This is a genomic window from Marinobacter sp. LV10R520-4 (genome assembly GCF_002563815.1).
Taxonomy (GTDB): Bacteria; Pseudomonadota; Gammaproteobacteria; order Pseudomonadales; family Oleiphilaceae; genus Marinobacter.
Genome location: NZ_PDJM01000001.1, coordinates 692,060 through 922,745 on the forward strand (window position 1 = coordinate 692,060; position 230,686 = coordinate 922,745).

At 55.5% G+C, this 230,686-nt stretch carries 205 protein-coding genes, 3 tRNA genes, 3 rRNA genes, 1 other RNA gene and 2 pseudogenes (2 of these 214 cut by a window edge); 52 read left to right on the forward strand and 162 right to left on the reverse strand.

Going from position 1 to position 230,686, the window contains the following annotated elements:
- The 7 genes from ATG98_RS03295 to ATG98_RS03325 form a co-directional block, all read right to left on the reverse strand.
- On the reverse strand, positions 1-407 hold the start of the coding sequence (locus tag ATG98_RS03295; RefSeq protein ID WP_098424357.1) for a septal ring lytic transglycosylase RlpA family protein. The gene continues 562 nt to the left of window position 1, outside the view; 407 of the gene's 969 nt are visible here — the first part of the coding sequence; it begins with the start codon at positions 405-407; its stop codon lies off the left edge, out of view.
- Between the two features lie 112 nt (positions 408-519).
- Positions 520-1,662 carry a rod shape-determining protein RodA gene (rodA, locus tag ATG98_RS03300; protein WP_098422130.1) on the reverse strand — a complete coding sequence of 381 codons (1,143 nt, stop codon included), beginning with the start codon at positions 1,660-1,662 and terminating at the stop codon, positions 520-522.
- Complete coding sequence (mrdA, locus tag ATG98_RS03305; RefSeq protein ID WP_098422131.1) at positions 1,662-3,566, reverse strand: penicillin-binding protein 2; 1,905 nt, start codon at positions 3,564-3,566, stop codon at positions 1,662-1,664. Before mrdA ends, rodA begins: the two co-directional genes overlap by 1 nt.
- Positions 3,567-3,587: 21 nt before the next feature.
- Positions 3,588-4,058, reverse strand: coding sequence for a 23S rRNA (pseudouridine(1915)-N(3))-methyltransferase RlmH (gene rlmH, locus ATG98_RS03310; protein WP_098422132.1), 471 nt, complete (start codon positions 4,056-4,058; stop codon positions 3,588-3,590).
- A gap of 2 nt (positions 4,059-4,060) precedes the next feature.
- The gene (gene rsfS, locus ATG98_RS03315) at positions 4,061-4,417 is read right to left on the reverse strand and encodes a ribosome silencing factor (RefSeq protein ID WP_098419487.1); all 357 of its coding nucleotides are present in this window, start codon (positions 4,415-4,417) and stop codon (positions 4,061-4,063) included.
- Between the two features lie 69 nt (positions 4,418-4,486).
- Positions 4,487-5,137 (reverse strand): nicotinate-nucleotide adenylyltransferase, encoded by a 651-nt coding sequence (gene nadD, locus ATG98_RS03320; RefSeq protein WP_098419488.1) that lies wholly within the window; start codon positions 5,135-5,137, stop codon positions 4,487-4,489.
- 3 nt (positions 5,138-5,140) lie between these two features.
- Complete coding sequence (locus tag ATG98_RS03325; protein ID WP_098419489.1) at positions 5,141-6,397, reverse strand: glutamate-5-semialdehyde dehydrogenase; 1,257 nt, start codon at positions 6,395-6,397, stop codon at positions 5,141-5,143.
- Positions 6,398-6,533: 136 nt separating this feature from the next.
- On the opposite strand from ATG98_RS03325, the gene ATG98_RS03330 reads away from it, so the two are divergent.
- From ATG98_RS03330 to ATG98_RS03340, 3 genes are read left to right on the forward strand one after another with little or no spacing between them, the layout of a single operon-like run.
- On the forward strand, positions 6,534-7,520 hold the full coding sequence (locus ATG98_RS03330; protein WP_098422133.1) for a GGDEF domain-containing protein: 987 nt from the start codon (positions 6,534-6,536) through the stop codon (positions 7,518-7,520).
- A complete protein-coding gene (locus ATG98_RS03335) occupies positions 7,517-8,512 on the forward strand; it encodes a GGDEF domain-containing protein (RefSeq protein WP_098419491.1) in 996 nt (331 codons plus the stop codon). Before ATG98_RS03330 ends, ATG98_RS03335 begins: the two co-directional genes overlap by 4 nt.
- Positions 8,512-9,963 (forward strand): bifunctional DedA family/phosphatase PAP2 family protein, encoded by a 1,452-nt coding sequence (locus ATG98_RS03340; protein WP_098422134.1) that lies wholly within the window; start codon positions 8,512-8,514, stop codon positions 9,961-9,963. The genes ATG98_RS03335 and ATG98_RS03340 overlap by 1 nt, the downstream gene beginning before the upstream one ends.
- A 6-nt stretch (positions 9,964-9,969) precedes the next feature.
- Here ATG98_RS03340 and ATG98_RS03345 read toward each other — a convergent pair whose 3' ends face one another.
- Positions 9,970-11,223 carry an HDOD domain-containing protein gene (locus ATG98_RS03345; RefSeq protein ID WP_098419493.1) on the reverse strand — a complete coding sequence of 418 codons (1,254 nt, stop codon included), beginning with the start codon at positions 11,221-11,223 and terminating at the stop codon, positions 9,970-9,972.
- A 166-nt stretch (positions 11,224-11,389) separates the two neighbouring features.
- A complete protein-coding gene (locus tag ATG98_RS03350) occupies positions 11,390-12,526 on the reverse strand; it encodes an AI-2E family transporter (protein ID WP_098419494.1) in 1,137 nt (378 codons plus the stop codon).
- A gap of 116 nt (positions 12,527-12,642) precedes the next feature.
- Here ATG98_RS03350 and ATG98_RS03355 point away from each other — a divergent pair, with 116 nt between their 5' ends.
- Both ATG98_RS03355 and ATG98_RS03360 read left to right on the forward strand, forming a co-directional pair.
- Positions 12,643-12,987, forward strand: a complete 345-nt coding sequence (locus ATG98_RS03355) for a hypothetical protein (protein ID WP_098421721.1) — start codon at positions 12,643-12,645, stop codon at positions 12,985-12,987.
- A 142-nt stretch (positions 12,988-13,129) separates the two neighbouring features.
- Positions 13,130-14,644, forward strand: a complete 1,515-nt coding sequence (locus tag ATG98_RS03360) for a DEAD/DEAH box helicase (protein ID WP_098419495.1) — start codon at positions 13,130-13,132, stop codon at positions 14,642-14,644.
- On the opposite strand, the gene ATG98_RS03365 is transcribed toward ATG98_RS03360, so the two are convergent.
- From ATG98_RS03365 to ATG98_RS03380, 4 genes are read right to left on the reverse strand one after another with little or no spacing between them, the layout of a single operon-like run.
- Positions 14,623-15,138 carry a dihydrofolate reductase gene (locus ATG98_RS03365; protein ID WP_098419496.1) on the reverse strand — a complete coding sequence of 172 codons (516 nt, stop codon included), beginning with the start codon at positions 15,136-15,138 and terminating at the stop codon, positions 14,623-14,625. The two genes, ATG98_RS03360 and ATG98_RS03365, sit on opposite strands and share 22 nt — an antisense overlap.
- A gap of 39 nt (positions 15,139-15,177) precedes the next feature.
- Entirely contained in the window at positions 15,178-16,017 is an 840-nt protein-coding gene (locus tag ATG98_RS03370) for a thymidylate synthase (protein WP_098419497.1), read from the reverse strand.
- Complete coding sequence (gene lgt / locus ATG98_RS03375) at positions 16,014-16,802, reverse strand: prolipoprotein diacylglyceryl transferase (RefSeq protein ID WP_098419498.1); 789 nt, start codon at positions 16,800-16,802, stop codon at positions 16,014-16,016. Before lgt ends, ATG98_RS03370 begins: the two co-directional genes overlap by 4 nt.
- Before the next feature lie 9 nt (positions 16,803-16,811).
- Positions 16,812-17,597: a sulfite exporter TauE/SafE family protein gene (locus ATG98_RS03380; RefSeq protein WP_179888258.1), complete on the reverse strand. Its 786-nt coding sequence runs from the start codon at positions 17,595-17,597 to the stop codon at positions 16,812-16,814.
- Positions 17,598-17,719: 122 nt separating this feature from the next.
- Here ATG98_RS03380 and ATG98_RS03385 point away from each other — a divergent pair, with 122 nt between their 5' ends.
- The 4 genes from ATG98_RS03385 to dxs all read left to right on the forward strand — a co-directional run bounded on the left by ATG98_RS03385 (position 17,720) and on the right by dxs (position 21,974).
- Positions 17,720-18,526, forward strand: coding sequence for an NRDE family protein (locus tag ATG98_RS03385; protein WP_098422135.1), 807 nt, complete (start codon positions 17,720-17,722; stop codon positions 18,524-18,526).
- An 87-nt stretch (positions 18,527-18,613) separates the two neighbouring features.
- Complete coding sequence (locus tag ATG98_RS03390) at positions 18,614-18,946, forward strand: exodeoxyribonuclease VII small subunit (RefSeq protein WP_098422136.1); 333 nt, start codon at positions 18,614-18,616, stop codon at positions 18,944-18,946.
- Complete coding sequence (locus ATG98_RS03395; protein WP_098422137.1) at positions 18,943-19,842, forward strand: polyprenyl synthetase family protein; 900 nt, start codon at positions 18,943-18,945, stop codon at positions 19,840-19,842. The genes ATG98_RS03390 and ATG98_RS03395 overlap by 4 nt, the downstream gene beginning before the upstream one ends.
- Positions 19,843-20,015: 173 nt before the next feature.
- Positions 20,016-21,974, forward strand: a complete 1,959-nt coding sequence (gene dxs, locus ATG98_RS03400; protein WP_098422138.1) for a 1-deoxy-D-xylulose-5-phosphate synthase — start codon at positions 20,016-20,018, stop codon at positions 21,972-21,974.
- A 65-nt stretch (positions 21,975-22,039) separates the two neighbouring features.
- Here the strand turns inward: dxs and ribA are convergent, their stop codons facing one another.
- From ribA to ATG98_RS03430, 6 genes and pseudogenes are all read right to left on the reverse strand, one after another.
- Positions 22,040-22,654, reverse strand: a complete 615-nt coding sequence (ribA, locus tag ATG98_RS03405) for a GTP cyclohydrolase II (RefSeq protein WP_098419504.1) — start codon at positions 22,652-22,654, stop codon at positions 22,040-22,042.
- A gap of 76 nt (positions 22,655-22,730) precedes the next feature.
- Positions 22,731-23,228, reverse strand: coding sequence for a cyclic pyranopterin monophosphate synthase MoaC (gene moaC / locus ATG98_RS03410; RefSeq protein WP_323806887.1), 498 nt, complete (start codon positions 23,226-23,228; stop codon positions 22,731-22,733).
- 97 nt (positions 23,229-23,325) lie between these two features.
- On the reverse strand, positions 23,326-24,351 hold the full coding sequence (locus ATG98_RS03415; protein WP_098424358.1) for a Nudix family hydrolase: 1,026 nt from the start codon (positions 24,349-24,351) through the stop codon (positions 23,326-23,328).
- Positions 24,352-24,368: 17 nt separating this feature from the next.
- Positions 24,369-25,586, reverse strand: a complete 1,218-nt coding sequence (gene argJ / locus ATG98_RS03420) for a bifunctional glutamate N-acetyltransferase/amino-acid acetyltransferase ArgJ (protein WP_098422139.1) — start codon at positions 25,584-25,586, stop codon at positions 24,369-24,371.
- 117 nt (positions 25,587-25,703) lie between these two features.
- Positions 25,704-28,451, reverse strand: coding sequence for a preprotein translocase subunit SecA (gene secA, locus ATG98_RS03425; protein WP_098422140.1), 2,748 nt, complete (start codon positions 28,449-28,451; stop codon positions 25,704-25,706).
- A gap of 137 nt (positions 28,452-28,588) precedes the next feature.
- Positions 28,589-29,521 (reverse strand): annotated as a pseudogene (locus tag ATG98_RS03430) (M23 family metallopeptidase).
- A gap of 147 nt (positions 29,522-29,668) precedes the next feature.
- Between ATG98_RS03430 and ATG98_RS03435 the strand changes: the two are divergent.
- Positions 29,669-30,115 carry a DciA family protein gene (locus ATG98_RS03435; protein WP_098422141.1) on the forward strand — a complete coding sequence of 149 codons (447 nt, stop codon included), beginning with the start codon at positions 29,669-29,671 and terminating at the stop codon, positions 30,113-30,115.
- 10 nt (positions 30,116-30,125) lie between these two features.
- Here the strand turns inward: ATG98_RS03435 and lpxC are convergent, their stop codons facing one another.
- From lpxC to rsmI, 18 genes and pseudogenes are all read right to left on the reverse strand, one after another.
- Positions 30,126-31,040, reverse strand: a complete 915-nt coding sequence (gene lpxC / locus ATG98_RS03440) for a UDP-3-O-acyl-N-acetylglucosamine deacetylase (protein WP_098422142.1) — start codon at positions 31,038-31,040, stop codon at positions 30,126-30,128.
- Between the two features lie 376 nt (positions 31,041-31,416).
- Positions 31,417-32,403 (reverse strand): annotated as a pseudogene (gene ftsZ / locus ATG98_RS03450) (cell division protein FtsZ); the annotation flags it as partial.
- Positions 32,404-32,522: 119 nt separating this feature from the next.
- On the reverse strand, positions 32,523-33,758 hold the full coding sequence (gene ftsA, locus ATG98_RS03455) for a cell division protein FtsA (protein WP_098422145.1): 1,236 nt from the start codon (positions 33,756-33,758) through the stop codon (positions 32,523-32,525).
- A 36-nt stretch (positions 33,759-33,794) separates the two neighbouring features.
- A complete protein-coding gene (locus tag ATG98_RS03460; RefSeq protein ID WP_098422146.1) occupies positions 33,795-34,634 on the reverse strand; it encodes a cell division protein FtsQ/DivIB in 840 nt (279 codons plus the stop codon).
- The gene (locus ATG98_RS03465) at positions 34,627-35,577 is read right to left on the reverse strand and encodes a D-alanine--D-alanine ligase (RefSeq protein ID WP_179888259.1); all 951 of its coding nucleotides are present in this window, start codon (positions 35,575-35,577) and stop codon (positions 34,627-34,629) included. The genes ATG98_RS03460 and ATG98_RS03465 overlap by 8 nt, the downstream gene beginning before the upstream one ends.
- Before the next feature lie 46 nt (positions 35,578-35,623).
- The gene (gene murC / locus ATG98_RS03470; protein WP_098422148.1) at positions 35,624-37,084 is read right to left on the reverse strand and encodes a UDP-N-acetylmuramate--L-alanine ligase; all 1,461 of its coding nucleotides are present in this window, start codon (positions 37,082-37,084) and stop codon (positions 35,624-35,626) included.
- Positions 37,077-38,162 carry an undecaprenyldiphospho-muramoylpentapeptide beta-N-acetylglucosaminyltransferase gene (gene murG, locus ATG98_RS03475; RefSeq protein WP_098424359.1) on the reverse strand — a complete coding sequence of 362 codons (1,086 nt, stop codon included), beginning with the start codon at positions 38,160-38,162 and terminating at the stop codon, positions 37,077-37,079. Before murG ends, murC begins: the two co-directional genes overlap by 8 nt.
- Entirely contained in the window at positions 38,155-39,357 is a 1,203-nt protein-coding gene (ftsW, locus tag ATG98_RS03480) for a putative lipid II flippase FtsW (RefSeq protein ID WP_098419518.1), read from the reverse strand. Before ftsW ends, murG begins: the two co-directional genes overlap by 8 nt.
- On the reverse strand, positions 39,354-40,700 hold the full coding sequence (gene murD / locus ATG98_RS03485; protein ID WP_098419519.1) for a UDP-N-acetylmuramoyl-L-alanine--D-glutamate ligase: 1,347 nt from the start codon (positions 40,698-40,700) through the stop codon (positions 39,354-39,356). Before murD ends, ftsW begins: the two co-directional genes overlap by 4 nt.
- Positions 40,701-40,716: 16 nt before the next feature.
- Positions 40,717-41,802, reverse strand: a complete 1,086-nt coding sequence (gene mraY / locus ATG98_RS03490) for a phospho-N-acetylmuramoyl-pentapeptide-transferase (protein ID WP_098419520.1) — start codon at positions 41,800-41,802, stop codon at positions 40,717-40,719.
- Entirely contained in the window at positions 41,787-43,166 is a 1,380-nt protein-coding gene (locus ATG98_RS03495) for a UDP-N-acetylmuramoyl-tripeptide--D-alanyl-D-alanine ligase (protein WP_098419521.1), read from the reverse strand. The genes mraY and ATG98_RS03495 overlap by 16 nt, the downstream gene beginning before the upstream one ends.
- Positions 43,163-44,644 (reverse strand): UDP-N-acetylmuramoyl-L-alanyl-D-glutamate--2,6-diaminopimelate ligase, encoded by a 1,482-nt coding sequence (locus ATG98_RS03500; protein ID WP_098422149.1) that lies wholly within the window; start codon positions 44,642-44,644, stop codon positions 43,163-43,165. Before ATG98_RS03500 ends, ATG98_RS03495 begins: the two co-directional genes overlap by 4 nt.
- A gap of 2 nt (positions 44,645-44,646) precedes the next feature.
- On the reverse strand, positions 44,647-46,392 hold the full coding sequence (locus ATG98_RS03505) for a peptidoglycan D,D-transpeptidase FtsI family protein (RefSeq protein WP_098422150.1): 1,746 nt from the start codon (positions 46,390-46,392) through the stop codon (positions 44,647-44,649).
- 73 nt (positions 46,393-46,465) lie between these two features.
- A complete protein-coding gene (gene ftsL, locus ATG98_RS03510) occupies positions 46,466-46,873 on the reverse strand; it encodes a cell division protein FtsL (protein WP_098422151.1) in 408 nt (135 codons plus the stop codon).
- Positions 46,873-47,847: a 16S rRNA (cytosine(1402)-N(4))-methyltransferase RsmH gene (gene rsmH, locus ATG98_RS03515; protein ID WP_179888036.1), complete on the reverse strand. Its 975-nt coding sequence runs from the start codon at positions 47,845-47,847 to the stop codon at positions 46,873-46,875. The genes ftsL and rsmH overlap by 1 nt, the downstream gene beginning before the upstream one ends.
- Positions 47,847-48,296 (reverse strand): division/cell wall cluster transcriptional repressor MraZ, encoded by a 450-nt coding sequence (mraZ, locus tag ATG98_RS03520; protein ID WP_098422153.1) that lies wholly within the window; start codon positions 48,294-48,296, stop codon positions 47,847-47,849. Before mraZ ends, rsmH begins: the two co-directional genes overlap by 1 nt.
- Before the next feature lie 303 nt (positions 48,297-48,599).
- An RNA gene (gene rnpB / locus ATG98_RS03525) (RNase P RNA component class A) lies at positions 48,600-48,956 on the reverse strand.
- A 50-nt stretch (positions 48,957-49,006) separates the two neighbouring features.
- Positions 49,007-49,888, reverse strand: coding sequence for a 16S rRNA (cytidine(1402)-2'-O)-methyltransferase (gene rsmI / locus ATG98_RS03530; RefSeq protein WP_098419527.1), 882 nt, complete (start codon positions 49,886-49,888; stop codon positions 49,007-49,009).
- A gap of 161 nt (positions 49,889-50,049) precedes the next feature.
- On the opposite strand from rsmI, the gene ATG98_RS03535 reads away from it, so the two are divergent.
- From ATG98_RS03535 to ATG98_RS03545, 3 genes are read left to right on the forward strand one after another with little or no spacing between them, the layout of a single operon-like run.
- Complete coding sequence (locus ATG98_RS03535; protein ID WP_098424360.1) at positions 50,050-51,942, forward strand: penicillin-binding protein activator; 1,893 nt, start codon at positions 50,050-50,052, stop codon at positions 51,940-51,942.
- A gap of 26 nt (positions 51,943-51,968) precedes the next feature.
- Positions 51,969-52,334, forward strand: a complete 366-nt coding sequence (locus ATG98_RS03540; protein WP_098422154.1) for a YraN family protein — start codon at positions 51,969-51,971, stop codon at positions 52,332-52,334.
- A gap of 9 nt (positions 52,335-52,343) precedes the next feature.
- A complete protein-coding gene (locus ATG98_RS03545) occupies positions 52,344-52,934 on the forward strand; it encodes a D-sedoheptulose-7-phosphate isomerase (RefSeq protein ID WP_098422155.1) in 591 nt (196 codons plus the stop codon).
- A 99-nt stretch (positions 52,935-53,033) separates the two neighbouring features.
- On the opposite strand, the gene ATG98_RS03550 is transcribed toward ATG98_RS03545, so the two are convergent.
- The 21 genes from ATG98_RS03550 to ATG98_RS03650 form a co-directional block, all read right to left on the reverse strand.
- On the reverse strand, positions 53,034-53,447 hold the full coding sequence (locus ATG98_RS03550; protein ID WP_228706241.1) for a ClpXP protease specificity-enhancing factor: 414 nt from the start codon (positions 53,445-53,447) through the stop codon (positions 53,034-53,036).
- Between the two features lie 62 nt (positions 53,448-53,509).
- Positions 53,510-54,139: a glutathione S-transferase N-terminal domain-containing protein gene (locus ATG98_RS03555; protein ID WP_007348967.1), complete on the reverse strand. Its 630-nt coding sequence runs from the start codon at positions 54,137-54,139 to the stop codon at positions 53,510-53,512.
- 107 nt (positions 54,140-54,246) lie between these two features.
- Positions 54,247-55,002: a cytochrome c1 gene (locus tag ATG98_RS03560; RefSeq protein WP_098422157.1), complete on the reverse strand. Its 756-nt coding sequence runs from the start codon at positions 55,000-55,002 to the stop codon at positions 54,247-54,249.
- Positions 55,002-56,234: a cytochrome b gene (locus ATG98_RS03565; RefSeq protein WP_098422158.1), complete on the reverse strand. Its 1,233-nt coding sequence runs from the start codon at positions 56,232-56,234 to the stop codon at positions 55,002-55,004. The genes ATG98_RS03560 and ATG98_RS03565 overlap by 1 nt, the downstream gene beginning before the upstream one ends.
- A complete protein-coding gene (gene petA / locus ATG98_RS03570) occupies positions 56,234-56,827 on the reverse strand; it encodes a ubiquinol-cytochrome c reductase iron-sulfur subunit (RefSeq protein ID WP_098422159.1) in 594 nt (197 codons plus the stop codon). The genes ATG98_RS03565 and petA overlap by 1 nt, the downstream gene beginning before the upstream one ends.
- Before the next feature lie 241 nt (positions 56,828-57,068).
- A complete protein-coding gene (rpsI, locus tag ATG98_RS03575; RefSeq protein WP_007348971.1) occupies positions 57,069-57,461 on the reverse strand; it encodes a 30S ribosomal protein S9 in 393 nt (130 codons plus the stop codon).
- Between the two features lie 12 nt (positions 57,462-57,473).
- Positions 57,474-57,902 (reverse strand): 50S ribosomal protein L13, encoded by a 429-nt coding sequence (gene rplM / locus ATG98_RS03580; protein ID WP_018404896.1) that lies wholly within the window; start codon positions 57,900-57,902, stop codon positions 57,474-57,476.
- A 183-nt stretch (positions 57,903-58,085) separates the two neighbouring features.
- Complete coding sequence (locus ATG98_RS03585; protein ID WP_098424361.1) at positions 58,086-58,895, reverse strand: TatD family hydrolase; 810 nt, start codon at positions 58,893-58,895, stop codon at positions 58,086-58,088.
- A gap of 36 nt (positions 58,896-58,931) precedes the next feature.
- Positions 58,932-60,521 (reverse strand): peptide chain release factor 3, encoded by a 1,590-nt coding sequence (prfC, locus tag ATG98_RS03590; protein WP_098422160.1) that lies wholly within the window; start codon positions 60,519-60,521, stop codon positions 58,932-58,934.
- A gap of 74 nt (positions 60,522-60,595) precedes the next feature.
- Positions 60,596-61,099: a ribosomal protein S18-alanine N-acetyltransferase gene (rimI, locus tag ATG98_RS03595; RefSeq protein ID WP_228706008.1), complete on the reverse strand. Its 504-nt coding sequence runs from the start codon at positions 61,097-61,099 to the stop codon at positions 60,596-60,598.
- Positions 61,087-62,007: a 2-isopropylmalate synthase gene (locus ATG98_RS03600; protein ID WP_098422161.1), complete on the reverse strand. Its 921-nt coding sequence runs from the start codon at positions 62,005-62,007 to the stop codon at positions 61,087-61,089. Before ATG98_RS03600 ends, rimI begins: the two co-directional genes overlap by 13 nt.
- A 41-nt stretch (positions 62,008-62,048) precedes the next feature.
- Positions 62,049-63,599, reverse strand: coding sequence for a 2-isopropylmalate synthase (locus ATG98_RS03605; RefSeq protein WP_098419538.1), 1,551 nt, complete (start codon positions 63,597-63,599; stop codon positions 62,049-62,051).
- Between the two features lie 212 nt (positions 63,600-63,811).
- Positions 63,812-63,925, reverse strand: a 5S ribosomal RNA gene (gene rrf / locus ATG98_RS03610).
- Positions 63,926-64,033: 108 nt separating this feature from the next.
- Positions 64,034-66,926: ribosomal RNA gene (locus ATG98_RS03615) — 23S ribosomal RNA — on the reverse strand.
- A gap of 373 nt (positions 66,927-67,299) precedes the next feature.
- Positions 67,300-67,375: transfer RNA gene (locus ATG98_RS03620), tRNA-Ala, on the reverse strand.
- A gap of 124 nt (positions 67,376-67,499) precedes the next feature.
- Positions 67,500-67,576 (reverse strand) — tRNA-Ile (locus tag ATG98_RS03625).
- Positions 67,577-67,697: 121 nt separating this feature from the next.
- Positions 67,698-69,248: ribosomal RNA gene (locus ATG98_RS03630) — 16S ribosomal RNA — on the reverse strand.
- Together the 16S, 23S and 5S rRNA genes with 2 tRNA genes alongside form the textbook arrangement of a ribosomal RNA operon.
- A gap of 580 nt (positions 69,249-69,828) precedes the next feature.
- Positions 69,829-70,629 carry a CDP-diacylglycerol--serine O-phosphatidyltransferase gene (pssA, locus tag ATG98_RS03635; protein ID WP_228706242.1) on the reverse strand — a complete coding sequence of 267 codons (801 nt, stop codon included), beginning with the start codon at positions 70,627-70,629 and terminating at the stop codon, positions 69,829-69,831.
- Positions 70,630-70,769: 140 nt separating this feature from the next.
- Entirely contained in the window at positions 70,770-71,786 is a 1,017-nt protein-coding gene (ilvC, locus tag ATG98_RS03640; RefSeq protein ID WP_098419540.1) for a ketol-acid reductoisomerase, read from the reverse strand.
- Between the two features lie 88 nt (positions 71,787-71,874).
- Complete coding sequence (ilvN, locus tag ATG98_RS03645) at positions 71,875-72,366, reverse strand: acetolactate synthase small subunit (RefSeq protein ID WP_007350353.1); 492 nt, start codon at positions 72,364-72,366, stop codon at positions 71,875-71,877.
- A 2-nt stretch (positions 72,367-72,368) separates the two neighbouring features.
- Positions 72,369-74,087 (reverse strand): acetolactate synthase 3 large subunit, encoded by a 1,719-nt coding sequence (locus ATG98_RS03650; RefSeq protein WP_098419541.1) that lies wholly within the window; start codon positions 74,085-74,087, stop codon positions 72,369-72,371.
- Positions 74,088-74,566: 479 nt separating this feature from the next.
- Between ATG98_RS03650 and ATG98_RS03655 the strand changes: the two genes are divergently transcribed.
- Entirely contained in the window at positions 74,567-75,028 is a 462-nt protein-coding gene (locus ATG98_RS03655) for a DUF4124 domain-containing protein (RefSeq protein WP_098422163.1), read from the forward strand.
- Between the two features lie 32 nt (positions 75,029-75,060).
- Here the strand turns inward: ATG98_RS03655 and clpB are convergent, their stop codons facing one another.
- The 3 genes from clpB to rluD form a co-directional block, all read right to left on the reverse strand.
- Entirely contained in the window at positions 75,061-77,637 is a 2,577-nt protein-coding gene (gene clpB / locus ATG98_RS03660) for an ATP-dependent chaperone ClpB (protein WP_098422164.1), read from the reverse strand.
- A gap of 150 nt (positions 77,638-77,787) precedes the next feature.
- The gene (gene pgeF, locus ATG98_RS03665) at positions 77,788-78,543 is read right to left on the reverse strand and encodes a peptidoglycan editing factor PgeF (protein ID WP_098422165.1); all 756 of its coding nucleotides are present in this window, start codon (positions 78,541-78,543) and stop codon (positions 77,788-77,790) included.
- Entirely contained in the window at positions 78,533-79,510 is a 978-nt protein-coding gene (gene rluD / locus ATG98_RS03670; protein WP_098422166.1) for a 23S rRNA pseudouridine(1911/1915/1917) synthase RluD, read from the reverse strand. The genes pgeF and rluD overlap by 11 nt, the downstream gene beginning before the upstream one ends.
- 145 nt (positions 79,511-79,655) lie before the next feature.
- Between rluD and ATG98_RS03675 the strand changes: the two genes are divergently transcribed.
- Positions 79,656-80,489 (forward strand): outer membrane protein assembly factor BamD, encoded by an 834-nt coding sequence (locus ATG98_RS03675; RefSeq protein WP_098422167.1) that lies wholly within the window; start codon positions 79,656-79,658, stop codon positions 80,487-80,489.
- A gap of 49 nt (positions 80,490-80,538) precedes the next feature.
- Here the strand turns inward: ATG98_RS03675 and ATG98_RS03680 are convergent, their stop codons facing one another.
- On the reverse strand, positions 80,539-82,203 hold the full coding sequence (locus ATG98_RS03680; RefSeq protein WP_098422168.1) for an NAD+ synthase: 1,665 nt from the start codon (positions 82,201-82,203) through the stop codon (positions 80,539-80,541).
- A gap of 153 nt (positions 82,204-82,356) precedes the next feature.
- Here ATG98_RS03680 and ATG98_RS03685 point away from each other — a divergent pair, with 153 nt between their 5' ends.
- From ATG98_RS03685 to ATG98_RS03720, 8 genes are all read left to right on the forward strand, one after another.
- On the forward strand, positions 82,357-84,027 hold the full coding sequence (locus ATG98_RS03685; protein ID WP_098419547.1) for a sensor histidine kinase: 1,671 nt from the start codon (positions 82,357-82,359) through the stop codon (positions 84,025-84,027).
- Positions 84,028-84,035: 8 nt separating this feature from the next.
- Positions 84,036-85,421: a sigma-54-dependent transcriptional regulator gene (locus tag ATG98_RS03690; protein ID WP_098422169.1), complete on the forward strand. Its 1,386-nt coding sequence runs from the start codon at positions 84,036-84,038 to the stop codon at positions 85,419-85,421.
- Between the two features lie 125 nt (positions 85,422-85,546).
- Positions 85,547-86,131: a GspH/FimT family pseudopilin gene (locus ATG98_RS03695; protein WP_098424362.1), complete on the forward strand. Its 585-nt coding sequence runs from the start codon at positions 85,547-85,549 to the stop codon at positions 86,129-86,131.
- A 71-nt stretch (positions 86,132-86,202) separates the two neighbouring features.
- Positions 86,203-86,694: a type IV pilus modification protein PilV gene (gene pilV / locus ATG98_RS03700; RefSeq protein ID WP_098422170.1), complete on the forward strand. Its 492-nt coding sequence runs from the start codon at positions 86,203-86,205 to the stop codon at positions 86,692-86,694.
- Positions 86,695-86,696: 2 nt separating this feature from the next.
- Complete coding sequence (locus tag ATG98_RS03705) at positions 86,697-87,803, forward strand: PilW family protein (protein ID WP_098422171.1); 1,107 nt, start codon at positions 86,697-86,699, stop codon at positions 87,801-87,803.
- Positions 87,800-88,306, forward strand: a complete 507-nt coding sequence (locus ATG98_RS03710; RefSeq protein ID WP_098422172.1) for a pilus assembly PilX family protein — start codon at positions 87,800-87,802, stop codon at positions 88,304-88,306. The genes ATG98_RS03705 and ATG98_RS03710 overlap by 4 nt, the downstream gene beginning before the upstream one ends.
- Before the next feature lie 74 nt (positions 88,307-88,380).
- Positions 88,381-91,584, forward strand: coding sequence for a pilus assembly protein (locus tag ATG98_RS03715; RefSeq protein ID WP_143751429.1), 3,204 nt, complete (start codon positions 88,381-88,383; stop codon positions 91,582-91,584).
- Positions 91,585-91,754: 170 nt separating this feature from the next.
- A complete protein-coding gene (locus ATG98_RS03720; protein ID WP_098422174.1) occupies positions 91,755-92,171 on the forward strand; it encodes a type IV pilin protein in 417 nt (138 codons plus the stop codon).
- A 25-nt stretch (positions 92,172-92,196) separates the two neighbouring features.
- Here ATG98_RS03720 and ispH read toward each other — a convergent pair whose 3' ends face one another.
- The 6 genes from ispH to murJ form a co-directional block, all read right to left on the reverse strand.
- Complete coding sequence (ispH, locus tag ATG98_RS03725; protein ID WP_098419554.1) at positions 92,197-93,150, reverse strand: 4-hydroxy-3-methylbut-2-enyl diphosphate reductase; 954 nt, start codon at positions 93,148-93,150, stop codon at positions 92,197-92,199.
- A 27-nt stretch (positions 93,151-93,177) separates the two neighbouring features.
- Positions 93,178-93,630 carry an FKBP-type peptidyl-prolyl cis-trans isomerase gene (locus tag ATG98_RS03730; protein ID WP_098419555.1) on the reverse strand — a complete coding sequence of 151 codons (453 nt, stop codon included), beginning with the start codon at positions 93,628-93,630 and terminating at the stop codon, positions 93,178-93,180.
- A gap of 5 nt (positions 93,631-93,635) precedes the next feature.
- A complete protein-coding gene (gene lspA, locus ATG98_RS03735) occupies positions 93,636-94,166 on the reverse strand; it encodes a signal peptidase II (RefSeq protein WP_098419556.1) in 531 nt (176 codons plus the stop codon).
- Complete coding sequence (gene ileS / locus ATG98_RS03740) at positions 94,166-96,985, reverse strand: isoleucine--tRNA ligase (RefSeq protein WP_098419557.1); 2,820 nt, start codon at positions 96,983-96,985, stop codon at positions 94,166-94,168. The genes lspA and ileS overlap by 1 nt, the downstream gene beginning before the upstream one ends.
- Positions 96,986-97,019: 34 nt before the next feature.
- Complete coding sequence (gene ribF, locus ATG98_RS03745; protein WP_098419558.1) at positions 97,020-98,012, reverse strand: bifunctional riboflavin kinase/FAD synthetase; 993 nt, start codon at positions 98,010-98,012, stop codon at positions 97,020-97,022.
- A gap of 125 nt (positions 98,013-98,137) precedes the next feature.
- Positions 98,138-99,763 carry a murein biosynthesis integral membrane protein MurJ gene (murJ, locus tag ATG98_RS03750; protein WP_416376566.1) on the reverse strand — a complete coding sequence of 542 codons (1,626 nt, stop codon included), beginning with the start codon at positions 99,761-99,763 and terminating at the stop codon, positions 98,138-98,140.
- 256 nt (positions 99,764-100,019) lie between these two features.
- Here murJ and rpsT point away from each other — a divergent pair, with 256 nt between their 5' ends.
- On the forward strand, positions 100,020-100,289 hold the full coding sequence (gene rpsT / locus ATG98_RS03755) for a 30S ribosomal protein S20 (protein WP_098422175.1): 270 nt from the start codon (positions 100,020-100,022) through the stop codon (positions 100,287-100,289).
- Between the two features lie 109 nt (positions 100,290-100,398).
- On the opposite strand, the gene proB is transcribed toward rpsT, so the two are convergent.
- The 4 genes from proB to rplU all read right to left on the reverse strand — a co-directional run bounded on the left by proB (position 100,399) and on the right by rplU (position 103,537).
- Positions 100,399-101,526: a glutamate 5-kinase gene (gene proB / locus ATG98_RS03760; protein WP_098422176.1), complete on the reverse strand. Its 1,128-nt coding sequence runs from the start codon at positions 101,524-101,526 to the stop codon at positions 100,399-100,401.
- Between the two features lie 30 nt (positions 101,527-101,556).
- Entirely contained in the window at positions 101,557-102,750 is a 1,194-nt protein-coding gene (cgtA, locus tag ATG98_RS03765; protein WP_098422177.1) for an Obg family GTPase CgtA, read from the reverse strand.
- Positions 102,751-102,919: 169 nt separating this feature from the next.
- A complete protein-coding gene (rpmA, locus tag ATG98_RS03770) occupies positions 102,920-103,180 on the reverse strand; it encodes a 50S ribosomal protein L27 (protein ID WP_014870019.1) in 261 nt (86 codons plus the stop codon).
- Positions 103,181-103,225: 45 nt separating this feature from the next.
- Entirely contained in the window at positions 103,226-103,537 is a 312-nt protein-coding gene (gene rplU, locus ATG98_RS03775) for a 50S ribosomal protein L21 (RefSeq protein WP_098419563.1), read from the reverse strand.
- A gap of 229 nt (positions 103,538-103,766) precedes the next feature.
- Between rplU and ATG98_RS03780 the strand changes: the two genes are divergently transcribed.
- Entirely contained in the window at positions 103,767-104,735 is a 969-nt protein-coding gene (locus ATG98_RS03780; protein ID WP_098422178.1) for a polyprenyl synthetase family protein, read from the forward strand.
- Positions 104,736-104,836: 101 nt separating this feature from the next.
- On the opposite strand, the gene ATG98_RS03785 is transcribed toward ATG98_RS03780, so the two are convergent.
- From ATG98_RS03785 to glyA, 9 genes are all read right to left on the reverse strand, one after another.
- Positions 104,837-105,499, reverse strand: a complete 663-nt coding sequence (locus ATG98_RS03785; RefSeq protein ID WP_098419565.1) for a DUF2057 family protein — start codon at positions 105,497-105,499, stop codon at positions 104,837-104,839.
- Between the two features lie 143 nt (positions 105,500-105,642).
- Positions 105,643-106,173, reverse strand: a complete 531-nt coding sequence (locus ATG98_RS03790) for a phosphatidylglycerophosphatase A (RefSeq protein WP_098419566.1) — start codon at positions 106,171-106,173, stop codon at positions 105,643-105,645.
- Between the two features lie 46 nt (positions 106,174-106,219).
- Positions 106,220-107,185: a thiamine-phosphate kinase gene (thiL, locus tag ATG98_RS03795; RefSeq protein ID WP_098424363.1), complete on the reverse strand. Its 966-nt coding sequence runs from the start codon at positions 107,183-107,185 to the stop codon at positions 106,220-106,222.
- Between the two features lie 8 nt (positions 107,186-107,193).
- Positions 107,194-107,730 carry a transcription antitermination factor NusB gene (gene nusB, locus ATG98_RS03800; RefSeq protein ID WP_098419568.1) on the reverse strand — a complete coding sequence of 179 codons (537 nt, stop codon included), beginning with the start codon at positions 107,728-107,730 and terminating at the stop codon, positions 107,194-107,196.
- Complete coding sequence (gene ribE / locus ATG98_RS03805; protein ID WP_018405127.1) at positions 107,730-108,206, reverse strand: 6,7-dimethyl-8-ribityllumazine synthase; 477 nt, start codon at positions 108,204-108,206, stop codon at positions 107,730-107,732. Before ribE ends, nusB begins: the two co-directional genes overlap by 1 nt.
- Before the next feature lie 44 nt (positions 108,207-108,250).
- Entirely contained in the window at positions 108,251-109,366 is a 1,116-nt protein-coding gene (gene ribBA / locus ATG98_RS03810) for a bifunctional 3,4-dihydroxy-2-butanone-4-phosphate synthase/GTP cyclohydrolase II (protein WP_098419569.1), read from the reverse strand.
- A gap of 53 nt (positions 109,367-109,419) precedes the next feature.
- The gene (gene ribD / locus ATG98_RS03815) at positions 109,420-110,535 is read right to left on the reverse strand and encodes a bifunctional diaminohydroxyphosphoribosylaminopyrimidine deaminase/5-amino-6-(5-phosphoribosylamino)uracil reductase RibD (RefSeq protein WP_098419570.1); all 1,116 of its coding nucleotides are present in this window, start codon (positions 110,533-110,535) and stop codon (positions 109,420-109,422) included.
- Positions 110,532-111,047 (reverse strand): transcriptional regulator NrdR, encoded by a 516-nt coding sequence (gene nrdR, locus ATG98_RS03820; RefSeq protein WP_098419571.1) that lies wholly within the window; start codon positions 111,045-111,047, stop codon positions 110,532-110,534. The genes ribD and nrdR overlap by 4 nt, the downstream gene beginning before the upstream one ends.
- A gap of 69 nt (positions 111,048-111,116) precedes the next feature.
- Positions 111,117-112,370, reverse strand: coding sequence for a serine hydroxymethyltransferase (gene glyA / locus ATG98_RS03825; protein ID WP_098422179.1), 1,254 nt, complete (start codon positions 112,368-112,370; stop codon positions 111,117-111,119).
- Between the two features lie 371 nt (positions 112,371-112,741).
- Here glyA and ettA point away from each other — a divergent pair, with 371 nt between their 5' ends.
- The gene (gene ettA / locus ATG98_RS03830) at positions 112,742-114,403 is read left to right on the forward strand and encodes an energy-dependent translational throttle protein EttA (RefSeq protein ID WP_098422180.1); all 1,662 of its coding nucleotides are present in this window, start codon (positions 112,742-112,744) and stop codon (positions 114,401-114,403) included.
- 215 nt (positions 114,404-114,618) lie between these two features.
- On the opposite strand, the gene radA is transcribed toward ettA, so the two are convergent.
- From radA to ATG98_RS03890, 12 genes are all read right to left on the reverse strand, one after another.
- Positions 114,619-115,998 carry a DNA repair protein RadA gene (gene radA / locus ATG98_RS03835; protein ID WP_098419574.1) on the reverse strand — a complete coding sequence of 460 codons (1,380 nt, stop codon included), beginning with the start codon at positions 115,996-115,998 and terminating at the stop codon, positions 114,619-114,621.
- A 72-nt stretch (positions 115,999-116,070) separates the two neighbouring features.
- Positions 116,071-117,156 (reverse strand): uroporphyrinogen decarboxylase, encoded by a 1,086-nt coding sequence (gene hemE / locus ATG98_RS03840; RefSeq protein WP_098419575.1) that lies wholly within the window; start codon positions 117,154-117,156, stop codon positions 116,071-116,073.
- Between the two features lie 128 nt (positions 117,157-117,284).
- Positions 117,285-118,703 (reverse strand): FAD-dependent oxidoreductase, encoded by a 1,419-nt coding sequence (locus ATG98_RS03845; protein WP_098419576.1) that lies wholly within the window; start codon positions 118,701-118,703, stop codon positions 117,285-117,287.
- 84 nt (positions 118,704-118,787) lie between these two features.
- Positions 118,788-123,236, reverse strand: a complete 4,449-nt coding sequence (gene gltB, locus ATG98_RS03850; protein ID WP_098419577.1) for a glutamate synthase large subunit — start codon at positions 123,234-123,236, stop codon at positions 118,788-118,790.
- A gap of 220 nt (positions 123,237-123,456) precedes the next feature.
- Positions 123,457-124,998, reverse strand: coding sequence for an SPOR domain-containing protein (locus tag ATG98_RS03855; RefSeq protein WP_098422181.1), 1,542 nt, complete (start codon positions 124,996-124,998; stop codon positions 123,457-123,459).
- 25 nt (positions 124,999-125,023) lie between these two features.
- Positions 125,024-126,115 carry a 3-dehydroquinate synthase gene (gene aroB / locus ATG98_RS03860; protein WP_098422182.1) on the reverse strand — a complete coding sequence of 364 codons (1,092 nt, stop codon included), beginning with the start codon at positions 126,113-126,115 and terminating at the stop codon, positions 125,024-125,026.
- Entirely contained in the window at positions 126,108-126,674 is a 567-nt protein-coding gene (gene aroK / locus ATG98_RS03865; protein ID WP_098419580.1) for a shikimate kinase AroK, read from the reverse strand. The genes aroB and aroK overlap by 8 nt, the downstream gene beginning before the upstream one ends.
- A gap of 139 nt (positions 126,675-126,813) precedes the next feature.
- Entirely contained in the window at positions 126,814-128,931 is a 2,118-nt protein-coding gene (gene pilQ, locus ATG98_RS03870; RefSeq protein WP_098421726.1) for a type IV pilus secretin PilQ, read from the reverse strand.
- The gene (locus ATG98_RS03875; RefSeq protein WP_098419581.1) at positions 128,931-129,503 is read right to left on the reverse strand and encodes a pilus assembly protein PilP; all 573 of its coding nucleotides are present in this window, start codon (positions 129,501-129,503) and stop codon (positions 128,931-128,933) included. The genes pilQ and ATG98_RS03875 overlap by 1 nt, the downstream gene beginning before the upstream one ends.
- 2 nt (positions 129,504-129,505) lie before the next feature.
- Positions 129,506-130,117, reverse strand: a complete 612-nt coding sequence (locus ATG98_RS03880; protein ID WP_098419582.1) for a type 4a pilus biogenesis protein PilO — start codon at positions 130,115-130,117, stop codon at positions 129,506-129,508.
- The gene (locus ATG98_RS03885; protein ID WP_098419583.1) at positions 130,117-130,683 is read right to left on the reverse strand and encodes a PilN domain-containing protein; all 567 of its coding nucleotides are present in this window, start codon (positions 130,681-130,683) and stop codon (positions 130,117-130,119) included. The genes ATG98_RS03880 and ATG98_RS03885 overlap by 1 nt, the downstream gene beginning before the upstream one ends.
- Positions 130,683-131,747 (reverse strand): pilus assembly protein PilM, encoded by a 1,065-nt coding sequence (locus ATG98_RS03890; protein ID WP_098419584.1) that lies wholly within the window; start codon positions 131,745-131,747, stop codon positions 130,683-130,685. Before ATG98_RS03890 ends, ATG98_RS03885 begins: the two co-directional genes overlap by 1 nt.
- Before the next feature lie 193 nt (positions 131,748-131,940).
- On the opposite strand from ATG98_RS03890, the gene ATG98_RS03895 reads away from it, so the two are divergent.
- Positions 131,941-134,478 carry a penicillin-binding protein 1A gene (locus ATG98_RS03895; RefSeq protein WP_098422183.1) on the forward strand — a complete coding sequence of 846 codons (2,538 nt, stop codon included), beginning with the start codon at positions 131,941-131,943 and terminating at the stop codon, positions 134,476-134,478.
- Positions 134,479-134,603: 125 nt separating this feature from the next.
- On the opposite strand, the gene ATG98_RS03900 is transcribed toward ATG98_RS03895, so the two are convergent.
- Positions 134,604-135,869 (reverse strand): malic enzyme-like NAD(P)-binding protein, encoded by a 1,266-nt coding sequence (locus ATG98_RS03900; protein ID WP_098419586.1) that lies wholly within the window; start codon positions 135,867-135,869, stop codon positions 134,604-134,606.
- Positions 135,870-136,136: 267 nt separating this feature from the next.
- A complete protein-coding gene (gene rpmE / locus ATG98_RS03905; RefSeq protein ID WP_098419587.1) occupies positions 136,137-136,361 on the reverse strand; it encodes a 50S ribosomal protein L31 in 225 nt (74 codons plus the stop codon).
- Between the two features lie 315 nt (positions 136,362-136,676).
- Here rpmE and ATG98_RS03910 point away from each other — a divergent pair, with 315 nt between their 5' ends.
- From ATG98_RS03910 to hslU, 5 genes are all read left to right on the forward strand, one after another.
- On the forward strand, positions 136,677-138,839 hold the full coding sequence (locus ATG98_RS03910; protein WP_098422184.1) for a primosomal protein N': 2,163 nt from the start codon (positions 136,677-136,679) through the stop codon (positions 138,837-138,839).
- A 142-nt stretch (positions 138,840-138,981) separates the two neighbouring features.
- Positions 138,982-140,667 (forward strand): arginine--tRNA ligase, encoded by a 1,686-nt coding sequence (gene argS, locus ATG98_RS03915; protein WP_098424364.1) that lies wholly within the window; start codon positions 138,982-138,984, stop codon positions 140,665-140,667.
- Between the two features lie 8 nt (positions 140,668-140,675).
- Complete coding sequence (locus ATG98_RS03920) at positions 140,676-141,311, forward strand: SPOR domain-containing protein (RefSeq protein WP_098419589.1); 636 nt, start codon at positions 140,676-140,678, stop codon at positions 141,309-141,311.
- Positions 141,312-141,427: 116 nt separating this feature from the next.
- A complete protein-coding gene (hslV, locus tag ATG98_RS03925) occupies positions 141,428-141,958 on the forward strand; it encodes an ATP-dependent protease subunit HslV (protein WP_098419590.1) in 531 nt (176 codons plus the stop codon).
- Positions 141,959-141,970: 12 nt separating this feature from the next.
- Positions 141,971-143,299 (forward strand): ATP-dependent protease ATPase subunit HslU, encoded by a 1,329-nt coding sequence (hslU, locus tag ATG98_RS03930; protein WP_098422185.1) that lies wholly within the window; start codon positions 141,971-141,973, stop codon positions 143,297-143,299.
- Positions 143,300-143,353: 54 nt separating this feature from the next.
- On the opposite strand, the gene ATG98_RS03935 is transcribed toward hslU, so the two are convergent.
- Genes ATG98_RS03935 through ATG98_RS03945 form a run of 3 tightly spaced genes read right to left on the reverse strand, consistent with a single transcriptional unit; the run spans position 143,354 to position 147,502 of the window.
- The gene (locus ATG98_RS03935; protein WP_098422186.1) at positions 143,354-144,622 is read right to left on the reverse strand and encodes a patatin-like phospholipase family protein; all 1,269 of its coding nucleotides are present in this window, start codon (positions 144,620-144,622) and stop codon (positions 143,354-143,356) included.
- Between the two features lie 21 nt (positions 144,623-144,643).
- Positions 144,644-146,956 carry a phosphoenolpyruvate--protein phosphotransferase gene (ptsP, locus tag ATG98_RS03940; protein WP_098422187.1) on the reverse strand — a complete coding sequence of 771 codons (2,313 nt, stop codon included), beginning with the start codon at positions 146,954-146,956 and terminating at the stop codon, positions 144,644-144,646.
- 18 nt (positions 146,957-146,974) lie between these two features.
- Positions 146,975-147,502 (reverse strand): RNA pyrophosphohydrolase, encoded by a 528-nt coding sequence (locus tag ATG98_RS03945; protein WP_098419594.1) that lies wholly within the window; start codon positions 147,500-147,502, stop codon positions 146,975-146,977.
- Between the two features lie 196 nt (positions 147,503-147,698).
- On the opposite strand from ATG98_RS03945, the gene ATG98_RS03950 reads away from it, so the two are divergent.
- A complete protein-coding gene (locus ATG98_RS03950; protein ID WP_098422188.1) occupies positions 147,699-148,355 on the forward strand; it encodes an HAD family hydrolase in 657 nt (218 codons plus the stop codon).
- A 49-nt stretch (positions 148,356-148,404) separates the two neighbouring features.
- On the opposite strand, the gene ATG98_RS03955 is transcribed toward ATG98_RS03950, so the two are convergent.
- From ATG98_RS03955 to ATG98_RS03965, 3 genes are all read right to left on the reverse strand, one after another.
- The gene (locus tag ATG98_RS03955; protein ID WP_098419596.1) at positions 148,405-149,601 is read right to left on the reverse strand and encodes a class I SAM-dependent rRNA methyltransferase; all 1,197 of its coding nucleotides are present in this window, start codon (positions 149,599-149,601) and stop codon (positions 148,405-148,407) included.
- Positions 149,602-149,610: 9 nt separating this feature from the next.
- Positions 149,611-150,000 (reverse strand): glycine cleavage system protein GcvH, encoded by a 390-nt coding sequence (gcvH, locus tag ATG98_RS03960; RefSeq protein WP_098422189.1) that lies wholly within the window; start codon positions 149,998-150,000, stop codon positions 149,611-149,613.
- A gap of 81 nt (positions 150,001-150,081) precedes the next feature.
- A complete protein-coding gene (locus tag ATG98_RS03965; protein WP_098424365.1) occupies positions 150,082-151,002 on the reverse strand; it encodes a LysR family transcriptional regulator in 921 nt (306 codons plus the stop codon).
- A 147-nt stretch (positions 151,003-151,149) separates the two neighbouring features.
- Here ATG98_RS03965 and metE point away from each other — a divergent pair, with 147 nt between their 5' ends.
- Positions 151,150-153,465, forward strand: a complete 2,316-nt coding sequence (gene metE, locus ATG98_RS03970) for a 5-methyltetrahydropteroyltriglutamate--homocysteine S-methyltransferase (protein WP_098422190.1) — start codon at positions 151,150-151,152, stop codon at positions 153,463-153,465.
- A gap of 37 nt (positions 153,466-153,502) precedes the next feature.
- Here metE and cpdA read toward each other — a convergent pair whose 3' ends face one another.
- Genes cpdA through ATG98_RS03985 form a run of 3 tightly spaced genes read right to left on the reverse strand, consistent with a single transcriptional unit; the run spans position 153,503 to position 155,420 of the window.
- The gene (gene cpdA, locus ATG98_RS03975; protein ID WP_098422191.1) at positions 153,503-154,327 is read right to left on the reverse strand and encodes a 3',5'-cyclic-AMP phosphodiesterase; all 825 of its coding nucleotides are present in this window, start codon (positions 154,325-154,327) and stop codon (positions 153,503-153,505) included.
- On the reverse strand, positions 154,324-154,803 hold the full coding sequence (locus ATG98_RS03980; protein ID WP_098419600.1) for a DUF1249 domain-containing protein: 480 nt from the start codon (positions 154,801-154,803) through the stop codon (positions 154,324-154,326). The genes cpdA and ATG98_RS03980 overlap by 4 nt, the downstream gene beginning before the upstream one ends.
- Positions 154,800-155,420, reverse strand: a complete 621-nt coding sequence (locus ATG98_RS03985; RefSeq protein ID WP_098422192.1) for an NUDIX domain-containing protein — start codon at positions 155,418-155,420, stop codon at positions 154,800-154,802. The genes ATG98_RS03980 and ATG98_RS03985 overlap by 4 nt, the downstream gene beginning before the upstream one ends.
- Before the next feature lie 238 nt (positions 155,421-155,658).
- Here ATG98_RS03985 and ATG98_RS03990 point away from each other — a divergent pair, with 238 nt between their 5' ends.
- The gene (locus ATG98_RS03990) at positions 155,659-157,044 is read left to right on the forward strand and encodes a TolC family outer membrane protein (RefSeq protein ID WP_098422193.1); all 1,386 of its coding nucleotides are present in this window, start codon (positions 155,659-155,661) and stop codon (positions 157,042-157,044) included.
- A gap of 30 nt (positions 157,045-157,074) precedes the next feature.
- Here ATG98_RS03990 and waaA read toward each other — a convergent pair whose 3' ends face one another.
- Positions 157,075-158,328: a lipid IV(A) 3-deoxy-D-manno-octulosonic acid transferase gene (gene waaA / locus ATG98_RS03995; protein WP_098422194.1), complete on the reverse strand. Its 1,254-nt coding sequence runs from the start codon at positions 158,326-158,328 to the stop codon at positions 157,075-157,077.
- 144 nt (positions 158,329-158,472) lie between these two features.
- Here waaA and lpxL point away from each other — a divergent pair, with 144 nt between their 5' ends.
- From lpxL to ATG98_RS04015, 4 genes are read left to right on the forward strand one after another with little or no spacing between them, the layout of a single operon-like run.
- Positions 158,473-159,423: an LpxL/LpxP family Kdo(2)-lipid IV(A) lauroyl/palmitoleoyl acyltransferase gene (lpxL, locus tag ATG98_RS04000; RefSeq protein WP_098424366.1), complete on the forward strand. Its 951-nt coding sequence runs from the start codon at positions 158,473-158,475 to the stop codon at positions 159,421-159,423.
- Entirely contained in the window at positions 159,407-160,357 is a 951-nt protein-coding gene (locus ATG98_RS04005; RefSeq protein WP_098424367.1) for a mitochondrial fission ELM1 family protein, read from the forward strand. Before lpxL ends, ATG98_RS04005 begins: the two co-directional genes overlap by 17 nt.
- A complete protein-coding gene (locus ATG98_RS04010; RefSeq protein ID WP_098422195.1) occupies positions 160,354-161,487 on the forward strand; it encodes a glycosyltransferase family 4 protein in 1,134 nt (377 codons plus the stop codon). The genes ATG98_RS04005 and ATG98_RS04010 overlap by 4 nt, the downstream gene beginning before the upstream one ends.
- Positions 161,487-162,521, forward strand: coding sequence for a glycosyltransferase (locus ATG98_RS04015; protein ID WP_098422196.1), 1,035 nt, complete (start codon positions 161,487-161,489; stop codon positions 162,519-162,521). The genes ATG98_RS04010 and ATG98_RS04015 overlap by 1 nt, the downstream gene beginning before the upstream one ends.
- Before the next feature lie 13 nt (positions 162,522-162,534).
- On the opposite strand, the gene ATG98_RS04020 is transcribed toward ATG98_RS04015, so the two are convergent.
- Positions 162,535-163,389 (reverse strand): glycosyltransferase family 2 protein, encoded by an 855-nt coding sequence (locus tag ATG98_RS04020; RefSeq protein WP_228706010.1) that lies wholly within the window; start codon positions 163,387-163,389, stop codon positions 162,535-162,537.
- 94 nt (positions 163,390-163,483) lie between these two features.
- On the opposite strand from ATG98_RS04020, the gene ATG98_RS04025 reads away from it, so the two are divergent.
- The 4 genes from ATG98_RS04025 to ATG98_RS04040 all read left to right on the forward strand — a co-directional run bounded on the left by ATG98_RS04025 (position 163,484) and on the right by ATG98_RS04040 (position 168,871).
- Complete coding sequence (locus ATG98_RS04025; RefSeq protein WP_098422197.1) at positions 163,484-164,905, forward strand: mannose-1-phosphate guanylyltransferase/mannose-6-phosphate isomerase; 1,422 nt, start codon at positions 163,484-163,486, stop codon at positions 164,903-164,905.
- Positions 164,902-165,807 carry a lysophospholipid acyltransferase family protein gene (locus ATG98_RS04030; protein WP_098422198.1) on the forward strand — a complete coding sequence of 302 codons (906 nt, stop codon included), beginning with the start codon at positions 164,902-164,904 and terminating at the stop codon, positions 165,805-165,807. Before ATG98_RS04025 ends, ATG98_RS04030 begins: the two co-directional genes overlap by 4 nt.
- A gap of 76 nt (positions 165,808-165,883) precedes the next feature.
- Complete coding sequence (locus ATG98_RS04035; protein WP_098422199.1) at positions 165,884-167,884, forward strand: O-antigen ligase family protein; 2,001 nt, start codon at positions 165,884-165,886, stop codon at positions 167,882-167,884.
- A 54-nt stretch (positions 167,885-167,938) separates the two neighbouring features.
- On the forward strand, positions 167,939-168,871 hold the full coding sequence (locus tag ATG98_RS04040) for a polysaccharide pyruvyl transferase family protein (protein WP_098424368.1): 933 nt from the start codon (positions 167,939-167,941) through the stop codon (positions 168,869-168,871).
- An 82-nt stretch (positions 168,872-168,953) separates the two neighbouring features.
- Here ATG98_RS04040 and ATG98_RS04045 read toward each other — a convergent pair whose 3' ends face one another.
- Genes ATG98_RS04045 through ATG98_RS04055 form a run of 3 tightly spaced genes read right to left on the reverse strand, consistent with a single transcriptional unit; the run spans position 168,954 to position 171,898 of the window.
- Entirely contained in the window at positions 168,954-170,015 is a 1,062-nt protein-coding gene (locus ATG98_RS04045) for a CDP-glycerol glycerophosphotransferase family protein (protein ID WP_098422200.1), read from the reverse strand.
- Positions 170,016-171,134 carry a glycosyltransferase family 4 protein gene (locus tag ATG98_RS04050; protein WP_098422201.1) on the reverse strand — a complete coding sequence of 373 codons (1,119 nt, stop codon included), beginning with the start codon at positions 171,132-171,134 and terminating at the stop codon, positions 170,016-170,018.
- Positions 171,131-171,898, reverse strand: a complete 768-nt coding sequence (locus ATG98_RS04055; RefSeq protein WP_098422202.1) for a 3-deoxy-D-manno-octulosonic acid kinase — start codon at positions 171,896-171,898, stop codon at positions 171,131-171,133. The genes ATG98_RS04050 and ATG98_RS04055 overlap by 4 nt, the downstream gene beginning before the upstream one ends.
- Before the next feature lie 128 nt (positions 171,899-172,026).
- Here ATG98_RS04055 and ATG98_RS04060 point away from each other — a divergent pair, with 128 nt between their 5' ends.
- The gene (locus ATG98_RS04060) at positions 172,027-172,965 is read left to right on the forward strand and encodes a glycosyltransferase (protein ID WP_143751431.1); all 939 of its coding nucleotides are present in this window, start codon (positions 172,027-172,029) and stop codon (positions 172,963-172,965) included.
- 34 nt (positions 172,966-172,999) lie between these two features.
- The gene (locus tag ATG98_RS04065) at positions 173,000-174,052 is read left to right on the forward strand and encodes a glycosyltransferase family 9 protein (protein WP_098424369.1); all 1,053 of its coding nucleotides are present in this window, start codon (positions 173,000-173,002) and stop codon (positions 174,050-174,052) included.
- A 28-nt stretch (positions 174,053-174,080) separates the two neighbouring features.
- On the opposite strand, the gene ATG98_RS04070 is transcribed toward ATG98_RS04065, so the two are convergent.
- The 3 genes from ATG98_RS04070 to glnE all read right to left on the reverse strand — a co-directional run bounded on the left by ATG98_RS04070 (position 174,081) and on the right by glnE (position 178,494).
- Entirely contained in the window at positions 174,081-174,485 is a 405-nt protein-coding gene (locus ATG98_RS04070; protein WP_098422204.1) for a DUF6165 family protein, read from the reverse strand.
- Positions 174,486-174,593: 108 nt separating this feature from the next.
- On the reverse strand, positions 174,594-175,520 hold the full coding sequence (locus ATG98_RS04075; protein ID WP_098422205.1) for a branched-chain amino acid transaminase: 927 nt from the start codon (positions 175,518-175,520) through the stop codon (positions 174,594-174,596).
- A 73-nt stretch (positions 175,521-175,593) separates the two neighbouring features.
- Positions 175,594-178,494: a bifunctional [glutamate--ammonia ligase]-adenylyl-L-tyrosine phosphorylase/[glutamate--ammonia-ligase] adenylyltransferase gene (glnE, locus tag ATG98_RS04080; RefSeq protein WP_098422206.1), complete on the reverse strand. Its 2,901-nt coding sequence runs from the start codon at positions 178,492-178,494 to the stop codon at positions 175,594-175,596.
- A gap of 94 nt (positions 178,495-178,588) precedes the next feature.
- Between glnE and ATG98_RS04085 the strand changes: the two genes are divergently transcribed.
- Both ATG98_RS04085 and mgtE read left to right on the forward strand, forming a co-directional pair.
- Positions 178,589-179,758: a potassium channel family protein gene (locus ATG98_RS04085; protein WP_098419621.1), complete on the forward strand. Its 1,170-nt coding sequence runs from the start codon at positions 178,589-178,591 to the stop codon at positions 179,756-179,758.
- A gap of 3 nt (positions 179,759-179,761) precedes the next feature.
- Complete coding sequence (gene mgtE / locus ATG98_RS04090; protein WP_098422207.1) at positions 179,762-181,105, forward strand: magnesium transporter; 1,344 nt, start codon at positions 179,762-179,764, stop codon at positions 181,103-181,105.
- Here the strand turns inward: mgtE and ATG98_RS04095 are convergent.
- The 5 genes from ATG98_RS04095 to typA form a co-directional block, all read right to left on the reverse strand.
- Positions 181,102-182,001: a CYTH domain-containing protein gene (locus ATG98_RS04095; protein WP_098422208.1), complete on the reverse strand. Its 900-nt coding sequence runs from the start codon at positions 181,999-182,001 to the stop codon at positions 181,102-181,104. The genes mgtE and ATG98_RS04095 overlap by 4 nt on opposite strands.
- 98 nt (positions 182,002-182,099) lie before the next feature.
- A complete protein-coding gene (locus ATG98_RS04100; RefSeq protein ID WP_098422209.1) occupies positions 182,100-183,167 on the reverse strand; it encodes a porin in 1,068 nt (355 codons plus the stop codon).
- Between the two features lie 337 nt (positions 183,168-183,504).
- A complete protein-coding gene (dtd, locus tag ATG98_RS04105; RefSeq protein WP_098422210.1) occupies positions 183,505-183,957 on the reverse strand; it encodes a D-aminoacyl-tRNA deacylase in 453 nt (150 codons plus the stop codon).
- Between the two features lie 127 nt (positions 183,958-184,084).
- Positions 184,085-185,044: a prolyl aminopeptidase gene (gene pip, locus ATG98_RS04110; RefSeq protein ID WP_098422211.1), complete on the reverse strand. Its 960-nt coding sequence runs from the start codon at positions 185,042-185,044 to the stop codon at positions 184,085-184,087.
- A 137-nt stretch (positions 185,045-185,181) separates the two neighbouring features.
- Positions 185,182-186,993, reverse strand: a complete 1,812-nt coding sequence (gene typA / locus ATG98_RS04115) for a translational GTPase TypA (protein ID WP_098419627.1) — start codon at positions 186,991-186,993, stop codon at positions 185,182-185,184.
- A gap of 533 nt (positions 186,994-187,526) precedes the next feature.
- On the opposite strand from typA, the gene glnA reads away from it, so the two are divergent.
- The 4 genes from glnA to glnG all read left to right on the forward strand — a co-directional run bounded on the left by glnA (position 187,527) and on the right by glnG (position 192,394).
- Complete coding sequence (glnA, locus tag ATG98_RS04120; protein ID WP_098419628.1) at positions 187,527-188,930, forward strand: glutamate--ammonia ligase; 1,404 nt, start codon at positions 187,527-187,529, stop codon at positions 188,928-188,930.
- Positions 188,931-189,151: 221 nt separating this feature from the next.
- Entirely contained in the window at positions 189,152-189,673 is a 522-nt protein-coding gene (locus ATG98_RS04125; protein WP_098419629.1) for a DUF4124 domain-containing protein, read from the forward strand.
- 118 nt (positions 189,674-189,791) lie between these two features.
- Complete coding sequence (glnL, locus tag ATG98_RS04130) at positions 189,792-190,952, forward strand: nitrogen regulation protein NR(II) (protein WP_098422212.1); 1,161 nt, start codon at positions 189,792-189,794, stop codon at positions 190,950-190,952.
- Positions 190,949-192,394 (forward strand): nitrogen regulation protein NR(I), encoded by a 1,446-nt coding sequence (glnG, locus tag ATG98_RS04135; protein ID WP_098422213.1) that lies wholly within the window; start codon positions 190,949-190,951, stop codon positions 192,392-192,394. Before glnL ends, glnG begins: the two co-directional genes overlap by 4 nt.
- A 62-nt stretch (positions 192,395-192,456) precedes the next feature.
- Here glnG and ATG98_RS04140 read toward each other — a convergent pair whose 3' ends face one another.
- From ATG98_RS04140 to ATG98_RS04150, 3 genes are all read right to left on the reverse strand, one after another.
- Positions 192,457-194,634, reverse strand: a complete 2,178-nt coding sequence (locus tag ATG98_RS04140; RefSeq protein ID WP_098422214.1) for a DUF3141 domain-containing protein — start codon at positions 194,632-194,634, stop codon at positions 192,457-192,459.
- A gap of 166 nt (positions 194,635-194,800) precedes the next feature.
- Complete coding sequence (gene ssb, locus ATG98_RS04145) at positions 194,801-195,385, reverse strand: single-stranded DNA-binding protein (RefSeq protein ID WP_098421730.1); 585 nt, start codon at positions 195,383-195,385, stop codon at positions 194,801-194,803.
- 58 nt (positions 195,386-195,443) lie between these two features.
- Entirely contained in the window at positions 195,444-196,814 is a 1,371-nt protein-coding gene (locus ATG98_RS04150) for an MFS transporter (protein WP_098422215.1), read from the reverse strand.
- A 154-nt stretch (positions 196,815-196,968) separates the two neighbouring features.
- Here ATG98_RS04150 and uvrA point away from each other — a divergent pair, with 154 nt between their 5' ends.
- Complete coding sequence (gene uvrA, locus ATG98_RS04155; RefSeq protein ID WP_098424370.1) at positions 196,969-199,812, forward strand: excinuclease ABC subunit UvrA; 2,844 nt, start codon at positions 196,969-196,971, stop codon at positions 199,810-199,812.
- A 205-nt stretch (positions 199,813-200,017) separates the two neighbouring features.
- Here uvrA and rplQ read toward each other — a convergent pair whose 3' ends face one another.
- The 42 genes from rplQ to tuf (ATG98_RS04365) all read right to left on the reverse strand — a co-directional run.
- Complete coding sequence (gene rplQ, locus ATG98_RS04160; protein ID WP_098422216.1) at positions 200,018-200,407, reverse strand: 50S ribosomal protein L17; 390 nt, start codon at positions 200,405-200,407, stop codon at positions 200,018-200,020.
- 32 nt (positions 200,408-200,439) lie between these two features.
- Positions 200,440-201,444 (reverse strand): DNA-directed RNA polymerase subunit alpha, encoded by a 1,005-nt coding sequence (locus ATG98_RS04165; RefSeq protein ID WP_098419635.1) that lies wholly within the window; start codon positions 201,442-201,444, stop codon positions 200,440-200,442.
- A gap of 35 nt (positions 201,445-201,479) precedes the next feature.
- On the reverse strand, positions 201,480-202,100 hold the full coding sequence (gene rpsD / locus ATG98_RS04170) for a 30S ribosomal protein S4 (RefSeq protein ID WP_098419636.1): 621 nt from the start codon (positions 202,098-202,100) through the stop codon (positions 201,480-201,482).
- Between the two features lie 17 nt (positions 202,101-202,117).
- Complete coding sequence (gene rpsK, locus ATG98_RS04175) at positions 202,118-202,507, reverse strand: 30S ribosomal protein S11 (RefSeq protein ID WP_098419637.1); 390 nt, start codon at positions 202,505-202,507, stop codon at positions 202,118-202,120.
- A gap of 13 nt (positions 202,508-202,520) precedes the next feature.
- Positions 202,521-202,877 carry a 30S ribosomal protein S13 gene (gene rpsM, locus ATG98_RS04180; protein ID WP_098419638.1) on the reverse strand — a complete coding sequence of 119 codons (357 nt, stop codon included), beginning with the start codon at positions 202,875-202,877 and terminating at the stop codon, positions 202,521-202,523.
- A 139-nt stretch (positions 202,878-203,016) separates the two neighbouring features.
- Positions 203,017-203,130, reverse strand: coding sequence for a 50S ribosomal protein L36 (gene rpmJ / locus ATG98_RS04185; RefSeq protein ID WP_007350481.1), 114 nt, complete (start codon positions 203,128-203,130; stop codon positions 203,017-203,019).
- 30 nt (positions 203,131-203,160) lie between these two features.
- Positions 203,161-204,483, reverse strand: a complete 1,323-nt coding sequence (gene secY, locus ATG98_RS04190; RefSeq protein ID WP_098419639.1) for a preprotein translocase subunit SecY — start codon at positions 204,481-204,483, stop codon at positions 203,161-203,163.
- Positions 204,484-204,500: 17 nt separating this feature from the next.
- Positions 204,501-204,935, reverse strand: a complete 435-nt coding sequence (rplO, locus tag ATG98_RS04195; RefSeq protein ID WP_098419640.1) for a 50S ribosomal protein L15 — start codon at positions 204,933-204,935, stop codon at positions 204,501-204,503.
- Between the two features lies 1 nt (position 204,936).
- Positions 204,937-205,125 (reverse strand): 50S ribosomal protein L30, encoded by a 189-nt coding sequence (rpmD, locus tag ATG98_RS04200; RefSeq protein ID WP_098422217.1) that lies wholly within the window; start codon positions 205,123-205,125, stop codon positions 204,937-204,939.
- Positions 205,126-205,129: 4 nt separating this feature from the next.
- Positions 205,130-205,630 (reverse strand): 30S ribosomal protein S5, encoded by a 501-nt coding sequence (gene rpsE, locus ATG98_RS04205; protein ID WP_098419641.1) that lies wholly within the window; start codon positions 205,628-205,630, stop codon positions 205,130-205,132.
- Positions 205,631-205,642: 12 nt separating this feature from the next.
- Positions 205,643-205,990, reverse strand: a complete 348-nt coding sequence (gene rplR / locus ATG98_RS04210) for a 50S ribosomal protein L18 (protein WP_007350486.1) — start codon at positions 205,988-205,990, stop codon at positions 205,643-205,645.
- 9 nt (positions 205,991-205,999) lie between these two features.
- On the reverse strand, positions 206,000-206,533 hold the full coding sequence (gene rplF / locus ATG98_RS04215; protein ID WP_098419642.1) for a 50S ribosomal protein L6: 534 nt from the start codon (positions 206,531-206,533) through the stop codon (positions 206,000-206,002).
- Between the two features lie 9 nt (positions 206,534-206,542).
- Positions 206,543-206,935: a 30S ribosomal protein S8 gene (gene rpsH, locus ATG98_RS04220; RefSeq protein WP_098419643.1), complete on the reverse strand. Its 393-nt coding sequence runs from the start codon at positions 206,933-206,935 to the stop codon at positions 206,543-206,545.
- An 88-nt stretch (positions 206,936-207,023) separates the two neighbouring features.
- The gene (gene rpsN / locus ATG98_RS04225) at positions 207,024-207,329 is read right to left on the reverse strand and encodes a 30S ribosomal protein S14 (protein ID WP_098419644.1); all 306 of its coding nucleotides are present in this window, start codon (positions 207,327-207,329) and stop codon (positions 207,024-207,026) included.
- A 12-nt stretch (positions 207,330-207,341) separates the two neighbouring features.
- The gene (gene rplE / locus ATG98_RS04230) at positions 207,342-207,881 is read right to left on the reverse strand and encodes a 50S ribosomal protein L5 (protein ID WP_014869928.1); all 540 of its coding nucleotides are present in this window, start codon (positions 207,879-207,881) and stop codon (positions 207,342-207,344) included.
- A 15-nt stretch (positions 207,882-207,896) separates the two neighbouring features.
- Entirely contained in the window at positions 207,897-208,217 is a 321-nt protein-coding gene (gene rplX, locus ATG98_RS04235; RefSeq protein WP_007350491.1) for a 50S ribosomal protein L24, read from the reverse strand.
- Between the two features lie 17 nt (positions 208,218-208,234).
- Positions 208,235-208,603 carry a 50S ribosomal protein L14 gene (rplN, locus tag ATG98_RS04240; protein ID WP_007350492.1) on the reverse strand — a complete coding sequence of 123 codons (369 nt, stop codon included), beginning with the start codon at positions 208,601-208,603 and terminating at the stop codon, positions 208,235-208,237.
- Between the two features lie 18 nt (positions 208,604-208,621).
- The gene (rpsQ, locus tag ATG98_RS04245) at positions 208,622-208,888 is read right to left on the reverse strand and encodes a 30S ribosomal protein S17 (RefSeq protein ID WP_098419645.1); all 267 of its coding nucleotides are present in this window, start codon (positions 208,886-208,888) and stop codon (positions 208,622-208,624) included.
- 1 nt (position 208,889) lies between these two features.
- A complete protein-coding gene (gene rpmC / locus ATG98_RS04250; RefSeq protein WP_007350494.1) occupies positions 208,890-209,081 on the reverse strand; it encodes a 50S ribosomal protein L29 in 192 nt (63 codons plus the stop codon).
- The gene (gene rplP, locus ATG98_RS04255) at positions 209,081-209,494 is read right to left on the reverse strand and encodes a 50S ribosomal protein L16 (protein WP_007350495.1); all 414 of its coding nucleotides are present in this window, start codon (positions 209,492-209,494) and stop codon (positions 209,081-209,083) included. Before rplP ends, rpmC begins: the two co-directional genes overlap by 1 nt.
- A 12-nt stretch (positions 209,495-209,506) precedes the next feature.
- Positions 209,507-210,190 (reverse strand): 30S ribosomal protein S3, encoded by a 684-nt coding sequence (gene rpsC / locus ATG98_RS04260; protein ID WP_098419647.1) that lies wholly within the window; start codon positions 210,188-210,190, stop codon positions 209,507-209,509.
- A gap of 11 nt (positions 210,191-210,201) precedes the next feature.
- Positions 210,202-210,534, reverse strand: coding sequence for a 50S ribosomal protein L22 (rplV, locus tag ATG98_RS04265; RefSeq protein WP_014869923.1), 333 nt, complete (start codon positions 210,532-210,534; stop codon positions 210,202-210,204).
- A gap of 17 nt (positions 210,535-210,551) precedes the next feature.
- Positions 210,552-210,827: a 30S ribosomal protein S19 gene (gene rpsS, locus ATG98_RS04270; RefSeq protein WP_007350498.1), complete on the reverse strand. Its 276-nt coding sequence runs from the start codon at positions 210,825-210,827 to the stop codon at positions 210,552-210,554.
- 23 nt (positions 210,828-210,850) lie between these two features.
- Positions 210,851-211,678, reverse strand: coding sequence for a 50S ribosomal protein L2 (gene rplB, locus ATG98_RS04275; RefSeq protein WP_098419648.1), 828 nt, complete (start codon positions 211,676-211,678; stop codon positions 210,851-210,853).
- A gap of 17 nt (positions 211,679-211,695) precedes the next feature.
- Positions 211,696-211,989, reverse strand: coding sequence for a 50S ribosomal protein L23 (gene rplW / locus ATG98_RS04280; protein WP_007350500.1), 294 nt, complete (start codon positions 211,987-211,989; stop codon positions 211,696-211,698).
- On the reverse strand, positions 211,986-212,591 hold the full coding sequence (gene rplD, locus ATG98_RS04285) for a 50S ribosomal protein L4 (protein ID WP_007350501.1): 606 nt from the start codon (positions 212,589-212,591) through the stop codon (positions 211,986-211,988). The genes rplW and rplD overlap by 4 nt, the downstream gene beginning before the upstream one ends.
- Positions 212,592-212,602: 11 nt before the next feature.
- Positions 212,603-213,241, reverse strand: coding sequence for a 50S ribosomal protein L3 (gene rplC, locus ATG98_RS04290; RefSeq protein ID WP_007350502.1), 639 nt, complete (start codon positions 213,239-213,241; stop codon positions 212,603-212,605).
- 75 nt (positions 213,242-213,316) lie between these two features.
- Positions 213,317-213,628, reverse strand: a complete 312-nt coding sequence (gene rpsJ / locus ATG98_RS04295) for a 30S ribosomal protein S10 (RefSeq protein WP_007350503.1) — start codon at positions 213,626-213,628, stop codon at positions 213,317-213,319.
- Positions 213,629-213,813: 185 nt separating this feature from the next.
- Positions 213,814-215,010 (reverse strand): elongation factor Tu, encoded by a 1,197-nt coding sequence (tuf, locus tag ATG98_RS04300; protein WP_098419649.1) that lies wholly within the window; start codon positions 215,008-215,010, stop codon positions 213,814-213,816.
- Positions 215,011-215,045: 35 nt separating this feature from the next.
- The gene (gene fusA, locus ATG98_RS04305; protein ID WP_098419650.1) at positions 215,046-217,151 is read right to left on the reverse strand and encodes an elongation factor G; all 2,106 of its coding nucleotides are present in this window, start codon (positions 217,149-217,151) and stop codon (positions 215,046-215,048) included.
- A gap of 18 nt (positions 217,152-217,169) precedes the next feature.
- Positions 217,170-217,640 (reverse strand): 30S ribosomal protein S7, encoded by a 471-nt coding sequence (rpsG, locus tag ATG98_RS04310; RefSeq protein WP_014869920.1) that lies wholly within the window; start codon positions 217,638-217,640, stop codon positions 217,170-217,172.
- A gap of 111 nt (positions 217,641-217,751) precedes the next feature.
- Positions 217,752-218,126 carry a 30S ribosomal protein S12 gene (gene rpsL / locus ATG98_RS04315; protein WP_018405045.1) on the reverse strand — a complete coding sequence of 125 codons (375 nt, stop codon included), beginning with the start codon at positions 218,124-218,126 and terminating at the stop codon, positions 217,752-217,754.
- A 164-nt stretch (positions 218,127-218,290) separates the two neighbouring features.
- Positions 218,291-222,505: a DNA-directed RNA polymerase subunit beta' gene (rpoC, locus tag ATG98_RS04320; protein ID WP_098422218.1), complete on the reverse strand. Its 4,215-nt coding sequence runs from the start codon at positions 222,503-222,505 to the stop codon at positions 218,291-218,293.
- A gap of 76 nt (positions 222,506-222,581) precedes the next feature.
- A complete protein-coding gene (gene rpoB / locus ATG98_RS04325) occupies positions 222,582-226,658 on the reverse strand; it encodes a DNA-directed RNA polymerase subunit beta (RefSeq protein WP_098419652.1) in 4,077 nt (1,358 codons plus the stop codon).
- 240 nt (positions 226,659-226,898) lie between these two features.
- A complete protein-coding gene (rplL, locus tag ATG98_RS04330) occupies positions 226,899-227,270 on the reverse strand; it encodes a 50S ribosomal protein L7/L12 (RefSeq protein WP_098419653.1) in 372 nt (123 codons plus the stop codon).
- A gap of 39 nt (positions 227,271-227,309) precedes the next feature.
- Positions 227,310-227,840, reverse strand: coding sequence for a 50S ribosomal protein L10 (gene rplJ / locus ATG98_RS04335; protein WP_098419654.1), 531 nt, complete (start codon positions 227,838-227,840; stop codon positions 227,310-227,312).
- Positions 227,841-228,107: 267 nt separating this feature from the next.
- Positions 228,108-228,806: a 50S ribosomal protein L1 gene (gene rplA, locus ATG98_RS04340; RefSeq protein ID WP_098419655.1), complete on the reverse strand. Its 699-nt coding sequence runs from the start codon at positions 228,804-228,806 to the stop codon at positions 228,108-228,110.
- A gap of 1 nt (position 228,807) precedes the next feature.
- Positions 228,808-229,239 carry a 50S ribosomal protein L11 gene (gene rplK / locus ATG98_RS04345; RefSeq protein ID WP_098419656.1) on the reverse strand — a complete coding sequence of 144 codons (432 nt, stop codon included), beginning with the start codon at positions 229,237-229,239 and terminating at the stop codon, positions 228,808-228,810.
- Positions 229,240-229,341: 102 nt separating this feature from the next.
- Positions 229,342-229,875, reverse strand: coding sequence for a transcription termination/antitermination protein NusG (gene nusG, locus ATG98_RS04350; RefSeq protein WP_098419657.1), 534 nt, complete (start codon positions 229,873-229,875; stop codon positions 229,342-229,344).
- A gap of 12 nt (positions 229,876-229,887) precedes the next feature.
- On the reverse strand, positions 229,888-230,256 hold the full coding sequence (secE, locus tag ATG98_RS04355; protein ID WP_098419658.1) for a preprotein translocase subunit SecE: 369 nt from the start codon (positions 230,254-230,256) through the stop codon (positions 229,888-229,890).
- Between the two features lie 33 nt (positions 230,257-230,289).
- Positions 230,290-230,365: transfer RNA gene (locus tag ATG98_RS04360), tRNA-Trp, on the reverse strand.
- 52 nt (positions 230,366-230,417) lie between these two features.
- Positions 230,418-230,686, reverse strand: partial view of an elongation factor Tu gene (gene tuf / locus ATG98_RS04365; RefSeq protein WP_098419649.1) — the 3' portion only. 928 nt of this gene lie beyond the right edge of the window; 269 of the gene's 1,197 nt are visible here — the last part of the coding sequence; the start codon falls outside the window, past its right edge; its stop codon occupies positions 230,418-230,420.

Genomic DNA, 230,686 nt, shown 5'->3' on the forward strand with positions numbered 1-230,686 from the left:
CCGTTGGCAAGGTTGGTCACCCGCGCGTAGCTGGGAATGCGCAGTGACTTGTGGGCGGCGGTCATCTGGTACATATCGAACACTTCGCCGTTAGAGGTTTTGTGGCCGTGAAACTTTTCACCGTACCAGCTTGCCATGCCTTCGGCCACATACCCGTCGTTGTCGTCCATCACGCTGTATTGTTTGCCCCACACGGTGTAAGACGATTTGTTGCCTGCCCGCCGCGGCTCCTCATGACGAGGTTGCGCATCTTTTAGTCCGGAGGCGTCAAAGTTGCCGTCAGGTGCGCGATCCTGGCTAATTGTATAACGACCGGAATGGTCTTTTTCCGGGGGCGCAGCAGCACAGCCAACCAGCATGGTCAGAGCCCCCGCCAATACGATCCACAGGGCAGGCTTGATGATCACAGTGGGATATCCCCCATAATTGGCAACCGCAAACGCGGACATGGCCCCATTCTAACGGCTGCGGCTGGCACTACGCCATTACCGGGCAGCCATGGTTGTGCTGCTGAACTGTTCACGAACAGATCATGCGGCGGTGGGTGTGAATTGACATCAACACCCCGAAGGCCGCCATAAGGGTAACCCCGGAGGTACCGCCGTAACTGACCAGGGGCAACGGCACGCCCACCACGGGCAACATTCCGCTGACCATACCAATATTGACAAAGATATAAATGAAAAACGTCATGGTCAATGCACCTGCCAGCAAGCGACTAAAAGAATCCTGGGCAGAAACTGCGATGTGAAGGCAGCGCAGAATAATCAGAAAATACACGGTTAGCAAAACCAGCATGCCGACAAAGCCAAACTCTTCCGCCAGCACAGCCACAATGAAGTCGGTGTGGCTTTCGGGCAGAAATTCCAGACGCGACTGGGTGCCGTGTAGCCAGCCCTTGCCATCGTAGCCACCGGAACCGATAGCGGTTTTAGACTGGATGATGTTCCAGCCTGCCCCCAGCGGGTCGCTTTGCGGATCCAGCATGGTCAGCACCCGCTGTTTTTGGTAATCGCGCATGCCGTACATCCACATCACCGGCGCCGACACCGATACCAACGCAAAAAATGCCGCAATCAATTTCCAGCTGATACCGGCAAAAAACACCACAAAAATACCCGCCATACCGACCAGCAGGGAGGTGCCCAAATCAGGCTGTTTGACGATCATCGCCATAGGCACCAGCACAATGGCCATTCCCACCGCCAGATGACGCAACCGTGGCGGCAAATAATGGCGCGACAAATACCAGGCCGCCATCATTGGCACCACCAGCTTCATGTATTCCGAAGGTTGAAACCTGGGCAAACCGGGAACCGCCAGCCAGCGCTGGGCGCCCTTGGCACCAACGCCCACCAGCAGCACAGCCACCAGCGCCACCAGGCCGAGGGTGTAAAACAACGGCGCCCAGCGGCGAAACACGGCGGGGTCAAGCTGGGCCAGCACTACCATTACGACGAAGGCAATTCCCAGACGAATACCCTGAGCCTTGACAACGTCTATATTGCGATCGGCACCGCTGTAAAGCACAAAAAGGCCGCCACCCATCAGCATCAGCAGCAACACCAGTAGAGTGGGGTCAAGATGCACCGTGGCCCAGAAACCGCGGGGGTTTTCCAAGGAGCTGCTGTCGGTGCCGTGTAATATATCCCGATTGGCCATCAGCGAGGGTCCTCAACATTGGCGATGTCTGTGGCGGCGCCCTTTCTATCACTCCCGCCTTCGCCGAATTCCAACAGCCAGGCGTCAAACAGGGCGCGCGCCACCGGCGCAGCAGTACTGCTGCCACCACCGCCGTTTTCCACAATCACCGACACGGCAATCTGTGGGTTATCAACCGGCGCAAACCCAACAAACAGCGCATGATCACGCAGCCGCTCTTTCACCTCCTCTGCATCGTACTCTTCATCTGCAGCTAAGGAAAAAACCTGGGTCGTGCCGGTTTTACCGGCCATTCGGTAGCTGGCATTTGCACCAGCGGCTCGGGCGGTTCCGCGCGCGCCGTGCATCACATCGACCATGGCCTCCACGACAAACTCCCAGTCATCCGGATTCTTCAGCGTTAAGGGCGCGTGATTTTGCTCCGGTAAAAAACTCGTGAGATCGTTGTTGCCGTCAATACTTTTTAGCAGCCGCGGCTCTATCCAATAACCACGGTCGGCAATCAGCGCCGTGGCCGTGGCCAACTGCAAGGGCGTGGCCAGCATAAAACCCTGACCAATACCCAGATTAACCGTGTCACCGGGGTACCAGGGCTCCTGGCGGGCGCCCTGCTTCCATTCCTTCGAAGGCAGCAGACCGCTCAGCGCCCCTGCTACGTCCAGCGCAGCGTCTTCACCGAATCCAAATCGAGAAAGGTAGTGGTGAATGGTATCAACCCCCATGTCCACCGCGATTTGGTAAAAATACACATCGTTGGATAGGGCCAAGGCCAGGTTGAGATCGACCCACCCATGCCCCGAACGTTTCCAGTTCCGAAAACGCCGTCCAGACGAGTTAAGCTGGAAATAACCTGGATCCCACACCCGGCGTGTGCGATTTGTTGCACCGCTATCCAGTGCCGCAATCGCCAACATCGGTTTCAAAGTAGAGCCAGGGGGGTACTGCCCACGAAGAGCACGGTTGAACAGCGGTTTGTCGCGGCTTTCACTCAGCTCGCGATAGTCCTCTACGCTGATGCCGGTCACAAACTGATTGGCGTCAAACCCCGGCACACTGGCCAAAGCCAGAATACCGCCTGTTGCCGGTTCAATCGCCACAATAGCTCCGCGCCGACCGTCAAGCAGCTTGTGGGCCAGCTTCTGTAAGCGCAAATCCAGATGCAGCTGAATATTTTCACCGGGCACCGGATTTTGGCGCTCCAACACCCTAAGGGTGCGGCCACGAGCGTTGGTTTCAACATGCTGATAGCCTACCTTGCCATGCAGCAGCTGCTCATAAAAACGTTCAATTCCAGATTTTCCGATGTAATTGGTACCGGCGTAGTTAACCGGATCAATGCGCTGCAGCTCACTTTGATTAATACGCCCAACGAAGCCCAGGGCGTGGGCGGTCAATTCGCTGTGGGGGTAGTAACGCACCAACTCGGCCTGCACTTCCACGCCCGGTAATTCATGGCGCAGCACCGCTAGCCGGGCTATTTCCTGTTCGTTAAGGTCATAACGCAGAGGCAGTTCCTGAAACGGACGGCGGCGCTCTTTCAAGCGGCGCTGAAAACGCTCAAGATCTTCATCGGAAATGGACAGAATGGTTTGCAGGCGCGCCAGGGTAGCGCTCATATCAGCGATGCGCTCAGGCACCAGAGTCACACTGAACACCGGGCGGTTTTCCGCCAGCAGCACGCGGTTGCGATCGTATACCAACCCCCGGGGCGGGGGCACCGACTGCACCTGAACCCGGTTCTTGTCTGATAGCGTGGTGTAAATCTCGTGTTCTACCACCTGCAACTGGTACAGGCGCGCAATCAACGCCCCCGTTAGCAGCACCACAATAATCAGCATGACCAGGGTGCGGCGCTGGAACAAACGGCGTTCAGCGGCTATGTTCTTGAATTCACCCCAAGGCATGAAGCACTCCCATCGTGCGCCTTACGCCCTGTGGTAAGGATGGTTGCGGGTAATGGACCAGGCTCGGTATAGCTGCTCCGCTAACACAATGCGTACCAACGGGTGAGGCAGCGTCAGCGGCGATAAAGACCATTGTTGGTCAGCGCGCTGACGACAGGCGTCAGCGAGCCCGTCCGGCCCACCCACCAGAAAGTTGACGTCGCGGCCATCCTGTTGCCAGTTTTCCAGTTGCGCAGCCAACTTTTCGGTCGACCAGGGCCGCCCTTCCACTTCCAGCGCTACCACCCGGTCTTTCGGTTGGGTAGCAGCAAGAATGGCATCGCTTTCGCGCTGCATAAGTCTGGGGATGTCCGGGTTTTTACCCCGGTGTGCCATGGCGATTTCGACCAGTTCCAGAGATAACTCCGGAGGCATGCGACGCGCGTAATCCAGGTAACCGGCACTGACCCAGTCTGGCATTTTTTGCCCCACGCAGATCAGACGTAAACGCATGGTTATTCGCCGCCCGCGAGACCAAAATCAGGTGCCGGAGCGTCACGCCAGAATCGTTCCAAATCGTAGAATTCGCGCGCCGCCGGCATCATCACATGCACCACAACATCACCCAAATCCACCAGTATCCAGTCGCTGCCGCCAGCGCCTTCTAAATGATCAACCCGAACACCCTGCTCTTTTGCGTCAACGACGACCGAATTGGCCAACGCTTTCAAGTGTCGGTTGGACGTGCCAGACGCCAAAACCATGAAGTCGGTGACACTGGTGCGCTCGCGCACATCAATGACACTTAAATCCTGGGCTTTTACATCTTCCAGCGCGTTTACTACCAGATCTTTCAGTTGTTCGGCCTGCATAATCACCCTGTTGCCCGGGCTCTGGCCAGAATGGCCGCCCGAAAAGTCGCTATTAACGCGATTGTAGCACTAAAGTTCCACCGCAGGGCAGGCACCATAGAGCCCTTGCCGGTGAATTTCTGCCAGCGCTTGCCAAGGAAGCAGGTAGCGCGCGGAGTGACCCGCCGCCAGACGCTGGCGAATGGCGGTCGCAGAAATATCCAGCAAGGGCGGCGAAAACATTACAATTCGGCCACACGGCAAGTTTTTCAGCTCTTCGCCCTGTTCAAGATAATGCTTCGACAGCAAAGAGGCCGGCACTCCCTGTGGGTCCAACGCCGGCCCGGGGCGGCTGACCACCACAATGTGCGCCAGCGCCAGAATTTCCTGCCACTGGCGCCAGCGATCAAAACCGGCAAACGCGTCGGTACCCACGGCCATCACCAGTGGGCAATCCGGGCCCAATTCGGCGCGCAGTTGGCGCAGGGTGTCGGCGGTAAAGGATTTACCGCCGCGATCTAACTCGCGTGAGTCAATTGCCAACGCCGGCTCACCCGCAATCGCCAACTGCAAAAGCCGAAGTCGCTGATCGGCGGTTGCGCCCGTCGCGCCACGGTGCGGAGGAGTATAGCTGGGTACCAGGTGCACCTGAGCCACCCCAAGATAATCCTTGAGCTCGAGGCCCAGGCGCAGGTGGCCGTGGTGCACTGGGTCAAAGGTACCGCCATAAATTACGTGCATGCGCTAAACCCGGATATGGCCGTCACCGAACACCACGTATTTTTGCGACGTCAGGCCCTCCAGACCCACCGGCCCGCGGGCGTGGATTTTGTCAGTGGAAATTCCGATTTCCGCACCCAGACCGTATTCAAAGCCATCGGCAAAGCGGGTGGAGGCATTCACCATCACCGAGCTGGAATCCACTTCGGTAAGAAAACGCCGGGCGCGGGTGTAATTTTCGGTGATAATACTGTCGGTGTGCTGGGAGCTGAACTGACTGATATGAGCAATAGCGCCGTCCAGACCATCCACCACCTTCACCGCTAGAATAGGGGCCAGGTATTCTGCTTCCCAGTCGGCTTCTGTTGCCGGCGTCATCTCGCTGACAATCTCCCGGCTGCGCTCGCAGCCGCGTAGCTCTACGCCTTTTTCTACGAACGCAGCGTTCAGCAGCGGCAGCATATCGGCGGCAATTTCCTCATCCACCAAAAGCGTTTCCATAGTGTTGCAGGTGCCGTAGCGCTGGGTTTTGGCGTTCACCGCCACCGCCAGCGCCTTTTCTGGATCGGCGTGACTGTCGATATAAACGTGACAGACGCCATCAAGGTGCTTTATGACCGGAACCCGGGCGTCACGGCTGACGCGCTCAATCAGACCTTTGCCACCACGCGGCACGATAACGTCAACGTACTGCGGCATGGTGATCAGTTCGCCCACTGCGGCGCGGTCGGCGGTGGCAATAATCTGAACAGCCGTTTCCGGCAGCCCGGCTTGAGCTAGCCCACTGGCAATGCAGCGCGCAATCGCCTGATTGGAGTGAATGGACTCAGAGCCGCCGCGCAATATGGCGGCATTACCAGACTTCAGACAGAGGCTGGCCGCTTCAACGGTCACATTCGGGCGTGACTCATAAATAATCCCGATAACGCCCAGCGGCACACGCATTTTGCCCACCTGAATGCCCGAAGGCCTGTAGGCCATGTCGGTTATCACGCCAATCGGGTCTGCCAGGCCGGCCACCTGCAGTAGCCCTTCAATCATGGCGTCTACCCGCACCGGCGTCAGTTCCAGGCGGTCCAGCATGGCGCTGTCCAGACCGCTGGCCCTGGCCGCAGAAAGATCCTGTTGATTGGCCTGAGCCAGTTCGTCGCGGGCGGCGTCCAGGGCCTGAGCCATAGCCAGCAGCGCCTGATTACGAACCGCTGTGGTTGATCGGGCAACGTGTTTCGCTGCTGCACGGGCCTGGGCACCCACTCCATTCATGTATGCTGCAATGTCCATCCGCTTGTTACCTTTGAATTCTGATGTCGCTAGTACCCTTAACTTTACCTGTCTGCATTCAAGTACGCACCCCAAACAACTAGTATACTCGTGCCTTGAACTCCGAAAACCGATCGCCACTAAAAGGAACGCGAACATGGCCACGATGGCCAGCCCTGTGCTGTTAAAACCCCTTGCCCACAGTGCATTTATTGCAGCTGCGGTTATGGCTGCGCTCTGCGCGCTGGCAGGTGAGCCGTTGCTGGCTGCCAGCGCTGCAACGGTTGGCGGCATTGTGGTGTGCAGCCCAACGTTCCGGAAACGCCATGGCGCTGCGCCCTGGCCTGGCCTGCGCGCCGGATTTTTTATTATTCTGGTGCTCTTGGTGGCCACCGCCGCATTAACAGACCGGTGGTTTATAAGTTACTGGGTCTATGGTCTGCCACTATTGGCCTATCTTGTAGTACCGCAGCGCGGGGCATGGATTGCCATTCTTGCGGTGGTCGCCATCGCCCTATTTATGGTGTACCAAGCCAGCGGCATTGCCCAGCGCCATCAGATGATCGGCGCCTTTTTTCTGACCCTGCTGCTAAGCCTTATGCTGATATTTCTACTGGAGTTCAAACGCCGCCAGCTAATGCCCCTTCGACGCACCGACGAGCTGACCAACGCCGCCAGCCAGCAACACCTGACCGCCGATTTGAATAAAGAGATTCAACGCAGCGAGCGTGAAGGCACTACCCTGTCAGTCATCATGCTGGCACTAAAACCCAGCAACGATGCAGAGCCGGCGGGCGCTGATTCGCGTTCGATTCTGCCGCAAATCGGGCGCTATTTGCACAGCCACATCCGCGACTTTGACGCTTACTATCGCGTTGCAGACCTTCAGTTTCTGATCATTCTTCCCGGTATTACCAGCCCCCAGGCCTCGCGGCAGGCCGAGGCTTTGCGCCAAGGCGTGCAACAACTGTTAACCAGCCATCAACTGGCCATGACACTCAGCACCGGCGCCGCCGGACTCAACATCGGCGATGACGCCAACAGCCTGCAACGCAGCGTCACAGGCGCGTTACGCAGGGCCCAGCAACACACCGGTAATGACAGCCAGACCTTCAACGGGCGGAACCAGGAGCCAAAGGCATGACCGAAACCCGGCTGCGCACCCGCACTTATGGCACAGCGTATCTGCTAACCGCCCTATTCTTACTGATGCTGGGCCTGCTAAATCTGCGTTACGGCTTTTATGGGCTGTTTTTTGTCGCCCTGGCCATGGCCGTGCTGGCCGCAGCGGGCCTGGCCTACACCATCATGAACAGGCGCCAGCAATTAGCCGCAAAAGGTCATTTTATTGTTCTGTGCACCCTCAACGGTGCCGTGCTGGCGACCAGCGCTGCCAGTCAGAGCCCGGTTGCCGGCCACTGGGCAATGCCGTTGCTGGCGCTGAACTTACTCATTCTGCCTGCGCGCAAAGGGCTGGGCCTGTCGCTGTTATTGCTGGTGCTGATGACACTGCTGTTAATGCTGAAAGCCGACACTACAGAAGCCCTGGCGGCTTTCGGTGGCATGGCCATGCTACTTGGAACCGGTGCGCTGGCCGTGCGGCGCTACAGTACCATGGCACAATCTGCGGATGACCTGACCCTTATTGACCCGCTGACGGGAGCTCACCACGGCCGGTTTCTGGACGAAAATCTGCAGCAGGAAATTAGCCGGGCCAAGGTAACCGGACATCCATTGTCAGTGATTGCACTGGATATAGATCACGCTGATGAAGTGACGACCCTGCATGGCAACGACACTCTGCCTGCTCTGCAGCGGCAAATTATTCAGCAGCTGTTCGAAATCATTCGTGCAGGCGACACTCTTTATACCCTTAGCGAATCAAATCTGTTCCTGATTTTGCCATTCACCCCGGAGGAAGGCGCGCGGGTGATCGCCGAGCGCATTCGTCGCACTATCGCCGAACGGTCTTGGCTGCCGGTCGAAAGCAGCAGCGTCAGTATAGGCTGCACCACACGCATGCCGGCTGATAGCGAAAGCAATACCTTAAGACAAAGAGCCCATAACGGCGCCAGCCAGGCCCGTAAAACGGGCGGGAACAGTGTACGGTTTGCGCCCGGACCCTTAGCCTTATAATGCCGGGCTGGCTGGGCGAGTTTAGTGCTGTAGTGGCTGCAAATCCGGGCTGGTTGAGCGCCGCGCTGTTTACCACAGCCCTGGTGGAGTCTCTGGCGGTTGCCGGTCTGCTGGTGCCCGGCGTGGCCATTCTTTTTGCGTTGACCGCCTTGGCCGGACAGACCGGCATGGCATTGGGCGAGGCCCTTTTCTGGGTATTTTTTGGCGCCATTGTCGGCGACACACTGAGCTTTGCTCTGGGGCGCCTGCTGACAGGAAGGCTTAACAATGTCTGGCCCATGAGCCGCTACCCGGCCATTGTGGCCCGCGGAGAAGCTTTTTTTTACCGGCACGGCGGCTTTAGCATTGTGGCGGGGCGCTTTATTGGCCCGATCAGGCCCATCATCCCCCTGGTTGCTGGCGCGCTCTGGATGCCCTGGTACCGTTTTTTTGCCTTCAATATCAGCTCGGCTGTTGCATGGGCACCCGTTTATGTATTGCCGGGATTTCTGGTTGGCAGCGCCCTTACGTCGGAGTTACGGCCACCGCCCCGCGTCTATGCCGTTAGCCTGGTCAGCGTGGGTGTTCTGTTGCTGGTGTATCTGGTGTTGTTTCGCGCCCACCTGGGCCTGACGGGCCGCGGCCGCGTGTATCGGTATCTTGAGCAGATTATGCAAAACTATCGCACCAGTCACCGATTCTGGCATCTTTACAGCAAACAACGCCCAACTAATCAGGGCGAATTTCCGCTGGCGTCTCTTATTCTGGGCCTGGGCAGTGCCAGTTTGTTTGTGTTGTGGGGCCAGCTGGCGGTGTTTACCGATGCTCTGCGACCTTTTGATCAAGCAGCACTGGAATGGTTTACGGCCTGGCGCCAACCGCTGCTGGATATACCCGCGGTTGCGATTACATCGCTAGGCGACCCGGCGGTTTTACTGGTCGCCTCAGCACTTGCCTGCCTGACTCTGACGTTTCGCGGTTTTTACGCCGGCGCCCTGCATTGCCTGGCCGCCGGTGTGCTGACCACTGTTCTGGTGTGGGCACTGAAAAACGGTTTTGCTGCTGCACGACCGGAGATGGTGTTTGCACCGCCGCAATCCGGTTCGTTTCCCAGCGCCCATACCGCCGGCATTACGGTGCTGGTGACCCTTGCGGCTGGTTTTATTGCAGCTGAAACCAGCGCCCGCAAACGCTGGCAGATATATGTGCTGGCATCGCTACCGCTGCTTCCGGTGGCGTTAAGTCGGCTTTACCTGGGCGTTCACTGGTTCAGCGATATTGTGGGTGGCTTGTTGCTGGGGTTGGCGATTACGGGTCTGGTGCGCGCAAGCTACAGTCGCTATGACCGCATTGCGCTCTACCCAGACAGCACAACCGCTGCGGCTTTAACGGCCTGGTTCGTATTTTGCGGAGGCTATCTTTACTTGCGCTGGCCTCAGGCGCTGGCCGACTACGCGCCGGCCATCAGCTGAGTGTGCCTATCGGATTGCCAGCAGCTGTTTTACTTCATCCACACGGCTGCGGGCGCGGGTTAACAGATCCAGGCTGCGCGACGCATTCAGCTCCAGCCCGCCCAGGCGGCTGTATGCGGGCAGCTGATCAAAACGTGGCAGCCCCTCGCTCTGGCCAGAACCAATCATGGCGTGCATTTGCGCCACAATCACTACGTCTACCAGCTGCGGTTGCGGCTGATCGCTGGCATAGCCCCAGTCCTGAGCGTGGCGGGTCGCTTCTAGAAACGGTGCCGGAAACGCCCAGTTTTCCAGCACCGCGGTGCCAGTATCTGCGCGCAGCTCGGCGATGACTGCCAGTAAGCGATCTTCGTCATTAAACAAATGGGGATGATACTCGGCGTGCACCAGTATTGGCACCACGCCAATGTCGTGCAGCAGCCCGGCAAGCATGGCCTCCTCCGGATTGATTTTGGTCGCTTCATCAGCCAGCACCCAGCACAGCGCTGCCATCTCGCGGGAGTGCTGCCATAAACGCTCCATGTGTTTCTGCAGCACCGGCTGACGGCTCTTGAACACGTCACGCATGGCGAATACGGTCACTAGCTGACGGGTTGTTTTCATACCCAGACGCACCACTGTTTCGCGTACATTACGGACATCGTTAAAACCGCGATAAAGAGGGCTATTGCAGGCTCGCACCAGCTTTGCAGACATCGCCGGATCTGCCGATATAGCCATAGCAACCTGATCTACCCCAGTATCCTCTCGGTCTACCAGACGCCGCACTTTCCAGGCTACATCCGGCACGCTGGGCAGCTGAACCTGATTCGAGCGCAGCTCGGCATGGAATTCCATCAACAGCTGTTGCTGTTCGCTGCTGGCCTGGTCGCCATCACTGGCGTGCATTTCCACCTGGTTCACGGGCGCACGGCCCAGCATCTGCGCCAGAACATCCTGAGCGATGACCAAAAACTCACAGGGCTTTATCGCTTTCACGTCGTACATGCGCGGCTGCAAACGGGCGATGGGATTCTGCGCACGTTCGCTGCCGGCAGCGATGCGGCCGTGGCGACCGTCTTCGGACGTCAGCTCTACTTCTCCGGCCAACAGAAAAAACTCTTGGCCGTCACGGGCGCCGCGTTTCATGATGCTCTTACCGGCTTTAAACAGACAACGTTCGGCACGGCTAGCCAGCAGCACCAGCTGATCATCGGTTAGCCTGTTTAAAGGCTGGAAAGCTTTCAGCTGACGAAGTGACAGGCTTTCCTGACCTCCCATGAAGGTACTCCTCTGGCGCGTAATTTCTAAATAAAGGCGGTCTTATTACAGAGTGTAACCAGCGGTGCGCAAAACAACCATGCACAAGCGGCGGAAACCAGCATTCATTAACCGCGAAAATCGGTTGTTTCGACCAATCCTGAAAGCTTAAGCATTGCGTTAATGGTTAGCTGGGTTTGGTATTATCCGTTTCTACCGGCGTATCAGCTTTGCCTGAATTTTTAACCTCGCCGTCGCGTAACCACGCCTGGGTAATGGGCGATTCCTGGCTGAACTCGCGAATAAAGATACCCCAAAAAGCGTTAAACAGCGCCGCCACGAGAGGACCCATAACAAAGCCGTTGATACCAAACATTGCGAGGCCGCCCAAGGTAGACAGCAACACAATGTAATCTGGCAGTTTGGTGTCGCGCCCAACCAGAATCGGACGTAATACGTTATCGGCAAGACCAATCACCACAACTCCGAAAGCGGTCAATATCAACGCTTGAACCACATCGCCTATGGCAGCCAAGTAAATAGCGGCAGGCACCCACACCAGTGCCGCACCCACCGCCGGTAACAACGACACAATGGCCATCACCACACCCCAAAGAAGCGCGCCCTGAATACCCAGAATCCAAAAAATCAGGCCGCCCATGGCGCCTTGAATAATAGCAATCAGCAGATTTCCTTTTACCGTTGCCCGGGTAACTTCGGCAAACTTGGCAAACAGCAGGCGCTCACGCTCGTCTCCCAGCGGCAGGGCCCGGATCAGAAGCTCTACCAGGCTTACGCCATCGCGAAGCAAAAAGAACGCCAGATACACCATCAGTGCCAGGCCAAGAAAAAACTGGAAGGTATTCTGACCCAGCCCTAACGCCTGCTTGCCCAGAAACTGGCTGCCGCTGACCACCAGATTAACAGCGCGATCACGCAGTCCAGCGAAACTAACGTCAAACTGCGCCAGAAAAGCCTGAATGGCCGGGAACGACTGATTCACCTGGTCGATATACTCGCCAGGGCGCACGTCGCCGTCCTGGATTTTCTGATACAGGCTGATGCCCTCTGCCACCAGGGAAGTCACCAACAGCAGCACGGGAATGACCACAATGACCATGCACAGAAACAGGGTAATCAATGCGTTGGTGTTGGGACGGTCACCAAAGCGCCGTGCCAGTTTCAGCTGAACCGGATGAAAAATCAGAGCGATGGCCACCGCCCAGAATATCGGCCCAAAAAAAGGCTTCATCAGCAATATAAAGGCGACTGAGACCCCAATCAGCATGGCCAGAAAGGCGCGTGTTTCAAGTTTTGCGTACATAGTGATCCAAACTCTCCTTGTTGCGGACCTAAGCCTACCACGGCACCATAGGCGCGGGGATAGCTAGCTGTTTGTCGTGGTTTATTAAAAAACTGTCATTATTGCGAGCCAAATCAGTGCAAGTGGACACATTTACCGAAGACACCGCGCTAGACGCCGTTGTTGAGTTGCAGCGAGTGCTGGCAGCGCGCACCCATCGCCGCATAGTGCTGGGGCAGGAAGTTACAGTGCCCGGCCAGCTGGGTGCAGCGCTGAATTTGCCTCGCACCGTAAACCGATTGCGAAGCAGGCAGGCTCGCCTGCGTGAACAGGGCCTGGAAGATTTTCAGCAACTTTGGGTTACCCTGTCGATACAAACACGCGAGAAAGTATTGCGGGCAATCGGCTGGTACAAACCACAGGAATTAAGCTGGGACGACAAACGTTCCAATCGTCTCCCCGGGCCTGACAAGGGCGTCTGACACCCCTTTTTTGACATCCGCGGACAACTACCTACGGGCCAGCCCTCATTTTTGCGTATTAAAGCAGCAACAAAACCGTTATAATCCGTTCACATCACGCATTGCACGTCAATGCTTTACCTTTCGAATTCCGAGTACATCAATGTCTGAAATGTCTTTTGCCGAACTGGGGCTTGATCCTGCCGTTCTTGAAGCGGTGACCGCCGTTGGCTATGAAACCCCCACACCCATACAAGCGCAATCTATTCCTGCGCTCTTATCCGGCCGCCATTTGCTGGGTGTAGCCCAGACAGGCACCGGTAAAACCGCCGCCTTTGCTTTACCGCTGCTAAGCCGGGTTGACCCAAGCATCAACGCGCCGCAGATTCTGGTTCTGGCGCCTACCCGTGAGCTGGCCATTCAAGTGGCTGAGGCGTTTTCTACTTACGCCAGCAAGATCCCTAATTTTCACGTACTGCCTATTTATGGCGGTCAAGATTTTTTCCCGCAGATTAAAGGCCTGCGCCGCGGAGCCCACGTTATTGTTGGCACCCCTGGCCGTATGCTGGACCACCTGCGCAAAGGCACCCTGAAGCTGGACAACCTGAAAGCTCTGGTGCTGGACGAAGCCGACGAAATGCTGCGCATGGGCTTTATTGACGACGTTGAAGCGATTCTGTCGAAAACCCCAGACAACTGCCAGCGTGCCCTGTTCTCGGCCACCATGCCGCCGCAAATCAAGAAGGTTGCTCAGACCTACCTGAAAGATGCGGTTGAAGTGCGTATCGAAAGCGCAAGCCGCACGGTTGATGCTATCTCCCAGTACGTATTGCCGGTGTACGCTGAGCGCAAGCTTGACGCCCTGACCCGCATTCTGGAAGTAGAGCCGTTTGATGCGGCGATCATTTTTGTCCGCACCAAGGCCGAAACCATCGTATTGGCGGAAAAGCTGGCTGCTCGCGGCCACGCTGTGGCGCCCTTGAACGGCGATCTGAACCAACGTCAGCGCGAGCAGACGGTTGAAGATCTGAAACGTAGCAAGAAAGACATCGTGGTAGCCACAGACGTTGCTGCCCGTGGTCTGGACGTTCCGCGCATCACACACGTGATCAACTACGACGTACCCTACGACACCGAAGCCTATATTCACCGCATTGGTCGTACTGGCCGTGCCGGCCGTGATGGCAAAGCCATTTTGTTGGTAACGCCCCGCGAGCGTAGCTGGCTGCGCACTCTGGAGCGCGCTACCAATTCAACGATGGAAGCCTACGAGCTGCCCTCGCCGGCGGCGCTGCAGAAAATGCGCGTAGATCAGTTTGAAAGCCAACTGGTAGGTTTTGCGGAAGATCGCAAACTGAGCAAAGCAATGGCGATGCTGGACGATATCGCTGAGCGCAACGAGATGGACGTTTCCATGATTGCAGGCGCTCTGGCGTGCATGCTGGAAGCCACGCAGCCAGGTTCGTTGCCGCTGGAACAGCCTGAAGCGTTGCCAGCGGTATCAACCACGCAGCCAAATCGTGACCGCAAAGCCGGTCGCCCTGGCGAATTCCGCAAGGGCCCGAAGCCTGGCAGCTACAATAAGCGGCCGAGTGGCGGCGCGCCAGGCGGCAAAGGCAAGTTTGCTGGCAAGCCCGCTGGCAAGCGTCCGCCGCGTCAGTCTGACGCCAAGCGCTGATACACTACGAAGCTGTAGTTGTAAGGATTGTTGTCGGACGCGGAGAAATCTTCGCGTCCGATTTCGTTCCACTCCTTCCAGTTCACCTCCGGAAAGTAAGCATCGCCCTCCACGTTAGCGTGCACCAGGGTCATGTAAATCCGATCCACCAGCAGTAACGCCTCGGCGTAGATTTGCCCGCCGCCAATCACCATCACTTCTTCAATTCCGTCCAGCTCAGCCTGTGCTTCGGCTTTTTTTAGTGCTGCCTGCAAGCTTATGGCTGCTGTGGTGCCTGCCGGGGCCTGCCATTCTTCATTGCGTGTGATAACCACGTTCATGCGCCCAGGCAAGGGGCGACCGATAGAATCCCAGGTTTTACGGCCCATGATGATAGGCTTACCCATGGTGGCCTGTTTGAAGTATTTCAGGTCGCCAGGCAGGTACCATGGCAGGTTGTTGTTACGGCCGATGACGCGATTTTGAGCCATGGCGACGATAAGTGCTTTTTGCATGGTGGTTTCCTTTTTTAACACGGAAAGCTAGCTCAACTATTAAATAGCAATCGGTGCTTTTATTCCGGGATATGGCTCGTAGCCTTCAAACTCAAAATCGTCCAGATCGTAACCGAAGATGGAGTAAGGCTTGCGCTTGATCACCAGCTTTGGCAAAGCCCTTGGTTCGCGCTTGAGTTGCTCGAACACGATGTCGTCAGTCAGGTGATTGCTATACAGATGGCAATCGCCAAAAGTGTGTACGAACTCACCAACGTCCAGATCGCACTGCTGGGCGATCATGTGGGTGAGCAAGGCATAGGAGGCGATGTTAAAGGGTACGCCCAGGAACAGATCGGCGCTGCGCTGGTAGAGCTGGCAGGAGAGTTTGCCGTCGTTGACATAAAACTGGAACAGGCAGTGGCACGGGGCCAGTGCCATGCGGCCCTGGCGCACGTTATCTTGCGGGCCGATGGATTCGTCGGGCAGTTCGGCCGGGTTCCAGGCGGAGACGATCAGGCGGCGGGAATTGGGTTTTTGGCGAATCTGGTCAATCAGGTCACTGATCTGGTCAATCACGCGGCCGTCGTGGCACTGCCAGCTGCGCCATTGTTTGCCGTAGATGGGCCCCAAATCGCCGTTATCCAGAGCCCATTCGTTCCAGATGTTGACTTTGCGTTCGGTCAGCCAGCTGTTGTCGGTGGAGCCCTGCAGGAACCACAGCAGTTCCTGGATGATGCTGCGCAGGTGGATCTTTTTCGTGGTGACCAGGGGAAAACCTTGCTGCAGATTGAAGCGAACCTGGCGGCCGAATACCGAGCGGGTGCCTACACCGGTGCGGTCACCGCGGTCGCTGCCGTTGTCGACAATGTCTTGCATCAGGTCCAGGTAGGCTTTCATACGGCGTTTCTCCGGTAGGCGATGGTCATCAGAATCAGGCCAGCAATAACCATGGGCAGTGACAGCGCTTGTCCCATGGTAAGCCAGTCAAAAGCCAGGTAGCCCAGCTGGGCGTCGGGCTGGCGCACAAATTCCACCGCAAAGCGAAACACGCCATAACAAATCAGGAACAGACCAGATACCGCCATACGCGGCCTGGGTTTGGCCGAGAACCACCATAGGATAATGAAGAATAAAACGCCTTCGAGGGCAAACTGATAAAGCTGGGAGGGGTGTCGAGCCAACGCGTCTGGCGCTTGCGGAAAGACCATGCCCCAGGGCACATCCGTGGGTTTGCCCCAGAGCTCGCCGTTGATAAAATTGCCGATGCGCCCTGCTCCCAGGCCTACGGGCACCAGTGGCGCGACAAAATCGGTCATGCGCCAGAAACCTGCGCCTATTTTACAGCCGTACCACCACATGCCCAGCATGACACCTAGCAGGCCGCCGTGGAATGACATGCCGCCTTCCCACACCCGCAGCAGCCACAAAGGGTCCGCAAGAAACACGTCAAAATTGTAAAAGATGACATAGCCAAAACGGCCACCCAAAATAACTCCAAGCGCCAGATAGAACAGCAGGTCGCCCACCTGTTCTTCGTTAACAGGCGACCAGGGTTTGCGGCTGCGTATGCGCCCCAGCCACCAGCCGGCGGCAAAGCCGACCAGGTAGGTCAAGCCATACCAATATACTTTCAATGGCCCGACGGCAATGGCCACTGGGTCGATTTTCGGATATTGCAACATTGTAGTCCCTTAACTCAGTAAAAAGCGGAGGCCGATCAGCACCAGCATAATGGCGAAGATGCGTTTCAATAGGAGGGCGTTGAGGCGGTGGGCCAGATTGGCACCCACACGGGCAAAAATCACGCTGGTCAGTATGACCCCAAACATCGCCGGCAGATAAATAAAGCCAAGGCTGTGCGGTGGCAGCTCCGGATCACCCCAGCCAGTCCACAGGTTGCCCAGAGCTCCTGCCAGCGCAATGGGCAGGCCGCAGGCCGCGGATATGCCGACGGCATGCTGCATTTTAATGTTACAGCGGCTTAGGTAGGGCACGGTCAATGTGCCGCCGCCGATTCCAAAGATGGCCGAGGCCCAGCCAATAACAGCGCCAGCCACACTCAGACCCTTTTTACCTGGCACAGATCGATCTGGTTTGGGGTTGAAGCCAAGCAACATTTTTATCGCCACCACGATCACAAATACGCCAATGATCAGTTCCAGCGCTGGCCCGCTAAGCAGTGATGCGGTCCAGGCGCCGATTAAAGCGCCAAATACGATGCCTATGGTCATTGCCCGGAAAATGTCCCAGCGAATTGCGCCGTGAACATGATGTGAGCGTATCGAGCTTAACGAAGTAAACACGATGGTGGCCAGCGAGGTCCCCACCGCCATGTGGGCGGCAATATCGGGGCTGAAGCCCTGGGCACCGAAGCTGAAGATCAATACCGGCACGATAACCAGGCCGCCACCAATGCCAAACAGGCCAGCTAGAGTGCCCGCCAGCGCTCCCAAGGCAAGGTACAGCGAAAAAAGCATGATGAATGACATTGCAGCGCACACCGCCGTTACATTTATGGACGGGTATGATACACCTTGTGAAAACAAGGCTCCATTGCGCCAACCGGCTGTATACACATCGTTAAGGAAATAACGCGGCTATGTGTCTGATTGCGTTTACTCTAGGCCAGAACCGAAACTATCCGCTGGTGGTCGCTGCTAACCGGGATGAATTTTTCAACCGGCCCACGGCCGCCATGGACTGGTGGCCAAGTGCCCGCCATGCGCTGGTTTCAGAGCAGGTTCTGGCAGGCCGGGATCTCCAGGCCGGCGGTACCTGGCTAGCGGTCAGCGCCAGCGGTGTGGTCAGCGCAGTCACCAATGTGCGCGAAGGCAGCCCGGAAGACGGCACTGTAAGCCGCGGTGATTTGCCTCTGCGCGCCTTACATCAATCGCCCCAGGCCTTGCGCAAGCACCTGACCGATAACGCCAGCCGCTATTCCGGTTTTAATCTGGTTAGGCTCGAGGCCGGCCAAGAGCGCGCAGCCGGCCCCGGCGGCTGGTATTTCAGCAACCGCGACGCTCACCCGGGGCGCAGCCTGCACCGCGGCAGCTACGGCGTCAGCAATCATCTGTTGCAAACGCCCTGGCCCAAACTGTTGCGTCTGCGCCAAGGTGTCACCAACGCCGTCGTCGCAGCCGGTGAAGACAGCGAACCTTTGCATCAGGCGCTCATCAATCACCTGGTTGACTCTACGCCGGCCCCGGACCACCTGCTGCCCCGCACCGGGGTGAGTCTTGATACCGAGCGGATGCTATCACCGGCGTTCATTAACGGCGAGCATTACGGCACCCGCGTAACCACGGTGGTGACTGTGGCCGCCAGTGGCGAAATACGAGTTACCGAGCAAACCTGGCAACCCGGCGGCAAACTGGGTGAATGTCGGCAAATGTGCTGGCAGCAGTAGCCCTTAAGCTCTGTTATAATTCGCCGGAAAATGCATCTAGTGCCCCGTCTGGCGGCATTATTCGATTCGATCACAGCGGAGGCATTTATGGCTGGCAAAAAAAACACCGCGGCTGCCGCGACAAAAGCACCCTCGTTGAGTGGCTTTGAGAAATCCCTGGAGGAGCTGGAACAGCTGGTGCGTGATCTGGAGCACGGCGAATTAACACTGGAGCAATCGCTGTCCACCTTCGAGCGTGGCGTCGGCCTTACCCGTGATTGCCAACAAGCCCTGAAAAGTGCCGAGCAGCGGGTCGAAATGCTGGTACAAAACGGCGATGGCAGTCTGGAAAACCGACCTTTTCATGAACACAGTAATGATCAAAGTAACGAGCAGAGTAATGAACAGAGTGAACAGAGCGATCAGAGCAGCAATTCGTGAACACGGCCACCCGCTTGCCAGCCAATGAGTTTTTGCAACACTGCCGCGCTGAGATTGACCAGCAGCTAGCCGATTATATGGATCAGGCCAGCGCATCCCAGCGCCTGCGAGACACCATGCGTTATGGCCTGTTGGGCGGTGGCAAGCGCATTCGCCCGGCGCTTTGTCTGGCCGCTGCCGAAGCCGTTGGCGGTCAGCGCCAAATCGCGCTGGCACCGGCCTGTGCTCTGGAGATGATTCACGCTTACTCGCTGATGCACGATGATTTACCGGCCATGGACAACGATAATCTGCGCCGCGGCCGCGCCACCGCGCACATCGCATTCGACGAATCTTCGGCCATACTTGCGGGTGACGCTCTTCAGGCAGAGGCGTTTCGAGTACTGGCTGCAGCGCCCGAGTTAAGCGCCGAGGTCAAACTGGCGATGGTAAAAGCCTTGGCGAACGCCTGCGGGGCAAACGGCATGGTGGGCGGGCAGGCTATTGATCTGGAGTCGGTGGCACGAACCCTGACTCTGGAACAGCTAGAGAACATGCACCGCCATAAAACCGGCGCTCTGATTGAAGCCAGCGTGTATCTTGGCGCCCTGGCCGGTGGCGTAACAGACGCCGCGTTGCTAAACGCCCTGGCTCGTTACGCCCGCGCGCTGGGGCTGGCGTTTCAGGTGCAGGATGATTTGCTGGACATAGAAGGCGATACCGCGGTGATTGGCAAAACCCAAGGCTCTGATATCGCCCGTAGCAAACCCACCTACCCCGCACTGTTAGGGCCGGAAGGCGCGCGCGAACACTTGGCAAGGCTGCTAGCCGAGGCTCACGACAGCCTGGAGGGGCTTGGCATTCAGGCCGACGCCCTACACGCCATGGCAGATTACGTAGTGGCTCGAAGCCACTAATAGCCACAAAGCAAATGCCCGCGTAACATCCCGGGCATTGAGTCGCTCCCGCTACGAGGCGCACACTGCGGGATAAACACTTGGCAAACGACAAGGCGCGGCGCTGATACAACCAGACGATACAGCGTATAAAACTACAACCCTTGCCGATTATGCAAAAAAGAACCGAGCAGATGCAGGACACAATGATTTTCAGGGAAATTCCCTTACAGCGACCCAATACCCCCATGCTGGACCGTATTGGCTCGCCGGCAGACATGCGTCAGTTACCCGCCGACCAGCTCACTCAGCTGGCACGGGAGCTGCGGTCGTTTCTGTTGTGGTCGGTGGGCACGACAGGCGGCCACTTTGGCGCCGGACTGGGCGTACTGGAGCTAACGGTTGCCCTGCACTATGTGTTCAACACGCCGGAAGACCGCCTGGTTTGGGACGTGGGCCATCAGGCCTACCCCCATAAAATCTTGACCGGTCGCCGCGAACAGATGGGCAGTATTCGCCGCAAAAACGGCCTGGCAGGGTTCCCCAAACGCACTGAAAGCCCTTACGACACCTTTGGCGTAGGTCATTCCAGCACGTCTATCAGCGCCGCCCTGGGCATGGCCATTGCCGCCAGCCAGCAAGGGCTGAAACGCAAGAGTATCGCGGTGATTGGTGATGGCGCCATGACCGCCGGCATGGCCTTTGAGGCACTGAATCACGCCGGCCATCTGAAGGCCGATATGCTGGTGATTCTAAACGACAACGACATGTCGATTTCCCGCAACGTGGGTGGGCTGTCCAATTATTTTGCCAAACTGTTGTCCAGTCGCACTTACCATCAAATGCGCGACAGCAGCAAAAAAGTGCTGGAGATAGCACCGGGCCTGCGCGAGCTGGCGAAAAAAACCGAAGAGCACTTTAAAGGCATGATTGCTCCGGGCACCCTGTTTGAAGAACTGGGTTTTAATTACATCGGTCCCATTGACGGCCACGACCTGCCATTACTGGTAGAAACGCTGGAGAACATCCGCGAGCTCAGCGGCCCGCAGTTTCTGCACATTGTTACCACCAAAGGCAAAGGTTTTGCGCCTGCAGAAGCCGACCCGATTGGCTACCACGCCATCAACAAGATAGAACCCCTGGCTGCCAGCACCAAACCGGCGCCGGTGAAGTCGGAACCGGCGGCACCCAAATACGCCAACGTGTTTGGCCAATGGCTCTGTGATGCCGCGGCCGCGGATGAGCGGGTGATGGGCATAACCCCTGCCATGTGCGAGGGCTCTGACCTTTTGGCCTTTGCCGAGCGCTTTCCCGCGCGTTATTTTGACGTTGCCATTGCCGAGCAGCACGCTGTTACCTTGGCCGCCGGCATGGCCTGTGATGGCGCCAAACCGGTGGTGGCCATTTACTCCACCTTCTTACAGCGTGGTTACGACCAGCTTATCCACGATGTAGCCATTCAGAATCTGGACGTGCTGTTTGCCATTGACCGCGCCGGTCTGGTGGGCGAAGACGGCCCGACTCATGCCGGGGCCTTCGACATCAGCTATCTGCGTTGCATCCCCAATATGGTGTTGATGACACCGTCTGACGAAAACGAAACCCGGCAGCTACTGCACACCGGCCTGGTGCATGAAGGCCCGGCGGCGGTACGCTATCCCCGCGGTAGCGGCAGCGGAGTCGAGATTGACCCGCTGTTGCACACGCTGCCTCTGGGTAAAGGCAGAATTGTGCGCGAACGCGAGCGCAAGAGCGCAAGCGGCCGTATTGCCATTCTGAATTTTGGCACCCTTTTGCCGCGAGCCCTGCAAGCCGCGCAGGCGCTGGACGCCACAGTGGCCGATATGCGCTTTGTAAAACCGCTGGATGAAGACCTGATACGCCAGTTGGCAGAGCAGCACGATTTGCTGGTGACTCTGGAAGAAAATGCCATCGCCGGGGGCGCCGGCAGTGCGGTGTGCGAATGGTTGAATCAGGAAGAAATTACCATGCCGGTGCTGCAACTGGGGCTGCCCGACACGTTCGTTGACCACGGCAGCCGTAATCAGCTATTGGAGGAGTGCGGGCTTGATGCCACGACTATCGAGCACAACATTAGGGGCCGCGTACAACGATTGGTCAGCCAGTCGGGCAAAGCCGCGCAGTCTTCCTGATAATTGCCTGGCTATGACAAGAGGTTGAGACTGAGCAGGCGAGGTATGAAAGCCGCCTGCTGCGCTCAGAGCTGGGGGTCATCGTCCTGATGAATCTCCAGAAAATGGCCGAGCTTGCTCTGTTTGGTGTCCAGATAGTGCTCGTTATGGGGGTTTCTCCCTACGTGCAGTTCGACTCTTTCCACAACATCAATGCCGTATGACGACAACGCCTTTACTTTGCGCGGGTTGTTAGTCATCAACCGCAAGCGCTTTATACCCAAGTGCTCCAACATATCTTTGCACATGCTGTAGTCACGAAGATCCGCTGCAAAACCCAGACGTTCGTTGGCTTCGACTGTGTCGGCACCCTGGTCCTGAAGGTTGTAGGCACGAATCTTGTTGAGCAGGCCGATGCCACGGCCTTCCTGGCGCAGGTACATCAAAATACCGCGACCTTCACGAGCGATGCTGCGCAAGGCTTCTTCCAGTTGATAACCACAGTCACAGCGCATGCTGTAAAGAGCGTCACCGGTCAGGCACTCAGAGTGGGTGCGGGCTAACATGGGTTCGTCGCCAGCCAGATCACCCAGCGTCAGCGCGACGTGCTCTTTGCCGGTGTCCGGCTCTTCAAAACCGTGCATATCAAAAACCCCAAACGGGGTCGGCAGCCGGCAAGTCTCAATGTAACGAACAGCCACTGTAATTCCTCGTGGTTTGATCTTATGATCTTAGATGGAGCAGCCTGCCTGCGGCAGGTACATTGTTTCTAATGGATCAGGTGCTGGCCTGCCAGTGGCCACTGCGGCCGCCTTTCTTTTCCACCAAGCGCAGGTTGCTAACAACCATGGCCTTGTCGACTGCTTTGCACATGTCGTAAACGGTCAGCGCGGCGATACTGGCCGCCGTTAGCGCTTCCATTTCTACGCCGGTCTGACCAGACAGCTTGCACAAGGTGCGAATGTGGACCGACATGCCGTCTGCACCGGGTTCTAGCTCTACCTTCACCGAGGTCAGGTTCAAGGCGTGGCACAGGGGGATCAGATCGTGAGTGCGCTTGGCCGCCATAATGCCGGCAATACGTGCCACCGCCAAAACGTCACCCTTCGGGTGTTGGCCATCCACGATCATCGCCAGAGTTTGGGCCGACATACTGATCGTGGCCTCGGCGCGGGCTTCGCGCTCAGTTACCGCTTTGGCGGTAACGTCGACCATGCGTGCTTCGCCTTTATCATTCAGGTGCGTCAGTTTGCTCACAGCCTCTCCCGTTGGCATAATCGCCGAATAAACACCCTCGACGGTATTGGTTCAATACACATCCACGCTGTAAAAATATGTTACATCATAACAAATGTGGCGCTGTCCTGCGCTGTTAAACGCCGGCTTGTGCCCACCAGAAGCCAATGCCAGCGATGCCTTGTGCGCCGCATTGGCGAGCCTGTGGCAGATCGGCCGGCGATAAGCCGCCGATACCATACACCGGTAGTCGTGCCGCGGACACCAGTTGGCTGAACGCGTGCCAGCCCAGAGGCGCCTCATTAGGGTGGCTGGGCGTACCCAACACGTGCCCCAGGGTTGCATAGTCGGCCCCCATGGCCGCAGCGTGAGCCAGCTGCTCTGCGTTATGGCAGGAAACCCCTAATCGGAAGTGCACGGCCACAGGCCGCTGCTGACAATGCCTGGCGTGGCGCCAGGGCAAATGCACGCCGGCAGCTTGAGAATGGCGGCCTATCAACTCAGCCGCGCCGTGTAACATAAGCTCGCTGCCATTACTCTGGCACAACGCCAAGGCACTCTGCGCCAAGCCATTGTAAGCTATCGCCTGTTCAGCCAAAGCAGGGGACCGCAACACGACCAGCGGTGGCTGACTAACCTGCAGCGCTGCCTGCAAGCGTTTCAGGCCACTTTCACCCTCTGCCACGTCGCTGCCCGTAAACGCCAACTGCGAAGGCAATTGAAGAGCGCGGATAATCGGGCGATTCGCTGCGGGAAAATCCCCATCGCGTAGATCCTGCGGCAATAGCCACTGAATCGGTTGGCCTTCGCGACCATGAGCCTCGCCTGCGGCTGTGTCTGTGGACCAGGCATCCAGAAAAACCCGCTTGTCGCCATAATCGTGTCGGATACCAATTACGGGCCGTAAAGCGGATTCGATCAACTTTAATCCGGTTTCTTCGGCAATCTCACGCACCAACGCCTGCTGCACGGTTTCACCCGGCTCCACTTTACCGCCCGGAAACTCCAGCAATCCGCCCTGGTGGGCGCTTTCGGGCCTGCGGGCAATCAGCACTCGCCCATCGCGAATGATAACGCCGACGGCCACGTGTACTTCACGTAATACGCCGGGCGATTTCTCCGGTGCTGTCTCGGGTGCTGCCCCAGCCGGTCGCTCAGGCATTTTTTTAATCACCGGCATCAGCTGCGGTAGTCGGCGTTGATGGTGACATAGTCGTGGGAGAAATCGCAGGTCCAAACGGTTTCATTGACTGCGCCTCGTTTGAGGTCGATGCGAATGGTGATTTCTTCCTGGTTCATCACCGCCTGGCCGCGTTCCTCCGAGTAATCGTCTGCCCGACCGCCATTGCGTACGAGACACACGTCTCCCAGGTAAATTTCCAAGGCGTTCAAGTCCAGGCCTTCGACACCCGCGCGGCCAACGGCGGCCAGAATGCGACCCCAGTTGGGGTCTGACGCAAACAGCGCCGTTTTCACCAATGGCGAATGGGCGACCGTATAGGCTACGTCCAGGGCTTCATTGACTGTCGCTGCGTGGTTAACCTCAATGGTTACAAACTTGGTTGCCCCCTCACCGTCGCGCACAATGGCGTGGGCCAGATCCATATAAACCTGGCGCAAAGCGTCTTTCAACGGCGCCAGCAGAGGGCTGTCAGCGGTTATTTCCGGCCCTGCGTAGCATCCGCTGGCAATCAACATGCAGGCGTCGTTGGTGGAGGTGTCACCGTCAATGGTAATGCGATTGAAGGACTGTTCACCCAACTCCGCGGCCAGGGCCTGCAAAACATCCGGCGCGATACGGGCGTCGGTGGCAATGAATCCCAGCATGGTGGCCATGTTGGGGCGAATCATACCCGCGCCCTTGCTGATGCCGGAAATGCTCACCGTATGGCCGCCCAGATCCACTTGCACCGATGCCCCTTTGGGACGGGTGTCGGTGGTCATAATGCCGTTTGCCGCTTCTGCCCAGCGATCTGCGCGAGTATCCGCCAGTGCGTCGGGCAGCGCCGCGACAATTTTGGCGACGGGCAATAGCTCACCGATCACACCGGTGGAAAATGGCAACACCTGCTGCTCACCAACTCCGGCGGCGGCGGCCAGAGCCTGGCAGCAGGCCGAGGCATCGGCCAGGCCGCGTTCGCCGGTGCCCGCGTTGGCATTACCGGTGTTAATCAACAGATAGCGCGGCGTGCCCGCAGCAAGGTGCTTGCGGCTAAGCGTAACCGGTGCCGCGCAGAACTGGTTGCGAGTGAAAATTCCAGCTACCTGGGCGCCCTCAGCCAAGGAAAATAATACGATGTCTTTACGGCCAGGCTTTTTAATACCGGCACTGGCAATTCCCAGTTCTACGCCGGTAATGGGAAAAAATTCGGGTAAGGTTTCGGGGCCTACCGCCATGGTAATTCTCCTGACAAATAATGAATGAAGACTGCCCGCGGGCATTCAAAACGCAAAAACCCGCAGCCTGAATGGATCAGATTGCGGGTTGAAAATAGCTTTCAATAACAAGGCTGTTTAATTAATTTTGCCACAGCACTGCTTGAACTTCTTGCCAGACCCACAAGGACAAGGCTCATTACGGCCCACTTTGCGCTCGTTACGCACAAAGGTTTCCGGCGTGGCCTGGCGTGAACCGTCGTCGCCACCGGCCTCGCCCGCAGCGCCAGCCTGAGCTGTTGCGCTGGTTTCGTCGTGGCGCAGGCGAGCACGTGCCAGCTCACTGGCCAACGCATCTTTGCGCTGGCGCTCGATTTCTTCCAGCTCTTCCTGGCTTTGCACTTTAACGTGGCACAGTACCCTAATAACGTCGCCCTTCATGGCTTCCAGCATGCTTTCAAACAGATTGAAGGCTTCGCGCTTGAACTCCTGCTTCGGGTTTTTCTGGGCGTAACCACGCAGGTGAATACCGCGGCGCAGGTGATCCATATTCGACAGATGCTCTTTCCACAGGGTATCCAGTACCTGCAAAAACACCTGTTTTTCAAACTTACGCATGGGTTCTGCGCCGACGACCGCCTCTTTGGCGTCGTAAGCAATCACAATCAGCTCCAGAATTTTCTGGCGTAGATTGTCCTCATAAAGTTTGTTGTCTTCATCCAGCCACTGCTGAACCGGCAGGTCAATGCCCATTTCCGACTGCAGCTGAGCTTCCAAACCCGCAACATCCCACTGCTCCGGCATGCTTTGCGGTGGAATGTGAGCACTCACCAGGGTGTCTACCACGTCAGCGCGAATGGTTTTCACCATTTCCGACACGTCGTCTGAACCCATTACTTCGTTGCGCTGGTCATAAATAACCGAACGCTGGTCGTTGGCAACGTCGTCGTATTCCAGCAGCGTTTTGCGCATGTCAAAGTTTCGGCCTTCGACCTTGCGCTGGGATTTCTCAATGGCGTTGGTGACCATGCGGTGCTCAATCGCCTCGCCGTTTTTCATCCCCATGGCCTGCATCAGACTCTTGACCTTATCCGGAGCAAATATCCGCATCAGGTTGTCTTCCAGCGACAGAAAGAACCGGGATGAACCCGGATCGCCCTGACGGCCAGCGCGGCCACGCAGCTGGTTATCAATGCGGCGGCTTTCATGACGTTCGGTGCCAATAATGTGCAAGCCGCCGGCTTCCAACACGCTGTTGTGGCGCTCAGTCCACGCATCTCTCAGTACCGCGCTCTGTTCCTCGGTCGGGCTATCATGCCCTGCCAATTCATATTCCCAGTTACCACCAAGCACAATGTCAGTACCGCGGCCAGCCATGTTGGTGGCAATGGTAACGGCGCCGGGGCGGCCCGCCTGGGCAATAATCTGAGCTTCAGATTCGTGCTGCTTGGCGTTCAGGATTTTGTGCTCGATCTGGGTTTTCTTCAGCAGGCCGGCCAGGCGCTCAGACGCCTCGATGGACGCAGTGCCCACCAGAATAGGCCGACCTTCGGCGGTAACGTCTTTAATTTCGTCGATAATGGCGTGGAATTTTTCTTCTTCCGTCAGGTACACCAAATCGTTGTAATCGGTCCGCTGAATCGGTTTGTTAGGCGGAATGACCACCACATCCAGGCCGTAAATCTGGCGAAATTCGAACGCTTCGGTGTCGGCTGTGCCGGTCATGCCCGACAGCTTTTCATACAGCCGGAAGTAGTTCTGGAAAGTGGTGGACGCCAGGGTCTGGCTTTCCGCGTGAATCTTCACACCTTCTTTGGCTTCAATCGCCTGATGTAGACCTTCACTCCAGCGCCGGCCCGGCATGGTACGACCGGTGTGCTCGTCAACAATGACCACCTGGTCGCCTTGCACGATGTAATCCACGTTTTTCTGGAACAGGTTATGGGCCCGCAAACCGGAATGCACGTGGTGCAGAAGGCTGAGGTTGGCGGCGGAATACAGGTTTTCACCTGCTTTGAGCAGTTCCCGCTCCAGCAACAACTGCTCCACTTTTTCGTGGCCGCGCTCGGTTAATTCTACCTGACGGGTTTTTTCGTCAATAGTGAAGTCGCCGGTGGGATCGCCCTCATCTGGCACCTCGCCCTTTTCCAAGATCGGAATCAGAATGTTAATCGCCTGATACATCTCCGAGCTGTCTTCGGCGGCGCCGGAAATAATCAGCGGTGTACGGGCTTCGTCGATCAGAATGGAGTCAACTTCGTCGACGATAGCAAAATGTAGGCCGCGCTGAACTTTATCTGCGGTGCTGAAAGCCATATTATCGCGCAGGTAGTCAAAACCGAATTCGTTGTTGGTGCCGTAGGTAATGTCGGCCTGATAAGCGGCGCGCTTTTCTTCTCCCGCCTGGCCGGTGTGTACCACACCCACTTGCAGCCCCATGAAGTTATACAGCTTGCCCATCCAGTCAGCATCGCGGCGAGCCAAATAATCGTTCACAGTGATCACGTGAACGCCTTTGCCAGACAAAGCGTTCAAATAGGCAGACGCGGTGGACATCAGGGTTTTACCCTCACCGGTTTTCATTTCGGCAATGCGGCCTTCATGCAGGGTAACAGCACCCACAAACTGCACGTCGTAGTGACGCATACCCATAACCCTGCCGCTGGCTTCGCGCACGCAGGCAAACGCTTCGGGCATCAATGCGTCAAGACTTTCGCCTTTGTGCAGGCGCTCACGGAACTCTGTGGTTTTTCCCTGCAACTCGCTGTCGGTCAGGCTGCCAAATGGCTTTTCAAGCTCATTAATACGCAAGGCAATCTTGCGCATTCGTTTGATTTCCCGGGCGTTCTTACTACCGAATACTTTCGTTGCAAGCTTTGTGAACATAGACCAATGCTTCTTTGATTAAACGGAGGAAGCCGGCATTCTACCTTTATTTAGCGGCGGGGCAAAAGCCACAGCCGGTGACGACAATGCCAGCCGACAATTCGGCGCTGCCAATCACATCTGGGTCACAGGTTTTCTTAACGGCTGGCCCGCGCCATGTACTTCACCGGATCGGTCGTGTGACCATGTTTCAGTACTTCAAAATGCACATGAGGCTCGGTAGACCGGCCGGTGCTGCCCATCAACGCAACCACTTGGGCTTTCTGAACCAAGTCACCCACTTTTACACTCACGGTTCTGGCATGGGCGTAGCGGGTAACCAGTCCATCGCCATGGGCGATTTCCACCAGGTTGCCATAGCCAGAACGCTTTCCAGCCCAGGTAACAACGCCTGCGGCCACCGCAACAATGTCGCTACCGTCTTTACCTGCCAGATCAACGCCGCCATGCCAGGTGCGTTTGCCACTAAAAGGATCGGTACGGTAGCCATATTCAGATGACAGCTAACCCCAGGTAATGGGACGGCCCTCAACAAAACGCTCATCATCCAGTTTTTGCCGCGAGGCCAGCTTGTCCAGCAAGCGCAACTGCTGCTCGCGATTGTCCAGGCGGTGTTCCAGGCGCTCAATCATCTCGCTCAGGCCCGGCACAGTGTAAGACTCTGGCGGCAGTAGCACGTCGGGGCCGCCTACTGGCGCAGGAGCGCTAAAATCAAACTCGTCGTTGTTCACCAGTCCACTTTCGACAAATCGTTGCCCCAAAGCGTCCAGCCGCAACAGGCGGCCTTGCATCGCACCCAGGCGCAGCGTCATGGCGTCGACCTGGTGCTGCACGTCTGTTTCAACCTGGGCCAACTCGGCTTTCTGCTCCTGCAAGCGCGCCTGCCAACGCACAACCAACTCGTTGCCGGCAGGGATTTCAGCCTCAATTTTCGCCACCGCCAGCGTGTAACCTGCCCAACTAGCAATCGCCGCCAGCGCCAGAGTGAACACCAGCAAGGCGAGTAAAAAACGGCGATTCAGTATAATGGCCGGGGGCGGAAGCGGATCAGAAATTCTGTATGTCGTCATAGTGTGTAGCTGTTGCAACAGATCGCAAACCGATGTTTAAAGCACCCGCCAGCGGTTACACTGGTTATGAATAGTTGGGGCGCTCACCTAAAAACGAAGCCAAAGTGTACCCAATGGTTTACAGCTCAGTCGAGTACTCAGGCCGCAATGACACCAAAAAACGAACAGAAAATGATTTTCAACACACTCTCCGGGGCCGCCGGTGTGCGCAACCTGGTAGCGCGGGCCGAGCAGCACCGGCTTGCTGAACAGGCGCTGCTGGATGAGTTGCCGCCATCGTTGCAGTCAGGTACGCGTTTTGTCAGCTGCCATGAAGGCGAACTTGTGCTGTCATCAGACAGCGGGCCCAAAGCCAGCCAGATTCGCTTTCGCCAGCATGACATTATGGCGGCTGCGCGCAATCTGGAGTTGTTTCGCTTTGTCTGGAAGCTGAAAGTAAAAGTGGTGCCGCCGCGTTTTCAGGACAAGGCCATGGCCAAAAAACTGCCCCTGAGTAAAGAAAACGCCCGGCTCCTCCAAGAGGAAGCCGGGCACACAAAAGACAAAGCTTTGCGCCAAATTCTGGAAAAGCTCGCCAGTCACGTTCGCGACTGACGATGGTGCTTCAGGCGGTAGCTAAAACAGGTTTGACGTAAGAGATCGGAGCGTTAGCTTCGTCATCAAAGATCACTACTTCCCAGGCGTCCTGCTCTGAAATAAGAAGGCGCAGCAGGCGATTATTCAAGTCGTGGCCGGATTTCACACCACGGAACTCGCCAATCAGGCTGTTGCCCAACAGATACAGGTCGCCGATAGCGTCCAGAACCTTGTGCTTGACGAACTCGTCGTCATAGCGCAGACCGTCTTCATTAAGAATTTTGTAATCGTCTACAACAATGGCGTTATCAACGCTGCCACCAAGAGCCAGGTTCATGGAGCGAAGCTTTTCAATATCGCGCATAAAGCCGAAGGTGCGGGCACGACTGACTTCTTTCACAAACGAAGTGCTGGAGAAATCAACCGTAGCGCTTTGGGCGCGGCCCTTGAAAGCAGGGTGGTCAAAGTCGATGCCAAAGCTGACCTTGAAGCCTTCAAATGGCAGAAAGGTGGCGCTTTTGTCGCCGTCTGTAATCGATACTTCACGCTTGATGCGGATAAACTTCTTGGCTGCGTCTTGCTCGGCAATACCGGCAGACTGCAGCAAGAACACGAAGGGCCCTGCCGAGCCATCCATGATCGGCACTTCAGAAGCGCTGAGTTCCACAAAACAGTTATCGATGCCAAGGCCGGCCATGGCCGACAGTAAGTGCTCCACCGTTGACACCCGTACGCCATCTTTCATCAACGTGGTTGACAGCATGGTCTCGCCGACATTTTCTGCGCGGGCCCGAATTTCGACCACAGGGTCCAGATCGGTACGACAGAAAATAATTCCAGCATCAATGGGTGCGGGCTTCAGGGTCAGATACACCTTTTCACCCGAATGCAGCCCAATGCCGGTGGCGCGAATGGTGTTTTTAAGAGTCCGTTGTTTGATCATCGGTACAGAGTTCCGTCGAAAAGGCGATACGCTAGGCAAGAAACTGCTCGCATAATATCAGAAAATACAACTGGCCACCATGAAAACGCCCTTTTCTGCTCAAAAAACAGCCAGAACGGACCATAGGTAACCAGTGCACACTTTCCCGACTGAAGGTTTCAAGCACCCGCCCCAGCCGGCTCCGAGTCATATTATTACCAGTTTATCAATCCGCCTGACGGCGAAGGAATGCGGGAATATCGAGATAGTCCACATTCGCTTCCGCGCTGTCGCGACCTTGATCAAGCGCCGCGTTGCCGGAAGCCACTGCGCGACGGCGCAGAATGGCCGGCCGGTCTAGCTGGTTGTAGTCGGTTTTACCATCCAGGGTGCGGCTATTATCCACCACCTTGGTCGGTTTTTCACGACTGCCGCCTAGGCCAGTAGCCACTACCGTTACCTTCAGTTCGTCGGTCAGGTCCTGGTCAATCACGGTACCCACAACCACGGTGGCCGTGTCTGAGGCAAATTCGCGAATGATGTCGCCTACCTCGGCAAACTCGCCCAAGTTCAGGTTAATGCCGGCGGTGATGTTCACCAGAATGCCCTTGGCTCCGTGCAGGTTAACGTCTTCCAACAGCGGGCTGCGAATAGCGGCTTCGGCGGCTTCGCGGGCACGGTTTTCACCGGTTGCGCGGGCAGTACCCATCATCGCCATGCCCATCTCGGACATCACCGTTTTCACGTCAGCGAAGTCGACGTTGATCATGCCATTGCGGGTAATCAGGTCGGCAATACCCTGAACAGCACCTAACAGTACGTCGTTGGCAGCGGCAAAGGCATCCAGCAGGCTGGTGTTCTTGCCCATCACCGACAAAAGTTTCTCATTCGGAATGGTAATCAGCGAGTCAACGCATTCTTCCAGCTCGCGCAAACCGGCTTCCGCCATGCTCATGCGCTTGCCGCCTTCAAACAGAAATGGCTTGGTCACTACGGCAACCGTCAGAATGCCCAGCTCCCGTGCCACCTGGGCAACAACGGGTGCGGCACCGGTTCCGGTGCCGCCGCCCATACCTGCGGTGATAAACACCATATCGGCGCCACTGATGGCATCCGAAATACGGTCGCGATCTTCCAGCGCCGCCTGACGTCCTATTTCCGGGTTAGCACCGGCACCCAGGCCTTTGGTGATCGCGCCACCGAGCTGGATGATTTGGCGTGCGTCCAGGTCTTTCAAAGCCTGGGCATCCGTGTTGGCGCAGATAAAATCAACACCTTCAATGTCGCTGTTAAGCATATGGCGCACGGCGTTACCGCCACCACCACCTACACCGATCACTTTTATAACTGCGTTTTGCTGCACACTATCGACAAGTTCAAACATATCCCCACTCCTTCGTGCTTTAGTCAGCCTGTTTTACGGCTGTTCTTTTTTGAAATTTGATGGTTCAAAACGATTGCTGCTTTGCATCTTTTATGAATCAAATGTGCTTGCATGGCGGCTCAAAAATGGCCGGTAAACCAGGCCTTCATTCGCTCAAACAGCGTGGGAGCATGCTCCCCCTTGAGCACCGGTGCCCGCCCCAGATCCATCTGGCGGAAACCATGTATCAACAACCCAACGCCGGTGGCGTAAATCGGGTTATTAACCACTTCCGTCATGCCCGACACGGCCTGCGGACAGGCCAACCTGACCGGCATGTGGAAAATTTCTTCTGCCAGCTCAATCACACCCTCCATGGTGGATGCGCCTCCCGTAATCACGATGCCCGCTGGAATCATTTCTTCAAATCCCGAACGTCGCAGTTCCGACTGCACCAGCATGAACAGTTCTTCGTAGCGGGGCTCAACCACTTCGGCCAAAGCCTGACGTGACAAATCCCGCGGAGCACGGTCGCCGACGCTGGGCACTTTGATGGTTTCATCCGCGCCCGCCAGCTGGGTCAGCGCGCAGGCGTATTTGATTTTAATTTCTTCAGCGTTCTGGGTTGGCGTACGCAACGCCATGGCGATGTCGTTAGTGACTTGGTCACCGGCGATGGGAATCACGGCGGTGTGGCGAATAGCACCGCCAGTAAACACCGCTATGTCGGTGGTGCCGCCGCCCATATCCACTACACACACGCCCAGCTCTTTTTCATCTTCAGTGAGAATGGCGTGGCTGGAAGCCAGCTGCTCAAGAATGATGTCGTCAACTTCAAGACCGCAGCGGCGAATGCATTTTTCAATATTCTGGGCGGCATTCACTGCGCAGGTCACCAAGTGCACCTTGGCTTCCAGGCGCACGCCGGACATCCCCAGGGGCTCTTTAATGCCTTCCTGATTATCAATCACGAATTCCTGCGGCAGTATGTGCAGAATTTTCTGATCTGCCGGTATGGCTACGGCCTGGGCTGCGTCAATGACCCGGTCGATATCTGCCTGGGTCACCTCGCGGTCGCGAATGGCCACAATGCCGTGGGAATTCAGGCTTTTGATGTGACTGCCGGCAATGCCTGCATACACCGAGTGAATGCGGCAGCCGGCCATCAGTTCGGCTTCTTCTACCGCACGCTGAATGGCCTGAACCGTGACTTCAATATTGACCACGACACCGCGCTTCAGCCCTTTTGAGGGGTTAGAGCCAACGCCCACTACTTCAATAGAGCCGTCCATTTTGCGCTTGCCGACAATGGCCACCACTTTTGAGGTGCCAATATCCAGGCCGACAATCATGTTTTCCGTTTCAACCGATGACATGTGTTCCACCAAACCCTAGGTCTGAATAAACCGTTGTTATGTTTTCGGAGTTGAGGCAGCCGTAACTGCCTTCCACTGCACCGCAACACCATTTGTGTAGCGCGCATCCACCCTGCTAACTTCATCTGCCCGGGACGCAAGCCGGGCCTGATACACGGTCATAAACCGCTCAAAACGCTGCTCGACCTGATCACGGCCCAGCACCACATCTATGCCGTTACCCAGGCGCAAGGTCCACGCCCCGCGCTGCTCCAAATTCAGGCCACTGAAACCAAGGCCGTGGCCAACCAGCTGATCACTCAGCGTGCGCGCCATGGTTATCACCTCTCGCACCCGCTCATCAGGGCCGGACAGCAGCGGCAAAGCACCGGCTACTTGCGGGTTGGGCGGGCTGAACAACTCGCCCGTACGGCTAACCAGGCGGCCGTCGCTCCAGTAGGCCAGTGGCTTTTTCTCGCGGATGTTGACCGTCAGACGGTCTGGCCATTCGCGCTTTACGGCCGCCGATTCAACCCACGGGCGCTGTTCCAGACTGGCCTTGATCTCTGCCAGATCGGTTGCGAAATAACTGCCTCCAACCCAGTCCCCAAGGTGGCGTTCCAGGTCCACCTGGTTTTCGCCCACCAGCGTGCCATTCACATCAATGGCCAGAATTTGCTGGTCCATCGCCGCCAACACTTTACTGGCGCCCCAGGGCACCAGTGCCGCTGTCAGAATCACCACAATACCCAAACCAAACTGCACCCAAGGCACGGCGCTAAAGACAGCCCTTAACACTGCAAACCGGTCTTGCTGCGGGCCAAGGGTTGTTGCCCCCCGGCGCTGCGGCGGTTCGGACGGAAGGGCCCGAGTCCGGATCAGCAGGTTTTCAAGCATGGCTTGGCTCTCCTTCCTGTTCCGCGCCGCTTTGCTCGAGAGTGTCCGCCAGAATGCGCACCACCAGTTCCTCAAAACTGATACCCGCTGCCCGCGCCGACATCGGCACCAGGCTGTGGTCGGTCATTCCCGGCACGGTATTCACCTCTAGCAACCAGAACTTGCCATCGGTGTCTTGCATAATGTCGACCCGGCCCCAGGTGCGGCAGCCCACAACCCGGAAGGCTTCCAGCGCCAACTGTTGAAGACGTAGTTCATCGTCTGCTGACAGCCCACAGGGAATGCAGTAGCGGGTGTCGTCGGCCAGATATTTGGCGTCGTAATCGTAAAACACATGATCGGTACTCAGGCCGATGGCCGGGAGCGCGCGGTCTTGCAACAAACTGACGGTAAATTCCGGGCCTTCAATCCACTCTTCCACCAACACCGAGGTATCCAGAGCCGCGGCCGCCTGCCATGCCTGCACCAATTCGCTGGCGCTGGTGACTTTGCAGATGCCGATGCTGGAGCCTTCACGGGACGGTTTCACGCTCAGCGGCATGCGCAACTCAGCGGCGATACTAATGGCGTCGTCCGCAGAAGCCATGGTGCGGAACTTGGGCGTGGCCAAACCGCAACCGGCGAATACGTACTTGGTGCGCAGCTTGTCCATGGCCAGAGCCGAAGCCATTACATCGCTGCCGGTGAACGGTATACCAGCCTGGGATAGAATTGCCTGCAACGTTCCGTCTTCACCACCGCGACCGTGCAACGCAATAAATACCCGGTCAAACTCGGGCTGCTCCACGGTTTTCAACAGACAACCCTGCACATCTATGCCAAAGGCATTTACACCCGCAGACAGCAGGGCCGAAAGCACTGCCTGGCCGCTTTTCAGGGACACATCGCGCTCGGCGGAATCACCGCCCATAAACACGGCCACCCGGCCAAATGCTTTCACCATGGCAGGGTCGGCCTGAAACGGCTGCAGTGCTGAATAGTGCTGCTGGTCACTCACCGCTTATCCTCCCTGTCGCTACCACTCCCGTTGTTGCCAGGCGGGCTGCCACGGCCCCGATATCACCGGCCCCTTGGGTTATCAGCAAGTCACCATCGCGCAACACGCTGGCCAACAGGCTTTCGATGTCTTTATTGTGTTCGACAAACACCGGCTCTACTTTGCCTCGCTGGCGCAGGCTGCGGCACAGGGCGCGGCCGTCACATCCGGGAATGGCTGCTTCGCCGGCGGAGTAAACGTCCATCAGCAGCAAGCCGTCCACCGTGGACAGCACTTTGACAAAATCTTCGTAAAGGTCGCGGGTGCGACTGAACCGGTGCGGCTGGTACAGCATGACCACGCGACGGCCGGGCCAGGCGTCACGGGCGGCACGAATGACCGCGGCGACTTCGGTGGGGTGGTGGCCATAATCGTCAACCAAAGTTATGGAACCCTTAGCGATCGGATAGTCACCGTACACCTGGAAGCGCCGGCCAACACCGGCAAAACCCGCCAAGCCACGGCCGATTGACGCGTCGTCAATGCCGTCATCGGTGGCCACGGCAATCACCGCCAGCGCGTTGAGCACATTGTGGCGGCCCGGCATTTTCAGCTCTACCTGCAAATCGGCCCGCGGCCCCGGGCGTTTCACCAGGAAGCGCGTGCGCAGGCCGTCGGCCTCAATGTTCTCGGCGCGGTAGTCGGCCTCTGGGTTATCAATTCCGTAGGTGATGATGGTGCGCGAAATACGCGGCAGTATTTCACGCACGTAGGGATCGTCGATGCACATCACGGCCACGCCGTAAAACGGCAGGTTGTGAAGGAAATCAACAAAGGTCTGCTTCAGCTTTTCCACATCGCCACCGTAGGTGTCCATGTGGTCGGCTTCGATGTTAGTGACCACGGAAATCAGTGGTGTCAGGTGCAGAAACGATGCGTCGCTTTCGTCGGCTTCCGCGATCAGGTAGCGCGATCCGCCCAACTTGGCATTGGTGCCGGCGCTGTTCAGCTTGCCACCAATTACGAACGTTGGGTCCAGACCTGCCTCGGCAAACACCGACGCAATCAGGCTGGTGGTGGTGGTTTTGCCGTGGGTTCCGGCAACCGCGATGCCGTGGCGATAACGCATGATTTCCGCCAGCATTTCTGCCCGCGGTACGATGGGAATGCGATTACTGCGCGCCGCAACCACTTCCGGGTTGTTGGACGCCACCGCTGAAGACACTACGACCACATCGGCTTTTTCAGTATTTTCGGCGCGATGGCCAATCTGTACATCAATACCCATGGCCGTCAAACGCTGGGTAACGGTACCGTGGCGCAAGTCGGAACCGGACACGTTATAGCCCTGGTTCTTTAGCACCTCGGCGATACCGCTCATGCCGGCACCGCCAATACCGACAAAGTGAATATGGCGTATGCGGCGCATTTCCGGCACCTGATATACCAGTGGCAATGTGTTGGCATCAGCCATTGGCGGCCTCCAAACAATAATTCACGACTCTCTCCGTTGCATCGATGCGGGCCAGCTTGCGAGCTGCCTGCGACATTATTAAAACCCGCTTACGATCATTCGCCAGATCGCTCAGGATGTCTGCCAACAGCGCAGGGGTCAGGCGCGGCTGGGGTATAAGCAAGGCCGCACCGGCGCTAACCATCTGTTCGCCGTTGCGGGTTTGATGGTCATCCACCGCATGGGGGAAAGGCACCAGAATGGCGGCGCAACCGGCAGCGCAGAGTTCCGACACCGTTAACGCACCCGCGCGGCACAGCACCAGATCAGCCCAGGCAAAAGCCCCGGCCATATCGGTAATAAATGGCTCCACGCTGACCTCAACGTTCGCTGTCTGATAGGCATCGCGAGCGGCCTCGGCGTGATTTTCACCGCATTGGTGGCGCACGTGCGGGCGACACTCGGCCGCCATTTGCGCCAGCGCCTGGGGCACCTGCTGATTGAACACCTGCGCGCCCAGACTGCCACCAACGACGAGTAACCGCAGCGGGCCTGTGCGCCCCGCCAGACGTTCTATTGGTGCTGCCAGCGCGGCAAAATCCGTGCGCACCGGATTGCCGGTGCAGCGGGTGACGGTTTTTGCATCAAAGCTTCCGGGGAATGCTTCCAGCACGATGTCGGCAAAGCGCACCAGCAGTCTGTTGGTCATACCGGCAACGGCATTCTGTTCGTGAATAACCAAGGGTGTGCCGGTCAATCTGGCCGCTAACCCACCGGGGCCGGTCACAAAGCCGCCCATGCCAACCACGCAGTGCGGGCGAATGCGCCGCATAATGGTGAACGCTTCACCCAGGGCACGCATCAGTTTGAACGGCGCTTTTATCAGCGCCAGCTTGCCCTTGCCGCGCAATCCAGAAACATGGATCAACGACATTTCAATATCGGTATCGGCAACCAGCCGCTGTTCCATGCCGCCAACGGCACCCAGCCAAAACACCTGATGGCCACGGGCCTGCAAGGCGCGGGCGGTAGCCAGCGCCGGGAACACGTGGCCACCAGTGCCGCCGGCCATCATCAAAAAACGCCGGGGTTCAGTCATAAGCAGCTCCTCCCCGGTGTTTTTTGCCGGCAGGCTCGGCTGCTGCCGTTGCAGCATCCAAGCGCTCCATCTCTATGCGTGCCAATATGCCCAAGCACACGCAGGTCATCATCAAACTGGAACCGCCGTAACTGACCAGCGGTAACGTTAGGCCTTTGGTAGGCAGCAAACCGGTGGCTACCGCCATGTTAATGGCCGCCTGCAAGCCAATCAGCAGGCTGATGCCATAGGCGAAACAGGCGGCAAATGGCTGCTTGGCCTGTTCTGCGCGGCGGGCAATCACAAAACCGCTGATCACCAGAATGGTAAACAGCGCCACCACTAACAAAGCCCCAATCAGGCCGAATTCTTCGGCAATAATGGCGAAAATAAAGTCGGTATGGGCCTCGGGCAGAAAGAACAGCTTTTGAATAGAATTGCCCAGACCGACGCCGGCCCATTCGCCACGGCCGAACGCAATCAGCGACTGGGTCAGCTGATAGCCGCTGTTAAACTGGTCTTGCCAAGGGTCCAGATAGCTCACCACGCGTTTCATTCGATAAGGCTCGGCAACTACTGCCAGGGCACCCAGTGCAGCCAGCGCCACTACTAGGGGTGCAAAGCGCATAAGGCTGACACCGCTAAGGAAAATCATGCCGGCGGCTGCGCCCACCAGCACCACGGTGGCGCCAAAGTCCGGCTGCACCATCAGCAAGCCCGAAGCCACGCCCATCACCGCCAGCGGCTTGATAAAACCGGGCCAGGTATTCAACAGCTCGTCGCGGCGGCGCACCACGTAGCTGGCCAGATAACCCACCAGGCAAAGCTTGGCGATTTCGGACACCTGAACGTTGAAAATACCAAACGAGATCCAGCGAGTAGAGCCGTTTACCGTGTGCCCCAGCGGCGTAAGCACCAGCGCCAAAACCAGCAACCCCACGCCCAGCAGCAACCAGCCGCTATTCTGCCACCAGGAAACCGGCACATTAACCACGATCAGAGCCAACATGCAGCCCAGCACCACAAACACAAGCTGGCGAAATATAAAGTGGTAACTATTGCCAAAGGTGGCACCGGCAATGTCCATGGACGCCGATGAAATCATCACCAGCCCCAGCACCATCAACGCAGCGGCGCTAACAATCAGCAATGGCAAGGGTTGCAGCGCTGAATGGCGATTGCTGTACACGGGCAATGCCGATTGGGCCTGAATCATAGCGCCTCCACCAGCGTGCGGAAGCGCTCACCGCGATCAATATAATCACGAAACATATCCAGACTGGCGCAGGCCGGCGACAACAACACCCTGTCACCCGGCTGCGCCAGCCTCGCGGCGCTTGCCACCGCGTCGGCCAAGCTGTTTTCAATGTGGGTTGCAGTGCCCTGCGCCAGAACGTCTTGCAGCTGCGCCGCATCACGGCCAATCAGCACCACCGCACGGCAGTGTAGACGCGCAGGTTCTGCCAGTGGGCTGAAATCGGCGCCTTTGCCATCACCACCAGCAATCAGCACAATTTTTCCCGCCACCGGTGCCAGGCTGTCGAGCGCGGCGGCTGTAGCGCCCACGTTGGTGCCTTTGGAATCGTTGATATATTCAACACCGTTGACCAGACGAATAGGCTCGCAACGGTGGGGCAAACCGTGAAATGCCCGCGCCGTCTTCAACATGCTGTCCATCGGCAAACCCGCCGCCTTGCCCAGACCAAGCGCCGCCATTACGTTGCTAAGGTTATGGCGGCCGATTAGCCCAAGTTCATCGGCGCGAATCAGATTATCCAGTCCCCAGGTTACCCAGGGGTGGCCACTGACACTGTCGTCACGGGTGCTAAAGGTCTCTGGGTTGACCCGGTTCATACCAAAGCAGACAAAGCGCAGCGTGTTCCGTGCCATGGGGGTACTTAGAGCGTCATCCAGATTCACAATGGCGTACTGGCAGCCCCGGAATATCCGCTGTTTGGCTTGGTAATAGGCCATTTTGTCTGGGTAACGGTCCATATGGTCGTCGCTGACATTGAGTACCGTGGCCGCCAGTGCATTCAGTTCATCCGTGGTCTCCAGTTGAAAGCTGGACAGTTCCAACACGTATAAGCGCGCACCGGTATTCAGCAAATCCAGCGCCGGAGTGCCAATATTGCCACCCACTGCAACCTGGTAGCCGGCATCACGAGCCATGTCGGCGACCAGCGTGGTGACTGTGGTTTTGCCATTGGAGCCGGTGATAGCAATAATCGGCGCATCGGCAGCTTCTGCAAACAGATCAATATCACCGCGAATACGCGCGCCACTGGCGGCGGCAGCAGCAATAGCGGGCTCGGCCACACTGATACCCGGGCTTACAATCAGTTCACTGAAAGCGCTGAAAAAGCCGCTGTCAAACGCGCCTAAATGCACTTCGACGTCAGGCCAACCGGCTTGCAGCTCAGCAAGGCCCGGTGGCGCCTCACGGGTATCCGCTACGGCCAGCTTGCGGCCTTGTGCTGCCAGATAGCGCACGCAGGAAAGCCCGGTTTTACCGAGCCCTACAATCAACGTGCGACGATCGGACACAATGACACCCATATTCGGCAACACTCCTTTATCTCAGTTTCAAACTGGCCAAACCAATCAACACCAGAACCACGGTAATAACCCAAAAACGCACGATAACCCGCGGTTCGGGCCAGCCCTTCAATTCAAAATGGTGATGCAGCGGCGCCATGCGGAAAATTCGCCGCCCGGTCAGGCGGAACGACGCCACCTGCAAAATCACCGATACGGTTTCCATCACAAACACGCCGCCCATAATGAACAGCACAATTTCCTGGCGTACAATTACCGCCACTATGCCAAGAGCTGCGCCCAGGGCAAGAGCACCGACATCGCCCATAAACACCTGCGCGGGATAGGTGTTGAACCACAAAAATCCCAGACCGGCGCCGACAATGGCGCCACAAAACACAATCAGTTCGCCGGTGCCAGGCAAGCGCGGAATCAACAGGTAATTGGCAAACTGGACGTGGCCCGACAGGTAGGCAAATATGCCCAGCGCCGCGGCTACCATGACCGTGGGCATAATCGCCAGACCGTCCAGTCCGTCGGTGAGGTTAACCGCGTTACTGGTGCCAACAATCACGAAATAGGTCAGCAGAATAAACAGCACCGGCCCCATGGTGAGCGACACCTGCTTGAAAAACGGCAGATACAGCGAGGTTTCCTGAGGTAGAGACGCTGTCATAAACAACGCGATAGCGGCACCGGCACCCACCACCGACTGCCAGAAATACTTCCACCGGGCCGGCAGGCCACGGGAGTTGCGCTCGACGACTTTGCGGTAATCATCTACCCAGCCGATAGCGCCAAATAACAGAGTGACCAAAAGGGTGATCCACACGTAGCGGTTGCTTAAATCTGCCCACAACAGGGTACTGACAGCGATGGCCACCAGAATAAGCGCGCCACCCATAGTGGGCGTACCGGCTTTGCTCAGATGGGTTTGCGGGCCGTCGTCGCGCACCGCCTGGCCAATCTGGTATTGCGCCAGCTTGCGAATCATCACCGGGCCCACCAACAGCGAAATCAGCAGCGCCGTCAGCGTGCCCAGAATGCCGCGCAGGGTGAGGTACTGAAACACCGTCAGCGATGTGAAGTACTGTGAGAGTATCTCTGTTAGCCAGAGCAGCATGTGCCATTCACCTTATTTTTTATTCCCTCCACCACAATCTCCATGGCGGAACTGCGAGAACCTTTCACCAGCACGGTGGCCGGTACCTGTATGTTTTTTAAAACGGCATCAACCGCCTGGTTGTGACTGGCGCAGATTTCGACCGTGGCACCAAAACCCCGGACGTAGCCTTCACAGCCCGGGCCTACCGCCAGCAGCCGCTCAATGCCCAGATCACGAGCGTATTGCGCTACTTCCTGATGTAGCTGGGCAGCCTGCTCTCCCAGTTCAGCCATGGCACCCAGCACCGCAATGCGCGGTGACGGGCGTTTTGCCAACACCGCCAGCGCGGCTTTGATCGACGCCGGATTGGCGTTGTAACTGTCATCAATAAGGGTCCAACCCTGCGCCAGTGGCTGTATGTGCAGGCGGCCTTTTACCGCTAGCACCTGTTCCAGCCCGGCTTTGATATGCTCATTGGTGGCGCCCAGTTCACGCGCTGCAGCGGCCGCCATAGCGGCGTTACTGAGATTGTGCTCACCTTCAAGGCCAAGCCGTACCTCGCAAAACCAACCCTCTGGCCCGCTGATCTGCAGCAGACCGCCGGCCCCGGCTGTGACCTTGTAATCAGCTGCAACATGGCCAACGCGACTTACGCTTGCCACACGGCGACGGCCGGCGCGGGCCAGCCACTGATCAAACGCCGGATCATCCCGATTAAGCACAACCAGGCCATCATCAGCCACGCCGTCAATGATCTCGCCCTTGGCAAGCACGATGTTCTGGTAGCTGCCAAAACCTTCAAGATGGGCCTGGCCCGCGTTAGTCAGAATCGCCACCTGCGGTTTCACCATCGTTACGGTGTATGCAATTTCATTAAGGCCACTGGCGCCCAGTTCGATCGCGCCAAAGCGGTGCTCAGGCGCCAGACCAAACAGAGTCAGCGGCACACCAATGTGATTGTTCAGATTGCCTTGGGTTATCAAAGCCGGGCCCATTTGCTGCAAAATCGCCCCGGTCATTTCACGCACCGTGGTTTTGCCGCTGCTACCGGTAATGGCAATCAGAGTCGCGTTGCTGGTTGCACGGTGTCTCGTTGCCAGCTCGCCCAGCGCGATCAAAGTGTCGCTGACCAGCAACTGGGGAAGGTCCACAGCGGCATCAATGCAATCCACGACAGCAGCGCTTGCGCCCTGCTCCTGCGCTTTTTGCAAAAACCGGTGGCCGTCAAAATTCTCACCACGCAACGCCACGAACAACTGCCCTGGCTGCAAGCTACGGGTGTCGGTGTTGACCGCGTTAAACGTTAATTTGTCCGGCCCGTCAAAACGACAGTCAGGCTGCAACCAATGAACGGCTTCCGCTAGCGAAAAAGAGCGCATCATGCTACTTCCTCCCGTTGTTTCAGAGCCTGGGTTACCTGCTCGCTGTCACTGAACGGGTGCTTGCAACCAGCAATATCCTGATAATCTTCGTGGCCTTTGCCAGCCACCAGCACCAGATCGTCCGGGCCGGCCAGAGCAAGGGCGGCAGCGATGGCCTGGGCACGACTGTGAATCAGCTGCACTTTTTCCGGGGCAGTAAATCCGGCCATAATATCGGCTGTGATAGCGGATGGTGTTTCAGTACGCGGGTTATCGTCGGTGACAATCACCAGATCAGCGCCGTTTTCAGCCTGTTGCGCCATTTCCGGCCGTTTGCCACTGTCACGGTCGCCGCCACAGCCGAAAACGCAAATCAACCGCCCGCTTACGTGGGGGCGCAACGCCCCCAACGCGTTGTTCAAAGCATCAGGGGTGTGGGCATAATCCACCACTGCCCGGGCACCGTCGCCGGCGGTAAATACCTGCAAACGTCCGGCCGGCGGCACTAGCCGGCAAACGCCCTGCTGCACTTGGGTTACATCAACCCCCAACGCCATCACTGTGGCAACCGCAGCCAGTACATTGCTGGCGTTGAACCGGCCCATCAGCGGCGCTTCAATGGTGAATTCGCCCCACCGACCGTCCAGCACGGCCCGAAAGCCGTTGTCCAAAGCGCAAAAATCTTTTACCCACAACTCCATTTTCGATTCGTGCAGACTGAAGCCCAGGCGCTCGCACTTGTCTTCAAGCTGCTGGTAAAGCGTGCGACCAAAAGGATCGTCGACATTAGTCACCACAAAGCGCAACCCTTCATGGCTGAAAAGCTTGGCCTTAGCCTCACCGTAGGCGGCCATGGAGCCGTGATAATCAAGGTGATCCCGGGTCAGATTGGTAAACACCGCTGCCGTTAAAGTAAGGCGATCAATACGGCCCTGATCCAAAGCGTGGGAAGACACTTCCATAGCCGCAGCGCGGCCGCCGCTGGCCACAATGCCTGCCAGCACCCGATTGGCCTGCACCACGTCTGGGGTTGTGTGGGTCGCCGGCTGCAAAGCCTCGGGCATGCCGTTACCTAACGTGCCCATTAAGCCACAGGGCGTGCCCGCCGCTTGAAGTAGCTGTGCAATATACTGGGTTACCGAGGTTTTTCCGTTGGTACCCGTTACGCCAATCAACTGCAGGCGCTGTGACGGGTATTCAAAAAAACGGTCTGCAAGCTTACCCAGCCGAGCTTTTAATTCGGGCACCGGCACGATCAAGGCGCCGCTCCGCTCGCGGCACTCACCAGCCTGTTCAGATTCCAGCAAAACCACCGATGCGCCAGCGCGAATAGCGTCGTCTATATAATGTTCCGGCCCTGTATGAGCGCCCGCCAGCGCTACAAACGCATCACCGGTCCGCACTTTACGGCTGTCCGTTTGCAAACCGTGGATGGTCACGTCAAATACCGACGGCACCACAACCAAACCCTGCAACAGGGTACTTAGCGACGTTATCATGGCTAGCCCCTCTCCCCGCTGGTGGGTGAAGGTGCCGAGGGCCGCGGCGCACTGCTGTGCACTATATCCAGCTCCGGTTTAACATTAAGCAACCGCAAGGCGTCGCTCATCACCCGCGCAAACACCGGCGCGGCCACTTCACCACCGTAATACTCGCCAGACTGGGGCGCATCCACTGCCACGATTGTGACAATTCGCGGGTTATCAATGGGCGCAATGCCGGCAAATATGGCCTTGTACTGACCGTCTTCGTAACCCTGGGCGCCCACCAGGTGAACCGTGCCGGTTTTACCTCCGGCAGAATAGAATCCCGGTTGCGCGCGTTTGCCGGTGCCGCGAGTAACAACGTCACTGAGCATGCTGCGAATCTGTGCTGTTACCTGCTCTGACACCACGCGCTGGCCGGTCGGCGCCTGGTCAAGCTTCAGCAGGCTCAACGGATAGCGCACGCCACCGTTGGCAATGACCATGTAAGCCTGGGCCAGTTGCAGCGCATTTACGCTAAGCCCGTAACCGTACGACAGGGTGGCCTCTGCCGCCGGACGCCATTTGACGGGCGATGGCAGAACCCCGACAGCTTCACCCGGAAAGCCAATACCCGTCGGCTGACCCAAACCGACCCGGGCGTAAAAATCACGAATCACCTGGCCGCCAATCTCGGTGGCAATCCTGCTCATACCTACGTTGCTGGACTTAACAACAATATCCGTCAGACTCAAAATGCCGTAGTTGCCACTGTCACGAATGGTAAAACGGCCAAAACGGCGAAAGCCCGGGGCCGTATCAATCTGGCTGCCGATTGTGTACTGATCGGTTTCCAGCGCCGCAGCCATAGCCAGTGGCTTCATCGCAGAACCCGGTTCAAACAGATCGGTAATGGCTTTGTTACGAAGATTTTCCGCCGCCAACTGACTGCGGTCATTAGGGTTGTAGGAGCCCTGGTTCACCATCGCCAGCACTTCGCCACTGTTCGCATCCAGCATCACCAGAGTGCCACCGCGGGCGTTGTGCGCGCTGACTACCGCTTTCAGTTCGCGGTAAGCCAGATATTGCAGGCGCAAGTCTATGCTTAACGTCAATTCGCCACCCGGACGGGCATCACGAATCAACGTCAAATCTTTGATCAGCCGGCCACGGTTGTCTTTCAACACCCGCTTACGCCCGGGCTCTCCAGACAAAACCCGGTTGTAAGCCAGCTCAATACCTTCCTGACCGTTTTCATCGATGTTGGTAAAGCCAACAATGTGGGCGGTAACTTCTCCAGCGGGGTAGTAGCGCCGATATTCTTGGCGGGAGTAAACGCCGCCGATATCCAGAGCCATGGCTTTACGCGCCAGTTCAGGCTGAATTTTCCGGCGAAGGTAAATAAATTCCCGCGCGACATAGTCAGTCAAACGCTGGCGCAAGGTAGCTTCGTTAAGCTGAAGCAAGCGAGCGAGATTAGCGATGCGCGGATCTTTCGCGTCCATCTCCGATGGATTCATCCAAAGCGTCTGCACCGGCGTGCTTACTGCGAGTGGTTCTCCATAACGATCGGAAATTACACCACGGTGAGCATCAATACTTTCTACACGGATTGTTCGAACGTCGCCTTGCTGGCGCAGAAATTCGTTGTCGATAACGTGCAAATCCACCAGACGCACGGAAATAGCACCGATTACCAGGATAAATGCGCCCAATACAAAGCCATAGCGCCAGTTAGCGGCGATGCGCTGACTCCATGTGGCTGTGGTTTGCGGGTCGGACACGTTAGCGGTTCCTACTTGGGGTTCTATTCATTATCAAGCGGCCTGATCACTGGCTTTGGCAGCTGCGTGAAATTCAGTAATATCGTTTTGCAGGAACCGTAAGCGGCACCAACACAATGTCCTGGCGCCCGGGAACAACCATATCGAAATGCGTGGACGCCAAGCTTTCAACGCGCCCTAGTGCGCTCAACGCGCTCTGTTCCAACAGCAGCTGGCTCCATTCCCGCTGGAAGTCGTCACGCTCTTCATGCAGCTGTGACAGCCCGTTGAAAAGCGCACGATTTTTGTGGGCACTCACCACCACACCAATGGCAGAAGCCAGCAATATGACCACAAGCAGTAGCGACACCAGAACGTTGCTTTGCCGTGTTGCAACAAACACCTGGCTGGAAATGCGCAGCGCAGACGCTACACCATTTCTCATCACCCTGGTGTTTAAACGGCGGGTTTGCACCCGCTCTTCGATAGCCACAGCGCCCATCAGATTTTCTCCTGTGCAATGTCTGCGCGACGTTCCAATACCCGCATGACCGCGCTGCGGGCTCTCACGTTATCGCTCACCTCGTCAGACGCCGCCTTGCTGGCTTTACCAACAAGACGGTACGCCGATGACTCTTCAGCTGCGGTGACCGGAATACCCTTTGGCATCTGCGGACCGCGCGCCAAATCACGCATGAAACGCTTCACCAACCGGTCTTCCAGCGAGTGGAAACTGATCACTACCAAACGGCCACCAGGGGCCAGTTTTTCGGCAGCGGCCTTCAAGCCCAACTCCAGATCTTCCAGTTCACGGTTGATAAAAATGCGAATAGCCTGAAAAGTTCGGGTTGCCGGGTGTTTGTGTTTTTCCTTTTTTGGTACCGCCTTAGCCACCAGCTCTGCTAATTCCAGAGTGGTGCTGATCGGCGCCTCCGCTCGGCGTTCCACGATCAGCCGGGCAATACGGCGGGAGAATCGTTCTTCACCGTATTTAAAAATAACGTCGGCAATCACTTTTTCATCCGCGCTGGCCAGCCACTCTGCGGCACTGGGCGCTTGCTGAGGGTTCATTCGCATGTCCAGCGGGCCCTGGCGCATGAAACTAAAACCACGAGAGGCATCGTCCAGCTGTGGCGAAGACACACCTAAATCCATCAGTACGCCTTCAACCCGAGGCCACTGCGCCTGTTCCAGCGCCTGACCCAGCTCGGCAAACGAGCCATGAAACACATTAAAACGTGAATCTTCCGCCGCCAGAGTACGAGCTTCATCGATGGCCTGCGGGTCTTTATCGATACCCAGCAGCGCGCCATTTTCAGCCAGACGCTCAAGAATCATGCGGCTGTGGCCGCCACGACCAAACGTAGCGTCAACGTAGCGGCCGCCACTATCGGTCAGCAACAAATCTACCGCTGAGTCCAGCAACACCGAGCGGTGCGAGAATGACCCCACAGGCCCTTCAGTCGAGGTCAGCATCACAGCGACAAGTTCTTCATGGCGTCGGTCATCTCTTCGGCGTCAGGAGGTGTATCCAGCAAATGGTTCCAGCTTTCCTCGCTCCACAATTCCAGCTTTTTACCCTGGCCTATTAACATCAGTTTTTTCTCCAGCCGGGCGTATTGTCTGAGCGTGGGTGGAATCAAAATCCGGCCTGCCGAATCCAGCTCCATCTGAGCGGCATTACCCAGCACCAGGCGCTGCAGGCGTAATGCTGCTCTATTCATGTTGGGAAGCGCTTCAATGGCGGGACGCAATTCGTCCCACGCAGATTGCGGATATAACCGCAGACAACGGTCGGCGTCTGCAACCGTTAATATAAAACGGCCGCCACAAACCTGAATGAGCTCCTCGCGCACTTTGGCAGGGATCGCCAAGCGACCCTTAACGTCCATATTGATCGCATGACTGCCAGAAAAGTTACTCATTAGCCCTGTCTCTGGGGTTTGAATCCACTATAAACCACTAAAAACCACTTTTTCCCACTTGTGCATACTATAGAAACACGCACTCGACAATGCAAGCATCGACTATGGGAGCTAATATAAAAAATTTGCTTTTAAAACAAGGAGTTACGGACATAGTTGAAGGGGAACTGCTAGATTAAACTTAAGAAAATAAACAAAATCAAATACCTTCAATGAACATCGCAGACTGTCGTTGAGGTGTAAGATCTTTTGGCTATTACTCGCCCAAGGGCGATTAAACGGGGAATTAAAAGAGGGGCGAAAAAATCGAGCTCGCCGGTAAGCCGGGTTCTGTCGTGGACAGTCATTCATCTAGGGCCTGCGTCACCACAGGCCTCAAGCAACCTACCCGAATCCAGCGCGGGCCACGCCAACGGACTCCTATTTGGTCTTGCTCCAGGTGGGGTTTACCATGCCGTGAACTGTTGCCAGCCACGCGGTGCGCTCTTACCGCACCCTTTCACCCTTACCGGCCACCGAACGAATCCGCTGGCTTAGGCGGTCTACTCTCTGCTGCACTTTCCGTCGGCTCACGCCGCCCAGGCGTTACCTGGCACCTTGCCCTATGGAGCCCGGACTTTCCTCCCCCAGTAAACCGGCGGCGACTGTCTGGCGAGCTCGGCGCCGACAATAGCGCGGCGCCGCAGCCCATGCAAGCAAAAACGCAGCGCTCAACCACCACTCTTAAGGTGCAAGGCGCGCTGGTAAAGCTCGTTCTTCTTTCGACCGGTAATCTCAGCCACCATTTTCGCCGCGGTCTTCACTGGCAATTCGGTTAACAAAACCGTTAATAGGCGATCGGTGTCCAGCGTTGTCTGCTCGCTATCGGGCTCTGGAGCAGCCCCGTGAATCATGACTACAAACTCACCGCGACTGCCGTGGGGGTCCTGCTGCAATTCGGCCAGTACTTGCTCGGCTGTGCCGCAGTAAAAGGTTTCAAACGCCTTGGTCAGCTCTCGCCCCAGCACCAGCTCCCGGTCTGCACCCATTACCGTAATGACATCAGCCACTGTGTCGGTAATGCGGTGCGGTGACTCATACAGCACCAGCGTTGATGTTTCAGCCTGCAGCGATTCCAGCACCGAACGCCGGCCGGAACCTTTGGCCGGCAAAAAGCCGATAAACTGAAAACGATCGGTAGGCAGGCCACTGGCGCTCAACGCGGCCACCAAAGCACAAGCACCGGGTATGGGACAAACCTGAAAGCCTTGAGCTCGGGCCTCGCGCACCAAAATAAAACCGGGATCTGAAATCAATGGCGTTCCGGCATCCGAAATCAAAGCCACGCTACGGCCGCTCCCCAGCTCGGCAAGTATTCGGCTATGTTGGTCGCGCTCGTTATGGTCGTGTAACGCCATCATTGGTTTGTGCAAGCCCAAGTGCTGCAGCAGGCGCCCACTGTGGCGCGTATCTTCAGCGGCAATCAGGTCTACCGTTGCCAGGGTTTTTATCGCACGCGCCGATAAGTCGTCCAGGTTGCCAATGGGTGTTGCGACAATATAAAGCACCCCGGCGCTAATGGCTTGAGCCTTGTCTGTGTGCTTTGTAATCATCGTATTAACCGCCTTGCCCGCGAAAGCGAGACTGTGTGTATGAACCCGCGCGCTTACATAAGCGCGGCATGACACTTACTTCATGTGAATTAATGCCGGAACTGCTAAGCTTTGCGGGTTTTTCTCCCAAGCTTAATCACTCGGAGCACGCTGAGCCAGCTATGACTAACAAGCGCCTTGCCCACCCCGCCATTGCCGGCCTATTGGCTACTATTCTGCTAACCGCCGGCTGCGCAGGGGTTGATCTGCGGTCCCAGATCGTTAACACACCAGCGCAAGCTCTGGAACTGGCCAGCCAGGAGCGCAATCAAGACACAGCACAACGCTATCTGCTGCGCATCGCCAGCCGCTTTCAACAGCAGGGTGACCATCAGGGAGCGCGCAAGCTACTGCAAAGCGGGCAACTGGCGCAACCCTTACCCGAGCTGGTCAACCAGAAGCGATTGTTGGCCATGAACGGCGCGATGACGCTGAAAGACCAATCCTGGGCACAGCAGCTTACCGCAGACCTTAGCATCAACAGCTTTATGGGAGTAACGCCAGAGCTGCTAAATCGCGCCGGTAGCCTACAGGCGCAGACGCTGGCACTGGCGGGTAATCCACTGGCGGCCGCCAAGACCCTGATCGCCCTGGCCCAGGCTGACAGCAGCGCCAACGCACAGCTGCTACACGATCGCATCTGGCAATTGCTAAAAACCGTCAACGACAAGCAACTTAGTAGCGCCGACAGTAGCGAAATAGGCTACGAGACCCAAGGCTGGCTGGAACTGGCAACACGGGTAAGAACACCGGGCACGGGGTTTGACGAGCAGGGCCGGGTTATCCGGCGCTGGCAGTCAAACTGGCCAGGCCATCCTGCTGCCCAGCTACTGCCGTCTGAGCTGAAGCTGATTGCAGGCCTTGCGGCCAGCCGGCCTGAGCAGATTGTTCTGGCACTGCCCCTGAACGGCCCACTGACCACCGCCGGTAAAGCCATACGAGACGGTTTTCTGGCTGCCTACTTTAGCGATGCGTCCGTTGACCGCGAGGCCACGCGTATACGGGTTGTCGACAGCAAGCAGAAGCCTTTTGGGGAATTGTATCAAGAACTGGCGAAACAACCGGTAGACCTGCTGGTAGGCCCCCTGGATAAAGACGCTTTGGCCGAACTGAGCAAACTGCCCAGTCTGCCACTGCAAACACTCGCCCTTAACTATTTGCCCCAAGGCGTCAGTGCACCAGCAGGACTCTACCAGTTCGGCTTGTCCGCTGAAGATGAAGCCCGACAAATTGCGGATCGACTGGGCGCCGAGGGGCTCAAGCGCGTACTGGTGATCATCCCCAGCGGCGAATGGGGCAACCGTGTAGAAACCGCCCTGACCGAACAGCTGGCCAAACATGGCGGACGCGTTATTGGCATCCAGAGGTTTTTGCGAGAGGACAACCTGCGCGCGGTCACCGCCGACCTGCTGGGCATCAACACGTCCCGCGACCGTGCCATTGACGTGGAACGTACCATAGGCATCAATATTGAGTTCGAAGCGCGGCGTCGACAGGATGCCCAAGCCATTGTAATGGTGGCCGAGCCTGATACCGCACGCCAACTGAATCCCCTGTTTGCGTTTTACTTTGCCGGCGACCTACCTGTTTACGCGCCCTCTATTGTTTATGCCGGCATTCCTGCGCCCGGTCGCGACCGCGACCTCAACGGGGTGATATTTACCGACATACCTTGGGTGCTGGATGAAAAAAACCCGCTTCGGGATGAAGCCGGCAGCCAGCTTCCGGGCGCCACACGCGGGCAGCTCGGCCGCCTGTTTGCCATGGGCGCAGATGCATGGCACTTAAGCAAGCGCCTGCCGCTGCTTCAACAGGTTTCAGACGCCACTATTGACGGCCAAACCGGTGTACTGGCAATGACGCCCTCCGGCAGCGTTCGCCGTTATCAGCGCTGGGCCCGCTTTAGTTCCGGCAACGTCGAACTCTTGCCAGCAATGCCTACCAGCTTGCCCAAAGTAGAAGCCGACGCCGACCAGCCCCAGGCCAGGCCGGCGATCACCGGGGACGCACTCTGATTTTCTGAAACAGGACGGCCAATGCCATGGATGGCAAACGCAAAATCGGCGATTACTACGAAGGGGTAGCTGCACGCTATCTGATCAGTCGTGGCGTGAGAATTCTGGCGCGAAATGTTTATAATCGCGGCGGAGAAATCGACATTGTTGGCCGGGATGGCACCACACTGGTATTTTTTGAGGTTCGTTACCGCCGCTCCGGCAGCTTGGTTGGGGCGGCTGAATCTATTACCTGGCGTAAACAGCAGCGGCTGATACAAGCGGCACGCTATTACCTGCACCGCCACCAACTGAGCAACACCGACAGCCGTATTGATGTTATCGCCATTGGCCCGGGTAGCCTGAAAAAATACCGGGTACACTGGCTCAAAAACGCACTACAGGCAGGATGATTTCAACACATGACCGATTCTGCACAAGAGATCAACCAGCGGTTTGCCAGCCATATGGAACATACCGCCATGGTGGCAAGTATGGCCACTGAAGACATCGAAGCCATGGCTGACGCTTTTGTAAATGTCTTGTTACAAGACGGCAAAATCGTAACCTGCGCTAACGGCAGCGCCAACGTATTGGCGCAATATTTTTGCACCGCGTTTCTAAACCGCTTCGAGCAGGACCGCCCCGCCTTGCCTGCCATTAATCTAGGCGCAGACGCCACTACCTACTCGGCAATCTGCCGGGACAACCGCTTTAACGACACGTTTTCACGTCAGATCCGCGCAGTGGGCAAACCCGGCGATCTTCTGTTTCTGATTGTAGACGACGGACACAAGGCGAATCTTATTCAGGCCATTCAGGCCGCACACGATCGCGACATGAGCGTTGCCGTATTAAGCGCCCGTGACAAGTCCGATATTGCGTCCTTACTGCACCCGCAAGACCATGAAATTGCACTGAACAATCTCAGCCCAAGCGATGCCATGCCGCTGCTGATGCTACTCATCAACGTTCTGTGTGCCAGAGTTGATAGTAAGCTGTTCAGTGGTTGACAACAGCCAAAAAAAACCGCCGCATCCTTACTGTTCGCAGACAGGTTGGATGCAGCGGTTTTTACTTGCCAGCGAATCAGCGCTGGCAAACAGACAACTCTATTTAACAACCTTCAGAGTCGGGCGACCGCTTGGGCGATCTTCCTTGGACTTGGTAGCGCTGCTGTTACTGGCATCGGTTGTGCCATCCGGATCTGGCATGCCAGGCTCGGAACCAAACACCATGCCTTCGCCATTTTCTTTGGCGTAAATAGCAATCACCGCCTGCAATGGCACGAACACCTGCATGGGCACACCACCAAAACGGGCGTTGAATTCCAACGCACCATTACCAATAACCAGAGACTTGACCGCACCAGGGCTGATATTGAGCACAATCTGGCCATTTGCCACGTGCTCATTAGGCACCTGCACACCCTGAATCCCGGCATCGACCACGATGTAGGGCGTGCAATCATTGTCCAGAACCCACTCGTTAAACGCCCGCACCAGATAAGGGCGACTGGAACTCATGGTCGTTTTTACATCGGCCACTGCGACTCTCCTGCTGGGACGACTGGCGTATGAATCACTGCTTAGCTACGAATGTCTTCTTCAAGGTCAGACAGGCTGGCCTTGAAACCTTCGCGGCTAAAAATACTCTTCATGTACTTATCCAGCGGCTTAGCCTGCTTGTCATCCAGCTCAATACCCAGAGCTGGCAAACGCCACAGAATCGGCGCAATACAGCAATCCACGATGGTAAATTCTTCCGACAGGAAAAACGGCATTTCGCCGAATACCGGCGCAGTAGCCAGCAGGCTTTCACGCAACTCCTTGCGAGCGACTTCCGAAGCCTTGGCATTGGGCTGGGCTACGATCTGGTCGACCTTGACACACCAGTCGCGCTGAATCCGATGAATCATCAGACGGCTGTTGGCACGGGCAACCGGGTAAACCGGCAGCAATGGCGGATGAGGAAAACGCTCATCCAGATACTCCATCATGATATTGGGCTCGTAAAGCACAAGGTCACGATCCACCAATGTCGGCAACGCATTGTACGGGTTGAGGTCAGCAAGCTCGGCCGGAGGGTTATCCGGATCCACATCTACGATATCAACGGTAACGCCTTTCTCAGCCAATACAATGCGAACCCTGTGGCTATACTGGCTCGCGGGGTCTGAAAAAAACGTCATCGACGACCGCTTGGTCACAACGCCCATAGCACTACCTCATGATTGATCAAAAAAATTGGCCCTGAAAAACAAAAAAGCCCAGCGAACGAATTATGGCTCGCTGGAGCTCAGGGCTGGGGATTATACCCTACTTCTCAGTGTATATCCTTCCAGTACTCACGGTTGAGCAGGTAGGCGAACACAAAGAAAATCGCGACGAAGATCAGCACAAAAACACCAAGACGTTCGCGCTCCACCTTGACCGGATCCGCCATGTAAGACATGAAGTTGGTCAGGTCATACATGGCACGGTCAAACTCGGCCGCCTCCATACTGCCTTCGATGGCATAGCTGGGGCAAATGTCTGCGTTATTGATGTTGCCACTAAGTGGCTCAACCGAGGTTTCCACGCCAATATTCGGCTTGACCGCGCACAAACCCTGCAGTTCAACCAGTACATGGGGCATACCCACGGCTGCAAACACGACGTTGTTAACGCCTAGGGGGCGGCTGTCGTCTTTATAAAAGCCTCGCAGGTAAGAATACACCCAGCTTTCACCACGCAGACGGGTTTCCAGCGTCAGATCCGGAGGCGGCGCACCAAACCAGTCGGCGGCCATGTCCTTGTTCATGGAGTTTTTCATCAATTCACCGATATTTGCACCAGTGAAAATCAGATTTTCCGTGTACAGATCAACCGGAATTTCCAGATCGTCCGCCACTCGCTTATAGCGGGCGTACTCCATGGAATGACAGCCCATACAATAGTTCGTGAACATTGCCACACCGCGCTGCAATGACGCTTTATCGGTATGATCGGTTTTGATGTGGTCCAGTGGCACGCCGCCAACTGCTGCCAGCCCAAGTGCCGGCAGGATGACCATGAAAAGACCAAGAATCAGCTTTTTCATTATCCTGTCACCCTCTCTGGAACTGGCTTGGTTTTCTCCATGCGCGTATAGAACGGCATCAGAATGAAGAAAAGGAAGTAAAACACGGTCAGAATCTGAGCGGCTATGGTACGGCCGACAGTAGTCGGTACCAGGCCGAGATAACCCAGCACGACAAAGCTGACGGCAAAGACCGCCAACGCCACACGGCTCATCCAGCCCTTATAGCGCATGGAACGAACCGGGCTACGATCCAGCCAGGGAAGCACAAACAATATGGCAATCGCACCACCCATGACCACCACACCCCAGAACTTCGCAGACAGCCCCAGAAAGTCAACGGTCACCGCGCGCAACATGGCGTAAAACGGCGTGAAGTACCATACGGGGGCAATGTGAGCAGGCGTCTTCAGCGGGTTGGCGGGCTCAAAGTTCGGTGCTTCAATGAACAGGCCACCCATCTCCGGGAAGAAGAACACCACAATAAAGAAGATGAAGAAAAATACGCCCACACCCATTAAATCATGAACGGTGTAATACGGATGGAACGGGATGCCGTCTTTCGGGATGCCGTTTTCGTCTTTGTGCTTCTTGATGTCGATGCCATCAGGATTGTTCGAACCCACTTCATGCAGCGCCAAAATGTGCAGCACTACCAGCCCAAGCAATACGATGGGCAAGGCTACAACGTGCAGAGCGAAGAAGCGGTTCAAGGTAATACCAGAGATCAGGTAATCGCCACGAATCCACAGCGACAGATCTTCGCCAATCACCGGAATAGCACCAAACAGATTAACAATAACCTGCGCACCCCAGTAGGACATCTGGCCCCATGGCAACAAGTATCCCATGAAGGCTTCAGCCATCAGCACCAGGTAAATCAGCATGCCAAACAGCCAGATCAGCTCACGAGGCTTCTGGTACGAGCCATACAAAAGACCGCGGAACATGTGCAGGTAAACAACAATAAAGAACGCAGAAGCGCCGGTAGAGTGCAGGTAACGCAATAGCCAGCCCCACTGCACATCACGCATGATGTATTCCACCGAGGCAAAAGCGCCTTCGCCGGAGGGATTGTAACTCATGGTCAGCCAGATACCGGTAACTAACTGGTTAACCAAGACAACCATGGCCAAAAAACCGAAGAAATACCAAAAGTTGAAGTTCTTCGGCGCGTAATATTTCGCCAGGTGTTTGTTCCAGGCTTCAACAATTGGGAGACGTTCGTCTACCCACTGTATGAGTTTTGACATTACGCAACCTCCGGATCAAGACCAAGGGTAAGGGTCGTGTCGTCATCGTACCGATGGGGCGGAACCACAAGGTTCAGGGGCGCAGGCTGCGCATCATAAACGCGGCCGGCCATGTCGTAGCGGGAACCGTGACAGGGGCAAAATAAACCGCCCAACCACTCTTCGCCCAGATCGGACGGAGCTACCTCGGGCCGATACGACGGCACACAACCCAAATGTGTGCACAGGCCCACCAGAACAGCGTACTCTGGCTTTATCGAACGAAAAACGTCGTTGGCGTATGTCGGCTGCTGATCTGCTTCCGACTGGGGATCTTTCACCTGGTCGCTGAGCTTTTCAATATTATCCAACATCTCAGTTGTACGACGGATAATCCAAACTGGAGTACCCCGCCACTCGACAGTGATCTGCTGACCCGGCTCAACTTTCTCAATATTGACGGTTACCGGTGCGCCCGCAGCTTCCGCCTTCGCACTGGGATTCCAGGACGCCACGAAAGGTACTGCAGCACCAACAAGCCCAACCCCGCCGACCGCAGCCGTAGCACCGACCAAAAACCGGCGCCGACCATGGCTTACGTCGCCATTTTTCATTATGGTTTTCTCCCATCAGGCGATGACACACGCCGCAAATGCTGCGGTAATGCGCATCTAAAAGAACTTCACAACCCAAGATTATAAGCGCACAAATAGTAATGAAATTACTACTTCCTTACAAGTCGGAAAGCCGCTTCACCGGCTTCTTACCATGCGCCAAGTCAATTTCGTTGCGAGTTACACAGGCGAAAAAAAACCCGACAATAAGCCGGGTTTTTGTGTCTGCTCCAGCAAAAAATTAGCGCTTGGAGAACTGAGGACGCTTACGCGCCTTGCGCAGACCCACTTTCTTACGTTCAACTTCACGTGCATCACGGGTTACATAACCCGCTTTGCGCATGGCTGGACGCAATGTTTCGTCGTATTCCATCAAAGCGCGGGTAAGACCGTGGCGAATAGCGCCGGCTTGACCACTGATACCACCGCCTTTTACCGTGACGTTGATGTCAAAACGATCAACAGACTCTGCAACAACCAAAGGCTGACGCACGATCATACGCAGGGTTTCACGACCGAAGAATTCTTCGATGGTGCGACCGTTGATGGAAATACTACCGCTTCCCGGCTTGATAAATACACGAGCCGTTGAGGTTTTGCGGCGACCGGTACCGTAATTTTGTGCTACAGACATATCCGCCTTCCGTTAAATGTCGAGTTCTTTGGGCTGCTGGGCTGCGTGAGGGTGCTCAGCGCCGGCATAGGTTTTCAGCTTCAGGAACATGGCGCGACCAAGCGGACCCTTCGGAAGCATGCCTTTGACAGACTTCTGGATGATTTGCTCAGGGGCCTTTTCGATCAACTTCTCAAAGCTGATGGATTTAATTCCACCCGGAAAGCCGGTATGGCTGTAGTACATCTTGTCAGATGCCTTCTTGCCGGTAACCCGCACCTGGCTGGCGTTGATAACAATAATATAATCGCCAGTGTCTACATGGGGGGTGTACTCAGGCTTATGCTTGCCCCGCAGACGAAGGGCGATTTCGGTTGAAAGACGACCCAGCGTCTTGCCGGCTGCGTCTACAACGTACCAGTCACGTTTTACAGTTTCTGGTTTCGCACTCAGAGTCTTCATTGATTCCGCCTTGAACGCTATAAAATAATCGTTAAAACCTGCTTTAAGCTACAAAATAGCAGCAGCAAATTTCTCTACCTGTTGGTTGCGCTGAACTGTTCGGGGCTGAGACAGTATCAACGCCTTGAAAAGCCAGGTCGCGAAGTATACTTTAGGCCGCAAAAAAATCCAACCCCGATATCATCAGTTTCGGTAATCACCCAGTTGCAACCCACTAAGCTCCGCTTGTAGCGCAGAACCATAGAGTCGACAGCTATTTTCGAGCAGCACAGCTGCTAATTCCTGCTCGGCTACGCCGCGCAGTAGAGCCAGTTCTCGCAGTATAGCGGGCAGATACTGCGGTGAGTTATGGCCTTGCCTAACACCGGCCGGCGCCATATCCGGTGCGTCTGTCTCCAGAACCAATGCAGAGTCAGGGACGCGCGCTAACGTATCGCGTGTTTTACCGCTCTTCGCGTGAGTAATCACACCACCAACCCCTAACATACAGCCCAGATCTATCAATTTTACCGCTTGTTGATAGCTACCGGAAAAGCCATGAACCAAGGCCTTGCCAGTCCAGTTCGCCGCCTTTAATACCTCGACAACTTCGTCATGAGCTTTAATAGAATGAATCACCAGTGTTCGCTGATACTCGGCGGCCATTTTTACCTGGGCTTCAAACCATGGCATCTGCTCGCTCAGGCTACCCCGTAGCCGATCTAGCCCGCATTCACCAACGCCCACACATTGCTCGCTCGCGGTGGCCAAGTGGTCCCGCAACCGCTGCAGATCCTCAGGGCCATGTTCGTCAATATACCAAGGGTGAATGCCTAAACAGTAGAAAACACCAGCATGGGCTATCGCTACTTGCTGCACTTTCGGCCAATCGGCGCAGCGAACGCCGGGTATCACCAGCCCGCCAATGCCCTGTCCGCGCAATTCGCCCATCAATTGCTCACGCCGCCCGTCAAACTGGGGGAAGTCAAAATGGCAGTGGGCATCAACCAGCATCACGTCGGCCTCTGAGCCAAATAGCAACGGGCAAAATCAATGCTCCCGGGTTTTATGGAACTCTATGTCGGGATAACGCTCTTGGGCCAGGCTCAGATTCACCATGGTAGGCGCAATATACGCTAGCTGGTTAGCGCCATCGAGGGCCAGATTGTCATTATTCTTGCGTTTAAACTCGTCCAGCTTGCGCTCGTCACTGCAGGTTACCCAGCGCGCCGTGGATACATTGATCGGCTCGTAAATGGCCTCTACCTTATATTCGGTTTTCAGGCGACTGACCACTACGTCAAACTGCAACACCCCAACGGCACCGACAATCAGATCGTTGTTGCGCAGCGGGCGGAACAGCTGAACAGCACCCTCTTCTGACAGCTGAATCAGCCCTTTTTGCAGCTGCTTGGCCTTAAGCGGATCTTTCAAGCGAATGCGGCGGAACAATTCAGGCGCAAAGTTGGGAATGCCGGTAAATTTTATGTCAGCGCCAGAGGTAAAGGTGTCGCCCAGCTGGATAGTACCGTGATTGTGCAAACCGATAATATCACCCGCAAATGCTTCCTCTGCACGCTCCCGGTCGCCGGCCATAAAAGTAAGCGCATCAGAGAAGCGCACATCTTTGCCCAACCGCACATGGCGCGCTTTCATTCCTGGCGCATACTGGCCGGAGACAATTCGCAAAAAAGCAACGCGGTCGCGGTGCTGTGGGTCCATATTGGCTTGTATCTTAAATACAAAACCAGAGAAGTCTTCATCCGCCGGCTGCACCAGGCGCTGGTCGGTTTGCCTTGGCTGCGGCGCAGGCGCCCATTCCACAAGCCCGTCCAGCATGTGATCAACTCCGAAGTTGCCCAGCGCGGTGCCAAAAAACACCGGCGTTAACTCTCCAGCCAGAAAAGCCTGCTGATCGAATTGGTGAGACGCACCCTTTACCAACTCTACCTCGTCACGCAGTTCGGCGGCATAGCCACCCAGGGCGGTCTCAAGCTCGGGATTGTCCAGGCCTTTTATAATTCGCTCATCCTGAATCATATGGCCTTGCCCGGTGTGATACAAAATCACTTCATCCCGCAGCAGGTGGTACACCCCTTTAAAGCTTTTCCCCATGCCGATAGGCCAGGTAATGGGTGCACAGGCAATGTTCAGAACTCTTTCGACTTCGTCCATCAGGTCTACCGGATCACGGGTCTCTCGATCCAGTTTGTTCATGAACGTGATGATGGGCGTATCACGCAGGCGCGTCACTTCCATCAATTTGATGGTACGCGCCTCGACACCTTTTGCGCTGTCTATGACCATCAGGCAAGAGTCTACGGCTGTCAGGGTGCGATAGGTGTCTTCAGAAAAGTCTTCATGGCCTGGCGTATCCAGCAGATTGATCAAACTGCCGTGATAAGGAAACTGCATCACCGAGGTGGTGACGGAAATGCCCCGCTCCTTTTCCATGTCCATCCAGTCAGACTTGGCGTGCTGGCCGGACTTTTTGCCTTTTACGGTACCCGCCCTCTGAATAGCCTGACCGAACAGCAACACCTTTTCAGTAATGGTGGTTTTACCGGCGTCCGGGTGGGAAATGATCGCGAAAGTGCGACGGTTAGCTACTTCCGTTGAAAGCTGGGAAGGATTCGACATAGTATTAAGACAACCTGAAAAGGGCATTATTATAGGGCTTAAGGCGTTTAGACGCGAACCCCGGTGCAGGGGGGTTACAGCAAACAGGGGCGCGTCATCACCCGAGCGTTTTCACGGCCATTGGGCGCAGGGTAATAATCCGGGCGCACACCAACCTGCTCAAAACCTTCAGAGCAATACAAGCGATAGGCGGCTTTGTTGCTATGGCGAACCTCCAGCAGCAGCAGCTGCATACCGTCGTGGCCAGACCGTGCAACCAGATACTGTAACAGCCGCCGTGCCACACCCTGGCCGCGCGCCGCCGGTGCTACACAGAGGTTCATCAGATGAGCTTCATCATACTGATAGGTCACCACTGCGTAACCAGCCAGCTCACCATTACGGCGCGCCGCCCACAATCGGTAAGTAGACTTGAAGCAATCTTCAAAGATACCTGCGGACCAGGGATTGGAATGGCAGCTGCGCTCTATTTCAAGAATTGCCGGCAACTCTTCCGGATTCAAGGTGTCTATGACCAGCTCGCCCTGAGCCACCTGCTGATACGCCTTAGTTCGGTCGTCCACGCTCAGCTCACCCATTCCCTGATGGCACTCCACAGGTCCCTCTTGTACTGGGGTTGCGCTGCAAGTTCGGCAAGGCTGAAACCAAAAGCCACTGGCGGCTGCTTTAACGTCGGCAATGCTTCCGTTAGCCAAAACGGCGCGACGGCCCCGGCGTGATCAGCTCCTGCCCGTCCGTCAGCATTCACACCCAGTACAATCAGCTGGTGGGCGCTCAACCCGGATAAAATCGGTTTCAGAACGCCAACCAGATCCTGTGGCTGATTACCGGGCACCAGAAGGTTGTTAAACACCGGCCAGTGCACGGTTACGCTCTCACCCAGCTCCTTTTCGCTGAGGCTTCGCAAAATATTGTGCGCCAACGCTTGTTGCAACTTCGCACTGGCGTCGTTGGAAAGTGCTGCTATCAGGCTGACATGGCGGCCCTGCCACAACGCCAGGGTGACCTTGAGCGGCTCAGCTGTTGCCACAACCTGATCGGATTTGCGGGTTGTTGGCGAGAGCGCCGCTGGCAAAGGCGCGATTTCCACCGGCGGCGACGCGTCCGTCACCGGGGCTGGCGTCGGATCAGGAGCCAAACGGGTACTAGCAGGAACATCTTCTACCGGCCTGGGGCGGCGATCAGGCTGAGGTGCCTCGGGTTTTCCCGCTTTCATCAGCGACTGCAGATCGGCAATGCGGGCGGCGGCCGCAGGATCTGCCCGGCGCAACGGTTTTGCTTTGGGTAAATGGGCCGAAGAAGGCGCGTGAACAGGCGTCGGCGGGTTGCCAGCAGGTATTGGCAACACTGCATTCGCTGAAGCGCGCTCTATCGGAAACACAAACTCAGGGCTAGGCGCAGCACCCGGCAGCGGCGCGCGAGCATACCAAAGCTGCACACCGGCCATCGCCAAATAGAATTGCCGTTCTGCTTCGTGGATCCGCATTAACATCCTGCCAAATTATTCAAACGTATTTTTTATAACTTCTATACATCAGCTTCTTGCGGATGGTGCCGTATGCCGCCCGCACTGATCAAGTTCAGCGCTGCGATGTAAGCTTTAGCCGAAGCAATGATGATGTCGGTGTCTGCACCTACGCCATTAACGATACGACCGCCGCGTTCAAGGCGTACCGTAACTTCACCCTGTGAATCGGTGCCGCTGGTAATGTTGTTCACCGAGTAAAGCTGAAGCTTGCAACCGGAATCCACCAATGACTCGATGGCTTTGAACGTCGCGTCGACCGGGCCGCTGCCTTCCGCCTGCACACTGTGCTCTTTGTCATCCATGGTGATCGTCAGATCGGCCTTGGGAATGACGCCGGTTTCCGAGCACACCTTTATGCACACCAATCCAAAGCGCCCTTGCTGGTCCTTCTGGCGAGTGTTGCTCGCAATGGCCTGCAAGTCTTCGTCGAAAATCTCGTGTTTAAGATCCGCAAGGGCCTTGAAGCGGGCAAAAGCCTCATTCAACTCGGTCTCGGTGCCAAACTGAATGCCCAGTTCCAGCAACCGCGTGCGGAACGCATTGCGGCCGGAGTGCTTGCCCATCACCAGGCTGTTGGTGTGCCAGCCAACGTCTTCGGCCTTCATGATTTCATAGGTTTCGCGATGTTTGAGCACGCCGTCCTGATGAATACCGGACTCGTGGGCAAAGGCGTTGGCGCCTACAATCGCTTTGTTAGGTTGTACCGGGAAACCGGTGATGGTCGACACCAAGCGGGAAGCCGGCACTATGTGGGTCGCGTCTATGCGGGTATCAATATTGAAGTAGTCCTGACGGGTACGCACCGCCATAACAATCTCTTCCAGGGATGCGTTACCAGCACGCTCGCCCAGACCGTTAATGGTGCATTCAACCTGACGTGCACCCTGGGACACTGCCGCCAGGGAGTTGGCAACGGCAAGCCCCAGGTCGTTGTGGCAATGAACCGAGAAAATAGCCTTGTCAGCGTTGGGGATGCGATTCAACAACTGGGCCATGGTATTGCCGAACTGATGGGGTATAGCGTAACCCACGGTGTCCGGAATATTGATCGTTGTAGCACCGGCGTTGATTGCCGCTTCGATAATACGGCATAGAAAGTCCAACTCGGAACGACCCGCGTCTTCACAGGAAAATTCCACATCAGCAACGTGATTGCGCGCGCGTTTAACCGCGCGCACCGCCTGCTCTACCACCTCGTCAGGCGACATATTCAGCTTGTGCTTCATGTGGATAGGCGATGTTGCTATAAAGGTGTGAATGCGACTGCGATTTGCCGGGCGCACAGCCTCGGCAGCCCGGTCAATGTCTCCATCAATGGCGCGAGCCAGACTGCATATGGTGGAGTCTTTGATGGTTTCTGCGATTCCCTTGATCGCCTCAAAATCGCCCTGACTGGCTATGGCGAAGCCGGCCTCAATGACATCAACACGCAGTTTTTCCAGCGTTTTGGCAATTCGCAGTTTTTCAGCCTTGTTCATGGTGGCGCCGGGGCTTTGCTCGCCATCGCGCAGTGTGGTGTCAAATATGACGAGGTGATCATTGGCAGGCATGCAGCAACTCCATCAGGCTTATTGGACTTCATATTGCAGTATATCACCAGGACAGACCAGGGACAGACTTGAAGTCTGCCCCTTACCTTTAATCAGGGGCGGATTTGCTCGGTCTTCCGCGGGGACGGATTTTAAATCCGTCCCTGATCTTCTTTTTTCGGGCAAAAAAAATGCCCCGACGGCTTTCGCTATCGGGGCATTGGGTATTAAGAGTCTGACGATGACCTACTCTCACATGGGCGAACCACACTACCATCGGCGCAGGCCTGTTTCACTTCTGAGTTCGAGATGGGATCAGGTGGTACCAGGCCGCTATGGTCGTCAGACAAAACGGTTGATCACTGGGGGATGAGATAGAACCGGCTTTTGGGCCGTGATATTGATTTTTTCGTCGTTATCCGTGTTGTGTCAAACCCAATTGTCTTGGGTGTTATATAGTCAAGCCGCACGAGCAATTAGTATCGGTTAGCTCAACGCCTCGCAGCGCTTACACACCCGACCTATCAACGTCCTGGTCTTGAACGGCTCTTCAGGGGCCTCTAGGGCCCAGGGAGATCTCATCTTGGAAGGGGCTTCCCGCTTAGATGCTTTCAGCGGTTATCCTATCCGAACATAGCTACCGGGCAATGCCACTGGCGTGACAACCCGAACACCAGAGGTTCGTCCACTCCGGTCCTCTCGTACTAGGAGCAGCTTTCCTCAAATCTCCAACGTCCACGGCAGATAGGGACCGAACTGTCTCACGACGTTCTAAACCCAGCTCGCGTACCACTTTAAATGGCGAACAGCCATACCCTTGGGACCGGCTTCAGCCCCAGGATGTGATGAGCCGACATCGAGGTGCCAAACACCGCCGTCGATGTGAACTCTTGGGCGGTATCAGCCTGTTATCCCCGGAGTACCTTTTATCCGTTGAGCGATGGCCCTTCCATACAGAACCACCGGATCACTATGACCTACTTTCGTACCTGCTCGACGTGTCTGTCTCGCAGTCAAGCGGGCTTGTGCCATTACACTAACCGTACGATGTCCGACCGTACTTAGCCCACCTTTGTGCTCCTCCGTTACGCTTTAGGAGGAGACCGCCCCAGTCAAACTACCCACCACACAGTGTCCTCATCCCCGATAAGGGGACAGAGTTAGAACCTCAAACATGCCAGGCTGGTATTTCAAGGTTGGCTCCACGCAAACTGGCGTTCACGCTTCAATGCCTCCCAGCTATCCTACACAAACATGTTCAAAGTTCACTGTGAAGCTATAGTAAAGGTTCACGGGGTCTTTCCGTCTAGCCGCGGATACACCGCATCTTCACGGCGATTTCAATTTCACTGAGTCTCGGGTAGAGACAGCGCCCCCATCGTTACGCCATTCGTGCAGGTCGGAACTTACCCGACAAGGAATTTCGCTACCTTAGGACCGTTATAGTTACGGCCGCCGTTTACCGGGGCTTCGATCAAGAGCTTCTCCGTGAGGATAACCCCATCAATTAACCTTCCGGCACCGGGCAGGCGTCACACCGTATACGTCCACTTTCGTGTTTGCACAGTGCTGTGTTTTTAATAAACAGTCGCAGGGGCCTGGTATCTTCGACTGGCTTCTGCTCAACCCGCGAGGGGTGTCACATACCACCAGCGTGCCTTCTCCCGAAGTTACGGCACCATTTTGCCTAGTTCCTTTACCCGAGTTCTCTCAAGCGCCTTGGTATTCTCTACCTGACCACCTGTGTCGGTTTGGGGTACGGTCTCAAATCACCTGAAGCTTAGAAGATTTTCCTGGAAGCATGGCATCAATAACTTCCCGCCACATGGGCAGTCGTCATCGCGTCTCAGAATTGAGGACCCGGATTTGCCTAAGTCCCCTCCCTACACGCTTAAACCGGGACGACCGTCGCCCGGCTTACCTAGCCTTCTCCGTCTCTCCATCGCAGTGATCCAAGGTACGGGAATATTAACCCGTCTCCCATCGATTACACCTTTCGGTCTCACCTTAGGGGCCGACTCACCCTGCGCCGATTAGCGTTGCGCAGGAACCCTTGGTCTTCCGGCGTGCGAGTTTTTCACTCGCATTGTCGTTACTCATGTCAGCATTCGCACTTCTGATACCTCCAGCAAGCTTCTCAACTCACCTTCGCAGGCTTACAGAACGCTCCCCTACCCCGCATACAAAGTATGCAGCCGCAGCTTCGGTATCCAGTTTGAGCCCCGTTACATCTTCCGCGCAGGCCGACTCGACTAGTGAGCTATTACGCTTTCTTTAAAGGATGGCTGCTTCTAAGCCAACCTCCTAGCTGTCTGAGCCTTCCCACATCGTTTCCCACTTAACTGGAATTTTGGGACCTTAGCTGGCGGTCTGGGTTGTTTCCCTCTTCACGACGGACGTTAGCACCCGCCGTGTGTCTCCCGGATAGTACTCACAGGTATTCGGAGTTTGCATCGGGTTGGTAAGTCGGGATGACCCCCTAGCCGAAACAGTGCTCTACCCCCTGTGGTATTCGTCCGAGGCGCTACCTAAATAGCTTTCGGGGAGAACCAGCTATCTCCGGGCTTGATTAGCCTTTCACTCCGATCCACAAGTCATCCCCTGGCTTTTCAACGACAGTGGGTTCGGTCCTCCAGTTGATGTTACTCAACCTTCAACCTGCTCATGGATAGATCGCCCGGTTTCGGGTCTATGCCCAGCGACTAATTCGCCCTATTCAGACTCGGTTTCCCTACGGCTCCCCTAAACGGTTAACCTCGCCACTGAACATAAGTCGCTGACCCATTATACAAAAGGTACGCCGTCACAGAACAAGTCTGCTCCGACTGCTTGTACGCATACGGTTTCAGGATCTATTTCACTCCCCTCACAGGGGTTCTTTTCGCCTTTCCCTCACGGTACTGGTTCACTATCGGTCAGTCAGGAGTATTTAGCCTTGGAGGATGGTCCCCCCATGTTCAGACAAGGTTTCTCGTGCCCCGTCCTACTCGATTTCACTAGACTCAGGTTTCGGATACAGGGCTATCACCCACTATGGCGGCACTTTCCAGAGCCTTCTCCTACCCGTTGTCTAGCTTAAGGGCTAGTCCCCGTTCGCTCGCCGCTACTTAGGGAATCTCGGTTGATTTCTTTTCCTCGGGGTACTTAGATGTTTCAGTTCTCCCGGTTCGCCTCTTACACCTATGTATTCAGTGTAAGATACCCAGCCTAAACTGGGTGGGTTTCCCCATTCAGAAATGTCCGGATCACAGCTCGTTTGCCAGCTCCCCGAACCTTATCGCAGGCTTCCACGTCTTTCATCGCCTCTGACTGCCTAGGCATCCACCGTATGCGCTTAGTTGCTTGACTATATAACCCCAAGACAACTGACTCTAAATAGAACCACGAAAAGACACCTTAGCCGAAGCCAAGACGTTCCAGGTGGAACTGATTAGAGATAGTCACTCGAAGTCATACACAACCACTTCAACGACAACACCGGATAACGCTTGAAAAAATCGTTATCACTTGAACACGTCTCTCAAAGACCGTAGAGAAACGTATTCGTGTTCTATCTCATCCAATTTGTTAAAGAGCAAATCTGACCCAGTGATCAGAAAGAAGGATTTCGGCTTTAACAACGCATAAAACGCCGTAAAAGAAACACTTTTTTCTGTACACTGACCGAAGTCAGGACATTCAGGATAACCAAGTAACTCACAACATCTGCACATCTGTATAATGGTGGAGCTAAGCAGGATCGAACTGCTGACCTCCTGCGTGCAAGGCAGGCGCTCTCCCAGCTGAGCTATAGCCCCGGATGCTATCTCCGACTGACCCGACAGGATGGTGTCAAACTCGGAAATCGTTCAGATCAGGGCATCGGATGTCGCCGCATAGTTTACTATGCAAGTCATTCGATAACGCCGAGCTGGACGATTTTGGTGGGTCTGGGTGGAGTTGAACCACCGACCTCACCCTTATCAGGGGTGCGCTCTAACCAACTGAGCTACAGACCCGGTTTTGCTTGTCCAAACACAAAGGTCTGGTACAGCCGATACGGGCCTAAGACCCTTTGCTCTCTTTAATCAATCAACCAAGTAATTCGTGTGGACTCTGACCGAAGCGTTCGGCATCGTTTAAGGAGGTGATCCAGCCCCAGGTTCCCCTAGGGCTACCTTGTTACGACTTCACCCCAGTCATGAACCACACCGTGGTAATCGTCCTCCCGAAGGTTAGACTAACTACTTCTGGTGCAATCCACTCCCATGGTGTGACGGGCGGTGTGTACAAGGCCCGGGAACGTATTCACCGTGACATTCTGATTCACGATTACTAGCGATTCCGACTTCACGGAGTCGAGTTGCAGACTCCGATCCGGACTACGACGCGTTTTGTGAGATTGGCTCCCCCTCGCGGGTTTGCAGCCCTCTGTGCGCGCCATTGTAGCACGTGTGTAGCCCTGGCCGTAAGGGCCATGATGACCTGACGTCATCCCCACCTTCCTCCGGTTTGTCACCGGCAGTCTCCCTAGAGTTCTCAGCATTACCTGCTAGCAACTAGGGATAGGGGTTGCGCTCGTTACGGGACTTAACCCAACATCTCACGACACGAGCTGACGACGGCCATGCAGCACCTGTGTCAGAGTTCCCGAAGGCACCGATCCATCTCTGGAAAGTTCTCTGCATGTCAAGGCCAGGTAAGGTTCTTCGCGTTGCGTCGAATTAAACCACATGCTCCACCGCTTGTGCGGGCCCCCGTCAATTCATTTGAGTTTTAACCTTGCGGCCGTACTCCCCAGGCGGTCAACTTAGTGCGTTAGCTGCGCCACTAAGGATTCAAGATCCCCAACGGCTAGTTGACATCGTTTACGGCGTGGACTACCAGGGTATCTAATCCTGTTTGCTCCCCACGCTTTCGCACCTCAGTGTCAGTGTTGGTCCAGGTAGCCGCCTTCGCCACTGGTGTTCCTTCCTATATCTACGCATTTCACCGCTACACAGGAAATTCCACTACCCTCTACCACACTCTAGCCATGCAGTTCGAAGTGCCGTTCCCAGGTTGAGCCCGGGGCTTTCACATCTCGCTTACATAACCACCTACGCGCGCTTTACGCCCAGTAATTCCGATTAACGCTTGCACCCTCCGTATTACCGCGGCTGCTGGCACGGAGTTAGCCGGTGCTTCTTCTGCGAGTGACGTCAATCCTCAAGAGTATTAGTCTTAAGGCCTTCCTCCTCGCTGAAAGTGCTTTACAACCCGAAAGCCTTCTTCACACACGCGGCATGGCTGGATCAGGCTTGCGCCCATTGTCCAATATTCCCCACTGCTGCCTCCCGTAGGAGTTCGGGCCGTGTCTCAGTCCCGATGTGGCTGATCATCCTCTCAGACCAGCTACGGATCGTTGCCTTGGTAGGCCATTACCCCACCAACAAGCTAATCCGACTTAGGCTCATCTAATAGCGCAAGGTCCTCTCCGAAGAGCGGATCCCCTGCTTTCCCCCGTAGGGCGTATGCGGTATTAATCCGAGTTTCCCCGGGCTATCCCCCACTACTAGGCAGATTCCTAAGCATTACTCACCCGTCCGCCGCTCGACGCCTGGTAGCAAGCTACCATCGTTTCCGCTCGACTTGCATGTGTTAAGCCTGCCGCCAGCGTTCAATCTGAGCCATGATCAAACTCTTCAGTTTAAATCATACAAGATCCGAAGATCTTAAATCTGCTCAAGACAAAAACTCAATTCTTGACGAGTCGTTGACTTGGTATTTCTTACCGAAATACTCCAGTCAGCGCCCACACGAATTACTTGGTTAATTTTTTAAAGAGCGTTTGAGCCGTGGCTCAATCAGGAGGCGAATTATACATCGTTTCGCTGCCCTGTCAACCGTTTATTTCGAGAAGCTTCAGAAGCATTTCCTTCCAAACCCCCCAACCTAACCGGCCGGTACTGCTTGGTTCGAGAAGCGCATTCTACAGCGTATCCGAACCGTGTCAACCGTTTTCGCGTTCAAAGTTTAAATCACATTTCCTAAACTTTTCAACGTCTTACCAAACAGTTTCCGCTTAACTCCTACCCCTCTGATCCGGGCTGTCCCTCAAGCGAGATGCGCATTCTACAGACTTCTCGGGACAGGTCAACGGGGAATTTGAAAAAGATGTCCCGTATCTCGGTTTGCCCTTACTTCACTCCACCTACGCCCCTATTTACAACGGAAAAAGGGGCCGAAGCCCCTTCTTTATACCCTACCCGCTCCTTACTTACACCCGATATCAGGCCGGGCGGCGAGGTTTTTTGCGGAACAGCGCTCGTACTGGCCCGGTTAGCGCATATACCAGGAAAGCACTGAACAATACGGTGGCAGGGTCTAGCGCAATTACCACAAACACCAGCACCACCAGCAGAATCGCCGCGAATGGCACTCTGCCCCGCATGTCCAGATCCTTAAAGCTCTGGTAGAGCACATTACTGACCATCAACACGCCAGCACCGGCGACCACGAATAGCGTCAGAGCCGTTAGCCAGGCCGATGGCTCGAACGCATGGAAACACCAGACCATTCCTGCCACAGCAGCTGCAGCCGCAGGGCTTGGCAAACCCACAAAGTACTTCTTGTCGACCGACCCGATCTGAGTGTTGAATCGAGCCAGCCTCAGAGCCGTTCCGGCTACATATATAAAGGTTACCGCCCAACCCAGCTTGCCCAGGCCATTAAGCGACCAGAAAAACGCCACCAGCCCCGGCGCCACACCAAAGGCGACCATATCCGCCAGGGAATCGTATTCTTCGCCAAACTTACTTTGGGTATTGGTCATGCGCGCAACGCGCCCGTCTAGCCCATCCAAAATCATAGACACGAAGATAGCAATCGCGGCATTGTCGAAAATACCATTGGCAGCAGAGACAATCGCGTAGAAGCCGGAAAATAAAGAGGCTGTGGTAAGCGCATTAGGCAGCAGGAAAATACCCTTGTGGCGAACAGGCGCACCTTCAACCAATTCTTCTTCAATAACCTCGCCCGGCGGAAGCTCGTGAACGTCTTCCGCACTCTGGCCGGTAGTAGAGGCAGACATCTTCGGCTTGTTGGCCGGATTGGATTCGGCAGGTTTCTTTTCGTCAGTCATTCCAATTACTCCGGAAAGTATTTGGGCGCAGTATATACGAAAAACGCGGCCACACGGGCCGCGTCTTACAAAACCGAAAGCCCGGACTTTTAGTTTTTGTCTTTATCTACAATCTTGTTGGCAGAGATCCACGGCATCATGCCGCGCAGCTTTTCACCAGTCTGCTCAATAGGATGAGCAGCATTGATGCGACGCGCAGCAGTCATAGACGGGTAGTTCAACGCACCTTCAGAAATGAACATTTTGGCATATTCGCCGCTCTGAATACGCTTAAGAGCGTTGCGCATGGCCGCACGGGATTCCGCGTTGATGATTTCCGGGCCTGTGACGTACTCGCCGTACTCGGCGTTGTTAGAGATGGAGTAGTTCATGTTGGCAATGCCGCCCTCGTACATCAAGTCGACAATCAGCTTGAGCTCGTGCAGACACTCGAAGTAGGCCATTTCAGGCGCATAACCCGCTTCGGTCAGCGTTTCGAAGCCTGCTTTTACCAGCTCAACCGCACCACCACACAGAACCGCCTGCTCACCGAACAAATCGGTTTCAGTTTCGTCTTTAAACGTGGTTTCGATAATGCCGGTACGGCCGCCGCCCACACCGCTGGCGTAAGACAGCGCAAGGTTTTTGGCGTTACCGGATGCGTCCTGGAAAATAGCGATCAAGTCGGGAATACCACCGCCTTTGACGAACTCGGTGCGCACGGTGTGACCCGGCGCCTTAGGAGCGATCATGATGACGTCCAAGTCTTTACGCGGAACGACCTGGTTGTAGTGAATAGCGAAACCGTGGGCGAAGGCCAAAGTAGCGCCCTGCTTCAGGCTTGGCTCAACTTCGTCACGGTACAGCTGGGACTGGAACTCGTCGGGAGTCAGGATCATTACTACGTCAGCAGCTGCAACGGCTGAGGGCACATCAGCGGTTTTCAGGCCATAGGCTTCTGCTTTGGCAATAGAAGATGAGCCGGCGCGCAAACCAACCGTTACGTCTACACCGGAATCTTTCAAGTTGCAGGCATGGGCGTGCCCCTGGGAACCAAAACCGATAATGGCTACTTTTTTGCCCTGAATGATCGAAAGATCGCAATCCTTATCGTAATAAACCTGCATAACTAACCTCTATTATTTGAGCGACCCTAAGGGCCTGCGTTTTACGTTATGAATTTTTTAAACTCAATACCTTTGAAAACCGACAGCCTTAAAGGCTGAGCACTTTTTCACCGCGAGCTATACCGGACACGCCGCTACGCACTACTTCCAGAACACCGGTTGCACCAATGGCCTGAATAAAGCCATCCAACTTGGCGCTGTCGCCCGCCAGCTGCACGGTGTACACCGAACTGGTGACGTCAACAATCTGGCCACGGAAGATGTCTACGGTGCGTTTGATTTCGGCGCGCTGGGAGCCCGTTGCTTTCAGCTTCACCAGCATGAGTTCACGCTCGATGTGGGCCCCCTCGGTGAGGTCAACCAGCTTGATCACTTCAATCAGCTTGTTCAGCTGCTTGGTGATCTGCTCAATCACCCGCTCAGAACCGGTGGTGGTTACTGTCAAACGCGACATGGTCGGGTCTTCGGTGGGCGCAACCGTCAGGGTTTCAATGTTGTAATTGCGCTGTGAAAACAGGCCCACTACCCGCGACAGTGCACCCGGCTCGTTTTCCAACAAAACAGAAATGATTCGACGCATGATTACACCTTCTCCGTTTTGCTGAGCCACATATCTTTCATCGAGCCACGGGCCACATGCATCGGGTAAACGTGCTCAGAAGGGTCGACGTATATGTCCACGAACACCAGTTTGTCTTTCATGGCCAGTGCTTTTTTGAGCATGGGCTCCAGGTCTTCCTTGCGCGTAATCTTCATACCCTCGTGGCCATAGGCCTCTGCGAGTTTGACGAAGTCCGGCAAGGAGTCCATGTAAGAATGCGAGTGACGGGCCCCATAATTCATATCCTGCCACTGCTTGACCATACCCAGAGCCTGGTTATTCAGGTTGATGATTTTCACCGGCAAGTCGTACTGCTTGCAGGTCGACAGTTCCTGGATGTTCATCTGGATACTGCCTTCGCCAGTGACGCAGAGCACTTCTTCATCCGGAAAGTTCAGTTTTATGCCCATCGCTGCCGGCAAGCCAAAGCCCATGGTGCCCAGTCCACCGGAGCTGATCCAACGGTTAGGCTTGTCAAATTTGTAGTACTGAGCAGCAAACATCTGGTGCTGGCCCACATCGGTGGTCACATAGGCATCGCCATTGGTCAGGCGGTACAGCATTTCCACCACTTCCTGCGGCTTGATAACGTCATCGCTTGTTTCATAACGCATACCGTGAAAAGCGCGCCATTCGTCGATCTGCTTCCACCAGGCTGCCAGCGCATCGGCGTCGGGCCTGACTTTGCTTTCCTTGATCAGCGACTGCATTTCTTTCAGCACCGCATCCACAGGCCCAACAATGGGCACATCGGCAGTAATGGTTTTGGAAATCGACGCAGGGTCAATATCAATGTGAATGATGCGGGCGCCGGGGCAGAACTTCTCGGTCGCGTTGGTAACGCGGTCGTCAAAGCGCGCACCGATAGCCAGAATCAGGTCCGCGTTGTGCATAACCATGTTGGCTTCGTAAGTGCCGTGCATGCCCAACCAGCCAATGTGCTGTTTGTCGCTGGCCGGATAACAACCTATGCCCATCAGCGTATTGGTGATGGGGTAACCCAGGCCGCGCACCATTTCAGTCAACTGGCCAGAAGCCTTGCCCAGAATGACACCACCGCCGGCGTAAACAATCGGTCGCTTCGCCGCCAACAGCATGTCCACTGCTTTTTTGATCTGACCGGCGTGGCCACGAATGGCGGGGTTGTAAGACCGCAATTTGGTTTTTTTCGGAAACACGTACTCATAGCGATCATTCGGTGCGGTCATGTCCTTTGGAATGTCCACAACCACCGGGCCAGGTCGACCGGTTGTCGCAATGTAGTAGGCCTTGCGAATAATTTCCGGAATCTCGGACGGGTGGCGCACGCTGAGGTTGTGCTTCACCACCGGGCGGGAAACACCGATCATGTCGGTTTCCTGGAAGGCATCTTCGCCAATCAGCGTTGACGCTACCTGCCCACAAAGAACCACCATCGGAATGGAGTCCATAAAGGCAGTCGCGATACCGGTGATGGTGTTGGTCGCACCGGGTCCCGAGGTAACCAGCACTGTGCCCGCTTTGCCGGTAGCACGGGCATAGCCATCAGCCATGTGCACGGCCGCCTGTTCGTGTCTGACCAGAATGTGCTTGACGGCATCCTGCCTGAACAGAGCATCGTATATATGAAGGGCTGCTCCACCCGGATAGCCATAAATGTTCTCTATGCCTTCATCCTGTAACGAACGGATGAGCATATCGGCGCCAGACAATAACTCCACGTTTTCGACCCTCTTCTGCAAATGAGTAAAATCGGGGTACCACCCCGGCTACTTGGATATACGGTTGTGTGGCCTCTTGTGAAAGCTGAACCGATACTCCATCACGCCCCAGCCAACAAAGGTTGTCTGCCGGCCAGCCGCCCTCCTGAGGGTTGCGGAGAACAGCCAGTCAACAGATTGCACGTAAGCAACAACCATAACCGCAACGATGGGCGGTGTGTTGGGCGCGGTAATAAACGGGGGGAATATGAACGGGATTGCCGGCTACATCCCCTCCCGCCTTCAGGCAATCAGTAATTCTGACAGCGGGAAACTCCCTGTCAATAGCCGCTTTGGCTAAATAGACTGTTACTTATTTGAACCAGGCAAAAGAAAAAAACCAAATGAGCTGGCATGATTGTCCTAATACGCGATGACTACAGCATAATTGGCCATTCACCCGTTTCCTGCGACAGGTTAACAACAGCGGACCATAATCGATGAAGATACAACTGAAAAAAATGGCTCTGATATTGGCAATGGCGCCGGCCATGGTGAATTCAGCGGCGGTATACAAGTGTACCGATGCAGACGGCGTTACCCACTTTGGCGATCGCCAGCCCACCGGCACGCAAGCCGAACAGATTAGTGTAAGGTCTGGCCAGTCCAGTTTTGTGAACACTACCCCATCGGCACAGCAGCAGGTGAATGAGCTGGAACAGCGACAACAAGCCGCCAGCGAAGAATCACGGGTAGCCGACGCTGCGGCTACCCGTCAGGCGCTACGGCAAACCAACTGCGACGCGGCACGACAGAATCTTGAAATAATCAGCAACAACGCCCGCATCCGAGTCAGCGAAGATGGCGAGCAACGATTCCTCACTCCAGACGAGATCTCACTGCAAAAACAGAAGTACGAGGAAATCGTTGAACAAAACTGCGGCGCTGAAAAAACACCCTGAACCCACCCGTGGCGGGCAGGTTCCGGAGTCTGTCAGGCTTTGCTAAACACCAGTGCGCCCTCTTCAACACGGGCGTGAATGGTATCCCCCGGGCCAAAGCTGCCTTGCAGCAACTGTTGCGCCAAGGGGTTTTCGATCATCCGCTGAATCGCCCGTTTGAGCGGCCTTGCGCCATAAACCGGGTCGTAGCCGACATTGGCAAGCAACTCCATCGCGCTTTCGTCCAATTCCAGGCCAATGTCCTGCTGCTGCAAGCGCTTGCCGAGAAGCTCTATCTGCACTTTGGCGATGCCGCGGATCTGGTTTGCTGCCAGCGGGTGAAACACCACCACTTCGTCTACCCGATTTATAAACTCGGGGCGGAAGTGGGTGCCAACTTCGTCCATCACCAGGGCTTTCATGGCGTCGTAGTTTTCTTCGCCAGCGTATTGCTGGATGATTCCAGAGCCCAGGTTAGACGTCATCACTATCACCGTGTTGCGGAAATCCACGGTGCGGCCCTGGCCGTCAGTCAGGCGGCCATCGTCAAGAACCTGCAGCAGAATGTTGAACACGTCCGGGTGTGCTTTTTCTACTTCGTCCAGCAACAGCACCGAATAAGGTCGCCGGCGTACGGCTTCGGTCAGGTAACCACCCTCTTCGTAACCCACATAACCCGGGGGCGCACCGATCAGCCGCGCTACGGAGTGTTTCTCCATAAACTCCGACATATCAATGCGTACCATGGCGTCGTCGGTATCAAACAGGAAGGATGCCAATGCCTTACACAATTCGGTTTTGCCCACACCGGTGGGGCCGAGGAATAAGAAGGAGCCGTTGGGACGATTGGGGTCCGACAGCCCGGCGCGGGAACGGCGCACAGCGTTAGCCACCGCTTCCACCGCCTCGTTTTGTCCGATTACCCGCTTGTGCAGGACCTCTTCCATCCGCATCAATTTGTCGCGCTCGCCCTCGAGCATTTTCGACACCGGAATGCCGGTCCACTTGGACACAATTTCAGCAATTTCTTCTTCAGTAACCCGGTTGCGCAGCAGAGTCATTTCCATCATCTCGGCCTGGCTTGCCATATCCAGCTGGCGCTCAAGCTCCGGAATGCGGCCGTACTGCAATTCAGACATTCGACCAAGATCACCGGCGCGCCGGGCACTTTCCAGTTCGGTCCGCGCTTGCTCAAGTTCGCTTTTGATTTTCTGGGATCCGTGCAAGGCGGCCTTTTCAGTGTTCCAGACTTCTTCAAGATCGGCGTATTCGCGTTCCACGCCGTCAATCACGCTGGAGAGTTCTTCCAGGCGTTTCTTCGATGCTGGGTCGGTCTCTTTTTTCAGCGCCTCGCGCTCGATTTTTAGCTGAATAAGTCGACGTTCCAGGCGATCCAGCGGCTCGGGTTTGGAGTCCATTTCCATCCGAATCTGACTTCCGGCCTCATCCACCAGGTCAATGGCTTTGTCCGGCAGCTTACGGTCGGCAATGTAACGGCTCGACAGTTTGGCGGCGGCGATAATGGCACTGTCGGTTATTTCAACACCGTGGTGCACTTCATAGCGCTCTTTCAGGCCGCGCAATATAGCAACGGTGTCTTCTTCGCTAGGTTCGTCTACCAGCACTTTCTGGAACCGGCGCTCAAGGGCTCCATCTTTTTCAATGTGTTCCCGGTATTCGTCCAGTGTGGTCGCACCCACGCAGTGGAGCTCACCGCGGGCCAATGCTGGCTTCAGCATGTTACCGGCGTCCATCGAGCCTTCGGCTTTGCCGGCACCCACCATGGTATGGATTTCGTCAATAAACAGGATAATCTGGCCTTCCTGTTTTGACAGTTCTTTCAATACGGCTTTGAGGCGCTCCTCGAACTCACCGCGGAATTTGGCGCCGGCAATCAGCGAGCCCATATCCAGTGACAATACGCGCTTGTTTTTAAGGCCTTCGGGCACTTCGCCATTTACAATACGCTGGGCCAAGCCTTCCACAATAGCGGTCTTACCCACGCCAGGATCACCAATCAATACCGGATTGTTCTTGCGACGGCGCTGCAGCACCTGAATGGTGCGGCGGATTTCGTCGTCGCGGCCAATCACCGGGTCAAGCTTGCCAGACTCGGCCATTTCGGTCAGGTCGATGGTGTATTTATCCAGTGCCTGGCGATTTTCTTCGGCGCCGGCTTCGTCTACGGATTCGCCACCGCGGGCGTTTTCGATGGCTTTTTCCAGCGCGACCTTGTCCACGCCGTGTTCACGCAGCACCCGCCCCAGGCTACCGCGATCTTCCAGCGCCGCCAGCAACATCAGCTCGCTAGAGACAAACTGGTCTTTTCGCTTTTGCGCGAGTTTGTCGGCAATGTTGAACAGGCGGCCCATGTCGTTGGACATGGCGACGTCGCCGGCGCTGCCTTTTACTTCGGGCAGGCTCTCGATTTCTTTAATGACCGCTTGGCGGATGCGGGTGGGCTCGCCGCCAGCCTGTTTCAGCAGCGGTTTGATGGAACTGGCATTCTGGTCTAAGAGAGCCTGCATCAGGTGCAACGGTTCTATGAAATTGTGGTCTTTGCCAACAGCTAGGGATTGGGCATCGGCCAGAGCGCTTTGCAGGCGGCTGGTCAGTTTGTCGATTCTCATGGGTGGCTCTCCGGTTCTGTGTGCAATGGGCCGGTGTCGGCCTATTGAATCTGCTTTGTTACTTAATGTAGGGGCAAACAGGCAGACTTCAAGTTAGTAACCGATTGGAGTGTCAGAAAATTGACGGGCGTCAGTAAGGGCTGCCGATTTTTACTGCAGAACCACCAGCGTGGCCATGCGACCGGTTTGGCCGTCGCGGCGATAAGAGAAGAAACGCTGGGGATCGCTGGCGGTACATAGGCCGCCGCCATTTATTGAGCTAACGCTGGCTTGTTGCAGGCGCTGTGTTGCCAATTGGTAAATATCGGCCATGTAGTGGCCGGGACGGGCGCCCTCGCTTGTAAACGCGCTGGCCGCTTGCGGGCTATGGTTGATAAACGCCTGGCGTACTTCTGGCCCTACTTCGAACTGGTCGGGGCCGATGGCAGGGCCGAGCCAGGCCATCAGGTTTTCGGCGGGTTCGGCCATTGCTGTTATAAGGTTTTCTAAAACGCCACCGCACAGGCTGCGCCAGCCGGCGTGGGCTGCGCCGACTATCGTTCCCTGGCGGTTGCAGAGTATGACCGGCAAGCAGTCTGCGGTGAGAATGGCGCACACCACGCCGGGTTCGCGGGTGTAGCTGGCGTCGGCGGGCGGAAGTTGGCTTAGGTTTTGGGCTGTTACTTCGACAACAACGGTTCCGTGCACCTGGTTTAACCAGGCGAAACGTTGCGCCGACAAACCAAGATGATCCGCCAATCGTTGGCGGTTGGCGGCTACGCTCTGAGGGTTGTCGTTAACGTGACCGCCCACATTCAGTTGACCCCAAGGCGCCGCGCTAACGCCGCCCTGGCGGGTGCTGCTGAACGCCTGCACGCTGGCCGGAGCTGGCCAGACAGACGCAATTAACGGCAGATCAGGACTCATCGCTATCCATATCTTTTACGTGCTTGCGCAGCGCGGCCAGCAGCAACTGAAAATCCTCTGGCAGGGGCACATCCCAACTCATGGTTTCGCCGGTTTGCGGGTGTTCCAGGGTCAGCTGGCGTGCGTGCAAGGCCTGGCGGTGGAAGCCAGACAGCACTTCGCGCAATTCTTCGGTGGTGCCTTTGGGCAACCGCAGGCGCCCGCCGTAAACAGGATCGCCCACCAGCGGGTGTTTTACGTGGGTCAGGTGCACACGAATCTGGTGGGTACGTCCGCTTTCCAGTTTGCAGCGCACGTGAGTGTGGGCCGCAAAGCGCTCAATCACGCGGTAGTGGGTAACGGCCGGCTTGCCGGACTTCACCACCGCCATTCTTTTACGTTCGGTGGGGTGGCGACCGATTGGAGCGTCCACGGTGGCGCCGCCGGTCAGAGTGCCTACTACAACGGCTTCGTATTCACGGCCCATGGTGCGGGTTTGCAGCTGGTTTACCAGCGAGGTGTGGGCAATCAGGCTGCGCGCCACCACCATAACGCCGGAGGTGTCTTTATCCAGACGGTGCACAATGCCGGCTCGCGGCAGGTTTTCTACTTCCGGCGCTATATTCAGTATCGCGTTCACCAGGGTACCGTCGGCATGGCCAGCCGCCGGGTGCACCACCAAACCGGCTGGCTTGTTGATGATCAGTATGTGCTCGTCTTCATAAACAATATCCAGGGTGATGGATTCTGCCTGCCAGGTCACCTGCGCTTCCAGTTCGGCGTCTAACTCGATCTTGTCACCCAGCATCACTTTATCGCGGGGTCTGCACTGGCCGCCATTAACAGTCAGGGCGCCGCTTTTTACCCAGGATTGAAGGCGCGAGCGCGAGTGCTCGGGCATTAGCTCTGCGGCGGCCTGGTCCAGGCGCTTGTCGCTCAGTTTGGGTGGTATTACAAAACTGGCGATAATTCGGTTTTCAGCTGACATTAAGCCCCCAGGGCCTGGTTGTGTTACGTTTGGCTTATATTATGACAAACAGCCGGGCTTCTGTTGTGCTTCTACTGCACATCCAGTGCCTTCCCCGTTACAATGGCGGCTCTTTGAACTTTTCGACATTATACGGGATTCCGGCATGAGATCAGTTGTCCGTTTATGGGTAGTGTCCGTAGTGGTTGTGCTACTCAGCGCCTGCGCCTCAAATAAGCAAGAGCAGGTATTACCCGAGCAAACCTATTACGAGAACGCCCGCAGCGCCATGAATTCGGGCAATTTCAACGAAGCGGAAACCAATCTCGATGCTTTGGAAACTTACTATCCGTTTGGCCGTTACGCCGAGCAAGCCCAGCTTGACCTTATTTTTGCACGCTACCAGAACCTTGATCTGGAAGGCGCCCGCGCCGCGGCGGATCGCTTTCTGCGACTGAATCCGCAAAGCGAACACGGCGACTACGCCCTATTCATGCGTGGCCTGGCCTCTTACAACCTGGACATTGGACTGGCCGCGCGCTACTTCCCGATAGAGGCCAACGCCCGTGCCCCAGGCGAACAGTTGCAGGCGTTCCGCGACTTTTCCGAGTTGCTCAACCGCTATCCCGACAGCCTGTACGCCGCCGATGCCCGCCAGCGGATGATTGCCGTGCGCAACCGCATGGCCGAGCTGGAGCTTCACGCGGCTCGCTATTACATCACGCGGGAAGCCTACATTGCAGCCAATAACCGCGCCCGCTATGTGGTGGAGAATTACCCCAGCTCACCGGTGGTGGAAGAAGCCATCATTATTCTGGCGGAAACATTTCGCTTTATGGACATAAAAAAAGGCAGCCAGGACGCCGTTGCGCTGCTGCGCACAAACTTCCCGGACAGCGAAGCGTTTAACCAGATCGGGGAATTTGAGCCCGATATTCTGCGCAAGCAGAACCGCTCCCTTGCCAACGTGATCACCTTTGGTTTGATGGGCGACGAATAATGTCGTTGTCCGCAAGCCGCGAAATCGGGGCCAGTAACGGCCCCGTTTTTTATACGCCGCTTTTCCAAGCGTTAGTAATGGGATAACGGCGGTCTTTACCGAAACCCCGCTCTGAAATCCGCACGCCGATTGGCGCCTGCCGGCGTTTGTATTCATTGATATCCACCAGACGAATCACCCGTTCTACGTCTGTGCGGTCAAAGCCTGCGGCAATAATCACCTCGGCGCTTTCGTCCTGTTCGACATAGCGTTGCAGAATGGCATCCAGAACGTCATAACCCGGCAGGTTGTCTTCATCTTTCTGATCTGGCGCCAGCTCAGCCGACGGCGGCCGCGTAATCACCCGTTCAGGAATCACCGGCGCCAGCGTATTGCGATAACGCGACAACTCGAACACCTGGGTTTTGGCCACATCTTTGAGCACATCAAAGCCACCGGCCATATCGCCATAAAGCGTCGAGTAACCCACCGCCATCTCGCTTTTGTTGCCCGTCGTCAGCACCAAAGAGCCGAATTTGTTCGACAGCGACATCAGCAAAACACCTCGCAGGCGAGCCTGAAGATTCTCCTCGGTGGTGTCCACCGTGGTGCCGGTGAAGGGTTCGGCCAGGGTTGCCATAAAAGCATCGTACATGGGCTCGATTGAGAACACATCGTAGTGCACGCCCATAGTGCTGGCCTGGGCCTCTGCGTCTTGCAGGCTGATATCCGCGGTGTAGCGAAACGGCATCATCACCGCCCGCACCTGCTCCTTGCCCAACGCGTCTACCGCTATGGCCAGCGTCAGCGCTGAATCGATGCCTCCTGACAAACCCAGCACCACAGATTTAAAGCCATTTTTCCCCACATAATCCCGCACACCCATCACCAACGCTTGATAAACTTCCGTGCTTGCGGACAGCGGCTGTGGTAATGGTTGAGTAACAGGCTGGCAGGTTTCTTCACACTCAAAGTCTACAACGAACAGGCCCTGTTCAAACTGCGGCGCTTCTGCGGCAATCTGGCCTTTGCCGTCGGCCACCAGCGAGCCGCCATCAAACACCAATTCGTCCTGCGCGCCAACCAGGTTGGCGTACACAATGGCCACGCCAGCGGCTTTGGCCTTACGCTGAACCAATGCTTTGCGCCGCAGTTGTTTGCCCTGGGAATACGGCGACGCATTCAGATTCAGTACCAGTTTTGCGCCGGCCGCTGCCGCCTTTTCAACCGGACCTTCTGCCCATAAGTCTTCACACACCGTAATGCCGACATCAACGCCCCGCAAACTGACCACCAATGGCTCAAGCCCACTGGCGAAATAGCGTTTTTCATCAAAAACCTGATAGTTGGGCGGGCACTGTTTGAAATAACGATGGCTAATCTTGCCGTTTTCCATCACCAGCGCAGCATTATAGAGTTTACCGTTTTCACGCACCGGCGCACCAAACACCACAACCGCTGCCAACCCTGCCCCGCAGATCTCATCGATTGCCGCCTGTACGCGAGTGTCCAGGCTTGGCCGCAGCAGCAAATCCTCCGGCGGATAGCCGGTCAGCGCCAACTCGGGGAATACCACAATGTCGGCCTGGTGCTGGTCATCGGCCTGCCTTACCGCCGCAATAATCCGCTGGGCGTTGCCGGGTATGTCACCGACCAAAAAATCCTGTTGAACCATCACCAAGCGCAAAGGGCCCGGTGTTTGTAGGGATCGGGGCTGATCCGCTGTTAGCGACATATGTCGGCTCCTGTTACTGATGCCTGAAAAAGGGCTATTATAAACGCGCAGCCGCGCCAAGTCTGCGGCCGCGCCCTTAGTGGGCGTAAGCGTCGACACCACCACTACTACCGGCAGCTAAAAGCTGGCTCCACCGTGTATATGGCACTATTTATGACAGCGTCTTCCACGCTTTCCGCAACGACGGCGCTCGCAGCCAGCGCTGGCGACTTGCTGAGCACACGCCAGCGCGGCGAACTGTTTCGGGTGTATAACTATTATCGCGTGGTGCTGGGCATATTGCTTATCGGGCTACTGCTGGTGGATACCACCAGTTTTGACGGTCGCTTCCGCCAACTGGACTACTTTCAGGCGGGCGTCATCGCTTATCTGGCCGTAAACGCGTTTATAGCGGTGTTAATGATTGCCGGTTTCCAGCCCAGTGAGCGCCACATCAGCGTCTCCATTTTGCTGGATATACTGATTATTCATGGCCTGCTGGTCAGCAGTTCCGGCATCACCAATGGCATGGCAAACCTGGTGATCGTATCAGTCGCCGCCGGCAACATCATGACGCCGGGGCGCATGGGTACATTTTACGCTGCTTTAGCCACTCTCAGTTCACTGGCCATTGCACTTTGGGCGATGCTGGAACAGGGCAAAAGCGCCGATGACATGGTGCGGGCCGGGTCATTGGGTATTGTTTATTTTGTGACCGCCGCCGCTTTGCAATACATCGCCATCCGCCTGCGCCGCAGCGAAACTCTTGCCAACAGTCGTGCCCAAAGTCTTGCCGAGCTGGAGCAGATCAATCAGCAAATCATTCAGCGCATGCGCACCGGTATACTGGTGTTAGACCGTGAAGGCCAGGTTCGCCTGATGAACGCCGCTGCCAGCGAAATGCTGGCGGGGTATACAGTTTCTGCGCAGCGAGCAGGGGCCGGGCAAACAACTGGCGCACACCTTCTGCCCGCAAACCTGCTAGCCGGATTCAAAAGCTGGCTGCTGCATCCGCAACAAAGCATCGCACCCTTTCAGCCCGCAAGCACGTCGCCCCCCATACAAGCCACGTTTGCGCACCTGGACCAAAACAGCGGCGAGCTGGTGTTGGTGTTTCTGGAAGACATCAGCCGCGTAACCCAGCAGGCGCAACAAATGAAGCTCGCCTCACTGGGCCAGTTAACGGCCAGCATCGCCCATGAAATTCGCAACCCGTTGGGGGCCATCAGCCACGCCGCACAGCTTTTGGACGAGTCGCCGAATATGGATACGTCCGACCAAAAAATGCTGGCGGTTGTTCATCGCCACTCAAAGCGTGTGAACGCCATTATAGAGAATGTGCTGGGTGTGTCCCGCCGTGAAACCTCAGCCGCCGAGCCGATTGATCTGCAGCCCTGGTTAGAACAGTTTCGTGACGATTTTCTGCAAACCCACAGTCAACATAAACCCGTGCTTATCCGCCTTAGCGTTCAGCCTGGCGCTCACCCCACAGCACGTTTCGACACCAGCCAGTTGGAACAAATTCTGATCAACTTATGCGACAATGGCTTACGCTACAGCCAATTGCACTCTGGCGAGGCTAAAATAGAAATACTTGCCGGAATCGCCGTCGACGGCGCCCGCGCCTACATTGACATCAAGGATTACGGCCCGGGAATTACCAAAGAGAACACGTCGTCTGTATTCGAACCGTTTTTTACAACCGACAAAAGTGGCACCGGACTGGGCCTTTATCTGGCAAAAGAATTGTGTGAGGCGAATCAGGCTCACCTGTCGCTGATTGACGCCGAACAGTCAGGTTGCTGCTTTCGCATTATGTTTGCCCATCCCGGGCGTATAATCTGAAGGGTACTATGACCAAACTCACCGCGCTGATCGTAGACGACGAACCCGACATCCGTGACCTGCTAGAGATAACCCTCAGCCGCATGGGCCTGAACACGGTCACCGCGGGCACTCTGGCAGGGGGCATCGCGGGCATGCAAAAGCACACGCCAAATATGTGCCTGACCGACATGAACCTGCCAGATGGCAAAGGCATCGAGCTGGTGCAATGGATTCAACAGCATTCGCCCAATACGCCGGTCGCCGTTATAACCGCCTACGGCAGTATGGACATCGCCATTGAGTCCCTGAAGGCAGGTGCTTTTGATTTTGTGTCAAAGCCCGTTGAATTACCGCGGCTGCGGGAGCTGGTCAACACCGCCCTGAAACTGGCCCAGAACCCAGAGCCTGCGCCAGAAGACAATAGCGACCCGGGTTTGCTGCTGGGTAATTCCGCCCAGGTTCAAACCTTACGCAATCAGGCCCGCAAGCTGGCCCGCAGCCAGGCGCCGGTCTTTATTCAAGGCGAATCCGGCAGCGGAAAGGAGCTGGTCGCACGCACCATTCACCAGCAAGGCCCCCGATGTGAAGGGCCGTTCATCGCCGTGAACTGTGGCGCCATTCCGTCTGAATTGATGGAAAGCGAGTTTTTTGGCCACAAAAAAGGCAGCTTCACCGGTGCTGTCGATAACAAGGCAGGCCTGTTTCAAAGCGCCAACGGCGGCACCCTGTTTCTGGATGAAATCGCTGATCTACCACTGCCCATGCAGGTAAAACTTCTGCGGGCCATTCAGGAAAAAGCCGTACGCCCGGTCGGTGACAGCCACGAAGTGCCGGTCGATATCCGTGTGCTTAGCGCAACCCATAAAGACCTTTCGGCGCTGGTACAAGATGGCCTGTTCCGTCAGGACCTGTTCTATCGCATCAACGTGATTGAAATCCGCGTGCCGCCTCTGCGCGAACGCAGCGGCGACATAGCGCTGCTTGCCAGGCACATCCTGCTGCGCATCGCCCGTGAATACGAATGTACACCCATCGCCCTCACGGATGCAGCCGTCGATTATTTAAAGGGCTACCATTTCCCGGGTAATGTGCGTGAGCTGGAAAACATTCTGGAGCGGGCGTTTACACTTTGCGACGGAGACGTTATTGACAGCGGCGACCTTCAGCTTCGCAGCTCTTGTAGCAGCATGGATTCGCCTTTGCTGGCACCGACAGCTGAGATAATGGCAACGGCGGATATTGAACTATCGGAGCAAGGCCTGGGCCTAGAGGGATATCTCGAGAACATAGAGCGCAAAGCTATTGAGCAGGCGCTCGAAGCCACGCGTTGGAATAAGACGGCGGCGGCGAAAAAGCTGGGGATCAGCTTTCGGGCGTTGCGGTATAAATTGAAGAAACTGGGGCTGGAGTGATCACCATCGCAAAATGCGATCCTAACGTGTGCGAATGAAACAGTTTGCGGTTAAGCTCAGAATTGCTCTATTCACAGGATGTGAAAAAAGCTGAAAATTATACCTATCAACATGGATGTTGAACTATGCATTCCCCAAAAATGTCCCAGGGTTTCACCCTTATAGAACTTGTGGTAACACTTGCGATTGTTGGCATTCTGACAGCATTTGCGAGCAACTCGTGGATCTCTCTTATTGCATCAACCCGCCACACCGATGTTGTTAACGATACGTACAGAATGTTCGCGCTGGCTCGCTCCTTCGCCATCAATCAAAAAAAGCTTACCACGATCTGTCCATTGTCTGGCTCACAGATCTGTACGGATAACTGGAACAACCCGGTATCCGTATTCCCTGACACAAACAACGACAAACGCCCGGACGGTGCCAGAATCCACCGGGTTTTTGATCTTGCAAAAGATCACTCAGAGTTGTATTCACGAACGGCCGGAAGAGGCTATTTTCAGCTATCTCCAGACGGTATGAGCCATGGCACAATGGGCAGCCTGGTCGCTTGCTCACCTTCCGGCGGCGGTTCAGTCGACATGAGTTACCTTGCGCTTAGCATTGGCGGCCGTTTGCGGCGACTGCATGATGAAGACGGCGATGGCACTATCAGGCTTCCGTGGGGAGTCACTCTCACCTGCCCGACATCCTTACCGACAAACTGACGGAATAGCCAAAGCCCGATAATTCGCATAAGCCCGGCTGGGCGAACTGACGTCGTAGACGGAGACAGCAAATGACACAACCCATTCTTGTGAAAACTGAACGGCGAAATCGCCAGCAACTCAATCTCAAACAGCAATCTGGTCTCGGACTGATCGAAATTCTGGTGGCTGTTCTGGTTCTGGGTATTGGCATACTCGGTGTTGCCTCAACCCAGGTCGTCTCTTTGCAGATGACGTCTCAGTCGCAGAGCCGGAGCCAGGCGGTGTTGCTTGCAGAGGACATGCTGGACAGGGTGCGAGCCAATTCCCGCAATCCCGCGGACTATGCCCTGGCCGCGGGCGTCGCCGTAGGCGCTGACAACGGAGCATGCGACACATCGTTTGTGCCTGCTAACGCAACAGTCGCCGGAAATGACATTGAGGCCTGGGAGAACAATCTGGCCTGCCTGCTTCCGGCAGCGCAGCGCGCCATTGAGGTAGCCGGTAACACCGTTACGATCACCATTGACTGGAATCAGAAAGATCAGGCCATGAACTCCATCGTCGTGAGAACAGAGATCTGACTATGCAAAAGCCAATGTTTCATCGTCTTCACGGGGTTCGCCAGGTTCTTTTCCAGTCAGGTTTGTCACTGGTAGAGCTGCTGATTGCAATGGCTCTGGGCTTGCTGCTTACTCTTGGTGTAACCCAGATTTATCTCAGCAGCAGCGTTACCTATCGCCAGACAGAGGGACTCGCATACGCCCAGGAAAGCACGCGTTTTGTTTCCGCGATGCTGACTCCCGAACTCAGGTCTGCCGGAAGTTTCGGATGCCTTGCGCAAATGGGCAGGCCGTTTGACCAAATTGTGGATAACCGGCTAAGCGGCCGTTTAATTGTGCCCCTGACCCGGGCATTACAGGGCTGGGAATACACCGGCACGGGCCCCGGTGACTCTATTACACTGGCAGGAACCTTATCCACACCAACTGCGGGGAACTGGGATTCTGGGACCGCGGGCACCGATCTCCCGACCGCACTGGCAGGCTCCGTAGTCATTAATTCCGATGTAGTCATTGTAAACGCCTTAACGCCTCTCGGCGTAGAGGTCAGTGCCGTCACAAATCCAGGCGACAGTGTCATAAACCTGTCGGGCGCCTCCGGCGTGAGTGCAGGCCGCAACGTGTTGGCAACGCGTGGTGATTGCTCGGAGGGTGAGCTTTTTCAGAAAAGTGATGCGGCGAGCCTTTCGACCATCACCACCACCATCCCCAATACACTGGGGCTCGGCTATGACGTGCAGACCAGGATTTATGAGTTTACAACGATGGCCTATTACATTGGCGAGGGCACCAACGAGGAACCTGCACTTTTCCGCCGACTGATGACCCCACTTCAGAATCCGCAAGAACTTGTGTCCGGAGTCGAAACACTTCAGATTCTGTACGGTGTCGATACCGGTGGGTCCAACGCTGCAGACGACTACATACCGGCTGACGAAGTAGCTGACTGGGATACCGTCGTAAGCGTCCGCTTTTCTGTCATGACAAGGAGCCCCAGCGACGTTCTCGATGAAGAAAATAGCCGCAGCTTCGACATGCTTGGCAGCGAAGTCACTCAGGCCAATAACGGCGACCGACGGGTTCGTCTGGTGTCCGTGAGCACAACAGCGCTCAGGGGGGGGATTGAATGAAGATCATCAAAAAGCCGGTGCGGTTGACCCAACTTGCGCCCTTATCCAGACAGCAACACGGAGCCACACTTATTGTCGCTCTTGTCATGCTGCTATTAATATCGCTGCTTGCAGCTGGGAGCATGCAGGGTTCCATTCTGCAAGAGCGAATGGCCAGCAACGCGCACGATGGCGCGATTTCATTTCAGGCGTCAGAAGCTGCTTTGAGGCAAGGTGAAGATAACCTTATGACGACGCTGACAACACATCAAACTGCCTACAACGAGGGGCTGATGGGCGGCCCTTGGGCATGGGATGGCGCCGACCCTGTCCCCTCTGGCGTCGGGAACGCAGGATCAAACGTCAGCGCTCAACCCGCCTACCACCTTGCGTACCTTGCCGACGTTTGTCCGATTGAGCCAGGACCCTGTTTTGAGCGCTACCTGACCACCTCAAGAGGTCAAGGAGGAAGCGACGAAGCCGTGACTGTGTTGCAGTCAACTGTGTTGTTGGCACCCGAATAAAATACGATCTTTATAAATAGCTGCGATTAAAGAGTGTCCAAAACGTGTTGCTGACTCCAAGCGGAGAAATTGCCGTGAAAAAACTTACAGCACAGACATATATCCGGGCGCGTGTTAACAAACTGACCACCTTTGGGGCCAGCCTGTTGCTCTCCATGTGCACGATGCAGTCCGCGTTGGCGCAGGTAAACATTGCGCAAATACCACTTTTTCTGAAAACGTCGGTGGACTCGAATCTTGTTTTTATTTTTGACGATTCGGGGTCTATGGGCTGGGAATACATGCCTGACTCTATCGGCGGGGACCTTGTTCTTTTCCCCGGTGGCCCACATAATTGGTCAGGCGGTACGTTACGCGTTGGTAATTTCTGGTACTACAGCAGCCGAGTAAATGCGATCTATTACGATCCTGACACCGAGTATGCCCTCCCCCACAAGCCGGACGGTTCCGGACGTTTCCCGAATTCCAACTTTAATGCCGCGTGGAAAAATGGCTTCAGCGAAACCGGATCGGTCAATTTGAGCATACGCTTCCCAACCCATCGTTTTACGTTTGAAGACAGTGCTTTTTACTATCGGTTCAACAGTTCACCTGGATGCGAGGCTGCACCAAAGAATAACAATTGTTACGACCTTGTATTCCTGGCGGACGAGAACACAGAGCAGCAACAAAACTTTGCAAACTGGTACTCCTTCTACAGCCTCCGCGATTTGGCGTCAAAATCTGGTATCACTGAGGCCTTTTTTGACCTTCCAGAAAACATTCGCCTTGGCTACGGCGCTATTAACATTAACAACAGAACCATCGATGGCGTGGGTAACACAAATACGCTGGTCAGCGGCGTCCGTCCATACAACGCCGCCCACCGCCAGCAATTCCTGACTTGGTTGCAAAACAAAAGTGTTTCCGGCGGCACGCCACTCAGAACAGCACTCAAAGATGTGGGTAACTACTACTCACGCACTGATAGTCGAGGCCCGTGGGGAGCCACTCCCGGCACCAGCGACAACACCGCTGATATCGAATGCCGTCAGAGCTTCTCTCTTATAATGACCGACAGCATCTGGAATGGCAGCACTCCTGGTGACGTTCTAGAAGCAGACGCTGTTGCGGCCATTGCATCGGGAGAAATGATTAATTGGCCACAGCCAGGCTCTGATCGAAACCCTCAAAACATCGACGACCTGCTTCACGCAGCCATTAACGGTCGTGGCGGCTATGCAAGTGCTCAAAACCCGAAGGAGTTCACCGCTGAAATTCAGGGTTTCCTAGGAGGCGTTATTGCCCGCGCCCAGACCTCCGCCTCTGCAGCAGCAGTCAGCTCAGCGGTACTTCGCACGGACGCGCTTGGCTTTTTTGCCGGTTTCCGCAGTGAAGATTGGTCGGGAACATTAACTGGCTTTAATTTCAACCTGGGGACCGAAATCTGGGATGCAGAGACAGTTCTTGAAAATACGCTTCCTGCAGATCGCACACTAATAACCTATAACAGAAGCGCAGGGGTAAAGCTGGCGTTTACCTCAGCAACCTCACTCAGCAACCTCTCTCAGGCACAGCAGGATGCGCTTAACGCTGACCCAACCCTGGCAGCAAGTCAGGACAATCTTGGCCCCAACCGCCTTGCCTGGTTACACGGTGACAACTCGGCACACTCAACATTTCGCGACAGACAAAGACAGGATGCGGGCGGCGCGACAGTTACTCGTCTTTTAGGCGATGTCATCAACGCTAACCCACAGTTCGTGGGCACCACCAACTACGGGTTCAGGCGTTTGAGTGGCACTGAGGGTTCCAGCTATGGCGCGTTTCGCTCCACTACGACCTATCGAGAGCGAACCGCTGCACTTTATGTTCCGGCTAACGACGGCATTCTTCATGCGTTTGACAGTGAAACCGGTGGAGAGCTCTTTGGTTACATCCCCTCCGAGCTTCTGCTGCCCACTGGGTCAAACAGTTATGCCCGCATTTCAGAGCTGATGAATCCCAGCTACACCCACAAATATCTTATGGACGGTACTCCCCGGATTCAAGACGCCTATTTCGACAAAGACGGAGACGGTTCCAAGGAATGGCGCACGGTACTTCTCGGCACAATGGGTAACGGTGGCAAAACGGTTTTTGCGCTTGATATCACAGAGCCAGATTCGTTCTCGCCATCAGATGATGTGCTCTGGGAGTTTCAGCATACAAATCTCGGTTATGGCGTAACAGACCCTCAAATTGCGCGACTGGACAGCGGAAAATGGGTAGCCATTTTTGGCAACGGATATAACGGCGGAAGCAACCAGTCGAGTCTCTTTGTTGTTGATCTTGAATCGGGCGCTCTGTTAAAAGAACTTCAGACCGGCGTAGGCAGCGCAGCAAGCCCGAATGGGTTCGCTTCTGCAACCATAACGAGTTTTCCTGAGTCAGATGCAGTCATGCGCTATGCGTACGGCGGCGATTTACTCGGTAATCTTTGGCGTTTCAATATAACCGGCCAGGTAAGTGCGTGGTCCACCACCAAGATATTCAGTGCTATCAGTCCTGCTGGCAATACTCAGCCCATCACCGTTGCTCCGCGGGCAGCTCTGAATCCGAACAATAATGATGAACTGGTTATCGCGTTCGGAACCGGCAGTTTCCTTCGCAGCGGTGACGAAGGCGATTACGACATCCAGAGCCTTTATGTCATCAAAGACGACCTGTCTACCTCTACATTACTCAGAACAAACCTTCTGGCGCAAACCATAGTCGAGCAAACCAATGTCGTGATCGACCGGGCCTTGGATGATGGCACTAATAGCTTTACCGTCCGTGATACCTCTGCCAACACGCTAACCGACGAGAAAGGTTGGTATCTCGATCTTGTCTATAACGCTTCGCAAGAGGGCGAGCGGGTGATAAGCAGGGCGACATTCCCGTTTGGCGTAAACCCGGATCGGGTCCGCTTCACCACCGTCATCCCCGATAGCGACCCCTGCGGTAGTGGTCGGACCGGCTTTATTATGGACTTAAAACTCACATCAGGAGCGCCTTCTGACACGCCAGTGTTTGATCTCAACAGCGACGGCATATTCAATACGGCGGACATTACGGGCGGCTTTGCAGCAAGCGGCATACAAGTTGGTTATGGTGGTGAAAACCGCACCATTGCGACTCAAAGTGGTGAGGCAGAAGTTGTTATTCCGGGCACGGATCCCAGGCAGCTTTCTGCTGAAAACCCATGTGAGGATGGCCCCTGCGTACGCTCTCTGAATTCGAACACTGGACGACAAACCTGGGAGCAGCTTCGCTAGAAGCTGCTTTACAGCACCGTTAATTACGTAGAAACGTTTATCTGGCTAACAAAAATGTTCAAGGAGAGAAAGTCGCAGTAGGTGGGCTCTTACTCAACGAAACGTTCTACCAGGAAACCGTTAATCAATAATTACTGCCACGAAGCAAAAAAACGTGAGGACGTGATATTTTGAAGACTCAAAGTCAAACTGGTTTTACGCTGATTGAACTGATGATTGTCGTTGCGATTATTGGCATAATCGCCGCGATCGCGTTTCCTTCTTATCAGAGCCAGGTTAAGAAGACACGTCGGACCACGGCAAAGTCCGACCTTTTGGAGCTGTCACAGTGGATGGAGCGGCGCTATTCGAACGGGTTTGACTACAGAGATACTACAAATACCCCTCCAGACAATCCTACTTTGCCCTTTGTTCAATCACCACAGAATGGGACCGCCTTTTACAACATCAGCTTCTCTGCTGATGTTACTCAGGGTGCCTTCACTCTCCAGGCCGTGCCAACGGGAGGTCAGGGAAATGACGACTGTGGTACTCTCACACTTGACGAACAAGGTGATCGCGGTGCGGCTATGGCAGGATGCTGGTAAAACGGGTTGTCGATGCCATCGAAACTCAGTTTAATTCGATGGCATCGATTCTCAACTCTTTCGGCATAGAAAACACAATATTCTCCTCACGCCCGGCAATCTCTTGCGGCACTTCACCACCCAGTTCCCGCAGGCGGGCGATCACGGCGCTTACCAGTACTTCCGGGGCGGAAGCGCCGGCGGTTACGCCTATAGATTTTTTGCCGTCTAGCCAGGTGGGATCAATTTGTGCGGCTTCGTCAATCAGGTAGGCCGGTGTGCCCATGCGCTCCGCCAGTTCGCGCAGGCGGTTGGAGTTGGAGCTGTTGGGGGAGCCCACCACCAGCATCAGGTCGCACTCGTCGGCCATTTGTTTGACGGCGTCCTGGCGGTTTTGGGTGGCGTAGCAGATGTCGTCTTTTCGCGGCCCTTCAATCTTCGGGAACTTGGCCCGCAGGGCGTCGATTACACGGGCCGTGTCATCCATCGACAAGGTGGTTTGGGTGACATAGGCCAGCTTTTCGGGGTTTTTAACGTTCAGCTTTGCTACGTCGGCTTCGTTTTCCACTAGGTAGATATCGCCGCCGTTGGCGAAGTTGTACTGGCCCATGGTGCCTTCCACTTCGGGGTGGCCATGGTGGCCAATCAGCACGCACTCGCTGCCGTCACGGCTGTAACGCATGACTTCGATGTGCACTTTGGTGACCAGTGGGCAGGTCGCGTCAAAGACTTTCAGGCCACGGTCGGCTGCCTCTTTGTGCACCGCCTGGGACACGCCGTGGGCGCTAAAAATCACCAGCTTGTCGTCTGGCACTTCGCTCAGTTCTTCCACGAAAATGGCGCCGCGCTTGCGCAGGTTGTCTACCACGAATTTATTGTGCACCACTTCATGGCGCACATAAATAGGCGCGCCAAACACGTCCAGAGCACGGTTAACAATATCAATGGCGCGGTCGACACCGGCGCAGAATCCACGGGGGTTTGCCAGACGAATTTGCATAGTGTTCCTATCTCAGCCCACAGGAGTTCAGTGCGCAGGGCCTACCGGCTCTACGTCTATAATTTCTACATCAAAAGTCAGTGTACGCCCAGACAACGGGTGATTGAAGTCCACTTCTACTTCATCGCCCTCTACCCGGCTGATGGTACCCGGCAGCTCTTGCTTACGCGCGTCGGCAAAGGAGACCACCACACCTGGCTCCAGCACCATGTCGGCGCCGAACACATGGCGCTTCATCAACTGTAAGTTGTTGGGGTTGCGCTGGCCAAAGGCTTTTTCCGGTGGCACCTGGTAGCTGGCCTTGTCACCGGCTACCATGCCCATCAAATAAGCTTCAAAATTCGCTGGCAAACTTTCATCGCCAATATCCAGGGTAGCCGGGTTTTTGTCGAAGGTGGTGTCAACCACTTCGCCGCTGTCGAATTTCAACGCGAAATGCAGGGTAACCCGGGTGCCTTTGTCTACAGGAAGTTCTTTCATCTTAATCAGTCGCCTTTTTTGTCCGCATCGGCGGGTTTGCGAAACGTGTCGAGTATGATCATAGCAGCACCAATGGTGATGGCGGTGTCGGCCAGATTAAAGGCCGGGAAATGCCAGTTCTGCCAATAAAAATGGAGGAAATCCACCACGTAGCCATGTACCACCCTGTCGTACACATTGCCCAGGGCGCCACCAAGAATCAGCGCAAAAGCAATGGCAGACCAGGTTTCATGGCGCTCCAGCTTTCTCATCCATAGCACCAGCACTACGCTAACCACCAGCGCCAGGATCACAAAAAACCAGCGCTGCCAGCCGGCGGCACCGGCTAAAAAACTGAAGGCGGCACCGGTGTTGTGCAGCAGAGTAAAATTGAAAAACGGCATCACCGGTACCGGGCTGCCGTAACTGAGCATGGCAGTGGCCACTGCCTTGGTGCCCAGATCCAATGCGATCACCAGCACCGTCAGCCACAACCACTTCAGTTTGCCCGCGCCGGATTTGCCGCTATCGCCGGATTTTGCCATGGTAGAGCCCATCAGGCGAAGGCGCGGGTTTCACCCGGGCCATACACGTTGGTAACACAGCGGCCGCACAAATCGGGGTGTTCTGCGTGGCTGCCCACGTCGGCGCGGTGGTGCCAGCAGCGCTCGCATTTAGTATTACTGGCGGGGCGCACCTGCACCCACAGCCCTTCATAACCGGTTTGTTCGGCGTCAACCGCCTCGCTTACCGGCTTCACGTCAGCTTCCGAAGTGATCAGCACAAAGCGCAATTCTTCGCCCAGGTGTTTTAGTTTTTCAGCCAGCTCGCCATCGCAGAACAGCGTCACCTCGGCGCTCAGGGAGCCCTTGATAACGCCTTGCTTGCGGGCATCTTCCAGCCGTTTGTTCACCGCTTCTTTTACGGCGAAAATGTCACGCCAGTAATTACGTCCCAGCTCTACGCTTTGCGGCATTTCGCTCAGGCCTTGGTACCAGGTTTCGTAGAATACGGTGTCGCCGCGTTCGCCCGGCAGGTGCTGCCAGATTTCATCGGCGGTAAAGCTCAAAATCGGCGCAATCCAGCGCACCAGCGCTTCGGCCACATGGTAGAGCGCGGTCTGGCACGAACGCCGCGCCAGGCTGTCAGCCTGGGTGGTGTACTGGCGATCTTTGATGATGTCGAGGTAAAAGCCGCCCAAAGTGGATTCGCAAAAGTTGTACACTTTCTGGTAAATCCGCAGGAAGGCGTAGTTTTCATAGTCTTCTTGGATTTCGCTCTGCAATTGCAGTGCGCGATCTACCATCCAGCGGTCCAGCGCCATCATGTCGGCCGGGGCCACCGTGTGCTTGGCTGGCTCGAAGCCGGTCAGGTTGCTCATCAGGAAGCGCGCGGTGTTGCGGATGCGGCGATAGCCGTCGGCGCTCTGACGCAGAATATCTTTGGAGACGGTCATTTCACCGCTGTAATCGGTGGCTGCTACCCACAGGCGCAGGATGTCGGCGCCCAGATCGTTCGTGACCTCTTGCGGCGCGATCACGTTGCCCAAGGATTTGGACATTTTGTAACCCTTGCCATCCACGGTAAAGCCGTGGGTTAGCACCTGTTTGTACGGTGCCACGCCATTGATGGCGATGGAGGTCTTCAGGGACGATTGAAACCAGCCACGGTGCTGGTCAGAACCTTCCAGATACAAATCGGCCGGGAACTGGCCCAGCTCTTCGCGTACCCGCAAAACCGATTCGTGGGTCACGCCGGAATCAAACCATACGTCCAGAGTGTCCAACACTTTTTCGTAGTGGTCGGCGTCGTCGCCCAGAAGCTCGCGGGCATCCAGGTCATACCAGGCATCAATGCCATCGATCTCGATAGCCTGAGCCACTTTTTCGACCAGGCTCTGGGTGTTCGGGTGCAAATCTTGGGTTTCTTTGTGGATAAACAGGGTAATCGGCACGCCCCAGGTGCGCTGGCGCGATACGCACCAGTCCGGCGACTGGCCCACCATGGCTTCGATGCGGTTCTGACCCCAGGTGGGCACCCAACGCACGCCCTTAATCGCTTCCAGAGCGTCGGCGCGCAGGTTTTCTTTTTCCATGCTGATAAACCACTGCGGTGTGGCGCGGTAAATCAGCGGTGTTTTGGTGCGCCAGCAATGGGGAAAGCTGTGGCGGAACTTTTCTTTGCGTACCAGTTTGCCTTCGCGGGTCAGCGCGTCGCAGACCGGGTCATCAGCCTTGTAGACGTGAACGCCGGCGAACTCGCCGGTAGCGCTGGTGTAGGTGCCATCGGCCTGAACCATATTCAGGGTGCCAATGCCGTAGATTTTGCCCACCACAAAGTCTTCCATACCGTGGTCTGGCGCGGTGTGAACGGCGCCGGTACCTGCATCGGTAGACACGTGATCGCCCAGAATCACCGGTACCTGTTTGTCATAAACCGGGTGCTGCAGCGCCAAGTGCTCCAGCTGGGCACCGGTGCATTGTGCCAGCACCTGGTAACCGGTCACATCCCAGCGCGCCATAACGACCTCTACCATAGCGCTGGCCAGAATCATGCGCTCGGGGCCGGCACCCACATCGGTTTGCACCAGCGCGTAATCCAATTCAGCGCCCAATGACACCGCCTGGTTGGCGGGAATGGTCCAGGGCGTGGTTGTCCAGATGACGACGGACACATCGCCTTCACCGGCGCTGGTATTGAACAGCGACAGGGCTTTGGCTTGATCCACTGCGGTAAAACGCACGTCGATCTGAGTAGAGGTCTTGTCCTGGTACTCTACTTCCGCTTCGGCCAGAGCCGACTGCCCTACCACGCTCCAGTAGACAGGCCTGTAGCCGCGCACCAGATGGCCTTTGTCCACAATTTTACCCAGCGCGCGCACAATGCCCGCTTCTACTTTCGGATCCATGGTCAGGTAGGGCTTGTCCCACTCACCCATCACGCCCAGGCGAATAAAGTCGGCTTTCTGTCCGGCAATCTGCTTGGTGGCGTAATCGCGGCAGGCCTGGCGGAAGGTTTTGTAATCGACCTTCACACCGGCTTTGCCGATTTTCTGCTCTACTTTGTGCTCGATAGGCAGGCCGTGGCAGTCCCAACCGGGCACGTAAGGCGCATCAAAGCCCATGAAACCGCGGGACTTTACAATCATGTCCTTCAGAATTTTGTTAACCGCGTGCCCAATGTGAATGCTGCCGTTGGCGTAAGGAGGGCCATCGTGAAGAATGAACTTGTTACGCCCGGCGCGCTGTTCGCGCAAGTTGGCGTAAACGTTCAGGTCCTGCCAGCGCTTGAGCATTTCAGGCTCGCGGTTGGCCAGGTTACCGCGCATGGGAAAAGCGGTTTCCGGCAGATTCAGAGTGTGCTTGTAGTCGCTCATGATGGCTGTGCGTGCTCTATTAGGTCAGTTTGGGTCAGTCTGTATTCGTAGTGTGATTCGCAGCAAGGTTCTGAGCTAGGCTCTCAGCAAGCCAGCGCCGGGCGCTGCTGAAATCTTTGGCAATCTGGGTTTTCAGGGCGTCCACCGATTCAAAGCGGACTTCATCACGCAGGCCATGGCGAAAGGTGACCTCAAGCCTCTGGCCGTACAGCGTGCCGGCGTAATCAAACAGGTGCACTTCCAGCGCCGGGTGTTTGCCGTCGACGGTCGGCCGCAAGCCAATATTGGCAATGCCGTCGTGCTCGCTGCTGTCGGCCAACCTGGCCTTTACCACGTAAACACCCTGCAAGGCGGGTATTTGGGCCAGGCGGATATTCGCCGTTGGCGCACCAATCTCTCGCCCCAGCTGGCGCCCATAAACAATGCGGCCAGCAATGTGATATTTCCACCCCAGTAAATGCTCGGCGCTATCCAGCTGATTGTCAGCCAGCAGTTTACGGATGCGGGTGCTGCTAACGCGGTCGCCCTCGATCACTACGGTGCGGGTGCTTTCAACCGTAAAGCCGGCGTCGGCGCCCACTTTTTGCAAAAATTTAAAATCACCGGAGCGGTCACAACCAAAACGGAAGTCGTCGCCCACCACCAGGTGTTTCACCGCCAGGCCCTGAATCAGTAGGCTATCCACAAAGCCCCAGGCCGAAAACTGGCGGAACTGCTCGTCAAAACGCAGGCAAAGCACTGCATCGATACCCTGCCCCCGCAAAGCTTCCACTTTCTGGCGGAAACCGGTCAGTCGCGGCGGCGCATCCACACCACGAAAGAACTCTTGGGGCTGGGGTTCAAAAATCACCACAACCGAGGGCAAGTTATGCTTTTCGGCTTGTGTTTTTACCTGCTCCAGAATCGCCTGATGGCCGCGGTGCACGCCGTCAAAGTTGCCCACGGTAGCCACGCAGCCACGCGCCAGTGGGCCTTCGCCCGATCGCGACAGCATTTTCAGGTTAGTCAGGCCGCGAATCAAGCGCATGCAAAGCAAACCTCTTTACTAGTGGATATTGCCAATCAATATTATCAATGAATCGCGACAATAAAATCGAACCAAGGATTAGAACCAATCAGCGTTTGGCACATGATAAGGCGCAGGATTATACCTTACCTGTGGCGAAAATGTTTTATACGCACCCCGGCCAGCGCCAGTGTAACAAAGTACGCAAGTGCGCCTGCAATCACCAGTATTGCCATATCCTGGGAGCGCTGAAAGCCGCCGGCTGCCAGCCACTGACTCACTGGCACGTTCAGCCACAAAATCACCGCCACCAGCGCGCCATTGGCCAGCGCGAGCTGCAGCCCGAACTTGCCCCAACCGGGCTGGCTGCGCCAAGCACCGATGGCTTTCAATCCGCGCCACAGCAAAAAGGCGTTGAGCCAGGCCGACAACGATGTGGCCAGCGCCAGGCCTGCGTGGGCCAAGGGGAAAATTAGTATCAGGTTAAACACCATATTAGCGACCATGGCGATGATGCCAATTTTCACCGGGGTGCGAATGTCCTGGCGGGCAAAAAAGCCCGGCGCCAGCACTTTGATAACCATGAATGCCAGCAGGCCCGCGGAATAAGCGCGTAGACTTTGGGCCGACATGGCCACATCGAAATCAGTCACTTCACCGTAGTGGAACAAAGTGGCAATAAGCGGCTCGGCTAGCAATCCCAGGGCCAACGCAGACGGCACACCAATGATTAACACCGCCCGCACCGCCCAGTCCAGAGTGGCAGAGAACTGATCCGCCGAGTCTGCCGTGTGCTTGCGGGATAAGCTGGGCAAAATCACCGTGGCAATGGCTATACCGAATACCCCTAACGGCAGCTCCGCAAGTCGGTCAGAATAGTACAACCAGGACACACTGCCGGTTTGCAGAAAAGAGGCAAGAACGGTGTCCAGCAACAGGTTGATCTGGCTTACCGATACGCCGAACAGCGCCGGCACCATCAGCTTCAGAATCCGGCTAACACCCTCGTGGCGGTAATCCACCCGCGGCCGCGGCATCAGGCCCAAGCGCATTAAAAACGGTAGTTGAAAAAACAGCTGTAAGGCGCCAGCAATCAACACGCCCCAGGCCAGCGCCATTATCGGCTCGTTCATGAGCGGCGCTAGCCACACGGCGGCAGCAATCATCGCCAGGTTCAGCAACACTGGCGTAAACGCAGGAACGGCAAAGCGGTCGTAGCTGTTGAGAATGCCACCGGCGAACGCCGTCAACGAGATCAGCAATAAATAAGGGAAGGTGATCCGCAACATATCGCTGGCCAGTGCGAATTTTATGTCGTCGCCCAGAAAGCCCGGCGCGAACACCGCCGTCAGCACTGGCGCGCCAAGCATGGCCACCAGCGTGACCCCCAACAGCACCAGGCCCAGCGAACCGGCAACCGCATCCACCAGGCGCTTTACTTCGGTTGCCGGCTGGTTTTCGCGATAAGACGACAGCACGGGCACGAACGCTTGCGAGAACGCACCTTCTGCAAACAACCGGCGTAGAAAGTTAGGAATCTTGAAGGCCACAAAAAACGCGTCTGCACCAGCACCGGCACCAAAATAGCGAGCAATTACCATATCCCGCACCAGCCCCAGCACCCGCGACGTCATGGTCATCACCCCTACCACACCAGACGAGCGCAGCAGGCCCGGCGCAGGTTTAATCGCGCTAACGGCCGGCACCGAAGGCTCTGATGGGGGCGGGGATTCGGGTGTCGGGCCCTGGGGCCCGGGAGATTGTTCAGACATGGTGTTTTGGCCGACGAAATTAGAGAAGCGGGAGTTTATCACAAGCCCTGCCTCCGCTGGCATTGGCACTTTTTGACTTGACAAGTCTCGCCGTTGGCGGCATAGTTCTGCGTCATTTATTTCGACGCGCTGGATCTGGCGCGCCCGCGATGAAAGAGAGTTGCGATACGGGTGACTGAAGGGTTACTGCAACTGCATCTGGCGCTCTCAAACCAAATATTCAGCAACGAATTCAAGTACTTTCAGGAGTTTTACGGTGGCAAATTCCCCGCAAGCCAAAAAGCGTGCACGTCAGAACGAGAACAGTCGCAAGCACAACACCAGCCTGCGTTCTATGGCTCGTACGTACATGAAAAAAATTCACGTTCAAATCGCCGAAGGCAATTATGAAGGCGCGAAAGCTGCTTTTCTGCAAGCCCAGCCGATTCTGGACAGCATGGTTAACAAGGGTATCTTCCCCAAGAACAAGGTTGCTCGCATTAAGAGCCGCCTGAACATCAAGGTGAAGGCACTGCAAGCGGCGTAAGCCATTTGGGTGCACAAAAAACCGGCCAGCTGGCCGGTTTTTTTATGTCTGCAGAAACGGCAAAGAATAACGCTAAGAGGCGATTACCTTCTAAAAGGCGATCACTATCCTAAGAGGCTATCACCATGTTGTCCCGGTGAATCAGCTCTTCTCCGGTCATAAAGCCCAGCAATTCCATGATGCGATCACTGGACTGGCCAGCAATCAAACGTGCAGCAGCGGCGTCGTAATTCACCAGGCCGCGTGCCACTTCTTTACCCTGCTCATCCAGACACGCCACCATCTCGCCGCGGCGGAATTCACCAGTAATACGGGTAACGCCTACAGGCAGCAAGCTACGACCACCTTGCCGCAACACCCACGCCGCACCATCATCAATTACTAGAGATCCACGGGTTTGCAGGTGGCTGGCCAGCCACTGCTTGCGAGCCGCTACACGGCCCTGCTCCGGCAATAAAAACGTACCCAGCGTTTCGCGTTCGCGCAGCCGCCCCAGAACATTGTCGATGCGCCCGCCCACAATCACCGTGAAGGCCCCTGATCGTGCTGCTAATCGCGCCGCACGAAGCTTGGTCTGCATGCCCCCGCGGCCCACTGCGCCGGCGCTACTGCCGGCCATGGCGTCCAGGTCGCGGTTACTGGCGAAGCACTCGTTCACCAGTGTTGCGTCGCTATGCTTGCGCGGGTCTTTATCAAACAGACCCAGCTGATCTGTGAGGATAATCAGGCCGTCAGCCTCAACCACATTGGCCACCAATGCACCCAGAGTGTCGTTGTCACCAAAACGGATTTCATCGGTCACTACCGTGTCGTTCTCGTTCACGATCGGCACTACGCCCAGCTCCAATAACGCCCGCAGGGTACTGCGGCCATTCAGGTAACGCTTGCGATCAGACAGGTCGTCGTGGGTCAGCAGAATCTGGGCGGTGTGTATGCCGTGGCGCTTGAACTGTGCTTCCCAGGTTTGCACCAAGCCCATTTGCCCTACGGCCGCGGCTGCCTGCAATTCATGGGCCTGCTGCGGCCGGCGGGTCCAGCCTAACCGGCTCATGCCCTCGGCAACAGCGCCGGATGACACCACTACCAACTCGACACCGGCCTGCATCAGCGCCGCCATCTGGTCTACCCAGCGGCCCAGAGCAGGCACATCGAGGCCTTTACCGTCGTTGGTTAACAGAGCACTTCCGATTTTCACCACCAGGCGGCTGGCCTGTTGCAGCTGGGCGCGTTCAGTCATGATTTAAATACGGTCTCTTACAGGTGCCACCTACTCCGGGGCGTAAACCACTTCTACGTCATGATCATCGTCGTCGAAGTCGTCGTCGTTGTCTTCTTCGCGGGCCGCGCGGCGAGCCATCTTTTCTTCGGTGATGCGGGCGCGGGCCTCCTCGTCCATCTGGCGCCGGCGAACGGCTTCCTGCTCGGCAGCTTCAGGGTTTTCAGCCTCTTCAGCCGCGCGTTCTTCAATCCAGCGCATAACCGCCTGGGTCAGCGGCTTGGTGCCTTCACCGGTCAGGGCAGAAACACGAAATACCGGACCTTTCCATTCCAGCTCATCAACAATGGCCTGGCAGTGAGCCTCTCGCTCTTCTTCCGGCACCATGTCAACTTTGTTCAGCACCAGCCAGCGATCGCGATTGGCCAGGGTCTCGCTGAATTTTTCCAGCTCGTGGGCAATCGCTTTTACCGCGTAAGCCGGCGACGAACCATCATAGGGGGCTACGTCTACCAGGTGCAGCAGCAGGCGGGTACGCACCAAATGCTTCAGAAAACGGATGCCCAGACCAGCACCTTCGGCGGCGCCTTCAATCAAACCGGGAATATCAGCAATCACAAAACTCTGGTGATTCTGCACTCTGACCACGCCCAGATTTGGCACCAAAGTGGTAAACGGATAATCCGCCACTTTTGGCGTCGCCGCAGATACCGAACGAATAAAGGTGGACTTACCAGCATTGGGCATACCCAGCAAGCCCACATCGGCCAGAACTTTCAGCTCTAACCGCAGATTTCGGGTTTCGCCCTCGGAGCCTTTTGATGTCTGCCGTGGCGCACGGTTAATAGAAGACTTAAAGCGGGTATTGCCAAGGCCGTGAAAACCGCCCTGAGCGACTTTCTGACGCTGGCCTATGCGAGTCAGATCACCCAGCACTTCGTGGGTGTCCATATCCACTATGGTGGTACCTACCGGGACCGGCAACACCAGATCTTCGCCTTTGATACCGGTGCAATTGCGGCCGGAACCCTGTTCGCCGTTATGGGCCCTGTGCTGGCGCTGAAAGCGATAATCAATCAGGGTGTTCAGAGCATCGTTGGCTTCCAGATACACAGAACCGCCATCGCCGCCATCGCCACCGTCAGGCCCGCCCCGGGGCACGTATTTTTCACGGCGGAAACTCAGGCAACCGTGGCCGCCCGTACCTGCTTCCACAATGATGGTGGCTTCGTCTACAAATTTCATATTAGCTGTTGCTCTTTATGGTATTGGCTGCGGTTCTTTACGATGTTGACTGATCTTTACGATGCTGATTGAAACTCTTACTGATAACGGTGCACTGAAAGCGAAACCCTACAAACCAAAAAACCCCGCAGCCTCAATGAAGCAGTGCGGGGCTCTCGGAGACCACGACCTATGCAGCTGAAACGATGCTTACATACTTGCGGTTCTTGGGGCCTTTGACTTCGAACTTCACCTGGCCTTCGGCTTTGGCGAACAAGGTGTGATCCTTGCCCAGCCCAACGTTGGTGCCTGGGTGAAAACGGGTACCGCGCTGACGAACAATAATGCTGCCTGCGGACACGCTTTCGCCGCCGTAGCGCTTCACACCAAGTCGTTTCGACTCTGAATCGCGACCGTTACGGGTACTACCTGCTGCTTTTTTATGAGCCATGATAGGCCTCCTAATTAAGGGGTGTTCACCGGCTTTTTACCTGGACTAGCCCTGGATACCCGTGATCTTTACTTCAGTAAACCACTGACGGTGGCCCTGACGCTTCATAGAATGCTTCCGGCGACGGAACTTGATAATCTGAATCTTGTCGTGACGACCGTGGCTGACGACTTCTGCCGTCACTTTGGCGCCTTCAACAACCGGCGTACCTACTTTAACATCTTCGCCGTTGGCGATCAGCAAAACACGGTCGAACTCGATGTTACCACCGGTTTCTACTTCCAGCTTCTCTAGCTTCAGAGTTTCGCCTTCCTTAACCCGGTGCTGTTTGCCACCGCTAACAATAACTGCGTACATGTCTACTCTCCGCGATTGACCCATCTGCTCTTATCCACCTGGTTCTAAGGGAAGCGCTTTGGCGACCCTATAGCAGGGAGCGCAGGTTGGGATGAGTTGGGCGCGTGATTGTACGAAAAGCCGCCACGCAATACAAGCTGTGTTGACACTCTTCGCCTTGTTACCTAGCATTGCCGCGACTTGCCTGTTTTATCGACAGCAACAACACCGCCAAACACCGGAATCCTTCATGACAGCCCAGCGCATCTACGACACCGTAGCAGACGACTTCAGCCGCGTTAACGAACTGATTATCCAGCGTTTGTCATCCGATGTTCCGATGGTCGAAAAAATTGCGCAGTATATTATTGAAAGCGGCGGCAAGCGCTTGCGGCCGCTGCTGGTTTTGCTTGCAAGTCGCGCTGCCGGCTACAGCGAAGACAATCACCTGAAATTGGCCGCCGTTATCGAATTTTTGCACACCGCCACCCTGCTCCATGACGACGTGGTGGACACCTCCGATATGCGCCGCGGGCGCAGCACCGCCAACGCCAAGTGGGGCAACGCACCCAGCGTGCTGGTGGGCGACTTTCTATACGCCCGCGCCTTTGAAATGATGGTCGAGCTGGAAAGCCTGCCAATCATGAAGGTGTTATCACACGCCACCGCGGTGATTGCCCAAGGCGAAGTAATGCAGCTGATGAATGTAAAGAATCCGGATTTGACCGAAAACCAGTACATGCAGGTGATTCATAACAAAACGGCGATGCTGTTCGAGGCCTCGTCGCACTCCGGCGCCTTGCTAGCCGGCGCAAACCACACCCAGGAGACGGCACTGAAGAATTACGGCAATCATCTGGGACTGGCATTTCAACTGGTGGACGACGTACTGGACTATCGCGGTAACGCCGAAACCATGGGTAAAAACGTGGGTGACGATCTGGCCGAAGGCAAAACCACATTACCGCTGATTTATGCCATAGCCAACAGCAACGATGACGAAAAACAGCTGATTCGCCGCGCGATCCGCAAGGGCGGGCTAGACGATCTGCAACCGGTGCTGGCGATTATAAACACCACCGGCGCACTGGATTACGCCATGGCCAAAGCCAAAGATCAGGCGCAGCAGGCTAAGGACTGCTTGCAAAGCCTACCCACCAGCGAACACCTGGACGCGCTCCACCTGCTGGCCGACATTGCGGTTGCCCGCATTAGTTAAACAACAACTACCCGGCAATTTAAACCCTTTACTCACAAAAAAACCTGCATCGCAACGGTGCAGGTTTTTTTGTGGCACGCAGCCTTTCCAAGGCGTGAGCGTTATTCGAACGCCCAGCGCAGGAAGTTTTTTTTCTCTTCGTCTGAGGCGGTTGCCCAAACGGCTTTCAGAGTGTCCAAAGCATTGCCTTGCACTGCGGCTGATGTCGCTTGTACGCCCGCGGCTCCCGGAATAGGTGTTCTGGCCAGAGCCTGGCTTGGCACGTAATTCTCAGATACGGTCGCTACCTGGCCACCACTGGTTACAATTTCCGCTGAAAAATCTTTCATGTCGCGCTCGGCTTCTCTACGCGTCGTCGGCTTGTTAAAGCGGAATTCGTAGACGGTGCCCGCTTTGGCATCAAAGCTGGCCAATTGCGGCTTACTTTCGACCACATCAACCTTGGATTCGCCATTGTCTACGACGGTGGTCTTTGCCCAAATGGTTTTGTAAACAAACACCACGTCGTTCTTGCCGGGCAAAAGAGCGTAGTCGAGCGCCAGATCGTCCATCAGGAAGTTGCCTACGGAGCGCCCGTTAACCTCGGTTACCCGAATTTCTCCCGGTGCTTTCAACGTCGCCGCATTCACGGCCTGAGCCGGGTTACCCTGCCAGGTTTCTACCCGGGTCATGGAACTGGAACAGCCAGCAAGAAATACCAGAATAACGGCAGGAAGCAGCAACCTGAAAACAGAAAACGAGCCAGACAGACGGCAATAATTCATTGGATCTCCTTGATGCAACAATAAAGAAAAGGTGCAAAATCAACTGTATCGGCTACAGCCAGTTTTTGTTCTACGCATTCTGACCAGCGGCCGTGAACAGGGCAAGCGCCGCAGGCGCCAGTTTCACGAAAACTATGCCGTTGTCAGGAAAAAACCTGCGGCATAAGCCACAGATCAATCAGGTAAAGGCAAACCAGGGCCATGATGGCGGCCACTACGTCGTCCACCATAATGCCGAAGCCGCCAGGCAGGCGCTCGTCCAGCCAGTTAATGGGCCAGGGTTTTATAATATCAAAAAAACGGAACATGACGAACGCAAGTAATACGCCAACGATGTGGTCCGGAAACAGCCCCAGGGCAATCCACATGCCTACAAACTCGTCCCAGACAATACCGCCATGATCGTGCACTTTCAGGTCGCGAGCGGTTTTTCCGCACAGCCACACACCCACAATAAACGCCAAAGCCACAATGGCCCAGTATATTGGCTGGGGTAACCAGGCAAACGTATACCAGATGGGAATGGCCGCCAGACTGCCCCAGGTTCCGGGGGCACGGGGCATTGCGCCGCTGCCAAAGCCAAACGCAAGAAGGTGGACAGGATCGCGCAAAAACCCGGGAGGCAATAGGCCTTCCGGTAGATCCGATTCTGTTGAAAAGTCGTTCTGGCTCATTGGGGCCCTGACGCAGTATGGTATGAAGAATGTCAGCCGCCCGCTGCTAAGTGATCGAAAAGTGATCGAAGCCCGGACGCCGTGAATAAACCATACCTGCGTCTGCATTTAGCCGCAAGCCTGGCTCCTGCTGCACCTGCCCGATCACCGTCAGTTGCTGTTGCAACCCGCGGCTGGCGGCGGCCCAGCGCTGTTCGGGAACGGTGACGCAGAGTTCGTAATCGTCACCAGACTGCAATGCAAACCCGGCCGCTGCGTCACCCTTGATCCGCCGCAGGGCTGCCGACAGCGGTAGTACTGCAAGATCGATGGTTGCACCCACGCCAGAGGCTCGCAAAATGTGCAGCAAATCGGCGTGCAGCCCATCGGAGATATCAATGGCTGCGGAAGCCACCGAACGCAGCGCAATACCCAGTTCCAGCCGTGGCTGCGGGTAATGGTAGCGCTGCAGTACACTGGCCGCGTCCGTTGCGGGAACCGTGTCGTACAAAAAATCCAGCGCCGCACCGGCATCACCCAGCTGGCCGCTAACGCACACAAGGTCTCCCTCACGTGCGCCGTCGCGACGCAGAGACTGGCCCTGTGGAACGGTGCCATGTACCTGCAGGCTCAACGTCAGGGGGCCTCGAGTGGTATCACCACCGGCCAGCACAATGCCAAACTGTTGGCTGGCCTGAGCCAGCCCCGCAGCGAAGCCTTCCAGCCAGGCGTCATCGGCGGCAGGCAAGGTCAAAGCCAGTGTAAAGCACACCGGCTGTGCGCCCATGGCGGCCAGATCGCTAACCGCAACGGCGAGCGCGCGCCAACCCAAAAAGCGCGAACAATAACCAACCGGAAAGTGCACGCCTTCAACCAGCGTGTCCACTGAAAACACCAGGTCATGATTGGCAGGCACACGCTGAATAGCGCAGTCATCACCCACTCCAAGCAGCAAACCGGAGCCGTCTGAGGCGGGCGTGGCCACCTTCGCCATCGGCGCGAAATAACGGCGAATCAGCTCAAACTCTCCCATTGCACTCATTAGCGGGGGCGAATTTCAGCCAGCCGCAGCCGGCGGCTTAGTTTGTCGAGGATGCTGTTTACAAACCGGTGGCCCTCAGTCCCGCCAAAGCGTTTCGCCATTTCAATGCCTTCGTTAATGACGACTTTGTAGGGCACATCCAGGCGAAATTTCAGCTCATAAGCACCCAGGCGCACAATGGCCAGCTCTACCGGATCTACTTCTTGCAGCGGGCGATCCAGAAACGGCTCGATCAGGCGATCCAGTTCAGCCTGCTCACGGCTGGTGCCATGCAGCAGGTCACGAAAATACAGCAGGTCCACTTTGCTCATGTCGTTATCAACCATGAACTCGGCTTCAATATTAGAAATCGCGCTTTTACTGAAATGGCGCTGGTATAACCCCTGCATTGCCATTCCGCGAGCGCGGCGGCGATCACCGGCTTTAGGCTGGGCAGGTTTTCCCGGGCTTGAGGCCGGATCGGGGGTTGTACCAGGTGTTGTACCGGGTGTTGTACCGGGAATTGCACCGGGAATAGTGTCTTCAGGTAGGCTCATTACTCACCCAGCTTCTTGAACAGGCTGACCATTTCAAGCGCTGTGATGGCCGCTTCTGCGCCTTTATTACCAGCTTTGGTGCCTGAACGTTCAATAGCCTGTTCGATGGAATCTACGGTCAGAACACCAAAGGCTACCGGAATATCGGTTTCCAGACTGACAGCACCCAAACCACTGGCCGCTTCGCCGGCAACGTACTCAAAATGCGGCGTGCCTCCACGAATGACCGCGCCCAGGGCGATAATGGCGTCGTAATTGCCCGTCTCTGCAACGCGCTTGACCGCCAACGGCATTTCGTAAGCACCCGGCACACGAATCACAACAATGTCTTCATCCGCGATACCGTGGCGGGTCAGGGTATCCAGAGCACCGTCCACCAGGCTCTCTACCACAAAACCGTTAAAACGTCCCACTACCAGAGCATAACGGCCGCTGCAGTGGATAAAATCACCTTCAATTACTTGAATTTCCGCCATCGGTGGCTCCTGTCAGGCTGCCGCAGCATACGGCAGCGGATTGATCATTCGGGAATGTAAGGCACGTACTCAACCACTTCCAGATCAAAACCGGAAATGGCGGAGAATTTCATCGGCGGACTTAACAGCCGCATTTTGCCCACACCAATATCACGCAGAATTTGCGAACCAGTGCCTACCGTAAAGTACACGCCAGAGCTGTCTTTACCGGCGCCACTACGGCCATGCTCATAGAATTCCTGAATACGGTCTTCCAGGTTGTAACTGTCTTCGGCACCGTTAAGCAAAACCACAACACCGAGCCCCTCAGCAGCCACTTTTTGCAGCGCCCGGTGCAACGGCCAGCTGCGGGAATCGCGGCGGCGGGCTCCCAGCAAGTCGCGCAGGGTGTCGGTAATATGTACACGTACATGCACCGACTGCTCCGGGGAAATGTCCCCCATGGTCAAGGCCAGATGAGTGGTGCCATGAATGCTGTCACGGTAGGTGTGCAGCTTGAAAAGGCCGTATTCGGTGTCTAGCTCGTTTTTCTCTATGCACTCAACCGTACGTTCGTTGGTGGTGCGATAGTGTATCAGGTCTGCGATGGTGCCTATTTTCAGGTCGTGCTCGGCGGCAAAGGCTTCGAGATCTTCGCGCCGCGCCATAGAGCCATCGTCTTTCATGATTTCACAGATGACGCCCGCCGGCTCACAACCCGCCAACGCTGCCAGATCGCAGGACGCTTCGGTGTGGCCAGCGCGACTGAGCACGCCGCCGGCGTCTGACATCAAGGGAAAAATATGGCCCGGTTGCACCAGGTCTGATGCCTGGGCATCGCGGCCGACAGCGGCCTGCACCGTACGGGCACGGTCAGCAGCGGAAATACCGGTGGTAACCCCCTCCGCCGCTTCAATAGACGCAGTGAACTTGGTACCAAAACCAGAAGCATTCTGGTTAACCATCAACGACAGCCCCAACTGCTTGCAGCGATCGCGGGTCATCGGCATACAGATCAGCCCACGACCAAAACGGGCCATAAAGTTGATATGCTCAGCCTCGCAATGCTCGGCCGCCATGACCAGATCGCCCTCATTTTCGCGATCCTCGTCATCCATCAAAATAACCATTTTGCCCTGACGAATATCTTCAACAATATCTTCGATCGTATTCAGTGCCATAACGCGGTTGCACCCTTGCAGCGCTCCTGCCCGGAGCCACCGTGAATTGATAGTTAACGACGCGCCAGAATCAGCCGCTGGTCAGCGCCTAACTGACGGCGGTCAAGCACCTGCCATTGTATTTTGTCTGCCATGGATTCCAGCGGCAAATTGGCCGTTGGCCGCCCGGTACTGCCAAGAAATACCGGGGCCTGATAGAGCCAGAGTTCATCCACCAGATTCTCACTGATAAAGCTGCCTGCCAGAGTTGGTCCGGCCTCTACCAGCACTTCATTGATGCCTATATCGCCCAGCGTGTCGAGCATTTCGGCCACGTTCACACCCTTATCGTGCCAGGCTACGCCACGCAGGCGTATGCCCAACGCAGCCAGATCCTGAGCCGCGCTGGTCGCCAGCGAGGCGGTAGCACAGAATACCTGTACTTTACCGCCGCGGAAGATTTTCGCAGATGCTGGCGTGCGGGTATCGCGGTCGGCAATTACCCGTAGCGGTTGCCGCCCGGGCTCGGTGGCGCTGCCAATATCGCCCATTTCTTCGCGCCGCACGGTTAACGATGGATCGTCCGCCAGCACCGTACCCACTCCGGTCAGAATGGCGTCACTCATGGCGCGCAGACGCTGAACGTCGCTGCGCGACTCTGGCCCGGTAATCCATTGGCTCTCGCCCGACGCCATAGCTGTGCGGCCGTCCAGACTGGCGGCCATTTTCAGCCGTACCCAAGGGCGCCCGCTGATCATGCGTTTCATAAAGCCCGGGTTCAACTTGGCGGCTTCGTCTGCCAGCAAACCCACGTGGACACGAATGCCGGCGGCCCTGAGCATCTCCAGCCCGCGACCGGACACATTGGGGTTTGGGTCCAGCGTAGCAAAAAAAACCTGTGCAACTCCGGCTTCTATCAGAGCCTTGGCGCAAGGCGGTGTGCGCCCGAAATGGCTGCAGGGTTCCAGGGTGACATACGCTGTAGAGCCGCGGGCGGCAGTACCGGCCTGGCTCAACGCACGTACTTCGGCGTGGGCTTCTCCGGCGCGTTCGTGCCAGCTTTCACCCAAAATGCGATCCCCGCGGGCAATCACGCAGCCTACACGGGGGTTCGGATGGGTGGAATAACGGCCACGCCAAGCCAACTGAACAGCACGGGCCATAAAGGCCCGGTCGCGAGTGGTGATCATGACTTTTTTTCCGCGCCCGAATCCGCCAACGCCTTAGTTACGTCTGCCACCGAATCACCACTGCCGGCCGTAAGACGCTCGATTTCTTCTTTGAATTCATTCACATCTTGGAAGCTGCGATAGACCGACGCAAAACGCACATAGGCTACTTTGTCTAGCTGGCGCAGTTCCGTCATCACCTCTTCGCCCAGGCGCATGGATTTTACTTCGCGCTCGCCGGTGGCCCGCAGCTGCGCTTTGATATGGCTCAGCGCGGTATCTATCTGTTCAATACTGACCGGGCGTTTTTCCAGCGCTTTCATCAGCCCCGAACGCAGCTTTTCTTCGTCAAAAGGCTGGCGTGTGCCGTCCTGTTTCACTACCCGCGGCATAACCAACTCGGCGGTTTCAAAGGTAGTGAACCGTTCACGGCACGAAAAACATTCCCTGCGGCGACGCACCTGATTGCCTTCTGCCACCAGGCGCGAGTCAATCACTTTGGTATCGTCTTCAGCACAGAATGGACAATGCATAATCAGAAACTCTGGAGAGAACCCCAGGCCCAGCCCAAACGGGCCTGGCCTGGGGTAACAACTGGCAACTTACGCGTATACCGGGAAGCGGGCGCACAGGGCTTCAACCTGCCCGCGCACACGGTCAATCACGGCTTCGTCGTTCAGGTTGGCAAGAATGTCACAAATCCAGCCGGAAAGTTCGCGACATTCCGCTTCGGCAAAACCACGAGTGGTAATAGCCGGCGTACCAATGCGCAAACCCGAGGTAACAAACGGCGAGCGCGGGTCGTTCGGCACCGCGTTTTTGTTCACGGTAATGTGAGCCCGGCCCAGTGCTGCATCGGCGTCTTTACCGGTGATGTCCTGTTTGATCAGGCTTAACAGGAATAGATGGTTTTTGGTACCGCCGGACACCACGTCAAAACCGCGATCTACAAACACTTCGGCCATGGCCGCGGCGTTTTTAACCACTTGCTGCTGATACGTCTTGAAATCGGGGCTCATGGCTTCTTTAAAGCAGATTGCCTTAGCCGCGATCACGTGCATCAGCGGGCCACCCTGGCCACCGGGGAATACCGCGGAGTTCAGTTTCTTGTGCAGGGCTTCGTCGTTACAGGCCAGAATCAGACCGCCGCGGGGGCCGCGCAGGGTTTTGTGGGTGGTGGTGGTCAGCACGTGGGCGTGGGGGACTGGATCAGGGTAAACACCCGCTGCCACCAGGCCGGCTACGTGAGCCATATCGACAAACAGGTAGGCGCCCACTTTATCGGCAATCTCACGGAAACGGGCGAAATCAAGATACTGCGAATAAGCGGAGAAGCCGGCGATGATCATCTTCGGCTTGTGCTCAACCGCCAACGCTTCCACGTCGTCGTAATTGATCAGACCTGTGTCGGTGTCGATACCATATTGAACGGCATTGTAGATTTTGCCAGAGAAATTCACGCTGGCGCCGTGGGTCAGGTGGCCACCGTGGGCCAGGCTCATGCCCAGTACCGTATCGCCCGGATTCAGCAGCGCTAAAAATACCGCCGAGTTGGCCTGTGAGCCAGAGTGCGGCTGCACGTTGGCGTAGGCCGCTCCGAACAATTCTTTGGCGCGATCAATAGCCAGCTGCTCGGCAATGTCTACAAACTCACACCCACCGTAGTAACGCTTGCCGGGATAACCTTCGGCGTACTTGTTGGTCAAGTCGCTGCCCTGCGCTTCCATCACCCGCGGGCTGGTGTAGTTTTCCGACGCAATCAGCTCGATATGAGCTTCCTGGCGATGGCTCTCCGCCTGCATGGCGTTCCAGAGCTCGTCGTCAAAACCGGCAATTTTCATATCACGATTAAACATGGATGCGCTGCCTCTGTGTGCTTGGCTGACCGTAAAATTTAGCCCCCTATTCTAGCCCATTGGCGGGGGTAAAATCACCCTTTAAACCGCCAGCGACTGTTGACGCAGGCCAACACATAGTTCCTCACTGCTTAAACCGAGGGCAGATTTAAAGCAGGGGACGGATTTTAAATCTGTCCCCTGCCTACGAAACCTGCTGTTTGGGGACAGATTTGAAATCTGTCCCCGGCCTGTTAACCCTGCTGACCGGGGACGGATTTTAAATCCGTCCCCTAGCCTGTGAAATCTGCTGCAATTGCTATAGCAGGGCTGTTTCGCTACCTTATTGCGGTTAATTCCGCACATTTTAAATTCTGGAGGATTCCACCCTTATGGCCCAGTACGTATTCAGCATGAACCGAGTTGGCAAAGTGGTTCCGCCCAAACGCGAGATACTCAAGGACATTTCCCTGAGCTTTTTCCCGGGCGCCAAAATTGGCGTGCTCGGCTTGAACGGGTCTGGTAAATCCACCCTGCTGCGCATTATGGCCGGCATTGATCAGGATTATTCGGGCGAAGCCCGCCCTCAGCCCGGCATCAATGTGGGCTATCTGCCCCAGGAGCCAGAGCTGGACGACAGCAAAACCGTTAAGGAAATTGTCGACGAAGCCGTAGCCGAAGTTCACAATGCGCTAGCAGAACTTGACCAAGTGTACGCCGCTTATGCCGAACCGGATGCCGACTTTGACGCTCTGGCCAAAAAGCAGGAAAAACTGGAAGCTGTGATTCAGGCCACCGACGGCCACGACATTGAACGCAAAATGGAAGTGGCCGCCGATGCCCTGCGCCTGCCCGCCTGGGACCAGATGGTAAAAAACCTGTCCGGTGGTGAGCGCCGCCGAGTTGCCCTGTGCCGCCTGCTGCTGTCTGGCCCGGACATGCTACTGCTAGACGAGCCCACTAACCATCTGGATGCCGAATCCGTCGCCTGGCTAGAGCGCTTCCTGCACGACTATGACGGCACCGTTGTGGCCATCACCCACGACCGTTACTTTCTGGACAACGTTGCCGGCTGGATTCTGGAGCTGGATCGCGGCCACGGCATTCCGTTTGAAGGCAATTACAGTCAATGGCTGGAAAACAAACAGAATCGCCTGGAGATGGAATCCAAGCAAGAAGCCTCACATCAAAAAGCCGTGAAACACGAGTTGGAATGGGTGCGCAGTAACGCCAAAGGCCGCCAGTCCAAGAGCAAGGCTCGCCTGGCGCGCTTTGAGGAAATGAGCTCGCAGGAATTCCAGAAGCGCAACGAAACCAATGAACTATATATTCCGCCCGGGCCCCGTTTAGGTGACGAGGTGATTGAAGTGAACGGCATTAGCAAAGCTTTTGGCGATCACCTGCTGTATGAAAACGTGTCGTTACGAGTACCACAGGGTGCCATAGTGGGCATCATCGGCGGAAACGGCGCAGGTAAATCCACACTGTTCCGCATGATCATCGGCGCAGACCAACCCGATGTCGGCAGCATTACCGTCGGCGAGACCGTAAAGCTGGCTTATGTGGACCAGAACCGCGATCTGGACGGCAGCAAAACCGTTTGGGAGCTGCTCAGCGAAGGCCAGGACATTATCAAGATAGGCAACTACGAAACGCCGTCGCGGGCCTATGCCGGCCGCTTTAACTTCAAAGGTTCCGACCAGCAAAAGCGGGTGGGCGACTTGTCTGGTGGCGAGCGTAATCGCCTGCACCTGGCCAGCCTGTTAAAAGAGGGCGGCAACGTGCTGCTGCTGGACGAACCGACTAACGATCTGGACGTGGAAACCCTGCGTGCTCTGGAAGAAGCCCTACTGAACTTCCCGGGCTCGGCTTTGGTGATCTCTCACGACCGCTGGTTTCTGGACCGGGTGGCTACTCATATACTGGCGTTTGAAGACGACGGCGAAGTGATTTATTACGAAGGCAACTTCAGCGACTACGACGAAGACCACAAGAAGCGCAAAGGCGATTCTGCCATGGTGCCGCAGCGCATGAAGTACAAGAAATTAGCGTAAATGCTGCTCTCCGCCCTGTTGGACGGAGCCTCTCACTTCTTGGGCAACAACCGGGGACCGGACCAGGGGCGGATTTGAAATCCGTCCCCTATCTTACTTTTTGGCCTTAGGGACGGATTTCAAATCTGTCCCTGGTATTGCGCCTTGGTCTTAGGGGCGGATTTGAAATCCGTCCCTGGCCTTGCTCTTTCACCAATATGTTTGCGCAGATTTTGCTAAAGTTCGTCGAGAGCCGTCAGTGCGTCACTCAGCTTTGTCACCGGAATAACCTTCATGCCGTTAACGGCTTTGCGCGGGGCGTTGCCTTTTGGCACCAGCGCGTGGGTAAAGCCGTGCTTGGCCGCCTCGTTGATCCTTTCCTGGCCGTTGGGCACCGGGCGAATTTCGCCAGACAGGCCTACTTCGCCAAAAATCATCAGATCTTGCGGCAGCGCACGGTCGCGGAATGACGACACAACGGCCGCCAGAAGTGCCAGATCGGCACTGGTTTCAGCGACTTTTACGCCGCCCACCACGTTCACAAACACATCCTGATCCGCCACGTGCATGCCACCATGGCGATGCAGAACCGCCAGCAACATGGCCAGCCGGTTTTGATCCAGCCCTACCGCCACTCGCCGGGGATAACTACCCTGAGCCGTATCCACCAGCGCCTGAATTTCCACCAGCATGGGCCGGGTGCCTTCCCACACCACCATCACCACACTGCCGGGCGCCGCTTCTTCGCCACGATTCAAAAAGATAGCGCTGGGGTTCTTCACTTCTTTCAAACCCTGCTCCAGCATGGCGAACACGCCCAGTTCGTTCACCGCACCAAAGCGGTTTTTGATACCCCGCAGGGTGCGATAGCGGCTGTCGCTTGAGCCTTCCAGCAAAATGGAGCAGTCAATCATGTGCTCCAGCACTTTCGGCCCGGCCAGGCTGCCGTCTTTGGTGACGTGCCCCACCAACAGCAAAATAGTGCCGGTTTGCTTGGCAAAGCGGGTCAGAAACGCGGCGCTTTCACGCACCTGGGACACGCTGCCGGGCGCCGATTCGGAATCGGCCACGTGCATCACCTGAATACTGTCGATCACCAGAATTCGCGGCTTTTCCACTTCTACAATCTGCAGCAGCCGCTCGACGCTAGTCTCTGACAGCATTTTCAGATCTGAAGTGGGCAACCCCAGGCGTTTGGCGCGCATGGCCACCTGTTGCAGAGATTCCTCGCCGGTTACGTAAAGGGCCGACACCGAGCTTGCCAGGTTGCACACAGCCTGCAACAGCAGGGTGCTTTTACCGGCGCCGGGGTGACCGCCCATCAACACCGCCGAACCTTCCACCAGGCCACCGCCCAGAACCCGGTCGAACTCGGCCATGCCGGTGCTCAAGCGAACCTGTTCGGCCAAGCTGACATCATTCAGGCTTTGCACCGCCGACAGGCTGCCGGCGAAGCCTTCGAAGCGGGAACCGCGGGCGCTTTTATGGGCCGGGGCGGAAACCCCACGCATCTCGCTAAGGGTATTCCATTCTTTACAAGCCGTGCACTGGCCCTGCCATTTGGAATAGTCGGCACCACAATCGGTGCAGACATACGAGGTTTTCACTTTGGCCATAAATCAGCTCTGGTACGGTTCGTTTTGATGATGCTATTAATTTTGATGGTGCTATCAATTTTGATGGTGCGCTTAATTTTTATGGTGCTCTTGACCTTGGTGGTACTGCGGGCTCAGCTCTACCACCGCATCAATAAACGCGCCGGCATGGGCTGGGTCTACATCCGGCGTAATACCGTGGCCCAGATTGAAGATATGGCCCGAACCATGGCCAAAGCGGCGCAGAATATCGCCCACTTCTTCACGAATGCGCGCGGGCGGCGCGTACAGCATGGTCGGGTCCATATTGCCCTGCAGCACAACTTTGTCGCCAATTCGGGCGCGGGCGTCGCCAATGTCCGTGGTCCAGTCCAGGCCCACAGCGTCGGCGCCACAGTCTGCAATGGTTTCCAGCCACTGACCACCGTTTTTGGTGAACACAATCACCGGCACCCTGCGGCCTTCGCTTTCCAGATTCAGGCCAGCGATGATTTTACGCATGTACTTCAAGGAGAACTCTTCATAAGCCCAGGTGGTGAGCACGCCGCCCCAGGTGTCAAAAATCTGCACCACTTGGGCGCCGGCGCGAATCTGGCCGTTCAGGTAATCGGTAACCGCATCTGCCAGGTGGTCCAGCAACTTGTGCATGACTTCGGGCTGGCCGTACATCAGCTTTTTGGCTTCGCGGAAATCTTTCGACGAACCGCCTTCTACCATATAAGTAGCCAAGGTCCAGGGGCTGCCAGAGAAACCAATCAGCGGCACCCGTCCGTTCAGCGCACTGCGGATGGTCGACACCGCGTTCATTACGTAATCCAGATCCACCTCGGCGTTGATTTTTGGCAACGCGTCTACATCGGCAGCGGAACGAATGGTGTGTTTGAACTTCGGGCCTTCACCGGTTTCAAAGTAAAGGCCCAGGCCCAGCGCGTCCGGAATGGTCAGGATGTCAGAAAACAGAATGGCCGCGTCCAGCGGGAAACGCTCGAGCGGCTGCAGAGTAACTTCACAGGCCAGCGGCGTGTTTTTGCACAAACTGAGAAAGTCACCGGCCTTGGCGCGGGTAGCGCGATATTCCGGCAGATAGCGACCGGCCTGGCGCATCATCCACACCGGCGTGCGGTCTACAGGCTGGCCCATCAGGGCGCGAAGGAAACGATCGTTCTTCAGTTCAGTCATAAAAATGTCCAGCGTTCTCAGTCATTAAATGGTCATAACATTCAGCAGGCAATGATACCCCGTTTGCCTCAATAAAAAAGGGCGACCTGTTTTTTGCAGGCCGCCCTCTGATTCACCTCTAACTTATTTCAGATATCTAGATAATCCATGATGCCTTCTGCAGCCTGGCGGCCTTCCCAGATGGCCGTTACCACCAGGTCAGAGCCCCGCACCATGTCGCCGCCGGCAAACACCTTGGGGTTGCTGGTCTGGAAGGCAAAATCCGCTTTCTCTGGCGCCGTCACCAGGCCGGAATCGCTGGTGCTCACCTGATGCTGGCCGAACCATTCTGCCGGGCTGGGGCGAAAACCAAAGGCCATCAGCACCGCGTCTGCAGGAATGATTTCCTCAGTGCCCGGAATCACTTCCGGCCGGCGGCGACCGTTTTCGTCAGGCTCGCCAAGCTGGGTAGACACCACTTTCACGCCTTCCACCTGACCGTCACCGACAATGGCCACCGGTTGGCGATTAAACATGAAGTTCACGCCTTCTTCGCGGGCATTCGATACTTCCCGCCGTGAGCCGGGCATATTGGCTTCATCGCGACGGTAAGCACAGGTTACGCTGGCGGCTTGCTGGCGAATGGAGGTGCGATTGCAATCCATGGCTGTGTCTCCGCCACCAAGCACCACTACTCGCTTACCCTGCATATCGATGAAGTCCTCAGTACTGACTTCAAATCCCAAGCGACGATTTACGTTAGAAATCAGAAATGGCAGAGCCTTATGAACGCCGGCCAGATCTTCGCCGGGGAAATCACCTTGCAAGGAGGTGTAGGTGCCCATGCCCATAAATACCGCATCGAAGTCGCTGAGCAGATTGCTCATCTGTATGTCTTTACCCACTTCGGTGGACAGCCGAAATTCAACACCCATCTCTTCAAACACTTTGCGGCGGCGCGCCATTACCGACTTTTCCAGTTTGAACTCGGGGATGCCAAAGGTCAGCAGGCCGCCAATTTCCGGGTAAATATCGAACACCACCGGCGTTACACCGCTGCGCACCAGCACGTCGGCGCAGGCCAGGCCCGCGGGCCCGGCGCCAATCACCGCCACGCGCTTGTCGGTGCGCACCACCTTCGACATATCCGGCTTCCAGCCCAGGGCAAAGGCGGTATCGGTGATGTACTTTTCTACCGAGCCGATGGTCACCGCGCCGTAACCGTCATTCAAGGTGCAATCACCCTCACACAAGCGGTCTTGCGGGCACACCCGCCCACACACCTCGGGCAGTGAATTGGTCTGATGACACAACTCCACGGCCTTCATGATGTTGCCTTCCGCCACCAGCTTCAGCCAGTTGGGGATGTAGTTGTGTACCGGGCACTTCCACTCGCAATAGGGATTACCACACTCCAGACACCGATGGGACTGGGACGCCGCCTGATCCTGCGTGTAAGGTGTATAAATTTCATTGAATTCCTTTTTGCGCTTGCGGGCCGGGACCTTTTTCGGGTCTACGCGCCCTACTTCTACAAACTGGAAATCGTTATTCAGTCGCTCTTTCATGGATTGCTCTCTACATTCGTCTGTTCGCACTGATCCGCCGCGGGGCGTATCCGTTGGGTGTCGACGGGCGGGCCCGCGCTGGCTTTATTCCGGGCGCGCCCGGGTGTTGGCCAGCAGGCTGCGCAAGTTTGCGGCCTTGGGCTTCACCAGCCAGAACCGACCAATGTAATCGTCGAAATTCGCCAACAGCTGCTGGCCCCACTCACTGGCGGTTTCCGCAATGTGTTCACGAATAACGCTGCGCAAATGATTGCGATAGGCTTCCATGTCTTCACTGGAGATTCGCTGTATCTCCACAAGCTCGTGGTTGTATTTGTCAACGAAGGTATTGTTCTGGTCCAGCACATAGGCAAAACCACCAGTCATACCCGCGCCGAAGTTGTGTCCAGTACTGCCCAGTACCGTCACCAGGCCGCCTGTCATGTACTCACAGCAATGGTCGCCTGCACCTTCTACCACCGCATGGGCGCCGGAATTGCGCACGGCAAAGCGCTCGCCGGCTGTACCGGCTGAAAACAGCTTGCCGCCGGTGGCGCCATACAAACAGGTGTTACCAATAATCGCGGTTTCCCGGGCCGTGAAAACACTGCCCCGGGGCGGGTAAAGCACCAGCTTGCCGCCGGTCATGCCTTTGCCCACATAATCGTTGGCGTCGCCTTCCAGTATCAGGTTCAGACCGGCGACGTTCCAGACACCAAAGCTCTGGCCAGCGGTACCGGTCAAATCCAGCGTGATGGGGGCGTCCGCCATGCTTTGGTTGCCATGCAGTGCGGCAATTTCACCCGACAGCCGCGCGCCAATGGAGCGGTCACAGTTCGTTACCCGGTAGCTCCAGGCACCACCGCTTTTGTTGTCTATGGCGCTGCGGACGTCACTGAGCATTTTTTCCGCAAGCGTGCCTTTGTCAAAGGGTTCGTTGCGCGCCATCTGACAGGTTTGCGGTTTATCCGCCGGGATCTGATCGTTGTTTAGCAAGCGGCTCAGGTCCAGTTTGCGCTGGCGCTCGGTATCACCCGGCAGACGCACCAGAAGGTCGGTGCGGCCTACCAGTTCCTGCAGGGAACGCACTCCCAGCTGTGCCATCCATTCGCGAGTTTCTTCCGCTACAAAGCGGAAGAAGTTCATCGCCATTTCCACCGTGCCTTTGAAGTGATCCTCGCGCAGCTGCTCATTCTGGGTGGCTACGCCAGTGGCGCAGTTGTTCAGGTGGCAAATTCGAAGGTATTTACAACCCAGCGCTACCATCGGCGTGGTGCCAAACGCAAAGCTCTCGGCACCCAGGATGGCGGCCTTTACCACATCCAGGCCGGTTTTTATGCCACCGTCGGTTTGCAGGCGAACTCTGCCGCGCAAATCGTTGGCTCGCAGGGCCTGTTGGGTTTCCGCCAACCCCAGTTCCCAAGGCGAACCGGCATAACGGATAGAGCTTAGCGGGCTGGCCGCCGTGCCGCCATCATAACCAGACACCGTAATCAGATCCGCGTAGGCTTTAACGACACCCGCTGCAATAGTGCCCACGCCCGGCTCAGACACCAGCTTCACCGAAACCAACGCTTGCGGGTTAACCTGCTTCAGATCAAAAATCAGCTGGGCCAAATCCTCGATAGAGTAAATGTCGTGGTGTGGTGGCGGCGAAATCAGCGTTACGCCCGGCACCGAATAACGCAAACGAGCAATCAACGCGTTCACTTTACCGCCTGGTAGCTGACCACCCTCGCCCGGCTTGGCGCCCTGGGCAATTTTGATCTGCATAACGTCTGCGCTGCGCAGATATTCAGCGGTAACGCCGAAACGGCCTGAGGCTATCTGTTTAATTTTGGAGCGTTTCTCGTTGCCATAGCGAGCCGGATCTTCGCCACCCTCACCGGAATTGGAGCGCCCACCCAGGGTGTTCATAGCCACCGCCAGGGCCTCATGGGCCTCTGGTGACAGTGCACCCAGGGACATTCCAGCCGAATCAAAGCGGGTGAAAATTTTCTCTACCGGCTCAACGTCGGCCAGGTCCACCGGCTGAATGCCTTCGCGCAGCCCAAGCAGATCCCGCAACGTAGCCACCGGCCGATGATTAACCAACCCGGCGTATTCCTGATACTGGCGGTAGTCGCCGCTGGTAACAGCGTCTTGCAACTTGGCCACAATATCCGGATTGAAAGCGTGATATTCCTGACCGTGTACGTACTTCAGAATGCCACCGGGTGAAAGAGGCTTGCGTGGCTTCCACGCCAGCTTGGCCAGTTGTTCCTGGTCGTGCTGGAAGTCGTAGAAATCGGCGCCCTGAATCCGGCAGGGCACGCCCTTGAAGCACAGGTCAGCCACTTCATCGGCCAGCCCGATGGCCTCAAAAAGCTGCGCTCCGCGATAAGAGGCAATGGTGGAGATGCCCATTTTGGACAGGATTTTGAGCAGGCCTTTGTTGATGCCTTTACGATAGTTATTCTTGGCGTCGATGGGGTCGACCAGCATTTCGCCGGTGCGAATCAGGTCATTAAGCACCTGGTACGCCAAGTATGGATACACCGCCGTGGCGCCAAAACCGAACAGCACCGCAAAATGGTGAGGGTCTCGCGCCCAACCGGTTTCTACCACAATATTGGAGTCGCAGCGTAAGCCTTGAGCCACAAGGTGGTGGTGCACGGCGCCGGTCGCCATGAGGGCGTTCACGGGAAGCTGGCCTTGCTGCAAATCGCTGTCACTCAGAAGAATCTGCGATTTGCCATCGCGCACCGCCTGTTCTGCAGTGGCGCACACGCGCCTGACGGCCTGCTGAAGACCTTCTTCCGGGGCATAGCTCAATGGGATTGTTGCTACCGCAAAGCCGGGGCGTTTATTTACCCGCATACGCTGGAATTTTGCCGGCGACAGCACCGGTGTATTCAGAATCACCCGATCGGCGTGCTCGGCCGCTTCTTCAAACACATTGCGCTCGGCACCCAAGCAGGTTTCCAGCGACATCACGATGGCTTCGCGCAGTGGATCGATGGGCGGGTTGGTAACCTGGGCAAACTTTTGGCGGAAATAGTCCGCCAGGTGACGCACTTTGCTCGACAACACCGCCATTGGCGTATCGTCGCCCATGGAGCCCACGGCTTCCTGACCGTTCTCGCCCAAAGGGCGCAGTATCTGGTCGCGTTCTTCAAATGACACGTTGAACATCTTCTGGTGCACCAGAATTTCGTCGGCGCCCAGCAGTTCGAAATCCGGGGCGTCCTGATGCAGCGTGGACTCTACCCGCAGAGCGTTTTCCCGCAGCCAGCGTTTATAAGGCTGAGCCGTTTTCAGACGCTGATCGATATCGCGGGTGTGCAGAATCTCGCCGGTTTCTGTATCAATGGCCAGCATCTGCCCGGGGCCAACGCGACCCTTTGCTACCACGTCATCCGGTTTGTAACCGTAGGTGCCGATTTCCGAAGCGACGGTGAGAAAATCGTTTTTGGTATGTACCCAACGCGCCGGGCGCAGGCCGTTGCGGTCAAGCATACACAAGGCGTAGCGGCCGTCGGTTAATACCAGGCCGGCAGGGCCGTCCCAGGGTTCCATGTGCATGGAGTTGTATTCGTAGAAGGCGCGCAAGTCTGCGTCCATGGTGTCTACGTTTTGCCAGGCCGGCGGCACCATCATCCGCGCGGCGCGGAACAGATCAACACCGCCTGCCAGCAGCACTTCCAGCATGTTGTCCATGCTGGACGAATCGGAGCCGGTCAGGTTGACCAGAGGTTGCAACGTTTTCAGGTCCGGCAGGCGCGGCGAGCTGAATTTTGCAGCACGGGCAATCGCCCAATTACGGTTGCCATCAATGGTGTTAATCTCGCCGTTGTGAGCAAGGTAACGGAATGGCTGTGCCAGCGGCCAGCGCGGCATGGTGTTGGTGGAGAAGCGCTGGTGGAATACGCAAATAGCGGTTTGCAGATCCGGGTCGTCCAGATCGCGATAGAAGTTCGCCAGGTCCGCAGGCATCATCAAGCCTTTGTACGCCAGCGTGCGGTGCGACAGGCTACAAATATAGAATTCGCTGTCGTCAGCCAGATCGCGCTCGGCAAAGCGGCGACCCACAAACAGGCTGATGGCAAAGTCACTTTCGGGCTTGCCCGCAGGCAATACAAACACCTGCTCAATGCGTGGCATGCAATCCAGCGCCATGGGGCCCAGAAAAGAGGTATCCACAGGCACATTGCGCCAACCCATCACCTCCAGCCCCTGTTCACACAGGCGCTTTTCCAGAACCGCCTTTGCGGCGCCTGCCTGGCTTTCATTCGGGCTCAGAAACACTTGGCCCACCGCGAACAGATCACCGGGTTCCTTGCCAAACTGTGCGCGGGCAATCTTGCGTAGAAAACTGTCCGGGCTTTGCAACAACAGCCCACAACCATCGCCGGTTTTGCCATCGGCGGCAATGCCGCCGCGGTGAGTCATACAGGTTAGCGACTCAATGGCGGTTTGTAGCAATTGGTGGCTGGCTTCGCCCTTGGTGTGAGCAATCAGGCCAAAGCCACAGTTATCTTTGAATTCACCGAGTTGGTACAAGCCAGTTGTCATAAGCGCAGTCTCTCTATAAAAGCTTTTTTATCAGAGAGCTATCGAAAATCGCACAAATAGTTCTCTGACATTTCTAACATCAGTCGGACAGTTTACGCAGATGAAAATTCGCCGCTCAAACGGCTTTTTGAAATTTTTAACGTTATGCACCAGCACAGGTCACGAAAAACCCGACAACTCTATCAGCGCACCAAAACGAGTCGATTTTGACCCTTCGGGACTACAAACTCCGGTTCTCACGCACCCAAGGCGCACCTGAAACCAGACCAGAGGGCAACGTTTGCGCCGCCTGCTGCGCGGCATCCTTAGTAGCATAATTGCCCTGAAACACCATAAACCACTGTTTGCCGTTGCGTTCACCGCGGGTATACACCATCGCATCGACCTGCGGATAACGACGCAGAGCATTCAATGCGGTTTGCTCAAGGTTGCCGGCAACCAGCTGAATGGTCCAGCCACCACTGCTGCGGCGCTCCGCCAAGGGCACGAAGCGATCCGGAATGGCCGGCGTAAACGCAGCTTGGGCAGGCACTGCTTCCGCTGCGGTTCGCGGCGAAGGTACAGGCACAGGCTGAACTTTAACTACCGTTGCCGGCACAGGCTCTGGCTCTGGCTCTGGCTCTGGCACAGGCTCTGGCTCGGGCTCTGGCTCTGGCTCTGGCTCTGGCTCTGGCTCGGGCTCGGCTACCGTTGCAGGTTCGGGCTCTGAATCATCCATGGCAACGACCGGCTCTGGTGCGGCCGATCCCGTTGACGGCCCTGCCTGCGCTGCCGTGCCTTGCTCTGGTGCTGCCTCCGGGCCGATGGTTATGCTCTTGCGCACGCGCTCCGGGGTTTGCGCCTGAGCGCTGGCGTCTTCTTCGCTCTTCACTGTGTCGTACTGGCGGGAAACAAACCACCAGGAAGCGGCGAGCAAAATCAACGCCAGTAACGGCCACCCCAAAGTGCGCCAGGGCATCCTGGTACGATGCTGCGCAGGAGCAGCCCGCCCCGCCATATCCAGCCACACACTGGGTGTTATACGCTGAATCGCGGAAAAATTACCAAGGCTACGGGTATAAATCTGTTTTAAGCGATCCGGGCTTAACAACTCACCGACATTACCGCCAGCAAGCTTTACCCTGGGCTGTAAGTAGTCCGCCAGTTCATCCCGGCTCAAGGGCGCCAGTGTAATCTGGTGCACGTTTCCCGAAGCCTGTTGCGCAAGCTCCATCATGCCAGGCAGCGCTTCCGTGCCTGCGAACACCGGCAAGGCCGCCAAACTGCGGTTGGCGCCCAAAAAACCGTTCAGCAAAAGATTTAACACTTCTGCCGGCGCCTGCTCGGCGTTATCGATCAGCAGTACCATGCGCTGGCCTTTGCCGGCACGCTGCTCTGACCATTTAAAAAACTGCGACAGGGCAGCCTTGGGGCCAGCCTCTAAATCCAGGCCGCGTGCCACTATAGACAAATCCCGCACCAGTGCCTGAGGGCTACCCAACGCCGCACTACCCAGGCGATGAAACTCCAACCGCGACGATTCGCTGCGCACCAGTTCTGCCAGCAGCCGGGTTTTGCCTAACCCCGATGGGGCGCTGACCAGCACGGCCATATCGCCGAAACCACTCATCTGGCGCAGGGATTCAAGGGCAGATTGGCGCTGCGCGCCGACAAAAAACGGCGCTTCCATCGCGGAAGGGTCTGCCCGCAGACCAAAGCGTTCCTGCAGGCGGGGGAAAAGCCCCCCGACTTCCTGGCTGTTCAGATTGTCGTCGTTGACCATGGCGATGTCGTCTCGGGCTCGGTGTTCAACGCTGGCAAAAAGCGTTCAGGGTTGCTTCAAGGTTTTCGCGCGCAGCTTTGGCGGTCACAACCGCTTCGCCCACCGCCTGCAGCAGAACCAGCCTGAGCTGCCCGTCTATATTCTTTTTATCCACCGCCATCAGCTCTATGAAGTCGTCCGGGCCCATAGCTGCAGGCGCCAGCGGCGGCAATCCGGCACGGCTGATAAGGCTGCAAATCTGCTGACATTCGGCGGCACTGATAAAACCTTCGCGGGCGGACAGATCCGCGGCCATCAACATGCCGGTGCCAACGGCTTCCCCGTGTAACCAGTTGCCATAGCCGGCGAACGTCTCGATAGCGTGGCCGAAGGTGTGGCCAAGATTGAGTATTGCCCTTAGACCGCCTTCGCGTTCATCAATGGCCACCACTTCCGCCTTGCAGACGCAAGAACGGTAAATGGCCTCTGCCACGTGCAGCGGATCTTTTTTGAGCAAAGACCCAAGATTCTTATCCAGCCAGTGCAGCAAAGGCAGATCACGAATCAGACCGTATTTGATGATTTCCGCCATCCCGGCACACACTTCCCGGTCTGGCAGCGTCACCAGGGTATCGGTATCAATCAGCACGGCTTGGGGCTGATGGAAAGCCCCTATCATGTTTTTACCCAAGGGGTGATTGATGCCGGTTTTGCCACCAACAGAGGAATCCACCTGCGACAGCAGCGTTGTTGGAATCTGGATGAACGCTACGCCGCGCTGGTAGCTTGCCGCCGCAAACCCTGTCATGTCCCCCACTACGCCTCCGCCCAGGGCTACCAGGGTGGTAGTACGATTGTGCCTGTGCTGCAGCAGCGCATCAAAAATCAGATTCAGGGTTTGCCAGTCTTTGTGTTTTTCGCCGTCTGGCAAAATCACCGAGTCTACCTGCTTGCCTGAAAAACAGGCTTTTGCCTGCTCCAGATAAAGCGGGGCCACGGTGTCGTTGGACACAATCATCACCTGAGATCCGCCAACATAAGGCGTTAAATCGTATTGGCCCAACAGTTGCCGGCCAATCAGTATCGGATAGCTGCGCTCACCCAGATCTACCTCAAGTTCACGGAGTAATTCAGGCATGATGACGACCTTCCTTTCGAATCTGGCGTATATGGCGGGGTGTTTTCGGGTTCAGCAGATTAATCAGTTGGCGCACCACCAAGCGCGGGCTCTTGCGATCCGTGTACATGGTGATGGTGGCCAACTCAGTGTAAATGGGGTCACGGATTGCAAACAGATGGCGCAGCACGGCTTCCGGATCCGCTGTTTGCAACAGCGGACGATTGCGGTCTTTGCGAGTGCGTTCTACCTGGTGCTCAACCGAGGTGCGCAGGTAAACAATCACTGAATTACGGCGCAGCAGTTCGTGATTTACGTCGCGCGTAACCGCGCCTCCGCCCGTAGCCAGAACGATACCGGCCTCGGTAGACAGTTCGCTCAGCATGGCGGTTTCGCGCTGGCGGAAGCCGTCTTCACCCTCTACGTCAAAAATCCAGGGAATATTGGCACCGCAGCGCTCTTCAATAATTCGGTCGGTATCCAAAAAGCGGTAGCCCAGCTCACGCGCCAGCATACGGCCGATGGTACTTTTACCGGCCCCCATGGGACCAACCAGAATAACTCGCTTGGGCAACAACATAACGTCCGCTCAATAGGGTTCAAGCCGGTCAGAATAGCATAGGGGCCGTCATTCTATAAGATTGTCCAGTTCTGCAGCGGGTTTCCCGAACACAAAAAAACCGCCGATTTGCAGCGGCGGTTTTTTTGTTGCGGATAACTTACCGAACCAGGTCGTTTTTGATGATTTTCGGAGTAATGAAAATCAGCAGTTCACTGCGCAGCTCAGTGCTCTGGGTGCGCTTGAACAACCTACCCAGGTAGGGAATGTCGCCCAAGAACGGTGTTTTGGTAGTAGTTTCGGTGTTGGTCGATTCGAAAATACCGCCCAGAACGATGGTTTCACCGTTGGCGACCAGTACCTGAGTTGTCACCGAGTTGGTGTTTATGGCCGGGCCGTCGGGGGTGTCTTCGCCACGGGAGTCTTGATTCACCTCAAGGTCCATGATGATTTTGTCATCCGGTGTGATCTGCGGCGTTACCTCCAATGACAACACCGCTTCTTTAAACGACGTAGTGGTGGCGCCGCTGCTGCTGGCTTCCTGATACGGAATTTCCGTACCCGATTTGATAGACGCGGTCTGGCGATCCGCGGTTACAACTCGTGGCTGAGACACAATTTCTGCTTTGCCATCGCTTTCCAAAGCCGACAGCTCAAGGTCTACCAGAAAGTCGCCGCCACTGAAACCAACCGCAAACGATGAGGCACTATCGCCAGATACGCCAAGATCTACCGCCAAAGCGCCAGGGAAGGTAACCGAAGTTGAATTCGCACCGTCGGCGCTCATTACACCGCCGACCGTTTCCAGAGAACCACCAACAATCGTTTCGTTGTTGCCATTATTACCATAAGAAGCACCGCCCCAGCGAACGCCCAGGCTCTCGGCCACGCTGGTCTGCGCACGTACAATCCTGGCTTCGATGGAAACCTGACGCCCGGGCACATCCCAAGTGGACACCAGGCGACGGATCTCATCGAGTTTCTCAATGGTTTCACGCACACTGATGGTGTTGGTTCGGGCGTCTGAGGAAATGAAACCGCGGCTGGAAATAAGCTCTTGGTCAGCCTGCACCAGCGCTACCACTTCCGCCGCTTTGGCGTAATTGACCTGAATGATGTCAAGGCGCACCGGAGCCAGCTCAGCGATTTGCTTACTGGTTTCCAGTTCCAGCCGTTCACGAGCCGCAATTTCGTCAGCCGGCGCTACCAGTAACACGTTGCCGATCTGGCGCTTGTCCAGGCCTTTGGTTTTCAAAATCAGATCCAGCGCCTGATCCCAAGGCACGTTCTGCAAGCGCAGAGTAATGCTGCCACCAACGGTGTCACTGGCCACCAGGTTCAAGCCGGTAAAATCGGCAATCAGCTGAAGCACCGAACGAACTTCAATATCCTGAAAGTTTAGCGAGAGCTTTTCGCCGGAATACGGGAACTTCTCCTCGCGGCGGGTTTCCGCCTCTTCCTCGCTTAGCCGTTCAACACTCACGGTAAATTCGTTGCCAGACTGGTACGCAATGTAGTCGTAATCACCTTCCGGACGAATTTCTATGACCGCACTGCCACCCTCAATAAAGGTGTCGATCCGTTGTACCGGCGTGGCGAAATCTGTGACGTCCAGACGGCGGCGCAGGCGCTCGGGCACGGTCAGATCCGGCATGGTCAGGCGAATTTTTCCGCCCAGCTCGCTCAGGTCAACCTGAGTCGTCGCACTGGCCAGACGCACCACCACACGGCCTTCACCTTGTGCGCCGCGACGAAAATCAACGCCCACCAACGCCGGCGCTGCGTCCGCTGACGAGGCAACAGGGCTGGCAACGTCAGATCCAGAAACGTCACTGGCTACGTCGGCGGAATCGCCGCCAATAATCATAACCAACGAGTTTTTATCGCGCTGTGTGGTGTAAGGAACCAGCTCAATCAGGTTGAAAATAAGGCGGGTGCGGTCGTTGGTTTCAACAACGGTCATGCTTTGCGCATTCCCGCTACCCAGCGGCAGGCTGCGGGCACCCAGAGCGCTGGTGGTGTCTTTCAGGTCTACCGCAATACGGGCCGGGCGTTCAATGGTGTAACCCGTCGGCTCAGGCGGTGGGCCGTCAAACTGCAAAGTCACTTCCAGCCGATCCCCGGGTAAAGAAGAAAACGACACATCCTGCAAAGTGGCAGCGCTAGCCAGGCTGGACAAAAACCCAACGGTTAACGCGCAGACAATTACGTTGAGTTTTTTGAACATCGCTAGCCTCGGCTTCAAGCATTTTTGTGCATTCATATTGCTGTTATTCATCATCGTGCCGCTCCATCGCTATCACCTTCGTCCAGCGACAGTTGGCGCGGGCGTTCTACCCATCCGCCACGGCCGTCGGGCACGATTTCCAACAGTTCGACGCGGGTCTCGCCTACACCCACAATACGACCGTAGTTTTTACCGATAAAATTGCCGCTGTTGATACGGTGAATGCCGCCACTGTTGTCTTTTAACAAGGCAAACAGCGTGCCTGCACTGTTACGCAGGGTGCCCACCATATCCAGATCTTTCAGATCGAAGTTTTCCAGCACTTCCCGCGGCCGGTCCAGATCCGGCTTTACGTCACTCATCGCTTGCTGTTCCTGCTCGCTGATCATCGTCAACTGCACGTCGATGGGCGGCTCAAACGGCGAGCGCTGATCTGCCGCCGAATAGCTAAACGCCTCGTAAGCGTTGAACTCCGGCAATGGTTCGACAAAACCCCGGGGTTTTGCGCGGGTCTCTTCCATAAACACGTCAAGATCGGAAAAGCCGCTGCTCTGGGAGCAGGCTGTCAGCGACAATGCCAGGCACAGGCCCAGACAGGCTTTTCCGGCATGGTTTACCGTCATGCTCATTCTCCGGCCCGGTAGCGATAGGTCCGGGCAACAACCTGCATGTCCAGCTGATCGTTGTCCGCTCCGGTGGGTTTGATGGTCAAATCATGCAAAGTCACAATACGCGGCAAGCTCGCCACGCTGCTAACAAACGCAGCCAGCTTATGGTATGAGCCCGACACCCGAATATTTATAGGCAATTCGGAATAAAAATCCCGTTTCTGCTCCGGCTGCAGCTTCACTTCCTGCAAAGCCAGACCGCTACCCAGCGCGGTATTGGTAATGTCTTCCAAAAGGCCTGGCACTTCGGTTTCACTCGGCAACTGACGTACCAGCGCCCCGAAGGTCTCTTCCATTTCGACCATCTGCGCTTTGAACACGCTGAGGTTAGCCACCTGATAAGCCTTGCTCTCATAACTCTGGCGCAGCTCCAGCTCTGTACTTTTCACCCGGTCCAGTTGCGCAAACTGGTCTTTTATAAAGAACCAGTAGCCGCCACCCATAATCAAGCCAAACACCAGCAGAAGCACAATGGCTTTGACCGGTGCCGGCCAGATACCGGCGTTATTCATGTCCAGATCGTTGATATCGAATTCGTTCAGGCTTTTCAGCGAGTCCGCTAGGCTCATTATTTCTCCTCCCCTTCAACGACGCCAGGGGTTTGCTGACTGACGGACAGATTGAACTGACTGTAACCTGCACGGCGGGCATCCGCCGCCGACACGTTGGACAGATTGGGATTGGTAAACCAGTCGGAATCTTCAAATTGCCGCATCAGCGACGAAATCCGGCTGTTAGACTCTGCCATACCTACAACATCCAGGCGGTCACCGACTTTCTTCAGATCATTGAAATACAGGCCATCGGGCACGGTGCGGACCAGCTCGTCGAATACCCGCACAATAACCGGGCGCTTGCCCTGCAAGTCCTGAATGACCTTCATGCGCGCCAGCAGCTCGTTACGTTTACGCTTCAGGCTTTCAATTTCTTTAATCTGCTCATCAAGCTTGCTAGTGGCTGTTGAAATATAAGCATTGCGGGATTGTTGGTAAGCAATGCGGCTGTCTACATTATTTTTCCACAAAAACGCCAAACCGCCTGCAATAATGGCAGCGCCCAGCAGCATCACCACAAACTGTTTCTGTTTTTCTGCGCGCAGCTCTTCACGCCAAGGCCGAAGATTGATTCTTGCCATCAGTCGAAGCTCCTCATTGCCAGACCACACGCGATCATCAACGAGGGGGCATCGTTACTCAACGCCGACGCATTAACCCGCGAGCTCACAGCCATGTCCGCGAACGGGTTGGCTACCAGCGTGGGCGTGCCCGTTTTTTCCTCTACCATGTCAACAAGCCCGGGTATTGCCGAAGTGCCGCCGGCCAAAACCACATAATCCACCGAGTTGTACTGGCTGGCACCAAAAAAGAACTGCATCGCCCGAGCGACTTGCTGCACCACCGCCTCGCGAAACGGATTCAGCACTTCGGCTTCATAATCGTCGGGCAAACCACCCTGCTTTTTGGCCAGGCCGGCTTCCTCCAGCGACAGACCATAGCGGCGCTGGATTTCTTCGGTTAGCTGTTTGCCACCAAAAACCTGTTCGCGGGTATACACAGTTTTGCCTTCGGCAATCACGCTCAGCGTAGCCATGGTGGCGCCCACATCCATGATCGCCACAACCAGATCGTCGGCGTGGGAGTTCAATTGCGATTCAATCAGTTGATAGGCACGTTCGAGGGCATAGGCCTCTACGTCAACCACTTTGGTGGTCAGGCCGGCAATATCCAGTGCGCCTTGGCGCACATCAACGTTCTCTTTGCGGCAGGCAGCAATCAGTACATCAACCTTATCCGGATTGGCTTCAGAGGGACCCTGTACCTCGAAATCAATCGCGACTTCATCCAGCTGATAAGGAATGTATTGGTCGGCCTCCAGGGCAATCTGGTCTTCCATTTCGAATTCGTTAATGCCGCCATCCATCTGGATCACTTTGGTGATCACCGCGGAACCGGACACGGCAACGGCCACTTGCTTGACGCCGGAGCGGGATTTGGATACCACACGTTTGATCACGTCACCTACGGCTTCGACGTTCGTGATGTTCTTTTCCACCACGGCATTTGCAGGTAAAGGTTCGACGGCGTAGCTTTCAACCCGAAAGCGGTCGCCCTGTTTTGACAGCTCCAAGAGCTTGACCGAGCTTGAGCTTATGTCCAAGCCCAGCACAGCACAGGATTTCTTCCCGAAATATCCAAACACGCGCTCACCCTATAACTGGTTAATTGCAGCCGGTTATGTACTTTATATGTTTTTTATTTAAGAGAAATTCTTCTGTATTCCGATTACAATCCCTATTGTTCTTAACGCAGGGCTTTTGTATCAGCGAAGTAGTCTTCCTTCCTAATACAATGGTTCAAATCATAGACCTATATCCAACTGTTGTCAGAAAAAAATGTCCTATTTGATGCGTACTTCTCGCCTTTTCATCTGGCTTTTTCTAACCGGACTGAGTGTTGCCCTTGTCCTCGGTTCCGGCTTCTATTTGTATCTTCGGCCCGGCCTGCCCGCCGCCGAGCAGTTGTTTGATATAAAGCTGCAAACACCGCTGCGGATATTCAGTCAGGACGGCAAATTAATAGCAGAATTTGGTGAAAAAAGAAGGGCACCCGTCACAATCGAGCAAGTTCCCGAGCGCCAACTGCAAGCATTTCTCGCTGCAGAGGACGCCCGTTTTTATGAGCACTTCGGCGTGGACATAAGAGGTTTAGCGCGAGCCGCACTGGAACTGGCTTCTACCGGCCAAATACAGTCCGGCGGCAGCACCATTACCATGCAGGTAGCAAAAAACTACTTTTTGTCGCGAGATCGCACGTTCATTCGTAAATTCAACGAAATTCTGTTGGCTCTGCAAATTGAGCGTGAGCTGGACAAAGACACAATCTTTGAGCTTTACCTGAACAAGATCTATCTAGGCAACCGCGCCTACGGCATTGCTGCCGCCAGCCAGGTTTATTACAACAAACCCGTGAACGAATTAACGCTGGCCCAAATGGCCATGCTGGCCGGCCTGCCAAAGGCACCGTCGGCTTTTAACCCCTTGGCAAATCCAAGCCGCGCTCTGGCACGGCGAAACTGGATATTGGGGCGCATGAAAGAGCTTGAGATGATTTCTCAGGACGACTACGAACAAGCCGTTAATGCCGAATTGACAGCCACCTATAATGCCACCGAAACCGAAGTGGACGCCGACTACGTCGCTGAAATGGCCCGCTCCGAAATGGTCAGGCGCTTTGGCGATAACGCCTACACCGATGGCTATTCGGTAACCCTGACCGTAGACAGCGTAAAACAGCAAACGGCCACTGACGCCCTGCGCCAGGGACTGGAAGCCTATGATCGGCGTCACGGATTTCGCGGTGCGGTGGGAACCATTGACACAAAATCATTGAACGCCAACGAACTCGCCGCGGCCCTGCGCCCTTACCCGAGAACCGGGCCGCTAATTCCTGCGGTGGTTCTGCAAACCGATGACAATAACGGCACAGCCAAGCTGCATGCCCGTTTCTTTGGCCCCGTAACCATGGCACTTGACACCATGACGTGGGCCCAGCGTTACCGCACAGAAAACCTGACCGGCCCGGCGCCAAAAAAACCGTCAGACGTGCTCAGCCCTGGCGATGTGGTTTATGTAAAAGCGCTGAATAACCCGGCTCCGCAGCCCACCGACGACATCCAAGTGCAAGATCTTACCGACATGGTGCGAAACGTAGCGCTGTATCAGGTGCCGCGAGTAGAAGGCGCGCTGATCGCCTTAACCGCAGAAACCGGTGCCATCGAAGCACTGAGTGGCGGCTATAGCTTCGGGCAAAGCAAATACAACCGCGCTATCCAGGCCAAGCGTCAACCCGGCTCCACGTTTAAGCCATTTCTTTACCTGAACGCTCTGGAATCCGGCTTTACCCCGGCAACGCTGATTAATGACTCGCCCATCGTTCTGGAAGAAAAAGGTCAGGAAATTGCGTGGCGCCCGCAAAATTCATCCGGCCAGTTCTACGGCCCAACACGCCTGCGCGAAGCCCTGTACCGCTCACGCAACCTGGTGTCTGTCCGTTTGCTGCGCGACCTGGGCATCCAGCCGATGCTGGATTACCTCGAACAGCTAAAAGTACCCACTGCAGACATGCCCGCCAATCTATCTCTGGCCTTGGGCAGCGGCTTGCTATCACCAATTGAACTGGCGCGGGGCATGGCCGTTATTGCCAACGGTGGCTATGACGTACAGCCTTTCCTGATCCGCCAAATTGACGACGCGCGCGGCACGGCGATTTACAAAGCACCTGAAGTGATTCTTTGCGACAGCAATTGCGGTAACGTCGTTGAAATTGAAGACATCGGCTTGCAGGACACAGACAACAGCGGTGACACAAACGACGATTTTATTGTGACCGAACTGAGCGCCGACCCTCTGGATAGCGTTGTGCAAGCGCCAGCCCGACTGATGCCAAGACTGGCCGACGAGCGTTCGGTGTACATTTTGCACTCCATGATGCGTGACGTAATCAAACTGGGCACCGGTCGCCGTGCCAGCGCTCTGAACCGGGACGATCTTGCTGGAAAAACCGGTACCACCAACGAGCAAATAGACACCTGGTTTGCCGGCTTCAACTACCAGCAGGCGGTTATTTCCTGGGTCGGCTTTGACCAGCCAGCACCCTTGGGCCGAAACGAATTCGGCGCTAGCACCGCCCTGCCCATCTGGATCGACTACATGAAAGTTGCTCTGGACCAGACGCCCTCTGCGAATATGCCGCGCCCCAATGGCATTGTGAATGTGCGCATTAATGCAGATACCGGCAGGCGCGTCCACCCCGGCGATGAGGGCGTATTCGAGCTGTTCCGTGAAGAAGACGAACCCGAGGCCATCAGCGCAGAAGAACGCGGCGGATTGGGAACGGGCGACACCGACGATATTTCGCGGCAGCTGTTCTAGGCAACGGGTCACGGTTGGCCTAAATGCAGTTATTCTAAATAGCGAATCGAGCGCCCACAAAAAAACCGGCAGAGCCATTATTAAATGGGCACCGCCGGTTTTTTATTCGCTTAACGCCTGGCCGATTAAATAATATCGTCCATGGATTTAAGCGGGTAATGCGCCGGGTACGGGTTACGAGCTACACCGCTGTCAACTGCTGCACGGGCAACAGCGGCCGGAACCATTTCCAGCAAACGCACGTCCATCGGCTTTGGAATAATGTAATTCCTGCCGAACTCGAAGCTGTCAGCGCCGTAAGCTTCACAGATGTCCTGCGGCACAGGCTCTTTGGCCAATTCGCGGATAGCGTTTACCGCAGCAATCTTCATCTCTTCGTTAATCACTGTCGCACGAACATCCAGAGCGCCACGGAAAATGAAGGGGAAGCCCAGCACGTTGTTCACCTGGTTAGGGTAATCTGAGCGGCCAGTAGCCAAGATCAGATCATCGCGCACTGCGTTAGCAATCGCCGGGTCAATTTCCGGATCCGGATTTGAACAGGCGAATACAACCGGGTTAGGTGCCATTTTCTTGAGCTGTTCACCGCTCAGCAAGTCCGGGCCAGACAAACCCACAAACACATCGGCGCCGTCGATGGCGTCGTCCAGAGTACGCTTGTCAGTGTCGTTGGCGAACATCGCCTTGTACTGGTTCAAATCGTCGCGGCCAGAGTGGATCACACCCTTGCGGTCCAGCATAAAGATATTCTCGGAACGCGCACCACAGCTGATCAACAGCTTCATGCAGGCAATGGCGGCAGCGCCGGCACCCAGGCACACAATGGTGGCTTCTTCGATTTTCTTGCCCTGCAGTTCCAGCGCGTTGAGCATGCCGGCGGCCGTTACAATGGCGGTACCGTGCTGATCGTCGTGGAATACAGGTATGCTGCACTTTTCAATCAGCGCCCGCTCGATTTCAAAACACTCGGGCGCTTTGATATCTTCGAGGTTGATGCCTCCAAAGGTATCGGCAATGCGTTCAACGGTTTCAATAAAAGCCTGAGGGCTTTCAGAATTGACTTCAATATCAAATACATCGATACCGGCAAAGCGCTTGAAAAGAAGGCCTTTACCTTCCATTACCGGCTTGCTGGCCAATGGGCCAAGATTACCCAGACCCAAAATCGCGGTGCCGTCAGTAATGACCGCCACCAGATTGCCTTTCATGGTGTATTTATAGGCATTTTCCGGATCACGGGCGATCTCGCGGACCGGCTCGGCTACCCCGGGACTGTAAGCCAATGCCAGATCGCGGGCTGTTTTCGTAGGCTTGCTGATTTCTACACTCAGCTTGCCAGGCCGCGGCTTGGCGTGATATTCAAGGGCTGCTTCTTTCAGATCTTGAGACATTGCCACTATTCCGTTTGTCACGTTTAAGGGTGTAAAGCCGCCGTACTGAACTTTCGGTATACTGAACTTTCAGTGTACTGAACTACCGATGTACTTATAGCGGGGGCAGCATTATGGCCCGCGCCGCAGAAAACGACAAGGGCAATCCTATCACCCGGTGAAGCGTCAATACGTCTTATTGCGTATGTTCGACCACAGATGCCAGCTCCGTCATTTTCTTGGGACAAAAAAAAGCGCCCAAAGGCGCTTTTTCGCAATTCGCTGGCATTAATCTTCTTTCTTGCCAACAATACGACCACCGAAACGCTTCTGGAAACGGTCAATACGGCCGCCGGTATCCATAACTTTCTGCTTGCCGGTATAGAACGGGTGACACTGTGAACACACGTCTAACTGCAGGTCACGTCCAACGGTAGAACGGGTATGGATCACATTACCGCAAGAACAGGTAGCGGTGATGTTTTCGTACTTAGGGTGGATACCTTCTTTCATGGCGAACCTCGTCAGGTTATGCCGCCACCTGGTCACGATTACGGCTGTTCCGAAGAATGTTCCGGAGAGTGTTCCGTATGCCAGGCACCGCATATTTGAATCAATAAGAGAGACGGGGCACAATCGGCCCTGCCCAACAGAGCGCGAATATTACGTGCAAACTGCCACCCAGGCAAGCGCCACACTCCTGAATTCCAATGCCCACCGGCGCAGGCCGCCGCAAATGGCGCCTGCACAAGGATACGAACATACCGTGACACCAATAGCCATTGCAGCGCCTGCCAGGCACAACTTCCATTCAGATGCGCAAAACCCGTGACCAGGGTTGTACGCATCGCCATGAACCGCCCGCTGCGGCGGCTGTTTGACTATACCCTTGGCGCCGGCCTAAGCCTTCAGCCCGGCCAGCGGGTTCAGGTTCCCTTTGGCCGCCAGCAGATAACCGGTCTGGTAACTGCGGTTGGCGTAACCCCGCCGCCCGGGGTTCCGCTAAAGCCGGTTCGAAGCGCTATGGAAGACTGGCCTGCGCTGCCAAGGGAAACACTGCGGCTGCTAAGTTGGGCCAGCGACTATTACCAGCACCCCTTGGGTGAATGCCTGTTTACGGCTTTGCCGCCAGCCCTCAGGCGCGGCCGGCCAGCATTGCGCAAAACCGAAGCCTGGTGGCAAGCCCGCAGCAGCGGTGCGGAGCTGCCACCCCAGGCCCACCGTCAAAAAGCCTTGCTAGCCTGGCTCTTGCAATATTCCCAGGGCGCGGCAACAAGCGCCATTCTAAGTGCCGGCTTTAATCGCAGCCAGTTGAAGACCCTGGAACAAAAGCAGCTGATTGAAGCCGCCGAACCTGTGCTGGCAACAGCCTCAACAGAGAGCTTTGCGGCGCCCACCTTATCACCGGCACAAACAGATACCGCCGCGCAGCTCCCAGACCCGGCTCAGGGCTTTAACGCCTGCCTTCTATACGGCATCACCGGCAGCGGCAAAACGGAAATCTACCTGCACTACCTAAAACAACATTTGGGTGAACAAGATCAGGCCCTGGTGCTGGTGCCGGAAATAAACCTGACACCGCAAACCGTGGCCCGCTTCCAGCGCTATTTTGGCCAGCGGATTGTGGTGTGGCATTCGGCACTGAACGACAGCGAACGCCTGGACACCTGGCTGAAAATACGCCACGGCGAACCGGTCATACTTATCGGCACCCGCTCGGCGGTTTTGCTGCCCTTTACCGGTTTGCGCACGCTGATTGTGGATGAAGAGCATGACAGCTCCTACAAGCAGGGCGAAGGCTTTCGTTATTCGGCGCGAGACCTTGCGGTATACCGCGCCCACCTGAACAAATGCCCGGTGATACTCGGCTCGGCCACGCCCTCGCTGGAATCCTGGTACAACGCGCAGCAGGGCAAATACACCTTGGCCACACTGGAGGAGCGGGCCGGCAACGCCAGGCCACCGCATATAAAACTGCTGGACATTCGCAGCCGGCCTTTAGAAGGCGGCCTGTCGCGCCCCGCCCTTAACGCTATCAAACAGGTTCTGGACAACGGCGAGCAGGTATTGGTGTATGTGAACCGCCGCGGCTTCGCGCCGGTCATGATGTGTTTTGACTGCGGCCACATGGTGGAGTGCCCTCGCTGCGATACCCGCCTGACTTATCACCGCCGCGATAACGCCATGCGTTGCCACCACTGCGACTTTCAGGCCGCCGCAACAACCCAGTGCCCGAAGTGCCAAAGTGATGCGTTCAAGCCTGTGGGCCAGGGCACCGAGCGTAGCGAAGACATACTAACCACCGCCTTCCCTGACACCCCGGTGGTGCGGGTTGACCGCGACAGCACCCAACGTAAAGGCAGTATCCAAGCCATTCTGAAAACCGTAAACACCGGCGAGCCTTGCATCTTGGTGGGCACTCAAATGCTGGCCAAAGGCCACGATTTTGCCAATGTCACATTGGTGGTTGTGGTGAACGCCGACGGCGGCCTGTTCAGCGTAGACTTCCGCGCCCCGGAACAGCTTCTACAAACCCTGCTGCAGGTCAGCGGCCGTGCGGGTCGAGGCGACAAGCCCGGCACCGTGCTGGTGCAGACCTGCCATAGCGACCACCCACTGCTAAGAACACTTTGCACGGGCCGCTACGGGGATATGGCCAAACAGCTTTTGGCCGAGCGCGAAGGCGGCCAGCTGCCGCCCTACCGTGCCATGGCCATCTTCCGCGCCGAAGCCGACACCATGGAAAAAAGTTTGCAGATACTGGACACCATAAAACCCCTTGCCCAGGCACCGGGCCTGGAAATCTGGGGCCCACTGCCAGCGTTGATTGCCCGTCGCGCCGACCGCTACCGCGCCCAGCTGGTGTTAAACGCTGATAACCGCAAGCGCCTGAACAAAATCCTCGCCGACGTTTGCCAGCATCTGGATCAACAAAAACAACCCTCCGGCAGCCGCTGGATGATCGACGTAGACCCGCAGGAGACAGGCTAGTGTCTTCTGTCACGCTCTGTCACCCTCTACCATTCCGCCTGGCTTTTGCTTACAAAACCAGTTTCCGCGATAATGGAGCGCTTCTACTCTGGTGGGCGCGCTGCCCCATTTCCACTTCCGTTCAGCCGAGCTATTCAACAGCATGAAAGAGACCGTTTCCGACCTGCTTCAGTCTGCCCTGGCCGCGCTGCAATCTGAAGGCGTTTTGCCGGCAGATCAAAGCTTTGCGCCACAGATTGGCAATACCAAAGACAAATCCCACGGCGATTATGCGTGTAACATTGCGCTGATGGCAGCCAAGTCCGCTGGCTGTGCGCCGCGCAAACTGGCGGAGGCGCTGGTAGCCAACTTGCCGGCCAGTGCAGCGGTCGACAAAGTAGAGATTGCCGGGCCGGGTTTTATCAACTTTTTCATGAGTACGGCCAGCGCCTTTGGCGTTGTGAATACGGTTCTAGAACAGGCTGGAAACTTTGGCTGCAACCAAAGCGGCAAGGGCGAAAAAGTCCAGGTAGAGTTTGTTTCCGCCAACCCCACCGGCCCTTTGCACGTGGGCCACGGCCGTGGTGCTGCAATCGGTGACTGCATTTGTCGGCTGCTGGATGCGAACGGCTACCAGGTTACCCGCGAGTTTTATTACAACGACGCGGGCGCCCAGATCAACAACCTGGGGCTGTCCGTTCAGGCCCGGGTAAAAGGCCTGACACCGGATCACGAAAGCTGGCCTGAAAATGGTTACCGCGGCGACTATATTGCCGACGTGGCCGAGGCCTATCTAGCCGGCAAGACGATTACAGCGGACGACCGCTCGGTGACCGGCCAGGCCGAGCCAGACAACCTTGAAGCCATCACGGATTTTGCCGTGGCCTATCTGCGCCGCGAGCAAGATTCTGATCTGAAGGCCTTTGGCGTCGAATTCGACGCGTATTTTCTGGAATCGTCGCTGTACAACGACGGCAAGGTTGAAGCCACCGTAAAGCGCCTGCAGGAAAACGGCTACACCTACGAGGATGGCGGCGCACTGTGGCTGAAAACCACCGAATTTGGCGACGACAAAGACCGGGTTATGCGCAAAACCGACGGCGGCTACACCTATTTTGTGCCGGATGTGGCCTATCATCTGGACAAGTGGCAGCGCGGTTTCAGCACGGTTATTAACGAACAGGGCGCCGACCACCATTCAACCGTTACCCGGGTTCGCGCCGGTTTGCAGGCGTTGAATATCGGTATTCCAGAAGGTTGGCCAGATTATGTGCTGCACCAGATGGTGATGGTGACCCGCGGCGGTGAAGAGGTGAAAATCTCCAAGCGCGCGGGCAGCTATGTCACCCTCAGCGACCTGATTGAAGAAGTAGGCCGCGACGCCACCCGTTTCTTCCTGGCCGCACGGCGAGTGGATTCCCAGCTAACCTTTGACATTGATCTTGCGCGCTCGCAAACCAACGAAAACCCGGTGTATTACATCCAGTACGCTCACGCCCGCATTTGCAGCGTGTTGCGCAAACTGGCTGCCGAAGGTGTACAGCGAGGCCGTCACGAATGCGTAGGCGACCTGACTCTGCTGACGCTGGATGAAGAAAAAGAACTCGCTAACCAGTTGGCGAAATATCCAGAGCTGGTCGCCAGCGCCGCTGCCCAGCGCGAGCCCCACACGCTGAGCCAGTACCTGCGAGAATTGGCCGGCCTGTTCCACAGCTATTACAACGCCCATAAGGTGCTGATTGAAGACACCGCCCTGCGCGATGCCCGCATCAGCTTGTACCTGGCCGTACGCCAGGTGATCGAAAATGGCCTGGGCCTGCTGGGCGTTAGCGCTCCGGAAGAGATGTAACCAAAAAAATGCCGCGAGACTACGCCCGCAAATCGTCACCTAACCAGGCCACTACGCCTCGTCAAAAGCCGGGCAAGCCGGCCCGGCCTGCCCTCACCCGAGCGCCGAAAGCGGCGGCTCCGGCCCGGGCTCAACACGGAAGCCTGTCGATGAAATCGGTATTGGCACTGGCGGCAGTGGGCGGTTTTATCGGCTTCATTGTGTACTTGAACAGCTTACCCGGCAGTGACGCACCCGCTAAAAGCGCCACACCCACGGTTCAGCCCGCACCGGCCAAAGCACCGGCGCTGGCAAAACCGGAAGCTACCAAACCCAATTTTCACTTTTACGAAATGCTACCGGAAACCGAGGTGATGCCGTCTACGGTAGACGAATACACGCCCGGACCGGGCCGCCCGCAAGTGGATTACATGCTGCAGTCCGGCTCGTTCCGCAAGGCCGAAGATGCCGAGCGCCAGCGCGCCGAAATTGCTTTCCAGGGTTTGCGCGCAGCGGTGCAAAAAATCGATCTGGAAGACGGCAATGTGTGGTATCGGGTGAATGTAGGCCCGTTTACATCCCGCAGTCACATGAACGCTGCTGTGGACAAGTTGGTGTCTATCAGCATTCAGCCGCTGGTGCGGAAAATCCCCAAAAAGGGTTAGTCTCTTTTGCTCCTGATGCGTAAATCTAACACTGAGCGCTGAACGTTCTGCCTTGAAAATCGCGGCGCTGCCTCCATAACTGCGCTAACACATTCGATCAGGCAACTGGAGCCCACATGACCACCATACTTTCCGTACGCCGCGACGACGAAGTCACCATGGGCGGTGACGGCCAGGTGTCCCTTGGCAACACCGTGATGAAGGGCAACGCCCGCAAAGTGCGCCGTTTGTACAACGGCCAGGTGCTGGCGGGCTTTGCCGGGGGTACCGCCGATGCGTTCACCCTGTTCGAGCGCTTCGAAGCGCAGCTGGAAAAACACAACGGCAACCTGACCCGCGCCGCGGTGGAGCTGGCCAAAGACTGGCGATCAGACCGGGCGTTACGAAAACTTGAGGCCCTGCTGGCGGTGGCCGATAAAACTGCCTCACTCATCATTACCGGCAACGGTGATGTTATAGAGCCAGAAATGGGCCTGATTGCCATTGGCTCCGGCGGCCCTTTCGCCCAGGCATCCGCCCGCGCGCTGCTAGAGAACACCAACATGAGTGCCCGCGAAATTACCGAAAAAGGCCTGATCATAGCGGCTGACATCTGTATTTACACCAACCAGAACCGCACCATTGAAGTGCTTTCTGCCAACGATTAAGCCGGAGCGATCATGTCTGCACTGACTCCCAGAGAAATTGTCCTCGAACTGGACAAACACATTGTTGGCCAGCAGGAAGCCAAGCGCGCGGTAGCGATTGCCCTGCGCAATCGCTGGCGCCGGATGCAGCTCAACGAAGAGCTGCGTGAAGAAATCAGCCCCAAAAACATTCTGATGATTGGCCCCACCGGTGTCGGTAAAACCGAAATTGCCCGGCGCCTGGCCAAACTGGCCGACGCACCCTTTCTGAAAGTGGAAGCCACCAAATTCACCGAAGTGGGTTATGTCGGTCGCGATGTAGATTCCATCATTCGCGACTTGGCTGACATGGCGGTGAAAATGCTCCGTGAGCAGGAAATGAAGCGCCACGAAAACAGCGCTCTGGACGCCGCGGAAGATCGCATTCTAGACGCCCTGTTGCCACCGGCGCGGGATGTCAACAACGACAGCAAGCCGAAGGAAGAGTCGACTACCCGCCAGATGTTCCGTAAAAAACTGCGGGAAGGCGAGCTGGACGACAAAGAAATCGAGATTGATCTGCGCAACAGCAGCGCCGGCGTTGAAATCATGGCGCCGCCGGGCATGGAAGAAATGACCAACCAGCTGCAAAGCATGTTTGCCAACATGTCCCAAGACAAGCGTAAAACCCGCAAGATGCGGGTGGCCGATGCCCTGCGCCGGGCGAAAGACGAAGAAGCCGGCAAGCTGGTGAATGAAGAAGAAATCAAACAGAAAGCGGTACAGGCTGTTGAGCAAAACGGCATCGTGTTTCTGGATGAAATCGACAAAGTGGCCAAACGCTCTGAAAACACCTCCTCGGATGTGTCCCGCGAGGGCGTTCAGCGTGACCTTCTGCCGCTGATTGAAGGCAGCACGGTCACCACCAAGTACGGCGCTATTCGTACCGATCACATCCTGTTTATCGCCTCTGGTGCCTTCCATCTGACCAAGCCGTCAGACTTGATTCCAGAGCTGCAGGGCCGCCTGCCTATTCGGGTAGAACTGCATCCGCTGACGCCAAACGATTTCAAGCGAATTCTGACCGAGCCGGATGCCTCGCTGGTGCAGCAGTACGAAGCTTTGATGGGCGCCGAAGGCCTGAAACTCAGCTTTACCGACGACGCCATCACCCGTTTGGCCGAAGTGGCGTGGAAAGTGAACGAGAACACCGAAAACATCGGCGCGCGGCGTTTGCACACCATGCTGGAAAGACTGCTGGAGAGCCTGTCATTCGATGCCGGCGACAAGGTGACGGAACAATTCGAAGTGACTGCCGAGTACGTCGAGGAAAAGCTGGGTAAACTGGCGGAAGACGAAGATTTAAGCCGCTACATTCTGTAGCGGGCGATAGCTAAAGCCGCGACCAGGGCAGGAATGCCGTCTGGTCGCGCGCTATCAGGACCGAGCCTTTTCTGTTTGCCCGTTAACGCTTTGCAAGCCGGCCACGAGCCGGCTTTTTTGTGTCTGCGTTTTTGCCTTTAACGTGGCCTGTGGTGGCTCGCCAAACAGACTGGTGCTGACCGTGCGATCTGCGTCATTCAGATAGTCGTGACGCAGGGCAATGCCGTATTTCGCCAATTTGGGCTCGAATTCTGCGGCGCGAAGGCGCAAATCGCGTCGAGTAGCCTGATAGGCGTGTTCGCACAGCAAACGCCGCGATTCAAAACTGAACACATTGGCGCCAAACAGAAGGGCGTCGTCACTGCTGGGCTCAAACAGCACAATGTCTTTGTCTGGATAGTCCTGAGCGTAACGGTCTATCCCGGACTGCATGCGCGAATGCACCATGGTGCGGTAGGTTTGCGCCAGCACATTGGGCATACCAGAGCGGGTCATCTCGCCGGCTGCCAAAGTACCGGCTTTCATGGCGGCAGTGGCATCTAGCGGTACCTGGGGATTGATTGCCAGCACCAGATCCGCCTGATGGTCAAACGCTACCGAGGCGTGCAGGCCTTTGCGCAGGGTTCCATCGACGTAGTAATGGCCGTCTATTTCCACCGGTACGTAAATGCCAGCCGAAGCAGTACTGGCCTGAATGGCTTTGGAGATGGGCACGGCGTCAAACCCCGGCGCACCAAAACACACCGACTTCGAACTCTCCACATCGGCGGCCACAATGAACAGCTGGTGCTTGAGTTGGCGAAAATCGTTGGTGCGGCCCAGCATGGTGAACGCACGCCTTAAGTAATGATGCAGGCCTTCGTTATTAAACAGCCCGGCAGGTGCGGCCTGGGCCAGAATGGTCAAGGCTTCCAGCAGGCTCTGATCGTAGGGGTTGTGAAAGAAGCGGGTGAGCGCCGTAGTAATCAGCCCGGGTATAGCGAGCAGGCGGCGGCCCATTTCAGCGAACGCCGGACGGTAAAAAACACCGGGATGAAACGGGTGCAATTCGGATTCGTTGCGCACAAAAATTCGACACAGCTGAGCCGTGGTTACCTGGTTTACCAGATGAGCCGCCACAAACGACCCCGAGTTCACGCCTACGTAAACATCCAGATCGTTGAAGTCCAGCCCTTCCAGAGCTTCGTCCAGCGCTCTCAGCGCACCTATTTCATAAATGCCGCCAATCGGGCCGCCACCGCCTAACGCCAGACCGATTCGGGGTTTGTTACCGTTCTTTGCGTTTGCCGGCTGGTTTTTTTTTGTAAGTTTGCCGTTATTCATAGCTTGGCCTTCTCAAATTATTCAGGCGGATGCCGAGGCAACCTCTGCCAAAGTTTTGCCAGTGGATTTTCCAGGCCGCATATAGCGGCCAAATCCGGCATTACGCAGCGCCAGGTCGACACAGCTTTTGATCACATGGGGCGAATCCAACAGCAAGATGTCCTCTAACAGGTTTGTCGCCCATTCAAGACTGACGCTGCGAATCACCGATTTCACTTTTGGCAAGCTGGCGGCGTTCATCGACAGTGAATCGTAGCCCATGGCCATCAGCAATACGGCGCCGCCCGGGTCCCCCGCCAGCTCGCCGCATACGCCCACCGGTTTGCCCACGGCGTGGGCGTCCTGGGCGATACGCACCAGCGCCTGCAGCACAGCCGGGTGGTAAGAATGGTAAAGCGACGCCACACGGGGGTTGTTACGGTCTACCGCCAGCAGATACTGGGTTAAATCGTTGGTACCCACCGACAGGAAATCCACCCGGTCGGCCAGTTCGCGTATCTGGTATACCGCCGCCGGCACTTCAATCATGACACCCACTTTTGGCATATGGATGCTGTAACCGTCTTCACGCACTTCGTGATATACGCGGTAAATCAGGTGCAGGGACTCTTCCACTTCGGAAATATTGCTGATCATCGGCAGCATAATCTGCAAATTGTTCAGGCCTTCACTGGCCTTCATCATGGCCCGCACCTGCAGCTGGAAAATCTCCGGGTGGTCCAGGGTTACCCGTATACCACGCCAACCCAGAAAGGGGTTTTCCTCGTGAATCGGGAAATACGGCAGGTATTTGTCGCCGCCGACATCCAGAGTGCGCATGGTCACAGGATTTGGCGCAAAGGCTTCCAGCTGCTCCCGGTAGTATTCGCGCTGTTCCTGTTCCGAAGGGAACCTGTCTTTCATCATGAACGGCACTTCGGTGCGGTACAGGCCAATACCTTCGGCGCCGTGGGTCAGCGAACGCAACACATCAGTCATCAAGCCAGTGTTTACCAGCATTGATACCCGGTGATGATCCGTGGTTTCGCAAGGCAGGTCACGCAGGGCTTCCAGGCCACGAATCAGTTCGTTCTCTTCTTTGCAGATAAGCTCGTAATAAGCACGCAGGTCGGCAGACGGCGAGGCAAATATCTGGCCTTCAAAGCCGTCAACCACCAACTCTTTGCCGTCAAGCTGGTTAATCGGTATGTCTACCAGCCCCATGACCGTGGGTATGCCCATGGCGCGGGCCAGAATAGCCACGTGGGAGTTGCTGGAGCCTTTCACCGATACCAGGCCCACCAACTGACCCTTGGGCACCTCACCCAGCATGGCGGGGGTAATTTCTTCGCTCACCAATACGGTGCGTTCGGGGTATTCCAGACCGGCTTGCTCGCCTTCCTGCAGGTGTGACAACAAACGCCGGCCCAGGTCGCGCACGTCTACCGCCCGCTCCTGCAGATAATGGTCATCCATCATCTCGAAATTGCGCACGTACTGCTGTACAACCTGTTTCAGCGAGCCCTGGGCCCAGTTGCCTTCGCGAATTTTACCGTTAACTTCGTCCGGCAGGGCTTCATCGCTGAGCATGCGCAGGTACACATCGAACAACGCCTGCTCCTGCGGCCTCAGCTGCGAGGCCAGTCTTGCGGCCACCCGTTCGATGTCTTCGCGCACGGCGTTTACCGCGCACTGGAACAGGTCCAGTTCGTGCTCGATATCATCCGTGGTTTTTTCTGGCACCAGGTCAAGGTCTGCCGCCGGGTATACGGTTACGCCGGTGCCAATGGCCACGCCGGGGGCACCGGGCACGCCGTCAAAACCGATGTCATGGGCTTCTTCGCCGGTGAGCGACAAACCGCCAATGGCGCCGGTGGCTTCACTGTGGGCGATGACCCCGCTGAGCTGAGCCGAAATGGTCACCATAAAGGCTTCTTCGCCTTCATTAAAACTGCGGGAACTCTCACGCTGCTGCACCACCAGAACACCCATCAGGCGGCGATGGTGAATAATGGGCACACCCAGAAATGAGCGGAAGCGTTCTTCGCCGGTTTCAGGAAAGTAACGGTAACGGGGATGGGACGGCGCATCTTCCAGATTAATAGGCTCTTCCCGCGAGCCCACAAGGCCTATAAGACCCTCGGAGTAACCCAGGCTTACCTTGCCCACGGCTTTGCGGTAGAGCCCTTCGGTGGCCATCAGTACGTAGCGGTTGGTGGCAGGGTCTAGCAGATACACCGAACACACTTCGGTGTTCATGGCTTTTTGCACACGCGAAACAATAATGCTCAGCGCCTCCTGCAGGTCGCGGGCGCTGTTTACTTCCTGGACGATCGTTCGCAATGTACTCAGCATGTTGGGATTAGCCCGTCGTCATGATTGTTCCTTCGAGCGCCGGTTGTGCTCGGCACGTCGCGCCTGCTCCATGTCATGGAACAGGCGCGGCGCCAGCTCGCGCAGCGCACGTCGGTAGACTTCTTTTTTGAATGAAATCACCTGCCCTAACGGATACCAGTAGCTTACCCACTGCCAGCCGTCGAATTCCGGTGAATCGGTACCGTCTACGCATACCTGCGCGTCTGGCGAAAGCATCCTCAGCAGGAACCATTTCTGTTTTTGACCTACGCACAACGGGTGCGAATTGTGGCGAACCATCCGCCGCGGCAAGCGGTATCGTAACCAGCCCCGCGTACAACTGATAATTTCCACATCGCGGGCGCACAGCCCGACTTCCTCCCCAAGCTCCCGGTACAATGCCTGTTCCGGTGTTTCATCCTGATGAATTCCGCCTTGCGGGAACTGCCAGGAGTTTTGGCCTATGCGCCTCGCCCACAACACTTGCCCTTTGTGGTTGGCCAGAATGATTCCGACGTTGGGTCTGAAACCGTCGGAGTCAATCACGGTACAGTACCTCTTTAAGAGTCGGTTAACCGCGGCAAGATGCGACGGTCAGATTTTTCCAAGTTGCTCTCATTCTTGCAGAATCTCAAGAAATCGGCAATCACGGCTGTTTGCGTGCGGTCATGATAAACTGCCGCACACGTCAAGATGCCGGTAAGTGCCGGCTTTCAGACACTTTAATCACCGAGGCAAAATGATGACTCTGGCCATATTCGATCTGGATAACACCTTGCTGAACGGCGACAGCGACCACGCCTGGGGCGTTTTTCTGGCGGCGCAAGGCATTGTAGACGCCGATGCGCACCGCAAAGCCAATGACCGGTTTTATCAGGATTACCTGAACGGCGAGCTGGACGTATTTCGCTATCAGCGTTTTGTGCTGGAACCCCTGGCGCAGTTTTCAATGGACGAATTGCACGCCATGCGCGAGCGTTTTATGGCCAACCACGTGCAGCCAATGCTGCAAACCAAGGCTGCCGAGCTGCTGCAACACCACCGCAGCCAGGGCCACACACTGATGATTATTACCGCCACCAATCATTTTATTACCAGGCCAATCGCCGATCTTTTGGGCATTGAGCACTTGATTGCCACCAACCCGGAAGTGGTGAACGGCCGCATAACCGGCGAGGTGTCGGGCACGCCCAGTTTTCAGGGTGGAAAGGTAACGCGCCTGAAGCAGTGGCTGAGTGAAAACGATGAGACTTTGGACGGTGCCTGGTTTTACAGCGATTCCATCAACGATGCGCCGCTGCTGGAGCAGGTTGCAAATCCGGTGGTGGTCGATCCGGATTCGCGCCTGGAAGCCATGGCCCGCGAGCGCGGTTGGCCCGTTATGTCGCTGCGGGATTAAGGCTCGGGGACAGACTTGAAGTCTGTCCCGCTGATACTGACAGCCGGGCCTATAAAAACCCGGTTAGCGAACGCACAAAACAGGATTTGATGTAATCGGTTTCCGCAATGCCCGGAATAATCGGGTGATCTGGCGCCTGATGGCCCTGCTCCAGCAGCTGCACAAAGCGGTCAATTTTGCGGCCGCTGCCGCGAATGATGTCCACCAGCTTTTCCTGGGACAAGTGCATGGAGCAAGACGCCGATACCAGTAAGCCGTCCCGTTCCAGCAGGCGCAAACCCAGCTGATTCAAGCGGGCATAGGCCTGTTCACCGGCTTTCTGGTCGCGGCGGCGGGGTATCAGTGCAGGCGGGTCTAGCACCACAATGTCGAATTTCTGCTTTTCATCCGCCAATGTTTTTAACGCGTCAAAGGCGTCGCCTTCAATGGTGTCAACGTTGGTCAGTCCGTTCAGGCGGGCGTTGTGGTGCACCGATTCAATGGCTGACGCTGAACTGTCTATGCAGGTTACGCTGGTGGCACCGGCACTGGCGGCCTGTATGCCCCAACCGCCGACGTAACTGAATACATCCAACACCCGCTTGCCCGGCGCGTAGGCCTGCAACCGCGCGCGGTTCATGCGATGGTCGTAAAACCAGCCAGTTTTTTGCCCGCCAGCCAGCGGCACTTCAAATTTCACGCCGTTCTCTTCCAGCTGAAGCATGTCAGGGGCGTTGCCGTGGGCCTGTTCCACATAGCTTTCCAGGCCCTCCACTTTGCGCATTTTGCCGTCGTTCTTCAGCACAATAGAGCTGGCCTGGGTCAGCCTTTGTATTGCCCGTACGATGGAGTCTTTCATCTGCTCCATACCGGCGCTGGAAATTTGCACCACCACGGTGTCGCCGAAGCGGTCAATCACCAGCCCGGACAAGCCATCGCTGTCACCAAACACCCAGCGGTAAAACGGCTTGTTAAACAAACGCTGGCGCAGTTCCAGCGCCACTTCCATGCGTTGGGTCAGGCGTTGTGGTGTCATACCATGGGTTGGGTCACGGCTAATCAGCCGGCCACAAATCAGCGCATGGGGGTTCACAAACACGGTGCCCAAAGGCTTGTCGTTCGATGCGCGCAGCTCTGCCTGAACACCGGCCTCAAAGCCGGTCAGCGGCGAGCGTTTGATATCCACTTCATTGCTGTAGACCCATAAATGGCCTGCCCGCAGACGGCGCTCTGCGCCCTTGCGAAGGTATAAAACCGGAAAATTCATAAAAGAGTGTTACTCCGCTGCGACCAGGTCGCTGTAAGTGTCTGCATCCATCAGGCCATCAAGTTCGCCGTCGTCGGTCATTTTCACCCGAAACAGCCAGCCTTCGCCGTAAGGGTCTTCGTTCACTTTTCCCGGCTCGTCTTCCAACCGCTCATTAATTTCGACCACTTCGCCGGTCACCGGGCTGAATACGTCTGAGGCGGATTTGACCGACTCCGCTACGCCGGCTTCTTCACCGCCGGTCACCGTGGTACCCAGCTCCGGAACGCCAATATAGACCACATCGCCCAATTGCTGTTGCGCGAAATCGGTAATGCCCACGGTGGCCAGGCCGCTTTCATCTACCCGCACCCACTGGTGGGTTTCAAGGTATTTCAAATCAGAGGGAACATCGCTCATCGGTCGAATCCTGATAGGTTAAAAAAAGTTTGTAGTGACAGATTGGCCGCATTTTAGCTGAATAACCGACGTCTCGTCTGGCTAATTCGTCAATCCAGCGTCTAGCGCGATGTCGTTTCGGCGAACCTCTGTGGCCAGCTTCAGAAACGCGCTGAGGTAATCCACATTGCGGTCGCGCTCGCGACAGCCCAGAAAGATCTGTTTACCAATGCCCGTTTCGCCCAGTTGCACCGGCACAATAGCCATACGTTGCTGGTACTCCTGCACCAGCCAACGTGGCAGAGCCGCTACACCGCGGCCGGCGGCGACCATCTGCAACATAATGTCGGTGGTTTCGATGGTTTTGTGCCGCGCAGGGCGAATGTTGGCCGGAAGTAAAAGATGTGTGTATACATCCAGGCGCTCCACCGCCACCGGGTAAGTGATCAGAGTTTCCGATTCCAGATCTTGCGCGCTGATCCAATCGTTGTGTGCCAATCGATGGCCACTGTGCACCACCAGCACCTGCTCATAGTCAAACACCGGTTCAAACACCAGGCCCGGCCGATGCAGCGGGTCTGGCGTTACCAGCAGATCAATGTCATGGCCAAAGAGCGCGCCAATACCACCAAACTGAAATTTCTGTTTTACGTCTACGTCGACCGTGGGCCAGTGCCCCAGATAAGGCCCCACCACTTTTAATAGCCATTGATAGCAGGGGTGACATTCCATACCAATCCGCAAAGTGCCGGCTTGGCCGCGGGCGAACTGATCAATTTGCAGTTCGGCGTGTTCGAATTGCGGCAGCAGGCGGTTTGACAACGCCAGCAGATATTTGCCCGCCTGGGTCAGCTGCAACTGGCGACCCTCGCGCAGCCACAGAGGCGTACCTAACTGCTGCTCCAGCTTACGAATGGAATGGCTCAGGGCCGACTGGGTCAGGTGCAAGCGCGCGGCAGCGGCGGTTAGCGATCCGCCAACATCTACTGCCCGAAGCACTTCCAGATGGTTACGTTCAATCACAGACATGCCCACTCATAGCTTAGCCTAACGTGAATAAAATTCATGGATACGTGAAATAATACCATTATTTTTCATAACTTCTCAGCGGTAGTCTGATTGCTCATAACCAACAGCAATCAAAACACACGCTTTATTCCGGAGATGAACATGGCCATTACCCACAATTTGGGTTTTCCCCGCATCGGCGCCCGCCGCGAACTGAAATTTGCCCAGGAAGCTTTCTGGCAGGGCAGAATCGACGCTGGCGAACTGCAGTCTACCGCAGCCAATTTACGCGCCAAACACTGGCAGCAGCAACAGGCGCTGGACTGGGTGCCGGTGGGCGACTTTTCTCTATACGACCAGGTTCTGGACATGAGCGCTACCCTGGGCAATCTGCCCGAGCGCGCCAGCGCCGCGGACGGCACCGAGCTGGACCGTTATTTTCGCGTGGCACGCGGCCGCTCCGCCAGCGACAGTGCTTGCGGCCCCGCCCATGCGGTTGAGATGAAAGAGTGCCATGCAGGCGAAATGACCAAGTGGTTCGACACCAACTATCACTATATTGTGCCGGAGTTTCACGCCGGCACCGAGTTCAGCCTGAACGCCGATCGCCTGATTGCGCAACTGGCGGAAGCTCGCGCGCAAGGCGTTGCCGCAAAACCGGTGATTCTTGGCCCGGTGTCTTATCTATTACTTGGCAAAAGCAAAGACGACAGCGACCGCCTGGCCCTGCTGGACAAACTGCTGCCGGTGTACGGCCAACTGCTGCAAACCCTGGCGGACAATGGCGCCAGCTGGGTGCAGATTGACGAGCCGGCGCTGGTCACCGAACTGGACAGCGACTGGCGCCATGCTATCACTCTCGCCTACCACCAGTTCAAATCCGCACCGGTAAAGCTGCTGCTAACCACCTACTTTGGTGAGCTGCGGGAGAACCTGCAGTTGGCCTGCGAACTGCCAGTGGCGGGCCTGCACCTGGACGCCGTTAGCGCACCGGCGGAAGTTCAGCGCCTGGTTGACTGGCTGCCCAGCCACAAGGTGCTGTCTTTGGGAATCATCAGCGGCCGTAACATCTGGAAAACCGACCTGACCGCAACACTGGACTGGCTGGAGCCAATACAACAAAAACTGGGCGATCGGCTATGGCTGGCGCCGTCCTGTTCACTGCTGCACGTGCCGGTGGACCTGGCACAGGAAACCGAGCTGGATGCTGAAGTACGCAACTGGCTGGCCTTCGCCCAACAGAAACTAGAAGAACTGAACCTGCTGGCCCGCGCCTTAACCCACGGCCGCGACACCGTTGCCGCAGAGCTTTCCGCCAACGCTCAAGCGCTGGCCAGCCGTCGCCAGTCACCGCGGGTGCACAATCCAAAAGTAGCCGCATCGGTGGCGGCGATCACGCCCGAACTGGGCCAGCGCAAGAGCCTGTTTGGCAAGCGCATTGCCCTGCAACAGCAGCTCTTGAATCTGCCGGCCTTTCCAACCACCACCATCGGATCTTTTCCGCAAACCACTGAGATTCGCCAAACCCGGCTGCAATTCCGCAAAGGTGAGCTGGATGTCGCCGCTTACCAGGAGCGCATTCGCGAGGAAATCGCCCACTGTGTCCGTCAGCAGGAAGAATTGGGACTGGATGTACTGGTGCACGGTGAAGCCGAACGTAACGACATGGTGGAGTATTTTGGCGAACAGCTAGACGGCTATGTGTTCAGTCGCTTCGGCTGGGTGCAGTCTTACGGTTCCCGCTGTGTGAAGCCACCGATTCTGTTCGGTGATATCTCGCGACCAAAAGCAATGACGGTAGACTGGATAAACTACGCCCAATCGCTCACCAGCAAGCCGCTTAAAGGCATGCTGACCGGCCCGGTCACCATTTTGAACTGGTCATTCGTGCGCGACGATCAGCCCCGCCGTGACACCTGTCTGCAGCTGGCGCTGGCTATTCGCGAGGAAGTGCAGGATCTGGAAGCGGCCGGTGTGAAAATCATCCAGATTGACGAAGCCGCGCTGCGCGAAGGCTTGCCATTACGCCAGACCGATTGGGACAGCTATCTTCAGTGGGCGGTAGACGCGTTCCGCATAACCGCTAACGGTGTGAGTGATCAAACCCAGATTCACACCCATATGTGCTATTCGGAGTTCAATGACATTATCGCTGCCATCGCCCGCATGGACGCCGACGTGATTACCATTGAAACATCCCGTTCCGACATGGAATTGCTGAACGCCTTCAAGAACTTTGATTACCCTAACGATATAGGCCCGGGTGTTTACGACATTCACTCCCCGAACATCCCGCAGGTCGAGCAGATTACCGGCTTGATGAACAAGGCAGCAGAACGTATTCCGGCGCAGCGGTTGTGGGTAAACCCGGATTGCGGCCTAAAAACCCGCCGCTGGGAAGAAGTGCAGCCAGCGCTGCGGGCCATGGTGGACGCCGCCAAGGAGCTGCGCCAGAAACTGGCAGAGCAAGCCGCTTGAGCCGGGTTGAGTAGGCAGGGGTCTAGTAGGTATTAGCCTAGTAGCCCCCGCTGTCGCGATCCAGCACTACCTTGAAATCCAGCGCCCGGTGCACCTTGGTGGTGAACGCACCGGCGCTGCCCAACTCGATCCATCGATACCCCGGCGCCCGCTCTTCAACCGAAAACTCACGGGCGCCCGCGGTAAACTGAATACAGGTTGACGGCGTGCCTAACAGACGCACGCCGTTTTCCTGCCTGTCTACTTCCTGATGAATATGACCCCAGGTGACTACTCTAACCTGTGGGTGGCGATGAATAATTTCCCAGAAAGCGTCACGGTTGTGCAAGCCAATGTCGGCCATCCAGTGGGCGGTTATATCCACTGGGTGATGATGTAACGCTATCAAAGCGGGCAACCGGGGATTAGCTATCAGAGTTGCGTCTAGCCATTCCAGCTCTTGCCGGGTTAACTCGCCGTGCACCTTACGCGGTACCGATGAGTCCAGCATCAGAATCTGCCAGCCGCCCTGCTTCAGGTGTTTGCGTTCGGCACGGTAGCGCCGGGCAACCGGCCACAGCCGCTCGGTATTGTCGTGGTTACCCGGAATCCACAGGCTGTCGCAATCGAATCTCGCCAGCCCCTGCGCCAGCGCCTCGTAGGCATCAACGCTGCCATCCTGCGCCAAATCACCGGTGGCCAGCACCAAATCTGGCTGACCACAACGTTTCAGTACGTCATCAATCACCGCGGCCAGACTGTCGCGAGTGTTCATGCCAAGCAACTTACCATCGCGGTCGGCTTTCAGGTGGGGGTCTGTCAGCTGCAGAACTCTTAGCGGTCGCTGCTGCGGCGGATCTTGGAATAAAAGTTGAGTCGTCACGGGACAGAGGATCTCCAGACCGCATACTCCATTGGCAGGTGGCCAAAACGCAGGCAGTAATCCAGCCAGTCAGCCAAAAAACTGTTCACCTGCACTTTCTCGTCGGGGTGGTGCATATAGCGATTGGGGTAGTCGTTCACCGGCGCAATCTGGCGGTCACGGTAGCAGCTGATCACTTCCGCCATATTGGCGTCATGGTAAACCCGCACGGTCATTTTCGGATTGTTCAGCCAGCGCCCGGCGTTGTGCACCTGTTCAAGCAGCAGGGTTTCGGTAAAGCGCGCGGTTTGCAGAATTTCTATACGCACCCGGCCTAAATACTGGTGTTCGCGGTGAAGCTCAAACTCTGCGACGGGCTGGCCGTCGGCTTCCAGCTGGCGCAGCTTATGCAGCCTTTGATAATTACCATCACCTAAAGCGCCCAGCTGCCGCAGGTCTGGCACGTAGCGTTTGGGTTTTATGGTCCACTGATTCATCGATTCATACCTTCCCGCAGGCGCGGGCGATTCAGCTCCAACCATTGCAAAGCAATAATGGCGGCGGCATTGTTGATACGACCGTCCTTGATCATCGCTATGGCGTCTTCAGCAGCCAGCACGTGAGCGCGAATGTCCTCGTGTTCGTGTTCAAGGCCAAACAGACCGCCAGCGTTCGCACTGCTGATTTCTCCATAATACAGGTAAATCATTTCGGTGGTGCCTCCGGGCGACACCAGATAACTGCAGATCGGGTCCAGGCGCTTAAAACTCAGGCCGGCTTCTTCGTCGGCTTCGCGGTGGGCCACGTCTTCCGGGTTTTCACCCTCTTCGTTCATGCCCGCCACCAATTCCAGCAGCCAGGGCGACTGGTCGCGGCCGATTGCTCCCAGGCGAAACTGCTCCAGTAATACGACTTGATCGCGCTGCGGATCATAAGGCAGCACGCAGGTGGCGTCGCCGCGAACAAACAGCTCACGGGTGAAGGTGGGCATGGTCCGGCCGTCAAAACACGGATGGCTCAGCCACAGTTTGTCCATGCGGAAAAAACCCTGAAACACGATTTCACGCTTTTCGATACTGACGTTGCTGGCTTGAAACTGGAACGGTTTGGTCATGGGTTGCCCTAAGCTAAAAACAGTTATGAAAGATAATCGCTGGCCAGCGCTGATTGCAAGTATGGTGTAAGGCCGCATCTATAAAATCAGTGTTAAGAGCTCAATTGAGCTGGAACACGATAATACATGCCTTCTACAACGGTAGAGCTACCGGCGATAATTGGCCATAATGGGGCATGCAGATTTGCTTGCCATCAAGCGGGCACTCGCCCAAGCGCACAGGTTTTCAGGAGATCAAATGAAGAAACAATTGCTATCCGGGCTTATCGGCCTTTTTGCGGCGTCGCCCGTGCTTGCCGTGGACCTGATTGAAACCTACGAAAAAGCGATCTCTTACGACTCCGGAATTGCGTCTGCCCGCGCCAGTTTTGAAGCCCAGCAGGCGGCCAGCGATATCAGCCGCAGCAAATTGCTGCCGCAACTTGGCGCCTCCGCTGACGCTAATTATACGGATAGCGATGGCCCGTCACAGAATGTGGACTACACAACCCTGGGCCTTGGCCTGCAGTTGACCCAGCCGGTGTTTCGCGCCGATGCCTGGTTCAACTACGATGCCAGCAAATTCCAGACCGACTCGGCTCGCGCCCAGTACCATCTTGCCCAGCAGCAGCTGATTCTGGATGTGGCCTCAGCCTATTTTGACGTACTGCGGGCGCAAGACACAGTGACCACCCTGCGCGCCACCGAAACCGCTATACAGCGCCAGTACGACCAGGCCCAGGAACGCTTTGATGTGGGTTTGATTGCGATTACCGCAGTGTATGAAGCTCGCGCCACGTTTGATGACAGCCGCAGCCAGAGAATTGCTGCGGAAAACAGTCTTAACATCGCCCGTGAGCAGTTGGCACGTTTGACCGGGGAATACACAGAGCAGCTTGAAAATCTGCGCCAGAACTTCCCCCTAAACCCACCCGAGCCAATGAACCCGGATTTGTGGGAAACCACCGCGCTGGAGCAAAACTGGACCATTCAGGCGGCCATGTTTGACCTGAAAGCCAGCGAAGAAACTTTGAAAGCGGCCAAGGCAGGGCATTATCCAACGGTGGATTTTCAAGCCTCTTACGGCACGTCCAAAATCGGCGGCCTTGATAGCAGCAGCCAGAGAACTGAGCAGCGCAATGGCACCACCACCCAGGGCGTCATTGGCTTCCAGCTAAACGTTCCGCTCTATTCTGGAGGTGGCATTCAAGCCGGTGTACGCCAGCAGCGTTCTTTGCTGACGGTGGCCGAAGAGTCGCTGAACACGGTGCGTCGTGACGTTCGCGTAGACACCCGCAGCCGTTTTTTGACCATCAACAACAACATCGAAACTGCGTCGGCTCTGGACCAGACCATCATATCGCGACGCAGCGCATTGAACGCCACCCGTGCCGGTTATGACGTCGGCACACGTAACATTGTAGAAGTGCTGGATGCCGAACGCGCTTACTATGTCGCGCTGCGAGACTTCGCCAACGCTCGCTATGACTACGTGGTGAACTCGTTACGGCTTAAGCAGTCGGCTGGCACCCTAAGCCCGCAGGATCTGGTAGAGCTGAACAACTGGCTGAGCGCAGACGCACCGGGCATCGAAGCCCTGGCCAACGACGACACAACCTTAAATAGTCAAACAATGGGCCAGTAAGCCGGTAGCCGTATTTGTCAGCCGGCGGACCTAAACCCGCTGGCTGATGCCTGCCACCACACGGTCCAACGCGCCTCGGTTACTTTCCACTACCGCCAAGGCGCGCTGACCGCTTTCATGCAGCGCCTGTTGATTATTTAACAGCCGAACCAGACAAACCACCAACTCCCCAGCAGACTCTACAATGGTCACTCCGTCGTGCTCCCGCAGGCGCTGATAGATCGACTCGAAGTTGAATACGTGGGGGCCAGAGGTCACCGGTATCCCCCAGGCCGCCGGCTCCAAAGGATTATGGCCTCCGCGCTCAATAAGCGAGCCGCCAATAAAGGCCAGATCACTGGCACCATAAAGCATCATCAGCTCGCCCATGGTGTCGCCCAGATACACCTGAGCAGCCGCAGGGCTATCGTTCAAAGATCGGCGGGCTAGCCTGAAGCCTGCCTTTGTAACGGCGCTAGCGACCAGTTCGAAACGCTCCGGATGGCGCGGCACTATAATCAACAGAGCACTGGGCAAGGTTGCCAGCAGTTGCCGATGCGCCTCCAGCAATTGGCTGTTTTCGCCGTCGTGAGTGCTTCCGGCAATCCAGACCGGGCGGCCGCCAAACTGTGCTCGCAGCTGCTGCGCCTGAGTGCGCACCCGCGGCTCAATATCTACGTCAAACTTTACACTGCCAGTAACAGCAATGTTGTCGGCCGATACGCCGATACGACGAAATCGCGCGGCGTCTTGCTCGGCCTGGGCCGCTACCCAACTGATGCTTTGCATAATCGGCCGAGCCAATCCGCGAACACGCTCATAACCACGAGCCGAGCGCTCAGACAATCGTGCGTTAATCAGAAATATGGGCACCCTCGCCTTGCGGGTCTGGCTGATCAGATTGGGCCAGATTTCGGTTTCCATAATCACCAAAATACGCGGCTGAACCCGTGCTAGAAAACGCCTTACCGAACCTGGCGTATCGTATGGCACGTAAGCGTACTGCACCTGATTACCAAACATTTTCTGAGCCTGGGCAAGACCCGTGTCGGTCATCGCCGTCATCAAGATGGTGGCATCCGGATTGCGTTCCAACAGGCGCCGCACCATGGGCGCCGCAGCAATTGTCTCCCCCACCGACACCGCGTGCACCCAGATAACAGGGGCGCTTACCGCCGGGGCAAAACCAAGGCGCTGGGCCCAGTTACGGCGCAGGTCCGGAGAATGGCGACCGCCCCACCAGAGGCGCAGCAAAATGTAAGGCAGCAGCAGGCGGATTAGTTGGGAATAGATAAATTGCAGCACAGCGGGCTCCGAATAAGGCAGTGCGCTATCATAGACCAAACACCAGCGATTTGCCTTTCACAGCGGCACCCGCTATTGCTAGCGCCTGGGCAAGCCGGTGCTCTGGCTTACCCAAAATTTCCAAGACGTGCGAGTTTGACCTTAGTGAAGAATAAATACCGTAAACAACCGCGAAATACTGACTTAAGTGCGTACCGCCACCCACGTTGGTGGCCTACCTGGGCTGCCATGTCTTTTATGTGGCTGTTAGCGCAGCTGCCTTTACGCGTGCAGTGGTGGCTCGGCTCCGGCTTAGGGCGCCTGGTTTTACGCCTGAGTAGCAGCCGGCGGCGCATCACCGAAACCAACATCCGCCTGTGTTTTCCGCAACTCACGGAGCAGCAGCAACGGGAATTGGTCAAAAAATCGTTTATCGCCAATGGCGTTGGCTTGCTGGAAATTGGGGTGTGTTGGTTTTGCGATACCGCCAAACTCAAAGCCATTACCACCTTGCATGGATTAGAGCACTTCGAACGCGCGCTGGAAGGCGGCAAAGGCGTGCTTTTGGTCGGCGGGCACTACAGTACCCTGGAAATGGGGGGCAGCCTTGCCACCCATTTCATAGACTCAAGCGTCATGCAGCGGGACCATAACAACCCGTTGGTAAACGCGATAATGACCCGGGCCCGTGAACGCCGCTACGGCATGGTACATGGCGCCCGCGACTTGCGCGGACTGTTTCGCAGCCTGAAACAGAACCACGCGGTCTGGTACGCGACCGACCAGGATTACGGCCGAAAAGACATCGTGTTTGCGCCTTTTTTCGGGATACCAACCGGCACCATTACCGCCACTTCTCGCATTGCCGAACGCAGTGGCTGCAAAGTGGTGCCCTTCAGCCACTTTCGCCGCAGCGGCAAACCGGGCTACGACATTTACTTTCATCCGTCTCTGGAGAACTTTCCAAGTGGCGACGACCTTGTTGACGCAACCGCGATCAACCAGACCATAGAGCAGGAAATAAAACGCGCACCGGACCAGTACCTATGGATGCACCGTCGTTTCAAAACCCGACCCGATCCAGATGACCCAGGTTTTTATGGCCGCAAACGCTAACTCATCCTGCCCGGTTATCTGGCTGCTCACCGACAACAAACCAGGCCACCGCAACCAACTCAAAGGCCTGGGCAACCGCCTGCGGGTATTGGCCGGTGCCTCGCTGCACTGGATAGACGTGAGCACCGTCAAAACGCCCCTATGGCGAGTACTCCTGGGACGGCCGCCCGCGCTCGATCCTGCTCTGCCAAAGCCAGACCTGATCATTGCTGCCGGCTCCAAAACCCACCGTTTACTGTTGGCCCTGCGCAAGATTAAAGGTGCGCGCGCACTGGTGCTGATGAAACCGGGCTTCCCACTGCGCTGGGTAAGTGGCGCCATCATTCCCCAACACGACCGAGTGAAACCGGGCCCGAACCTGTTTCTGACTCAAGGCGCGATCAACGCCGTAACCCCCGTTAAAGAACTGAGTACGCAGCCCCGCGGACTCATCCTCGTAGGTGGTCCGTCGGCGCATTTTCAGTGGAACGACGATGCCGTCATGGCGCAGATCCAGGAATTGCTGCACAGCTACCCGCAATGGAGCTGGGTTATCAGCAGCTCCCGGCGAACGCCGGCGAGTTGTTTGCAAGCGCTGGCCGCGCTGGAAACCAACCGGATTCAAGTATTAACACCGCAGGATACCGGTGAACACTGGCTGAGCACCGCCCTGGCGCACAGCCGCTGCGCCTGGATAACGCCAGACAGCAATTCGATGGTGTGCGAAGCGGCAACGTCTGGCGTGCCCACCGGGGTGTTCCAGCTGCCAGCCAAACGCCGCAGCCGCGTTGCCCTGGGCCTGGCCGCCATGCAAGATCAACATCTGGTGGCCACCTGGGATGACCACTACAAGGTTATGACCGCTAGCCCCGGATCGCGTATTCTATTCTGGCAGGCAGACGCAGCGGCGCGCTGGGTTATGACGCACTTTTTGCCAACCAGGCCTAAACCATGAAAATTCTTCAGGCGCTGCCAGCGCTGCACAGCGGTGGTGTAGAGCGGGGCACCGTTGAATTCGCCAGACAGCTAACGCACTTGGGCCACAGTTCCTATGTTGTATCCAGCGGCGGACCCCTGGCGGATATGCTGGAGCAAGAGGGCAGCACCCACATCACCATGCCCATACACCGCAAATCACTGGCCTCATTTGGCCAGATCCGGCCAATGGCGCGGCTACTGAAAGAGGTGCAACCCGATATTGTGCACGTGCGCTCGCGCATGCCCGCCTGGATTATCCAGCTGGCATTGAAAGCCCTGGACAAACAACTACGCCCAGCCGTTGTGACCAGTTTTCACGGTATGTATTCGGCCAACCCCTACAGCGCCGTTATGGCCAAAGCGGATCACAGCATTGCGGTGTCGAACTGCGTAAAAAACTATGTGATCAGCAATTTTTCTGTGCCTGAGCAAAAGATTACCGTGATTCAGCGCGGTGTGGACGTGAACTACTTCCGCAAGCGCCCACCTTCTGAACAGTGGCTCCAGGATTTGTTACAAAACTATCCCCAACTCAGTGATAAGCGCATTCTGATGATGCCCGGGCGAATTACCCGCTGGAAAGGGCAGTTACAATTTTTGGACGTTATGGCTGAGCTGGTTCATAACACCCCTGTTGGAGCAAACGAACGGCCTTACCACGGTATTGTGGTGGGCGGAGCCGAACCGGGTAAGAAACACTTTATGGAAGAACTGACCCAGCGCCGTGCCGAGCTTGGCCTGCAGCAACACGTCAGCTTTCTGGGCCAGCGCAGCGATATGGCCGAGCTGTACCAGCTAGCCGACCTGGTGTGTCATCTGTCCACCAAACCCGAACCCTTCGGCCGTACGGTTACCGAAGCACTGGCGTCCGGCACGCCGGTTGCCGCGTTCAACCGCGGCGGCGCCGCCGAAACCCTGCAAGCCTGCTTTCGCGAAGGACTGGTCACGCCAAACGATGTGTCCGGCTTTGCACAAACAGCTCAACACCTGCTCAGCCACAACCAGCACATCATCGAAATTCCCTACCGCTTCAAACTGCAGGCGCAAACCGACACCACCCTGGGCGTGTATGAACGCGTTCTGGCAGCACGGGAGCGGAAGCGCTAGTGGCCGATTCGAACACTTTGAACATTCTGTTGGTAATGGTGTCGGCAAACCCCGGTGTTGGCGGATTGGAGAAACACACCCGTGAGTTGGCGAACGGCCTGGCAAAAGCCGGTCACCGCGTGACCGTCATCTGCGCCACTGCGCACCAGCATGGACCCGCCCAAGGAATTGGGCATATTACTCTGAACCCAAAACAGTCTCGCTACAACCCTCTGTTATTAGCGAGGCTTTATAAGCAAATTCGCGACGGGAAGTACGACCTGGTGCATGCTCAGGGCACCAAAGCCGCTGCGCTAATAGCAACACTGGCGCGTTTTTCGCACTCACTTGCGCCAGCCCTGGTGGCCAGCTTTCACGGTTTCAAATCCCGCTACCCTGCCTTGCACCGCTTCACCGCGGTGATTGCCGTCAGCAACGCGCTTGCTCAGCACTTACCGTGTGCCAGGGTTCACGTTGTGTACAACGGTCTGCCAGCCGAATACGGCGAGGCAACTCCTTCAGAGATGCTGATAACAGCCGCGCCAAAACCGGTATGGCTTGCGGTTGGGCGCCTGGTCAGCGTGAAAGGTTTCGACTTCCTGATCGACAGCTTTAAAGACGTGAAGGGATGCCTGTACATAGCAGGCGATGGCCCTGACAAAGCGCTATTACAACAGAAAATTCTCGATAACGAACTGCAACACAGAGTTACCTTGCTCGGCCATCGCGACGATATTCCGGCGCTAATGGCCGCCTGCGATGGTGTGGTTATTTCGTCACAGCGGGAGGGATTTTCCTATGTGTTCGCCGAGGCCATGCTGGCATCAAAACCGGTCATTTCGACCAACGTACCTATCGCCAACGAGTTTCTGCCGGAACAGCATATTTACCGCAGCAACACACCCGACGGTTTCGCCAGCCTGCTGAATGGCGATCTAGACACCGTTTACCAGGATCAGGCCGGTGCCCGGGAACGCGCTTACAAAGAGTTGACGATAGAGGCCATGATCAACAGCACGGTGGCCGTTTATCATAAGGCATTCGTGCGATCTTAAAGTGGCCCTGCCCTTATTCTTTGTTGGCAGCGGCTTCGGCGCTTTTTCTACGCTCAATCTGCGCCAATACCTGAAGTTCTTTCGCTTTTGCCAATCGCATGAAATTTCGATTTGCCGCGATGATAGACAAACTGAGGCCAAACCAGCCGTTCATGAACTGACGGCGTAGCAGATAGTACTTCAGAAATTTCAGCGGAAATTCTCCAAACAATCTCAACGAAGAAATACGGCGACCTTTCGCTGCCAGAAATCTCGCCTGCTCTGACGATAACTGAAGATACTTTTCTTCCATCTGCCCGAGCGTGATAAGCGTTCGGTGAAGTACATCCCCTTTAAGAAACGCAACGCGCCCTTCGCGAACTTGTGGACGATCATTGTTGCTGTCTTTTTCCGGCTTGATCGCGGCTTTTGAACGGCGGTAAAGGCGCAGAATCTTCTTGGGGCGATCATAACGAAAAGGATGTTCCGGATACGGCTGAGACAGCACCCAGCGCATCTGAAAGCCCGCTATATCATCCGCAATCGACGTGGAAAAACGCTCTTTAATATTGTTGACCAAGGCATCAGACAGCACTTCGTCTGCGTCCAGGTCCAACACCCAGTCATTGCGACACAGGCTGGCCGCAAATGCTTTTTGTGAGGCAAAGCCCTGCCAGTGGTTGTGCACAAAACGCGCGCCAGCGCTTTCCGCTATCGTTTGTGTTTTATCGGTACTGCCGGAATCGACGACAATCACTTCATCAGCCCAGCCTGTCACCTTCGCGAGCGATTCAGGCAGGCGTGCTTCTTCATTTTGGGTGATGTAATACACAGAAACCGGAAGCTTGTCAGCGGATTTATGCTGAGGCTTTAATTGTGACTTGGGCAAAAGCAATATAATCACCTCTCTGTGGTAACATTACGCCGATTAACCCTATGTTCATCATGGCGCTTTTGCGCTCAATCAAGTCCGGAGTAAGCTCATGATTTATCCGGTAATTATCGCCGGTGGCACTGGTTCACGACTTTGGCCACTCTCCCGCCAGCTTAATCCCAAACAGTTTCTAAAACTGACGGACCCGAAGCGGTCGATGCTGCAATCCACCGTCGCCAGGCTCAATGGCCTACCGGTGCAGCCGCCGCTGATCATCTGTAACGAAGAGCACCGCTTCATTGCCGCTGAGCAAATGCGCCAGGCGGGCTTTCAGGGTGCTCATATTATACTCGAGCCCTGCGGCCGTAACACAGCGCCGGCCATCGCGCTCGCCGCACTGCAATTGCAAAGGGCCCGCCAGCAAGACGAAGAAGACCCGGTAATGCTGGTTCTTGCGGCAGACCATCTTATTCAGAATGTGCCGGCCTTTCAAAGGTGTGTTCAACAGGCCAGCACTCTGGCACAAGCCGACAAACTGGTGACGTTTGGTATTACGCCAACGCACCCGGAAACCGGCTACGGTTATATTTGCCACGGCGACGCTATTAACGAGCACGGCCACACTGTCAAAGCCTTTGTTGAAAAGCCCGATGTAGAAACCGCAAAATCCTATCTGGAATCTGGCAACTACCTGTGGAACAGCGGCATGTTCATGTTCCGCGCCGGCCGTTATCTGGAAGAGCTGGGCAAACATCGCCCGGATATTCTGGCCGCCTGCGAGGCAGCGATGGAAAACGTTAGCCAGGATTTTGATTTTACCCGTATCAACGAAGCCCGTTTCGCGGAGTGCGCGAATGAATCGGTAGACTACGCGGTCATGGAGAAAACCGACGCTGCGGTGGTTGTAGCGCTAGACGCCGGCTGGAGTGATATCGGTTCCTGGTCTGCATTGTGGGAAGTCAGCCCGAAAGACTCCCACGGCAACAGTACCAGTGGCGACGTGATGACTCTGGACACTAATAATACCTTGGTGCGTGCCGACAGCCGCTTGCTGGCAACACTTGGCGTTGACGATCTGGTTATCATTGAAACCAAAGACGCCGTGCTGGTGGCGCACAAAAACAAAGTGCAGGACGTAAAAAAGCTGGTGGCGCAGCTGCAAGCTGACGGGCGCCACGAGCACCTGAACCATCGCGAAGTTTATCGGCCCTGGGGCGTGTATGACTCCATCGACAGCGGCGAACGCTATCAAGTTAAACGGATTACCGTGAAGCCCGGCGCAAAGCTGTCGGTGCAGATGCATCACCATCGCGCCGAACACTGGATTGTGGTCAGCGGCACCGCCAAAGTCACTAACGGCGAAAAAACCTACCTGGTGACCGAAAACCAGTCTACTTACATCCCTGTCGGTCAGGTGCACTCTCTGGAAAACCCCGGCGTGATAAATCTGGAACTCATTGAAGTGCAATCTGGCTCCTATCTCGGGGAAGACGACATTGTCAGATACGAAGACCGGTACGGACGCAAATGAGTAAACTGAAGTATTTTCTTATCGCGGGTCTGCTGAGAGTTGCGGGTTCACTGTCACTTGCCACGGCACAGCGCCTGGGGCGCATGGTGGGATGGCTGTTGTGGAAATTGCCGACACAGCCCCGTGACGTCACGGCGACCAATTTGTCGATCTGCCTGCCCGAATTAACACCGGCTGAGCGCGCAGAACTCTTGAAGGCGTCATTGGCCAGCACCGGAATGACCATGTTTGAAGTGCCGTTAATGTGGGAGTGGCCGGTCGACAAGTGCCTTGACCTGGTGAAAGACACCCAGGGCCTGGAACTGCTTGACGAGGCCATGGCCGATGGCAGCGGATTGATCCTGCTTGCACCTCACCTTGGCAACTGGGAATTGACGGGGCTGTTTTTTTCCTCACGCTATAAAATGGCCGCGCTTTACAGCCCGCCAAACGTTCCCGAACTTGAAGACTATATGATTAGGGTACGCGGCCGGTTAGGGTCGGAACTGGTCCGCGGTGACCGCCGCGGGCTTGCAAAGCTTGCCGCACTTCTGCGTGAAGGCGGCGTTGCCGGCATTCTTCCTGACCAATCGCCGCGCGGCGCAGGCAACGCCTTTGCGCCCTTTTTCGGCATGGAAGTGAAAACTATGACATTAGTAGCCAAGCTGATGCAGCGCACCGGTGCCAAGGTGCTGATGACTTACACCGAACGGCTCAATAATGCTGAAGGCTTCCGCCTTGTTGTGCGCGAAGCCGAACCGAACCTGGGTAGCAAAGATCCGGTTCAGGCCAGCACGGCAATGAATCAGTCCATAGAACATTGCATCCGCAAGATACCGGCGCAGTATCAATGGGAATATAAACGCTTGAGACATCGGCCGCCCGGGGAAATCAACCCCTATAATCCCGACAGGGTGTGCTGAAAAAGACCAACAGAAAACGCTGATCGCCGCACACACAAAGCCTTGTATCAATCCCAAATATTGCACGGATAAATCTATGACTACACCTAGCCGCTGGCTCATCGCCCTGCTTTTCTGCTTTGGCATTGGCGGAGCACTTCTGTCGTCAAGAATATTAGCGGCCACAACGCTGCTTATTGCAATTGCGGGTATGGTGATCGGCTATCGTAAAATTCTTTACAACAACGGCTGGGACAAACCAAAAGAATTGCGACTGCTGCATTTTGCCTTCTGGTTTTTTGTTCTTGTAAGCACAGCCTCCTGGGCTCTGGAAGGCTTCAGCTACGAAGGTGGCAAAACCTTGGGCACTCACGCCCGCTTTATTCTGCTGTGGCCTCTGCTTCTGGCGTTCACTTACGCTCGCATTGGCGCAACGACCGTGTTTGTGGGTACCGCTCTGCTGTCCGTTTCAACTCTAGCTTTGCTGATGGCGGCACTGATTTCCGGCAGTGGCTCAGTGGAACAGCTGTTAAACGGTCGCTTCGGCGGTGGCATCAACCCCATCAGCTTTGGCAATATCGCGCTACTGGGCGGCATGATAACGCTGACCGGCGGCATTTACTTCCTGCACATTCAGCGCCAGCTCACGGGCTTTTTGCTGCTATTCCTTGGCGCTGCCACCCTTGCTGTCGCCATGCTCTCGCAAACCCGCAGCAATCTGGTTGCTCTGCCGGTACTTTTGCTGCTGCTGATGCCGCTGCTTGGGAAGCGGCTGCGGATTGTCTTAGCCATTGCCATCCCCGTCATTCTGGCCGGCGCGCTTATCAGTAACGATCGCATGGCGGACTCTATCCGTAACCTGGTGCAGAATCACAATCCTGACCTGGGCATCGCCATCAGATTTGAAGTCTGGGGTCAGGCCTGGCAGATGTTCAGCGAAAATCCGCTGACCGGTGCAGGGCTTGGCGGTTACAGCCGTGGCATAGAAGCCGCCGTGGCATCAGGACAGGCGCCGGAAGTTCTGCTGCAATGCTGCACCGGCCATGCCCACAGTGACTTTTTCAACGTCGCTGCCACCAGCGGTATTTCAGGAATTCTGAGCTGGGCGCTTCTGCTACTGATACCGCTGGCGCTGTTCGGCCGGCATCTTTTCAGCACGCACAAGCCGAGCGCTCACCTAGCGGTGACCGGCACCATGATCAGTGCCGGCTATTTCCTGTTTGGATTGACCGAAGCCACGTTCAACCGCACGCTGTTTTTGACCTTTTATCTGCTATCGATTTCGGGCGTTGCCGCGGCACTGGTCCACGAACTCAGCGCATCGTGTACTGGGCGGCGATCGGTAAAAGTTTCGGCCACCATCATCACCAAAAACGAAGAACATCATATTGCAGATTGCCTGCAATCGGCGCGGCTGGTGGCGGATGAAATTATCGTTCTTGATAGCGGAAGCACTGACAGAACCGTCGAAATCGCGAAGCAGTACGCAGATATTGTAGAGGTGACAGACTGGCCCGGTTTTGGCGTTCAAAAACAACGGGCTCTGGAAAAAGCGACCGGGGACTGGGTACTGTCGCTAGACGCCGACGAACGCATCACTCCTGAGCTGGGCCGTGAAATCAATCACCGGCTTGCGGCGCCTGACGCAGACGCTTACAAGCTGCCATGGGCAGTGACTATTTACGGTGCCCGCCTGGACTTCGGCCGCAGTGGACGCGCGCCATTAAGGTTATTCCGCCGTGAGGGCGTAAGCTTTTCCGATGCACTGGTGCACGAGCGCATCCTGATACCCAAAGGCCGGAAAACGAGAACTCTGCGCGGCCGACTGACCCACTATACCCATCGGGATTTTGGCCACTCATTGGAGAAAAGTGCGAAGTATGCGTGGCTAGGGTCTTTGGAGAAACATCGTCGCGGCAAAAAAAACCGGACGATGATTTATCCGACTGTGAGAGGAGTACTGACTTTCATCCAAGTATATTTTATACGTTTTGGGTTTCTTGATGGGGCCGTTGGCTACTTAACAGCAGTAACATACGCTCAAGTAACCTTCAACAAATATGCTGGTTTGTGGACTCTTCACCGCAAAGATAGCTAGTTGGAAAATAGACAGTTACGAGATTTATTCTTTCTAGAGCGGTCAAAAAACGATATGAAAATTGAATACTGCCGCAACGACGGCTTCAATTTTGGTGACGATCTCAACAAGTGGTTGTGGCCGAAGTTGCTCGGGGATTGCCTCGACCCGTCGGATAACATTTACTTGGTTGGAATTGGTACTTTGCTTACTTCAAAGCGATTTAATAAAACGCTGTCTGGAGCAAAAAAAATTGTCATATTGTCATCGGGAGCCTGGGAGCGAGATTACCCCGAGCTCGACAATAAAACCATAATTTATGGTGTGCGCGGCCCGAGAACAGCGAAAAAGCTTGGCATCTCGGAAGATTTCGTAGTTGGTGACGGCGCATATTTGCTAAGGACATTGCCCTTAAATCCGGTAGCGCTCAGGTTCAAAACAGCATTTATACCCCATCATAGAAGTGAGCAGTACGTCGACTGGGAGCCTATTTGCGAGGCTGCAGGCATGAAATTAGTGTCAACGCGCCAACCTGTTGATAGGTTTATTGCAGAAATTCGTTCTTGCGAAAAAGTGATTTCTGAAGCAATGCACGGCGCTATTGCGGCTGACGCATTCCGGATACCTTGGGTAGGAACGCGGTTTGCTCCCAACTTTAATGAAGAAAAGTGGCTGGATTGGTGCGAAGCATTAGACATCAGGCTCGAACTCCACACACTCCCAACCATTTACCAAAATCGACCACCATTTCTACGGTCGCTTGAAAACTATCTAAAGCTAAATGCCCCCAATTTTATTTCAAAAGGGGAGAAGTGGAAAAATTTACCTGTAGCTTTTCGAAAGGCTTCTAGCGCCGACGTGGAGAGCTTGATCCTGGCATTAAAAACCGTAGACGCAGAAGCAAGAATAAACATGAGTACTGATGAAAAGGTAGCTGAAATAACCCAAAAGCTTAACGGGCAGGTTAAAAAGCTGGCTGCAGACTATAAAACTGGTCTCATTCAATAAGCTATAAGTACTGTTAACTTAAAATCTCAACGGCAATATTCGAAGATCTTTTGGTAGCACAAACAAAGCTATCAAAGCCTTGTTAGGACTTCTTTAGTTCGCGCTGCAAACGCCGCCGTACTTTTAATTTCCGCAGCAAATTTAAAGGTTTGCGCTTTAGTTCAGATTTTTTATTAGCCATAAAATCGTTCACCGCATCCATTACCCGTACACTGGATGCGCCATCCCGAAAACTATGCAAATCTTCACACAGACTACGCGCTACTCTCATCAACTCATGTGGGTATTCCATCGCTTTTGTCAGAGCAGGCTCCAGCTCTTCAACGGTATCTACATCGATCAGGTAGGGCCCCGGCATCTTGGTTTTGAAGGTAACAACCGGGCGATCCAGAAACATGAATTCGAACATAATTGACGAGGTATCACACAGCATTACGTCTGCCTGGGGCAGAATCGGCAGAAGATCTTCATCGCTTTCTACAAATCTCAGATTTTTACCCGCCAGACTTCGGTACTGCTCCACCACTTCCGGGTCCATTTTCGGATGCAGGGTGACAATAAACTGCCAGCGACCACTTGCAGCCAGCTCGGCAATTTTGTCCACCAACGCCGGCGCCGCTGTTACCGAACGGCTGAATGTAGAGGCGAAAAAAACCACCGGCAGCTGGCCTTCAGGGCGCTCACGCCTGCCTGCGACAGGCTTTGACATCAAAGGGTCCAGCTTTGGCCAGCCGGTATGGGCTACAGCAAAATGCTGGTGCTGCTGCGCCAGTGCCTGAAATTTTGCGGTATCGCTGACTGCGTGCGTGCAATACAAATCAAACCAGCCCCTTATGCGGTAATGGTCACTTTCGTCTTCACTACGGTGGCCACGCTTGTTGCGTGCCATACCGTGGAACACCTCAACCTTGATGCCGGGAAAAAAATAGGGAACCCAGTCACCAGGAACAAACGTTGCCGTAGCCTGGTAGGCCATCACATCTGCGACGGTTTTCAAGTGCTGCTCGTCTGGGCGCAAAGGCTCAGCCGAACAGCCCGCTACAAACCAGGCGGCCTCATCGCCACGGCGGCGTATTTCATCCTGCAAGGGGCGCAAAATAGAGTAGGAATAAGGCAGATTAACAAAAAAAAGATATCGGCGCATTCAGTGGCTGCCTACCAGGGAGCGATATAGCTCCGAGGTTTCACGCACGGTTTGTGAGGTATGAAAATGGCTTTCAATACGCGCCTTAGCGGCTTGTCCAAACTGTTTAGTTAACTCCGGATTGCGGTAGAGCTGCTCTATGGCTGCGCCAAGGGCAGCGGCATCCTTTGGCGGAACCACAAGTCCGCTAACGCCCTTTTCCACAAGTTCAGGCATGCCGCCAACATGGGTAACAATGGGCGCCACACCGTAGGCCATGGCTTCAATCACCGCTCTTGGCAGCCCTTCACGCGCGGTGGATGGCAACACAAACACATCGCTGGCAGCGGCAATGGCCGGGGCATCATTACGATAGCCCGTAAAATGAATACGGTCCGGGTGCGCTGACTGGCTGACTTGGGCCTGCAACTCGGCGTTGTCGATGGCATCACCCACCAGTACGAGGTGCACCTGCACATCCGCCGGCAGCTTACTGATGGCATCGATCAGATCATCGTAACCTTTGCGCGGGTTGTTTCGCCCCGTGCTGCACACCACGAAAGCTCCGGGGGGAACGCCAAACTGCGTCAGGTCCGCCGACTTGGCCTGATACCAGCTCAGGTCATGCCCTTTGTAAATACGGATCAGCTTACTGGCAGGCACTCGCAGCCACAAAAATTTCAGGCTGGAAAAAAAGTCTTTGATGGCATCGGCCACGCACACAATTTTACTGACCCGGGGATGCAGGAAGGTAATCCAGGACTCGGGATTTAAAAAACTGACGTTGCCAATAATGCCCCGATAGGCGACCACTTTGATATCGGTGCCCCTCGATGCTCGCAATCCGCAGGCTAGCGCACGGGGGTTGTAGGCATGAATAATGTTGTAGTTTTTGGTGTTTAACTGTTTCTTAATAGCGGCTATACCATCTTTATCGAAGCGGCTTTTTAAAGCCATCGGCTGAGCGACCATTTTTTCGTCAACCAGACGCTGATAATTTCGGCCCTCGGGATTACACATCACATCCACATCAAAACCGGCGCGCTTAAGTCCGATAAATAGCTCGGTTTCAGGGCGGTCGCAGGCATCGGTCAAGCACAAAACGGCCGGCAGCGCTTTCGGTTGTTGTTCGTCAGTCACGCGGTAACACTCCCGTTATAGCCATGTTCAAATGCACTCCAGACCTTATTCAATACCTGCTCACCGGCGATTTTTTTAATGGAGCGGGCAAAACGTTTGAGGTTGCCATTTTTCCACCTAGAAGATTTACTGGCCGGCATAATACACCCCTTATCAAAGTCAATCAGGAAGAACTCACTGCCCCGCACAAGTACGTTAAAGCAGTTTAAGTCGGCGTGGCGTACATTAGCATCGTGGAATCGCCGCACAAGTTGGCCTAACCGGTGCCAGTCGGCATCCGAGCGGGTGTCAATGAGTTCAGCCAGCGGTGTTGTGTCTGCGAGACGCTCAATGATGATGGCCGCGCGATAACGCAAGGCCGGCAGTTTTAGATAATAAGCAGCGACTGGTCGCGGCACAGGGAAGCCTTGGGCAAATAACGTCGTGAGAATGCGGAACTCCATCACGGAGCGCACCCGGTCTTCCCCAACAAAGGCGTAAGTGCGACGTAGAACACGTGACGTCAGGCCACCGCGCCGGTATTCCCTAAGCACGTAATCGCCGCCATCGATATGAAGAAACCAGGCTCCGCCGCGCCCACCGCTCGTTACGGGCACTGCATTTCGACCCCAATATAACGGGTTAAACCAGTCAACACTGACCTTATTGCGAAATTCAGCTTGGACCAGAAGTGCGTTATGATCGTTCCGGATACACAGCTCAGACACTAGTCTAGTTACCCCAATTAATAAAATTCGGATTTTACACTTGTTCAGCCGCCGCATTGCCAAAGACGGGGTCGTTAGCGTTCGCTATAATAACTGAAGGAGCTTACCAGTGCTCGCAGTCTGCCCTCCATCTATTGCTTGATGAAAGCTCGTTAAGCAACGAATCCGAAGAGACCTATCCTGCCATGAAGTCAATCCTTCACGTTCACAACAAATCATTACCACCGAGCCCTGACAGCGGTGGCTCCAACAGGTTGATTGAGTGGTTAGCTCAGGAGCAAGCAAAACAGGGTCACAAGGTTTATATCATGTCTTTTTCCGGGCACTCGACCGAACATTATCAGCACATCAAGATCAAACCCGAAATGACAGGCCCGGACCTCATAGCCCTCATACCGGGCGATATCACAGATATTGAGCTGCATGGAGGCATTCCCGCGCATCAAGCAAATGCATTGGCTGATAAATTCAAACGCTTCATCCAAATAATACATGCGGGAAAAGGGGCAGGCAGAAATTGTGTTTATGTTTCTCAAAGTCACGCCCAGCGATCAGGTGGTACGGCCTATGCCCATAATGGCATCCCAGTCCATGACTACCAGTTTTCCGACTCAAAAGAAGCTTTTTTGCTATTTATCGCAAAAGTGAAGCGGAGCAAAAAAGGAGTAGAAGAAGCAATCAGAGTTGCAAAACGTACGCAAATTCCACTTATCATTGCCGGCGGTCACAGGCTGTTAAGTCCGGAAACATGGTTTAAATGGCATCCGCTGATCAGGCCTGTAGGTTATGTTAACGGTGATCAAAAATTTAGCTTATTCGCAAAAGCGCAAGGGCTATTGGTTCCGATAAAGTGGGAAGAGCCGTTCGGTTTGACTGTTATTGAAGCCATGGCATCGGGAACTCCAGTTATTGCCTTCAACCGAGGCGCAATGCCTGAGCTGATCGTGGACGGCGTTACCGGATTCCTGTGTGACACAGAAGATGAAATGGTCAAGGCTGTTGAGCGACTCCATGAGATTTCGCCCGCAGCATGCCGCGAGCATGTTGCCCAGAAGTTCAGCGTAGAAAATCTTTACAAGACGCATGCGGCACTGCTTGATAAAGCAGAGCATACTAGTTGGTAAAACTACTCAACGCACACCTGACTGGAAAATGATTTTGACTGAAATTTGCATTCTCCGCCTGTCTGCCATTGGCGATATTACCCACGTCATTCCTGTCGTTCTCAGCCTTCAAGAGCAGCTCCCAGGCGTGAAAATCACTTGGGTGATCGGCAAAATTGAAACCAAATTAATTGGCGACTTACCCGGTGTAGAGTTCATTGTTTTTGACAAAAAAGCCGGCCGCAGCGCCTATAACAGTTTGCGCAAGCGATTGAATGGCCGCAAGTTTGATGCATTGTTACACATGCAAGTCGCCCTGCGCGCCAATCTTGCTGCAGCGTGCATTTCTGCGCCGATCCGGGTGGGGTATGACAAAGCCCGCAGCAAAGACCTGCACGGCTTGTTCATCAACCGCCGTATCGCGCCAGTACAGCACCAACACGTACGCGACTGCCTGGCCAGTTTTTTGGAGCCCTTAGGGTTAAAACCCGCCCCGCCGCGCTGGACGATTCCACTGACCGAAAGCGATTACACTTTTGCCGATACCCACCTTGCCAATGATCGCGCCAACATGGTGATCAGCCCCTGCGCCAGTCACAAACTGCGAAACTGGCCGGCCGAGCGCTACGCACGGTTAGCAGATTATGCGATCCGCCAGCACGGCATGCAGGTAACCCTGGCGGGCAGCCCCGCGCCTTTCGAGATTGCGTATTGTGAGGCGATTGTTCAAGCCATGCAGGAAACGCCGGTTAACATCTGTGGCAAAGACACCCTGAAACAACTAACCGCAATGCTGAGCCGCGCAGATATTGTTGTTGCACCGGATACCGGCCCGGCGCATATCGCCAGCGCTATGAGCACCGATGTTCTGGGCTTATACGCCGCCAGCAACCCCCAACGTTCGGGGCCGTACAATTCGTTACCCTGGTGCGTTGATCGTTACGACCAGGCACTGCAAACGTTTGCACAGACAACTGCGAGCAAAGCACGCTGGGGCACAAAGGCAGAGTTTGCAGGCGCAATGGAATTGATTGAAGTGGCAGACGCCACTGACATGCTGGATAAGTGGATACAGGCAAAGCTGCTGGAGCCAGAACGCGGGGCCTGACTCCGGGCCGAACTTTGGCGAGAAGCAGTTACTTGCGAGCGGTGTAGTCCTGGTAAGACTTTTCTTCAACAAAGCGCGAACCCAAAGCCAGGTTGATGTCTTTCTTCAAAGACGCGCGCTTGTCGTTGGTGACATAAACCGCCCGTGCCAATTCAATAAAGCGGGCACCGAAATTCTGGTCGGCCTCCTGATCACGAATGTCGTCTTCAATCACCCAAAGCTCTTCATTGACCGCCTTGAGTTGCTGTCGCAGTTGCGCGATGGCGCTCTGGTCGCTGACCGCATCAGTCCATGTTGCGTTTAGCTCGTTCAGTTCCAGCTTGACGTTTTTGAGCTTCGCTTCATCGTTGATGCGTTCCGACTTGATTTCAAGAATCGTGATTTTGTCGAGAACTTCACCGAAGGAAACCGGAACTTTTATGACATCTGCCATTGGCTACACCTACAAAATCAATCATTAAAACAGCAAGCTGCTGTGCAATTGCGCGCAACGGACAGCAGCCTTTTCGCCTTGAGTTATCAACTCTTAAGCTATCAGCTATCAGCCATTAACCACCGACAACCAATCCCTACGCTCCGGCGCCTTGCCCTTCACCGCGTCAAAGTACATAGCCTGAAATTTTTCAGTCAACGGACCACGCTTACCCGTACCAATGGCGCGGCCGTCTAGCTCACGGATGGGCAGCACTTCGGCGGCGGTGCCGGTGAAGAAGGCTTCTTCAGCCACGTAGACTTCGTCGCGGGTAATGCGGCGTTCTTTCACTTCGATGTTCAGTTCTTTGGCGAAATCGAGGATGGTCTGGCGGGTGATGCCTTCCAGGCAGGAGGTCAGTTCCGGTGTATGCAGCACGCCGTTGCGCAGAATAAAGACGTTCTCGCCCGAGCCTTCAGCCACGTAGCCTTCGTTGTCTAGCAGCAGGGCTTCTTCACATCCGCTGGAGACGGCTTCTTGCAGCGCCAGCATGGAGTTAATGTAGTTGCCGTTAGCCTTGGCCTTACACATGGTGATGTTCACATGGTGGCGGGTGTAAGACGAAGTGCGCACCTTAATGCCGAGCTCTTTGGCTTCTGGCGACATGTACGATGGCCAATTCCAGGCCGCGACCATTACGTGCACTTTCAGGTTGTCGGCTCGCAGGCCCATGCCTTCGGAGCCATAAAATACCATTGGGCGCAGGTAGGCTTCGTCCAGATTGTTGTCCCGTACCGCAGACAGCTGGGCGGCGTTGATTTCGTCTTTGCTGAACGGCATTTTCATATTCAGAATGTGGGCTGAACGGAATAGCCGGTCGGTGTGATCTTTCATGCGGAAAATAGCGGCGCCTTCATCGGTGTTGTAGGCTCGCACGCCTTCAAAACAGCCCAAACCATAATGCAGGGTGTGGGTCAGTACATGCACTTTGGCTTCACGCCAGGGCACCATTTCTCCATCCAGCCAAATAACACCATCACGATCAGCCATCGACATACTAGGTTGCTCCAGAAAAACAGTTCTTGTGGGATCGGTATTCTATCAGGATCACCGGGAAAAGTTTTAGCCGTTATTCAATCATGACCCGTTGCCAGATGGAACGGATAAAATCCCGCTCTGCAATGAACGCATCGCCAGACAAATGGCTGTTCAAATCTTGCAGGGTGCGGCGATGAATGGCGGAGCGCAGCGCAATGTAGGCCGCACGTAGTGTTTTAACGTCGCTTGTGGGCAATACGCCGGCCTGACCCAATTCTTCCATTTGGCGAATGTTGTCTGGCCAGCGGGTTAATGTGGGGTATTCTTCGCTCCAGGCCAGCATCAGGTATTGCACCAGAAACTCGATATCCACAATGCCACCCGGGTCCTGTTTGGCGTGGAACATCTCGGCTCGGCGGCTGGCAGGAGTAGCCAGGCTGGTGCGCATTTTTTCACGCATGGCCACTACTTCGCTGCGCAGCGCCAGCCGGTCGCGGTGCTGGCACAAGGTACTCTTGCGGATCTGTTCAAAGACTTCCAGAGTACGCGGGCACCCGGCTATGCCGCGGGCGCGGGCGAGAGCTTGGTGTTCCCAGGTCCAGGCGTCAGTGTGCTGATATTTTTCAAAGGCCTGCAAAGTGGTTACCAGCAGGCCTGAGCTGCCAGACGGGCGCAGCCGCATGTCCACATCGTAAAGCTGGCCAGAGGGTGTCTGGGTGCTCAGAATATGCACAATGCGCTGACCCAGGCGGGTGTAGAACACCGCGTTGTCGATGGACTTTTCGCCATTGGTGCTTTGTTGGGGGTCGGCGCTATGGACAAACACCAAGTCCAGATCGGAACTGTAGCCCAGCTCGATACCGCCTAGCTTGCCATACCCAATCACCGCAAAATCCGAATCGCATACCGAACCATCGGCTCGCCGCGGATAGCCGTGGCGGCTGACCAGATTGGCAAAAGCGACATCCACCACGTGTTCCAGCACTACCTCGGCAATCCAGGTCAGATAATCGCTGACGTTCATCAGCGCCAGGGTACCTTTCATTTCAGCGGCAGCCACCCGCAAGGTATGGGCTTTGCGGAAATGCCGCAAAGACTCCATCTGGTCTTCCAGATCGTCATAGGAAATGCGCAGCATCTGTTGGTGCAAGTCGTCCTGCAGTTCAGCTTTGGCGGGTGGGTAATACAAGCTTTCAGCGTTTAAAAGCTCGTCCAGTAGCAGCGGCGTGTCGGCCAGTTCGCGCGCTATCCACGGGCTTTCACTGCACAGGGACACCAGTTGGGAACAGGCCCCCGGGTTTTCCAGTAACAGCACCATGTAAGCGGTACGGCGCAGTATGGCTTCTATTAAAGGCTGCACCCGGCCGAAGGTATGGGACGGGTTTTCGACTTCGGTCAAGGTGGCCAGCAGCATGGGCATAAACTGGTGCAGGCGTTTTCGGCCCTGGGTCTGCAGCGATTTTATGGTGCGGCTGGTGCGCAGGTTGGTTAATGCGGCCAGGGTTTCTTCTGGCGCTTCAAAACCTTTTTCAACCAGCCAGGCCAAGGCGGTTGGCTCGTCCATTTCGCAAAGCCACAACTCTTGCCAGCCATCATCAAGGTTGTTCTGGGGGCTGTCGTCATCATCACTGGTGATAATATTGCTGAAGTGCGTAGCCACTTGCGCCCGGTGCTCATCCAGCTGCTGCTGGCACAGCGGCCAACTGCTATAACCCATAATATGCGCCACTCGGGCGCGGGCCAGGTCGGTGTCCGGTAATAACTGGGTTTGTTGGTCTTCCATGCCCTGTAGCGCGTGTTCCAGATTGCGCAGGAAGACATAGGCCGCTCGCAGCTCGCTGATTACCTGAGGCGGCAGCAGTTCCAGCTCCAGAAATTCGTTCAGCACCCGCAGCAATTCGCGCTGCTGCAGTTCCCGGTCGCGGCCACCGCGAATCAGCTGGAACGCCTGCACCACAAACTCGATTTCGCGGATGCCACCGCTACCCAGCTTGATGTTGTTTTCCAGACCTTTGCGGCGCACTTCGCGGCCAATCATGGCTTTCATACTGCGTAAAGATTCAAAAGCACCAAAATCCACATAGCGGCGATACACGAACGGCCGCAAGCTTTCCATCAGCACCACACCGGCTTCTTGATCCCCAGCTACTACCCGGGCCTTAACCATGGCATAGCGTTCCCAGTCGCGGCCCTGGTCTTGATAATAGGTCTCCAGCGCGGCAAAGCTGAGGGCCAGGGCGCCACTCTGGCCATAGGGCCGCAGGCGCATGTCTACCCGGAACACAAAACCGTCAGCGGTTATCTGGTCTAACGCCTGAATCAGCCGCTGGCCAAGGCGAACAAAAAACTGCTGGTTGTCTAAGGCACGCCGCCCGCCGCGGGTTTCGCCCTTGCTGGGAAAGGCAAATATCAGGTCTATATCGGAAGACACGTTCAGTTCGCGCCCGCCCAGTTTGCCCATGCCCAGCACCACCATTTTTTGCGGTGCGTCTTCGCCGCTGACCGGGTTGATACCCCAAGGTGTGCCAAACTGTTCGCACGCGCTGTCATAAAGCCAGCCAAGTGCGCCATCTATGCAGATATCGGCAAAACCGCTGGTGGCGGCCATGGTTTCGGCCAGGTCGGCCTGGCGCAGAAGGTCACGCCAGATAATGCGAAACTGGATTTCCCGGCGGAAACATCGTAAAGCCTGATGCAGGCCCGGCTCGTCACTAATGTGCGCCAGATATTCTAGCCAGCGCTGTTGCACATAGGCGACAGTGGTGGGCTCACTAAGGCAGCGTGAGGCCAGCAGTTCGCGTACCGCATCAGGTTGCCGCTCCAGGGTTTGGCCCAAAAAAGGGCTGCTGCCAATGGCCGCCGCCAGCAGTTCGGTGTTAATGGCGCCAGACTCTGTGAGCCAGGAAGGCACGCCGTCTGCAAAAATGGCCGGCCAGCGCCCGGCAACGTCGGCAGCCAAAACCTGCGGCAGTGCGCTCCAAGGCTGAGACATAAAACAAACCTCTGTTTCTCTGTTATATTTTTGGTTTAGTACCCTATTAAAGGTACTGTATAACGAATCAGACCCACAGGACACCAGCGCCCGGATGCAACGCAATCGCCTCCCACTGAACGCCGAACACTCTCAGTCTTACTCTCACTCAAGCGCTCAATCGCACCTGCCCATGCGCGGATTGATCCGCAAGCGCATGAAAACGCTTTTTGCGATGCTGATCGGGTTGCTAACCTTTCAGGTTCTGGTGATTTGGGCAGTGGAAGACCTGACCCTGTTCGAATCGATATGGATTACCATGACTACCGTGTCGACCGTAGGCTACGGCGATTACGCGCCGAAAACCCTAATTGGCCGCTTAAGTACTATTATAGTGTTGTTTATAGGCGCCATTACGGTGCTCACGCTGATTATCAGCGACTTCATCGAATACCGGTTTTATCGCCGGGAACGTATTCTACGCGGACTTTGGATTTACAAAATGAATGAGCACATTGTTATCATCAACACACCGCAGCACGGCGGCGAGCAGTATTTTTTGCGCTTTGCGTCGCAAATACGTTCCAACCCCGGGTATGAAACCATTCCTATTATGCTGCTCACCCGCCAGTTTCCCGACGGCTTGCCACCCGAGTTGACTGATATGGGCCTGGTGCACTTTCACGGCACCGGGTCTGACCCGTCTGCCTTGCAGGCGGTTCACGCCGGCAGCGCCCGGCACATTGTGGTATTGACCACCGATGAAAACGACGCCAATGCCGACAGCATAACGTTCGACATTGCCTACCGCCTGAGTGAACTCAACATGGGCTACCAAACCACCTCAGAGTGTGTGGCCGATAGAAATCGCAGCCGTTTGAAAGCGCTAGGCATACGCGCAGTGATTCGGCCAATACGCACCTATCCGGAAATTATGGTGCGCGCGGTGGTGGCGCCCGGCTCAGAGAAAGTGCTGGAAGACCTGTTCAACTATGAACATGACCACCCCCACCGCTACGATTTGCTGTTGGAAGACCTGAATTGGGCCGACATCGTCAGCGCTTTGATTCGCCACGACATAGGCACCGCCCTGGCCTACATAGACGACGATGGCGAGGTGATTTGCCAGCCACACATCAAAGAACCAATAAAAGGCAAAGGCCTGATTGTGCTGGTACGCTCCAGTGACACCCCAGGTTTGGACGTCGTCAAAGAAGCCCTGGAGCGCTACCGGAAGTTTCTGGAAAAATGGCGAGACAGTCAGAGCAGTGACGCTGAGAGCTGAGCTATGACACCGATTCCCTTCCAGCTTCTGATTGACGCTTTAGGCACCGGCCAGCACCAGCCGGTGGTTGACGCTGCCCAGCAATTCAATGCAGCCGACCTTGCCGAGTTTATTGAGCAGAATATCGGCAACAGCGCCGGCAACGGCCTGTTTCAGAAGCTGCCGATGGCGCTGCGGGCCAAGGTGTTGGGTTACATTAACTCCGCCGATCAGGTAACCCTGACCCAGGCCACGCCGCTGGCCGAACTGGCAGAGCTGGCCACCGAAATGCCGTCGGATGATCGCGCCGACTTTTTTAACCTGCTGGATGAATCGCGCCAGCAACTACTGATTAAGCTCCTGGGCCATCAAGACCGGGAGGACCTGACCAGCCTTCTGGCGTTCGAAGAAGGCACCGCCGGCGCCTTGATGAACACCGACTACGCCATGTTCGAATCTGGCATAAGCGCGGGCAGCGCCATCGACATTTTGCGTGCCACCGCCACCGACAAAGAAACGATTTACCAGACCTATGTGGTAGACGAACACCACACCCTGATTGGTGTTGTATCGCTGCGCCGGCTGATTATTGCGCCGCCAGACACCATTATTGATTCGCTGATTGCCAACGGGCTGGTGTTTGCATACACCGACACCTCGCAAGACGGGGTGGCGCGACTGATCACAAAATACGACCTGCTGGCGCTGCCGGTGCTAAACGCTGACAACCGGCTGATAGGTATTATTACTTACGACGACGCCATGGACGTCATCGAAGAAGAGGCCACCGAAGATATCCACAAAGGCGGCTCGGTGAGCAACCTGGATAACGGCATTAATGCCGCATCGCCGTTTTCACTGTATCGCTCGCGTATTCAGTGGCTGGTGATTCTAGTGTTTGCCAATATTTTTACCGGCGCCGGCATTGCTCATTTTGAAGAACTTATTGGCGCCCATCTGGCGCTGTTATTTTTCATGCCGTTGCTGGTGGCCAGCGCCGGTAACGCCGGTGCGCAGTCGGCCACACTGGTGGTGCGCGGCATTGCCACCGGCGATGTGGTTAACCGCGACTGGCTGAAACTGTTCAAGAAAGAACTGGTTGTGGCCTCGGCCCTGGGGCTGACCATGGCCATAACCGTATGGACGGTGGGTATATTCCGCACCGAACTGGCCATTGCCACCATCGTTGCAATTACCATGGTGGCCGTTGTGTTGGCTGGCGGCCTGATTGGCATTCTGCTACCGCTGCTGCTGAACCGCTTGGGCATAGACCCCGCAGCCGCCAGTATTCCTTTGATAACCACCATAGCCGACGTTAGCGGAGTATTGATTTACTTCACCATAGCCACGGCTATCCTCAGCCCTTAGGCACCCCGCTCGTCCGCCACTTGCCGCAGCATTGCCAACTGGACCTGACCCAGTAATGGCTGCTGCAACAGATCGCTGACCTTAGTGCCGTTTTGCAGTTGTTCCGCAAGCTCTGACCAGGGCTGAACCATGTTGCCGCGCGCCACCAGCTGCACCAGGGCATCAAGATTCAGACGCTTCATGCTTACGGATTGCTGTTTTAGCCAGCTCTGACTCAAACGCTGGAGCAGCCTGTTCAAAGAGGCTGTCGCCTCACCGCCACTCTCATCATCACTCTCAATAGCACGTGCAGTAGCCAGTGATTCATCCGCCAGAAAATAACCCTGCTCAGCTTTGCTCACCAGATTCAAAAACACCGGGCATTGTTGCGCCAGCTTTTGCGCCCAGATCAACAGGCTGTCCGGGTTGCCGGATTTTAGTTCGAATTCAATTTCGCAGAGCGCGCGACTTTGTCCGTTGGCAATAACTTCGCCGGTATCCACCGCCACTTCAATAATGGCGTTATCGTCCGCCAGCATAATCACCTGGCGCTCAAAGTTGGTTTGGAACACCGGTGCCAGCCGCGCCAGATTCACGTTGTCCGCCAGCGGCGTGTCTGCCAGCAAGCCCAGCTGCAAATTAGGGCCGGGCACTTCCCATTCCCATTCATTGCGTTTGTGGGCGCCGTTGACAAATTCGCCCTGGGTTTTCAGGGTTTGTATGGTGCGGCTGCCAGCCTGCCTTAAACGCAGGGCGATTCGTTGACCGTTCAGTTGGTTGTCGGGGGTGTCGTAGTAAGTATTCACCAGGCGTTTCCGCCCGCCCTCGCTGGCTTGCGGCTGTTCCAACAGCCAGGCCACGGCCTGCGGAATCTGTTGCGGGTACAGGGTCAGTTTGATTTCCAGTTCAACAGCCATAAATGCTCCGTTTACACATATTTCAGCTATAAAAAAACCGATGACCCGAAGATCACCGGTTTTTGTTACTACCGAATTAGCTAATTAACTTAGCTGAATTAGAAGTAGTAGGTTGCGCCGATGGCTGCAACGGTGCGCTCGTCAGAAACAGCGTCGAGGCCGTTTGAGTCGGTGTATTCGTACACGTCATCACCACCACCAATGTAGCCTTCGACATATACATACAGGTTGTCAGACACGTTACGCAGGGCCTGGATAGAGATGGTGTCGGTAGTATCTTCGCCACTGGCAAGGTCTTTAGCCGCGCCATCCAGGTTACGAACTTCGTAAGACAGTGCGAACTGGTTTTGGCCCAGAGTGTAAACACCCATCAAACCGTAAGTGTCAGCAACATCTTTGCGGGTCTGGATTTGACCAGTTAAGCGCAGGCTGTCCATGTTGTAGCTAGCGCGCACTCCATAGGTGTTTTCATTGTTGGCGGATTGAGTAGAAACGTCCCCGACATTAAATGTTTTCGAGTAAGCACTAGCGCCATCATTTGAATCCATAGCAAACGCTAGTTCCAGTGCGTCAACAGCATAAACAGCAGACAGCTGGTACGGATAAGATTTTCCGCCATCCTTGTCATCGCCGTTTACCTGAACCGCTGCGCCCAAGGTCATTCCACCAAAAGACGGAGTCATGTATTGAATCAGGTCGCCTTCGCCTGTGTCATAACCGCCGCCCAGATTCAGCGAAGCCACTTCCCAGAAGTTTGAGATTTCGTCAACAGCACGCTCGTAAGTCGAGTCATCTGAACCAATCCATACTTGGCCAAAGCTATCGCCTTTCACACCGATGTAAGCTTCATCAAAGTCGTCCAGACCGGTGCTAGTGGCTTTGTCATCCGCTTCAAACTCCAATTCAGCTTTGAAGAAACCGGTGAGGCCAGGAGCGATCATGTGATCGTGTTTCACACCGATAGTGGAACCGTTATCAGCGTGATCGATTGAGTTGGGGCCATCTTTAATGTCGTCGTAAACAACAGCCAACTGAATGTTGCCGTACACCTGCGGCATAGAATCCATTTTGGCTGCCATTTCAGAAGCAGACATTGTTGCTTGAGCAGCAGCTGCGCCAGAGAAGGAGATCGCGGCGATAGCCGATGCGATTAGTGTCTTTTTCATTTTTACGTCTTCCTTTTGGGGTTTTATTCAGGTTTTAACGTCGAGATGAGTCTCTATTTTCGATACCGCTTGCCAGCTTGAGTGGACTAAATCATCCATAAACTCTGTGTCACTTTCGTGACACACACTGACTGACGTTGTAACTCTCTACTTATTTCTTATTGTCCGGCTTGACTCTCAATGAGTTAGCGAGCATTTTTCATGCTTCACATTACATGACCTTTTTAATACACCCGCAGGTATTTTGCAAATTCTTAATGTGCATTTATCGGCTTTTTTAGCGATTTCTTTGCATATTTAATAATCAAAAAATCTATCTTTACAATTTTTCGGCTATTCATGCAGCCTTCGACTGCAGTAAAAATGTGACAGGGCCATCGTTTATAAGCCCCACCTGCATATCCGCGCCAAATTTACCCTGTTCCACTTTGCCTTCACCCAGGGTGCTGGAAGCTTCCACCACAAACTGGTTATACAAATCCCGGGCAGCGTCTGGTGCGGCTGCTTTAGAAAAGCTGGCACGGGCGCCAGTGCTGGTGTCGGCGGCCAAGGTAAATTGGGGAACAACCAGCAGGCTGCCGCCGAGACTTTTCAGACTCAGATTCATGCGGCCTTGCTGATCGGGGAAAATACGATAATTGATGGCTCGCCGGCACAGGTCTTTTGCCTGTTGCGGCGTGTCTGACTGCTCGATTCCCAGTAACAATAAAACACCGCGGCCAATACTCGCGATGGTATTGCCGTTGACGGTGACCTTGGCTTCTGTCACACGCTGGAGCAGTGCTTTCATTCGAAATCCCCGTGGGTGGGAGTCGACAGTTTGTTACGGAACGGCAAGAGTTTATCCATGCTGGCTCGGGATGGCAACCCCACGGGGATCAGCACCTGACTTTATCACCTTTGTATGCAGGTTTTTGTCAGCTCGCCTGCTCGGTTTTTGCGACCAGGTTTTCCACTGCACGCATCAGTGCATCCACAATAGCGGGTTCTGACGCGCTGTGGCCGGCATCGCGAATAATCTGCAACTCGGCTTTTGGCCAGGCGCGACTAAGAGCCAGGGCATTGTCCAGCGGGCAAACCATGTCGTAACGGCCGTGCACAATTACCGCAGGGATGTCTGCCAGCTTGTGGGCATCGCGCACGATTTGGTCGGGCTCAAGAAACGATTGGTTCATAAAGTAGTGGCATTCAATGCGCGCCAGGGCGATTGCCACGTGGGGGTGGCCAAAGTGTTCCACCACGTCTGGATTGGGGTGCAAGGTGGCGCAGCGTCCTTCCCAAATAGACCAGGCCTTTGCCGCTTGAATCTGCTCCAGTTCATTGCGACTGGTCAGGCGCTTGTAGTAGGCCGGCACCATATCGCCACGCTCGTGTTCTGGAATCTGCGCCAGGTAATCTTCCCAGTAGTCGGGGAACACCCGGCTAGCGCCGTTCTGGTAGAACCAGTGAATATCTTTGGGCCGGCACAGAAAAATACCCCGCAACACCATACCCGTTACCCGCTGCGGATGGGTCTGGGCGTACACCAGGCTTAAGGTAGAGCCCCAGCTGCCACCGAACAGCAGCCACTGGTCAATACCCAGAAATTCCCGCAGGGTTTCTATATCCGCAATCAAACGATCGGTACTGTTGTTGGCAAGTTCCGCCAGCGGCGTTGAGCGCCCTGCGCCGCGCTGATCCATCAGAATAATGCGAAACCGTTCGGCATCAAAAAAACGGCGGTGGTAATCCTCGCAACCTGCACCGGGGCCGCCGTGTATAAACAGCACCGGTATGCCATCAGGGTTACCGCTTTCTTCAACGTAAAGTTGGTGGGGCTCTTCAACCGCTAGCCGATGCGTGGCGTAGGGCTTTATATCGGGGAACAAGGTGCGCATGGCGGCTCCGCAGTCATAGGAATGATGACGTTAGTGTAGCGAAGTTACCGCGCAGCGGGGGGGACGATTGGTGAACGGCACACCAAAAAAAACCGACCGATGTTTCCAGCGGCCGGTTTTTTACTAAGCTGCCAGCGTTACTTCTTGCCGGCGCGCTTACGATCGTTTTCAGTCAGGTGCTTTTTACGCAAACGGATCGACTTGGGCGTTACTTCCACCAGCTCGTCGTCACCAATAAACTCCAGCGCCTGCTCCAGGGTGTGCTTGATGGGCGGAACCAAAGGAATCACTTCGTCTTTGCCAGACGCGCGCATGTTATCCAGTTTCTTACCCTTGGTTGGGTTGATCACCAGATCGCTGTCGCGGCTGTGAATGCCACACAGCTGACCTTCGTAAACAGACTGGCCTGGGTCAAGGAACAGCTTGCCGCGGCTTTGCAGGGTTTCCAGCGAGTAAGTCAGCGCTGTCCCTGTGGCCATAGAAACCAACACGCCGTTCTGGCGACTGGTGACTTCGCCGGCCTTGATCGGGCCGTAATGGCTGAAGGTCGAAGTCAGAATACCGGTACCGGACGTCATGGTCAGAAACGAGTTCCGAAAACCAATCAAACCGCGGGCCGGAATGGTGTATTCCAGACGCATACGGCCTTTACCATCGGGGACCATGTTGGTGAGTTCGCCCCTGCGCAATCCAAACTGCTCCATCAACGGGCCTTGGTGCTGCTCTTCAATGTCAACGATGACATTTTCATAGGGCTCTTGCTTTACCCCATCCACTACCTTGATGACCACTTCCGGGCGGCCTACGGCCAGTTCGAAGTTTTCCCGACGCATGTTTTCAATCAACACCGACAGGTGCAGCTCGCCACGGCCAGAGACTTTGAATTTGTCCATGGTGTCGCCGTCTTCAACCCGCAGGGCTACGTTGTACAGCAGCTCTTTTTCAAGGCGATCTTTGATGTTACGGCTGGTCACAAACTTGCCTTCTCTACCGCAGAAGGGCGAATCGTTGACCTGAAACGTCATGGACACGGTGGGCTCGTCAACCGTCAGCGGCGGCAAAGCCTCTACGTTATTGATGTCACACAGGGTGTCGGAGATGTGAATCTGGTCCAAACCGCTGATACAAATAATATCGCCAGCCTGGGCTTCGTCCACTTCAACCCGATGCAGGCCGGAGTGGCCCATAATTTTCAAAATACGGCCCTGGCGCTTTTTGCCGTCGGCGCCGATGGCAATCACCTGTGTGTTGGTTTTTATCTTACCGCGGGCAATGCGACCGATACCGATAACGCCCAGAAAGCTGCTGTAGTCCAGTTGCGATATCTGCATCTGGAAAGCACCTTCCCGGTCAACATTCGGTGCCGGCACGTGGTCAACGATGGCCTGGAATACCGGGTCCATGTTGTCGACCAGGTTTTCATGCTCCAAACCGGAAATACCGTTAAGCGCACTGGCGTAAACAATCGGGAAGTCCAGCTGCTCATCGGTAGCGCCCAAGCTGTCAAACAGATCAAATACCTGCTCTACAACCCAATCCGGGCGGGCGCCCGGGCGGTCAATTTTGTTAACAATGACGATCGGACGCAAACCCGCAGCAAAGGCTTTTTGGGTTACAAAGCGAGTTTGTGGCATGGGGCCGTCGATGGAATCAACCACCAGCAGCACACAATCCACCATGCTCATTACACGTTCCACTTCGCCGCCAAAATCGGCGTGTCCCGGGGTGTCTACGATGTTGATGTCGTATCCGTTCCATTTTAGCGCGGTGTTTTTGGCCAGAATGGTGATGCCACGTTCTTTTTCCTGATCGTTGGAATCCATAACGCGCTCGCTTTCGAGCTCTTTACGGTCCAATGTGCCAGAAAGGCGCAGCAGTTTGTCGACCAGCGTGGTTTTACCATGGTCAACGTGGGCAATAATGGCGATATTACGAAGTTTATCAATCACAACTTTAGTCCTGCGGCGTGCTTACAATGACCTGAGAGGGCGCTAAGAAGGCTGGGCCTTACCTGGACCGTCTCAAATCTATAAAATGAACCCATTCGCTGGCACTGGGCGTGGCCAGGCTCCGGCACAAGGTAATCGCCAGAACAATGAGGGCCGCGCATTATAGCGAAAAGTCGGTTTCGATAATATGCGCGTGAATGTTTATTTCGTGAACAATGTGCGCACCAGTATCGGGCGAAAAACTGAAAGCCGCACCAATATGATGCAAGGGCACCCACTTACAGCACTGGGTAGCGATTACACCCTGCGCGCTAACCCGTCATTCTGTAGGGTTCAGGCCTATAGGCTTGGCCACATGGAAACTGGCAAGCTGTTTGCTTGGCATTGTGCAAAGGCCGAAACAGAGCCAGTAACAAGGCAAATAGCGGCGACCTAAAAGGCAGGTAACTCACACAGGCATTTGCTAAGCTTCGCAAATCCTGAAAAAAAATCCTGAAACAGATTGGCTTTCACACCCCCATCGGAGCATGCAGATGTCCAAAACCATTGATTTGATCACCCAGCACGAGGCGAAGTGGATCGACTTGCGCTTTACCGATACCCATGGCAAAGAACACCACGTAACCATGCCGGCCACCGAAGCCTCTGAAGACTTTTTCATCGACGGGAAAATGTTCGACGGCTCTTCGATTGCTGGCTGGAAAGGTATTAACGAATCCGACATGATTCTGATGCCGGATGACAGCAGCGCCGTGGTTGACCCGTTCACCGAAGAATCCACCGTCAACATCAGCTGCGACATTGTGGAACCCACCACCATGCAAGGCTACGAGCGCGACCCTCGTTCAGTCGCACGCCGCACCGAGGAATACCTGAAGTCTACCGGCATTGCCGACAGCGCTTTGTTTGGCCCAGAGCCCGAGTTCTTTGTGTTCGATTCGGTGAAATGGAAGACCGACATGCAGGGTTCCATGTACGAGATTCATTCCGAAGAGGCTGCCTGGTCGTCCGGCAACGATTTTGATGGCAATAACACTGGCCATCGCCCGCGGGTAAAAGGCGGTTACTTCCCGGTGCCTCCGGTAGACAGCCTGCACGATTTGCGCGGCGCCATGTGCGGCGCTATGGCGTCTATGGGCCTGGAAATTGAAGTGCACCACCACGAAGTGGGCACCGCTGGCCAGTGTGAAATTGGCGTTGGCGCGGCTACCTTGACCCGAAAAGCCGATGAAGTGCAGATTCTGAAATACTGCGTGCACAACGTGGCCCATGCCTACGGCAAAACCGCGACCTTTATGCCCAAGCCCGTTGTGGGTGATAACGGTTCAGGCATGCACGTACACATGTCGTTGAGCAAAGATGGCAAGAACCTGTTTGCCGGCGACAGCTACGCGGGCCTGAGTGAAATGGCATTGCATTACGTTGGCGGCATTATCAAGCACGCCAAAGCGATTAATGCGTTCACCAACCCTGCCACCAACAGCTACAAGCGTTTGGTGCCGCACTATGAAGCCCCGGTGATGCTGGCCTATTCTGCCCGCAACCGCTCGGCTTCTATCCGGATTCCCTACGTGAACAGCCCGAAGGCGCGCCGCGTTGAAGTGCGTTTCCCGGACCCGGCGGCTAACCCTTACCTGGCATTTTCAGTGCTGATGATGGCTGGCCTGGACGGCATCCAGAACAAGATTCACCCCGGCGACGCCATGGATAAAGATCTTTACGATCTGCCAAAAGAAGAAGCACTGAACATCCCAAAAGTGGCCGAGACCCTGCAGGAAGCGCTGCAGTGCCTGGAAGCCGATCACGAGTTTTTGACCCGTGGCGGCGTGTTCACCGAAGACATGATTCGCGCTTACATTGACCTCAAGCGTGCTGACGTAGAGCGCATGAACATGACCACTCACCCGGTTGAATTCGAACTTTACTACTCCTGCTAAGGACCAGGGACAGATCGGGGACAAACCGGGGACAGATTTCAAATCTGTCCCCGCAAAAGCCCCCTTGGCAACACCACAAAAAAACCGGAGCAGCTGCCCATCAGCTCCTCCGGTTTTTTGTGCCTGCGATTTTTTTGTGTCTGCATCGTCACCGAGCAGCGTTGAATTAAAGCGCCCGGGCGCTGATAATCAAGCTCATACACAGCCCCGAGGAAAGCGTGATGAAACCGGCTATTGTGATTGCTGCTGCAACCCTGTTACTGATCAATGGAGCGGCGCAGGCCGAGGTGTATCGCCAGGTAGACGCCCAAGGCAATGTGACCTTTTCTGACGAGCCCTCTTCGGGTGCCGAAGCCATACAGGTAAGGCCGGTAACCACTATTACGCTGCCGAAAATGCAGGACCTGGAACAATTTGAACAACCACAGCAGAAACAGCCGCCAAGCCCCCTTTATGAGCTGGTAAAGATCGCTTACCCGCGAAATAACGAGGCGTTTAACAGCGGCAATGGCGACGTAGAATTCAACGTGATCAGCAGCCCGCAACTGCGCGATGGGCATAAGTACGAAGTCACCCTGGACGGCCAGCCCGTTGGCCAAAGCACGTCAGGCACTATTTTGGTGCAGAACATGGACCGCGGTACCCATCAGGCCGGAGTCAACATCGTGAACCGTAGTGGTGTTCAGGTTGGTTCAGGCACCGGCATTACCTTCACCATTCACCGCCCTTCCCGCCTAAACTGAGCGTTCGCCCGGGTGTGAGTAGTGCTAATGACTCTTAGCCTGGCCCGGTTCTTGCTTTTTTTAGACCCAGGCCGTCTGCTAAAGCCAGACCCACTCAAATACAGCGAACCCGCTTGTTATGGCTAACGCTTCAAACCCGGTGACCGGTTACCCACAGATTGTTGACAGCCTTAGCACCGCGCTGCTGGTGATGGACCGCAATCTGCTTATTCGCTATATGAACCCGGCCGCTGAAAATCTGCTGGCGGTGAGCGCAACCCGCAGCCATGGCATGGCTTTCAGCGCTATTGTGCTGGTTGCCGGCGATACCGAACGCCGACTGAAAGCCGCAGCCGACCACGGACGGTCTTTCAGCCAGCATGAGGTGGAGTACATGCTGGTGAACGGTGCGCGCATGATTGTGGATTACACGGTAACGCCGATTAGCTCGGAAGGTGATTTGCTGCTGGAAATATGGCGCCGCGACCAGCTGCTGCGCATTAACCGTGAAGAAGACATACTGTCGCAGCAGGAAACCAATCGGGTGCTGGTGCGCGGTATGGCGCACGAAATCAAAAACCCCCTGGGCGGTATACGCGGCGCGGCGCAACTGCTGGACCGAGAGCTGCAAAGCGCCGAACTGCGCGAATACACCCAAGTGATCATTGACGAAGCCGATCGGCTGCGTAGCCTGGTTGACCGCATGCTGGGGCCCAACAAAGCACCCAGGCTCATCCGCACCAACGTCCACGAGGTTCTGGAACGGGTGCGCGCGCTGCTAGAGGCCGAAAGCCATGGCAAACTGACGTTTAAGCGGGATTACGACCCCAGCCTGCCGGAGTTCTGCGCTGACCGCGAACAGCTGATTCAGGCGTTTTTGAATATTGCCCGCAACGCGATGGAAGCTTGCCTGGAAAGCCCTGACGGCCCTGGCAACTCTGATAGTCATGGTGGCCCTCACAACCATGGCAACTCTTCAAGCAAAACCGGCAAAACCAGCAAAACCAGCGAGCCGGCCACCATAACCTTCCGCACCCGTGCCCTGCGCCAGTTCACCATAGGCCCGGTGCGCCACCGTTTGGTCTGCCGGGTAGACGTTATCGACAATGGCCCGGGCATCAGCCCACAGCTGCAACAGAATATTTTTTACCCGATGATCAGCGGGCGCGCCAGCGGTAATGGCCTGGGACTGGCCATTACCCAGAGCATTATTGGCCGCCACCATGGGCTGGTGGAATGCAACAGCGAGCCCGGACACACCAACTTTGTTATTTACCTGCCCCTTGAGGAGTGCACATGAGTACGTCGACAGTGGCCTGGATTATTGATGACGATCGCAGCATCCGCTGGGTACTGGACCGGGCGCTGACCCAGGCCGGACTGCGCACCCGCAGCTTCGACAACGGTGACAACATCATGCGCCAGCTCGAGCACGAGCAGCCCGACGTTATCATAAGCGACATTCGCATGCCGGGCATAGACGGCCTGAGCCTGTTGGCGCGCATTACCGAGAGCCACCCCGGCCTGCCGGTGATTATCATGACCGCCCATTCTGACCTGGAAAGCGCCGTGAGCAGCTACCAGACAGGCGCGTTTGATTACCTGCCAAAACCGTTTGACCTGGACGACGCCGTGGCCCTGGTTCAGCGCGCCGCAGGCCACAGCCGCGAAAGGCGGGCAAAAACCGACAGCGTTCATGAAAAAACAGCGGGCAGCGCCGAAATTATTGGCGAAGCACCGGCCATGCAAGAGGTGTTTCGCGCCATAGGCCGGCTGTCGCACTCAAATATTACCGTACTGATTAACGGCGAAAGCGGCACCGGCAAAGAGTTGGTGGCGCAAGCCCTGCACAACCACAGCCCGCGCACCGGGCAGTCGTTTATTGCGCTGAATATGGCCGCGATTCCAAAAGACCTGGTGGAGTCCGAACTGTTTGGCCACGAAAAAGGCGCGTTCACCGGGGCTGCCAATACGCGCCAGGGCCGCTTCGAGCAAGCCGACGGTGGTACCCTGTTTCTGGACGAAATTGGTGACATGCCCGCAGACAGCCAGACCCGCCTGCTGCGAGTATTGGCCGACGGTGAGTTCTACCGGGTGGGTGGTACCACATCGGTCAAGGTGGATGTGCGCATTATTGCCGCCACTCATCAAAACCTGGAAACCCTGGTGCAGGCCGGCAGCTTTCGCGAAGACCTGTTCCACCGCCTGAACGTGATACGCATACACTTGCCGCGACTGACCGAGCGCCGGGAAGACATACCGCAACTGCTGGGCTATTTTTTAAAACGTGCGGCAAAAGAGCTGAACGTAGACGCCAAGCTGCTGCGCCCAGACGCCGAGGCTTACCTGTCGACCCTGCCCTGGCCCGGCAATGTGCGCCAGCTGGAAAACACCTGCCGTTGGTTAACGGTGATGGCCAGTGGCCGTGAGGTTCACGTCGACGATCTGCCGCCAGAGCTGCGCCAACAAGCCGCCAGCACCGCCACCGGCAAAACCTGGCAAGAGGCCCTCAGCCTCTGGGCTGAACAGGAGTTCAAGCGCGGCCGCAGTGATCTGCTGACCGGCGCGCTGCCAGAATTTGAAAAAATCATGATCAACGCAGCCCTGCACCACACCGCGGGCCGCCGCCGCGACGCCTCCTTGTTACTGGGCTGGGGCCGCAACACTCTAACCCGCAAAATCAATGAGCTGGAGCTGAATTCGGCGGACTCACCGGACGCTGGTCTTGGGGACAGATTTTAAATCTGTCCCCGTCTGTTCCTGGGGACGTGTCTCTGGGGACGGATTTGAAATCCGTCCCCGTCTTACTCTGCAAACAGTCCTTCAATCACCGCCAGCCGCCTGCTCTGCTCGGCAGTCAGCTTGCCGGCAGCGGATACCGCCCGGTGAATCACACTCAGCGCCCTGTCTTTGGACTGAGTTTCAACAGACAGCATTACCGGGATGGTGTCGAGCGCGGCCTTTTGGTCAAGTCGCAGGACAAAAAACTGCTCGCGCACGGTTTTTTTAAATGAGCCCAGCGAAAGCGTGCTGTATTCGGCATGAATCTCACGCAGGGCGTTAAAGGCCCGCTCATCAACTCCGCCTCCGCCCATTGCGATATACACAAGACCGCGCACCACGGCTTCGTGCACGCCACCGTCGCCAATGCACCCGTGGTTTTCGGCCATGCACCGTTCAACGCGGGCGATACTTTCCGGTGTCTTGCCAGGGTGCGGCCGAGGCGGCCCGCCTGTCGTTTTCAGGCCAGCCATCGCCTGAACAACAGGGGAGCCGTAGAACGTCATAAAACAGCGCTCGATGGCGCCATCCCGAAAGTCGCGCCAGTCATCCAGAGCAGCCACCACGGAACAGGAGTAACTTTCCTGCTGTTTGACCAGCCAGTTATCGTCAGAGACTGGCTTACGCGCTTTTTTCACCCGCTCAGCCAGGCTGGCAAGCGGTGCCATTAGCGGATTACGTTCAGAAAACAGATGGTAGGGCAGCTCGGCTGGCGTTAATCTATGCAGCCACTCCGTCACATCCGCATTGGCCTGGGCGCTCACCGCAGCAATTACTTTGGCCTGGGCCTGTACCAAGGGCTGCAGAAGAGTGCGGTAAAGACCAAGGTTGATATCCGAAATCCGCTTGACCGTTGCGAAGCGCCGCTCGTCGTCCAGGTTTGGCTGAACAATCGCTGCCACGTCTGCCAACGAACGCGGCTCAAAGCGCACCAGCCAATCACCCTCAACCCATTGCGGATTAACCGTGCTGTCGGTTTTTGGCGTCATAACCGCCTGATAAAGCCCCGGGGGCAGAACATCGATAAGGTCGATATTCGAGGAAAACTCCTGATGCTGCTTGCGGGCCACGCTACCGGAAACAAAGATGCCAAGATGGCCAACGCTTTCGTGAATCGCGTAGACGATGGTCTGGTCGGCGGCGAAAATGTCTTCGTCCGAGCTGTATAAATCGCAAATCCAGCCCAGCGCCTGGGGCGGCGGAGTGATGTTGTCGCCCTCGGAGCAAAAGCACAGAATTGGCGAGCGGATGTGGCGCAGATCAATCCTGGTGCCATCACCACTGACCAGTTCTGCGGTTGCCATCCGGTTACCGATAAACAGCTCGTCGACAATCCATTGCATTTCCTCGGCGGATAAATCCGCATGGCCGCCCCACCATTTTTCGAACTCGAGAAATCTTGGCGCCTCGGTATCGATATTGGCCCAGAGGTGGTAGTACTTGCTCCAAAGGCTGTTGGCAGGGTCAAGATTATCGAAACCGCTGACCAGGTGGCCGCCGTCGAATGTCCCGCCACCAATGTCACTGGTTAGTGCCGTCAGCCAACTGCCGCCCACCATTCCGCCGGAGTAACGGGACGGGTTCTGCCCTTTCAAGCCTGCCCAGAACGACAGCGGCGTTCCGGCGATAATAATCGGCCCAAACAACTCCGGCCGCACAGCCGCCAGCATCATCACCGCCCAGCCCGCCTGGCAGTTACCAATAACGCAAGGCATGCCTTCGGCTTCGGTATGGCAAGCAATAACCGCCTCGAGAAAATGCCCATGGGCATGCATAACGTCGTCGATGGTCTGGTGCGGCATAGGGTCTGGCGTGAAGCCCACGAAATAGCAGGTATGCCCGGCCTTCATGGCTACGCCCAGCTCGCTGTCGGCCTTAAAGCCGCCGATTCCGGGCCCTTGGCCTGCCCGGGGATCGAACACCACGAACGGCCGTTTAAGCGCGTCGATAACTACACCGGCGGGAGGAGCGATGCGGGCAAGCCAGAAATTGACGGGGCGCTGGAAGTTTCGCGCATCCAGAATCATCTCAAGATCGAAGCCCAACACGTGCGGCATGATCATCGCTTTGTGTCGGTAATAATCTTGGCTGCGTTGGCGCAATACGTCACAGAACAGAACCCCGCGCTGAAGCGCATCGATTGCGTATTCAGCAATGGCATGCCCGCTAGGAATGCCTGCGGGCTGAGGATTTGCACTCATTTATTCGCTCCTAAATCCGCCATACGGACTACGGAATACTAAAAGTCTCAGTAGGTAACGCTGATTCTTTTTTATAGCGCGGGCAGCCCGTCATGGTCTGCAAAAAAACCCCGCATTTAGCGGGGCTTACACATCAAAATACTCTACACGCCAACCATTTTATTCCTCAAAACGGAATATCATCATCAAAATCGTCCACCGGATCCGGCATGGTGTTTTTCTGCGGCGATGACGGAGCGTTGGCCGGTTGCTGATTGTAATGGTCGTTCTGGTGGCCCTGATTATAACCGCCGTCGTCTTGCGGAGGCTGATTGGCATTCTGTGGACGCGCAGGCGCCTGCTGCGGGCGATTTTGCGGCTGGCCCTGGCCTTGCTGGCCCTGGCTCATGCCGCCGCCGTCACTATTGCGGCTGTCCAGCATCTGCATCTGGCCGCTAATATCCACAACCACTTCGGTGGTGTAAACGTCTTGGCCGTCCTTGTTCTGCCATTTGCGGGTTTGCAGTTTGCCTTCAATATAAATCTTCGAACCTTTGCGCAGGTACTGGCCCGCTACTTCTGCCACTTTGCCGAACATGACAATTTTGTGCCATTCGGTTTTTGGCACCATTTGCCCGGTTTGGCGGTCTTTATAGCTTTCGTCGGTGGCTATACTCAGATTAACCACGGCGTTGCCGTTGGGGGTATAACGGGTGTCTGGGTCTTGCCCCAGGTTACCGATTAAAATGACTTTGTTGATGCCTCGTGCCATGTTCTGCTCCTGAATAAAGTGTCGCGGCGGCTCGCGCTCCTTGCGCGCCACCAGAATTTCACGGCCTGTCAGTTTGCTGCAAAAATCCGGTATCGGCAAGCAAGGCCTCATCAAAAAACTGCCGGTCTATCTTCAGATAGGCAGTCGCTGCTTCTTCCATTATAACCACATCTTTTACGCCCGGCAGGGCGCGCAGAAAACTGTCTACATCGCTGTAGCTGAACGCTGCATCTGGTTCTAACTTTACCACAAAACCACTGGTATACCCTGGGGCCGGCATGGTCAGCGCCACCAGCAGCCACACCACCAGTACAGCCACCATCAACCCCAGCACGCCGGTTACACCAATGTGTTGCAGCAGGTAACCGCCCAAGGCGCCGCCCAGAAAGGCGCCCATAAACTGAGAGGTAGAATACACCCCCATCGCCGTACCCTTGCTGGCCGCTGGCGCCTCTTTACTGAGCAGCGACGGCAAACTGGCTTCCAGTAAATTGAACGCCATAAAAAAGAAAAACAGCATAAACCAGGCGGCCAGCAGGCTTTCGCCCACTCCCGACAGGGCCGCGCAAGACAGCGCCAGCAAGGCCACTGCGCCGCACAGCACCGGCTTCATTTTGCGCTTTTTCTCGCCGAGAATAATGAACGGCACCATGGCGACAAACGACGTCAGCATCACGCTTAGGTAAAACCACCAGTGTGAGCCACTGGGCAGGCCCAGGCGATCTTGCAGTAATGAGGGAAAAACCAGAAACAGCGCGGTAAGCACCAGGTGCAGGGCAAAAATACCAAAGTCCAGTCGCAACAGGCGTTGATCTTTCAACACCCGGCCCACCATAGCCCGGGCCGGTTGCTGCTCTGCACTGACTTTTCGTTGGTGGGGTGTAGGCACCAGGCGCCACACAACCAAAAGCGCAATCAATGCCAGCGCGGCGGTCAGGTAAAAAATGCCAGACAGACCCCACCGCTCGCCCAAAAGCGGCCCAAGCACCAAAGACACCGAAAACGATATACCGATGGATATGCCTACCGTGGCCATGGCCTTGGTGCGTTCTTCTTCGCGGGTCAGGTCGCTGAGCAACGCCATCAATACGCTGGCAATGGCGCCGGCGCCCTGAAGAATCCGACCCAGAATCACAACGTATATGGAGTCTGCTGAGCCGGCGAGCAGACTGCCCGCCGCAAAGAGAATCAGGCCAAGATAAATCATGCGTTTGCGCCCAACCCGGTCAGACAGCAAGCCGAACGGAATTTGCAGCAGTGCCTGGCTTAGCCCATAGGCGCCAATGGCAAAGCCCAGCAGCGCGGGTGTTGCGCCTTCAAGCTCCCCGCCAAGCAGCACAAACACCGGCATAACCATGAACAGCCCGAGCATACGAATGGCGTACACCGACGCCAAAGCGGAAACCGAGCGTTTTTCAAGGGCGTTCATGGAACAGTTCCTCAGACGTTAGCAGAGACTAAAATCAAGCGCCGTAGTGTAACAGAACCGCCACAGCCGGCGCGAAGAGGAGTTGTACAGCGGCAGCGTTCACAAGCCGGCACCAGAACGCGGTATACTCATCACTTTTTCCTCGCGAGGTAATATGGACCAGATCCAGATCAAGGGTGCCCGCACCCACAATTTGAAGAACATCGACCTGGACATACCCCGGGACAAACTGATTGTGATTACCGGTTTGTCAGGCTCTGGCAAGTCATCACTGGCGTTTGACACTCTTTACGCCGAGGGCCAGCGGCGCTATGTGGAATCGCTGTCGACCTATGCCCGCCAGTTTTTGTCGATGATGGAAAAGCCTGACGTTGATCACATTGAAGGCTTGTCGCCGGCCATTTCCATCGAGCAAAAGTCCACATCCCACAACCCACGCTCTACCGTCGGTACAATTACCGAGATATACGATTACCTGCGCCTGCTGTTTGCCCGCGCCGGCGAACCCCGCTGCCCCGACCACGGGCAGCCTCTGGAAGCGCAAACCGTGAGCCAAATGGTAGATCAGGTTTTAGCGATGGAGGAAGACTCGCGGCTGATGATTCTGGCCCCGGTGATTCGTGACCGCAAGGGCGAGCATCTGCAAGTGGTTGAAACCATGCGCAGCCAGGGTTTTATACGCCTTCGGATAGACGGCACGGTTTACGACATTGATGACGTTCCGGCTCTGGACAAAAAGCGTAAACACCATATTGATGTGGTAGTTGACCGTTTCAAGGTGAAACCCGGCCTGGAACAGCGCCTGGCCGAGAGCTTTGAAACCGCTCTGGCCCTGGCAGACGGCATCGCGTTAGTGGCCGCCATGGATGGCAGCGGCGAAGACACCACGCTGTCGGCTCGCTATGCCTGTAACCAGTGCGGTTATGCCATCAGCGAACTCGAGCCCCGATTGTTCTCGTTCAACAACCCGGCTGGCGCCTGCCCTACCTGCGACGGGCTTGGCGTGAAGCAGTTCTTCGACTCCGACAAGATTATTCAGCACCCGGAGGCCAATCTTGCCTCCGGCGCCATCAAGGGCTGGGACCGTCGCGCGGTGTATTACTTCCAGCTTCTTAGCAGCGTGGCCGAACACTACAATATTGATCTGGACACGCCCTGGTGCGACCTGCCCGAATCGGTGCAACAGGTGATGCTGAATGGCTCCGGCAGCGAGGACATTAGTTTCCGCTACGTAAACAGCCGCGGCCACATCATGGAACGGCTGCATTCGTTCGAGGGCATATTACCCAACCTGGAACGGCGTTACCGTGAAACCGATTCCCAAAGTGTACGGGAAGAACTGGCCCGCAACCTTAGCACCCAGCCCTGTAGGGACTGCGGCGGCGCACGTTTGCGCCGTTCAGCGCGCAACGTGTTTATTGATGATCGAAATCTGCCAGCCATTGCCCACCTGCCGGTTGGCGAGGCGCACCGCTACTTTAGCCAACTGACTCTACCGGGCGCCAGAGGCGAAATTGCCGAAAAAATTCTAAAAGAAGTCCGCCAACGCCTGCAATTCCTGGTAAACGTTGGTTTGGAGTACCTGTCCCTTGAACGCAGCGCCGACACACTCTCCGGCGGCGAGGCCCAGCGCATACGCCTGGCGAGCCAGATTGGCGCCGGCCTGGTGGGCGTTATGTACATACTGGACGAACCGTCCATCGGCCTGCACCAGCGCGACAACGACCGCCTGCTAGAAACCCTTTACCACCTGCGTGACCTGGGCAACACAGTAATTGTGGTAGAGCACGACGAAGAGGCCATACTGGCGGCAGACCACGTTATCGACATAGGTCCGGGCGCCGGCGTACATGGCGGCCAGATAATCGCCCAAGGCAAACCGGCAGACATACTCGCAAACCCAAATTCACTAACGGGCCAGTACCTAAACGGCACCAAGTGCATCGCCATACCCGAAAAACGCAATCCCGGGTCCGGCCAATTTCTGAAACTGACCGGCGCCAGCGGCAACAACCTGACGAACGTTGACCTGGCTATACCCCTGGGCGTGATGACCTGCATTACCGGCGTGTCCGGCTCTGGCAAATCTACTTTGATCAACGGCACCCTCTACCCCATAGCGGCCACCGCATTGAATAAAGCCACGACCCTAAGCCATGGCCCCTACACCGGCATTGAAGGGATAGACCTGCTGGACAAAGTCATCGACATCGACCAAAGCCCCATTGGCCGCACACCAAGATCCAACCCGGCCACCTACACCGGGCTGTTCACCCCCATCCGCGAACTGTTTTCCGGCACCCAGGAAGCACGCTCAAGAGGTTACAAGCCCGGCCGTTTCTCCTTCAACGTTAAAGGCGGCCGCTGCGAAGCCTGTCAGGGCGACGGCGTCATCAAAGTAGAAATGCACTTCCTGCCGGACATCTATGTGCCCTGCGACGTCTGCAAAAGCAAGCGCTACAACCGCGAAACTCTGGAAGTGCGCTATAAGGGCAAGAACATCCATGAAGTTCTGTCTATGACCGTAGAAGAAGGCCGGGCGTTCTTCGACGCCGTTCCCTTTCTGGCCAGAAAACTGCAGACCCTGGTGGACGTGGGCTTGTCGTACATCCGCCTCGGCCAAAGTGCTGTGACGCTGTCCGGCGGTGAAGCCCAACGAGTGAAACTTGCCAAAGAGCTTTCTAAAAGAGATACCGGCCAAACGCTGTATATTCTGGATGAACCCACCACCGGACTTCACTTCTACGATATCCAGCAGTTGTTGACCGTATTGCAACGCCTCCGTGATCACGGCAACACCATCGTGGTCATAGAGCACAACCTGGACGTGATTAAGACTGCCGACTGGATTGTGGACCTGGGCCCGGAAGGCGGTTCGGGTGGCGGTTTAATCATCGCGGAGGGAACACCTGAACAGGTAGCAGAAAACAAAGCCAGCCACACCGGGCGCTACCTGAAGCCGCTGTTGGAAAAGCAAAAAAAGGCCCAAGGATCTTAGATAGCAGATAGGGACAGATTTGAAATCTGTCCCTTGGGTGACGCGAGATCGGGAACAGATTTGAAATCTGTCCCTTGGGTGACACGAGATCGGGGACGGATTTGAAATCCGTCCCCATTACGTCAAACTTTCCCGCAGACGAAAAAAAACCGGCTGCCCTTAGGCACCCGGTTTCTTCAAACAACTAACAAGGCTTTACGCCAAGTTACTCGTCAACTTCTTCCGCTTCGATATCTATCGGACGACCGATCAGCTCGACATATGCCATAGGGGCATTGTCGCCTGCGCGGAAACCGCACTTCAGAATACGAAGATATCCACCCGGACGCTCGTTGAAACGGGGACCCAGCTGAGTAAACAGCTTGGCAACCGCTGCATCGTCACGAAGACGTGCAAACGCCAGACGACGATTCGCGACCGAATCGATTTTAGCCAGAGTAATCAAAGGTTCCGCTACACGACGAAGCTCTTTAGCCTTCGGCAACGTTGTTTTGATCAACTCATGCTCAACCAGTGACGCAGACATGTTACGAAACATGGACTTGCGATGCGCACTGGTCCTGTTGAACTTACGACCACTCTTACGATGACGCATTGCTCTGATTCCTTAGCTTAACTAATCGGCGATTAACCGCCCAGAACCCGGTCATCACCACGAAGGCTTGCCGGCGGCCAGTTATCAAGACGCATTCCCAGAGACAAACCACGGGACGCTAATACGTCCTTGATCTCTGTCAGCGACTTTTTACCCAGGTTAGGCGTCTTCAACAGCTCAACTTCTGTGCGCTGTATCAAATCGCCGATGTAGTAAATGTTCTCGGCCTTCAAGCAGTTGGCGGAACGTACGGTCAGCTCAAGATCATCGACCGGACGCAACAGAATCGGATCAATTTCTTCCTCTTCTTCAACACGCTCTGGTTCTTTTTCATGATCAAAATCGACAAACACGGCCAATTGCTGCTGGAGAATGGTAGCGGCCCGGCGAATTGCTTCTTCCGGATCAATCGTACCGTTAGTCTCCAGGTCAATAACCAACTTGTCGAGGTCGGTACGCTGCTCTACCCGTGCACTTTCCACAGAATAAGCAACGCGACGAACCGGGCTGAACGTAGCATCCAGCTGCAGGCGCCCGATGGCACGAGTTTCGTCCTCATCCAGACCGCGCTGATCAGCAGGCTCATAGCCACGACCGCGGGCAATGCTCAGACGCATGTTAACTTCACCGTTTTCACTCAGGTGACAGATAACATGTTCCGGATTGGCGATCTCAACATCATGATCCAACTTGATATCTCCGGCTGTAACAACACCCGGACCCTTCTTGCTGAGCGTAAGCTCTGCATCGTCACGGCCGTGCATTTTTACAGCAACACCCTTAAGATTCAAAAGAATCTCTATGACGTCTTCCTGGACACCTTCGATGGCACTGTACTCGTGCAACACACCGTCAATCTGCGCTTCAGTTACAGCGCAGCCCGGCATTGAAGACAAAAGAATACGGCGTAACGCACTGCCCAGAGTGTGCCCGAAACCTCTTTCAAGAGGCTCCAAGGTAACCTTGGCACGCGTGGAACCGAATTCCTTCACGTCAATGGTACGAGGTGTCAATAACTCATGTACTGAACGCTGCATAGACGCCCCTATCTGCTATCGTTGCTAACTGGGCTTTACTTAGAGTAAAGCTCGACGATGAGGTTCTCGTTGATGTCGGCCGGCAATTCAGTCCGTGTTGGCACTGAACTGTAAACGCCGGACATCTTAGTGGCGTCGACATCTACCCAGCTCACCGCTGCGCGACCGGAGGCCAAGTCCAGAGCGCCTTTAACGCGCAACTGGTTTTTGGCTTTTTCACGCACGCTCAGAACGTCACCCGGCTTGACCTGGTAGGAAGGAATGTTCACAACCTTGTCGTTGACCAGAATTGCCTTGTGAGAAACGAGCTGGCGGCACTCCGCGCGGGTTGAACCAAAACCCATGCGGTAAGCAACGTTATCAAGACGCGCTTCCAGAAGTTGCAGCAGGTTTTCACCCGTTGCGCCCTTCAGGCGAGCCGCTTCTTTATAATAGTTGCGGAATTGCTTTTCCAGTACGCCGTAAATACGACGAACTTTCTGTTTTTCCCGCAGCTGGACGCCGTATTCCGACAGACGACCGCGACGCGCACCGTGCATACCCGGGGGGGTTTCAAGGTTGCACTTAGTGTCGAGAGCGCGAACACCGCTTTTCAGAAAAAGATCTGTCCCTTCACGACGAGACAGTTTGCACTTCGGGCCTATGTAACGAGCCATAATTACTGTCTCCTGTGTTAGACGCGGCGCTTTTTAGGCGGACGACATCCGTTATGGGGAATCGGCGTCACATCTGTGATGTTGTTGATCTTATAGCCGCACGAGTTAAGCGCACGAACTGCAGATTCACGACCAGGGCCGGGGCCCTTGACTTCAACATCCAGGTTTTTAAGGCCGTATTCAGCAGCCGAATTACCGGCTCTTTCAGCTGCTACCTGCGCAGCAAAAGGTGTACTCTTACGTGAACCGCGGAAACCGGAACCACCCGCAGTGGCCCAGGACAATACGTTGCCCTGGCGGTCCGAAATGGTCACGATAGTGTTGTTGAAGGACGCGTGAATGTGCGCGACGCCATCAACAACCGTTTTTTTCACCTTTTTACGGGTACGTGTACCTGGCTTTGCCATGTTTGCCTACCTGTTACTTACGAATAGGTTTGCGCGGACCTTTACGGGTGCGAGCGTTAGTCTTTGTGCGCTGGCCGCGGACTGGAAGTCCGTGACGGTGGCGCAGACCACGATGGCATCCAAGATCCTTCAAACGCTTGATGTTCATCTGTACTTCACGACGCAGATCGCCTTCGACGGTGCCTTTGGGCACATCAGTACGAAGTGCCTCCAGCTGTTCGTCAGTCAAGTCTTTGACTTTGACGTCCGGCTTAACGCCGGTTGCATCGCAAAGCTTTTGAGCTGTTGTTTTGCCTACACCAAAAATATAGGTGAGCGATACAACAACATGTTTGTGATCGGGTATATTGACACCGGCTATACGTGCCATCTAAATTACTCCGCGTTCAAAGCTATGCTGTGTGAATTGTCCGCCACTAAAAGGGCGCGAAATAATAACGCCTGACCCGGTATCGAGTCAAGCGCTATCATCGTACACCTTTTACAAGCAAGGGTTATTCCCGAAGAAATCAGCCCTGACGTTGCTTGTGGCGAGGCTCCGAGCAAATGACCCTTACGGCGCCATTGCGACGAATTACTTTGCAGTTACGGCAAATTTTCTTTACCGAAGCGCGTACTTTCATTGTCGACTCCAGTTTTCAAGGGGAACGGATTTACCCGTTCCGACCATAGCCCTTGAGATTGGACTTCTTCATCAGCGATTCATACTGATGAGACATCAGGTGCGACTGAACCTGAGCCATAAAATCCATCACGACGACTACAACAATCAGCAGAGACGTACCACCCAAATAGAAGGGTACATTCCCGGCCACCATCAGGAATTGAGGGAACAGGGAAACTGCTGCAATGTACATTGCTCCGAACAATGTCAAACGGGTAAGAACGCCATCAATATACTTGGCTGTTTGCTCACCCGGACGAATGCCCGGAATAAAAGCGCCTGAGCGCTTGAGGTTATCCGCGACTTCCCGTGGATTGTACATCAGAGCCGTATAGAAGAAGCAGAAAAATACCACTGCTGCCGCGAACAGAATAATATACAAGGGCTGACTGGGCGCAAGTGCCTGGGAAATATCGCTCAACCACTCCATGCCTTCACCCTGACCAAACCACTGCCCCAGCGATGCTGGAAACAACAGAATGGACGATGCAAAGATGGGCGGAATAACACCGGCCATGTTCACTTTCAAGGGCAAATGGCTGGACTGCTGGGCAAATACCCGTCCACCCTGCTGTCGCTTGGCGTAGTTAATGGTCAATTTGCGCTGACCGCGCTCCATGAACACCACAAAACCGATGACGGCAATTGCCAGCACACCGATACCAAGTACCAACAACAAGCTCATTTCACCGTTACGGGCCTGCTCCAGGGTCTGGCCGATTGCGCCGGGTAACCCGGCAACAATACCGGCGAAGATCAGCAGCGAAATGCCGTTACCAACACCTCGCTCAGTGATCTGCTCGCCCAGCCACATCATGAAGACTGCGCCACTCACAAACGATACAACCGCCACAAAGTGGAAGCTGAGAGTGTCATTGAAGGTAACGCCCTGAGACGCCAAACCGACAGAAATACCAGTACCCTGAAGCAGGGCCAGGATTACGGTACCGTACCGCGTATATTGGCTGATCTTACGACGACCCGCCTCGCCTTCTTTTTTCAGCTGCTCCAGCGTCGGACTGACCGCCGTCATGAGCTGCATGATAATAGAGGCCGAAATATACGGCATGATACCCAGCGCGAAGATGCTCATGCGCTCAAGTGCACCACCGGAAAACATGTTGAACATGCTCAGGATTGTGCCCTGATTCTGCTCAAACAGTGCCGCCAAGCGGTCGGGGTTTATACCAGGCACCGGAATGTGAGCACCGATTCGGTACACCAACAATGCCAGGAAGACAAACCAGAGCCGCGAACGCAGCTCTGCTAGTCCTTTACCCGCGCCCGCAGGCAATGATGCTGTCTTGGCCATTTAGTCCTCGACTCGCGTTAGTCTTCTACTTTGCCGCCCGCGGCGATAATCGCCTCGCGTGCGCCTTTGGTCACCCGCAAACCCTGCACGGTCACTGCGCGGTCAATTTCACCGGACAACATGACCTTTGCATCGCGAATTTCGTCGCGAATGATGTCTGCTTTTTTCAGAGCGTCGAGGTCGACCACATCGCCTTCTACCTTCGCCAATTCGTTCAGGCGAATTTCAGCAACGTAACGCTGCTGACGAGACGTGAAGCCGAACTTCGGCAAACGACGTGCCAACGGCTGCTGACCGCCCTCGAAACCGGGGGCAACGCTGCCGCCGGAACGGGCTTTCAGACCCTTGTGACCGCGGCCACAAGTTTTGCCGAAACCACAACCGATACCACGACCAACGCGCCTTGCGTTTGGGCGTGAACCGGGTTCTGGAGCTAGTTCGTTCAGACGCATCTTAGTTCTCCTCAACCCGAACCAGGTAATCTACCCGGTTAGCCATACCGCGAATGGAAGGAGTATCTTCCAAAATCACGGACTGGCCAATTTTACGAAGACCCAGGCCCTTTACACAAAGCTTGTGCTTGGGCTGGCAGCCGATTGGGCTGCGGATCAGTGTAACTGTGATCGTTTTTGCGTTCGCCATGACTTCAACCCAGAATGTCTTCGACGGATTTACCGCGCTTGGCTGCAATATCTTCTGGCGCTTTCATTGCCTGAAGACCCTTGATGGTAGAACGTACCACGTTCACCGGGTTGGTAGAGCCATAGCACTTCGACAGTACGTTATGGACACCAGCCACTTCCAACACAGCGCGCATGGCGCCACCAGCAATAATGCCGGTACCCTCAGACGCAGGCATCATGAACACCCGTGAACCACCGTGCTGTGCCCGAACCGGGTACTGCAGGGTAGTACCGTCCAGCGGTACATCTACCATGTTTCTGCGCGCAGCTTCCATGGCTTTCTGTATGGCAACCGGCACTTCACGCGCCTTACCACGACCAAAACCAACACGCCCTTTACCATCACCCACTACAGTCAATGCGGTAAAAGCAAAAACACGCCCGCCTTTCACTACCTTGGCAACGCGGTTTACCTGAACCAGCTTTTCCTGGAGCTCAGGCGCCTTCTGTTCGTTAACGCTCATCTTCTCCACCTCTTAGAATTGCAAGCCAGCTTCGCGGGCTGCGTCGGCCAGAGCCTGTACACGGCCGTGATAACGGTAACCGGAGCGGTCAAAAGCAACCTGCTCAACACCCGCCGCCTTGGCACGCTCAGCTATCAGCTGACCAACCTTTTTGGCGGCATCCACGTTACCGGTCGCACCCTGGCGCAGTTCCTTATCCAACGTGGAGGCAGTGGCCAGCACTTGGCTGCCATCTGCTGTCGTAACCTGGGCATACATATGACGCGGTGTGCGGTGAACGCACAGACGGTTTGTACCCAGCTCACGAATTTTCATGCGCACTTTACGTGCGCGACGCAATCTTTCGTTATTCGCGCTCATAGTCCCGCCCTATTTCTTCTTGGCTTCTTTGCGTCTTACCTGCTCATCCGCATAACGTACGCCTTTGCCTTTGTAAGGCTCGGGCGGACGGAAGGCGCGGATTTCAGCGGCGACGTGGCCAACCTGTTGCTTGTCGATACCGCGAATAATCACTTCCGTGTTTGACGGAGTTTCAACGGTAATCCCCTCGGGCAGCTCGTACGCAACGGGGTGAGAAAAACCCAGCGTCAGATTGAGCTTCGTACCTTGCGCCTGAGCCCGGTAACCTACACCGATCAGCTGGAGCTTACGCTCGAAGCCTGTGGTAACACCGGTCACCATATTGTTGATCAGAGCGCGGGTTGTACCAGCAAGAGCGCGGGACTGTTTGGCACCATCACGGGCTACAAAGCGTAGGAGATTTTCTTCCTGCTTTACTTCAACCGCTTGGTGGATTGAGAACTGAAGCGCTCCTTTGGAGCCCTTTACGTTAATTTCCTGACCGTTCAGCTTCACTTCAACACCGGAAGGCAGCACGACAGGATTATTGGCAACCCTGGACATGTGATTCTCCTAGAATACGGTGCAGATGACTTCGCCACCCACGCCGGCAGCACGTGCGGCGCGGTCTGTCATTACGCCCTGAGACGTAGAGACAATCGCGACTCCCAGACCACCGGATACTTTCGGTAGCTTCGCAGCGCCTTTATATTGGCGCAGACTCGGACGGCTAACACGGTCGATAGCTTCAATAACCGGCTTGCCACCAAAGTACTTCAGGGTAATCGTCAGCTCAGGCTTGGTGTCAGCCGAAACAATAAAATCTTCAACGTAACCTTCGTCCTTCAGGACTTGAGCCACGGAGATTTTCATCTTCGAGGATGGCATCTTAACGTCTGCTTTCGATGCCATCTGGGCATTACGAATACGTGTGAACATATCCGCAAGCGTGTCTTGCATGCTCATTGGTATGAGGCTCCTGATCTTTTTAGTTGTGCAGCGGCGCGCCGCACCGCTTACCAACAGGCTCCTGACCGAGGTCAGGGAGCCTATCTTACCAGCTTGCTTTGGTCAGACCCGGAACGTCTCCGCGCATGCCGTACTCACGGAGTTTAATCCGTGAAAGTTCGAACTTGCGCAAGACGCCGTGTGGGCGACCCGTTATCTGGCAACGATTACGAAGACGCGAAGGAGATGCATCGCGAGGAAGCTGTTGCAGCCTCATCTGTGCATTCCAGCGGTCATCATCGCTGGTATTGGGGTTCTTGATAATTGCCTTGATCTCAGCACGCTTGGCCGCATATTTCGCAACGCATAGCTCGCGCTTGAGCTCACGGTTTTTCATGGAAACCTTTGCCATTACTCTCGTTCCTTATTTCTTGAACGGAAAGCCAAACGCTTTCAACAGTTCACGACCTTCATCGTCGGTACCGGCAGAGGTGGTAATGGTAATATCCAGACCACGAATCTTATCAACCCTGTCGTATTCAATCTCAGGGAAGATGATCTGCTCACGCACACCCATGCTGTAGTTACCACGGCCGTCGAACGACTTAGGGTTCAGACCGCGGAAGTCACGAATGCGGGGAACCGCAATGTGCACCAGACGATCAAAGAATTCCCACATACGCTCGCCACGCAGAGTAACCTTGCAACCAATTGGCCAACCTTCGCGGACTTTAAAACCCGCAACCGATTTACGCGCTTTGGTCACAACCACTTTCTGACCCGCCAGGCGCTCAAGATCAGCGACTGCGTTATCAATCAGTTTTTTGTCACCGATAGCTTCACCAACACCCATGTTCAGGGTGATTTTCTCGATACGCGGAACCTGCATGATGTTCTTGTAGCCGAACTCCTGCTGCAGGGCGGGTATCACTTCCTTACTGTACTGCTCTTTCATGTTCAGCATCGTAACCACCACCGCTTACTGGTTATCGACAGCTTCTTTCGTCGCTTTGAAGATCCGCTGTTTTGCGCCGTCTTCCTTAATCTGGAAGCCAACACGATCGGCTTTGCCGGTCTGCGGATTAAAAATAGCCACGTTAGAAGCCTGGATAGGCGCTTCTTTTTCGACGATGCCACCAGGGGTGCTCAGCGCCGGGTTTGGCTTGGTGTGCTTCTTCATCATGTTGATGCCAGAAACAATTACCTTGCCATCGTCCTGAACTTTCAGAACTTTACCACGTTTGCCTTTGTCTTTCCCCGTAGTGACGATTACTTCGTCATCTCGTTTGATCTTTTTCATGTCCGGCCTCTGGTCCTTTAAAGTACTTCGGGTGCCAGTGAGATAATCTTCATGAACTTCTCATTTCGCAGTTCACGGGTAACCGGTCCGAAGATACGGGTACCAATGGGCGCGTCCTGGGCGTTCAGAAGTACGGCCGCGTTGCCGTCAAAACGAATCAAAGATCCATCTGGACGACGCACACCTTTACGGGTGCGCACTACGACAGCCTTCAGTACCTGGCCTTTTTTCACTTTACCGCGGGGAATGGCTTCCTTGACGGTTACCTTGATAATATCCCCGATTGCAGCATAACGCCTGTGTGAACCGCCCAGGACCTTGATGCACATCACCTGACGCGCACCGCTGTTATCCGCGACTTCAAGCATTGTTTGAGTCTGAATCATGGTTATTCTCCGGGCGATTTACACCTTGGATGCATGTTCAGTGACTTCCACTAAGGCCCAGCTTTTGGTCTTAGAGACCGGACGGGTTTCCTTAATGGTTACGCTGTCACCGATATTGCACTGGTTGCTCTCATCGTGAGCATGAATCTTGGTTGAACGCTTCATGTACTTACCGTACAGAGGGTGTTTCACCTGACGTTCGACCAACACCACGATGGATTTCTCCATCTTGTTGCTCACGACCTTGCCGCTCAGAGTTCTGGCAGTTTGGGTAGCTTCGGTCATGTCACTGTCCTGCCTTTTCGTTCAATACTGTTTTCACGCGAGCAATATCACGCTTCACCCCAGGGAGAAGATGAGACTGATTCAGCTGACCTGTCGCTTTACGCATGCGCAGGTTGAACTGCTCCTTAAGGAGACCGATCAGCTCTTTATTCAGCTCCTCGGCTGATTTCGCACGCAGCTCTGTTGCTTTCATCACATCACCGTCCTCGTTACGAAGGTGGTCTGTACCGGCAGCTTCGCAGCCGCCAGAGTGAAAGCTTCGCGTGCGATTTCTTCAGTCACACCTTCCATCTCATAGAGCATACGGCCCGGCTGAATTTCAGCCACCCAGTACTCGACAGAACCTTTACCTTTACCCATTCGAACTTCCAGCGGTTTGCCAGTAATTGGCTTGTCCGGGAAGACGCGAATCCAAATCTTACCACCCCGCTTGATCTTGCGGGTCATGGTACGACGTGCGGCTTCAATCTGGCGAGCAGTTATACGCCCGCGAGTAACCGCTTTCAATCCGTATTCACCGAAGCTCACCTTGTTAGCGCGGTGAGCAAGACCGGTATTACGGCCCTTCATTACCTTGCGAAATTTGGTGCGTTTTGGTTGCAGCATAAGAGTGCCCCTTTACTTAGAACCTTTCTTCCCAGAGGCTTTCTTGTCAGCACGGACTTGTTCCATACCACCAAGAATCTCACCTTTGAAGATCCATACCTTGACGCCGATTACGCCGTAAGTGGTATGCGCTTCGTAGGTCGAGTAATCAATATCTGCACGCAATGTATGCAGCGGAACACGACCTTCGCGATACCACTCGGAACGGGCAATTTCAGCTCCCCCGAGACGACCGCCAACCTGAATCTTGATGCCCTTGGCGCCTTGACGCATGGCGTTCTGTACCGCGCGCTTCATAGCACGACGGAACATCACACGACGCTCCAACTGACCGGCAACGTTTTGCGCTACCAAACGGGCATCCAGGTCCGGCTTGCGGACTTCTTCGATGTTGATGTGCACAGGCACACCCATCATGTCGCTAACTTCACGACGCAGACGGTCAACATCTTCACCCTTCTTCCCGATAACAATACCCGGGCGGGCGGTATGGATCGTGATACGGGCGTTCTGAGCAGGGCGCTCGATCACAATCTTGCTGACAGACGCCTTTACCAGACGCTTGTCGAGGAATTCACGAACCTGAATATCGTTCAACAGGTTTTTCGCGTAGTCCTTTTTATCGGCATACCATACTGAGTTGTGCTCTTTGATCACACCCAGGCGAAAGCCGATCGGATTTACTTTATGACCCATCTGAGCATCTCCTACTTGTCGGCGACCTTGACGGTGATATGACAGGTGCGCTTCATAATTCTGTCAGCGCGCCCCTTGGCTCGAGCTTTAATTCGCTTGAGCGTCGGGCCCTCATCCACCATCACGGTGGAGACCCGCAGATCATCTACGTCCAGACCTTCGTTATGCTCAGCGTTAGCAATTGCGGATTCAAGAGCTTTCTTGATAATCCCAGCTGCTTTCTTAGGGCTGAAAGTCAAAATATTCAGAGCGTCCTCAACAGCCTTGCCGCGAACCTGATCGGCAACAAGACGAGCTTTCTGAGCTGAGAGGCGAGCGCCCTTATACTTGGCTGCTACTTCCATTTCATTTCCCCTCACAATCAGCGTTTCGCTTTCTTGTCGGCCGAATGGCCACGATAAGTGCGCGTTGCTGCGAACTCACCTAGTTTATGACCGACCATATCTTCGGTAACATAAACCGGCACGTGTTGCTTGCCGTTGTGGACTGCGATGGTCAAGCCTACGAACTCTGGGAAAATCGTGGAACGACGCGACCAGGTCTTAATTGGTCGCTTGTCGTTCACTTCCAGAGCTGCCTCGACCTTCTTCAACAGATGCAGGTCTATGAAAGGACCTTTCTTTAAAGAACGTGGCACAGCATTTACCTCTATTTAGTCGTTTACTTGGCTGAACGACGACGTACTATCATCTTGTCAGTACGCTTGTTCTTACGAGTCTTATGCCCTTTGGTCGGAACACCCCATGGAGTAACTGGGTGACGCCCGCCAGAGGTACGCCCTTCACCACCACCGTGTGGGTGGTCAACTGGGTTCATAGCCACACCACGTACCGTTGGACGCTTTCCGCGCCAACGTGATGCACCCGCTTTGCCAAGCCGCTTGAGACTGTGTTCACTGTTGGATACTTCACCCAACGTAGCACGGCAATCTACAAGCACCTTTCGCATTTCACCTGAGCGCAGGCGGATAGTCGCGTAAGCGCCTTCCCGAGCAACCAGCTGTACGGATGCGCCCGCAGAGCGAGCCAACTGTGCACCTTTACCAGGCTTGAGCTCAACGCAATGGATCACAGAACCAACCGGGATATTCCGCAGCGGCAATGTACTTCCCACCTTAATAGGCGCGTCGATTCCTGAGCGCACGGGCTCACCGATCTGCATGCCCTTGGGAGCGATAATGTAACGGCGCTCGCCATCCGAGTACTTGATCAGCGCGATGTGCGCCGAGCGGTTAGGATCGTATTCAATGCGCTCAATTGTCGCAGGAATACCATCTTTAATCCGCTTGAAGTCTATTATGCGGTAGTGCTGTTTATGGCCACCACCAATGTGACGGGTAGTGATACGGCCATTATTATTACGGCCACCCGATTTGCTTTGCGATTCGACCAACGGTTCGTAAGGGCGCCCTTTGTGTAAATCCGGGTTGTACAGCTTTACAACGTGACGGCGTCCGGGAGATGTTGGCTTGGTTTTGACGATCGGCATATTACGACCCCTTTACCTTATTCCACATCCAGAAAATCGATGTCCTGACCTTCAGCCAGCTTTACATAAGCCTTACGAATGTCATTACGCTTGCCGAACCCGCGAGCTGTGCGTTTAAGCTTGCCCTTACGATTCAGAACCTGAACACCTTCGACGGTGACGTTGAACAATTGCTCAACGGCTTTTTTAATCTCGGGCTTGGTAGCATCCGGGGCGACCCGAAACACTACCTGGCCATGTTCGGCCACGCGAGATGCTTTTTCCGATACGTGAGGCCCTAACAGAACCTTGTAGATACGTTCCTGATTCATCCCAGCATCTCCTCGATTTTCTTCAGAGCGGGAACAGTCACCACGATTTTCTCGTGAGCAACCAGGCTAACCGGATCCAGGCCAGCAACATCACGCACATCGACGTGAGGCACGTTGCGCGAGGCCAGGTGCAGGTTCTGATCAAGATTTTCTGACAGGATCAGCACGTTGCTTAAACCCATATCAGCCAACTTGGCAGTAAAGGCCTTGGTCTTTGGGGTGTCGATTGAAAAATCGTCAACCACAATCAGGCGTTCCTGACGGACCAGCTCGGACAAAATGGAGCGCATTGCAGCGCGGTACATTTTCCGGTTTACCTTTTGCTCGTAGCTGCGAGGCTTCGCTGCAAAGGTAACACCACCGGAGCGCCAAATTGGGCTGCGGATAGTACCAGCACGGGCACGACCAGTGCCCTTCTGACGCCAGGGCTTCTTACCACCACCCCTGACTTCTGAACGGGTCTTCTGAGCCTTGGTACCCTGACGGCCAGCAGCCATATAGGCTACAACTACCTGGTGAACCAGTGCTTCATTAAAATCTTTTGCGAAAGTAGCCTCGGAAACCGTAATTCCCTGACCGCTACCTGTAATTGTCAATTCCATCGAACCGCTCCTCAGGCTTTAACAGCAGGCTTGATGACAACATCGCCACCAGTCGCGCCGGGGACGGCACCACTAACCAGCAGAAGATTGCGCTCAGCGTCGACACGGACAATTTTCAGGTTCTGCACAGTAACCTGCGCATTACCCATCTGGCCCGCCATCTTTTTGCCTTTGAATACCTTGCCCGGAGTCTGGTTTTGACCAATAGAACCCGGAGCACGGTGAGACAGGGAGTTACCGTGGGTAGCATCCTGCATGGCGAAGTTCCAGCGCTTTACGCCGCCCTGGAAACCTTTACCTTTGGATGTACCTGTGGCGTCAACGGCCTGACCGTCTTCAAAAACAGACGCAGTAATTTCGCCGCCGGCAACCAGGTCTTCACCTTCGCCGTCTGCCAAACGAAATTCCCATACGCTACGGCCCGCTTCAACACCGGCTTTTGCGAAGTGACCTGCTGCACTCTTGTTAACACGAGAGGAACGACGCGAACCTACCGTTATCTGAACAGCACGGTAGCCGTCATTTTCAAGAGTTTTGAGTTGAGTGATGCGGTTAGAATCAACCTCGATCACCGTTACGGGCAACGCTTGCCCGTCTTCCGTAAATATACGGGTCATACCGGCCTTACGACCGACAATACCAATTGCCATGTTTCACCTCTAAGTGTACGGGGCTTTCACCCTCTATGGCCTTATGACAGTTACACAGGTTAATACCGGGCGGTATTAACCGAGGCTGATCTGAACGTCTACACCTGCTGCCAGGTCTAGTTTCATCAAAGCATCTACTGTCTTTTCCGTCGGCTCAACAATGTCGAGCAAACGCTTATGGGTACGAATTTCATACTGGTCGCGCGCGTCTTTGTTGACGTGCGGTGAAACCAGAATCGTGAACTTTTCCTTGCGCGTAGGCAAAGGAATAGGTCCGCGCACCTGAGCGCCGGTCCGCTTAGCGGTGTCGACAATCTCTTGCGTAGACTGGTCGATCAGGCGGTAATCGAACGCCTTCAACCGAATCCTAATCTTTTGGCTTTGCATGTTGCACCAAACTCCACTCGTAGCAGCGAACCCGTCGCTGACCTTCAAAAAAGGAGCCGCATTGTATGCATAATAAACAACCCTGTCAACAGCAATGCTGATTGACCCGGCTGACGCGTACATTGCAACTGAAATAGAAAAAGGGGCTGATCACATCAGCCCCTTTTCCAGATCCTAAGAGTAGATTACTCGAGAATCTTGGCGACAACACCGGCGCCTACGGTACGGCCACCTTCGCGAATCGCGAAGCGCAGACCATCTTCCATGGCGATCGGAGCAATCAAAGTCACTTCCATCTTCACGTTATCACCTGGCATAACCATTTCTACGCCTTCTGGCAATTCACAAGCACCGGTGACGTCGGTGGTACGGAAGTAGAACTGCGGGCGATAGCCCTTGAAGAACGGAGTATGACGGCCGCCTTCGTTTTTGCTCAGTACGTACACTTCGCACTCAAACTTGGTGTGCGGCTTCATGCTGCCTGGCTTACACAGAACCTGACCACGTTCAACGTCATCGCGCTTGGTGCCGCGCAACAGTACGCCAACGTTCTCGCCTGCACGACCTTCGTCCAGCAGTTTGCGGAACATTTCAACGCCGGTGCAAACCGTCTTAACGGTGTCTTTAAGACCAACGATTTCCACTTCTTCGCCAATCTTGACAACACCACGCTCTACACGACCGGTTACAACTGTACCACGACCAGAGATAGAGAATACGTCTTCGATAGGCATCAGGAACGGCAGATTAATCGCACGCTCAGGCTCGGGGATGTACGAATCCAGAGCTTCTACCAGCTTACGAACAGCGGTAGTGCCCATTTCGTTATCATCTTTGCCTTCCAGCGCCATCAACGCAGAGCCAGTGATGATCGGAGTATCGTCAGCCGGGAAGTCGTACATTTCCAGCAGATCGCGTACTTCCATCTCTACCAGTTCAAGCAGCTCTTCATCGTCAACCATGTCCGCTTTGTTCAGGAACACAACGATGTAAGGAACACCTACTTGACGTGACAGCAGGATGTGCTCGCGGGTCTGCGGCATAGGGCCGTCAGCAGCGGAGCAAACCAGAATAGCGCCGTCCATCTGCGCCGCACCCGTGATCATGTTCTTCACATAATCAGCGTGGCCCGGGCAATCTACGTGTGCGTAATGACGGTTCGGGGAATCATACTCAACGTGAGACGTCGCGATGGTAATACCACGCGCACGCTCTTCAGGAGCATTGTCGATCTGGTCAAAGGCACTTGCGGAACCTGTTCCCCATACGTCGTGACATACACGCGTCAGGGCAGCTGTCAGAGTGGTCTTACCATGGTCAACGTGACCAATGGTGCCCACGTTCAAGTGTGGCTTCTTACGTTCGAATTTAGATTTAGACACAGTTATACCTCTTCCTGTTACTCAAGTCTTGGGTATCAACCCTTTTTGATAATTGCTTCGGCAATGTTATTCGGTGCTTCGGCGTACCGCGAAAACTCCATCGCATAGGACGCACGGCCCTGAGTAGCAGAGCGCAGATCTGTGGCGTAACCGAACATTTCCGACAACGGAACTTCGCTACGCACAATCTTTCCACTAACACCGTCTTCCATGCCCTGAATCAGACCACGGCGACGGTTCAGGTCACCTACCACATCACCCATGTAATCTTCAGGTGTTACCACCTCAACCTTCATCATCGGCTCCAGCAAAGCTGGACTCGCCTCTAGCGCGCCTTTCTTCATCGCCATGGAACCCGCGATTTTGAACGCCATTTCGTTGGAGTCCACATCGTGAAAGGAACCGTCATACAAGGTTGCCTTGATACCCAGCAGCGGGTAACCAGCCAGACAGCCATTCTGCATCTGCTCAATGATACCTTGCTGAACCGCTGGAATGTATTCCTTCGGCACAGTACCACCAACGATTTCGTTAACGAAGATGAAGTTTTCAGCGTCTTCCCGGTCCAAGGGCAGCGGCTCAATCCTGACTTTAACGTGACCGTATTGACCGCGACCGCCTGACTGACGCACAAACTTACCTTCTACATCCACCGACTTGCGGATACACTCACGATAGGCCACCTGGGGCTTACCGATGTTTGCTTCAACACTGAACTCGCGACGCATGCGATCAACAATGATATCCAGGTGCAGCTCACCCATACCGGAAATAATCGTCTGACCGGACTCTTCGTCGGTACGGACCTGAAAAGACGGATCTTCCTGCGCCAGTTTGCCAAGTGCAACGCCCATCTTCTCCTGATCAGCTTTTGTCTTTGGTTCAACCGCTACGGAAATAACCGGATCCGGAAACTCCATACGCTCAAGAATAATCTTGTGATTTTCGTCGCACAAAGTATCGCCGGTGGTAACGTTCTTCAGACCAATTGCAGCAGCAATATCGCCTGCAAGCACTTCCTTGATCTCTTGCCGATCCTTCGCATGCATCTGAACCATACGGCCGACACGCTCTCTTTTGCCCTTCACGGAGTTATAAACGGCGTTGCCAGACTGAAGCGTGCCAGAGTAAACCCGGAAGAACGTCAAGGTACCAACAAAAGGATCTGTTGCAATCTTAAATGCCAGAGCGGAAAAAGGTGCAGCGTCGTCAGCTTTACGGGTCTCTTCGGCCCCGTTCTCGTCGACTTCACCACGAATCGCCTTAACTTCATCCGGCGCCGGCAAAAATTCAACGACAGAATCCAGTACAGCCTGAACACCCTTGTTCTTGAACGCAGAACCGCAGCACGCTACAACAATCTCGTTTGCCAAAGTGCGCATCCGAAGACCTTTCTTGATGTCTACCACGTTGAGCTCACCCTCATCGAGGTAGCGCATCGTTAGTTCATCGTTCGCTTCTGCGGCGGCTTCCATCATTATTTCGCGATGCAGCGCCACTTCATCTAACATTTCGGCAGGAACGTCGCGCTCCTCGTAGGTTACGCCAGCGTCGTCTGGGTTCCAGTAAATCGCTTTGTTTCGAATCAAGTCGATTACACCAGCAAAATCTTCTTCAGCGCCAATCGGCAATTGAATCGGAACACAGGTTGCACCTAAACGCTTTTTGATCTGATCGACTACTCGCAGAAAGTTAGCGCCAGCACGATCCATCTTGTTGACGAACACCATGCGCGGCACTTCGTACTTATTGGCTTGGCGCCACACTGTCTCGGACTGAGGCTCGACACCGGAAGAACCACAGAACACAACAACAGCGCCGTCAAGCACACGCAATGAGCGCTCTACCTCGATGGTAAAGTCAACGTGTCCCGGAGTGTCGATAATATTAATCCGATGCTCAGGATACTGCTTGTCCATACCCTGCCAAAAACAGGTCGTTGCAGCAGACGTAATAGTAATACCACGCTCCTGCTCCTGCTCCATCCAGTCCATGGTGGCCGCGCCATCATGGACTTCACCGATTTTGTGCGAGACACCTGTGTAAAACAGAACCCGCTCGGTAGTTGTGGTTTTGCCCGCATCAACGTGCGCAACAATACCAATGTTTCGATATCGCGTAATCGGAGTCTTACGTGCCACTGTATAAACCTCGGCTGTTTAGAAACGGAAGTGAGAGAACGCCTTGTTGGCTTCTGCCATGCGGTGAACATCTTCCCGCTTCTTAACGGCGGCACCCTTACTTTCTACAGCGTCGAGGATTTCCCCGGCAAGGCGCTGTGCCATGGATTTCTCACCACGCTTCCGTGAAAAGTCAACGAGCCAACGCATAGCCAGTGCGTGCTGACGGGAAGGCCGCACTTCGACCGGCACCTGGTAGGTAGCACCACCCACACGACGGGACTTAACCTCTACCATCGGCTGAATGTTTTCCAGGGCCTTTTCGAACATGTCGATCGGCTCTTCCTTGGATTTTTCGGCAACAATAGTGAGCGCTCCATAAACAATACGCTCTGCTACGCCTTTTTTACCGCTTTCCATCACGTGGTTGATGAATTTGGCAAGACGCGCACTGCCGAACTTAGGATCTGGGATAATATCCCGTTTTGCTGCAATTCTTCTTCTAGGCATCGATAAGCCCTTAATGTCAAAAGGTCTTCAGGAACCCCTGAGATAGCATCAGCTACTCAGCCTTACTCTCATCGTTCTAACAAGCAACGATAAAAGACACCCGATCAAAGATCAGGATTTGGGTCGTTTTGTACCGTACTTGGAGCGACCCTGCTTACGGTTCTGTACACCCTGGGTGTCCAGTGTTCCGCGAACAGTGTGATAGCGCACACCCGGAAGGTCTTTTACTCGACCACCACGGATTAGCACAACACTGTGCTCCTGAAGGTTGTGACCTTCACCACCAATGTAAGAGGAAACCTCGAAGCCATTAGTAAGACGAACACGACACACTTTACGCAGTGCTGAGTTCGGCTTCTTTGGCGTTGTGGTATACACACGAGTGCATACACCACGGCGCTGAGGACATGCCTGAAGAGCAGGAACATCGCTCTTGGCTACCTTGCGTTTACGAGGCTTACGCACCAACTGATTAATCGTTGCCATGTAAGCAAACTCCAAAAACCGTATCAATGAAACTTACCCCCAATGAAGAGGGTAAAATTTAGGGGACGCAAGTTTAAGGCCCACGCCCCCGGACAGTCAAGGTGACTGTTCTCTTTTTAACCACCCAGGTGTGAGTAACTACCCCTAGGTGGCCGCCGTTTACCTCAGCCTTCGCGGTTGAGCTCGGCACTCAGTGCTTCTTCTACATCGGCCGCAGTCACGCCCTGCTGTTCCAGTTCGCGTTTGCGACGACGCGCCGCGTGATACGCCAGACCAGTACCCGCAGGTATCAGTCGACCAACCACCACGTTTTCTTTCAGGCCGCGCAGGTAGTCACGCTTACCGGTTACTGCACCTTCGGTGAGTACCCGCGTGGTTTCCTGGAACGAAGCCGCAGAGATAAACGATTCGGTTGCCAGCGACGCTTTGGTAATGCCCAACAACAGACGCTCGAACCGTGCCGGTTCTTTGTCGGCGACATTAGCCGCTTCGTTGGCTTCCAGTACCCTGTTGATTTCGACAGAATCGCCGGAAATCATCTGGGTATCGCCCGGATCGGTAATTTCAACTTTGCGCAGCATCTGACGCACAATAACTTCGATGTGCTTGTCGTTGATGACTACGCCCTGCAGACGGTAAACGTCTTGGATTTCGTTGGTAATGTACCTTGCCAGCTCAACCACACCCAGCAGACGCAAAATATCGTGCGGGTTTGACGGGCCGTCCGAGATTACCTCACCCTTTTCAACCGTTTCGCCTTCAAACACGTTCATCTGACGGTGCTTGGGAATCAGCACTTCGTAGACATCGGCGTCACGCGGGGTGATCACCAGGCGCTTCTTACCTTTGGTTTCCTTGCCAAACGACACTGTGCCGCTGACTTCCGCAAGAATCGACGACTCTTTCGGGCGACGAGCCTCAAACAGATCGGCAACCCGCGGCAGACCACCGGTGATGTCACGGGTCTTCGAGCTTTCCTGGGGAATACGTGCAACCACGTCACCCAACTCGATGCGCGCGCTGTTGGCCATAGTTACCAGAGCGTTGGCAGGCAGGAAGAAGATCGCCGCGCCTCCCATCGGCAGATCAACATCGTTGCCGGCTTCATCCAACATCTGGATAGCAGGACGAATGTCCTTACCAGCGGCCGGGCGCTCTTTCGGATCGATAACTTCCATGGTCGACAGACCGGTAAGATCGTCGGTCTGGGTGCGCACGGTAATGCCCTGGTCCATGTTAACGAACTTGGCTGTACCTTCGGCTTCGGCAATGATCGGGTGAGTGTGTGGATCCCATTTGGCGACCACGACACCCGCTTCAATCACGTCGCCGGTTTTCACTGACAGTACAGCACCGTAAGGCAACTTGTACCACTCGCGCTCACGGCCCTGTTCGTCGGCAATCGCCAACGCCGAGGAGCGGGAGATAACAACCAGCGAACCGTTGCTCTTTTCCAGCGACTTCAAGTTGTGCAGGCGAACGGTACCGCCGTGCTTGACCTGAATATTGTCTACCGCAGAAGCCCTACTTGCCGCACCACCGATGTGGAAGGTACGCATGGTCAGCTGAGTACCCGGCTCACCAATAGACTGAGCTGCTATAACACCAACAGCTTCGCCCACGTTCACCTGATGGCCACGGGCCAAATCACGCCCATAGCACTTGGAGCAGATGCCGTGTCGGGTATTACAGGTAATCGCAGAGCGTACCCATACTTCGTCGACACCCGCGCCTTCAATCGCTTCGATGGCTTTTTCATCCAACAAAGTACCGGCCAAAATAATGGCGTTGTCTTTGTCGGTCGGCGTAAACGCATCACGTGCGGTTACCCGGCCCAATACCCGCGCACCCAAAGGCACAACAACGTCGCCGCCTTCGATGTGCGGTATCATCAGCAGACCTTCGGTGGTTCCGCAATCTACTTCGGTAACCACCAGATCCTGAGACACATCCACCAGGCGACGGGTCAGGTAACCGGAGTTCGCGGTCTTCAGAGCGGTATCTGCCAAGCCTTTACGAGCACCGTGGGTGGAAATAAAGTACTGCAGTACGTTAAGACCTTCACGGAAGTTAGCGGTAATCGGCGTTTCGATGATCGAGCCATCCGGCTTGGCCATCAAGCCACGCATACCTGCTAGCTGACGAATCTGCGCCGCGGAGCCCCGAGCGCCGGAATCGGCCATCATGTAAACGGAGTTAAAAGACTCCTGCATGACCGGCTCACCGTTTTCATCCATCAACGGCTTGCCGTCAGGCCCCATAACCGCTTCTTTCGACAGGCGCTCCATCATGGCCTTAGAGACCTTGTCATTCGCGCGTGACCAGATATCGATAACCTTGTTGTACTTTTCGCCCTGGGTCAGCAGACCGGACGCGTACTGGTTTTCGATGTCTTTTACTTCCTGTGTCGCAGCATCCACCAGCTGGTACTTCTCTGGAGGAATCTCGAAGTCATTAAAGCCAATCGAAATGCCGGATACGGTGGCGTACTGATAACCGGTGTACATCAGCTGGTCAGCAAAAATAACCGTTTCTTTCAGACCCGCGTCGCGGTAACAGATGTTGATCAGGTTAGAGATCGCTTTCTTGACCATCGGCTTGTTGATCAGGCTGTAAGACAGACCGTCAGGCACAATGTCAAACAACAGCGCACGACCCACCGTGGTTTCCACGATGTTATAACTCTCGCTGCGGCTGCCGTCTTCGGCGATCACCACTTCCCTTACGCGGACTTTAACGGTGGCTTGCAGGTGTACTTTGCCTGCGCCGTAAGCGCGGTGTACTTCTTTAACATCGGCAAACACCATGCCCTGGCCAAGCGCGTTTTTGCGCTCGCGGGTCATGTAATACAAACCCAGTACCACGTCTTGCGACGGCACAATGATAGGCTCGCCGTTTGCCGGTGACAGCACGTTGTTGGTGGACATCATCAACGCCCGCGCTTCCAGCTGGGCTTCGATAGTCAACGGTACGTGTACCGCCATCTGGTCCCCGTCGAAGTCGGCGTTGTAAGCAGCACACACCAGCGGATGCAGCTGGATAGCCTTGCCTTCAATCAGTACCGGTTCGAACGCCTGAATGCCCAAACGGTGCAGCGTAGGCGCACGGTTCAGCATGATCGGGTGCTCACGGATGACTTCGTCCAGAATGTCCCAGACCACACCCTCTTCGCGCTCGACCATTTTCTTGGCCGCCTTGATGGTGGTGGCCAGGCCGCGATGTTCAAGTTTGGAGAAAATAAATGGCTTGAACAATTCCAGCGCCATCTTCTTGGGCAGACCACACTGGTGCAAGCGCAAGTACGGGCCTACTACGATGACCGAACGGCCAGAGTAGTCGACTCGCTTACCCAACAAGTTCTGACGGAAACGACCTTGCTTGCCTTTAATCATATCGGCAAGAGATTTCAGCGGACGCTTGTTAGTGCCAGTAATGGCACGGCCACGGCGTCCGTTATCCAGCAACGCGTCAACCGCTTCCTGCAACATGCGCTTTTCGTTACGCACGATAATATCAGGAGCGTTCAGCTCCAACAGGCGCTTCAGGCGGTTGTTACGGTTGATCACCCGACGGTACAAATCGTTCAGGTCGGAGGTCGCAAAACGACCACCGTCCAACGGTACCAAGGGGCGAAGGTCTGGCGGCAGCACCGGCAGAACGGTCATCACCATGTCGCCCGGCTTGTTGCCGGAGTACAGGAACGCCTCAAGAATTTTCAGACGCTTGCTGAATTTCTTGATCTTGGTTTCCGAGTTGGTCTGCGGAATTTCTTCACGCAAACGGTCAACTTCTTCCTGCAGGTCGATGGCTTGCAGAAGCTCTTTGATGGCCTCGGCGCCCATGCGAGCGTCGAACTCATCACCGAACTCTTCCAGAGCTTCGAAATACTGCTCGTCGTTGAGCAGCTGACCGCGCTCCAGCGTCGTCATACCTGGTTCGATCACGATGAAGGATTCGAAGTACAACACCCGCTCGATATCGCGCAGAGTCATATCCAACATCAGACCGATGCGTGACGGCAGCGACTTAAGGAACCAGATGTGAGCTACCGGGCTGGCCAGCTCTATGTGACCCATGCGATCGCGGCGGACGCTGGCCAAAGCCACTTCCACGCCACACTTTTCGCAAATAACACCGCGGTGCTTCAAGCGCTTGTACTTTCCGCACAGGCACTCGTAGTCTTTGATCGGGCCAAAAATCTTGGCACAGAACAAACCGTCACGCTCTGGCTTGAACGTGCGGTAGTTGATCGTTTCAGGCTTTTTCACTTCACCGAAGGACCAGGAACGGATCATGTCAGGTGATGCCAGACCAATACGGATGGCATCAAATTCTTTGCTCTGATTCTGGCTCTTGAGAAGATTCAATAAATCTTTCATCAGTAAAAGCTCCGGATGGCGTTAATCTCGGGCGGGCACCTTTGGTGCCCGCTCACGCTGCCAAAAACAATTCGGCTCAATCGGATTCCAGCTCGATGTCGATACCCAACGAGCGAATTTCTTTGACAAGAACGTTGAAGGATTCGGGCATGCCCGGCTCCATACGATGATCGCCATCAACAATGTTCTTGTACATTCTGGTCCGACCGTTTACATCATCAGACTTGACGGTAAGCATTTCCTGCAGTGTATACGCTGCACCGTAGGCTTCCAGAGCCCACACTTCCATCTCGCCAAAGCGCTGACCACCGAACTGCGCCTTACCACCCAGCGGCTGCTGGGTAACCAGGCTGTACGACCCAGTGGAACGAGCGTGCATCTTGTCATCGATCAAGTGGTTCAGCTTGAGGATATACATATACCCTACTGTGATCGGACGATCGAAAGCATCACCGGTACGACCATCGAACAGTCGGGTCTGACCGGTTGTGCTAAGACCTGCGAGCTCGAGCATGTGTTTAACTTCAGCTTCTTGAGCACCATCAAACACCGGCGTAGCCATGGGCACACCACCGCGAAGGTTGTTGCACAGGTCGAGGATTTCCCGATCGTTCAAGGAATCCAGATCTACCTGTGTCACTTCAGCTGAATGGTTGTAAATCTCATCCAGCAGTTTACGAAGTTCAGCAACCTTGCGCTGCTCGTCCAACATACGACTGATACGCTCGCCCAGGCCTTTGGCTGCGGCACCCAAATGGGTTTCCAGCACCTGACCCACGTTCATGCGCGAAGGCACACCCAGAGGGTTCAGAACGATATCAACGGTGTTGCCGAACTCGTCATACGGCATATCTTCAATCGGCTTGACCGCCGAAATTACGCCCTTGTTACCGTGACGACCCGCCATCTTGTCACCTGGCTGGATGCTGCGCTTGATAGCCAAGTACACTTTGACGATTTTCTGAACGCCCGGCGCCAGATCATCGCCCTGCTGCAACTTACCTTTCTTGTCGTCAAAACGCGCTTCGTGATCTTTCTTGCGCTCTTCCAGGCCCTGCTCGGATTTCTCCAGCAGTTCGTTCAAATCGTCGCCTTTCATACGCAATTTGAACCACTCCGGACGCGGCAGATTCAACAGATAATCCGCTTCCAGCTTGCTGCCTTTTTTCAGGCCTGGGCTACTGATCACTTCCTGGCCCTCAAGGGCATTCAGCAAGCGCTCGTAGGTGGCGCCTTCAACAATGCGATACTCGTCCTTCAAATCTTTGCGGTACTTGTCCAACTGCTGCTTTTCAATCACTTGCGCACGCTGGTCCTTTTCGATGCCGTCACGGGTAAATACCTGAACATCGATAATCGTACCACGGGTGCCTGTCGGCACACGGGAGGAGGTGTCTTTCACATCAGACGCCTTCTCACCGAAGATAGCTCTTAGAAGCTTTTCCTCCGGCGTCAACTGGGTTTCACCTTTCGGTGTTACCTTGCCGACCAGAATATCTCCGGCGCTGACTTCCGCACCAATATAGACAATACCGGACTCATCGAGCTTGGACAGCGCGCTTTCACCCACGTTCGGGATGTCGGCGGTAATTTCTTCGCTACCCAGCTTGGTATCCCGCGCCACACAGGTCAGTTCCTGGATGTGAATGGTGGTCAGGCGATCTTCCTGCACCACTTTTTCGGAAATAAGGATGGAATCCTCAAAGTTGTAACCGTTCCAGGGCATGAACGCGATACGCATGTTCTGGCCCAGCGCCAACTCACCAAGATCTACCGATGGACCGTCGGCCAGTATGTCACCACGAGCAATGACATCGCCCTGACGCACAATCGAGCGCTGGTTAATACAGGTGTTCTGGTTCGAGCGGGTGTACTTGGTGAGGTTATAAATATCCACACCCGCATCACCAGCTTCGGTCTCTTCGTTGTTCACACGCACTACAATACGTGCCGCGTCAACGCTTTCAATTTCGCCGCCACGACGAGCGGTTACGCACACGCCAGAATCCTGGGCCACAATACGCTCTACACCAGTACCCACCAAAGGCACTTGTGCACGTAGCGTAGGTACGGCTTGGCGTTGCATGTTCGCACCCATCAAAGCGCGGTTAGCATCATCGTGCTCGAGGAATGGAATCAGCGACGCGGCTACGGAAACAACCTGACGCGGTGACACGTCCATGAAGTTAACCGCTTCCGGTGGCATAACCGTGGTTTCGTTTTGGTGACGAACCGTTACCAGCTCCTCTACCAGACGATTACCGTCGTCCATCTCTGCGCTGGCCTGGGCGATAACGTAGTTGCTTTCTTCAATAGCAGACAGATACACCAGCTCGTCAGTGACCAAGCCGTCGGCTACTTTCCGGTACGGGCTTTCTAAAAAGCCGTAGGAGTTAGCACGGGCAAAAGTCGCCAGAGAGTTGATCAGGCCGATGTTCGGGCCTTCCGGTGTTTCGATCGGACACACACGTCCGTAATGGGTCGGGTGTACGTCGCGAACCTCAAAGCCGGCGCGCTCACGGGTCAGACCGCCTGGCCCAAGCGCAGAAATGCGGCGCTTGTGAGTCACTTCTGACAGCGGGTTATTCTGATCCATAAACTGGGACAGCTGGCTGGAGCCAAAGAACTCCTTCACCGCCGCCGCAACTGGCTTGGCGTTGATCAGGTCCTGAGGCATCAAACCTTCGCTTTCTGCCAGGCTCAGACGCTCACGCACGGCGCGCTCTACGCGCACCAAACCAACGCGGAACTGGTTTTCGGCCATCTCGCCCACACAACGCACACGACGGTTGCCCAGGTTATCGATGTCGTCTACCTGGCCTTGTCCGTTACGGATGTCGATCAGCGTCTTAAGCACGTCGATAATATCGGCGTGGGTCAGAATACTCTCACCGGTGCTTTCATCGCGGCGCAAACGACGGTTCAACTTCATACGGCCGACTGCAGACAGGTCGTAGCGTTCTTCAGAGAAGAACAAATTGTTGAACAGATTTTCCGCCGACTCTTTCGTGGGCGGCTCTCCGGGACGCATCATCCGGTAAATTTCTACCAGTGCTTCCAGCGGTGTGCGGCTAGGATCGTTGCGCAAGGTGTCCGACATGAACGGACCACAATCCAGATCGTTGGTGTACAGCGTTTCAATGTCCGTAACACCGGCGCCCAGGATGGTGGTGATCAGCTCTGCCGTCAGCTCCGCGTTACACTCAACCAGCATTTCCCCGGTTTTGGTGTCGATCATGTCTTTGGCCAAAACGCGGCCATACAAATACTCGGTCGGCACTTGCAGCTCGGAGATATTGGCTTTTTCAAGCTGCTTGATATGGCGCGCGGTAATACGGCGGCCTTCTTCAGCAATCACGTTACCGTCGCTGTCTTTAATATCAAAAGTTGCGATATCGCCACGAAGCCGGCTTGGAACCAATTCGAGCTTGCACGTTTCAGCGCCAATGTGGAACTTCGAGGTTTCGAAGAACATTGCCAGTATTTGCTCGGAGGTGTAACCCAGCGAGCGCAGCAGGATGGTCGCCGGCAATTTGCGGCGACGGTCGATGCGCACAAATACGGCATCTTTCGGGTCAAACTCGAAGTCCAACCAAGAACCACGATAAGGAATCACCCGGGCTGAGTACAACAGTTTGCCGGAGGAGTGGGTCTTACCCTTGTCGTGATCAAAGAATACACCAGGTGAACGATGCAGCTGGGAAACGATAACACGCTCGGTACCATTGATAACGAAGGTACCGTTTTCAGTCATCAGGGGCATTTCGCCCATGTAGACTTCCTGTTCCTTGATGTCCTTGATCGCCTTGTTGGACGATTCACGGTCATAAATAATCAGGCGAACTTTTACGCGCAAAGGCGCGGCATAGGTGACGCCCCGAAGCTGACATTCTTTGACGTCAAAAACCGGCTCACCTATACGGTAACTCACGTATTCAAGCGCGGCATTACCAGAGTAACTGGCAATCGGGAATACGGATTTGAAGGCCGCATGAAGACCGGTTTCCCGGCGATCTTCAGCAGCAGATTCGCTTTGAAGGAAGTCCCGGAACGAGTCCAGCTGAATAGACAGCAAATAGGGGACATCCATCACGGACGGCAACTTACTAAAATCTTTGCGGATCCGTTTTTTTTCAGTGTAGGAGTAACTCATCTGCATTCCCCAGCGTTAAATCTGATACCTGGTATCAAGAAGCAATCATTGTTCTGCTTCGGGGCCGAATTGCTCGGCATATCGCGCCGTCTTGAACGTGAACCTGATTACGGCAAGGTGGCTCAAAATCAACCAAAAACCGCTTTCAGACTCTGTAGCATATACAACAGAAAAAGGCCGGTGGCTCATAAGCCACCAGCCTGACCATGCTAGTGCATGGCGCCGATCAGAAACCGACTACTACTTAAGCTCAACAGAAGCGCCTGCTTCCTCAAGCTTCTTCTTGGCTTCTTCAGCTTCGGCTTTGCTGGCGCCTTCCTTAATAGTAGAAGGAGCGCCGTCAACCATTTCCTTCGCTTCTTTCAGGCCCAGGCCTGTCAGCTCGCGAACGGCTTTGATGACGTTAACTTTCTTTTCGCCAATTCCGGTCAATACTACGTCGAACTCGGTTTGCTCTTCAACAACTTCAGCGGCAGCGGCAGCAGGTGCAGTGGCAACAGCAGCGGCAGCAGAAACGCCGAATTTTTCTTCCATTGCTTCAACCAGAGCAACAACATCCATTACGCTCATTTCAGCAATTGCGTTCAAAATCTCTTCGTGGGACAGAGCCATGACTTTCTCCGAAAAATAATAAAATGGTGTTCAACAGAATCAAGCAGCTTCTTGCTTCTGGTCGCGAACTGCCGCTACTGCACGGGTTACTTTGGTTGGAACTTCGATCAAAGTACGTGCGAGCTTGGTGATTGGTGCCTGTGTAACCGCTGCCAGCATAGTCAACGCTTCGTGACGCGTTGGTAGCTTGGCAAGGCGATCGATCTGGTCTGCGCTCATCAAAACTCCGCCAACGGCAAGACCTTTGATTTCGAACGCTTCTTTCTCTTTGGCAAAATCTTTCAACAGACGCGCAGCGGCGCCTGGATCTTCCATCGAAAAAGCCAGAATAGTCGGGCCGACCAGGGCCTCGCCGATGCACTCGAACTCAGTGCCGCGAATGGCGATCTTAGCCAGGTTGTTACGAACGACCTGGAGATGCACATTGTCAGCACGAGCTCTTGCACGCAGAGCCGTCATATCACCAGAGGTGACACCACGGTAGTCAGCCAGAACAACAGACAGAGCACCACCGGCAGTCTCGTTGACTTCAGCGACGATCGCTTTCTTGTCTTCGAGTCTAATTGCCACTGGATTTCTCCTCGATTTCGCCGGGAAAATCCCGGCAAACCCATCTATGCCCTCGAAAGCTTCTCAGCAAAACGCTACTTTCTGTAGCGGCTGCGGTCGACTTTCTGCGGGCTCCTAACGGTGTTTGGGTTCAGAGAACGTCTTCACACCGTCTGCGCAGGTATTGCTTTAACCCTTGTAGCACTCTCGAGAGAGCCGCTTCGGGGGCCTGCGGTCTTTGACAGCCTTGGCTTCCGCCCAGACTACAAAGCAACTATCGCCAATCGCCTAGATATCCAGGACGCTTTGATCGATAGTCAGGCCAGGACCCATAGTCGAGGACAGTGTTATCTTTTTCAGATACACGCCTTTCGACGATGAAGGCTTGGCCTTTTTCAGATCTGCCAAGAGCGCTTCCAGGTTTTCCTGAATGTTCTTCGCAGAAAATTCAACATTACCCAATGGAGAATGGATAATGCCGTTTTTATCAGTACGGTAGCGAACCTGACCTGCTTTGGCGTTTTTAACCGCCGTGGCTACGTCTGGGGTTACAGTACCTACTTTCGGGTTTGGCATTAGACCGCGAGGGCCCAAGATCTGACCAAGCTGGCCCACAACGCGCATAGCGTCAGGACTGGCAATAACCACGTCAAAATCCATATTGCCTTTTTTAATTTCATCGGCCAAATCATCCATACCAACAATGTCGGCACCGGCTTCTTTGGCTTTCTCAACGTTAGCGCCCTGGGTAAATACAGCAACGCGAACCGTTTTACCAGTACCGTGCGGCAGAACCGTGCTGCTACGGACAACCTGATCGGATTTACGCGCATCCACACCCAGATTTACGGCAACGTCTACAGATTCGTTGAACTTGACGTGCTGACCCAACTCAACCAGAAGGGCGACCGCATCTTCCATAGAATATGCACGACCAGCTTCTACTTTTTCACGAATCAGCGTTTGGCGTTTGCTTGGCTTTGACATGTTACAGGCCCTCCACTGTCAGGCCCATACTGCGGGCTGTACCTGCAATAGTCCGAACCGCTGCTTCCATAGTGGAGGCGGTTAGGTCCGGCTCTTTCATTTTCGCAATTTCTTCGAGCTGTTCGCGAGTTACCTTGCCAACTTTATCGGTGTTCGGGCGACCAGAACCGCTTTTCACGCCTGCGGCTTTTAGCAGCAGTACCGGTGCGGGCGGCGTCTTGGTGATGAACGTAAAGCTGCGGTCACTGTATACTGTGATCACGGTAGGAATAGGCAGTCCCTGCTCCATGTCCTGCGTCTTGGCGTTGAACGCCTTGCAGAATTCCATGATGTTTACGCCGCGCTGACCCAAAGCTGGGCCAACCGGGGGGCTTGGATTGGCCTTACCGGCAGCAACCTGTAGCTTGATATAGGCATCAATTTTCTTTGCCATGATAACTCTCCTATGGGTTCAAACGCTTTTCAGCTCCCCGTTTGCAGACACAAAAAGCCCGCAACGCCATGGCGCGCGAGCTCTTATCTTATTGCTACCGAATCAGTCTTTTTCTACCTGACCAAACTCCAGTTCAACCGGGGTGGATCGGCCAAAGATTAATACAGCAACCTTGACACGGCTCTTACCGTAATCAACTTCTTCAACAACACCGTTAAAGTCCGCGAAGGGTCCTTCAACGACACGAACAACCTCGCCTGGCTCAAACAGAGTTTTAGGCTTGGGCTTGTCAGCGCCACTTTCAAGGCGGCGTAGAATTGCGTCCGCTTCCTTTTCAGTAATAGGCGCCGGCTTTTCTTTCGTACCACCAATGAACCCAAGAACGCGCGGTGTATTCTTTACAAGATGCCATGTTGCGTCTTCAAGTTCCATCTGGACCAATACGTATCCAGGATAGAATTTACGTTCGCTTTTGCGCTTCTTGCCGTCGCGCATCTCAACGACTTCCTCGGTCGGAACCAGGATCTCGCCAAACTGCTCTTCCAGTCCGTTAAGAGCAATGCGCTCCTTCAGGGTGCGCATTACATGCTTTTCGAAGCCAGAATACGCATGTATCACGTACCAGCGCTTAGCCATTGCCCACTCCCGTTAACCGATAAATCCGGCGACCAACAAACTGATTAGCGAGTCCATAACCCACAACAACAAAGCCACAACTAAAACAAACACAATAACTATAGCTGTTGTCTGAATGAGTTCCGGCCTTGTGGGCCAAACCACTTTGCGAATTTCGACACGCGCTTCTTTTAGAAGAGCAGCAAAGCGGCCGCCACGTGATGTCTGCACTGCAATAAAAGCCGCAATAGCAGCTAATACCACTAATGCAATCACGCGATAAAGCAAAGACTCAGCAGCAAAATACTGATTACCGACCACGCCAACCGTGACCAGCAAAAATACTACAAGCCACTTTACAACATCCAAGCGGCTGCTTGATTGAACAGATCTTGACTCCATAGGAATCAACTTATGTATCTAGATGTTAAAAAATGGCAGGCCAGGAGGGAATCGAACCCCCAACCTGCGGTTTTGGAGACCGCTGCTCTGCCAATTGAGCTACTGGCCTGCACCGAAACAACTCAGTGCACTTTCACCCTAGTAACACCCTAACTCGGATATTACTCGAGAATCTTGGCGACAACACCGGCGCCTACGGTACGGCCACCTTCGCGAATCGCGAAGCGCAGACCATCTTCCATGGCGATCGGAGCAATCAAAGTCACTTCCATCTTCACGTTATCACCTGGCATAACCATTTCTACGCCTTCTGGCAATTCACAAGCACCGGTGACGTCGGTGGTACGGAAGTAGAACTGCGGGCGATAGCCCTTGAAGAACGGAGTATGACGGCCGCCTTCGTTTTTGCTCAGTACGTACACTTCGCACT

Excerpts from the sequence above, each read along its gene's own strand:
- nrdR (WP_098419571.1), bottom strand. The coding sequence starts at position 111,047 with ATGCATTGTCCATTCTGTGCTGAAGACGATACCAAAGTGATTGACTCG.
- ettA (WP_098422180.1), top strand. The coding sequence starts at position 112,742 with ATGGCCCAGTACGTATTCAGCATGAACCGAGTTGGCAAAGTGGTTCCG.
- ptsP (WP_098422187.1), bottom strand. The coding sequence starts at position 146,956 with ATGCTGAGTACATTGCGAACGATCGTCCAGGAAGTAAACAGCGCCCGC.
- nusG (WP_098419657.1), bottom strand. The coding sequence starts at position 229,875 with ATGGCTAAGCGCTGGTACGTGATACATGCGTATTCTGGCTTCGAAAAG.
- murD (WP_098419519.1), bottom strand. The coding sequence starts at position 40,700 with ATGGGTGTCATTGTGTCCGATCGTCGCACGTTGATTGTAGGGCTCGGT.
- rplF (WP_098419642.1), bottom strand. The coding sequence starts at position 206,533 with ATGTCCAGGGTTGCCAATAATCCTGTCGTGCTGCCTTCCGGTGTTGAA.
- rpsD (WP_098419636.1), bottom strand. The coding sequence starts at position 202,100 with ATGGCTCGTTACATAGGCCCGAAGTGCAAACTGTCTCGTCGTGAAGGG.
- ATG98_RS03985 (WP_098422192.1), bottom strand. The coding sequence starts at position 155,420 with ATGACCAAACCGTTCCAGTTTCAAGCCAGCAACGTCAGTATCGAAAAG.
- ATG98_RS04060 (WP_143751431.1), top strand. The coding sequence starts at position 172,027 with ATGAAGTCAATCCTTCACGTTCACAACAAATCATTACCACCGAGCCCT.
- ATG98_RS03895 (WP_098422183.1), top strand. The coding sequence starts at position 131,941 with ATGTCCTATTTGATGCGTACTTCTCGCCTTTTCATCTGGCTTTTTCTA.
- ATG98_RS03390 (WP_098422136.1), top strand. The coding sequence starts at position 18,614 with ATGGCTGGCAAAAAAAACACCGCGGCTGCCGCGACAAAAGCACCCTCG.
- lgt (WP_098419498.1), bottom strand. The coding sequence starts at position 16,802 with ATGTTGCAATATCCGAAAATCGACCCAGTGGCCATTGCCGTCGGGCCA.
- radA (WP_098419574.1), bottom strand. The coding sequence starts at position 115,998 with ATGGCCAAAGTGAAAACCTCGTATGTCTGCACCGATTGTGGTGCCGAC.
- ribE (WP_018405127.1), bottom strand. The coding sequence starts at position 108,206 with ATGGCGGAAATTCAAGTAATTGAAGGTGATTTTATCCACTGCAGCGGC.
- rpmE (WP_098419587.1), bottom strand. The coding sequence starts at position 136,361 with ATGAAAGAAGGTATCCACCCTAAGTACGAAAACATCACCGCTACCTGT.
- rsmH (WP_179888036.1), bottom strand. The coding sequence starts at position 47,847 with ATGCTGACCTCGACTGAAGGGCCTGTGGGGTCATTCTCGCACCGCTCG.
- ATG98_RS03880 (WP_098419582.1), bottom strand. The coding sequence starts at position 130,117 with ATGAGCCTAGCGGACTCGCTGAAAAGCCTGAACGAATTCGATATCAAC.
- ATG98_RS03875 (WP_098419581.1), bottom strand. The coding sequence starts at position 129,503 with ATGACGGTAAACCATGCCGGAAAAGCCTGTCTGGGCCTGTGCCTGGCA.
- rpsL (WP_018405045.1), bottom strand. The coding sequence starts at position 218,126 with ATGGCAACGATTAATCAGTTGGTGCGTAAGCCTCGTAAACGCAAGGTA.
- aroB (WP_098422182.1), bottom strand. The coding sequence starts at position 126,115 with ATGCCTGAATTACTCCGTGAACTTGAGGTAGATCTGGGTGAGCGCAGC.
- nadD (WP_098419488.1), bottom strand. The coding sequence starts at position 5,137 with ATGCACGTAATTTATGGCGGTACCTTTGACCCAGTGCACCACGGCCAC.
- glnG (WP_098422213.1), top strand. The coding sequence starts at position 190,949 with ATGAGTACGTCGACAGTGGCCTGGATTATTGATGACGATCGCAGCATC.
- mraY (WP_098419520.1), bottom strand. The coding sequence starts at position 41,802 with ATGCTGCTCTGGCTAACAGAGATACTCTCACAGTACTTCACATCGCTG.
- thiL (WP_098424363.1), bottom strand. The coding sequence starts at position 107,185 with ATGGGAGAGTTTGAGCTGATTCGCCGTTATTTCGCGCCGATGGCGAAG.
- rluD (WP_098422166.1), bottom strand. The coding sequence starts at position 79,510 with ATGTCAGCTGAAAACCGAATTATCGCCAGTTTTGTAATACCACCCAAA.
- murC (WP_098422148.1), bottom strand. The coding sequence starts at position 37,084 with ATGGCTGATGCCAACACATTGCCACTGGTATATCAGGTGCCGGAAATG.
- rsfS (WP_098419487.1), bottom strand. The coding sequence starts at position 4,417 with ATGCAGGCCGAACAACTGAAAGATCTGGTAGTAAACGCGCTGGAAGAT.
- ATG98_RS03950 (WP_098422188.1), top strand. The coding sequence starts at position 147,699 with ATGACTCTGGCCATATTCGATCTGGATAACACCTTGCTGAACGGCGAC.
- ileS (WP_098419557.1), bottom strand. The coding sequence starts at position 96,985 with ATGAGCGACTACAAGCACACTCTGAATCTGCCGGAAACCGCTTTTCCC.
- gcvH (WP_098422189.1), bottom strand. The coding sequence starts at position 150,000 with ATGAGCGATGTTCCCTCTGATTTGAAATACCTTGAAACCCACCAGTGG.
- glnE (WP_098422206.1), bottom strand. The coding sequence starts at position 178,494 with ATGTCTCAGCCTTGGAGCGCACTGCCGCAGGTTTTGGCTGCCGACGTT.
- lspA (WP_098419556.1), bottom strand. The coding sequence starts at position 94,166 with ATGGGCTCTACCATGGCAAAATCCGGCGATAGCGGCAAATCCGGCGCG.
- rpsN (WP_098419644.1), bottom strand. The coding sequence starts at position 207,329 with ATGGCAAAGGTTTCCATGAAAAACCGTGAGCTCAAGCGCGAGCTATGC.
- cgtA (WP_098422177.1), bottom strand. The coding sequence starts at position 102,750 with ATGAAATTTGTAGACGAAGCCACCATCATTGTGGAAGCAGGTACGGGC.
- ATG98_RS03675 (WP_098422167.1), top strand. The coding sequence starts at position 79,656 with ATGAGATCAGTTGTCCGTTTATGGGTAGTGTCCGTAGTGGTTGTGCTA.
- rpoC (WP_098422218.1), bottom strand. The coding sequence starts at position 222,505 with ATGAAAGATTTATTGAATCTTCTCAAGAGCCAGAATCAGAGCAAAGAA.
- mrdA (WP_098422131.1), bottom strand. The coding sequence starts at position 3,566 with ATGCCTTGGGGTGAATTCAAGAACATAGCCGCTGAACGCCGTTTGTTC.
- ATG98_RS04055 (WP_098422202.1), bottom strand. The coding sequence starts at position 171,898 with ATGCGGCGGCTGAACAAGTGTAAAATCCGAATTTTATTAATTGGGGTA.
- rplC (WP_007350502.1), bottom strand. The coding sequence starts at position 213,241 with ATGGCAATTGGTATTGTCGGTCGTAAGGCCGGTATGACCCGTATATTT.
- argJ (WP_098422139.1), bottom strand. The coding sequence starts at position 25,586 with ATGGCGGTAGGCCCCGAAACCTTACCCGAATTTTTTCCCATTACCGGC.
- ATG98_RS03780 (WP_098422178.1), top strand. The coding sequence starts at position 103,767 with ATGACAGCCCAGCGCATCTACGACACCGTAGCAGACGACTTCAGCCGC.
- ATG98_RS04125 (WP_098419629.1), top strand. The coding sequence starts at position 189,152 with ATGAAACCGGCTATTGTGATTGCTGCTGCAACCCTGTTACTGATCAAT.
- ilvN (WP_007350353.1), bottom strand. The coding sequence starts at position 72,366 with ATGCGTCGAATCATTTCTGTTTTGTTGGAAAACGAGCCGGGTGCACTG.
- ATG98_RS03385 (WP_098422135.1), top strand. The coding sequence starts at position 17,720 with ATGTGTCTGATTGCGTTTACTCTAGGCCAGAACCGAAACTATCCGCTG.
- ATG98_RS03330 (WP_098422133.1), top strand. The coding sequence starts at position 6,534 with ATGGCCACGATGGCCAGCCCTGTGCTGTTAAAACCCCTTGCCCACAGT.
- ATG98_RS03365 (WP_098419496.1), bottom strand. The coding sequence starts at position 15,138 with ATGCAAAAAGCACTTATCGTCGCCATGGCTCAAAATCGCGTCATCGGC.
- argS (WP_098424364.1), top strand. The coding sequence starts at position 138,982 with ATGAAAGAGACCGTTTCCGACCTGCTTCAGTCTGCCCTGGCCGCGCTG.
- nusB (WP_098419568.1), bottom strand. The coding sequence starts at position 107,730 with ATGAGCCTACCTGAAGACACTATTCCCGGTGCAATTCCCGGTACAACA.
- ATG98_RS03920 (WP_098419589.1), top strand. The coding sequence starts at position 140,676 with ATGCCGCGAGACTACGCCCGCAAATCGTCACCTAACCAGGCCACTACG.
- proB (WP_098422176.1), bottom strand. The coding sequence starts at position 101,526 with ATGACTGAACGCGCCCAGCTGCAACAGGCCAGCCGCCTGGTGGTGAAA.
- ribF (WP_098419558.1), bottom strand. The coding sequence starts at position 98,012 with ATGCGCTTGATTCGCGGCCTGACTAACCTGAAAATGCTGTCGCGATCG.
- rplR (WP_007350486.1), bottom strand. The coding sequence starts at position 205,990 with ATGAGCGCGAATAACGAAAGATTGCGTCGCGCACGTAAAGTGCGCATG.
- glyA (WP_098422179.1), bottom strand. The coding sequence starts at position 112,370 with ATGTTTAATCGTGATATGAAAATTGCCGGTTTTGACGACGAGCTCTGG.
- rplA (WP_098419655.1), bottom strand. The coding sequence starts at position 228,806 with ATGTCAAAGCCAAGCAAACGCCAAACGCTGATTCGTGAAAAAGTAGAA.
- rpsH (WP_098419643.1), bottom strand. The coding sequence starts at position 206,935 with ATGAGCATGCAAGACACGCTTGCGGATATGTTCACACGTATTCGTAAT.
- secA (WP_098422140.1), bottom strand. The coding sequence starts at position 28,451 with ATGTTCACAAAGCTTGCAACGAAAGTATTCGGTAGTAAGAACGCCCGG.
- ribBA (WP_098419569.1), bottom strand. The coding sequence starts at position 109,366 with ATGGCACTGAATACGATCGAAGATATTGTTGAAGATATTCGTCAGGGC.
- ATG98_RS03500 (WP_098422149.1), bottom strand. The coding sequence starts at position 44,644 with ATGATAACGTCGCTAAGTACCCTGTTGCAGGGTTTGGTTGTGGTGCCG.
- ispH (WP_098419554.1), bottom strand. The coding sequence starts at position 93,150 with ATGCAAATTCGTCTGGCAAACCCCCGTGGATTCTGCGCCGGTGTCGAC.
- ATG98_RS03560 (WP_098422157.1), bottom strand. The coding sequence starts at position 55,002 with ATGAAAAAGCTGATTCTTGGTCTTTTCATGGTCATCCTGCCGGCACTT.
- rplB (WP_098419648.1), bottom strand. The coding sequence starts at position 211,678 with ATGCCGATCGTCAAAACCAAGCCAACATCTCCCGGACGCCGTCACGTT.
- rodA (WP_098422130.1), bottom strand. The coding sequence starts at position 1,662 with ATGGCCAATCGGGATATATTACACGGCACCGACAGCAGCTCCTTGGAA.
- ATG98_RS03435 (WP_098422141.1), top strand. The coding sequence starts at position 29,669 with ATGACACCAAAAAACGAACAGAAAATGATTTTCAACACACTCTCCGGG.
- ATG98_RS04035 (WP_098422199.1), top strand. The coding sequence starts at position 165,884 with ATGACTACACCTAGCCGCTGGCTCATCGCCCTGCTTTTCTGCTTTGGC.
- ftsA (WP_098422145.1), bottom strand. The coding sequence starts at position 33,758 with ATGTCATCGGTTGAAACGGAAAACATGATTGTCGGCCTGGATATTGGC.
- moaC (WP_323806887.1), bottom strand. The coding sequence starts at position 23,228 with ATGCCAACGGGAGAGGCTGTGAGCAAACTGACGCACCTGAATGATAAA.
- ATG98_RS04040 (WP_098424368.1), top strand. The coding sequence starts at position 167,939 with ATGAAAATTGAATACTGCCGCAACGACGGCTTCAATTTTGGTGACGAT.
- mraZ (WP_098422153.1), bottom strand. The coding sequence starts at position 48,296 with ATGAGTAACTTTTCTGGCAGTCATGCGATCAATATGGACGTTAAGGGT.
- hslU (WP_098422185.1), top strand. The coding sequence starts at position 141,971 with ATGTCTGCACTGACTCCCAGAGAAATTGTCCTCGAACTGGACAAACAC.
- rpsG (WP_014869920.1), bottom strand. The coding sequence starts at position 217,640 with ATGCCTAGAAGAAGAATTGCAGCAAAACGGGATATTATCCCAGATCCT.
- ATG98_RS04010 (WP_098422195.1), top strand. The coding sequence starts at position 160,354 with ATGAAAATTCTTCAGGCGCTGCCAGCGCTGCACAGCGGTGGTGTAGAG.
- rplO (WP_098419640.1), bottom strand. The coding sequence starts at position 204,935 with ATGCGTCTGAACGAACTAGCTCCAGAACCCGGTTCACGCCCAAACGCA.
- hemE (WP_098419575.1), bottom strand. The coding sequence starts at position 117,156 with ATGACTGAACTGAAGAACGATCGTTTCCTTCGCGCCCTGATGGGCCAG.
- ATG98_RS04100 (WP_098422209.1), bottom strand. The coding sequence starts at position 183,167 with ATGAAAAAGACACTAATCGCATCGGCTATCGCCGCGATCTCCTTCTCT.
- mgtE (WP_098422207.1), top strand. The coding sequence starts at position 179,762 with ATGACACCGATTCCCTTCCAGCTTCTGATTGACGCTTTAGGCACCGGC.
- dtd (WP_098422210.1), bottom strand. The coding sequence starts at position 183,957 with ATGAAAGCACTGCTCCAGCGTGTGACAGAAGCCAAGGTCACCGTCAAC.
- rplD (WP_007350501.1), bottom strand. The coding sequence starts at position 212,591 with ATGGAATTGACAATTACAGGTAGCGGTCAGGGAATTACGGTTTCCGAG.
- ribD (WP_098419570.1), bottom strand. The coding sequence starts at position 110,535 with ATGATCACCACTCGCGACCGGGCCTTTATGGCCCGTGCTGTTCAGTTG.
- pgeF (WP_098422165.1), bottom strand. The coding sequence starts at position 78,543 with ATGAGTCCTGATCTGCCGTTAATTGCGTCTGTCTGGCCAGCTCCGGCC.
- metE (WP_098422190.1), top strand. The coding sequence starts at position 151,150 with ATGGCCATTACCCACAATTTGGGTTTTCCCCGCATCGGCGCCCGCCGC.
- ATG98_RS03345 (WP_098419493.1), bottom strand. The coding sequence starts at position 11,223 with ATGGGAGGTCAGGAAAGCCTGTCACTTCGTCAGCTGAAAGCTTTCCAG.
- ATG98_RS03360 (WP_098419495.1), top strand. The coding sequence starts at position 13,130 with ATGTCTGAAATGTCTTTTGCCGAACTGGGGCTTGATCCTGCCGTTCTT.
- petA (WP_098422159.1), bottom strand. The coding sequence starts at position 56,827 with ATGAAAAATGGCGACGTAAGCCATGGTCGGCGCCGGTTTTTGGTCGGT.
- pilV (WP_098422170.1), top strand. The coding sequence starts at position 86,203 with ATGACACAACCCATTCTTGTGAAAACTGAACGGCGAAATCGCCAGCAA.
- rplM (WP_018404896.1), bottom strand. The coding sequence starts at position 57,902 with ATGAAGACTCTGAGTGCGAAACCAGAAACTGTAAAACGTGACTGGTAC.
- rplW (WP_007350500.1), bottom strand. The coding sequence starts at position 211,989 with ATGAATCAGGAACGTATCTACAAGGTTCTGTTAGGGCCTCACGTATCG.
- ATG98_RS03600 (WP_098422161.1), bottom strand. The coding sequence starts at position 62,007 with ATGCGGATCCACGAAGCAGAACGGCAATTCTATTTGGCGATGGCCGGT.
- rimI (WP_228706008.1), bottom strand. The coding sequence starts at position 61,099 with ATGGGTGAGCTGAGCGTGGACGACCGAACTAAGGCGTATCAGCAGGTG.
- ATG98_RS03685 (WP_098419547.1), top strand. The coding sequence starts at position 82,357 with ATGACAGCGTCTTCCACGCTTTCCGCAACGACGGCGCTCGCAGCCAGC.
- ATG98_RS03790 (WP_098419566.1), bottom strand. The coding sequence starts at position 106,173 with ATGAGCCAGAACGACTTTTCAACAGAATCGGATCTACCGGAAGGCCTA.
- ATG98_RS03340 (WP_098422134.1), top strand. The coding sequence starts at position 8,512 with ATGCCGGGCTGGCTGGGCGAGTTTAGTGCTGTAGTGGCTGCAAATCCG.
- rpsE (WP_098419641.1), bottom strand. The coding sequence starts at position 205,630 with ATGAGCGTTAACGAACAGAAGGCGCCTGAGCTCCAGGAAAAGCTGGTT.
- uvrA (WP_098424370.1), top strand. The coding sequence starts at position 196,969 with ATGGACCAGATCCAGATCAAGGGTGCCCGCACCCACAATTTGAAGAAC.
- ATG98_RS04025 (WP_098422197.1), top strand. The coding sequence starts at position 163,484 with ATGATTTATCCGGTAATTATCGCCGGTGGCACTGGTTCACGACTTTGG.
- ATG98_RS03335 (WP_098419491.1), top strand. The coding sequence starts at position 7,517 with ATGACCGAAACCCGGCTGCGCACCCGCACTTATGGCACAGCGTATCTG.
- ftsW (WP_098419518.1), bottom strand. The coding sequence starts at position 39,357 with ATGATTCAGGCCCAATCGGCATTGCCCGTGTACAGCAATCGCCATTCA.
- ATG98_RS03955 (WP_098419596.1), bottom strand. The coding sequence starts at position 149,601 with ATGAATTTTCCGGTTTTATACCTTCGCAAGGGCGCAGAGCGCCGTCTG.
- ATG98_RS03325 (WP_098419489.1), bottom strand. The coding sequence starts at position 6,397 with ATGGACATTGCAGCATACATGAATGGAGTGGGTGCCCAGGCCCGTGCA.
- ATG98_RS03710 (WP_098422172.1), top strand. The coding sequence starts at position 87,800 with ATGAAGATCATCAAAAAGCCGGTGCGGTTGACCCAACTTGCGCCCTTA.
- ATG98_RS04140 (WP_098422214.1), bottom strand. The coding sequence starts at position 194,634 with ATGAGTGCAAATCCTCAGCCCGCAGGCATTCCTAGCGGGCATGCCATT.
- secY (WP_098419639.1), bottom strand. The coding sequence starts at position 204,483 with ATGGCCAAGACAGCATCATTGCCTGCGGGCGCGGGTAAAGGACTAGCA.
- secE (WP_098419658.1), bottom strand. The coding sequence starts at position 230,256 with ATGGAGTCAAGATCTGTTCAATCAAGCAGCCGCTTGGATGTTGTAAAG.
- ssb (WP_098421730.1), bottom strand. The coding sequence starts at position 195,385 with ATGGCACGAGGCATCAACAAAGTCATTTTAATCGGTAACCTGGGGCAA.
- ATG98_RS03855 (WP_098422181.1), bottom strand. The coding sequence starts at position 124,998 with ATGGTCAACGACGACAATCTGAACAGCCAGGAAGTCGGGGGGCTTTTC.
- rplK (WP_098419656.1), bottom strand. The coding sequence starts at position 229,239 with ATGGCAAAGAAAATTGATGCCTATATCAAGCTACAGGTTGCTGCCGGT.
- ATG98_RS03990 (WP_098422193.1), top strand. The coding sequence starts at position 155,659 with ATGAAGAAACAATTGCTATCCGGGCTTATCGGCCTTTTTGCGGCGTCG.
- ATG98_RS03885 (WP_098419583.1), bottom strand. The coding sequence starts at position 130,683 with ATGGCAAGAATCAATCTTCGGCCTTGGCGTGAAGAGCTGCGCGCAGAA.
- ATG98_RS04005 (WP_098424367.1), top strand. The coding sequence starts at position 159,407 with ATGGCCGCAAACGCTAACTCATCCTGCCCGGTTATCTGGCTGCTCACC.
- ilvC (WP_098419540.1), bottom strand. The coding sequence starts at position 71,786 with ATGCAGGTTTATTACGATAAGGATTGCGATCTTTCGATCATTCAGGGC.
- pssA (WP_228706242.1), bottom strand. The coding sequence starts at position 70,629 with ATGTCTGCCTCTACTACCGGCCAGAGTGCGGAAGACGTTCACGAGCTT.
- ATG98_RS03680 (WP_098422168.1), bottom strand. The coding sequence starts at position 82,203 with ATGTCGCTAACAGCGGATCAGCCCCGATCCCTACAAACACCGGGCCCT.
- ATG98_RS03935 (WP_098422186.1), bottom strand. The coding sequence starts at position 144,622 with ATGAATAACGGCAAACTTACAAAAAAAAACCAGCCGGCAAACGCAAAG.
- ATG98_RS03465 (WP_179888259.1), bottom strand. The coding sequence starts at position 35,577 with ATGGTGAAAGCATTTGGCCGGGTGGCCGTGTTTATGGGCGGTGATTCC.
- ATG98_RS04085 (WP_098419621.1), top strand. The coding sequence starts at position 178,589 with ATGCAACGCAATCGCCTCCCACTGAACGCCGAACACTCTCAGTCTTAC.
- lpxC (WP_098422142.1), bottom strand. The coding sequence starts at position 31,040 with ATGATCAAACAACGGACTCTTAAAAACACCATTCGCGCCACCGGCATT.
- ATG98_RS03980 (WP_098419600.1), bottom strand. The coding sequence starts at position 154,803 with ATGAATCAGTGGACCATAAAACCCAAACGCTACGTGCCAGACCTGCGG.
- ATG98_RS03555 (WP_007348967.1), bottom strand. The coding sequence starts at position 54,139 with ATGGGCGTTGTGACCAAGCGGTCGTCGATGACGTTTTTTTCAGACCCC.
- ATG98_RS03460 (WP_098422146.1), bottom strand. The coding sequence starts at position 34,634 with ATGCTTGAAAACCTGCTGATCCGGACTCGGGCCCTTCCGTCCGAACCG.
- ATG98_RS03605 (WP_098419538.1), bottom strand. The coding sequence starts at position 63,599 with ATGCCTGCCAATGATCACCTCGTCATATTTGACACCACACTGCGCGAT.
- ATG98_RS03845 (WP_098419576.1), bottom strand. The coding sequence starts at position 118,703 with ATGAAAGAGCGACTGAATAACGATTTCCAGTTTGTAGAAGTAGGGCGC.
- ATG98_RS03585 (WP_098424361.1), bottom strand. The coding sequence starts at position 58,895 with ATGCTGGTTGATGCCCACTGCCATTTTGACTTCCCCCAGTTTGACGGG.
- glnL (WP_098422212.1), top strand. The coding sequence starts at position 189,792 with ATGGCTAACGCTTCAAACCCGGTGACCGGTTACCCACAGATTGTTGAC.
- ATG98_RS03695 (WP_098424362.1), top strand. The coding sequence starts at position 85,547 with ATGCATTCCCCAAAAATGTCCCAGGGTTTCACCCTTATAGAACTTGTG.
- ATG98_RS03535 (WP_098424360.1), top strand. The coding sequence starts at position 50,050 with ATGACTAACAAGCGCCTTGCCCACCCCGCCATTGCCGGCCTATTGGCT.
- rpsK (WP_098419637.1), bottom strand. The coding sequence starts at position 202,507 with ATGGCAAAGCCAGGTACACGTACCCGTAAAAAGGTGAAAAAAACGGTT.
- rpoB (WP_098419652.1), bottom strand. The coding sequence starts at position 226,658 with ATGAGTTACTCCTACACTGAAAAAAAACGGATCCGCAAAGATTTTAGT.
- glnA (WP_098419628.1), top strand. The coding sequence starts at position 187,527 with ATGTCCAAAACCATTGATTTGATCACCCAGCACGAGGCGAAGTGGATC.
- prfC (WP_098422160.1), bottom strand. The coding sequence starts at position 60,521 with ATGTCGAATCCTTCCCAGCTTTCAACGGAAGTAGCTAACCGTCGCACT.
- rpsJ (WP_007350503.1), bottom strand. The coding sequence starts at position 213,628 with ATGCAAAGCCAAAAGATTAGGATTCGGTTGAAGGCGTTCGATTACCGC.
- dxs (WP_098422138.1), top strand. The coding sequence starts at position 20,016 with ATGCAGGACACAATGATTTTCAGGGAAATTCCCTTACAGCGACCCAAT.
- ATG98_RS03545 (WP_098422155.1), top strand. The coding sequence starts at position 52,344 with ATGACCGATTCTGCACAAGAGATCAACCAGCGGTTTGCCAGCCATATG.
- ATG98_RS03705 (WP_098422171.1), top strand. The coding sequence starts at position 86,697 with ATGCAAAAGCCAATGTTTCATCGTCTTCACGGGGTTCGCCAGGTTCTT.
- rplP (WP_007350495.1), bottom strand. The coding sequence starts at position 209,494 with ATGCTGCAACCAAAACGCACCAAATTTCGCAAGGTAATGAAGGGCCGT.
- ATG98_RS03690 (WP_098422169.1), top strand. The coding sequence starts at position 84,036 with ATGACCAAACTCACCGCGCTGATCGTAGACGACGAACCCGACATCCGT.
- rpsM (WP_098419638.1), bottom strand. The coding sequence starts at position 202,877 with ATGGCACGTATAGCCGGTGTCAATATACCCGATCACAAACATGTTGTT.
- ATG98_RS04070 (WP_098422204.1), bottom strand. The coding sequence starts at position 174,485 with ATGGCAGATGTCATAAAAGTTCCGGTTTCCTTCGGTGAAGTTCTCGAC.
- ATG98_RS03540 (WP_098422154.1), top strand. The coding sequence starts at position 51,969 with ATGGATGGCAAACGCAAAATCGGCGATTACTACGAAGGGGTAGCTGCA.
- gltB (WP_098419577.1), bottom strand. The coding sequence starts at position 123,236 with ATGACAACTGGCTTGTACCAACTCGGTGAATTCAAAGATAACTGTGGC.
- rplU (WP_098419563.1), bottom strand. The coding sequence starts at position 103,537 with ATGTACGCAGTTATTGTTAGCGGTGGCAAACAGCACCGGGTTAAGGAA.
- ATG98_RS03900 (WP_098419586.1), bottom strand. The coding sequence starts at position 135,869 with ATGTCTCAAGATCTGAAAGAAGCAGCCCTTGAATATCACGCCAAGCCG.
- rpmD (WP_098422217.1), bottom strand. The coding sequence starts at position 205,125 with ATGGCGAACGCAAAAACGATCACAGTTACACTGATCCGCAGCCCAATC.
- ftsL (WP_098422151.1), bottom strand. The coding sequence starts at position 46,873 with ATGGGCGCTGTGGCTATCGAAGAGCGGGTGCAAACCCGCCGTTTAAAC.
- ATG98_RS03380 (WP_179888258.1), bottom strand. The coding sequence starts at position 17,597 with ATGCTTTTTTCGCTGTACCTTGCCTTGGGAGCGCTGGCGGGCACTCTA.
- hslV (WP_098419590.1), top strand. The coding sequence starts at position 141,428 with ATGACCACCATACTTTCCGTACGCCGCGACGACGAAGTCACCATGGGC.
- ATG98_RS04165 (WP_098419635.1), bottom strand. The coding sequence starts at position 201,444 with ATGCAGCGTTCAGTACATGAGTTATTGACACCTCGTACCATTGACGTG.
- ATG98_RS04150 (WP_098422215.1), bottom strand. The coding sequence starts at position 196,814 with ATGAACGCCCTTGAAAAACGCTCGGTTTCCGCTTTGGCGTCGGTGTAC.
- pip (WP_098422211.1), bottom strand. The coding sequence starts at position 185,044 with ATGCGCACCTTGTTCCCCGATATAAAGCCCTACGCCACGCATCGGCTA.
- ATG98_RS04030 (WP_098422198.1), top strand. The coding sequence starts at position 164,902 with ATGAGTAAACTGAAGTATTTTCTTATCGCGGGTCTGCTGAGAGTTGCG.
- aroK (WP_098419580.1), bottom strand. The coding sequence starts at position 126,674 with ATGTTGTTGCCCAAGCGAGTTATTCTGGTTGGTCCCATGGGGGCCGGT.
- rplV (WP_014869923.1), bottom strand. The coding sequence starts at position 210,534 with ATGGAAGTAGCAGCCAAGTATAAGGGCGCTCGCCTCTCAGCTCAGAAA.
- ATG98_RS04045 (WP_098422200.1), bottom strand. The coding sequence starts at position 170,015 with ATGCGCCGATATCTTTTTTTTGTTAATCTGCCTTATTCCTACTCTATT.
- ATG98_RS03415 (WP_098424358.1), bottom strand. The coding sequence starts at position 24,351 with ATGCCTGAGCGACCGGCTGGGGCAGCACCCGAGACAGCACCGGAGAAA.
- ATG98_RS03370 (WP_098419497.1), bottom strand. The coding sequence starts at position 16,017 with ATGAAAGCCTACCTGGACCTGATGCAAGACATTGTCGACAACGGCAGC.
- rlmH (WP_098422132.1), bottom strand. The coding sequence starts at position 4,058 with ATGCGTTTACGTCTGATCTGCGTGGGGCAAAAAATGCCAGACTGGGTC.
- rpsC (WP_098419647.1), bottom strand. The coding sequence starts at position 210,190 with ATGGGTCATAAAGTAAATCCGATCGGCTTTCGCCTGGGTGTGATCAAA.
- rplE (WP_014869928.1), bottom strand. The coding sequence starts at position 207,881 with ATGCTGAACATGAAAGAGCAGTACAGTAAGGAAGTGATACCCGCCCTG.
- rpsI (WP_007348971.1), bottom strand. The coding sequence starts at position 57,461 with ATGTCTGTAGCACAAAATTACGGTACCGGTCGCCGCAAAACCTCAACG.
- ATG98_RS03655 (WP_098422163.1), top strand. The coding sequence starts at position 74,567 with ATGAAGATACAACTGAAAAAAATGGCTCTGATATTGGCAATGGCGCCG.
- ATG98_RS03550 (WP_228706241.1), bottom strand. The coding sequence starts at position 53,447 with ATGAGTTCCAGTCGCCCTTATCTGGTGCGGGCGTTTAACGAGTGGGTT.
- ATG98_RS03350 (WP_098419494.1), bottom strand. The coding sequence starts at position 12,526 with ATGTACGCAAAACTTGAAACACGCGCCTTTCTGGCCATGCTGATTGGG.
- murG (WP_098424359.1), bottom strand. The coding sequence starts at position 38,162 with ATGACTGAACCCCGGCGTTTTTTGATGATGGCCGGCGGCACTGGTGGC.
- rpsQ (WP_098419645.1), bottom strand. The coding sequence starts at position 208,888 with ATGACCGAAGCTACCCAAACTGCCAGAACTCTGAGCGGCAAGGTCGTG.
- ATG98_RS03730 (WP_098419555.1), bottom strand. The coding sequence starts at position 93,630 with ATGAAAGAACTTCCTGTAGACAAAGGCACCCGGGTTACCCTGCATTTC.
- pilQ (WP_098421726.1), bottom strand. The coding sequence starts at position 128,931 with ATGAATAACAGCAATATGAATGCACAAAAATGCTTGAAGCCGAGGCTA.
- ATG98_RS03785 (WP_098419565.1), bottom strand. The coding sequence starts at position 105,499 with ATGAATTATTGCCGTCTGTCTGGCTCGTTTTCTGTTTTCAGGTTGCTG.
- rsmI (WP_098419527.1), bottom strand. The coding sequence starts at position 49,888 with ATGATTACAAAGCACACAGACAAGGCTCAAGCCATTAGCGCCGGGGTG.
- ATG98_RS03495 (WP_098419521.1), bottom strand. The coding sequence starts at position 43,166 with ATGATGCGCTCTTTTTCGCTAGCGGAAGCCGTTCATTGGTTGCAGCCT.
- rpmC (WP_007350494.1), bottom strand. The coding sequence starts at position 209,081 with ATGAAAGCAACAGAGCTGCGTGCGAAATCAGCCGAGGAGCTGAATAAA.
- murJ (WP_416376566.1), bottom strand. The coding sequence starts at position 99,763 with ATGTCTGAACAATCTCCCGGGCCCCAGGGCCCGACACCCGAATCCCCG.
- ATG98_RS03565 (WP_098422158.1), bottom strand. The coding sequence starts at position 56,234 with ATGTCAAAACTCATACAGTGGGTAGACGAACGTCTCCCAATTGTTGAA.
- ATG98_RS04075 (WP_098422205.1), bottom strand. The coding sequence starts at position 175,520 with ATGTCGATGGCTGATCGTGATGGTGTTATTTGGCTGGATGGAGAAATG.
- rplQ (WP_098422216.1), bottom strand. The coding sequence starts at position 200,407 with ATGCGTCATCGTAAGAGTGGTCGTAAGTTCAACAGGACCAGTGCGCAT.
- rpmJ (WP_007350481.1), bottom strand. The coding sequence starts at position 203,130 with ATGAAAGTACGCGCTTCGGTAAAGAAAATTTGCCGTAACTGCAAAGTA.
- rpmA (WP_014870019.1), bottom strand. The coding sequence starts at position 103,180 with ATGGCTCATAAAAAAGCAGCAGGTAGTACCCGTAACGGTCGCGATTCA.
- rplX (WP_007350491.1), bottom strand. The coding sequence starts at position 208,217 with ATGAAAAAGATCAAACGAGATGACGAAGTAATCGTCACTACGGGGAAA.
- rplN (WP_007350492.1), bottom strand. The coding sequence starts at position 208,603 with ATGATTCAGACTCAAACAATGCTTGAAGTCGCGGATAACAGCGGTGCG.
- ATG98_RS04095 (WP_098422208.1), bottom strand. The coding sequence starts at position 182,001 with ATGGCTGTTGAACTGGAAATCAAACTGACCCTGTACCCGCAACAGATT.
- clpB (WP_098422164.1), bottom strand. The coding sequence starts at position 77,637 with ATGAGAATCGACAAACTGACCAGCCGCCTGCAAAGCGCTCTGGCCGAT.
- rplL (WP_098419653.1), bottom strand. The coding sequence starts at position 227,270 with ATGGCTCTGTCCCACGAAGAGATTTTGAACGCAATTGCTGAAATGAGC.